Consider the following 228,085-nt stretch of genomic DNA (forward strand, 5'->3'; position numbering starts at 1 on the left):
CTCTCCCCATGGTACAGTATCCGGTGTATGCAAAGCTGTCACTCTCTCGAACACACTTGCTGGAAGGGGCTGCCTCCCGTTCAGCAGTCCCTTGTGCAAGTGGAGTTGCCCCCATCTCGCCAAGTCTCTGGCGCTGACAAACAGATTGCTCTGATCTCCCGCATTGCTGTCATGCGCCCCTGCCCATGAATACGGATCGTCATAATAGTTGTAAATCAGCTCATCCGCATACTCCGTTTCCCATCCTGACTCCCGCAATCCGTACGGATTAAACACGCGTTCCTGCAGGAATGAGCTTACGGTCTGTCCGGTTAACCGGGCGACCAGCCCTGTCAGCATACGAATCCCAGTATTCCGGTAAGCCCAGCCCAAGCCTGGCTCAAACTCCCGTATCAGCCCTCCTTCACTCTCCGTTATCCCGTGAGTGTGGGTCAACAGATGGCGCAGCGTGACACCCTCAGCAATCCCGGAATATGCCGCCAAGTATTGTCCAATCTCATCGTCTATGCTATAAATGCGTCCGTCCTCTAGCAACAGACTAACGGCGAGCCCAAGATAGGTTTTGCGGATGGAAGCGACATTGAACCGGGTTTGCGCATCTACAGCCCGGTACGTGTCGTCGGCCCCGTGTCTGCCGGAGTACCATTCATTCACGACAACATTATTTTGAATAAGATAGACCGCTGCCGCTGTGGCGCCTATCTCCTGCTGTACCTTATAGACGTAATCATTTAATGCCTCGTATGGTTTGTTCAACAAAAAATTCCGCTCCCCCGGCTCCACGACTTTGTTCTTAAACAACGTTCGACAAACGCCAATGGTTTCCTTTTTATTGGAAGAAATCCGGGTTGAACTTCTCTATAGTAAAGAGGCTGCAACATCGTCATCATGACATGTGCAACCTCTTCTCAACGTTTTCGGTAATCCATTCCCATTCGATAATCGGTTTCTCTGTTCAAGCAATAGGCGTTCCGTTCGGAACCGATGTATCCGGCCTCAGCAGCACAACATCGCCTTCCTCCGGCATGCCGCCCAGCAACAATACCTCCGACTTGAAGCCGGCAATACGCCGCACGGGAAAGTTCACGACGGCGGCGACCTGACGGCCAATCAGCCCCTCCGGCTCATACCGCCGCGTAATCTGAGCCGATGACTGCTTGATGCCCAGCGGGCCAAAATCGATGCTTAGCTTGATTGCCGGCTTCCGCGCCTCCGGGAACGGCATAGCCTCTATAATCGTACCCACACGAATATCCAGCTTCATGAAATCCTCTATCTCCGCCATCTTCGCACCCCCACTGTTATAGGTTTACCTCTGAACTAACGGTATAGCCGATGCCAGAGCATCTTACCCGACCCGACCCCTTATTTCCTGGACAAAGAGCCTTGCTGGAATCGCGCTTGAAGCAGTTTTTGCGGACTCAGCTGAATATTGCCCGACAGGAATAACCCCGTCACCACAAACATGGTCGCCACCATATCAAAGGACGTAATCTTCTCATGCAGGAGGACAGCCGCCAGCATGTAGCCGAAGATCGGCGTCATGAACAGCCAATTGTTCGCCTTCACCGCATCGCGCTTCAGCATGTAGAACCATAGCAGCATGCTTCCGATGGATATGACGAACACGAGCCAGATCATCGAACCGATCAAATAAGCGTCCACGTTCAAGAAAAATCGGTCTTTTTCTATAAAATAAGCCAGCGGTACAGATACCGCTCCCCCGATGGAAAGCTGCCACGCATTAATGACGATGCCAGGCAGCTGCAAGTCCGCCTTTTTAAAATAGACACTGCCAAGCGCCATCGAAGCCATGCCGACACCAAGCAATAGGAAGCCGATCAGCCTTCCCTCCGCGCTCGCCAGAGTGGGCCATACCGCAATAAAGAGGCCCGCAGCAGCAACACCCATACCCGTCCATTCCTTGATGGAAATTTTGCGCTTCAGCCATATGTAGGACAGAAAAGCAACGAGAAACGGATTAGCCGCTACAAACAGATTGAACAAGCCCGCCGAGACATAATTCAGCGCCCACAAGGTCGCGCCAATATAGATTGTTGTATTAAGCAGCCCAAGCACAATGAGAGGGCCGAATTGCTTGCGGGTTGGCATTGGATATTTGCGGCTAATCCCATATACAAATATCATCATCAGTGTCCCCGCCAGGATGAACCGAATCGAGGCGAGCGCAAGCGGTGTCGTAGAATTCAGTCCGAACTTGATCGCAATCGCCGCAGATGACCATAACAATGTAAATAATAATCCCAGTATCGTTTCCATGTCTTGCTCCTTTGCATCCAGATCCAATGATCGCTGCCGCTTTATCGGGCAGCGCCTCCTGCATATAAAAAATAACCGTGGCTCTTGCCTCACAGTTATTCAAGAGGTTCCCGGCGATCCGGGATCTATTTCATTGTATCCCCCTGCAAAAATCGGTTTTTACCGATTGCCGGACACTTTTTACCGGATGTCGCCTGGTTGGAATTGAAGTGCATAAGAAAAGCCCGCCTGCCGATTAAGACAAGCGAGCATGATTTATTTTTCGGAATTGGCTTGGCGTTACCCGTTCATACTGCTGGAACAATCTCGTCAGAGAGGATTGATGCTCCAGCCCAACCTGCACCGCAATATTCAAGATCGACAGGTTCGTATCCCGCAGCAGCTCCTTCGCCTTACTCAGGCGAACTTCCTGAATATAGGCTGAAGGCGTCTTGCCCGTCACCTTCAGGAACCAATCGGAATAATACGATCGATTGTAATGCTCCATCTCGGCGAGCTTCTGCACCGTCAGCGGCTCATCGTAATGCTCATGGATATATTGGATGGACTTTGGCATCTGCTCTTGGACGAGACAATGTGAGATATACGGAAACAGCTCCTTAAGCGCCGCTCCATGCTCCGGTCCGCGGTCCAGCTCGTTCAGAATGAGATAGCGAATGCCCTTCCACTGGTTGTTCACCGGACAGGCGATCCCACGATCCCCAAGCTCTATGGAAGACAGCATGAAATGCGGGATATCCAGCACCAAAAATTCATTGCGGACGACGGAATGATACGTATGCTCGCATGCAGGCGGTACGTAGAGCAGCGTGTCCGTGTTCATCATCAAGCTTTTGGGACCGGCTGTTATCTCAAGCTCCCCCTGGAGCGGAATAATCAGCTGCCCGTAGCCATGGCTATGTGTATGTTTGTTAGCGGTATAGGTACGCCGTTCGGCGATAATGTCTCTGAAGGTGTCCATCTCATCTTGCTCCCCTAATCTTCTCCTTATGATCATAACAAATTATACACCGGCTTGAAACCCGGAAGATAGAACCGCAAGCAGAGACTTTTGAGGTCCGAATGGACCCTCCCTCGACCCGCTTGGCCTCTATAGAGCAGTCATCACATAGGTGGGGCTTGGCAAGCCTATTCGGGGAATGAATGATTTAAAGCAAACTCAGCCTTGAACGCAAGTGGCATCCTGCTCCATTCTGTTCATAAAGGGAGCGTGTGTGATGATGAATGATTACGATCCGATGCTAGAGCCGCAAGACCGGGAAATCCATATACGACCTGTTGATCAAACCAATTGGTATGATTGTGCCGGGCTGAAAGTTACCGAAGAGCAGCAAAGCGTATTCCCCGTTCCGGCCGTTTATTGGCTTGCGGAGTCTGCTTTTTGCGGCTTTAACCCACTGGCTCTCTATCACTCCGAGCAGCTTGTCGGCCTGGCGGTATACGCTGTTGATCCAGAGGACGGAAGCTATTGGATTATGGCTTATCTGATTGATCATCGGCATCAGCAGAAGGGGTATGGACTCTCGGGCATAAAGACGTTGATTGGCCATATCCGCGAGAAGCATGGCTGCGACGCCATCGTGCTGGGACACCGGATTGAGAACAGGCAAGCGGCCAAGCTTTATGATGCGGCGGGATTTGTGGAGGTAAGCCGTGACCGGCATGAAGTACGGCGGGAACTGCGCCTCGCGATGGAATAGATCAAAGAGGCCGCCATGAATATGACGGCCACTCGAACATATCCGCATAGATTGAGGGTAGTTCATGGATAGGAATTTTCTCTTGTAGAATAAAACCAATATCTTACTTGCTAGGTTAACGGTACGGCGTGATTTTTCAAACCAATTTATTCCAGTTATTCCGAAAAAAAAAAGACTGTAATCAACAGCCGGACGGCAGCCCGATCACAGTCTCTATTGTCTAATTGCGTTTGTTTTTGTTCACCAGGAACAAATCGCCGAATGCCCGCTCATCCTTATAGCCAATGCCGCTGTTGTATTCAATCCAGCCCTTGCGGCCCTGTCCGTCATTATCATTCACCAGCAGCGAAAACTTCAATTGCAAGCCTTCGGAAGGCTCCTTCACCCCAAGCTCGCTCCATGGCAGAGCGATCTCGTATACCGTCTGCTCCCCGGAGCGGCTAATGCCTGCCTTCATTCCTGGTATATCGCCCGGCTTGAAGGGCGGCGGCGCAAGCCAGCGGAAGGTGGACGGCGAGCCTCCTTCATGAAGCGCAGCTCCCAACTCATGAACACCTTGCGGAGCACCAGACTTCTCGTCCAGCCGGAAGGAGAACTGCAAGCTGTCTCCCAAGTAGATGCCGAAGCCCGATTCCTGCTGCACATGCTGATCATCTTTCATCTCCAAGGCCAAGTATACATAGTCCTCGTCCCATGACACATAACCTAGACCGCTAAGATCGCTTGCTCCTCCATACTCCTGCATAAGTACTTGAGATTCGCGGTTCAATGGGAACGGATTGTCACGCTTCCAATCCTCTAGCGAACCGTCAATCGTAAGCGGCTTATCGCTCTTCTCGGCTGCATACACATGCGTTCTGAGCGGCGTTTCCTGAAGCGTAATGCCCGGCAGATTCTCGTAAAAGATCGTCGGCGGGTCATCCGAATAAAACGGCAGAGTCAGCTCTCTCTGCTCGCCGGGCTGCAGTGTCTCCAGCTCGAACACTTCGTCTTGGCTGCCATCCGCATTCGGATAGCGAAGGACAACCTTTCCTTGCAGCAGCCTTGGATGCTTGTTCTCGATTGCAAGGCGAGTGTGGATTTGGCGTTCATCCGTATTGTAATAGACCGTTCGCTCATAGCTTAGCCGCTCCTTCACCTTCATATATAGGGTCAGAGGCAATTCAGCATTGCCGCTGTCCTGATCCGCCCAAATCAGGACGGGATAAAGCCCCGAAGCTGTATCCTCCGGTATGGTGATGGCTACATCGGTATCTGCACCTGCAGAGTAAACGGTTGGGCCTGACAGCCCCCACCCCTCTGGAAGCTGCGCCCGCATACTGCCCGCAGCTTCTGTAGAAGCTGCTTGTCTCCACAGCGTCAGCTTGGCCTCATCTCCGGCGGATACGGCCAGCTCCGTCTGAGCCGGCAAGAAGATCTGTTTTGGAGAGGAAATTGCATTTCTTAGAAAATGGACAGTAGATTGGGCCACCTGTCCCCATACTCTCGGATCTTGATAGCTATGCCCGCCGCCTTCCATGGTGATGAACTGACGATAGACATGGGCGGCTTCCAGCATGTTGAACAGCACGACGCTCTCCTGATAAGGCACCATCGCATCTTCTGTGCCGTGAATGATGAGCGTAGACGGATATCCTTCCTGAATTTCTCCTCTGAAGAGCGGGCCATAAATATCAATGACGGCGAATAGTCCAGGCCCATCCTCTCCGTCTGCAGCCTCATACCGACTTGCAAAGGTAACCGCAAGCTGCCCGCCTGCGGAATCGCCACCTACAGCCGTCAAGCGCGTGTCGATGCGGTAAGTCTCCCTATTCTGATGAAGCCATGACAGAGCATCTCCCAAGTCCTCTATTGCATCGGCGATGGTTCCTTTCATATCCGCCTGCGGGTTGGTGCGCAAGCGATAGTTGGCCGATGCCACCACATAGCCGCGGCTGGTCCACTCCTTCGCTATGGCCTCCGCATCCCGTTTATCGCCTGAATTGAAGCCGCCGCCATGAATGAACAGGATCAATGGCCGCGCCTCCGGTTCCTCTTGATCCGGTTCATAAAGATCCAACGCCAGTGATTCTTGCTTGCCAAGCTGGTTTTCTTTTGTTGCATAAACCAAATCTCTGTGCATCTTTACTTGATAGACAGGCTCCAGCAGCCAATCTTCCTCATGTCTTGCAACGCCTGGAGTTCCCGATTCCTGCGGCTTCATTGCCCCTTCCCCTCCATCGCCGCGACCGGCTCTTCCCAGCGAGCCTAATACAACGGCAAAGATAATGACTACCGCAAGCCCTAAAACAGCCAAATAGACCCTTTTAGCTCGCAACGCTCATCACTCCCCAACCTTCTTAATAGAATGCTAACGCTCCTATTATTTCAAAAGCTGAAAAACGAATAAAGTTGTTAAACTATTCAAGTTATGCCCGTTATTACCTTCTTCGAAAAAGCTGCTTCACGCAGCTTTCCTTCTGCCTGTTGGCTCAATAAAAGGCCACTGCCAATCACTTGTCGTGACCGGTCAGCAGCCCTAATAGCCTTATTATTCCCAGTAAGGTGTACCTGTAAAAAGAAAACGATCCCCGTCTACATAATGCCGAAACTCCCTATGCGTCAGCTTATCGATATGATCCGGCAGCCATGCGGAGGCATCCGGCAGCCCGAGCCAGAAGTTCATCGTCTCCAACTGCGCGGCAACCAGAAAACCTTCCAATCTCTCCACATGATGCTCCGGCAGCGAAAATTGTTCAGAATATGCCTCAAGAAAACAAGCTCTAAGCGCAGGATGAATATACGAGAACGTCCAACCGAGGTCGAATAAAAAATAGCCGAAACCGCATGCGCCGAAATCAATCGGCCGGCACTCTCCGCTACCGAATAGAAGGTTGCTTGGAATCAAATCTGCATGAATAATGCCCCAATGCTCCGGCGTTCGATCGAGCGAATTCATCATAGCAAGCACGCGCTGTCCCGCTTCTTTCAGCAGTTCTACGTTTTCTTGCGGAATGCGCCCATCCTCGGACCATAACCGGACTTTGCCAAGAGCTTGTTCAATTCGCGATCCGTCAAAAGCAGGTCTGGAGAAGGAATCCGGAACCTTCCATCCTGAGGCTTGCCGATGCAGCCTGCCCATCATTCGGCCGATTTGGCCAGCCTCTTCCGCCGTAGCAATGAACGGCTTCTGCTCCCCTTCCATCCAACCAAGCAGTGTCCATCTCTTGCCGCTTGTCTCTGTCACATATTCCCCGCTGCTGTTCTTGCGCGGCACAGGCACGACCACATCCGTCTCGCCGGATAACTCCTCCAGCCACGCAAGCTCAGATGAGATCACGCGAGGCGCAAGCCATATCGGATCCATGCTCTCGCTCTTGGAAGCATGAAGGCGCAGGCTATATCGGCTCTGCTGTCTATCCGTCACTTTGAACACCGTATTGGCGCTCTGTCCGATAAGCTCCACCGTATCCGCTTGAATCGCGTAATGCCTCAAAGCCTCCATCGCTATTGCCAAATCTCCCTCGTTCATCGGCACTCTCCCTCCGTATTGCAATCCTCTATTCACCATTGTACTGGATTGTGTCACGGTTATCTGGGAAAGTTTGGATATATCTATTTGATGCGGGAAAACTGGCTTGTGATTATCGCCTTTCTCTCAGCAGAGCAGGCAGAAGCTCCAACAGCCTCTCACTTGACACGGCGTCTCCGATATTCCACTTCTCTTCCTCTACGAGGTAGGCATGCCCTTCCTGAACAGCTGTAAGGCTATTCCATAACGGGCTGCTCCATAACGCTTCCGTCGCCGCTCTCGATTTCGAATCCGTGGGAAAAATCAGGAAAATGCGGTCGCCTGCGTAATCCTTGATTTGAGCTTCGGTAATCTCATGGTAAGCCCGACGATGGTTGCGGAGCATTTGAATGCGTTTGGTCGGTCTGAAGCCAAGCGGATGATACAGCATCTCCGTCAACCCGATCGTTCCCATGACGAAGAGGCGGTCGCCCCGGTGGTAGGTAAAAACGGATGCAGTCTCTTCCTGCCGGATTGCCGGTTTAAGCGATTTCCACATTTCCTCTGAATGCTGTTCAAAACGATGAAGCCACATCTCCGCCTCACGGCGTTTGCCGAACCAATGGCCAAGGGTATGCATGCGCTCCTTTAATGTCTGATAGCTGTCGAAAGTAACCGTTGGCGCGATCTTTGCAATTTTTTTATACTGCCTTTCATCTGCATTGGCGTAAATAATCAGATCCGGATCCAGCTTCTCGACGGTATCCAGCTCCAGCGGCGTGCCTATATTTACAATGGTGTGCTGCTCTTCTTCGCACCAGGCTTCTTGCAGGCCATAATTGCAACCGACCGGCTTGATGCCAAGAGGCAGCAAATCGCCAACGGTCTCCCCATAGAAGACGATGCGCTTGGGATGTGCGGGAATATGCACCTCATGGCCGGTCCAATCGCGAACGGATATATGCTTCCTCATTGCCGCTACATATTGCCTTGGTGCCAGCCCCGTCGATTGCCGGAATCTCCGGCTAAAATAATATTCATCCACATATCCCGTCTGGCTGGCAATCTCCCTCAGCGGCGCATTTGTCCGCAGCAGCATTTCCTTGGCCCTCGCCATGCGCAGGTCGGCGATGTAATCATTCGGCTTCTTGCCCGTCATCTCCTTGAAGATGGAGGAGTATTGCCAATACGGCACCTCTACCCGGTCCGCAAGCTCTCTAACGGTAAGCGCGTCCGTGTAATGCTCTTCTATATATTGAATGGATGATTTCACAGCATGAAGCGGAGAATCCGTGTCCTCCGACTGATGCTGCTGTTCCAGCAAAAAGCCGATCAGCTCTTGAAATATTTGATTTCGCTTGAATTGCTCTATACCGTCCTTGTCGGTTGCACTCTTTGCCAACTGCTCTGCAATGTGCAGAATCCGCATGAAAGGAAGGGCTCTGAGCGGACCTTGGCCCGGCCATAGCTGACCCGCGTACCACCCCATGCTTCCATCCTCCGATTGAATCACGCGAAAGGATAGCTGGAAGTAATGCAGTTCAGATCTCTCCTTATGTTCCACACTGTACTTCATTCCAGGAAGCAAGCAATACGATTGTTTCGCCTGAATAGGGTACAATTCGTCCCCAATGATTAACTGCGCTTCGCCCTTCAGAAATACGAGCAGAATATAGGTGTCCGATATGCTCCGCTCGGTTCTCTCCTGATTCGAACTCCTGATAAGAGTGCCATCCATTAGTTGGAATAATAACGAACCGATCGGTATTGTTGAATGACTACTAGCGCTCATGTCCATCTCACCCGCCGTAATTGATAATCATTATCACTATAACGAAAAAAAAGAAGCTTTTCAACGTTAGTCGAAAGCTTCTTTGCTTTATTTTAGTAAAATGCGTGTACTATTGCGACTTTGCCATCAGTTTCGGCAGTTCCCCCACCAGCCATTCACGCGAAGTGGCGTCGCTTGATGCTTTGTTGATTGGCATTTCATAGACATAGCCGTTCTTCACTGCCGGAAGTCCTTTCCACAATGCACTATCTATCAATGCTTTTGTATCTCCCTTGGCCTCTTCTGACTCCGGCGTTAGGACGAATATGCGGTCTCCTACAAATTCAGGAAGCTTCTCCATCGAAATTTCGACGAATCCGACGCCTTCGCTCATTGAGTTCTTGATTGGTTCCGTCATCTTGAAGCCGCCCTCACTATAGAGCAGTTGCGGCAATCCAGCAGCTAACATGATGAATAGGCGATTGCCTGGATAAAACGTAATAACCGAAGCCGTCTCCTCGTCACTTATGCCACTTGCGCGGAGAGACTTCCACATTTCCGTTTCCTGTTGCTTGTACTTCTCCAGCCATTCCTGAGCTTCCTTCTCTTTGCCCAGCAATTCGCCAAGCGTAGCCATCCGCTCGGGCAGCGTTGCGAACGTATCGAACGTCACCGTCGGTGCGACTTTGGACAACTTCTGGTATTGCTCCTCGTCATTGTTAGCCACAATGATTAAGTCCGAATCGAGCGCAATAGCCTTCTCCACGTTGAACGGAAATCCGATATCCTCAACAACTGCCATGCGTTCTTCGAATACGGCGCCACTAATGCTAGCTTTCATTATACCAACTGGCATGATACCAAGCGCCAGCAAATCTCCAGTTGTCTCTCCATGGAAGATGATTCGCTTTGGATCATTCGGTAACTCGACGTCATGTCCGGACCAGTCCTTGAACATACGCACAGCCGAAGCTTCGTTTTCGGTCACCTCTGCCTTTTCCACATTGGAGGAGACCTCTGGCGACGCAGATGGTTTAGTTACCGAGTTCGTTTCGTTGCCGCATGCGCTTAAGGCAAGCGCCGCGAGAGCCGCCACCATCATGAGCTTCCAAGGTTGCGTAAGGCGGTTTTTTTGCTTATTCATGTCAAATCCCCTTTTCTTCATTCGATGTTAATGATAATCATTATCACTATGTCAGTATAGGCGGGGATGTCTTTTTCAACAATGGACATTTTGAAAAGGCCTATTTGGTTTTGGATAAATGGATGCTAACTATGCGTAGTCCTTCCCGGGTGGTATACATCTATATGAACGGTTCACCCGGTAAGAGTTGCAGAGCTGGTTAGGTTTATATTTCCAGCTAACTTGACAACATGGCCCTTAAGTCATCAGCATCAGCTTGGAACAACTCCTTATCCGCTTCTTCCAATCGATTCGCAATGACGCGACACTGTTCTGCTTGTTCTGGGGTTAGAGTTCCAGAGAAGTGCAGAGCCTCCAGGTAGAAGCTCATTTTGTTATAGGCCTCCTGATCAAAGCCTTGCGAACCGGCAGCTATCTCTGTCAGCCGCTCGATACTCTCCTGCGCCAGCTCGTTCCCAAAATGGCTAAGCTGCACGAAGATTTCCATAAACGGTTTCATAAAAGAATATGGTTCAAATTCCAAAGATTCACGGTCAATGGCATCGGACCAATAAGCTATAGATTCTGCTAAGGATAAGTTTTCGTTATCTTTCATAGCCTCCTCGAGTTTGGCATCCGACTCCTTCACATCAGGGAACACCTGATAGAACAAATCCTTATCAATGGTCTTTCTCATAGTAATGTTGTAATCCGTATAATCGTTGCCGCTGGTAGCAAAAGCAATAAAATCGCTTGTCGTATTAAGCACATCAAATGCATGATCGGCGATTAGCTGCTGTACCGCCCTTAGCACGCATACAAAGTAGCCATTTTCGATCACCCCTGATTCAATTGCGGCTACTGGAGCTCCAATAACTGCCTCTTCAAAATTCTCCCTAGAATCATAAGAGACAGCACTAGCTATCTTCCCGAAGTTGTCAATATGTCTGGCTGGTCCATCTGTACCCTCAAACCAAAACTGAAAATCGAAATCTCCTTGGCTATACTTGAGCTGAATGATATGGTCTCTATCATTATAATCCGGATTATCACTCTGATAGGAGCTCAGCGTTTCCTTAAAGCAGCTCTCCGTATTCATGTAGACATATAAACCCCGATGATCATCAGTATATAAGTTAAACGCATAAACCTCATGGTTATCTGCACTGCCCGCGAATTCTTGAATCTTTCGCTGGCACCCTTCAACCAAAGCATCCGTGAAGTCCGCAAGCGTAGTAACCTCTACTTCAGGACGAGTTGTACTGTAACTGACCTGCCCCTCTTCATCCAGCATGTAATAGCCAGTACTCGACACAGGCGTCCTTCCGTCCAGCAAGCGGCCAATCATAGAATAATAGTAGTTGCTCACTTCAAATCTCCTCTCTAATGGCAATATTGGTATGATCGGCAGAATTGTTTCAAATATGAATATAAATTGGATATTTATGGGTTGGTCTATTAAAATAGTTATATCGTGTTTCATAATCAATTCGAAATAAGGAGGTGTCGGATTGAAGAAATGGTTTATCATACTAGGTTCCTTGTTACTGGGATGGAGCGCTTACTTCATCTATTTGAATCTTCCTTACGAATTCAAGTACGAAGAGGGAGAATTGCGGGAAGAGGTAACCTCGCCTTCCGGCCGCTACACTGCGCAATATTATGACCAGACGTATGGAGGTGCTGCAGGGGGTGTCCATCTATTCGTCAATGTCGTTTCCCATTCGGAGGACGAGGCAGTAAGAACCGTGTATTTCAGCGATGCCAATGCCTATTTTCATATCAAATGGCTAAACGATGAGCAGCTTGCGATAAGGCACTTGGGCGGAGGAGATCAGAGCATCGTCCTTACGGTAGGACAAGAGATCTATGACGGAACAGGAAAGGCTTGCCGCAGATATGCTATAACCAAGCAGTACACTTGTTATTCCAAAAAATACTCTAAGGAGGAGCCATGACCTTCGTTCGATGGAACGCAGGCCTGGCTCTTTTTTTGTTGTCCGAATACAGACATCGCATTGGCAAACAGGACATAATCGGGCCTTTGCACTCACCCAGATGCATTGCACGAAAGCTATCAATTACATAGCCAATTTGGTATTGGATTGGTTGATTTATCACTGGTACAGTAGTAGCAATATGCAACATATCTTAGTGGAATAGTATGATTTTTACGAAAGGAGTGGATCTAACGTTGCATGAAGTTACTCCCATTTTGTCGTTTGAAGGCGTCACTGTAGCATTCCAAAGTCCCGGTCACTCCGCAGACCGTCTGGTCCTGAATCGGCTGAAGCTGTACGTGGATGAGGGAGAGTTTATTTGCTTGCTCGGCCCCAGCGGCTGCGGGAAGACGACGCTGCTGAATTGCGTAGCCGGCTTTCAGCCTTATGAAGGCAACATCTATTATAATGGCGCACGAATCGAGAAGCCCGGCAAGGAGCGCGGCGTTGTCTTTCAGGAATACGCCTTGTTCCCCTGGTTTACCGTAGAGCAAAATGTCGAGTTCGGCCTGCGGGTGAACGGCATTCCCTCATCGGAGCGCAAGGAGCGCGCCCGTCACTATATTGAGATGGTCGGCCTCGCCGGCTTCGAGAAGCATTATCCTGGGAAGCTGTCCGGCGGCATGAAGCAGCGCGCGGGACTCGCACGAGTGCTTGCTAATGAGCCCGGCATATTGCTCATGGATGAACCGTTCGCCGCGCTTGATGAGCAGACTCGCGAAAAGCTGCAAACAGAGCTGCTCGGCCTCTGGGAACAACAGCGCAAAACCTGCCTGTTTGTCACCCATAGCATTCAAGAGGCCGTCTATCTCGCCGATCGTATCATCGTCCTGCAGCCGAACCCTGCGCGTATCGCGCTTGATCTGCACATCGACTTGCCGAGATTGAGAAAACGTCATGACGAGCGGCTGCTGCAGTATGCGTCCCGTATCAGCGAGACTTTGCGAGAAGGAGAGGGCCCGTATGGAGAACACCTATCCGTCATTACCGCATAAGGGTGTGCGTCCTTCCCTCAGAGGGCGGCTATGGCCGATACGGGGACGCACATGGACGCGGCTGCTGATCAAGCTGTCCGGTCTAACTGTGCTGCTGCTTGCCTGGGGACTGATTACCGCTCTCGGCTATGTCGCTCCAGCTCAGCTTCCCAGCCCGCTCGCTACGCTTCAGACGATGTCGCACATGCTCGGGGACGGCTCGCTTGCCGTTCATGCGCTGTCCAGCTTAAGGCGCGTGTTCTTCGGCTTCGGCGCAGCCTTCGCTATTGCTCTCCCGCTGGGACTGATGCTAGGCTCCTCCCGTTTTCTTCGGGATGCGATTAATCCCGTCATCGAGCTGCTTCGTCCCATTCCGCCGCTTGCCTTTATCTCTCTGGCTATCCTGTGGCTTGGCATCGACGAGTGGTCGAAAATATCCATCATTATTTACGGCGCCTTCTTCCCCCTCCTTCTCAACATCACAGGAGGGATCAGCCAGGTCGATCCGGTGCATATCCGGGCTGCGCAATCGCTCGGCGCCGGCAAGCTGCCTATCTTTTGGCATGTCACACTGCGCGCCGCCATTCCGAATATGATGATCGGCATTCGCTCTGGCATGGGCATGGCCTTTATTTGCCTGGTCGGCTCCGAGCTGATTGCCGCGAACGAAGGACTCGGCTTCCTCATCCAAGAAGGGCGTTACATGTTCAAAACCGATCAAGTGCTGGTCGGCATGATCACCATCGGCATTATAGGTTATCTCATTAATTTGCTGCTGACCACGCTGGAGAAGCTTCTGCTGCGTTGGAAATAAACTACTTTGGAGGCTATTGCTATGTCTATGAAACGCAAATTGAACTCATCTTCGCTCCTTATCCTGCTATTCGTTGCGCTAACGCTGCTTCTTGCTGCATGCGGAGGGGGCAACAACAAGCCAGCTCCATCGGCATCGCCACAGCCATCCGTGTCCCCTTCTCCTTCAGAGCCTGCCGCTACAACTGAGCCGTCTGCACCGGCACTGGAGACAACCAGCCTCTCGATCGGCACGGCGCGCGACACGCAATTGTCGCCGCTCATTGTCATCGCTAACGAAGAAGGCTACTTCAAGGAAGAAGGGTTGGAAGTCAAAATCGAGCTATTCGCAGCCGGTCCAGACGTTACTGCCGCACTAGGCTCGAAGAGCATCCAGCTCGGATCATCTGGTGACATCCCGCCGATTATTGCCAAGGCTTCCGGCCTGCCGATTGAAATTATCGCCCAGCAGGCGGACATATCCGGCGTGCAGACGTTGGTCGTTAATTCGGATAAAATCAAAACGCCCGCTGACTTGAACGGGAAGAAAGTGGCGTATGTGCCGGGTACAGTGTCCGAAGCCTTTTTCCTCCGCATCGTGGAGAAATACGGAATTGACGCCAAATCGGTCGAACCGTTCAAGATTGGCCCGACCGAGCTTATGCCCGCCTTCCAGGCAGGCAATATCGATGCATTCGTCATCTGGCAGCCCGTTGCTCTGAACGGCGTCAAGAACGGCGGAGTTGCGCTCCTGACGGGCAAAGAATCCCATGTTCCCGGCGAGGAAGGACCACAGCAGCTCATCAGCTCGTACTCCGTGCTCATCGGCCATAATGACTTTGTGGACAAAAATCCGGAGACAGTCAAAGCCGTACTGCGGGCCTTGAACAAGTCCGTCAGCTTTATTACAGCGAGCCCGGATGCAGCTGCAGCCCATATTGGCAAAACGCTGGGGCAAGACGCGGCTGATATTAAAACCTTGATAGCGCTCAACCACTACGCGCTCAATCTGACACCTGAGCTGGTCGGCGCGCTGGAGACCATCTCCCAATTCCTGCTGGATAACGAAAAAATCAAAGAAGTGCCAGACTTCAAAACGTTTATCGATACTTCCCATTTGAAAGCCGTTGCCCCTGAGCTGGTTACGATTCCTTAATGGCCCAAATTAAAAACCTTCACCGCTGCACAATTGGCAGCAGTGAAGGTTTTTTGGTTCAACTGATGAGCCTTACTCCGGATCGACAACTTCCGGCGACACGCCTGCAAAGGTATAGAAGCTGGCGTCAAACGGGGTAGGCCCGCCTGTCGTGACGAATCTGGCCGCTCCTTCGCCCGTGTAGAGATTGCGTGTGCCGTGGAAGATGCCTTGCGGTACATACAGCAAGTCACCAGCCTCGAATGGATGCCATTCACCGTTCAAATGAATTTCGCCTTTGCCCTCTATCCCGATGAACAGCTCACTGGAATGCGGATGCTGGTGAACGGCAAAGCTTTGTCCCGGCTCCTGTATGCCGCAATGGAGCGACAGCCTGGCACTCCCGGTACCCGGCCAGAACAGGAAGTTCATATTGGCCGGATTGGTGATGGTCTGCGACGGATCGTTGCCTGTAAATCCTTTGAGCTGAGTATCATCGTTGTACAGATGGTTGAACAGTCTTGGCTTCGAGGCGACTGGCGACCCTTCAGGAAGTACTGATTGCCAAATGTACAGCGTAATCTCCTCTCCCTGATCCGCCTTCACTTCATAATCGGCACCGGATGGCGCATACAAGGCGGAGGCCGGCTCCAATGCGCTCGTTGCCTCTCCTACGCGCGCATTTCCTCTCCCTTTCCATATGACCCCTACCACCTCGTGAGCCGTTCCTTTCTCGCAGCTGCTCCAGGTACCGCCGGGCTTGAGGCGGACGACCAGACCTTTGACAAGCACCGCCCCTTTCTCTTCACTTACCGGTATGGCGACCAGCTTGTCGCCCCGATCCTCCCAGCTCAATTCCGACCATCTGATCACCGCGCCGGATGTTAACGGTTTAGCCGCTGTTGTCATCGTTATTCCTCCTTCAGAATAGTTGTAGCCGAGGGCAAGCAAATATGCACCTGCCTGCCCCACCGCTTAATTCTCTTCCTGCCGTCGATAAGACGTTTAAGCCAACACTCGATAAGGGCTGCCCGCCGTGCGCTGGAAGGCATCCGGCAATTCCCGCCGAAGAGGAATCCGTTCCCCGATCTCCTCGCCGAACTCCCCTTTGTCGTATACGACTTGTCCCCTTAAGATCGTCACCAGCACTTCTCCTTCAAGCTCCAACCCTTCATAGGCCGACCAACCGCTGCCAGACAGCACGCGGTCTCTGGTCACCTCCCACTTTTTCTCATCGTCCACAATCAGGAGATCGGCATCGAGTCCCGCTTCAATGCTGCCCTTCCGGTGATCGAGGCCGAATCGGAGGGCTGGGCCTGCAGCAAGCAATCCCACTGCCGCCAGCAGCCTCTCATCTCTCGTCAGCGAGGGCAGATGACGCTTAAGTCCTGTCAGCAGCGCGGGCAGCAGCTCCTGCACACCGGGCAAGCCGGGCGGCGCATCATGGAAGGAGAAGCTCTTCTCCACGATCGAATGCGGCGCATGATCGCTACCGACCGACGTAAGCGTGCCGCGAGCGATAGATTGCCACAATCTGTCCCGGTCGCGCGGCTCCCGGATGGCGGGACTCAGCTTCGCTCTCGTACCCAGCGGTTCGGCGCTGGCATGATCGAACCATAATTGATGCGCGGTTGTCTCGTAGGTGACGGGGTAGCCCGACGCCGCTGCAGCGTCCAGCAGATCCGCTTCCTCGGCCGATGATACATGCAATACATGAACGGAAGTGCCGTGTTTGCGGACGAGCCTAAGCGCCCGCGCGACAGCCGCGATGGCTCCGATGCGCGGATACACCGCCTCGTATTCCGTCAAGCCCGACGGCTCACCGCGTGTCTGGCGGAACAGTCGCAGCACAAAGTCGTCCTCCGCATGCAGCGTCAGCAGAATGCCTTTATCCGCAGCCAACCGGAATATATAATCCAGCTCCACTTCGTCGTCAATAATATGCTTCGCTGTGCGATGGCCGGTCAGAAACAGCTTGATGCTCGCCGCTTCCCCGCGGGATAGCGCCTGCAGCGCACCCGCCTTGCCGGGTACGACTCCAATGTGAAAGCCGTAATCGACATACGACTGGCCGTGCACAAGGGCCGCCTTCTGCCGCAGCCTGTCCACCGTATCGGTATACGGATTTGTATTCGGCATGTCCAGCACCGTCGTCACGCCCCCCGCTGCTGCCGCCTTCGAAGCCGAATGCCAATTTTCCTTATGCTCATACCCCGGTGTCCGGAAGTGCACATGCGAATCAATGAGTCCAGGCAGCACATATCTCCCTTCCGCATCGATTATGCGATTGGCTGCCGCCTCTTCATCCCGCTGCAGCAGCTTCGCAATTCTTCCCTCCCGAACTGCGATTCCGCCAAGAAGAATGCAGTCGCGATAGACGATGCGGGCATTCGCAACGATCAGATCATACGAGGCCCTGCTCATGTGATCAGCTCCCTTCCAATAATTTCACGAGCTAGCCGGTTCACCGGTCCCATTAGAGATACGGCTCTGGCATCACGCAGTAGGCGCTCGATTTTTTTCCCGCGCACATAACCGGACCCTCCTATAATCTGCTGGGCTTCGCGGACAATTCTTTCGCTGGACTCCGAGGCAAATATTTTGGACTGGTAGGCAATCTGGCTAAGTCGGTCGCCCCCTTCCTTCGCCGCGACCTTCTCCACCAGCGCGCGCACCGCTTCGAGCTGCATATGCAGCTCGGACAATGCCGCCTGCAGCAGAGGATTGCCTTGCTGCCCTCTGGCCAGCACTTGCTCTAATGCTAGGGTATAAGCCGCCTCACTAATGCCGAGCGACACGGAGCCCAGCGTCAGCCCGCATTCGCGAATGCCGTTAATGACCCTTGGCGCTCCTCCCAGCGGACCAATGAGCTGCTCGCTTACCACCTCGCAATGATGCAGATTGATGAAGCCGGTGGAGGAACCTCTCATCCCGGACAAATTCGTATCCGCATCGGCGGTAATCCCCTGCGTCGCCTCAATCAGGAAAAAAGATTGTCCCGAATTGCCGTACAACGAGCCGGAGTCACCCGTACCCGTCTGAGCAAGCACCAGGTACAAATCTGCAAGACCTGCCCCGGTCGTAAACGATTTTACACCTCCGATGACCCAGCCCCCGTCCGCTTTCCGCTCTGCAATTGTCACAATATTCTGTTTATTGGCTCCAGCACCTGTCTCTGACCAAGCTGATGCCGCTAACCATTGCCCATTCGCAAGCCTCGGCAAGTATTCCGTCCGCTGCTTCATGCTGCCCCATTCCAGTATTCGGGATACGACGGAGAAATGCTGAAAGACGATAATGGCGATCGATGGATCGATCGACGCTATGGAGGCGATCAGTCTCCCTGCAAATAAGGAATCATAGCCGAGACCACCGTACTCCCCCGGCACGAGACTGCCCAGTAAGCCGGAAGCCTTCAGCGCATCAAGTGATTCTTGCTGCGTACGCCCCGTCTCGTCGGCCAGAACGGCGTAGCGATCCAGTTCCTCCAGCAATGATTCTATGCGTACACCTTGCGTTGCCACTCCCATTCGTAAGTTGCTCCTTTCTTAAATGGTAACGCTCCAAGCAGGCGCACGTTTTTTTCGGAAATGCTGCTGTACAGCAAATCATCCGTTAGCTTGCCGCCCGTCGTAGCGGTCGAGATGTAGGTGCTTCCGCCCTTCGTGCTTACTCTTAGACGGTTGCCCGCCGCATCTGTGCTTCCGATTAGCCGCTGGACGACTGTGTCATCAATAGCAGCTGCCGCGCCGATGCATGCCGCCCCCGTCAGCGCAATCGTCGGATGCCAGGACGGAATCGAGATCGCCCTGAACGAGATCGTGTCCGGCTCATAGCTGGCGATAGCCGCCACCTTCGGAAAGACGCCATCCGGATTCCAGCCCAGCAATTGCGCGGCCGCCCTGCGAATTGCATTAAGCCGCTCCAGCGTATCGTCTCCCGCCTCGAACAGCTCCTGCTCCGACTGAATGCCCAGCTGCGCAGCTTGCACGAACACGTAGGGGTTGCCAGAAGATACAATGGATACTTCGTATTCGCCGAACGGCGTATCAAGCCGGTTCGACAGAGCGCCAGATGGCAGCAGACTGGCAAGCGACGTACCGCCGTCCACGATGAAATGCGCCGTACAGTTCATACCGGAGCGCACCGCATGGTCTACCTCGCAAACAAGAGAATCACCGACGTTCACCACATAAACGCGGACGCGCAGTCCCGGGCTTGCGCTTGGCAGCCATCCCCACTTCATCGCCACTTGGATCGCGGCCAGAATGGAATGCCCGCAGCTGCCGGAGTAATCGAACGTGATGGGATTGCCCGGCACAAGCTGAAAGAAGAGATAATTCAAGTCGTACATGGGATGTTTGGACGGCCGAATGACCACAAATTTGGAGATAAGTCCGTATGGCCGCTCTTCATAATCCAAATCATCATGAATGCCCTTAAGAATCGGAATAATGGCATCAGGCGAAGCAGGCAACTCCGTTCCATCAATAATGATGGATGAGGACACGCTTCCTTCGGCATGTGCCAGATACGTCTGCATGTGAATCACCCCTCAAACTGATATTGTTTGGAAGCACCGATATGAACTTGATATTGATTGATCCATAGCTGAAAAATAACAAGCGACCATAACGTAAGCGCTGTCTTTCCGTCGGGCTGCGTCTCCTGCTTGCGCAGCAGCCTCTCTACCGCAGCAGGGCTGAACAAATTATGTCTTCGAAGCGTCTCCCCATCCAGCACGCGCTCCACCGTTTCGTATAGCGGTAGCCCCTTGCGCATCATAGCGTCGATTGGCAAGGTGAACGGCTGCTTCTTCCGGTTCAGAATCGCATCCGGCAACTGGCCTTCCGCCGCCCGGTACAAGAGGCGCTTCACTTTCCCTTCCCCGATCCGCCAGTCAACGGGCAGTTTGCCCGCGAGGTCCAGAATGCGCGGCTGGCAATAAGGGACCCTAACTTCTACAGAATGCGCCATACTGAGATGATCGACACGTCTTAAATGATACGACGGCAGCCTGTACTCCCGCTCGAACTCCAGAATGGCATCGAGCCTCCCTTTCCGGTGATTCGCCGTACGCAGGCTGTCCGCTATTTGGTCGCCAATTGAGCCGTTATCCTGAATAAACGCGCGATAATCATCGCTGTACAGCTCCTTGCGAAGCTCCGGTGATGCGACGCCCAGCGCGTCCACGTAAGGCTTGATCCAGTCATCCGCCGCCTCGGATGCCTCCAGAAAACGGTCGTAACCTGCGAACATCTCGTCTGCGCCATCGCCGGATATTGTCACCTTGAAGCCCGCTTGATGAATCGCTTCGAACAAGGCGTAGCTGCTCAGCGTAATGGGATCGGCATTCGGCTGTCCCAGCCGCTCCGCTACCAGCGGCAGGAGCTTCTCGAAGTCCCGCGGATCCACGAGCACCTCATGATGCGTCGTACCATACTGCTTGGAAACCTCTCTCGCGTAGATTTTCTCATCCAGCGGCCAGTCGCCAACGTAGGATAAGTTAAAGGAATGGATGCCGGCTTGTCTCTTGCTCGCCAGCGCGGTCACGAGACTGGAATCCAGTCCGCCGCTATTAATCGTAGAGACGGGCACATCAGCCAGCAGCAGCGCCGCAACCTCACGATCAAGCTGTCCGCGCAGCGATAAGGAGGCGCCTGCCGGTTCTCCCCCGAGCGGGTCCGATTCCAGCAGCGTCTTCCACCGGCGAAGGGCGGGACGCTCGCCCAGCCTTGCTTGCAGCAGTGAAGAAGGCGGAAGCGCATACACCCCGTCGAACAGCGTTCGCTCGCCGAATACAACCTTCGTCGTCAAATAAAAGTCGACGCCCGGCAGCCACAGACTCGAAGGCACGCTTCCGAACGCCAGCAAGGAAGGCAGCTCCGAGGAGAAGTATAGCGTCTCGTTCCGCTCATCCCAGCAGTAATACAGGGACTTGATCCCTGCCGGGTCCGTCGCCAAGGTCAGCGTCACCCGCTCCCGCAAATCAATAACCGCAATCGCGAACATGCCATCCAGATACCGGACAAAGTCAGGCCCGTATTCCTCATACAGTGCAGGCAAGATGGAACCGTCGCATTGATCAGTAAACGTATAGCCTTTGGCTTCCAGCTTGCTTCTCAGCTCGCGATGGTTATAAATCTCGCCATTGAGTACAATGCGTATGGAATCGCCAAGGCTGTAAGGCTGCTGGCCGCCATCGAGCCCGACGATCGCAAGCCGGTTGTTGCCGATTGCCCAGTTTCTCTCCGCCAATACCGACTGCTGGTCCGGCCCGCCTGCCAGCTGCAGATCGGAGACCGCCTTCAATCGCCCGGGATCAACGTAATCATTACCGATATACCCGAAGATTCGGCACATCATTTACCACTCCCTATTTGCTATATTTATCCCAGCCAATCAATCCGGACTTCATCCCTCCTTCCGACACAAAATTTCACAAAATGTTAAAAATTAGGCGTTGTTTCTGGCAGGTTTTACAATTAGACTGTACTCTTCCCTCTCCTGAGCCGTCCAATATTACTTATCAAATCAATCGCATCAATCCGAAGCTATCGTTCCGACATCATTTGACATCAAACAATGGATCATCCACCTTATACGTAACCGATGAAGCCTCACCCTCGAACAAGCGGACAACGATAAATTGCGGCTGCTCCGACAAGCGGAAAGCATGCGGCCTTCGGGCAGGCACGACCACTATGTCACCGGGCCTGGCCGTCACCTCGAAGTAGCCCGTGCCGCCTTCTCCTTTAAGCGTGAAGACGCCACCGCCAACCAGCACAATCCGCACTTCATCTTCCAGATGATAATGCAGGGAGCCGAACTTCTGCAGCATGTCAGGCGTCTGGTCCGACAGGATAACAACGTCCCATTGCCTATAGCCCTTTCTCTCCGCGAAGTCGGTGATCTGATGCTCATAAATGCGCAGCAGCTCCGCCTTCTCCTGCTCCGTCAGCAGCAGTCGGTCCTCATACGAAGAAGGGGTATGGTTCTCCTCCCATCGCTCATAATAGACACCTTGCTCCTCCAAAAATAAAGCGATGGCAGGCCCCTCAATCGGCTCCACCGTACCACGAATACGCAATTCAGCCATCTAATTCCTCCTATTCCAATTTGAATTGTCACTTATCATAAATGGGATTGATTGATCCTGTCAATGAAAAATATAAACGATAGGCTGGGGGCAATAGGTTCATAATCGGCGAGCTATGAAACCCATTATGAATTTGATATTGGAAGTTTTTTATGTCCGAACGTATGATACTAATTAACCCGGAAAAGTTGGTTTTTATTGGGATTAATCTGGATATGGAGCGTGTGAGAAATGAGTAAAAATGTGCTGTTCATTAGCGGAAGCCCTCGCGCCGGAGCCAACACTAAAGCCGTCATCAATGTTGTATACCGCTTGCTAAGAGATAAGCAGGGCAACTCCCAGCTGCTGGATCTTCACCGCCATGTGCTGCCGCTGTTCAACGGCGATCCCGCCCAGCAGGAGCTGGATACCGTCGTACAGCTTCAGAAGCTTGCACAGGAAGCCGACGCCTACTTTATCGTGACTCCGGAATACCATAACGGCATCAGCGGTGCGCTGAAGAACGCCCTGGACTTTCTGAATGGCGACCACTTCCGCGGCAAGCCGGTAGCCATCGCAGCAGCAGCCGGCGGCGGCAAAGGCGGCATCAACGCGCTGAACAATCTGCGCCTCGTGCTGCGCGGCCTTGGGGCGAATACGCTGTCCTCCCAATACGTCGCCGATCCTGGCCAGATCGACCAGCACGGCATCTTCACCGACGAAGCCGGGGTCCAGTCGCTTCAAGCGCTGGTGCTGGAACTGGCTGCCTCGCTAAAAACGAAAGCCAGCGTATGACGACTGCCAATCGCCGTATAAAGGAGCGTTCGGCCCGTGAGAACGCTGCTTGATTCGCTGCAATGGACCTTCTTTCTGCTGACGGGCGGACTGGTAGCGCCAATCGTAGTGGCGGCGGCTTTCCAGCTCTCGGATGCGGATACGATCAGCCTGCTGCAGCGAACGCTGGTCGTCATCGGGATATCCTCCCTGCTGCAAGTGACGCTCGGCCACAAGCTCCCCATACTGGAGGGCCCCGCCGGTGTATGGTGGGGCGTATTCATCCTGCTTGCGGCTAATTTGGCGCCTGGCGCATCCGACACCGAGCTGCTCCGCCAGATGGAGATGGGCTTGCTGATCGCCGGGGCGATTATTCTGCTTCTAAGCGCGTTTCACCTGATCCGCTATTTGAAGAGGCTGTTCACCCCTGTCGTCACGGGCACTTATTTGCTGCTGCTCATCTTCCAGTTCAGCTCTCCTATTGTGAAGGGCGTCCTTGGGGTGGGCTATACCGACGGTTACATCCATGCGAGCATCGCAGTTCCGGCAATCGCAACCCTTCTTCTGACCTTCCTATGCGGTCGAAGCAAGACGGCTTGGCTGCGCAACTATTCCGCGCTGATCGGAATCGCGGCAGGGTATGGCTTGTTTCTGCTCTTCGGCCATATTGCCGCATTGCCCAAGCTGCCGGATACCGCAGTACTGATTCCCCAGCTGTTCGCGTGGGGAGCACCGCTGTTCGAGTCGGGCATTGCGCTTACGACACTGGTTATTACACTGCCGCTGCTAATTAACATGATTGCGGCAATTGTCGTCATGGAGAAAACGATCGGGCTTGAGCCGTCGGACCGCTACCGGAGATCCGGCATCGTAATGGGCGTCAATCAGCTGCTGTCCGGCGCCTTCTCCGCTGTAGGCTGCGTGTCCAACTCCCATTCAGCCGGGTTCGTCGCATCCACCCGCATGACGGGGCGGCTGCCGTTCATCATCGGCTGCCTATTGCTGATCGTCTCCGGCTTTTTCCCCTATCTCACCGCCCTGCTCGCGTCGGTTCCCGTGCCGGTTGCCTTTGCCGTCATCTTTACTTCCTTCGCGCATCTGCTCTCGGCCGGTCTGAAGGAGCTGGGCTTAGTTCTGCAAGATGAGAAGAAGCTTACGGTTGTCGCGTTTTCGTTGTTCGCAGGTGTCGGCAGCATGTTCATTCCCGCGGCCAGCCTTGCAGGGCTGCCCGATGCGCTGAAGCCGATCCTGAACAATGGACTGGTTGTTGGCGTATTGGTGTCGATCCTGCTGGAGCAGGCTTGGCAGTGGAAGGACTCACTCTCCTCCGGTACCGGGTTCGGTCCTTGGAGACGCAAGCCATCCCCTATCGAAAGGAGCCCCGGCCATGCCGTTAACGATCAAAGTGTACTCTGATTATGTCTGTCCCTTCTGCTTGCTGGCCGATGGCCAGCTGAGAGCAGCGGCGGCGGAACGAGATGTAGCCATCGAGCATTTGCCCTTCGAGCTGAGGCCTTACCCGACGCCCACGCTCCGTCCCGAGGACGGATATATGCAGACGAGCTGGAGAGATAAGGTCTATCCCATCGCTGAGCAGCTAGGCATCCCGATTCGCATGCCGGCGATCTCCCCGCAGCCATATACGCATCTAGCCTTTGAAGGCTACCAATTCGCCAAGCAAGCGGGTATCGGCGAAGCTTATCATTCCCGCATGTACAAGGCCTTCTTCCAGGACGGCCTTCATATTGGAGACATCGATGTGCTAACCGCTCTGGCAGAGGAGCTGGGACTGGACGGTTCTTCATACCGCGACGCGCTGGAGAACGGCACCTACCGGGAGGCGCACAGGCGCGCGTTGCATCATGCGCTGTATGAAGCCGATATTACGGCTGCGCCGACGTATGTCATCGGCAATACGACGGTTAAGTGGCTTCTATATAAAGAGCAGTTCCTGGAAGCGATTGATGCAGAACTAAAGAAACAGCGGCTGGAGCAGCTGGAGCAATGGAGCACGGGAATCAGCTGCACCATTGACGGCTGTTCCTAATATAACGAGAGGAGCTCATATACATGGCTTTGAAACTGCAAGTATACTCCGATTTTGTATGCCCTTATTGCATACTCGCCGAAGGCGAGCTGGAGGCGGCCGCCGCCGAGAAAGGAATCGAGGTTGAATATTTGCCCTTCGAGCTTCGCCCTTATCCTACGCCTACTCTTCGCCCCGAAGGCGAATATATTACGAAGGATTGGCAAGAGCGTGTGTATCCCATCGCAGCTGAGCTGGGCATTCCGATCGTGAAGCCGCCCTTCTCTCCTCAGCCGTATACGCATCTGGCCTTCGAGGGTTATCAATTCGCCATCGAGCACGGCAAGGCGAAGGAATACAACAAACGGATGTACGAAGCCTTCTTTCTGGAGAGCAAAAACATCGGGGAGATCGACGTGCTAACCGAGCTGGCAGGAGAGATCGGCCTCGATCAAGCCGCTTACCGCAAAGCGCTGGAGGATCGCACCTACCGCGAGAAGCACCGCGAAGCGCTGCATCAGGCTTATTATGTCGCCAACATCAACTCCGCCCCTACCTTCATCATCGGGGAGACGGTCATTCGCGGCATGGCGTTCAAGCATCAATTCCTGGAAGTGATCGAGCGCGAGCAGCAGCGAGAGCTGCAATCCGCCTCAGGGCAGTGAACTAGCGGTATGCCGGCTTAACCAACAGCAGCCTGTCTCTCCAAAGTAAAAAGCAGGAAGCGCGCATGATGCCCGCTTCCTGCTTTTGTCTTGGCGTAAACAAACTCCTACGCCCGTCCCCTGTCTCCCTTATGCCCGCTTGGCGCGCTTCCGCTTCGTACGTACCAGCGTCCCTGTCACTTGCTGAGGCTGCTGAAGCAGATTCAAGATCGGGCAAGCCAGCTCGACTGCTTCATGCAGCTCCTCAAGCTCCTTCGGAGAAGCGCTGGATTCAATGCGCAATGTATATGCGATATTATGCAGGTACACCGGAACATCCTCATAGCCCGGCTTGCCTGCCAGCGGATGCATGTCACCCGTCACTTCTACTTCTACCGCTTCCAGCGGCACTCCGCGCTCCGCAGCCTGAATCAGCGTAATATGCGACAGGCAGCTGCCGAGAACGCCAAGCTGAAGCTCGGGCGAGCTCGGGCCGAGACTATGCCCCGCAAGCTCGGGCCCGCTGTCGCTGACCACCTGGAAGTCGCGAATCCGAATCTCCCGAACGCCGCTTCGTCCCGCAACCCGAATGCCCGCCTTCAGCTTATTCGGGACTACCTCATTCTCCTTCGCCAGTCTATGCTTGCGAGCATCCAACGCCGACTTTTTGTCCTGCAAATATTCATTTAACGTGCTCATTCATCCCACTCCTTGTCTGCCTCATCACCGGTTATACCTCATGGCCGTACGGACGGTTGACCCGCTTCTCCATGGCGCTTTGAATATAGCCATACACAATAGCGGCCAACCAATATAGAATGGCAGCCGCCAGGAACGATTCCAGAAACTTGTAGGTATCGGCAGCCATCAGCTTGGCCTGCGCCATCGTCTCGGTCAAGCCCAAGGTGAAGCCTAGCGACGTCTCCTTCACGACGGTCACGAATTGATTGCCGAAGGAAGGCAGCGCGATGCGGAGCGCCTGCGGCAGGATCACCCGCCGCATGCTCTGCCAGCGGGTCATGCCGATGGATTGGCATGCTTCCCACTGTCCGTAATCGATCGAGCGAATCGCCGCCCGGATATTCTCCGCCAGATACGCTGCACAGTTCATGCTGATGCCGATTACAGTCGCCCAATAAGCATTAATCTCACCGAACGCGGGAATCACTTGCGGAACGCCATAGTACAAAATAAACAATTGCACAAGCAGCGGCGTCGCCCGGAAAAACGAAATGTATACTTTTGAGCAAGTGGACAACAGGAATACCTTGCGCCTGATCGCCGTCTCCAGCAGCAATCCGAGCACCAGCCCGAACAGCATCGAGAGCACGGCGATGGTAACAGTCAAATACATGAATTGCAGCAGCCGGGGAAGCGCCGACAGCAAATATACCAAATCAAACATAAATGGCCTTCGCCCCTTCCAACGCCCTACCTGCGTCAGTTATCCGGATTGGTCAAATCCTGCGTGAACCATTTGGTCGATATCTCGGCCAGCTTCCCATTCTCGCGAAGCTGCTTCAGCGCATCATTCACCTCATTGATTAACTCCTTGTTCTCTTCCTTATTCAAGAACGGATTAGCTGCCGGTATCGTCGTCAGCTGCTTGCCGCCAAGCTGAAGCGGCAGCTTCGTCTTCTGAATCGTTCCGAGGGCTGAAGCCTTCGTCGCGAAGGTCGCGTCGATGCGCCCAATCGCCACATCCTGAAAACCTGCTTCCGCCGACTCGTAATTGACGATTTCGATCTCGCCGCTCTTATCGAAGTCCTTGACCAGATTGGCGAAGTTCGTCCCGAGCTGGATGCCGATCTTCTTCCCCTTCAAATCCTCCAGCGACTGAATCGCGTCATTCCCTTCCTTCACGACAAGCTGTGCTCCGGAATACACGTAAGGCTCGCTGAACAAATACTTCTTCTTCCGCTCCTCCGTCACGGCGATGGAATTGGCAATCGTATCGATCTTCCCGGTATCCAGCAATCCGAATAGGCCGCTAAATTCAGATGTTTTCCACTCGACCTCATAGCCGGTCAGCTTGGCGATTTCGCTCCACAGATCCACCTCGAAGCCTTCCAGCTTATTCGTGTCGCTGTTCTGGAATACGTATGGATAGAAGCCTCCCGTCGAACCGATTACCAGTTTTTTGGCCGGAGCCTCTGACGACGCCTTTGCCGGTACCGCTGCCCCCACTTTTCCCGTATTCTCGCCGCAAGCTGTCAGCAGCAAGACGAAAGCGAGCATGGCTAACGCCACTGCCTTGTGAGTCCCTTGTGTCTTTTTGCTCATGACCATACACTCCCTTACCCCTCATTTTGTCCCCCTATCCCTCTAGTCGTTCGGTTATAATCTCTGCCGAACAAACTTTTGAGAATAAGGCACCCCGCCACTTTTCATAGTTAACCTATGAATTTAATGGGTATTTTGGCTACAAAATGATTATAAGGTTGCCCGTCATTCCCCATCCAATACCAAAATCAATATTATTTTAATCGTTCCAATCCTATAATGGAGCGTGTATGCTCTCCCCCTGAGGAAGCAGCGCCTGCCAATCTCTGTTGCAGCTTATGAAAATATTCAATCACATAAATTCGGAATCGTTCAAAGCTGGGAGACAGCTCCTGCCGCTCCGACCAGGTCAAGCTTATCGTCCGGAAGCAGTTCGGATCAGCGATTCGCACAGCTACAGTAGCGGGGTCCGTGTTGTCCATATCCCATAAGGCGGGAATAAAGGCGATGCCGATGCCGGCCCGGACAAGCTTATGGAGCAGGGCAGGGTCCTCGACCTCAAAAATGACATTTGGCGTAAAACCCGCTTTGCGGCACAGCCCATCCGTCGCATCCCGCAGCCCGAAGCCGGCTTTGAGCCCGATAAAAGCTTCCTTCTCCACCTCGATCAAATGAATGGACTCACGGGAAGCCAGACGATGGCTCGTCGGCACCAGGAGGCGCAGTTCTTCCGTCAGCAGCGTGATGCTGGTCGTATTCGGCAGCTCAATGGGCGGTGCGGATACGCATAGGTCGATCTCCTTATCCTTCAAAAGCTGCTTCATCGAATTATAGCAGCCTTGCTGAAACCGGAATCTCGTCTCGGGATGCTTCGCAACGAACGAAGCCAGCATCTCGGATACGAACGGAAGATGGATGGAGGCCACCGTAATAACTTCCTCATATTTGCCCGCTACCCGGACGGCTTCCCGTTTGCCTTTCTCCAGCTCGGTGAAGGCGCGCTCGACATGCTGCAAGAAGACTCTTCCTGCCTCATTCAGCCGAATATTGCGACCCAGACGGTCGAATAACGCCACACCCAGATCATCCTCCAGCCGCGCAATCGTCTGGCTCAAGGACGGCTGCGCAATATTCAGCTCCTTGGCCGCTTGCGTAATATGCTCCCGACGGGCAACCGTTTGAAAATACTTTAATTGCAACAGGTCCATTCTCCTTCTCCTCTCTATCTTGAAATGAATCGCCCGCCAAAAGCAAAAAAAGCCGAAGCGGGTTGCTTCAGCCTACAGTTGTCTGCTCGACTTGTAATTTGGAATCAATTGTATGATTTTCATCATTAATCCCATTCTAGTCTTCATGACAAGGTTGGTCAATACAATCTCCTTGCCACGGAAATTGAAATGACGAAGACGCTTGTTCCGCACGCTTGAGGCGTGTAGGTCAAACGTCTCTTAGGCGAAGCTGCGGGGTATGGGCAGTTAACGAAGCGCTTCTCCCCTCCCCGCCTATTGGCGGCTGAGCTCGCGCCGGACGACCGGCATGACTTCCGCAGCCAGCAGCTCGATGGAACGGGCGACTTTGGCGTAAGGCACGCCCCCGATATCTAATTGAAGGATATAACGGCTATGTCCAATTAGCTCATGCTGATATAAGATTTTCTCCACAATCTGCTCGGGACTGCCGACAGCCAGCGCGTAATTCGGGCCTGTCGACTGCTCGAACTCCTCGCGGGACAAGCGGTCCGCCGGATTACGTTTCTGCATAATATGCTCGAAGTAATTGGCATGGTACGGCAAATATTCGTCCAGCGCCTCGCGCGGGGTTGGTGCAATATAGCCGTGTCCGCACACCGCGATCGGAAGCTGCTCCGGCGTATAGCCAGCCGACTTGCCCGCCGCCCGGTAAGCATCCGCCAGCGGCTTAAGCCGGCTCGGATCGCCGCTCAGCTGCGCGAACGTCAGTCCTGTTCCCAGCCTGCCCGCCCGCTCCGCGCTCTCCGGTGTTCGGCCTACGCCGATCCATAGGGGTAGCTTGCCGCCAAGCGGCCTAGGCGCGACTCCCGCCTCGATCAGCTCGGGACGAAAGCGTCCTTTCCATGACACGCTCTCCTTATTGTTGATTTGAAGCAGCAAGTCAATCCTCTCCTGAAACAGCTCATCATAATCATCCAGCTCGTAGCCGAACAAGCGGTACGTATCCAGGAACGCCATGGCTCCGCGGCCCGCGATAATCTCCGCCCGGCCATCCGACAGCAGGTCCAGTGTCGCAAAGTCCTCGTATAGACGCACGGGGTCAACCGTGCTTAATACAGTTGTGGCGCTTGTCAGCTTAATACGCTTCGTATGTCTGGCAATCGCAGCCAAGACGACCGGCGGCGCCGTCACCGCAAAGTTCGGCGTATGATGCTCACCCACTCCGAAAACATCAAGCCCGGCTTCCTCGGCAAGCCTCGCCGCCGCAATAATCTCCTCCAGCCGCTGCTTCGCGCTGATCGGACGTCCGCTATGCGGATCACGCGTCAAATCGCCGAACGTATACACTCCAAATTCAAAGCTCAAGCGTTGTTCCTCCTTATCGGCTGCCATAATAGCAAGCAGCTTATTTGTCCCCTACATCTTAACGGTAGGCTCCGCGCCAACTCCAATATCAAATTACTTATCGAATTGATAGGCTGGACCAATGAAAGCGATAGCGAACTTCATATTGGATTTACAGGTGGAATTGCCTCTATAATAACGACCATAAACCAATTAAACCTATAAGAATAAGTGGAAAGGAGCTTTTGCATGACCGTTTCTTTGCAATCGCCCGGCCGAATCAACAAGCTCCAGCTGAAGAACAGGCTCGTTCTTGCGCCGATGCAGCAGCATAAAGGCACGCCTGCCGGACATGCGACGGACTATCATGTCGAGCACTATGGACGGCGAGCAGCCGATGTCGGATTGGTCATCATCGAATCCACTGCCGTATCGCAAGACGGCCGCTTGTATCAGGATGATATCGGCATTTACTCCGACTCCCACATTAAGCCGCTCGGCAAGGTCGTCAAAGCCGTCCATACAAGGGACGCCCGCGTCTTCATCCAACTGTCGCATGGCGGACGCAAGTCTCATCTGCTTCCCGGAGAGAGGCTGCTTTCGTCAAGCCCAATTGCATTTAGCGATGAATACGGTCTGCCGTTCGAGGCTAAAAACGAACAATTAGAGCAACTCATTGGACGTTATCGAGAAGCCGCGCTCCGCAGCCGTGAAGCCGGCTTCGACGGCATTGAGCTTCATGCCGCGCACGGCTATCTGCTGCATCAATTCCTGTCGCCGATCTCCAATCTGCGCACAGACTCTTACGGCGGCAGTCCGAACCGCAGACTGCAATTTGTCCTGCAGGTGGCGATAGCTGTACGTGAAGCGGTGGGGCCAGATTATCCGGTCCAAATCCGGGTATCCGCTTCCGATTACGATCCGGGCGGCCTGATTCCGCTGCATATAGCGGACATCGTCAAGCGGCTGGAGCCGCTACTGGATGCCGTACATGTCAGCTCCGGCGGCATTACGCCCCTGCGACCGCTGGACGTCTATCCCGGTTATCAGATTCCATATGCGGCAGTTCTGAAATCAGAGACGACTTTGCCTGTCATCGCCGTCGGTGGCATCCATCAAAGAGCGCTGGCGGAGCGTGTCGTAGCGGAGCAACTTGCCGATTTCGTCGCCATCGGACGGCCCATGCTGGATGAGCCGGACTTCGCGGGACAGCTCCTCGGCAAGCAGCCTCTGTCTGCCCGGAGCGGATCCTAACCCGGCAACAACCACTCTATGATAAAAAGGCGGTAATCATCGTGCTTACAATTAAGAGAAGCAAAAGTAAATGGCATATATTCAGAAGATCGCTTGCGGGCGCAGTGTTAGCGCTTGTCGCCGCTTCACTGCTGGCCGCTTGTGGAAATGGCGGTGAGAAAGCTGCCTCCGGTGCTGCCAAAGAACAGAAGATCGTTCGGATCGGAACGAACGGCGCGTTCTATCCGTACTCCTTCAAGAATACGGAGAACGGAGATAAGCTGGAAGGCTATGAAATCGAGATTTGGGAGAAGCTCGCGGAGAAGCTGGACTTCACGATTGAATATCAGCTGACTGACTTCGCCAGCTTATTCGGCGCGCTGGAGTCCAAGAAGATTGATACGATTGTCAATTCAATCGCCCTGTCTGAGGAACGAAAAGCGAAATACCTGTTCACCGATCCGTACGTCTACTCCGGCGCGCAGTTAGTAGTGAAAGAAGAAAATACAACAGTGAACTCGCTGGAGGATTTGAAAGGTAAAAAAATCGGCCTCGTTGCAGGCAATAAAATTATGTTGAACTATATTAAGGAAGCCGACCCCGAAGAAAAAATCGAAGTCGTCACGTACGAGACCGGCGAAGGGGCCTTCCGCGATGTGCTGCTCGGCAGACTGGACGCCACCTTCTCCACCAAAGCAGCTGCGCTCGCCCAAATCAAAAAAACCGGCCAGCCGCTTCGTCTGGCGGGCGAGCAATTCGTCGTCATACCTGCCGGAAGTCCATTCCTCATTAACGACGAGAACAAGGCTTTTGTCGAAGACGTAAATACCGCTTTGAAGGAGTTGCGCGATGACGGCACGATCAAGCAAATTGCGGAAAAGTGGTATGGCGAAGACATAAGCAAGCCGGCGGAGTAAGACGATGAACTTCGATCTGTCTTATTTGATAAAAAGCCTGCCGCAGTTGCTCAGCTATCTGCCCATTACGATGATGCTGTCTGTCCTGTCCATGATATTTTCCGTCATGCTTGGCATTATCATTGAATCGATGATTCGTTCACGTCTCAAGGTTGTTCATGGAGCAGCAAATGCCTATATCTTATTCTTCCGCTCTACGCCGCTGCTCGTCCAGCTCTTCCTGCTCTATTACGGTCTGCCGCAGATCTTCCCGGCGCTGAGTGCGATGAATGCATTCCAGGCTACGGTGATCGGGATCAGCTTGAACAACGGAGCTTATCTCGCGGAGATTTTCCGCGCGGCAATCGACTCGGTGGATCGCGGACAATCAGAGGCCGCACAATCCGTCGGCATGACCAGGCTCCAGACATTCCGGCGCATCGTCTTCCCGCAGGCATACCGGATCGCACTGCCCTCCCTGGGCAATACCTTTCTCGTCATTATTAAGGAGACGTCGCTCGGCTTTACGCTGGGGCTAACGGAAATGATGGGCCAAGCCAAACTGATGGCTGCCGACACGTTAAAGGTGATGGAAGCTTTCCTCTCCGTCAGCCTGCTCTATCTGATCGTCGCTCTCTGCTTCGGCAAGCTGCAAGGCTTGATAGAGAAAAAGGTCAGCAAGCCTTATGTGCAGTAGTACATAGCTAACAATGAAGGGCTTGCGCGTATTGGCGCAAGCCCTTCTTCTATTGCACGCCATCCCCACGCACATCGAACTATGGTAGCGAGATTTCTTCGGTCCCTCTGCACAGTTCCTGCAAAGAATCTGCGACGCATATACAATCCTCGAACCCCAAATTTCCGGAATGCGCCACCAAAATCGGATATTCCCCATTGCGCGGCTCCGCCCTCATATCGAATATGTAGTGATGCCCGCTGCCGTCCATCGCAAACGACACCGTCCCCGGCATATACGCCGGAAATTCATAGGCCAAATTCATAGCTCTGAAATCCGAGGTCCCAAAAAATTGAAAGTGACGATCGCCCGTCTGGAACTCTCCTCCATTGGAGTATTGCAGCAGCTCTCCGTAGCTCTCCGGCAAGGCCCGCTTCGGAAATGTCCAAGTCTCCGGCACAAGAGGCTTATAAAGCGCATAGTACGGCGAGGATACAGGAAACGGATTTACTTGGCGCTCTCTAATCTCCCGCAACTCCTGCTCCGACAACGGCTCGTTCCATTTCGTCTGAAGCGCATGCCACTCCTCCCGTATCGCCCCCGGAAACTTGGCCCACTCCCGCTCAAATATCTGATCCCACATCTTCATCACTCCTTGCCTTCATGCTATTAGGTGCCTTGTCGTATTCTCCTGTCTCCTATTCGAAGAAAGCCCCCGAGTATTCCACAATGCCAGATACGCGCTCAAGCGCATGTTCGCAAAGCTCCATCGCCATGAAGGCTTCGTCCTCGACTTCAAAAGGGGCTTTGATCCCCCATTCCGATGCTTTCCTGAATCCAAACTTCGGATAATAGTCCGCATGTCCCATAACGACCACCGATGAATAGCCATGCTCGCTGGCTTGATGCAACGATTCGGAGATCAATTGCCGCCCTATGCCCTGGCCTTGATACTCCGGCAGCACCGACACCGGCGCAAGCGAAAGAGACTCGACGCTATCGTCATCGCCCACAATTTTTATTTTCGATAAAAGAATATGGCCTATGATCTCATCATGTTCTTGATCTACCGCCACTAAAGACAGCTCCGGGACAAACTCCGCAGACTGGCGGAGCCGGGCCACCAATTCATGCTCCGTCTGATCGCTGAACGCCATATCGGCGAATGCGCTTTTTACAACCTGTTCAGTGATCCCATAGTCCTCCGGCTGCTCTTGTCTAATAACGATGGTCATTTCTCATCCATCCTTTTATGCATTTAATAATTCTCGTGAATGGCAACGATTCCAGGCTAATGCTAGGAGTGTACCTCCAATGTTAATGGAACTGCGGCATAGCCCGTTAATCTATGATTCAAAAAAGTGCATCGATGCTCCAAGCATTCCCCGTTCAATATGGCGGGCAAATAGTACGGGATCATCTCGCCTATTCCAAGATTTCTCTCGGACAGCGTCCAGTCGATAGACTTCCAGTCCAGAATGCCCTCGCTGATTTTAACAGGCGTCGGATAGATATAATCTTCCGGGAGCTCGGCGACAAAGACGTACATACCGCCAGTGGAAATGCCGTCTGATTCCCAACTCACTACGCCTCTATATTGGGCGTCAGCCAGCCTTATACCCGTCTCTTCGAACGTCTCGCGCAGTACACAATCCAGCGGCGATTCGCCCGGCTCGAACTTCCCGCCAACTCCGTTCCACAGCCCTTTCGTCGGAGCTTTCTCTCTATTTAAGAGCAACAGACTGTTGCCGCGTTTAATGAAGCAGATGGTGTATGGATACACTTGAAGTCACTTCCCATTTTTTTGTCCTATTCTAGCATCATACTACAAAGAACGAATGTTCTCATCCTACCAAGCAAAAAACCGCCCCTACGGGCGGCTTTACAATCCAGCTATTGTCGGACATCCAGTTGATATAGATGCATCTTGTCTCGATAATTAGAAGAAAAATACACATAGCCGTCGGCATAGACAAGCTCGTCACCGATATTCAGTCTGGCACCTTCAATTGATTCAGGCCCTTTCAGCACTTTACCTTCAGGCGTAACGATTATATAGTAGGTTGTATCGTATACCAATGTATCGTCCGAGTTATACTTCATATTTTCCCACATCACCAGCACACGGTTCTGATCGAGCGCAGCGATCTTCGGATGAGCTGCATTATTCTTCTTTATGTCCGTATAGTTGGTCAGCCATACGACACCCTCGTTCTTAGCATCATAGGATCGTCCGTACACATCGACATGGAATTCGGCAGTCTCGCCTTGGGACAGAATCGGCGCAGCCGTATTCTCAAAGTCCTTCGCAATCAGCTGCAAAAATAAATTTCTCGATTCATTATGTCGCGAGCTTGCCGACTCCGGCGTCATGGACCGCTCCGCCGCCCCAAGCAACACATAACCTTGATCGGTTACCGCAAGCCCGCCCAATTCTGCGAAGGTCAGCTGGTAGATCGCCTTACCCATCTTAAAGCTGAATGGCACAAGCAGGCTTTTGCTTTGATTTTCAGCATTGATCTTTTGCAGCATAAGGCCCCGTTGGTAGACATCGCCCCGATCCACGAACAATATATCGCTGCCGTCCAAAGCCAGGTGCTGATCAAAGGAATGGCTTGCATATGGAATCGGCAGCTCTACTTTGCTCATGGTTTCGGAAGTGACATACAGCGCAGTAGAGGATTGATGATTCAGCCCGTCCGATGATTTGAACATCGTTCTGCCGAAGAAAGCAACGACGAAGCCATTATGCACCTTGATGGTTGCATTCGCATGATCGAACGGAACTTTAGTGCCCATAAAGGACTGCTCGCTTCCGGTGTACGACACTTCCCCAAGCTTTTCGCCTTGCGCGCTGTACTTGGTTATTTTCACACTGGCGCTTGAGCCTTGAGACTCCTCCAGCGAACGCCCCCAGAGCACGTAATAACGGCCCTGCTCATCCAGCGCCAAGCCACCGAAGTACGGATATTCCTTGGGAATCGACTGCGTGCCCACCAGCTTCATCGACGAATCATATTTGGCGATAGTCAACTTGCCATTGTCGGCTTTTTCAGCTGCCGCTACATAAATATGGCCGTCAGCTCCAACTCTGGTTACGACTGAAGGAGCAACGTTATCATAGGATTCCAGAAACTGAGTGCCCATATCAATGTTTGATTCCACTTCCTGAGCGGTAGCTTCCACTAGAGAACGCTTCGCATTAGGATATTCGAATTTCTTCTCCAAATAAATCGACTTGGTGCTCGGATCCCATTCAATATCCGTATCCGTATATTCAGCAACCTGTCTGACAGGCAAGAAGGTCGTATTATTGATCGAGTAGGCATCAATGGATTTGGCCACCAGCTTGCCGTCCACATTGAGATTGACCTTAACCGACTTCAGCTTGACCTGGCTCGTCGTCTCGTAAGCGTAGCTATACTGATCTTCCGGTTTCTTCCCGTTATAGCGACCTTCAATAATAATAGTAGAAGTCGATGACTCGTACCTTACATTTTTGTTCAGCGCCTCCGCTACTTTGCGTACCGGCAAATAAGTGACGCCATTAAGCACAAACGGAAACTGTGTCGTCTCCTCATACCTCAAATACTCCGTATAATTATAGAAGACTTCAATACCGCCAAACTTGATCCACTGTTTTTCTTCCGTCTTGCTTGCGGCAGACGATAAGCCGCTCCAGGACGTGCTGACGATGATCCCTGCCATAGCGGCAGCCAACATTTTCTTGAACATATCATTCTCCTTTACGCATGATCGCTAGTCGGCTATACAACATCTTCCATTATGACACCTTATTCCTAGATCGATCAATAGTAATGCGAGACTTTAAGACTAGAGATGGAACGGTTAATAGCTCTTGCTAGAGCTGGTACGTATGAGTGACCCGAAAGGCATAATAGTTATACGTTAGACCTAACTTGGGCCGCCCGTTTCCTTCGGTCTCTTATACAACCTGCGAATCACCGATATAAGGAGATACACAACGACAATGTTCAAAAACAAGCTCAATGGATTGAGGCTTAGCGATGCCAACAGATTGGCCCGCCAGTTACTATAGATCGTCAGAAATGGAATGGGAAACCCCACTTCTATCCATCCGTTTTTGACTGTTCGAAAAGGAACAACATATGCCAGAATAATAACTATCCATGCGGATAGGTTAAATACTCTCCAATTGACTGGCTCGAAATACTTCATCATCCGATCGGGTCGCTCCTCCCATGCAGAGTACAGCAGCTTATCACCTAGATGGAACTGAATGCGAACATAATCTCCGCCTCGCACACCAGTTCACCGTTCACTGTGGCTACCCCTTTGCCCTTCACGATCGGCCCCTTGACCCGGGTTACATCAAATGCGAGCTGGAGCTGGTCTCCCGGCTTGACCTGCCGCTTGAACCGGCATTGATCAATTCCCGTGAATAAGCCAAGCTTATTACCGCTCTCGCCATCCGACATGGCGATGCCCCCGACCTGCGCCAGCGCTTCTACGATCAGAACGCCCGGCATAACCGGATAACCTGGGAAATGTCCCGTAAAATACGGCTCGTTGATCGTCACATTTTTAATGCCGACAGCTCTCTTCCCCCCATCCAGCTCGACGATTCGATCCACCAGCAGAAAAGGATATCTGTGCGGAATACGTTTTTGAATTTGTTCCGTGTTAAGCATGAATAGCCTCCTTGAATAGGTTTATGTTCATATTAACGGTATTTGGAAGAAATGACCACAACTAGGGCTCAGGCTACGCCAGCTAAAAAAGGCCGGCAGCCGCTTCAAAAGCGCATACTGCCGGCCAGTTCGCTTAGAAATGAAGGTGCAATTACTTCTTCTTCATTGCTTCGAGCGAATTTCTTCCATGATGTGAGCTGCAAGCTCACGAACGTCTCTGGAACCGAGATCGCCTTCTCCCCTCTTTCTGACCGACACCGTAGAGGAATTTAGCTCGTTCTCTCCCAGTACGATCATATAAGGGACTTTCTTCAGCTGTGCTTCGCGGATTTTGTAGCCCAGCTTCTCGCTGCGGCTGTCGATAGCTGCTCGGATGCCTGCTTCCTCGAACACTTTCTTAACTTGCAGGGCATAATCGACATACTTATCGGATACCGGAAGCAGCTTCACTTGCACAGGCGCGAGCCATACCGGGAACGCCCCGGCATAATGCTCCGTCAGGATGCCGATGAAGCGATCCACCGACCCGTACACCGCGCGGTGAATGACGACCGGACGATGCTTACGGTTGTCCTCTCCAATATAGGAGAGATCGAATTTCTCAGGCATTTGGAAATCCAGCTGAATCGTGCCACACTGCCAGCTTCGTCCAATCGCATCCCGAATGTGAAAGTCGATCTTAGGTCCGTAGAACGCTCCATCGCCCTCATTCAGCCGGTAAACCACTCCACGGCTCTCCAGCACATTCTGCAGCGCCCGCTCCGCCTCGTTCCACAGCTCATCGGACCCCATCGAATCCTCTGGCCTTGTTGACAGCTCGATGCGATACTCGAAGCCGAAGATGCGATAGACCTGATCAATCAGTTCCATCACCTGGCCGATTTCCTCCTCGATCTGCTCCCTCAGCACAAACAGATGGGCGTCATCCTGACAAAATGTCCGAACCCGCATCATCCCGCTAAGCGCGCCGGAATATTCATGCCGATGCACTTGCCCGTATTCGAACATACGGATGGGCAGCTCACGGTAGGAACGTAGGCTGTTCCCATAGATCAGCATATGGCCCGGACAGTTCATCGGCTTAAGCGCATGCTTGGCGTCATCCACCTGTGCAAAGTACATATTGTCCTTATAATGCTCCCAGTGACCCGAATTCTCCCATATTTGCTGATTCATCATAAGCGGTGTGCGAACTTCTACATAACCGCGTTTAAGCTGCAGATCACGAGAGAAGTTCTCCAGCTCTGTACGAATCGTCATTCCATTGGGCAAATAAAACGGCATCCCCGGAGCTTCCTCGGAGAACATGAACAGCTCCAGCTCCTTGCCCAGCTTGCGGTGATCGCGCTGCTTCGCTTCTTCCAGCAGTCGCAAATGCTCATCCAGCTCCGCTTTCTTAGAGAAAGCTGTGCCGTATACTCGCTGCAGCATATTGTTGTTTGAATCGCCGCGCCAATAAGCGCCTGCGACACTAAGCAGCTTGAATGCTTTGATGCGGCCAGTCGAGGGAAGATGCGGCCCTCTGCATAGATCCACGAACTCTCCCTGCTCATAGATGCTAATCTCCGCATCCTCAGGCAAATCGTGAACTAGCTCCAGCTTCAGTGGTTCATTCGATCCTTCGAATAGCCGAAGCGCCTCATCTCTGCTGACAGCTTTGCGCACAATCGGGAGGTTTTCTCGTACGATACGCTCCATCTCTTGCTCGATTGACTGCAAATCCTCGCTGGACAAGGGCTTTTCGATATCCATATCGTAGTAGAAGCCGTCCGCTATGACGGGGCCGATCCCGAGCTTTACCTTCTGATCGCCAAAAATCCGTTTGATCGCTTGAGCCATTACATGCGCAGTGCTGTGCCGATATACGTCCAACCCTTCCGGGTTATCCAGAGTAATGATTTCCACGAGGCTGTCATGTTCGATCGCGTGACTTAGATCTACAAGTTTGCCGTTTACTTTTCCGGCGACAGCATTTTTCTTCAGTCCTGTACTGATCGACTCGGCCAGCTGCATGACGGTGGTGCCTTGCTCACACCTCCTGACTGTCTGATCTGCCAACGTTACCTTGATCTCCATGATCCTTGCCTCCATTTCCAATCTATTTGTGAACGCAAAAAAACGCACAATCCCGAAAGGGACGAGTGCGTTCAGCTCGTGGTTCCACCCTAGTTCAACCTGCATATGTTTGTCTGCGGCTGTTCTCCGCAGTCAGATGCAAGGTCCTCTGGTATCCGGTAACGAGGATAAGACGGTGTTCGCTTACTGCCTGTGAAGAACAGATTCACAAGGTTCAACGACACAGCTACAAAGCGGTAATCTCTCGTCCGTGGCAGAAGAAGCTTTCAGCAATCGCTTCTCTCTCTGGGCAACCCGTGAAGGAGATCTTGTCTTTGATCAATGCCATGTTTGAAGTTATGCCCTTGATCGTACATAATCGCGATGAGAAAGTCAATATGGCTGAAAAAAATAGACTAATGCCTGCCGCCAATCTTTTCAGTAGGTTTATTCACCAATCTTCTTATCCTCTCAACGATTTGTTCGCCAAAAGATATATAGACAAAACCAACCAATGTGGCGTACACACGTTTCCCCATACTGAATCCGGTATATGGTAAGGAAATAACACAAAGAATGAGGATCTCGCTGCATTCGATTAAACGCACTTTTTTGCTTGAATACAACCTCCACGCTAGCGATGATTTAATGGAAAGGCATAGCCCTTGTAGCTGAAAACTCTGGAGAAACCAAGACGCTCAGCAACCGAAATGGAAGCTTTATTAGATTCCATGCAATCCCAATACGGAACCGTATTTTTCTCCAAACAAGCTCTTACAAATTGGCGGCTTGCCGTCTGGGCCATTTTTTTGCCTTGAAATGCATCCTGTGTCTCCACATCGATACAGTGCACGTTTCCAGCAACAAATCCGGAGAAGCATATACTAACAACTTGCTTGATTACGATAAACAACGCAATACCCGATCCCCTTTTCAAAAAAATAATCAGGCGATGCCCAAAAACTCAATATTTTCGAGCGCAAAAACGCGATATTATGAATGGAGTTATTGTCGTTCTCATAGAGTTGCCGAGTCACTTCCATTACGTTACATTCTTGATCGATCAAAGCCACTCCTTCTTGCTCATGATTCTTTTTTGTATATTTGTAGACTCTCTGCCGCCAACTTTCCGCATTACGATTTTGAAACAAATCTTCTAATGTCTTCTCCCATCCCTGATGGTTGCAAATTGCCTCAAACCATTCTAAGTCTGCTTTTATTGCTACTGGAGCTATGACATGGTCAATGAACGTGTTCACTTCACGATTAAATGACTCATTGTTTTCTTTCCCGATAAATATAAACCCATCATTATTCCCTAGCCATATAAATCCAGATTCAGGCTGTTCCACATTGTCCACAAAAACCCGCCCAGGATTCGTTCCGGATAGGACTGCCGCAACTTCAATCTGCCCCTCTGGATTCAACATGTCGGAGCATTTATAGAAATCACTTTTATTCAGTTCAAAAATCATTTTCCTGCACCTCCCTCTTTGTCTGAACAATAAATGCCCTGAAATGACTGAAATAAAAACGGCTCTCCGTTTCTATATCTCTTCAATATCTCCTGCGCGTAAGGTTGCTCCACCTTCAGCCCTTCTGTCTCTCTAGGATCAGGAGCATGGTGGCTGTAATTTTCAATCATGACCATGACTGCGAAGGTCGCAAGCTTGGACTGCCAGTCCTCGCCCAGTTCTCTGATGCTCTCATACCCCTTAATCACTAACGCTCGCTGAGTTGGATGGAGGCCTAGTATGGTTTGTGCAATGTCGTAGAGATGATAACCAAATCCGCATCTTCCAAAGTCTATTGGCCGAGGCTCCCCCTGATGAAAGACGATATTGCCCTGGTGCAGATCACCATGAATCATTCCGAAATGTTCATGTTCTGCACGTAGCCCAGCCATTCTCGAACAAATCATTTCCGCCGCTGACTGGTACAAAGAAAACTCTGCTTCGGTCAAGAATTTGTCGTAATGCTGCTCCAAATGCTCCATTGATTCTCTAAAGCTGTGCTCTCCCCATACAGGGCGCGTAAAGCTAGCGGGTATCTCGAATTGTTGCGACGCTTGATGCAGCTTCGCCAAGAGCACGCCTTCTTGAACAAGCTGCTCTTCAGATAATTCTCCATACTCGTGTTCGCCTTCCACCCAGCGCATGAGCGAAGCGTATACCTGGGTGCCATTCTCTTGGAATACTCTTACGACGCTTGCTCCATTGCGAGCCTGAACTCCTTGGGGCAGAGGCATATTCATCCTTTTATTCAAAAAATCCAGCCACACGATCTCGGATACAATCTCCTCCTTGATCAATCCCGCATGCAAACGAAGCAAGAAGGAGCCTTCTTCCGTTGTATTTATTTTAAACGTACATGTTGCTGATAATTGATTGAACCGAATCGATTCCCAGTCCAGATCATAATGCAGCAGCGCCCGCAGAGCAGGAATCTTTAACTGAGCCACCGTATCTTGAATACCAGCTTGAGTATCCATTTTAAACATACCAGTCATGGATATCCCCTTCCTTCACACTCTTAACTGTATTGATCGTAACCAAGATTTCCGTGACAAGAAAGGGAATATTTTTCTTTAACTAATCTTGAACGCCGTATCGATGGCCGAACTTAAGCGCTTTGCGAAAATAAGCAATTTCCCGTTTGTTAATTTCTCTTTTTCCGAACAGCCCTCCCCCTTATGATAGGGAATGACCAAAGCATTCTAAATCAATGTGCGGGGTGAACACCCAATGAAACCTGTTATTCAACTGCTGCATTTTGGCTATCATCAGGCGATGAGCTGCATCTTTCCTGTGGCAATCTTCGGAACCTTGGCGGTGTCAACCGTTTTAGAATTCCCTTTCCTTCACCGGTATGATGCCATTCTGCTTATTTTGCTTGGCGTGCAGTACCTCATGTACCGCAGCGGGCTGGAGACGCTGGATGAGATCAAGGTCATTTGTCTTTTTCACGTCATTGGGTTAGCGCTGGAGCTGTATAAGGTGCATATGGGGTCTTGGGCATACCCGGACCCTGGGTATACGAAGCTGTTCGGAGTCCCGCTCTATAGCGGATTTATGTATGCCAGCGTAGCAAGCTTTATGTGCCAAATATGGCGGAGGCTACGGATGGACATGACAGGCTGGCCTGGAATCGTTCCTTCGATGCTGCTCGGCGGAGCTATCTACTTGAACTTCTTCACCCATCACTTTATTCCCGATTTTCGTTGGTGGCTGACGGGGCTGGTTTTCATCGTATTCTGGAAAACGCGGATTATCTACCGGGTGCGGAATGTCACTTATCGCATGCCCTTATCGCTTGCCTTTATCATTGTGGGATTTTTCATTTGGCTGGCCGAAAATATTGCTACGTTCTTTAACGCCTGGAAGTATCCCGACCAGCATGAAACCTGGCAGCTCGTCAGCTTCAGCAAGATCAGTTCCTGGTTTCTTCTCGTTATCATTAGCGTCATCATCGTGGCGCAGCTGAAGCATGTGAAGGCTGGCCGAACGAAGGATGAAGGATAACAAAAATCTCGGAGTACCAGTTGTACTCCGAGATTTTCAGCCCTCTTGTTTAAATAATCCTCTACCGATCACATTGGTCGATACCGGTTTGAGCCCTAGCTCTCTTACCCAAATCGATAGCTGGCCCATATGGTGAATTTCATGTGCGATTACATGTCTGACTACTTCCCCTTTTGTGTATTGCTCTGTTGCCCATGGAACTTTTACGACTTCATAGTCAAGGTCACTCGTCCATGTTACCAGGAACGGTTCCAACTCTGCTCTCCAAGTATCGGAAAGCTCCTGTAGTTGCTGAATCGACATGTAATCTTCGAATTGGACTTGAATGTCCGGCTTCTCCTGAACTCCCCGAATCCAGCTATATTCCACATCCAAAATGTGAAACAGCGTATACAGAATACTCCCCGCTCCGCCAGTCCGTTTTCGCAATAGCTCCTCATTTGAGATTTGGCGGCATAATTGGAACCATTCATCTCTGACCATCCAGTTGTAGCGGAATAAATGGGTCATACGTTGCCTCCTCATATGTCGGTCTCACCGACTTATTTCCTTCTACCGAGGGAGGTTGGCACTTTTAAGTCGGTCTCTCCGACTTAATTTCCTCTACCAAGAGAAGTTAGCACATTTAAGTCGGTCTCAGCGACCTATCACCTTGCCTCCCCAATCTACGACAATTCCTTCTCCAAGCAATCGACGTCCTTGCCTCTCCAGGTACTAGTCTTGTATGGATCGAAGCCGAGAGACTTCCAAAAGGCTAACGCCTTAACGTTGCTCCGAAAAACGCCAATTCTAAGCTTAGGATACTGAAGCTTTACGAACTGCTCCTCGAACGAAGCATAAGCCCTTCTGCCATAGCCAGCAGCATGACAATCGCCATGAATCATCAGCAGCCCCAGCCATGGACAGCCGTCATTCGGATTGTTCCGTAGGAAATCGATAAGCCCAATCTTCCTGTCTCCATCGATAATAAAGTAACTCTCGCTCTCCCCGTTCAGAAATTCACTCTCAACTTCTTCCAATGTTCTGGAGGGGGTATCATTCTCCATCGTATTATAAGCTGGATTGGAATTGACAATATCCAGTACAGCAGCTAGCGTTTCGGCTGTCACACGTTCAAATTTCATTTTATAGTCTCCTTGCATCATCTGTGTTGTCATCTCGAGTCAAAAGCATCTAAAGCATCTAGAGGAGCAATGTATCAATTATGCGATGAAAATTCAAGCGTGCTCATCGAACTGAGGCAAGCCGTAAGCCTCCAGAAAGGCCGGAATCTCATCATGACGCTCCATATAGCAGGTCAAGCTTTTAAGCAAGTAGTAGATATCGTAATAAAGATCAGATATGCCCATTTCCCCGACATCAATAAAACCTTTCAATGCCCCTTCATAAACAATAACATTCCCTGTGCCGAAATCGCCATGGGTCACGACAAGCTCATCATCGCACGGCTTATGCCGCTTCAAAAATTCAAGCAATTGCTCAATCGTATCGCCTGGGAATGCATCATGTGCCGCTGCCGCCGTCTCATCCGGCTGATGCTTTATCGTCCTTCGCACCATTTCGATCAAATAGTCAGGGTAAAGTCATGGAAAGGACATGCTTTAGAATCAAGCTGATAAAACGCTCTTAACCCGCTCCCCAAGATCGTTCCTAGCGATTGATCGCGTTCATTCACCTCAACCCGATAAACGGATTGATAGTGTCTTCCCCGCTTCATCGTCTGAATGCACGTAATCTTCTCCCCCGGTTTAAACAGACTCTCCGAAAATGGATAGCTCCAATGCGCCTCATTCCTTTCACCCAACCGCTCCGAGTGGCATCCGCTATCTATTACCAGTATACTTGGTTTGTATTCTCTACCATTTTATAGCTGGTTTCGAGAAACGACTACTTAAAAACTATAACTCTACTAAATCCACAAATGAGGTGACCCATCATGAGTGAAATCTGGCATGCTTCGATACAAGGCGTTCCCTGGGATGCGGAGAAAATGATTCGTGCAGTTAAGCATCTGCGAAACCGGGCGACCGTCAGCTTCAGAGTGGGCGCGGATACGCTGAAGGATCTGGTTGACCTGGATACACGGGTGTTCGCCAAGCGACCCGATCTTATTCTGTTCCTATCGACGATGGACGAGAAAACCAGATATTCAGAGGAGTTTCTGGCGAAGCTTGCGTCCTTAAAGCATGTTGCTGCCTTGCAGCTGAATCTCCGCGAGCCGCAAGACTTGTCCATGCTTGGTTCAATGGTGCAATTGCAATTTCTTAATATCAGCTCACCTAAGAAACCGCTAGAACTGGCCTTCATCCAAAGCTACAAGAAGCTAGCCTATCTAGAGCTGCATGGCAAATTCAAGGATCTGAGGCCAATTGCTGAATGCATTTCCCTAGAGACGCTTATTCTTAACTGCTCCATAGACCAGTTAGATTTCGTTAACGAGCTTCCGCTTATCAAGTATCTGTCCATCGACAGCTGCGATGTGAAAGGTCCGATCGAGGTGCTGGCCCCTTCCAATGTGAGTATGCTTAAGCTTTCCTCTGTGCGCAATCTGACCGATATCGAGCCTCTTGGCAAGCTTCAAAATCTAGAGTTCCTTCATCTATCGCTGCCCAAAGTCGAGCGCTTATGCGACTTCTCTAAGCTGGGCAACCTTCGGCAGCTGGAGCTTGACTATATGAAAGCCTTGCGAGACATTCAGAATCTCTGGACCGCCAATCGGCTCGAGGCCCTGGAACTGAAGGATATCAATACTGCGGTTAAAGCTGACGCCTTCGAACTATTGAAAGATATGGAGCGGCTGCGGCAGATCGACTTCCGCTTTATCGATACGGGTAAGCGGCGCCATGCAGCCATACGCGAGCAATTAGAGCATGCAGGAAAAGGCCATCTTCTATACGAACATATCCCGGAAACAGAGCGCATACGCTCCATGGCAATCGAGCATTTGACCCCTATCTTGACGTAAAAAAAACCGGCCATTCTCTGCAAGGAGCAGTGATAAAGGCCGGTTTTATTGAAGTATTCCTGTATTCCTTGTGTTCCTTGTAGTTCTGTAATTCCAACTATTCCTTCACTTGCTTCAGATGGCGCACGGCATGAATGGCAACCCGGATAAGCAAAACTGCGCTGATCAAGATGCCTGTATAACCAAACATGGTCACCATATTAAATTCATCATCCGAATAACGGCCGCCCAAGCTGAGGAGCCCGATCGAAATACCGCCAAACGCCGTCCCGACAAAAGCAAGCAACGCTTGCGAAATCCATTTGGTCACAAAGGACGTATTCGCCTTATCGGAGAAAAAGCCCACCTTGACGGAAAACTCACCTTTCTCCAGCATCGAGCCGAGATGATCGAGCCGCCGCGGCAATCTGCGTATGACAGGCAGCAGCTCCAGCAGTTCGTTCGCCGCCGCCTCCTTCAAATCCGCGGTGGAGCTGACCGGAAGGAATTGCGCCGAATGCTCTCTTGCGAACCGCCGCGATTCGTCCATAAGGCTAAAGGAAGGATTCAGTTGCCTCATCGTCCCTTCAAGGGTGATCAGCGAGCGGAAAGCTCCGGCTACATTCGGATAGAAAGACAGCCCAAACTCCCCAATCATGCGGAACAATCCCTGAATGAACGCATCCGAGCCCCCCGCCGCGTCATAAGCGGTCTGAACGAGCAGTTGGCTGAGCGCTTGCTCCAGATCATCCTGGTCTATCTCCTGCTTTGTCTCGACCAGTTGCAGCAATGAGTCTTTGATCATATAAGGACTTCGCTTCTCAAAACCGATCAGCAATCGCTTCAGCGCATCAAGCTGCAAAGTTCCGAGCCGCCCGACAGAGCCGAAGTCCAAGAGTGCCGGTGTCCCGTCATTCAGAATGTAGACATTGCCGGGATGAGGATCGGCATGGAAGATGCCCTTGAAGAAAATTTGCTCCAGCATGCAATCGAAGATTCGCCGCTGAACCTCCAAGCGGTCGATGCCGCGTTCATCCAGAATGGCGGTTCCGCTCTTGACGCTCGCCCCCTCCATATATTCAATTACGAGCACTTTGGCATTGCTGTACTCTCGATATACATGCGGGATTTTGACCTTGGACGGACTATGAAGGAGCGACGCTGTTACTTGCGCGAAATTGCGGGCCTCAATTCGAAAGTCCGTCTCTTCCTTCATCGCAGCAGAGAAGCCTTGTGCCAGTTCGAGAAAGCCGATATTCCTGGCCCAGGCGGACTTGCCAGACGCCCAAGCCGCGAAGCGCACCAGGATGTCCAGATCGCGCTGCAGCTTAGAGGATATATCCGGACGCAGCAGCTTAACGACGACTTGCTTCCCGCTATCACGTAAAGTAGCGCGATGAACTTGTCCGATGGAAGCTGCGGCGAGCGGTTCCATCTCGAATGTGCCGAAGATATCGTCTTGGGGTTGGTTCAGCTCCTTGGCAAGTATTTCCTCCACTTGGGCAGTCGTCAAACGTACAACATTCTCTTGCAAGTGCGACAGCTCTTCGACAATAGGCGGCGGCAATAGATCCGATCGCGTCGATAGCACCTGGCCGAATTTGATGAAAAATCCGCCGCAAGCCTCCAATGTCTTGCGCAGCGATACGGCGAGCTTTTGATCCGAGGCTGGCGTGCGTTTGAGCGCCAGATTTTTGCCTACGCCATATCGGATTGCGATGATAAGCACCTGGATGTATCTGCGCTGGCGATTCCACCAGGCAGATAAGCGCTTGAACGGATTTTTGGTATCGGTAAGCCGCTCGCCTCTCTCGCCGATCGGAATCGGATCGAACATCTCGAAGAACAGATAGAAGAGCAGCGATACAATCACCATACTGAGCAGCCACAGCCACCCTGCTATTCCGAACTCATCGGACTTGTCATATTGCAAGTACCCGTAGTAGTAGAAGGCAGACGTCACGATGACACTGAGCAGCGATGCCATTACTTGCTTCAAAAAGCTGATCCTGGTCCCGATCAGCCGGCCAATAATGAAGATCATTACAACCGCTAATAAAATTAACTGAGAATACATCCATTCTCTCCTCTCAGCAAAGGATTGCCTGCAAAATGATACGTAATGTTGATTTTTGACTATTCCCCGCTCCATCGATCATACTACAGAACCCTCCATATCAAAAACGACAAATGTCTAATGGTCATCGGCTTCCTCGACATGATCAACGGGCAAACCATCGATAGAAAACTAATACTGCACGCTGCTATAACTTGTCTGATACCAATTCCACCAGTCGGTCTCGCCCAGTGCAGGACGCGTGATATGCACATTCTCGCGCAGCTTCAGCAGTTCCTTCGTCGGGCCGGTCACAATGAGGCCGTAGCTTCTGGCGCCATGCTCGCTCACATATTCGATCCGCTTCTGGAGCTTGGGATCGGCGTGTACGAGCTTGCGCACCCAACGCTCATTCTTCTGCAGCTCCTGAAGACCCCGCAGGAATGCCTGCTCCTTCGCTGGCCCATCGCCCCACACCTTCAGTCCGCTGCTGTAACTGGCATATCGCAGCATCAAGTCGCTGCTCATGCCCCACAGCTCCCCGCTCCAGCCGCTCAAAAAGTTGCCCTGCCTTGCACTATCCTGCTCAAGTCCGGTATCGAATGCATACCAGACAATATCCATGTCGTAAGTCTGGAACATGGCATAAATCTCCTCCAGTGAATAGGCCGCATCCAGTGAGACGGCAAGCTCGGATACCGTGCCTTCCGGCAGCATCTCCAGTGCCTTCCATACATCGTTATCCCTATCCCGCTCGTATTGACGATCCTCGTCCGTGAGCGATCCCGGAGTTTCTGGATATGCAAAATAGAGATTGCTCTGATAGCCACCGCCGAACCACTCGCGCTTCACATTCAGCAGATTGAATCGCATATCCCCGTGCAGAATGCCATACAGCTGTTCCTGCCTTCCGACCTGCTTGCTCATCTTATAATCCATGGAAAGGTTGAAGTAGAATCCCGTGCTGACCCCGCCGCTGTTCACATTCAGATTGGGCACGGTCATGCCGACTGCTGTTCCCAATACCTTGGGTAGCCTCTCGCTGGTGCTGGACGAGCCGCCCAAGCCATAGAGCAACCCGGTCGTGATGCCGGAGAGAATGGACAACAGGATAAAGGCGGATAGCAAATTTACCGCTGTGCTCACTCGGTTCCTCCACTTGGCTCTTCTCATCCAGCGCTGCTGCTTGCCACTAGAGGGTGCAGCCTGCTCAGTCGTCGTGGGAGGAACAAGCGGCGCTTGGGCTGCCATTGCCTGATCCAGTCTCTCCTGACACGCCGGACATTGCTCCAGATGCTCTTCGGCCTGACGTTCCTCCTCCGGCGTGCATTCTCCTCTCAGGTATCGGTCCCAGAGCGGCTCCATCTCTTTGCATATTGGATTGGTCATAGGTCATCCCCTCCTCCATAGGCTTGTTTAATTAGACGGCGCAGTTCCTCGCGACCGCGGTGAATGTTTATTTTGACGCTGGAGATCGACATGCCCGTAATATCGGCAATCTCCTGGTAGGATAGCTGATAATGGTCGCGCAGCAGCACGACATGCCGCTTGTTGATCGAGAGCTTGCCCAGCAGACTGAGCCAGCTCTCGGCCGCTTCGCGCGCCAGCGCCTCTTGCTCGGCGCTCCGGGCAGTGCCGCCAGAGGCAACTGTCTGCTCCATCCATGCAGGCTCATAAGGCGTGCTTCGCCGCTCCTTGCGCTGCCAGTCAATAAAGGCGTGATAAGCAACCTTGAACAGCCAGGGCTTAATCCGTTCGTTGTCGTAGCTCTCCAGATAGACATAGGCTTTGTAGAAGGTATCCTGCATCAGATCCTCGGCAACCTGGGGGCTGGCGGCGAGGGAGCACAGATAACGATACAAGTCCTGTCCGTATTGACGATAAATATGATCCAGTGCGTGTGTATCGACCTTGCATCCCCCTTTTCTGTTAAGCTCATGGCGCCATGCTCTGACCTATTCACGTTTCAGGCATGAATAAGTTACAACCCTGACTTTCTTACTCAAAAAAACTTTTTTTGAAGCTGTCGATTTTGTATCCCCTCATTCGTTGTCATCATAGAGGCTGGTAAACAACAGTCAAACCAATGGATGAGAGGATGTTAAGTAACATGGCAAAGTACACTACTTATATTGTATCGGAGAACGCAAGAGCACAAGCTGAGTTTTACACTCATGCGCTTGGAGGGGAGATCGTGTCCGTCATGACGCATGGACAACTGCCGGGAGCGGCGGAAAAGCTGAAGGACAAGGTCGTGAATCTGAGCTTCGTAGCCGGAGGCATTCACTTCATGATGTCCGATTCCGTATTCGAGCCTGTTATTCAGGGGAATGCCATCAACCTGTCCTTCGAGTTTGCGACGGAAGTGGAAGCTCGCGAAGCTTTCGCCAAGCTGGCTGAAGGCGGCAAAATCATTTGCCCGTTGGAGCCAGCATTCTGGGGCTCCTTGTTCGGACAAATCGAGGACCCATTCGGCATCAGATGGATGATTACGACCGCAGCTCCGACTGCCTAAAAAAGAGCGTAATCCGCGATATCCAACATTAGTTGCTATTAAAACACAAAATGACCCGCAGAGGGGCACTCATTACCAAGTGCCCCTCTTGCGGGTCATCGTTCTGGGAAGGACAAGCAGCGTCCTTCCCCTCTTCACATTCCGCCCAAGCACACCTTGCTTATTTCGGAATGATCTTTCTGCATTACGATGCGAATCAAGTTGATACATGCTCCGCAAGCTCCTGATTCAGAGCTCGCTCTATGCTTGCGATGGCATTCGAGGCAGTCTCAAGTCCTGCCCAATATAGCTTAAGATAATGAACCATAGCGGTAAGCTGGGAGCGCGTCATGTTCATGTCCGTGTAATACCGATAGCTTGGCATAATTTCACGGAACATCTGATACCGCTTGGGCTCACCCTGTTTGTCCAGCCGCTCCGACTGGGCCGCTTCCTTCACGCTAGGAATGGACAGCGTCTGATTCCTCATGAACATCTGCGCTTCCTTCGAGGTTAAGAAATCGACCAGCAATTTCGCCGCCTCCTTATGGGCGGATTGGCTGCTGATGCCGATTCCCACGTTCAGGAGCAGCGTTTTGGGCGTCTCTACATAAGGAACAGGCGAGATATCATATTCGAATGCCGCCTGCTTCAGTTGATTCAATCTGAAGTATGTCGTGACAATCATCGACGTTCTCTCTTCCGCAAACAAGCGCTCCGGATCCTGAGAACTCTCGAATACCAGAGACGGCGCCGTATATTCGTTCGTAAACAATTCTTTTAACGTATGAATGCTTTTGGTGAACGGCTCGCTTCGAAGATTGAGCTGATCCTCCTCATTCCTTTGCAGCTGAAAATCATGCTGCAGCAGCCAAAGCGGCCAGCGATTGCTGGAATAAGGATAAAAGAAGAAGCCCAGCCGCTTATGCTCTTCACCGATCTTGGACAATACTTCTGCAGCCTTGTAAAAGTCGTTCCAGGTCCAGCTGCTGTCCGGCTCCGTCAGCCCGGCCTCCTGAAAGTGCCTTCTATTGTAACAAAGAATAACCGGCGAAAAAGAAAATGGCTTAACATAGCTCCGATCGTCTATCGTAAATGCCCGATTCAGAAACGGATAGATCGCTTCGTCAATCGGCTGCTCCATCAGCATATGCAATCGGGATGTCTCATGGAAATGCTTAAAATCGTAATAGTTTAATAGAACGACATCCAGCATCTGCTCTTCCATAAACTCAATCGCCTGATCGGCATAATGATCCGTATTCATCGTCATGCGCTTTACCTGAATGTGGGGATGCTTCCGCTCGAACATATCCAGTAAGGCGCCCATATCAATCTCCTGGTCCACTTCTGGGTAATAGCACAACCGAATGCTCGTCCTGCCGCTTGCTTCGCTCGGCTTCAGCACCATATTGCCGATTTTCGGCTTTTTGACGATAAGCCCTTCGTTAACAAGCTCCTCCAGCCCTTTACGAACCGACTTTTTGCTTAACAGGAACTGTTCGCCCAGCACGTCCTCCGACGGCAAGTAACTCCCCGGCGCAAGGGTGCCGCTTAGTATATCTTCTCTAAGCTGATGAACCATAGTCTCGAGACGCACCCGAAACGTGGTTCTGCTTGGCTTTTCCATACAATGCACTACCCTTCGTATAATACCGGACAATTCTCACAATTTTTACCGGCACCTTATATACTTGGTAGTATATATCACTATTCATACGTTATCAATGTGCCTAATGCAGGGGAGACCGACATGAACAAATCCTCGTACATGCGGGGAATCTCGTCAAGATGCACGCTCTGATTAACGAGAGGGTTGATCGCAATGCGCTTCTCCCGCAAGAGCCGAATATATTCGCTCATATTCCTGCCCTCCGTCCAGCGCACGAAGCCCAGCGGATAATCCTGACCTCCTGCCTCATAGTTGCTATCGTAACGTCCGGGGCCGCCGGCCCTCGATATTCGGATCTCCGCTTCCTTCCTGAACATCTTTTCTCTTGAAAAATTCATTTCGAGATCGCCAACAATCACAATGCTGCCCCGGTCCCGAATCCAGTCCAAGCTTCCATCAATCAGACCGTTGTTTTTTCCATTGGCCGCGAGCAGCACCGCATCCACGCCGCAACCGCCCGTCGCCTGATGAATGACAGCTTCAAGCTCTTCGAGCGTTTGGGCCGTTCTGCCTTTGCTGAGCGATTCGAACAAGGCGCACCGCTCCGCCTGCAAATCGTAAACAATCGTATCGTAAGCCGCCGCACTGGCTATTTGGGCTGCAATCTGGCCGATAATGCCCATCCCGACAATAACGACCGAATGGCCGAACTCCAGCTTAGCCTGCCGCAGCGCATGTATGGCGATGGCGCCGAGCCCGACAAAAGCGGCTTCCTTCATATCCACATCATCCGGCACCGGCGTTGCCAGATGCTTGGGCACCAGCATATATTCGGCATGACGGGCATACGGCGCGCCATAGCAAGCAACGCGATCGCCCGGCTTGACGTGATGGACCCCTTCTCCCACTGCGCGTACAATGCCGCATGCGCTATAACCCAGCGCAACGGGATGCTGATGATTAGACATCAGCATCAACCGTTCTGTACCGTTGCTTACGCCGGAATATACGGTCTGAACGAGTACAGCGTGAGCTTTCACCTCAGGCATAGGAGCTTGCTGCACAATCGCCTTGCCTTTATAGCTGAATACAGCCTTCATATGACTGTCGAACTTTAACGGTTCGCTTGTCTGCAATGGATTTATCATTATTCTTTAACTCCTCCAAGCATAACACCTTTGGCAAAATATTTTTGCAGAAACGGATAGATGACGAGAATAGGCAACGTTGCAATGACTGTCGTCGCATATTTGATCGTCTCGGATACGCCGACCACGTCGCCGCTGCCGACCCCGCCGAGCATATCGTTAGTCTGCGAGGAAACCAGAATTTCTCTTAGCAGCAATTGAAGTGGATGAAGCGAACGATCCTGCAAATAAATCATGGCGTCAAACCAGCTATTCCAATGATAGACAGCGTAAAATAACGTCATAACGGCTACGACCGGCATGGAGAGCGGAAGCACGATACTCCACAGTATCCGATATTCGCTCGCTCCTTCTATTTTGGCCGATTCGATAAGGCCGTCGGGAATTGTGGATTGAAAGAATGTGCGCATCACGATCAGATTATAGGCACTGATGGCACCCGGCAGGAGCAGCGCCCAGCGCGTGTCGAACAAGCCGAGATCGCGCACGTTCAAATACATAGGAATAAGCCCGCCGCTAAAAAACATGGTAAATACGATAAAAAGCATAATGGCATTGCGGCCGTACAAATCTCTGCGAGACAATGGATAAGCGCCCAAGGTTGTCAGGACGAGGTTAATCAGCGTGCCCGCAAGGACATAGAAAATCGTGTTGCGGTACGTGAGCCATACGCGAGAGTCGCTGAATACCCGTTCGTAAGCTTCCAGATTAAATCCGCGGGGCCATAATGAAATCGCGCCGGACGCGATGGATGCCGCATCGCTGACCGAGGACACGATTACAAACCAAAGCGGATACAGAAACAGGAATGATCCGGCCGCCAGCAACACAATATTAAAACCGTCAAACAGGCGTTCCCCAATCGATTTTTTGTAAATCATCTGTGTCTCCCCCTACCATAAGCTGCTGTCCGCTTTTTTCTTGGCCAGCTGATTCACCAGCACAAGCAGCGTAAAGTTAATCACCGAGTTGAACAGGCCCACGGCAGCGGTAAAGCTGTAGTTGGCTTCGGTAATGCCCCTGCGGAATACAAAGCTTCCGATCACATCCGCTGTTTCATACGTTGCGGAGTTATATAACAAAATGATTTTGTCAAAACCGACAACCATGAAATTTCCGATATTAATAATAAGCAGAATAATGATGGTGGGCATAATGCCCGGCAATGTAATGCTTAGCATTTGTCTCCATCGCCCCGCCCCGTCGACTGCCGCCGCCTCATAGAGGGAAGGATTGATTCCCGATAGTGCGGCGAGGAAGATGATCGAGCTCCAGCCTACGCTTTGCCAAATGCCCGACCCGACAAAAATAACGCGGAACCATTCCGGCAAAATCATAAAATTGATTGGTTCGCCAATCGCGCCGACCGCCATCAGGAACCGGTTAATGATGCCGTCCGGCTGCAGAAAATCAATCAGCATGCCGCACACGACAACTAGCGAAATGAAATGCGGTAAATAAGAGACGGATTGTACAAACCGCTTAAAGATTTGATTTTTGAGTTCATTAAGCAGCAGCGCCAAAATAATGGCCGCCGGAAATCCGAATATAAGCTGATACAGACTGATCACAAGCGTATTCCGCAGAATGCGGAGGAAATAATAGCTTTCGAAAAATTGCTCAAAATGTTTGAAGCCGACCCATGGACTGTCTCCAATCCCGAGAAAGGGCTTGAAGTCCTTAAAAGCAATAATCGCTCCATACATAGGCTTGTAATGAAAAATGATGAAGTACAACACTACAGGAATTAGCATCATATAGAGCGATCGGTTTCTTATGATTCCCCGGTATGTCGCTCGTCGGACGCCTTTATCCAATTGATCCGGAACCTTGTTATTCGATTTAGCCGCGTTAGCGTTCATATGCCCGTTCCTTTCCGGGAAGCCCGTTTAATGCTCATGTGATTAAAAAAGCGGCCCCCCAGCCGAGGGGCGCGCCTTCGTAGCATGCTGTTACTTACCGAGGTAGTTGTTGTAAGCTTCCTGATAGACGGCGATGATCTCCTCGACTTTCATTTGCTTCAATTGCTGCACAAAGCGGTCATATTCATCGAACGAACGGTTGCCCATAACGAAGCCGTTGGCAAATTCATCGCGGTAAGTACGAATATCCGCTAGCAGCGACGAAATCTTATCGTTCTGCTCCGTTGTCAGCGTAATCGGCGGGAACGCTTTGTCAAAGTTGATGTACTTTCCTACCTTCTGCTTAGCTTCAATTGCTGCTTCCATGTCATATTGCTCCAGGTAGCGCTCGTCCGCAACCGTCGCCCAGCTTCCGCCGCCAATCGTGTAGCTCAGCAGCGACTGCGTGGAATTAAGGCCGTCAGGATTGTTGAACACTGCATCGGTAAACGTCGGATACCCGTCGACCATCTCGTACGATACGCCCTCTTCGCCAAAGTTGTTCAGCATAATGCCTTCCTCTGAATATTGGAAATCAAGCCATTTCACCGCTTCTTCAATATGCTTGCTCTTGGCGGAGATCGCGATGCCTACCGTTCCGAGCGGCCATGCGTGGAAGCCGAATCTTTGCTCGCCGTTCGGGCCGACCGGCGGCTCCGTGCCTACCAGATTGAACGTCGAATGACCCTCCATCAAGTCGGTGAACGACCGCATATACGATCCGGACCAGCCCGCCCATGCCCCGGCGCGGTCGGTTGTAACCTTCTCAGTCAAAAATTTGAAGTCGGTATCTACAAGATAGTTCTGATCGAGCAGCCCTTCGCTGTACAGCTTGTTCAGCCATTGCAGCAATTCTTTGTACTCCGGCTCATACGGTGCGAATTTCACTTTGCCGTTATCGACGTAGAACTCCCAATCTGTATTGAACGCAGGCCCGAAGGTGCGGATGATATGCTGCAGGTTCACAGCGACATAAGGAATCTCGTCCGCAATGCCGTTTCCGTTCGGGTCTCCTTCCTTGAATGCCTTCAGAACGGCATACCAGTCGTCGATTGTTTTCGGCTCCTCCAGCTTCAGCTTCTCCAGCCAATCCTGGCGGATTTGCGGATACATCTGAACCAGATTGTATTCATTCAGATTCAGCTGAGGAAAATGATAAATTTCGCCATCAGCTGTCGTCAGCAGCTTCCTTAGCTCCGGATTATTGTCCAGAATTTTCTTGAAGTTAGGCGCATGCTGCTCAATATAAGGCGTAAGCTCGGCAAACGCCCCTTGCTGACCGTATTTCGGGGCTTCCGTCACCATGTTGCCGTAGACAACAAGATCGGGAATCTGGCCGCCTGCCATAAGCAGATTGAACGCCTCGACGCCGTCGGCGCCGCTGCCTTGAATCCAGTTGATATTAATATTTGTAAGCCCTTCCATTTTGGCGAAAGAATTTTTTTCGTTATAGTCCTGGCCGCGGAAGTTGCCGTCCGATACAACCCAGGTATCCAATGTCAGCTTATCCGCCACAATCGGCAGTGCCCCGCCTTCGGTCTTGCCTTCATTCCCCTCGCTGCTTGAAGTCGGCGATGGTGCCGCAGAAGGCGACGGTGAAGGGTTTTTCGAGTTTCCTGAGCATGCGGTTACGACCATTACAAGCGCCAGTGCCAGCGCCATCTTGGATACTGTTTTTCTCAGCTTATTGCTTGTCATATTCCGTTCCCCCAATCGTTTTTATACTACAAGTGCACTAGTATGTCTGACTTTTAATTGAAAACCATTAGTTTAACGTTATTCACTAATATAATAGCGGTTTCCATAAATCATATTTAGTATATATCTAGTGCATATATAAATAATATATTCCAAAAACCTAACTGTCAACACTTTTAAGACAAAAACCATCTTCAATTAGTTCACTAGTTATAAACTAGATTTCATTCACCATATGTTGCTACAAAAAAAAGGAGAAGCGGTTACCCGCGTTCTCCTTTGTCGGCCCAATCTTCGCTCAATTCCTCTATCGTCGCGCCAAGATGACTGAAATACATCATAAACGGCTCCAGACCAATACACTCGCTGCGCCGTGAATGAGCCAGGATGGTTTGGACTTCCGTATCAAGCTCCTTCAATTCAGCGCAAATATCACTTGCTTCCATAACAGGCGCCGTCAACTTCTTCACATCGACCACTCTTGCCGGGAACAATGGAAAATTGTAGCGTGTCAAACGGGCCAGCCTGCGGCCCACTCGATCGACTGCCGCCCGAAGGAAATCGCGTTCGCTTGCCGGCGCATATTGCCAATAATCCTCTAAAGCCGCTTCAGCGCTATCCCCCCAGGCGCATCGCGCGAACAGATAGCTGTTGTAGCCTTGCGCCCATTTCCAAGAGTATTCAGTGCCGGTGTCGGAGCATGGAACAACCAGATTCGTCACGGAGTCGATGCCGAGCTGCCGGAACAGTGCCAAATCATTGTATATTCGCTCCGAGAGGCCGGGGAATAACGAGCTTAACATAAAGTGGTCGCTGTAATATTCGAACACGCAAATATTCCTGTTTTTTTCGGCTGCCGCTTCCACCCATCGCTCCAAAGCTCTGCCGGCTCTCGCATCCTCGGTGCGGCTTTCCGCAGAAGACCATGGCTGGCTATAGTCCCTGCCCCAATAGGCAAACAGAATATCGCTGTCGGCCGATGCTTCCACTCCGTCGAGCAGCTCCAGCATATCCCAGGACAACCCCGCATTATAGGCAATATGCTCTACTGCAATTTCTATGCCGGCTGTGCTCAACGCTTCTTTTATTCGTTCCGTAAACCGGATATAGCCGGATAAAAACCGTTTTTTCTCCGCCTCATTATCAGCGATTGCGGCATCCTCCGGCCACAGCGATATCCGGGTCAATGACGGAACCTCCCCGCAATATTGCACGACGCTGGCTATAACGCCGGGCTGCCAGCTCAAATCGGAATAATCCAGCTGCCTTATCTCCATTAACTCCGGCATAAAAAACTTCATGCTGTGACCGCCGAGCGTCAATGTAATGCCGCGTTTAACCAGCTCAGGGGCCAGCGCCGAACCCAGCTCATCCCATAGCATAAACGTCATGAACAGCTCATTGATGCGGTTTTTGGCAAGCCAATCGATCACCGCCAGCAAATACGGCTCATCCCGCAGATTCTCGTACACGAAGCCTCTGCGCCGCATGGATGGCGTTTGAACTATGGACATATCCGCCTGAGTTGCGCAGACCGGATCCCCGCCTTGGCAGTATGCCGGGCGCGAGACATGAACGGCCCCTTCTCCCGGATAGGTCCACTCGATCTGGAACTCCTCTTTGCAATAGGCGTAGACCGCATACAATGCCGCCCGTTCGCTGCGCCCGGCCAGAACAATGACGTCCTCCCCGCGCAGAATGACGTAAGCGTCCTCCGGGTAGGTATCCGCCCCATTTTCCTGGCTGTTCCCTGCTTCCTTCCGCCAAGGCCAATCATCTGGCTTTAGCGCCGCCGAATTGTATGCATTAGCCGACAAATGCAGTTCGCAATCGCTCCAGGTTCCAATAATCCACTGCTTAGAGGAAGCTGCCGCTTCCTTCGAACTGGCGTCGCTAATCGCTTGAAGCTCATCGCTTGCAAAGTTGAATAAGGGATGCTTCCTAAGCAGTCTGATCGCAAGTTTCCCCACTATAAATCACTCCGACTCCGTTTCGGAAGATGAGACCGGCCGGAACGGATCGGACTGCGATCTCAGCATTCCTTTGTATATTCCAGGTTCCGAACCTTCAATCACAACGGCTCCCGATGTCTTGGCGTAGAAGTCCACCGGTCCGGCGCCGCCAATAATGGCGTAGCCGTATCCGTCCTGACGCATCAATTGCAGCGTATAGAGATAGAGCATTTTGCCAATCCCTTTGCCGCGTTCGGTCTCATCGACGCCGGTAGGGCCGAAATATCCTTTGGCTGTGGCATCATAACAAGCGAACCCCATCAGCTTCCCTTCTTCTACCGCCACAATGCAAGTAATGGGATTCCGGGCAAATGCAACCTCGCATTCGCTGACCCAGCTTGGGCGGAAACGCTCCCGGATCCACTGCACAACGACATGCTTCTCCGGTCCGATCGCCCGACGGATCACAACGCCCGTTCGCCGCTCGAAAGCGTCCATCGGTTCAAGTTGGGGCAGATCATACAATTTAACCAGCAAATCAGCCATAGTTTCCCTACACTCCTCCTGGATTCTTGCTCCATAAGAATCGGGTAATGCGGAACAAAACCCGCATTACCCGCGCTCGTTTATTTTTCGAGCAAATTCAAAATCGCTTGCACAGCTTCGGCCCGCGTCAGGTTCGCTTGCGGCACAAATTGATCGTTACCGCGTCCGCGTACGAGATCGAGACCTTGAGCAGCCGATACGGCGTTCGCAGCCCATGGGCTGATAGTATCCTGATCCGCAAAGCCGCCGCCCGCAACGGGATCCTTGCTGCTGCCGCGCTTGTGTTCATAAGCCCGGTAGAGGATAACAGCCATTTGCTCTCTAGTAACCGCAGCTTCCGGAGCAAAGGCCGCGCCGCTTGTTCCGCTTACGATGCCCGCCTGGAATGCAGTCTCGATTGCCGCAGCGTACCAGCTGTCGGATGCCACGTCTGAGAAACGGCCCAAATCAGTTTTCGCTTCTTCCAATCCCAGGGCCCGAACGACGAGGGATACAAATTCCGCTCTTGTCGTCACTTTCTGAGGCGCAAACCGATCCTCGCTCACGCCCTGGGCAATCAACATCGTCGTCAATTTCTTAATCGCCTTGGAGGCCCAATGGCCGGAAGGCACATCCGAATACGCCCTGTGGAATTCCAGGACTGCATAACGACCGGATTCCGATACTTCTGCAACGATGCTGCCGCCCCTAATTGTTCCGCCAATATAGGACAAAACTCCGCTATTATCTATACGATAGACGCCTATTGTATCAGGGTCAATATCGCCCTCGATGATAAAGGTGAGCGTCACTGGATCGGCCAGGTGATCAGGCAGCTTCTCCCCGCCCTCTTTGCCGACCACGGACAAACGGACGTTGAGAATATCGCTTTGTGCGGCAACGGTTGCCGTATACCGGTCCGATGCGGCGCTCGTTAACGCTTCTCTGTCTTTTTGGCTCGCCCGCTCGAAGGATACTTTGATCTGCGCCTCCGTCATGCCTTCCGCCAGCTGTTTCAATTGCTTCAGCACTTCCGCCGGAATTTCAACGGAATATTTCCCGCCGACCAGCGTAATCGGCCGGTCACCGGCCAGCTCGCCCGCACGAATCGGAAGCAGCGCATGATCCGCATGTAGCTTCAGCTCCACGTTAACCTCGCCTTGAGCATTCGGACGAAGCTCATTCTCAGACACAACCTGTCTTCCCTCTTCCGCCCGCTCCTCAGACGTTGAAGGCTGCGATGGCCCCGGAGGGTTCGGAGTGTTCGGACCGCCTGCACCCGGTCTGTCCTTCTGACGCGCGGCTTCGTTCCAATATAAAGTATAATCCAATCTGGATTTGCCGTCTGCGCCCGTAACCTTAATCAATGTTTTTTCGCTTGCTTTCACCACTTCAACCGCAACCGTCGCGCCCTGTTGCGTTGGGGTTGCCTCAACAACCGACTCTGTCGTCAGCTTTTGCACATAGCTGGTGACCCCGGTTGTGAATGCCGCAAACGGCTCGCCGTCGATCGTAACGGCTTGCAAAGTCGCGTCGGTTTCGGGAACCGGGATTTTCACTAAAGAGGTGCCTGCATCCGGCGCATAATAGATTGTGCCGTCCAGACCAATCGTCATGTCATTCGTGAATGTGCCGTCAATCACCTTGTATTGCAAAGTTTCCGGATCAATGACGGTCAGTTGACGAGACAACGTCGTGTACAGCATGCCGTCCGGGCTCCATCTCAAATGATATGGCTTCCATTTGCTAGAGTTGTAGAGGCTTGGTCGAATCATCTTGCTCTTCACGACTTCCTTGCTGGCCACATCCATGGCAAAAATAGTGCCGTCAACCGCGCCCCATAACAAGCCGTCTGGGCCAAACGAGAGATCTCCGATCATCTTCGGCGTTTCGTCGATGCCTGGAATGTCCGGCGTAAATTCGGCTACCTTCTGGCCTTTAGCTACATCCCACACAAAGATTTTGGCAGACGCCTGCGTCGGCGAAATGCCAAGGCCGCCCCATACGGTAGTTCCTCCGTACAGCAAGCCATCCTTGTAGGCCAGTCCGATAATAGCCTGATCCTTCACGACATCGTTATATTGCGTCCATTTGTCCTGCCGCTCGTCGTATACGGCCAGCACGCCGCCGAGCATGCCGTAGTCCGCTACCGTACCGACATACAGCTTGCCGCCGCCCGATTCAATTGCGAACGGACGGTCCTGATGATTTCCGATATCATAGGACAACACCGGATTATGGCCAACCTCGGCTGGCTTCTGCGGATCGTATTTATACATGACCGCTCCGACATACGTGCCGTAATATACATAATCGTTCAGGAACCCGATTCCTTCGGGTTGAGCAAACGCCGCTATATTGACATCTATTTCATTCGTAAACGGATTGTAGACACTCATTCCCCGCTGGTAGCCGCCCAAATAAATGCGTCCGTCCATCGGCCCGCTTTCGAGCGCTTGTATCCTTACATATTGAGATGCGATGTCAAGATCCACAAATTTGATCGAGTTGTCCTTCGGATTATAGTACCAGTACTCTCCGTATTGTGTAATCATGGCTAGCACCGTAGCTCCCGCATTGTCACCTTCCTGGAGAGTGATCCAGGTCATATCCTTGACGCGCAGCGTATCCGGCAGAGGGAACGGAAGCGCAATCTTAACCGATTTGTTTTGCGTCAAATCGTATTTGAACAGATCGCTGCCATTCTTGTAATAAATCTCGTTTCCATTGTCCGGATTCGGCTCCGATATCATGTTGCTGTATTGGAACTCTCCGACAACCTCATACGTATTCAGGTCCATGACGACCATATTAATCGTGCTGACCGATGCGAACAACTTATCTCCCACCACAAAGACGTCTGCCATCGTGCCGACAGTGCCGCTGTATCCCTTAATCGGAAGCTCGGTTTTTTCGCCCGTTTCGCGATGGATTTTGAATAGATGGACGTTGGCGCCAAGCGCAGTATAAATGTATTCGCCGTGCACCGCTATGCCCCGGACGTAGTCCATGCCGTCCATGATGCCGCCGTAGTTTTTGAACTTGCCGGAGGCAATATCATATTCGAACACTTTGCCCGAGCCTTTATCCTCGAAGGTCGCACCATAAATTTTGCCGTCGGAGGACGCTTCCAAATCCCAGACCCAGCTGTCGGCCGGATTGACTCCAAGCCGCTCAACCCGTTTCTCTGCTGGAAGATAGCGATACAGCACTCCATCTCCAGTCGCGGAGAAATACACGTTTTTATCTGAACCGACCGTCATGGCCCACATCGCTTCCGAATTCGGAATCAGCTCCGAAAACTTCAATTCGCCCATCTCGGCATCGAGAACCGAGAAAGGACCCGGCAGACCGTTAGAGTGGAAATAAACCTCATTTTCTCCCAGACTGTTCGTTTGAATTTGTCCCGCCTGACCCAGGTTGACGCTTACCATGTCGCCAAGTTGAACCGGCTCCTGATAGACGCGGTCCAATGGCTCTTCCTTGGGCAGGATCTCAAATGAAACATCGTCAAAATATGCTTCCGTAATGCTCACACCTCCCGAGTATAACGCCACTCTGGCATACGCCGCCTGTTCCGGGGCGTCTGTCTGCGTGCTCATACGCGACCATTGATTCGTTCCCAGCGAATTGGAGCTGAACAACTCTGTCTTCACTCCGATCTGAGCATCGTTGGCATCATAATAATACGTCTCAAGCACAATATTATGCGATTGATTGATAACGTTTACATAAATACCGGCAATATAAGTCTCCCCGCCTTCAACCCGGAAAGGATCGCTAATGGCCCGCAATCCAAGCCCGCTATCGCGATCGGCAAAATAAAGGCTGTTCGAGCCGTCTCTGACTCGTTCCGTACTAAGTTCGAGCACGCCCTCCGTACCGGCTCCGATACTCCAATGCGGAATCCCGCCGTTATCGGACGGCAGCTCAAAGCCAGGATTCTGAATTTCATCCGGCAAGTCAATCGGCGTCTCTCCGCCCGCCTCCGTTATATACAAGTCGTCAAAGTATGCTTCCGTCAAGCTTGGAATACCGGAATTGATGAGAAGCCGCACTTTGGTTGCGCCGGCCGGTACGGTGAACGGCACCTCCATTAACGACCATTTGCCGGTGGACAATTGAGCTGCGGAAAAGTTAAGAAATGTCGGGCTGCCCACCGCCGTTCCCAGATCATTTTCATAATGGACTTCCAAACCAATGCTATGGGATTGACTAATGACGTATACGTAGGCTCCGGCCACATATTCGGCCCCCTCGTTCACGTCCAGCGGATCACTTTGCGCCTGAGTGCGAGCAGCGTTCGACTGATCGGCAAAATGAAGGCTGTAATTGCCGCCCCGAACCGGACTGGTTGCAAGCTCAAGCACACCTACTGTCGGCAACTTCAGGCTCCATCCGGGAATGCTGCCGGACACCGGTTCCAGCTCAAAATCCAGATTCCGCACAGGCCCCTCAGGCTGTTCTGGCTGCTCCGGTTCGCCGGGCAAGCTGACCGTTTCGATCGACACATCATCGAAGTAAACTTCTGTATGCGTAGCCGCTTTGCCGGAATTGAACCGCAATTCCACCTTGGCCGCATTGTCAGGCACTGTAAACGGAACAACCAGCTCATTCCAGTCATTCAGCGTTAATGTGTCTTTCGCAAAATTTTTAAATGTCGACGGCGTAACCGGCTTATTGTCGGCAGCGAAAAAATGAATTTCGTAACCGACGCTATGCGATTGGTTCACGACATACGCCCACGCTCTGGCGTTATACACGCCTCCGGGCACGACATCTATTTTCTCACTCGCTACCTGCAATTGCTCCTGATTGGTAGGATTATTGAAATGCATGCTTGTTCCTCCGGTACGCACAAATTCGGAGCTTGGAGCTACAAAGCTTATTTCATTTGTTGTAACCAGCCGCCAGCCGGGAATGTTGCCGGACTCGTCCTCCATCTCGAAGCCAGGATTGACAATGACCGGATCCGCATCGTCTGCCGACGCGGCAAACACTTGCAGCGACGACATAGAGAAAACCAAAGAGAACGAAAGAACGATGCAGAACCATCGTTTCATGAAACCTTTCTTCATTAGAATGCACCCCGCTTAGTTGATGTTTGTTATTCTTATGAGTCAGGAAAAGCCTAGAAACGAACCATGCATCCACCTCCCCGAATTAATCAGAGCCCTCTTTCCTTTGCATCTTGCTCTCTTTATCGTCACACCGCGGCTCCACTCAAGCCCAATTCCGCATTTCCTGCAAGCAGCCGCTTTTGCAATGCATCTATAGGCACCTCGACGGTGTCGCAATCAAGCTCCGCCGCCAGCGCAGCCGCCGTACCGGCCGCTTGCCCGATCGCCATGCAGCTAGGAGTGAGCCGGGTGGTCGCTTGAGCCTCGTGAGAGGTAGAAATACAGCGTCCCGCAAGCAGCAGATTGGTTGTTTGGAGCGGAACGATACTTCGATACGGAATATCGTAAGCTGCGCCTTCCCGAATAAAGTTGGCGGTCACGCCTTTGCCTTCCGGATTATGAATATCAATCGGATAGCCGCTGCGCGCAATCACATCCTCGAATCGGCGCGCACTCAACACATCCTGGCCGCTCAGCACATACTGCCCGATAATTCTCCTGGTCTCCCTGACCCCGATTTGCGTGCCGACAGCGGACACGGAGGCTTGCTCGAAGCCGGGAATATGTTGCTGCAAGAAGGCCTCCAGCTCCAGCACTTGCTTGCGCCCTTCAATCTCCGCTTTCGTCAGATCCCCGCTGTTCGTAGGGTCCAGTCCCGAGACACGGGACGTATTAATCAACACTTCATCCTTACCGGGGCCGCTGAAAAACAATAATCCATCACGCAATATCGGCAGTCCGCCCTCTTTCCACTTGCTGTAAAACCCCATCACTCCGGTTAACGGCAGTTGGTCCAGCTCGGAAATCAGCGACTTCTCGTAAAATTCCGAAGGGTTGTTTTTCATATATTGTTTAACTGCCTGGAGGTCTACGCCGCGCATACGAAATTTCATCGTCATCGGCTGCACCTTCCCGTCGTCGTTGCCTTTCTCCCACGGCGCGCCGGCCATATAGGCAACATCTCCGTCTCCTGTGGCGTCAACGTATACCTTGGCTTGCAGTTCCTTGATGCCATTTTTGCAATATAGCGTGATAGCGCCGATTCGATCTCCATCCGTCTTTACATCAATAACGGAAGCATGTAGCAAAATATCTGCGCCCGCTTCCGCCAGCATATCGCATGCGAGCACCTTATACACCTCGGGATGGTAAGGGGTTAACGTATGGGTGAAGCCGATCGTATCCCGCAGATGTCCCGGCGAAGCCCCTAGCGCCATTAGCCGGTCCACAATTTCCTGGGCCAGCCCTTTAATTACTTGCTCTCCGGAGGCAGCGTGGAATGTCATCCACGGATACACCATCGCTGCCGTGGACATGCCGCCAAGAAAACCGTAACGCTCGATCAGAATCGTTTTGGCTCCGGAACGGGCGGCGCTTATCGCGGCGGTAATACCGGCCGGGCCGCCTCCCAAAACCGCTACATCATATTCCCCTAAGTCGTGCATGGAAAACAACTCCTATCTCTATTTTGGAGCGCTCCCAATTTTATCATTGGGAGCGCTCCATTTTTTGTTGTAAAGAAAGGACTCCGACTGCTAGCCGTGTCCTGCAATTCTCGTTTATTAGGCTGTTCCTCTTTTAATTAAATCACTTTCAATCACGACATCCTTGGACACATCCCAGTCCAGCTCGCCTCGCAGCATCTCCAGCAGCAGCTCAACGGCTTGCTGCCCCAGCTTCTGCTTATGCTGTCTGACCGTGGTCAACGGCGGGTTCATAAAGGCTGCCGCTTGAATATCGTCATAACCGATAACGGCAATATCATGCGGAACGCGATAGTCATGCCTCGTTAAAGATTCAATAGCGCCCAGCGCCATCAAATCGTTGGCAGCAAAAACCGCATCAAATGTTTGTCCTTCCTCAATCAGCCGTTCCATCTGCTGGCGCGCTTCCTCCTGCTCGGCTTTGCCGACCGCCACCCATTCCGGGCGGAACTCAATGCCCGCATCCTGCAATGCCCCTCTGTAGCCGGCATAACGCTCCTCTTCATGGGGAGTGCCGATCAAACCTTGAATATAAACGATTGAACGTTTGCCTTGCCGGATCAAATAGCTCGTAGCGTCGTATGCCCCTTGGCGATAATCCGATGTCACGCAGGCAAGCGGCAACTGATCGTATACACGCTTCCCGATAAGTACAAACGGAATGCCCTGATCTCTGTAAAATTGCAAATACTCCTCCCGGATGTATTCGCCCATAATAACCAGTCCGTCGATTTTGCGGCTGATCGCGATTTTTTTCCAATATTCATGGTCGTAATCGCTCCGGTTGGAAAACAGAAGCAGATCATAGCTGTTCATAGCCGTTATAAGCTGAATGCCTTGAAGCACCTCATAGAAAATATGATGCGTCAAAAAATCGAGCTTGGCGCCAAATACGATAACGCCGATATTCCCGGTTTTTCCGCCGGCCAGACTGCGCGCCTGGGGATGCGGCGTATATCCCGTCTCGGCAATAATATCCAGCACCTTCTGCCGCACTTCCGGCTTTACGCTCGGCTGATTGTTAATGACCCGGGATACCGTTCCTCTGGAAACTCCTGCGAGAGCTGCAATGGATTCCAATGTATGCTTCACTGCGACCTCCCTACACCATACCCTTCATGCCAACAAGCCGATTAATTGCCGTTCGTAAAGAAGGATGCATAGTGGCGTCCCAAAATTGGGAGCGCTCCAATTTATTCTATGTCCCTAGTATCTGCTACCCCAGTCTTGTTTGTCAACCATAAATTCATCCATAATCGGGCAGGAGGCGCATAGCCACCGTCCTCTGATGTCGCTAAATAGTCGAATCAATGGTATTATAAATAAATTCAAAATTATAAAAAAGGATTTGATCGCATGCAGGCAACTAGTCCCGAATACTGGATTTCCAAACTGGAATTAAACGCTCATCCCGAGGGCGGCTATTATAAACGCACTTATCAAGGCGAGGAAAAGATTACTGACCAGGAATTGTCCGTTGAATTTAACGGCCATCGCTGGCTGTACACCAGCATTTACTTCCTGCTCCGTTCCCAGGATATCTCGCACTTCCACCGTCTGAAATCAGACGAGCTGTGGTACTATCATGCAGGAAGCCCGCTAACGATCCATGTGATTCATGAGAACGGCACGTATGAAGAAATCAAACTGGGCAGCAACTTGGAAAAAGGCGAAACGATGCAATATCTCGTGCCAAAAAATTCGATCTTCGGCTCCTCCGTGCTGGAATCAGACACCTTCTCACTTGTGGGATGCATGGTTGCGCCAGGCTTTGATTTTCAGGATTTCGAGCTCTTTACTCAGCAGGAGCTGCTGGCACAATATCCTGAGCATCACGAAGTAATCCGTAAAGTAGCCTACGAGAAGATTCCTGTGGGCGTTTAACCATAAAATCAGCCCTTTGCCCTCATACTTTCTTACTAGTAAAAAGACTGAACAAGCGCTTGCTTGTTCAGTCTTTTTCCGTTGCTTGTCCACCACTCTCCGTTGTGCAGCCTTCATGGAATCCCTGCCGATTATGGCATTACGTATGGGCGATATAGTGCGTGATCCATTGCGTAATGAAGCAGTGTAACTTTTTTGCTGCTGGAGAAGCTTGTTCTGGGTTCGACTTGGCTTGTCGGGCTGCCCATCACCTTTATTGGCGCGGGAGTATTGAAATGGCCGATCGAATTCGTATATGCGCTGTATTTGACGGAGGAAGTCATCAAGACGATCTTAGGATATTTCCGCTATCGGTCACTCCGCTGGCAGCATAATCTGGTCGAACCTTCCATTAATCAACCGAGGTCAACGGGCAAGGCGACTCTACCATGAACTCAACAAAAAAGAATGACTTCTGATCATTCAGAAGTCATCTCTCCCCTTAAGCTATACTGGCTCCACCTCATAATGGTCTATCCCTCATACTCCAAAACCGAATTGTCGCTTATGATTGTCCCAATCTCATAATTGCCCTCGCATATCTCCTTCATAGATCCAGGCTTGTCGAAGTTGAACACATGCATGGGCAGATTGTAGTCTCTGGCTAAGATAAAAGCCGACTGATCCATGACCTTCAGGTTATGCTTCAACACATCGTTGTAATGGAGGGACTTGAACTTCCTGGCGCTTGTATCCTGCCTGGGATCGGCGCTCAGCACCCCATCTACGCCTTGTTTGGCAACTAATAGCGCATCGCAATTAACTTCAATGGCCCTTTGAACCGAAGGGTAGTCGGTTGTCACATAGGGCTGCCCGTTTCCTCCTGCAAAGATGACAATATAGCCTTTCTCCAAATGATGCATGGCTCTTAGCCGGATGTAGGGCTCAGCTACCGAAGTAATCGGTATGGCCGTCATGACGCGGACCTCTTTGTTCGTTTTGGCTTTCAGCACGCCGCGAAGCATCAAGCTGTTAATGACCGTCGCCAGCGTTCCGATGTTGTCGGCTTCCGCCCGATCGATGCCCCAGCTCTCTGCCATATTGCCGCGAAAGATATTGCCCCCGCCAATTACCAAGGACACTTCAACGCCCAGATTGACCACGGACATAATTTCGCCCGCAATATGCTCCAGCTTCTCAGGCTCGAATCCAAACTCCGTGTTCCCGGCTACTGCCCCGCCGCTTAGCTTAATCAGAACCCTTTTGTACATGGTCATCCTATACACCTCCGCGCTTAATAAAAAAACACTAAAGCAATGAATGCTTTAGTGTTTCAATAGTACGAAAATATGAAGTTAAAAGAACGTATGGATGAATGATCCGCTTCTTTCTCCTCATATTTCCACCCCTTCCAGTCATTAAATTCAACCTATTCTATACTGCGCTGGCGTTAAATGCAACCCGTTATTTCACTTCGCAGGCTCCAAGCTTCCTCTGCCATGTGAAGAAGCTCTTGCGTGACGGCTTCCAGATGGCTCGTATTGGACTCCTCATTGTTGCTGCTGCCTTCTTCCAAGCCGCGTAGCAGCTTATCCATCACCATGATATACCTAAGCGATGCGGTCACCGTAAAGCCGAACCGGACCAGCTTGGAGTCCCCCTCCCACCCTGCGGCTCTAAGTCCCTCCACATAGCTCGAAAATAACTCTTCTTTATATTCCGCCGCTTGATTAACGGGAATCTTTTTCTGTAATAACGCATACCCAAACATCCGGCCCAGCTCTTCGCCTACGCCTGAGATGCTGGCAAACTGCCAATCGATCGCAATTAAGGAGTCATCGCCATTTCCTTTTTCCAAAAAGATATTGTCCCAATGCACATCTTGATGGGCCAATACACGAGGCAATTGGTCTAATGTCTCCAGCAGACTGCTTACCCGATATCTATTGCTGAGATACTGCTCCCACAGCTCATTGCTGCTATTATGTACATCCTTGTAGATGTTCCAGATAGCTTGTTGCTCTTCCATGGGTTTCGCATAAGCCGTACATACTTCTACCCAAGAACGCATCCATGCGCGGCATAGGAATCCATCCGCCGGGAGAGAAGCGCCTGTCAAATACGCGCCATTGAACTTACCTAGCAGACAGAATGTTTTGCACATGTGAGCCAGGGACCAATCCTTTTGGAACGTTTCGATAGGGACATCTTCAAGCCAGAGTCTGACGTCCCCGTCAGCTTGCTCTTCGACCCCATAGCATTGAGGCGCTCTTATGCCTTCGGGCAGCTGGCTCAGCATCCCGGATTGGTATACCAGCGCTTCACGCTTCCAGTAGAAATAGTGATCGGCCTTATCCCGCATAGAGTCAGGCTTTGCTATTTTCAGAATGAGAGAATAATCCCCTCTGCTGCCGTCTTGGAGCTGGATTGTACAAGTTACTCGGTAAACTGAGCTTTCTTCCTTGCCCTCTCCAAGCGGGCTGCAGCTCCACGAGATGAGCTGACGAATCTCTGAAGGTACAATTTGTTGCAATTTTGACTGTATGCAGGCAGGTTCAATAACAAGCGATTTTACGGACATTGTCATATGCAGGCCCCATTTCTCCAAACTCTTGTCTATTTAAGATTAGTTGAAGCGGCCCCGGGTTCCTTCCTCCCAAAAAAATACATCGTCATGAGACAATTCGCCTCATAACGATGCATCTTCCATATCCTTTACTTTGAACGCATTAACAGGTATAGAAAATAAGGCACACTCAGCATCGTCACAATGATACCTGCCGGTATATCCGCCTTGAAGCTGACCGTGCGGGCTATCGTGTCCGCTGCCAGCAGCAGAAGTGCGCCAACTAACGCTGAAGTCGGCAGAAGCACCCTATAGTCGGGGCCAACCAGCTTGCGTGCCACATGCGGACTAATTAATCCAATAAAGAAAATCGATCCTCCCAGCGCTACGCAGCCCGAAGCGATGGCGACCGCAGCTATAGCAAGCAACAAAAATTTCCGCTTAACGGCCACCCCTAAGCTTGTTGATATCTCGTCACCGAGTTCGAGTGTATTCAATGTCCGGGCATGGGCAACGATCAACACAAACAGCAACAGCACCCAAGGCGCCAACAAGCCGATATAGGACCATTTGTCGCCCCACAAGTAGCCCGCTTGCCATCTCTGTGCGAATTCATACTTTTCACTGTCCAGCTTTAACGTCAAGAATAACGTCAATGCGCTTAATCCAACATTAATGGCAACACCGGTCAGCACTAACCGGGTAGAGGACGGCATGCGATTTCTTTTGTAAGCCAGAACGTAGATCAGGACTGCGGCCAGCAAGCCGCCCCCGAATGCCATGATGGGCAGCAAGAAGGCTGTGCCGGCACTTTGAATCCCCACTGTTGTGATAAATAGCAGCACCATAAGTCCAGACCCTGAGCTAATGCCCAGCATACCAGGATCGGCCAGATCATTGCGAAGCAAGGCCTGCATAACGGAGCCTGCCAAAGCCATTCCGAATCCAACAATAGCAGCCAATACAATGCGAGGAAGACGGTACTTGTAGACCACGAGATGGTGATCCTCCGGCCCTTGTCCCAGCAATACCTGAAGCACTTCAATCGGACGCAGAGACATTTTCCCCATGTTAAGACTAAGGATAGCTCCGGCGACAAGCAGGACGAGAAGCAATAGAATCAACAGCCTGGCTTTGTAAGTTCGAATCATCATCATTTGAAGGCTCTCCTCTCTCTGCTCGCAATTAACAAGAAGAAGGGGACTCCAATAATGGCAAAGATAATGCCCAGCGCTGTCTCAGACGGACGATTAATGAGCCTGCCCGCCAGATCCGCCACGACCATGAGCACGCCTCCATACACAGCTGACGCCGGAATAATATAGCGATAATCTACGCCAACGAAAAAGCGCATCATATGCGGTACGATTAGCCCTACAAATCCGATAGGCCCTACCAATGCTACAGATACTCCCGCAAGCAGGAGCACCGCAAGCGTCGCCAGCAGCTTCACCAGACCGATGCGTTGCCCGAAGCCCTTCGCGATCTCCTCACCCAAGCTCAACACGGTGATGGAGCGCGCGATGAATAGCGATAAAGCCAAGCCGCCTAAGAACCAGGGCATCACCAATTTCAGCTCCGGCCATGTCGCTCCCGCCACGCTCCCCGAAGTCCAGTAAGCAAGGGCATGTCCAATTCCATAATTGAGAGATATAAATGTGCCAATGGCGCCAAACAGCATCGTTATCGACATCCCCGCCAGAACAAGACGCTGCGGCGTCATCGCCCGGCGATTCATGGAGACTGCCAGATAAGTCAGTCCTGCCCCCAGCCCTGCGCCAACAAAGCTGATAAGCAAGGTTGACGTCTGCAATTGGCCCGGCATGAAGGCTAGTGCAATAGCCATGGCGAAGGCCGCTCCGGCATTTACGCCCATCAATCCCGAGTCAGCGAGCGGATTTCGAGTATAGCCCTGCATGACGGCACCGGCTACCGCGAGGCACATGCCAGCCACAATGTCAGCTGAGGTGCGCGGAATTCGAAGAGACTGAATGATTTGATGCTCCGTCAGATTAGGGTCAAAATCAAAAACGGCACTCCATGCAGTTGTCAGGCTCATGCGAGCAGCGCCATAAGAAAGAGAAGCTGCTGCCGCAAGCAGCAGCAACAGCACCCCCAGTACCATAAACAGAACAAAGTACGGCCTGCCGCCTAAATGACGGACAGAAGCAACTCCGTCATTCAGGCTCTCGTTCTCCTTAATTTTCCCCATTGGCTTTCAGTAACTTCTCTACGATAAAATCTAGCTGTTTATCGAGGGAGTAGATATCGGAGTAATAGGAGAAATCAAATCCAATCTCGATCAATCTGCCTTCCTTAATAGCCGGGATACTGTTCCATACCGGGTTGTCCGACAGGTCATCTGCTCCATCCCATACCGAACGGAATACAAAATCGCCTATATAATCAGAAAGCACTTCCAGGGAAACGGAATTGCCTGTCGCCTCCTTGGACGAATCCATCTTTTTCTGAATGATTTCAGGTGCCTTCAGCTCCAGATATTCATAGATAATTTGAGAGCCACGTCCGTACAGCTCGCTCTCTATGACCGACATCTCCTTCTTGCCGCCCTCGATAATGGTTACGGTCTTATTCAGGATACCCTGCTCATCAAGCTTCTTCTTGCTCTCTTCCACCTTCGTGTGGAAGTTGTCCAGCAGCGCTTTTGCCTCCTGCTCCTTGCCTAATACTTTGCCAATCAACATCACACGCTCATCGGTCGATATCTTGTCGAAGGGAATTAACACCGTTGGTGCAATGTCCTTCAGCTTCTCGTACGTATCCTCAGAAGGTGCAAGTATCAAATCAGGCTTGAGCGCCATGACCTCCTCCGGGTTAGGCTCGAACCATATGCCCAGATCTTCAATCCCCTCAAGAGCTCCGGCAAAAGCCGCCCCCGCGTAGACATCTGAAGTGCCTACCGGCTTAATGCCAAGTGCGATGAGATCCCCTTGCATATATAGAACGACAACCCGCTCCGGATTGGCCGGAACGACCACATCTCCTTTGACGGTAGATACGATTCTCGTCCCGTTCTCCTTATTGGCATTCCCCTCCACTGTCGACGTACTGGCTGGTGCTGACGAGGTTACTGATGTTTTGGGATTATTGGATGCCATTGTGTTAGAGCCTGTATTGGCTGATCCGCAAGCACTCAATAGTAAAGTAAGAGTGAGCATCATGGCTACGATCAAACTTGATTTTTTGGTTATTGGCATTGGTAAAGACCCTCCGATTAGTTTGTTTTGATAATGATTATCATGATCAATAACATTATATCGAGGGGGTATGCTTCCGCCAATGGAGGATCTGATTATGCTAGATGGACGATTCTCAGACGCGCTCTGCCCTCTGCTAGTCTTCCGGTATCGAATGGGAGACTGCCCCATATACTTTCGGAACATGCGGCTGAAGTAATAAACATCCGTGTATCCAACTTCTGCTGCAATATCCCGCAGTGAAGCATCGGTACCCCTCAACCATTCTTCTGCATAATGGAGTCGGCAACGAATCAAATATTCAATCAGACTTGATCCCGTCTGCCCTTTGAATCGCATCGATAAGTGGCCCGGGCTATAATTAAATTGCTCCGCAATCGAATCCAATGACAGATTCTCTCGATAATGTTCATGGATGTATCGGACAACTTGCTGATGACATCCGGTTTCTGAGAATGAACTTCACCACTCGTGAACTGCTTCATCAACTCATGTACGAATTGGTAAAACAAACCTTTCACTTGGATTCGCTCCAGCGGACTCGCCTGTGTCCAGATCTGCTCCATTGCAATTAGATGATAATGCAGCGGCAATGGCTCCGATGGCTCGAAGCCATATGTCATCCGAAATGGATTGCTGCGTTCCATAAGCCTTGCTAGATCCTTTCTTCCTGGCAGTGAGGCTCTGTAGAATAGCAGAAAATATTCGAATATCTCCTTGGCCTCTATATCCAGGCGCATGCCTTTGCCGCCATGCAGGATGTAATGACGGTCGGCTTCATAATCTATGCCATCCAGATTCAAACTTGCCGAACCGCGCACGCCATATATAAATCCGCTTGCCGGCAGCATATAGGCATGCAGCTTGTCCCCTGGATTCATGACAGCATAGCGAATATCCAGCACTTTGACAGCTGCGTGATTCCATGCGGCTATATGATCTTCCAGCTTCATTTTTTCATTTCCACTCCGATCTGCTCTACCATTCAACCAGGCTATTCCATTCTGCTTGGTTGATAATGATTATCAATGATATTCACTAGTATTAGGCAGCATCTCTTATTTGTCAATCGGAGTCGGGCCTTTCCTGCAATAAAATGACTTCTGCGTACAAAAAACATCGCCCAAGGCGCAGACCTTGTGGCGATGTAATCCGTGCACATTATGAATCCGTTACAAATACGTTCTAAGCTTATATGCTTTGTAAAGAAGAAGTGCAAGGTCGATAAGAAAAAATAAAACGATGAAATAAATAACATTGGCGGTTACGTTATTCCAAACCGACAGGACGGAGCCAAAGTCTTTGCCGTCCGCCAATTGCCGGGCAATCTCTTGTAATTGAAGCACAAATTGTCCATTCCAGATCGTACTGTCAGCGAATAGGATCAAAGCCGCTATAAAGACAAGCACACTAATGATGATGTGATAAACAATTAGACCTTTCGACCATTTTCCCGCTACGAGCTTCAGAATTTCCTTCAGTACCAGAAGGGCTGCGCTCCCCCATATTAGCGGTGCATAAGACTTTAATATTTCTACATTAAATAACGGAACATGATAGTATTCACCCGAATGCGAGATGTGTACACCAATCCATTCAGGCAAGCTGATAAAGATGGCGGTGAATAGTACGGTAAAAATAATGCTGACGATAGGCTCCGATCGTTTGATCTGAAGCTCTGAACTCGGAATCGGCGGCAGATCGGATGGCTGCCAAGCCTTCTTTTTCCCAGAGTCCTTGACCCCTTTGTATTCCAGCACTGCAAAGATAACCGTAACCCAGACAAAGCCCTGCATGACCGCTTCAATGATGGAACCGATCCACCTGGCGAAGATGCCGCTGAATGCCGTGACGGGATTGCTGCCAACTGGTTGAAGCATGTCAATGACTAGCACAACGCTCATCGCTATAACGATTGCCATCCCAACAACCTTTAACACACGCACATAGCTGTCAAATAACCCGGGACCAATCAAGTAACGATTGCGTCCACTGTACTTGGCTGCCAGCTCTGCCGGCGGACCTAGCTCAAGCAGCACGGCCTCGATCTCGGCGGTGTCTGCCGATTCGTTGTCATGCCCCGTCCTCTCCTCCAGCATATCCTCAATGAGTCCGCGCAGCTCCTTCTCAATGTCGTCCCGCTGCTCAACCGGCAGTTTGCTTATTACGGCATGCACATATCTTACTATCAACTCCATGAGCCTTCCCCCTTCGCCGTGTATCCCTCATTTATGAAGACTGCCTCAGTCTGAACCGATCAGCCGATCCATATTGGCTGCCATCATTCTCCATTCCTTGCATAGCTGGTCGTAAATCTCTGTCCCCAGCGGGCTGAGCAAATAATACTTCCGCGGCCTTGCCTCCTGCGTATCCCACTCGCTCTTAAGAAGGCCCTGCTTCTCAAGCCTGCGCAATAGCGGGTACAAGGTTCCTGGATCAATGGTAATTCCCTTGGTCTCCAGCATCGCAACAAGCGAGTAACCGTATTGCGGTTCAGACAGCTGGCTTAACACGCTAATAATAAGCGTACCTCGGCGAAGCTCCTGCAGCAGACCGCTCAATACTTCTTCCACTTCTGCCATATGATCAACTCCTAATGTCATTATACTGTGTGTCGTACACTATTGTAAATAGTCCTATATAATGAGATGTACATATATGTATGGAACTTCATTATATTTTGTATCTCCGAACGTTCTAATACAAAAAAAACACCGCCAAAGGCCTCTGGCCCATGCAACGGTGAATTTTATAGTGATTGAACATGCGCTGGGCGGGCCTCCAAGCCGAGAAAATCGGCTTGCAGCGGCGGCTCACTCAGCGGGCAGGCCTCCAAGCCGAGAAAATCGGCTTACAGCGGCTGCCCCGCATCTGATCTTGTTTATACTTCGGCCATGCGGCCTTCGCAAGGCAACAACTTCTTAGGAGTGTCATCATTCCAATATATACCCCGCATAACGCAACGTTTCCGGGTCGTGCACCCTGTTCAACCGCTGCGAAATTATAGTTTTAAATTCCGTAAGATCAGAAGATTTGCCGTACCAGTTCAAAACATGTAGCGCTTTTAGAAAATCCGCATTGCTTTCAGAATGCAGCAGTTCGAGAAGAAGACCTCTTCCAGCCTCAAACGAGGTTTTACAAATTAATTGAATAGCTATCAGCCGGTCCTCTTGTCCTTGCTCCGCAACATTTCTCAAAAAAACGATAGCTGTCCGCGAGATTTTCTTAAACTTGAACATACCATTCAGTGCTTTTAATTGCGTATCCTCGTGCGAGGTATTTTGATAAACCTGAATCAGCGCTTGCTCATCACCCGGCATTTTGCTGCCAAACCATGAGGTTTCATAATCCAGAATCATTTCATCCAACCAGCGCTCATACCAATCCAGAAAGCTGTCCTCATAGACAAAGAAAAAGGGATGATCGGGATGAAAGTCCGACGTGTATACGATTCTCCCTCTGTATTCCCCATTAAGCACGAGATACATATCGTATTCGCAGCCTTGTGTGCCAATGCATAACATGCCGCCCAGCACCCTGTCGCGGGCAGCGTCATATTCCTCATCGCTAATGTCCTCATCACTTGTCAGCGGCTCGATTAATTGGTTCCATTTCTCTTTTGTCATGCCAGGATGTAGAATGCATGTTGCAGCGAGTGCATGAGTTTCGGTATAAGAAGCTGCTTTTTCTAACGAATAAATGCCGTAATATGGTCCAGCTCCTCCATTTCCGACTTGCGTCAAAAACTGCTTATACGGCTCTGGAAGAGTGACCCCACTTTTCGCTTCCCAGTCCGTGAGTTCCTTTGCGCTTAGCTTTTCATGGACTTTGTACTTATGCGAGGAAGCTCCAAACACCGCTAAAGCCGCGTCTTTGTGCTTCGCCTTCTCCAGTTTGGTTTTGATGCGGTCAGTCTGCTTTTCTTTCTTCCAAAACGGCATCGTGAATCCTCCCAGTTGTCTATAGCCCGGCTTCCTTCGTGTGCTTATCCAGCAATTTCAGCAGATACGGGAATCGGAATGCTCCGTACATACTCTGTATGTGCCCGGCAGCTGCTTCCAGCTCCATACCGACAGCGGTTATGTACAACGGCTTGGAGCTGTTGCCCCGGTAAATTTTTTGGACATAGGCTTCGTTGTTATGAAAAGCGGTTTTTGCCACACCGATCACGGGAATTTCCCCTGAAAGGTTGGTGTATACATGATGTCCCAGCCCAGGCTTTTTCTCATCATTTAAGTATACATAGCCATCCACGACTATAGCTTGTAATTGGTTTAAATCCGCAAGCTTTAACAGCTCCTGTATGCAAGGAAGCTCTCGTTTATAGAAAGCACCCGGTTCGTAATCGAGAGGGTTATCTGTATAAGAAACGATGACTTCGAGCGGTTTGGCATCATCCCAATGTTGAAAAATAACCCCTACTGATTTCGCTTTATTTTCTTCATAATACACATCGACAGCGATGATCATGACTAGCGGTTCCTTCCTTCAATGTCTTGACAGACTATAGTAGATATTCCCATTATATCATCTGGCATTTTTTTCTGTCTTGCAGTAACGGAGGATAAAGACGATGCATAACAAAAACATCGCCAAAGGCAGACAGCCCTGGGGCGACGTAATCATCCGTCGTATATTCCTATATCGCTAGAATCATCCATTTTCGATTACAATTTCCCCCTCATCTCTTGGTTCTTCAAACCCATTGAGAAAAGCTGATAATATTTCTTCCGTTATCGTAAAAGCCGCATTTGCATCAACACGTTGGCTTCGTATCTTAAGGCGCTCTCGTAATTCTGCTGGATGCACTTTAAGAAAAATGAGCCTCCACTTCCCCCCAGCGTGTTCAATAAGACGCTTGTATTCATCCCTGTCGGACCGCCTCCAAAAACTGGAGTCGACCACAATCTGTTTTTTATCTTGCATCCTAGCGATTAACTTATTACGTAATCGTTCATGCGCTTCATCCAAGTACTCCCTATATCTTTCAACGGGATAATCAATTCCATATCGGCCATTGGTAGACCAGACCTCCTCATCGATAGAAAGACGTATAAAGCCATGCTTTTCCAGCTCCTTAGAAAAGGTCGTTTTTCCAGAGCCAGCTAACCCACACATTAACATGACTAAGGCAGCATCATGATCCCCTTCTCGACGGATAAGATCTTCAATACTCTGCTTCTCTACCATTCCATCACACCTTCGAATGATTAGCCTCGATACGAAATATCCTAATTATACCATCGCTTTAAATTATTCCATATGGCCCTGTTTCAAAGCAGCGATATCGTTTATATTTTTAAAAAACGGTACAATTAGGAGGCTTGATCAAGACGATGACAGCTTACAAGCACTCGGCTGGCGTATCCCGTCTTATGATGGGAATCATAGCGTTGCTCGTAATTGTAATTACCCTCGTCCCATGGCAAGGCCGCGCAGCCGCTGAAGCAACTGCCAACCCCATACAAGTTCAACTGGATGAAAAAGTGATTGTGTTCGAAAAAGACCCTTTCAAAATCAATGGAACCACACTTGTTCAGTTCCGCCCTTTATTTGAAGCATTGGGAATGGACGTTGAGTGGGACAGCGCCAATCGGGTCGTTACTGGGACAAAGGATGGTCTAGCCATTGTTTTGAAAATTGGCAGTACTCAAGCCACCGTAAATGGAACTTCCGTCACGCTGCTGCAAGCACCCCAAACTCAGAATGGCCATACGATGGTACCGATTCGCTTTGTTAGCGAATCAACCGATGCTCTGGTCGCCTGGAATCCGTATAAGCCCCAAATTTTGATTTATACCTCCTCTTTCCTGGATTCCGTCGGCTTGTCGAAAGAACAGGTCCAAGCAGCAATTGATAAGGAACTGGAACGAATCAAAGCCGAGTATGAGGCTGAGCAGGAAGCCAATGCTCCTGTGGAACCGGTACCCGTCCCCCCTGTTCCCAAGGGAAGTGATGAATACAAGCCTGCTGCTTCGGATACGGTTGATTTAAGCAAGCTGCAAGGGATGTACTATGGATTCAGATCAGATTATGGCGGCTATGATTGCGGCGGCATCTGCTGGGATCTGTACACGTTTCTGCCTAACAGCAAGTTATTAATCGGCGAACCGCCCAATGGCGGGCCGGAGACGATCGATTGTAAGAAGGACCAATGCAGCAGCTATACGATCAAGAATAATGTATTGATACTCGACAATGGTGATACCTATAGCATTAGTAAGGAAGATGGAAACCTCGTCATCGACGATGTCGTCTTATCACGGGTGAAGACAGCAACCAATAACCTGAAGCTGTCCAAAGAGTATATCTACAGAGGGTACTGGGGATTGATCGGCATCACCGGCGGCTCAACTTCCTGGATTGAAAAAATTATCTTTAATGCCGATGGCACATTCAAAAGCAACCGTTTGATGCTCGGCACTGTCCAAGGGGGAGGTACGACTACGGGTACTTCCAGCAAAAACCTTTCCGGATCATACCGCATTACAGGCAATACCATCGTCCTTGCTTATAGTGATGGTAAAGTTGCCAATCGCTTGTTCTTCCTTCATGAGGATAAGAACCGTGGAGAACTGGGCAGTATTCAGATTGGTGATAACAATTTCTATGTCGACAATTAAAGATGAATAGATGTTCAGCATTGAGCCGCCTCCATTCCTGGAGGCTTTTTTTTGATACTTGGTCCGTATTCGGTTATTTTCACCATAATCTCCATATAACGATCTATTCCAGTAATCTGTCAGCTTAACGACACTATGTGTGTAGGAAGGTTGGGTGCAGATTTAACTTTTCACCAATAGGAAAAGCTGTTATGATAGTGGCTATCTGCATCGGCAGTCGCGGTTCGAGACCATCCCGCGTTACCAAAACTAAGGAGGCTTTTTAGGTTATGTTCAATTTGCTGTGGGGCGTGCTGTTCATGCTCGTCCACTTCGGCCTCTTTTTGCTCTGCTACCGCATGTTCGGCAAAAAGGGTCTGTACGCCTGGGTCGGCTTTGCCACGGTGATTGCCAACATCCAGGTAACCAAAACGATCGAGATGTCCATCGGCACCTTCGCTATCGTCATGACGCTGGGCAATACGATCTACACGACCATCTATATGACGACGGATCTGCTCAATGAAAAATACGGCCAGCAAGCCGCTAAACAAGCGGTCTGGTTCGGATTCTTCACGCTCATTGCATCGAATATCCTAATGCAGATGACGCTCGCTTTCACTCCGCAGGCGGAGGACTTTGCCCATGAGCCGCTGACGGCGATCTTTGGATTCCTTCCGCAGGTTGCGGCAGGAAGCTTGTGCGCTTACTTTGTCAGCCAGTTCCTGGACGTACGGGTATTCAGCTATCTGAAGAAGAGGTTCCCGGTGCGCAACCAGTTCTGGATTCGGATCAACGGCAGCTCGCTTGTCAGCCAGCTTCTCGATTCCCTTGTATTTTGTACGATTGCTTTCTACAAGGTTCATACGTTCGATATCTGGATCCAAATTTTCCTGACAACTTATGTGCTCAAGCTGCTCATCTCTTTCCTGGCTACACCAGTTCTATACTGGGCGAGAAATATGAAGGTGAAAGAAGACTAGGCTTCCATAACGGGTCACGGACATAAAAATCGCTCAGGGTTCACAACCCTCGGGCGATTTTTTTTATTTCATATAAGCCCTTAAGACTCCATCTGCATCAAATCCGATTTATCCCGCATCATCCTTCGACTTATAAAGCTCATTCAGCTCCAATAAGGCTTTAATATAAATCTTTAACGCAGTTAACAGATTCGGAATGGACTGCACCTCGTCCGGCCCGTGAATATGTCCATGACCTTCCGGAAAATGGAGCGGTGATAAGTCAGCCGGCAAGCCTGGGCCAAAGCCAACGGCATGAGACAGCTTCCTGGCATACGTGCCGCCGCCCATGACGAAGGGCTCCGCTCGCTCTCCTGTCACGTCACGATAGACTTTCATGAGCCGATCGACCTCTGGCGTATCAGGATTATAATAACTCGGCTCACTGATATGCACATGAGACAGTGTAAAGCCGCTCCCCTCCAGCTGCTGCAACATTGTCTCCGAAGACTGTTGAATGGGATAACGAATGTTTAATTCCAGCGCCAACTTTCCATCCTGTGCTTGCAGTTTCGTTCCCACGCATGTTAACGCACCAGATATTGCATCCTCGCACTGTATGTCTAATGCCAGGCCATCATGATACCTGCAGATTTCATAAATCTTCTCAAGCTGTTTGTGTACGGACCCCTCAAACCATGCGCATTCGAGCAGTGGCTCCAGCAGCACGGCTATCGCATTGTAAGTGCCGTGAGGAAAGGCAGCATGCCCGGCCTTACCGGCAGCGGATAATATAATCTCCTCTTCGCTTTCACTATACTGAATGACAGGCGGAAGAGAGCTAAGCTTGGCTATCGCAGCATCATCACGTCGTACAACAAGCTCGGCATAGCCCGGCACACTATTAGAGGCTTCGCCTCCTCGCAGTCGTACAATTGAACGATCCGATAAATCGCAGTTTAAGGTAACCGAGAGCATCCCCTTCTCTCCATAACACACTGGAAAGCCGCTATCCGCCACAATGTTAAAATCAGGAATCGTATAATGCTTGCGATAATACGCAACATCATGCATTCCGATTTCCTCTCCACTGCCGATGATATGCCGAAGATGATAATTCAACGGAATTCCCAGCTCTTGAATGAATCTCAGGGCATAGAGCACAGCGATCACTGCCCCTTTGTTATCCTGCACGCCTCTGCCGATGAGAAAGCCGTCCCTGACTGTGCAAGCAAAGGGCGGATAGATCCAGCCCTTTCCTGCTGGCACTACATCTGCATGACCCCATATGCCAACCGAGCGCTTCGCCGCATCACCAATGCTGATTTCCGCACAATAATACTCCCGGTTAATCGTTTGGAAGCCGTATCGTTGACCTAAATCCAGTACATATTGGAGCGCCTCCGCGCATCGTTCCCCGAACGGGTAAGATGAAGACGGGTCATAGCTCGCTACACTTGGAATACGCACAAATCCGGCTATATCCTCCAGCAAGGCGCCTTGCTGCTGCTCGATCCATTCCCGAATCTTCTCGTCCATTGCAAAATCACTCATCATAAATCTCCTTTCTCGAACACAACCTTAGCCTTAGCCTTTAATAGCCCCTTCCGTCAACCCGGCGATAATATACTTCTGCCCTGCTGCATACACCGCCATAATGGGCAGCATCGCCATCAGATATGACGTGAACGCCATTGTATAGTTGAACGAATACTCCGTCTTGAAGTTATATTGGAACAAAGGCAGGGTCCAAAACTCCTTTGCTTTATTCAATATTAGCAGCGGCAGCATGAAATCATTCCAGAACCATAAGGCATCCATAATGACAAGCGTCACCAGCATCGGCATGATCAACCGCAATACAATAGAATGATAGATTTGAAAGGTGTTGCAGCCATCAATTCTGGCGGCCTCTTCGATTTCCGTCGGCATGCTTTCGATATAATTGACTAGCAGGAATACCCCTCTCGTCAAGCTCAGCGCGCCATACAAGAGGATCAGTCCCACAGGATTCAACAGATCGAGATTGGTCATGATTTTCGTGAGCGGCAGCATGATGACCTGAAACGGCACGAACAGCCCAAGCAAAATGTACAGGTAGATAAAGTTGTAGTATTTCTTGTGGCGATTGCGGGCGATGGCGTAAGACACAGTCGGATTAATGAGCAGCACCATCACGATCCCTCCGATCGTGATGAACGCCGTATTCCATACATATCGCCAGTAGTTCCCTTTGGACAGCAGCTCGGCATAATTGGAGAAGTTCAGTGTCTGAGGCAGGCTGAAGAAACCTCGGCCCGCTTCCTCCAAGGATTTGAAGGAATTGATGATTACCAGATACATCGGTCCCAAAATAACGAGGATGCCCATAAGCAATATGACGTTGCGAAGTATGCGCCAGCCTAGCCCTTCTTGTCGTATCGATACATTCATACTTAATGGACACCGCCTTTGCGCGATAGCTTGATTTGGATGAAAGATAATACCGCAATAATAATGAACAGAATAACTGCTTCCGCATTCGCCATCGCAAATCTCAGGTTTTGGAACGCGTCATTATAGATCATGATGCCAATCACATTCGTAGATTTCACCGGCCCACCGCCTGTCAGCGTGTAGGCATAGTCGAAGGATGTAATGCCTGCTTTGATCGCAAGCACCATATTGACCGTAATTGTAGGAATAAGAAAAGGAAACGTAATGTAGCGAAAACGGTTGAAGGTGCTCGCTCCGTCGATTCTGCCCGCTTCATACAGCTCGGAAGGAACGGACTGCAAACCCGCGATAAAGATAAGCGTCGGCAACGCTACAGCCTGCCAAATGTTGACGATCACGACAGCAATCAACGCATACTTGGGATGAGCCAGCGGACTTTGGTATAAAGCCGTTAGATTCATCGCCTCGCCAATGAGAGGAACGACCCGGACAAACAGCTGGTCCCAAATCAATGAGATCGTCACTGCGCTGATCATGGCCGGCAAGAAATAAATCGATTTGGCAAACGTTTGGAGCTTCTTAAGAGAGTTCAGACTTAGCGCTAAAATGAGCGAGAGAATCATGACCCCGGCTACAAGCATAACGGCGTATTTTCCGGTGACAATTAAGGACTGCTTGAAGTTGGGATTGTTCCACAGCTCCACATAGTTGCTGAAGCCTACATAGTTATAGCCGGAGCTAATTCCGTTCCAATCCGTGAAGCTATATTGAATGCCTACTACAACGGCATAGGCGAAAAACAATGTATACAGAATGACAGCAGGAAGAGTGAATAAGAAATAGGTTGAGCGTTCCAGAAATTTGCTTGTCATGCGACACCTTCCTCATCTCGTAATGCCTTGAACGGGCAGACAAGCTGAACGACAACTTGATAGACTCAAATTGCCGTTCAGAATCATGCTATTGAATTACTTAACTGCGTTAAGCTTGATCGTTTCATCTATGTTCTTCAGGTATTGCTCAGGCGTCTCGTTATTGATCAGATAGCCTTGAGTCGTACCATACAGCTCTGTGACGATCGCGCTTGGAAGCGTGGAAGACATCCAGTCATGAACATTGCCGTTGTCGATAAAGTCCAGCAGCGGCTGCAGATACTTGTCGTCATAGGTTGTGCCAGTAATAATCGACGGCTCACCGGATAGATCAGACCATTTCTGAGCAACCTCCGGGCGGGCCAAATACTTCAGGAAGGTAAGCGCAGCTTCTTTCTCCTCTGGCTTGGCTTTTGCCGAGATCGATAGAGAAGCATTGACGCCGGATAGAGCTGTTGTTGTTTCCAGCGTATCATTGGGCAGCGGGAACGCACCGAACTTCAGATCTGGATTAGCCAGCTTAATATTGCCACGGCCGTAGGAGCCGGAAATAATCATGGCAGCTTGTCCATTCGCGAATGCTTCTTGCATCATTTGAGCGCTCACGCCAAACGCATCCTTGTTGGCATACTCCGTTAGCTCTCTCAGCTTTTTCGCATATTCCAGAAACACCGAATTGCCTTCAATTTGTCCTTCGCCTTTGGCTGCTTTGGCCATCTCTTCTACGCCGCCAGGCGCAAATGCAATGTTCGTCGCTTGGAAAATATGGCCTACATCCTTCAGTGGAAGGTACAGCGGCGTAATGCCTTTGCTTTGGAATAATTTACTCGCTTCAATAAACTCGACATACGTCGTTGGAATTGCTACATCATTTTGCTTGAACAGCTCGACATTATAGTAGACGGCCATATAGTTGCGAGCATAGGGCAGCGAATAGTAGCCGCCGTCATCTGCCGGCGTCATATCCAGATACTTTTGATTCACATCTTTGATAAAGGGCTGATCGCTCAAGTTTTCGATAAATCCGTTCTTCACTTTTTCCTTAAACTGAAGCTGCGTCGGATAATCCGTGAAGAGCGGCGGGATATCATTGGTTGCAAAGCGAGCGGTTAACACTTTAACAGGGTCGGGCACGGTATTCATGTCGATGACAATATTCGGATATTCCTTCGAGAAGTCAGCGATAACCTCGCGATAAGCGCTCTGAATCGCTTCCTCGCCCTGCTGCTGGAAAAACTCGATTTTGATCACATCGTCTTTACCCTTGTTTCCGTTAGAAGGCGCATCCTCTTTGCTGCATGCGCTCATCACCAGTGAGGCCAGCAATACCGCTATAATCGATAGTTTTGTTCTTTTTTTCATCCTTATCTCCCCTGACTTTAACCTGTTTTGTCACACATATTGCGCTTATTTCCCTAATGCGCGATTGGCCAAATTCGTGATAACCACATCGTCCATTGGCGGGTTGTGAAGCCCGGCCCGAACATCGCGATACATGCGCTCAAGCGGAAATGACCGCGACAGGCTCAGCCCCCCTACAATTCTCATAGCCTGATCCACAATACGTACAGCTGCGTTCGTCGCAACATGCTTAGCCACGCCCAGCTCAACTTTAAGCTCTGCTCGGCGCTCCGCTTCCTTATCCCAGCGGTCGGCCGTATGGTACAGATAGGTTCTTGCCGTAATCAGATCAAGCTCCATCTCTCCGATTTGCCGCTGGATATGCGGAAGCTCCGCGATAGGCACCTGTAAGGAATTCGGCTTATGCTTGGCTGCAAAGGCAATCGCGAAGTCACGTGCGCCATGCGCAATTCCCAGATAGCATGCCGGAATATGAAGCATATTCCCATCTGTCGGCACCGGCTTGCGCAGCTGGCTGTTGGCTCCGCCACGTATCAGGTACCGGTCCGGGACAAACACCTCATTCATAACGATGTCATGACTGCCGGTGGATCGCATGCCAAGCGTATTCCAAGTTTCCAGAATTTGAACCCCTTCTCCCGCTTCCATAAGGAAGGAACCAACCGTATCGCTATCGGTCATCGTGGCAGAGACAATAAACTTCCTCAAAACCGGACTTAAGGTACAGAACGATTTCTGACCTGAGATCAGCCAGCCCCCGTCCACCTTTACCGCTTTCGACTGGGGTTTGCCGCCGCGGGAGGGGCTGCCTGTTGCCCGCTCACTTGCCAGTTCATTCAAAATAAGTCCATCTTGCACAACTTCATGGCATAGCTCGCGAAACAATTCCTCCGGACAAGCGCCCGATAAGTGAAGCTGCTTCAATAAACCAATATGCCAGCCGATCGCCAGCGCTGTGGAGCCGTCTCCTCTAGCCAGACGTTCTTGAGATAGAACGAGTTCATAGATGGATGCCTCCTCTCCTCCGTATGATTCTGGTACGGTAAGAGCCAGGTAGCCGGAATCTCTTAACTCATCGAAATTCTCGAAGGGAAATGCTCCTTCAAGATCATGCTTAGGAGCCCGCTCTGCAAATATCGCCGCTAGCCGATCTGCTCTCGCTGCAATGTTCGCTTCCCGTTCATTTCGTATAAAGCGATCAGAAGGATCAGAGTATGTCACCATGAACAACGCCTTTCTTATAAACCTCATTGGTTTACTTTGTTTTATAGTAATCGTATTCCATTATGAATTAAAGATAAAAAACCCGAGCTTTTTATTGTAAAAAACCGAACTAACTCTCGCCGCATTGCTGCTTGCGATATTCATTAGGCGTACAGCCGCAATGCTTCTTAAACACATTGGAGAAGTATTGCGGGTCCTGCTCAAACCCGCATTGATCCGCTACTTCATAGATCTTTAATGCAGGATATGAACGCAAGAGCTCCTTTGCCCGCTTCATTCGAACGGTGGTTAGAAACTGGGTATACTTCTCGCCTGTATCCTGCCGGAACAGCTTGCCCAAATATTCGGAGTTCAGGAACAAGTAATGCTGGGCAAGCCACTGCAAGGAAAGCTGTCTGTTCTGAATATGCTCTACGGTTAACTGCTTTATTTTGAGAACAAGTATGGCCTTCTTATCCACCTTGCGGAAATGATAGCCTGCATATAGCCTGCCCAGCTCCTTCTGGAATGCTTGCAGGTCTTGCCCCTCTACAGGCGTGTGCGGGATGCTTACGCCATATTCTGCATTCAGCTGATTGCAGATATAAGTTAGAACATCGTTATTGTTCTCCTGGATGGCTCGCAGCGTCACGCCGTCACTCAGCAATTGCTCGTTCCAGCTTCTCGATACCCTCATTAATTGGGCTTCATCCGCATGAACAATGGCCTGCAGAAGATCACTCGGAATGGAAGACAGGATGCCTTGTTGATCTATCTTTGTTGCGTCGACAGGTTGCATGGAACTTCCATAGTGGCTGCGTGCAGCATCTACCTCCTGCTTGGACCACTCCAGCGCTTCTGCAATCTCACGCTCATCGCTTGGCTTCAGCAAATACCTGCGTACGCCGAAGCGCATCGCCTGCGTGGCCAGCTCGAATTCCCCAAACCCGGATAACACAATAAACACGGTATGAGAAGACAGCTTGGAACCTTGTTCAATCAATTGAAGTCCGTCCATCATTGGCATCTTAATATCCGTAATGACCACATTCGGCTGAAGCTCATCAAGCATCGCTAATGCTTGCTGCCCATTGGCGGCGGTTCCTGCCAACACCATTCCAAGACCCATCCAGTCTATCGACTCCGCGATTCCCTCTCTCACCATACGTTCATCATCCACAATTAATACCCGATAGCTAGTCATGATGATCCTCTCCCTTCAATAGCACAGGAATTCGAACCCGAATAACGGTGCCTTGATCGATGCCCTCCAATATGGCAATGCCATATGGCTCGCCATACAGCAACTGCAGTCGTTCATGAATGCTCCTCAGTCCAATTCCGTCTCCTGAGTCCTGGTCCAAGTAGTGCGTATCCATCCCTGGGCCTTGATCCGCAATCCAAATATCAAGCTGATCTCCGAAGCGTTCGCTGTTAATTGTAATATGGCATGTTCCAGTCCGATCATCGATGCCATACTTCATGGCATTCTCTACAATCGGCTGCAGAATCATTGTTGGAATATAACAGTTCGTAAGCTCATCAGGGATATTAATCTCACAATGCAGCCGTTCTTCAAACCGGTATTTCTGAATGAGCAAATAATTGCTGACATGCTGGATTTCTTCCTGGAGCGTAACCATTTCCTTCTTGCTCGTTGTGCTTCTGAGCATATCGCCCAGCGCCTTGACCATGCTGGAGATGCGATCCTGTCCGTTGCGCCGCGCCAGCCAGTTAATCGAATCCAGCGTATTGTAGAGAAAGTGAGGATTAAGCTTCGCCTTAAGCGCCTCATATTGGGACTCTTTGATATGAAGCTGCTTAATGTAATTGTCCTTGATTAACCGGTCCAAGGAAGCCGTCATCTTATCGAAGCTGCTTGTCAGCCAGCCGATTTCATCCATATTTTTGGCTGGCAGTTCACGATAGGTCGCAAAATCCCCCTGCTCCACCTTGCTCATCCGATTGGCCAGCTTCTCTATCGGACGAGTAATGCTTCTGGCAAATATAAAGCCTATCCATACAAGCGAAACCAAAATGAATGCATATAGGAGCAGCAGTATCTTTTTCATCAGAATGGCTTTCTGGAACAAGGTCTCATAGGGCACAAGGTTCACTAATGTCCAGCCTGTGAAGCTCATCGTGGATAAGGTGGTCAAATATTTATGCTTTTTCAGCGTCAGCATCTCATATTGTTCGCCTGATCGTTCATTCTGGATCAGAGAGCTAGGCATCCTTTTCTGCTTCCACTGCTCATCATTCCAATAAATAGGCTCATGATTTTCATATATAAGCAATGTATTGTTGAAGCCCGCGGAAGACGGATTGGAGCCGATAGAGTTAATCAAATCATCTGCGTTCACTCGAACAACAAACGTCCCCAGTCTGGGGAAGTCCATGCTTTTGACCCCTCTAATTTCCCTTAAGGAAGTAAATATCTTGGAATCGGGTTCTCCACCCTTCCACAAGCTTCCGCCTTCCTTCTGCGCCGCCATGTCAATGAACTGCTTGATATACGCTGGCGCAGCAGCATCCTTCGTGGTGCCGAGCCAATAATCATTGCCCCAAAAATCGATTATCGCCACAGAGCGAATCGGATAATTAAAGATACGATACGACAACAGCTTCTCTTCGATGGCCTTAATCGCATAATAAGTTTCACTGCTATTCGTGCCTTGCTTGATCTTCTCCAGCCCCTGCTGAATGTCCGCATCGCTTGCGATCGCTTGTGTCATTCGGTCAATCGCTGCCAGCTTGTCCTCGATTCGCTCGGCATAGAGATACAGCTTCTCGCTGGTTTGCTCATAGACCAGTTGCTCATACAACTTATGCGTCTTTTGCACGTACAGAAGGCTAATACTACTCGTCAGCAGAACGCCGATGAGTATAAACAATACCAGCTTATGCCTGATTCTTATGTTCATTCTGCATTCTCCCTTTGCTCTATCGCCGATTCATAACCCTTTAAAGGAGCAGAGCGTCTCAAATAAAAAAATACTCTATATTTCCCAGTAAAACAATAGGAAATTAAGAGTATGTCGATATATATACCATGTTAAGATAACCGGCACGCTATCATAATGCCCAAACCTCATCCCGTCAAGAGATAATTTGAAATAAAGCGATATAACTTGGGGAGCCCATCTTTGTCTTCTGGAGAAGCATGTATATGACCGTATATGAAGCCATATCACTTTTTCCTATTAGCAAGGCTTCTTGTAAAATTTGCATTAGATATGACTATAGGTAAAAGGAGAATGAAGATGCACCGAGTGGACAAGATCAGATTTGTGCTTCTTTTCGGCGAGTCGCCTGAGGAACCCTGTTACGGGTATATGGAGCTGAACCCGGATGGCCATATGATTGCGCTCTTCAATAAGCATGGCGAGGAACTGGACATGAATGGCGGACATGAAGTGATCAAGGTGAAGACGCTGGGCAAATTCGATAATGAAGACCGCGATAACTTCTATGACTTGTTGGAGAGCGATGGTGTAGGTTAACGGACAAGAAGCAATAGGCCGCCCATTAGGCAAGGTCTCTTAGTTCACGGCAGAGCCAGCGGGCTGTACCTGCTTGTGAATTCCCACTGGGAAAACCAATGCCCTGTATGCTTCTGTTCTGTCGAGTCCGGCAAGATGTAACCTTATTCATCCGTACTAATGCTCAAAGAGGGCTGCAACAGGCTATTGCTCCAACCTGTTACAGCCCTTATCTTCCTCTCCCGGCGAGTCCTCTCAGTTCTCCAGCATGTGAGGGAACTCGTCCAGCAACATGTCGCTGGTCAGCATGTCCGTGTAATTCCATTTGGTCTCAATAAACGTGACTTTCCCGTTTTGAACGGAAGGAAGCTGCTGCCAGAGGGGGGATTCCAGCAATTCTTCAAATGTATGTTCCGCTTCCGGATTGGCAGGGAACAACACAAACAGGCGATCACCAACAAGCATCTCATGCATCAACTCAGCCGACACTTCAATATACGGGGATCCTTCCGCCGGTTCCAGCCCCTTCACGGTATCCGACATGCTGTAGCCCTTCTCCTGGTACAACAGTTCCGATAACCCTCCTGTTTTCATCAGATACATCACTTTGTTCCAATAATAGATAAGTACCACGGCCGTCTCACCTTCAACGATCTTCCCTTGCTGCCGCAACTCATCCCACATGCGGCTCGCCTTTTCGTCGTAATCAGCCAGCAGTTGCTCCGCTTCCGCTTTTTTGCCAACAACCTCTCCAATGACCGAAAGGCGTTCATGCAAGGGAAGGGTTTGATCAAAAACAACAGTCGGAGCTATCTTGGACATTTCATCATATTGCTTGTCCATAACATAACCGAGCATCGTCAGATCCGGCTCCAGATCGAGAATCGCCTCCAGATTGGTAGGAAAGCCAATATCCTGCGCTGGCGTCTGCTCCTTATCCTGATAGACCGATTGCTCTATAAATCTACGGTCTATGCCAACTGGCTGAACGCCCAGCGCGAGCAAATCTCCGATTGAGTTGCCTTGAAGCACGATTCGCTGCGGTTTATCCGGGATACTGACTTCATGTCCTTGACTGTCTGTATACAATCTTACGGAAGACGCGCCCCCCGCCTGTTGATTCGTTTGGACCTCTGCCGAGGCTGTCGGCACTGGCAGTGAATTGCCTCCAGCAGTTGAACAAGCACTGAGCATAATGGTCAGACATAACAGCATAACGGTTCCTACGGATAGCTTGATGTTTCGATACATGGGTAAGTCGTCCCCTTTTCTTCGTTGATAATGATTATCATAATCGCTATCAGTATAGACGAACCCTTTGCTTTCTGCATTAGACAATATCATCCTCTTCATTGGACGATCTGCAACTTTTATCCGAGTGCGCCCCACAGTCCTGAACTTGCCTGGCGAAATTCCGGTCGTTTTCTTGAAAATGCGTATGAAATAAGACAGGTCATTATAGCCCACGCCCGCGGCAATTTCTTGCAGAGATACTTCCGTATGAAGCAGCAACTCCTCGGCCTTTTCCATCCGGATCTGAATGAGATAGTCAATCATGCTGCTTCCGGTTTTGCTTTTGAATTGTTTGGCTACGTATGCAGCACTATAGCTCAGCCGTTCGGCAATCATGGACAGCGTAATGGCTTCCTTATAATGATCACGGATATAACGCATCGCTTGCTCTACCAGATCCGGCTTGACCGCTTGACTCGCTTCCATCTGCAGCTGCTTCTCCACCTCGTAGATCCATTGGTACAGCTTGGACTTGGTATGAATCCGCCCCAGCAGGCTTGGCTCCATCCGGCTTCTGCGCAGCTCATTCAATTGATCCAGCAACGCTAATGGATCATGCGGAATATAAGCAAACTGCCTTTGAAACGGGCTATTGCTCTCAAACAATCTTCCCACATTCGCCAGGGATTTAATTGATAGCGTAGCTTTGTATAGGACAAGATAGTATTCAAGCGCCTCTCTGACCGACTCAATGTCCAGGCGTCCCCCTTTGCCGCTATGTATCACATGAAATCCCTCTGCAGAATGCTCGATTCCATTCAGACGGATGCTTGCAGCACCGCGTACGATATATAAATAACCCGATGCGGGAAAACAGTAGGCACATAATTCATCTCCTTGATCCAAAACCATGTGGCGGATATCCATCAGCCGAATATTGGCGTAATCCCATACCAGCAAATCATCCTCATTCAACGTCGATACGCCTCCTTCCTAGAAATTATAATTGATAATCATTTTCAATTACAACTGAAGCTTTACATGAAACGCAAATAAGAGCCGCAACAGGCCACTATCACACTCCGTTTGCTGCCATATTTAAACATGAGGTATTCTTGCGTTGCCAAGCTTCAGAACCCCTATAATAAATCTACAACATACCCTTGACCCTCCTCTAAGAGGAGCCCTTACAATCAAACACGAGGTGAGGAAATCATGCGTTATACAGTCAAGCAATTGGCGGAATTAACAGGCGTCACCATTAAGGCATTGCATCACTATCACAAAATAAAGCTGCTTGAACCCTGTGAAGTCACGGAGGCCGGCTACCGCTTGTACGGCACAGAAGAACTGGAGCAGCTCCAGCAAATTTTGTTCTACAAAGAGCTTGATTTCCCCCTCCAAGAAATCAAACAAGCGATGGCGGATGAGCCGAACAGGCTTCGCTGTCTGGTGAGACAGCAGGAAGCGCTGCGATTGCGAAAGCAACGAATGCACCGCCTGCTTATCACGCTCGAAGACTCTATCCGCTTCGCTGAGAAAGGAGAACACATGGATCAATCGCAAATGTTCCAAGGATTGAACAAAGAAGAATGGGAGGCCGCATTGTCGGAGCAAAACAGCTACTTGAAGGAAAATTACGAGTACGATATGCTTGTCGGTCAAGAAATCGACCCAGAGCAATTGAACGAGGCGGCGCAAGGAGCTGAAGCGTTCATGTCGGGATTGGCGCAAGCCTTGCGTGATGGGTGGAGTCCGACCGATGAGCGATTGCAGGAGCTGCTTGCCCAGCACATTGTCTACTTGAATGAACTGGGGTTTGAGACAACTGCAAAATCTTTTGTGGATCAAGCCGCTTTCTTCGTAGAAGACGACTTTCACCGCAATATGATGGAAAGCCAGCAAACTGGAATGAGTTATTACCTTTACACGGCCGCTGTATTTTACAGAGACAAGGACAGAGAATCGCATCAGGATGAATCGAACGGGCAATAAGCTTGCGATTTGAGAATGAATGAGCTCTTCCAACAAAAAAATACAGAGCTGCAGCTTGAACTAGCTGAGCTCTGTATTTTTGCATTCCTGTATTCGTTCTCTCTAGTAATGTCAATTACGGCTGCAAGGAAGAATGAATCTCGACGACGCTGCTGTCGTAGCTGCTGCCGTTCCATACCGAATAAGTCAGTTTGTCGCCCGCAGGGCTCCATGAGGAGTTCACGGCGCTGTCGACATCGGCTGCAATTCGGACGGCTTGGTCCGACAATAGATCGTGGACGTACAAGCCTTTGACTGTCGCCCCGCTTACCTCCGCTTGCATGCTGAATGCGATCAGCCGCTGATCCGCCGACCAGGACATTCCGCCAAGCTCCGCTCCTTCCGCAATCGTCTTCGCGTTCCCTCCGTCCAGATCGCACAGCGTCAGCTTCACCTTGGAGCCTTCGTATTGCGTCACCAGCAGCTGCTTACCGTCAGGTGAAGGAATGACGCTGCCCACAGAACCGAGCCCCATACTCTGGGTCTCTTTGGTATCCAGATGGAGCACCTTCAGCGCTTCATCCGCATTGGAATTATAGTAAACGCGGCTGCCAAGCTTGGCTACGATAATCAGCGCGCCTTCGCCTAATTCCTCAAGCGCAGTAATATCGCCTTTCGTCGTTGCCGTGTAAGCTCCGCCCCCATAAGAAGCGCCGATGACGCTGCCATCATCTGTCCATCTGGCGCTCATGGCTCCTCCAATAGGTTCGCCGGTTAGGCTGAACGACTTCAGCGTGTCCAGGTTCATGACATGATACACGGGATCGCCGAGCGTATACTCCTGGTAGATCAGATGTTTGTTGTCCGGAGACAAGCTGGCGCCTCCCAAGAACACGTTCTCCTGTTCTTTCAACGGCACACGTTCTCCCGTCTTCAGATTGACGCGGTATAAGCTGCGCGGATAGGAATCAGCCAGCTCCTCCAGCTTCATCTTCGCGAGCGACTCGTTCTCCTGGGATACGATGACCGTATCCTTATCCAGCCAGCCGAATATCTCCACCTTCTCGTACCGCTTAATGCCGCCCACCGTAATGGCCGGTCCGGCGGCCGGCGTCTTACTGTCGTTATCGATGACGGTGATGGTTTTCCCCGGCTCCCGAATGACCTCGCGATTCCCTCCGTTATCTCCGCTGCAAGCGGTGACCGCAAGCAACAATGCGGGTACGCATGCTATGATGGCTGCTTTTGTTTTGTTCATTGTATTCGCCTCCCTAATGCATACAATACCAACCGATTGTTGCGAATGAAGCAAAGAGTTGTTTCCAAGTTGTAAACAATGTTAGCGAGTTTGTAACGGGAACGACATTCGGAATGTCGTGCCGCTGTCGTCCGACTTCACGATGGAGATGCTGCCGCCTTGCGTCTCCGTATACCGCTTCGCCAGCGACAGCCCCAATCCGGCGCCGCCATGCTCCCTGGATCTGTTCTTATCCACCGTATAGAACGCTTCGAAAATGTGATCCGCAACTGCCTCCGGAATGCCGATCCCCGTATCGGCTATTTCGATGACGACCTCATTGGCTCTGGCGAAGCTGCTTACGCGGATACGACCATCCGTCTTGTTGTATTTGATAGCGTTGTCCAGCAGGTTCGCAAGCACAATGTTCATATAATCCTTATCCGCTTCCATATAAGCTTCGTGCAAATCCGTTTCCAGTGTGAGGCCGAACTTGTCCATTTTCCCCTTCAGGCTGTTCAGCACCGACTCAATTGTACCCCGTACCTCAAGTCTTTCTTTGTTATACTCAAAATCATATTTCTCCATCGCTGACAATTGCAGCACCTTCTCCACCATTTCGTAGAGTCTCTGCGTCTCTCCGGCAATATGGATTTTGGCCGTGGCCAGCAGCTCTTCGTCATCGGGATACATGTCGAGCAGATCGAGGTAGGCTTTAATGGAGGTCAGCGGCGTCTTGAACTCATGCGTGACATTGCCGATGAATTCCTTCTGCTGCCGATCCAGCTCCGATAGCTTGCGAACAGCAAGCGCCAGCTTCTCCCGCTCCTCGTCCTTATCCCGCATCGTGGCCTTGAGCCGCTCGCTCATGGAGGCTATGCCTGCGCCAAGCTGCCCGATCTCGTCTCTTCTCCTCATGTCCGGCACAGCGAACTGTCCCTCCCGGATACGGCCAACCGTATCGTTCAGCTTAATGATGCTGCTAGCGAAGGAGTTGAAAAACAAATATCCCAAAAGGAAACTAAGCACAAACACGCCTGTTCCAATATAAATGAACAATCTTTTGATCTCATCATAGAAAGCTTGATGTTCACGGAGGGAATAATAAAATTGAACGACGCCAACCTGCTCGCCCCCTGCACGCAGCGGGGTCAAATAATACATGGACTCCCCTTCTACCAAATAAGCAGTCTTGTTCTCCAGCGCATACGCCAGTGTCTGCTTGATGCTGTCGGATAGAGCGACAGCAGGCTTCCTCCCCATGACGACGCCATTCCTATCATACAGGACGACAGGCTGCCCGCTAATCAGCTTTAGCTGCTCGCCGAACTCCTCGCCTTTAGTCTCCAGGAAAGTCTGAGGGACTTTATTGGATTGTTCCATGATAGATTGGTACAAATAGACGTTGGCCGTGTCGGCTTGCTGAGCGAGGAGCCCCTCCGCCTGCGTGCGCTGGTTCCGCTCAACTCCCTGCAGGACCAGCAGGCTGAGCACGAATACCGTAAGCAGCAGCAGTCCGGCGAGGAACAGGCTGAACTTCAGCTTGATGCTAACTCTCACCGTGTCCTCCGGACGCCCTGTAGCCGATGCCATGGACGGTTTGAATAGTATCGCCGTAGCCGGGTCCCAGCTTCTTGCGCAGCCTCTGCACATGAATGTCTACCGTACGCGTACCTCCGTAATAATCCATTCCCCATACCAGGTCCAGCAATTGCTCCCTCTCATACACTCTGTCGGGATTGGCTGCCAGCAGAGCCATCAGATCAAATTCCTTAGGCGTCAGCTCCAGCTTCCGTTCTCCTGCGATAACCGTTCTTTTAGCGACATGCACCTTCACTCCGCCTAGCTGAAACTCATTCGGCTCCTTCTTCTCTCCAGCAGCCTGTATCCGTCTAAGCAGAGACTTAAGCCGAGCAAGCAGCTCCCGCATGTCGAAGGGTTTCGTCATATAATCGTCAGCGCCAAGCTCCAGCCCGAGCACCTTATTCACGATGTCTTCCTTGGCCGTCAGCATAATGACACCGATTCCATCTTTGTCCGGCAGCTTCTTCAGCACGTCGTAGCCGTCCATGCCGGGCAGCATCACGTCGAGAATGATGGCGTCGGGACGAGTCTCACCAAGACGCTTCGCCGCGATATCCCCGCGAACAATGACCTCCACCTCATAGCCCTCGCGCTTTAGTGCATAGGAGATCGCATCCGCAATCGCTTTTTCGTCTTCGATGACCATAATTTTCGCTTGCATGGCATTCACACCTGCCCCATGTCGTTATTATCTGCTTCTATTATAAGAGTTTTTCTGCTGGAACAAAAATCCAACTTACTGAAATAAAAGAAGGAGCCGTGCGTCAACACGACTCCAACATGGCTGCAACCTATAGGAATGCAGCCCGTGCGCAAGATTAATTTCCGGCCAGCCAGCTCTTGCAGCCAGCGGCCATTGCTTGAAGCTCGTTAAATAGCAAGCCTGCATGGTACCCATCGCAAACGGCATGATGAAGCTGTACAGATAAGGGCAGCAGTACCTTGTCGTCCAGCTTTTCAAATTTCCCTATTGTGAATATAGGCAGCAAGTACGTACCCTCGTTATAGACATTCAGATTAAATCCTGTGAAGCTCACCCAAGGAATGCTGGAAATAGGGAATGTGCTCAACGGCTCGCTAGAATCAGGGAATAGCTGCTTCGCATGCTTATAGGTTTCCGTCTGTCTCAGATACCGCTCATGAAATTCGATGAATTCTACACAATACGGAGTCCATATACTTGAGAAGGTCTTATCCTGCTCATGAAATATGGTGAAGCTCGGAGACATCTGATCCCAGAAGCCAAGCCTTCCCTCCGCATCAAAGCAAGTCCGGAACTCACGGTGACGATTAACTACCGTCGTGAACATGTAGATCAGGGCTGGATACAACTTCAGTCCCCTGTTTCGAAGCTCTTTCCGCAGTTCAGCTATTTCGATAGTAGCCGTCATGCTGTAGGTGCATCTTACCTGATTCATATAGTGTTCAAAATAAGGCTTTCTGGTCCAGTTCTCCATATTAATCCGATTAAATTTCATTGTTTACCCTCCTAAAATGTTTGTATTTTAGGAGGGACGATCAACCGCTTTAACCATTTCCTTCACGATCCTCATCGTTTTTTTGTGTTCCCTGGCACTATTTTAACATGATTCTCGAAAATAATAATTAATGATAACCTTTCAACCATCATAGAAACATTATGCTTGCCAACATGCAAGAACTATCGTATCGCCTCCACACGCAGCAGATCATGCGCCCGGAGCATTGGTGAGCCGTTCAGGCAATCTGGTGAATAGACCATACAATGCCCAGACCTGAAGGGCCGCCCAAGTTCAAATTCAAGGTGAGGCCGCCGGTAACATAGACTAACGTGATTTGATCGCCAGCATTTAACTCCAAGTCTCCAGCGAGCGCTATGTCACCGGAGGCAAGAATAACTCTTATTGTCAAGAGCAATAGGATACTTACGTCCAGTATAGACAACACACCGTTAAGAACATCCGTAGTGACAGGGCCTGGAGCTGTTCGTCTTATACGGAAGGACGGAAAAACGCCAGCTCCCGTCTGCACATTAATAGCGGCTGTAGCTGAGTAGTTAATCGTCGCTTTAATAGAGTATCTTCCCGTATTCGGAACAGTAAATATGCCGGTGACAGGGTTAAAGCTTACACTTCCATAATATGGATTAGCCACAGACCAATTACTTAACACCGTAGTGCTGTTCACATTCAAGTTCGTAATTTGTGCCGAAAATCCCGTCGTGGCAAAATTAGGACCGGTTGGTCCAGTTGGACCTGTCGGACCGGTCGCTCCTGTCACTCCCGTTGGACCCGTCGGACCCGTGGGGCCGGTCGCTCCTGTCACTCCAGTTGGGCCGGTCGGACCCGTGGGACCGGTCGCTCCTGTCACTCCAGTTGGGCCTGTCGGCCCCGTGAGACCCGTCGCCCCTGTCACACCAGTTGGACCGGTCGGACCCGTGGGGCCGGTCGCTCCTGTCACTCCAGTTGGACCTGTCGGCCCCGTGGCACCGGTCGCTCCTGTCACTCCAGTTGGACCTGTCGGACCCGTGGCACCGGTCGCTCCTGTCACTCCAGTTGGACCTGTCGGGCCCGTGGGGCCGGTCGCTCCTGTCGCTCCAGTTGGACCTGTCGGGCCAGTTGGGCCAGTCGCTCCTGTCACTCCAGTTGGACCTATCGGGCCAGTTGGGCCGATCTCTCCCGTCACTCCAGCTGGACCCGTGGGGCCGGTTGGTCCAGTTGGGCCGGTCGGACAAACCTTTTCTTCCGTTCCATCGCAATATAAAGGACAACAAATCGTGTGTCTTTTTCTCGTTCCATCGACAATTCCCTCAACGCCGTATTCACAGCCCGGACCGCATCCAGAGCTGCAGCCCGTCTTGCATCCGCATGATTTCATATGCGACCCTCCTTCTTTCAAGTCACATGGACAGCCATTATTATTACATGTTGAAACCTGATATGTTGCTTATGCCATTGACCTTCTCCTTCATCCGTATTTTAGTAGAATAGGCGAATGACACAATTATGATCATTAGCCTTCAAACGTATAACCAATTACTCCATCCAATCATCTAATATAGTCAGGGGTACTGGAAACCGGCAGGAAAGGAAGTGAATTGGCTTGAAACTATTTGGGCGCACCTCCAGAGAAAAGCTCGTTTATCTCTTCATTTTATTATCTCTGCTGGAATCGAAGAGATCTCGAATAGCTGCCAGACGAAGACGCAGAAAAAGAAAACAGACTTCTCAATGGCCTATGTTTATGCCCGCAAAAAAATCGCCACAGCGCCGCCGCGTCAAGAAGATACCCTGCAGCCGGCATCCTGTCGATTACACAGTATGGACACCCCCTCCAGTCAACCCGCCTATTACGCAAGCCGATCCATCAAGCCGATTGATTGAGAAGGAATGCTGTGGCAATCTCTTGTTTCAGGAAAACCAGTATGCCCCGCAGCAAATATGGAAAAGCGCCCCCCTAGTTCAGGCGGCGCTTACGCAAATATCGGTTTATAATGAGCGCTCCAGCTCCGGATATATGGAGGTTGTCGTAACGGGGCAGAATAGATCCAGCATACTAGTCCAGCCCGGCAATACCGGAACCTTAACCGTACGCAATGTCAGATCGGTTCAAATATCCGCGCCAAACCAACCTTATGAGCAAATTGAAGGAAAATATTTGATTACCTCTTTTTTTAAGCTTAAGGCTCACAACGGGTGCCGATCACGCTAATCCATTCAACATTAATGGAAAATGCAGCTCTCGCTAAAACCTATAACGTTTTTATCCGAAGCAAGGCTAAGTCATCAAGCAAGCGGATAACGGACTGTTGCGCAGAACTCCCCTGCAAAAGGTCCTTCGCCAGCAGCTGCCACAGGGAGGATGACTTGCAATTCATTAAATCTTCGGAAGGTAAATGAAGTGCTGGTACCCGGTGTAAGTGTTATAGGTGTGCCAATAACGGCATTATTTGCTCCGATCGCTTGAACCGTAATAGGCTCCGGGCCAGAGTCGTATTGCAGATACCCCGTGGCAACCAGATTCTGACCGAAATTATTGGTATACACGCTAACAGTAACGACTGCCGCTGCACCGGTGGGAACCTCGCCCGCCCAAGGCATACACACCTTGTCTTGCACATATTCCTGATCCTTACAACATGTCAACGATACGCTCGAACAGTTGCATGCCATCTTCAAATCCACTCCCCAAGATTTTATTCATATAAAAAACTAAGAGACGGGGTACCTGGTCGTGATGCAAAACTCTCCCTGGTAAACTCCAGCCGTAGCCGGAATGGCTACCTGTATAGTCGTAAAGCGACGACTCGTAAAAGAAGTACTCTGTCCGGGAGAAAGAATAAACGTCTCCAAAGCCGTTCCCCCGCTATCGAGGATTTCGAGAGTAATCTCATCAGGTCCGGTTGTGTACTGAAGATATCCTGTTCCAACAATATTTCGATTGATGTTATTGGAATAAACGACTACATCGTTTGCCGCTGCGCCGCTTCCATTCCATGGATTGCACACTTTGTCTTGCACATACTTCCTATCGGGGCAACAAGACAATGAGGATGAAGAACTCTTGCATCCCATATGCAGAGCAACTCCTTTATTAAATAGTTTCCTTTACATATGAAATGCTGAATATGCTTGATTTGCGTGGATTTTTACCTACCATTATTATTATTTGATAGGTTTCAGAACCGCACAAAAAAACCGTCAGGGGTGATTGCATTCCCTAACGGTTTGTGAATAGTATTCTAGTTTCTCACACCGCTCAAGAAACGAGAAAATGTGCGTTGTGCGTCAAGCAGCAAGCTCCTGCTTGCGCTTCAGCTCAACGAGCAGCGCGTGCAATTGCTCTGTTGCAAGCCCATGCAGCACGAGCCGAAAGCCGGCACTCAGCGTTGTCATCGGTACCATTGGATGCTTGTTGTTAATGAGTGCGAGCCGGTCGTTGCTGCCAATGATTTTCGAAGCGAGAATGCCGATCGTTTCATCTAATTGCAAGGAATTGGTAGCACGCCAGAAGTCGTTGTCAGACAGAAACAACTGGTACACCGGCGTGAAGCACTCGATCGCCGTCGTGAGGTCCATGAAGTTCGTCCACCGCTTCGGCAGAGGCTCAATTGGCAGAGGCGCAGACGTAATGGCTGCGAAGTTAAGATGCTCCTGCTTCGTTACCTCAATTCCCTTCTCCCGCAATTCCTTGTTCAAGTTAATGACGAAGTTGTATAAGTTCAGGTCATGAATAAGGAATAGATCATCCTTCACCGGTTCCAGATTCGTGGGCTTAAGCGGATTCATCGTGATATTCACGCCCGGCACATTGTCGCGGATGAACTGCAGTACCTCCGACCCGAGGTAGAAGTGACGCAGAATCATATAGTTCGCGCTCGGACTGACAAATCTACTCATGCCCCAATACAGCACTCGGTGCAGCAACCGGGAAGATGTGAACGCCTTAGGTATGATGATCTTGTAGATTTGCAGCAAAATGATCATGAGGCGGGCAAGCGGACGAAGCAGCGGAAGCAGAAACTGCCGCGACCGACTTGAGCAATCCTTCAAATAGGCAGCCTTTGCTTCTTCGTTGAACGGAATGCTCTGATCAAGATAGATCGCAAGAAAAGGATTCGGGTCGTCCCGGTCATGCGTCATATTGCGGAAATAGTCCGACTCGCTCATACAGAGTTCAACTCCTCTAATTGAAGCAAATACAGACGTGCCGTCGTCTTCGCCGTCTTGACGATGCGGGCGGCGATGTCTGCCGTCAGCAGCGGATGCTGCACAACGGTCTCCAGCCGTTCGAAGTGCAGCTCATCGGAATCGCTATGATAGAGCAAGAAGGACACCTGCTCGTCGCTGAGCCCCAGCTGATCGCGAATCATTTCACCCCAATAACGGGCCATCCGGCAGCCTAGCCCCTCGATAATCCACATCGCGCCGATAAGGTCGACGGGATTGTCGCGGCTTGCACGCTGGAATAGGTAGGCGGACAACGCCTCGCTGCCGATGTTTTTCTCCCCTGCCTGAATGGCTGCCAGATCTCCCCCGACAGATACATAATTGCGCTCCAAAATTTGAAAATCTCGGTGCTCGTCACTCGCATGGGCAATGAACGTGGAACGCAAATCGATATGCTCGATTGGTATGTAGGACGCTGTGCGCGCGATCCATTGCGAGCCGTCGATGACTTGCTGGCGAATATTCTCCATCAGTGACTTATAATCGTTCATTGTGAATTTCCCTTGGTACAGCTTATGAATAACGGGCACACGGGCAAGCTTCTGCTCGAAGTCGATCCATACGCGCACGAGCTGGCGAACGAGCTGGGCCTGTATATCATTCGTGTTATCGTATTTCAGCTTCGGCGCTTCTGGTTCCCGCTCCTCGAGGGGCGTCCGAGCCACCTCATCCTTCGAACCAACAACGGTCATCAGCATATACGAGGTCTGGAACCGGCCGCTCTCCGGCACCATGCACAATACGCGCTCTCCGGGTGACAGCTTCCCGCTGGCCAGCAGCTCCTCAAGCATAATGTAGATCGATGCTGCTCCCGTATTGCCCCGTGTGTACAAATTGGTAAACCATTTCTCCTCCGGAATGATTAAGCCTCCGAGCTTCAGCAGTCGGAATATTTCATCGCGGAAGAAGTGCGAGGAATAGTGGCATACCATCCAATCGATAGAAGACGGGTCGACAGCTCCTTCCTCTACTAGCTCGAAGAAGCGGTCGACTCCGACCTTCGGCATTTCGTTCACGAGCCGGATATCCTGCTTCAGATTGACCGCGCCGTCATCGGCTGCGTCATGTACCGACTGGTAATCATGCCAGCTGGCATGCTCCTTGTTGTCCTTGTTAAACCCTGCGTACATGCATACGTCATAGCTGTTCGCATAAGACTTGTTGTCGATCCAATCGATGCGTAGCGACAAGCCGCTAGGGGCAGGGCTATTTTGCAAGATGGCTGCTCCTGCGCCGTCTGACAGCATGAAGCGGAGAAAGTCGGTATCGAACGGTACGGCACTGTCCCGGTAGGCCTGCTGCGCTTCGAATCGCGTATGCTTGAAGACGCGGCTTGGAAACTCGCTTGCGCAGGATATGGCTGTGCGGCTCTCGCCGGACAGCACTTGCAGATAGGCGTTCTTCATCGCCTGCATGCCGCTGGCGCATACGCCGTGATGGGTTGCAATTTCCATTACAGGCAGACCGGTCTCGGCATGAACCATACTCGCAAAGCCGGGGACAAGCAGGTCTCCCTGCGTCGTGCCCACCGCCAGAAAGTCAATGTCGTTCTCATCTGCACTTGGATTGCGTTTCAACGCATCGCGAATGGCGAGAGCCGCCATCTCGGCGTTGCTGTACAAGCTGCGCTGCTCCTTGTCTATGGCATAATGGCGATAGCGGATTTTATTTTGCTCAAGTATGCGTCGCATGGACTTGGAGCTCTTGCCGTTAATTCGGCCCAGGTAATCTTCCATTTCTTCATTCCCGACAGGCTCTCCCGGCAGAAACTTCCCCATGCTCGTCACATAAACATTGTTCATCCTGCAAACCTCCCAATGGATATGGTATATCATCCATAATCGCTGATAAGGAGCTGTACAGGTAGTTCCATCTTTTTGTAGTACTGGTGCATCATGCATATCCGCAATCCGTTTTGTGACATGACGACTTTCTATCCTTTCGGCCAACGATGAGGCGCGACATGCTGCAGCATGCTGCAAAAAAGGGACGCCCACTGGTCCAAGGATAATGAAAGGACCGTTCGCTCGCGGTCAACGTTTGCCAGTTGCACAGAAGCTTTGATCTGCGCAGGCGTGAAAATCCCCCTTAACGCATGAACCGCCGCAATTCGGGGCTCGCGCAGCAAACGCCTGGCAAACCCCACAAACCGGGCGCCTTGCTGAATGGGAATCATCGAATGACCTCTCCGCTCAATATGCAGCACGGCAGCATCCACCCGCGGCGGCGGAGCGAAGTGAGTGCGAGGAATGACCGTTCGCATCTCCAATACAAAATGCATTCTCCACAACAACAAACGCGGGTCCAACGTCTCGGTCTGCGTTAACCGGCGTGCGGCTCCTTTTTCTACAATTAACACTCCCCGTTGAAACGCCCTTCCCTCGGGACCAAACAGCTTCTCAAGAATAGGCGTTGTAATGGAAAAAGGGATGTTCGCTACCACATGAAATGCTTCCTTAGGCAACCTCAGCAATCGGATGTCGCCTTGAATAATCCGTATGCGGGGATCTCCTTCCGCTTTTGCGCGGAGAACGCGAACAAATTCCGCATCCATCTCCACTGCAATTACTTTGCCAGCTTGATCGGCAAGCGGGAAGGTCAAGCTTCCTTTGCCTGCGCCGATATCAAGCACGGTGTCCGATGAGCTTAACCGGGCCGAACGAATGAATTGCCGAATCGTCTCGGGATGATGCAGTAAATGCTGTGCCGAGAAATTAGATTTATGTGTTCTTGCGTTACCTTGCTTCTTGTTTTGTTTTCGCATATGATTCTCCCGTTTCGTTAATTTTTCGCAAAACAAAAAAAACGCAGGCATTTGCCTGCGGCGAAAAACGGAAGAAAACAAGCTGAATCATGCACATGCAAACAAACGTATGGCACCATACAACGTTGGCAGACGTTTCCCATGCACATATACACTTTTGCATACGCAAAAAAGAGACAGACTAGCTGTCCCTTGTTCTCCGATACGATCGGGATGTCCTAAAATGGGCAGACTGATTCCGTTTTACTCCGCACGCAGGCAGAGCCTTTGCTCACTATGAAATTTAGTGGGACAAAGGAACAAAACGAATTCTTCTAGTCAAAGCACCCAACATTAGAACAACCCTCCTAGGTTTGAATTGGCCTTATTTTAGCATACATTTACGCTTAGCGGCAAGAAATATAGGTGCGCCCGCGACTTCCCCATTCTGTTCATCCCTTCCATTATAGGGTAAGATCAACATATTGTAGATTTCTGTCGAATGACGAGTTCGGTGAATTTTAAAGAAGATAGGAGCAGCCAAGAGATGAAAAAATGGATGCAATATGCAAGCCTTATTTTTAATGTTGTTTTGGTTGGAATTGTTCTGATCTTTCTTTATGGAAATGGTAGAGAGGGCACCCTAGCTTATCCCGATGGATCCCTCTATACAGGCCAAATACGCGAGAATAAGGCTAATGGTATCGGCGAAAAACGTTATCCCGACGGAAAAGTGTTCACAGGCACATGGAAAGACCATGCGATCCATGGATTTGGACAGGCGCTCTCCACCAATGGAGCCTACTATATCGGAAAGTGGTCGGAAGGAAAGCAGGATCAAATCGGAATTAAACGAGACATGACAGGGAACTTCTACTATGGTGAGTTTTCGCTGGGGCAAGAAAGCGGTCAAGGAGCTCTCCTTTTAACGAGCAATGATGTGTATATCGGTTCATGGCTTGACGGAAAGCGACATGGCTACGGCACTTATATCTTCGAAGACGGAAGCATCTACTCTGGAGATTGGGAGAACGGTGTGCGATCCGGAATGGGCAAAGAATTTTTTGAGGACGGCGATCAATATGTAGGGGAATATAAATCTGAGAAGTTTGACGGGAGAGGCGTTTATACTTTTCGCAATGGCATTCAATTCGAAGGAATATGGAGTGCAGGCAAACGAAACGGTGAAGGAACACTCACAGACATCAATCGCATTACGTACACAGGTGGATGGTATGGTGACTGGGACGACAATACTGCTGAGGGCATTGTAACCGCAAAGTATCTGAATGGTGAAAGCGCCCAAGGACGATATTTGAACGGGGAATTTATCAAAGAATAAACAATTCGCATCCAGATTACATAAGAATATGAAGAAACCACCCTTGCCGGGTGGTTTTCTATGTTAGGTTGTACTAAGAAGCCCGCATCAACAAGTAGATGAAATAAGGCACACTTACAATGGTCACAATCACGCCTGCCGGTATGCCCATGGCAAAGCTTGCTGTACGGACAATGGTGTCCGATGCCAGAAGGATCATCCCCCCGATAATTCCCGCTGTAGGCAGCAGCAGCTTATGATCGGGTCCCACCAGCTTTCGCGCCAAATGAGGACTAATCAGTCCGATGAAGAAGATCGAGCCGCCAAGCGCTACGCTCCCCGATGCAATGGCTACAGCGGCAAGTGTAAGACCAACAAACGATCTATTCACCGGTACACCGACACCTGTCGCAATTTCGTAGCCCATGCCTATCGTGTTCAGCGTCCGTGATTTGTACCAAACATAGCCGAACAACAGCAGAACCCATGGCGCGAGAATCGCAATATAGATCCATTTATCACCCCATAAGTAACCAGCCTGCCATTTTTGCGCGAACACATATTGATTCTCATCAAGCTTGAGCGTCAAAAATAGCGACACCGCACCTAAACCAACGTTAATTGCTACACCAGTCAAAATAAGACGAGTTGATGATGGAAACTTTCCTTTTCGGTAAGAGAACAAATAGATCAAAAATGCCGCAAACAAACCGCCGATAAATGCCAGCAGCGGGAGCATAACGGAAGAGGACAGACTACCCACCCCCGCTACCGATATAAACGTAAGCACAACAAGACCAGAGCCCGCGCTTATGCCCAGAATGCCGGGATCAGCAAGATCATTGCGAAGCAGTCCTTGGAGCACCGTTCCTGACGTTGCCATTCCTATCCCGACCAGCACAGCTAAGGCGATGCGCGGCAATCGAAATTCGAACAGCACCAGTTGATTATCGGCTGTCCCTTGTCCGAACAAGGTTGTGATGACTTCAATCGGACTAAGCGCCATTTTGCCCAGATTTATGCTGATAATTGCACCGGCTATTAGTAATACAAACAGTCCGCTTATAATCGATATGGATGATTTTTTCATTAAAATGCCCTCTTCTCTCTACGGAAAATGAACAGAAAGAATGGCACTCCGATAATGGCGAATATGATACCGAGCGCCAGCTCATTCGGCCGAGCAAGAATCCGTCCCGCAACATCTGCCAGCAGCATGAACACTCCTCCATAGATGGCCGATGCCGGAACAATCCGTCTGTAGTCAATGCCCACGATGAATCGCATCATATGAGGGACAATGAGTCCAACGAAGCTGACAGGCCCGACGAGCGAAGTGGACAAGCCAGCCAGTATCAACACGGCGAGCAGGGACAATAGCTTCACTAGTCTCGTACGTTGTCCGACACTGACCGCAATATCGTCACCAAGACTTAAAACGGCTATAGATGGAGATAGGCAAAGTGCTAGAACGACACCTGCTACAAACCATGGGAGGACGAACAAAAGCTCCTCCCAGGAAGCTCCTGCTACACTGCCCGACGTCCAGTAGACAAGCGCTTTGCCAATATTGAATTTCATGGATACGAATGTGCCGAGAGCGGAGAACAGCATGGTGATCGAAATGCCAGCAAGGACAAGCCGCTCAGGTGTCATGCCCCGCCGATTGAGTGCCGCAGCCAAATAGGTTGTGCCAGCCCCAAGTCCAGCTCCGGCAAAACCAATGAGCAGTAGCTGCATATGGCTGCTTCCCGGCAGGAACGCAAAGGCTAGCGCAACTGCAAACGCGGCGCCTGAATTCACACCCATCAAACCTGAATCAGCGAGTGCGTTCCGGGTGGTGCCTTGCATAATTGCACCTGCTATGGCGAGACTTACGCCCACCATAATGTCTGCGATTGTACGGGGGATACGCGCAGATTGAATGATCTGATGCTCCGTTATGGCAGGATCAAATACGAAGACAGCCTCCCATGCGGTCACGATATTAATTCGAGCTGCTCCAAACGAAATCGATGCGGCTGCACACAGAAGCAGCAGTACGAATCCAAGTACTAGAAACAGCATATAAATGAATCTGCCCCGGTTAACCGAGGCAGATTGGTTCTTCATCATCGCATTCATCCTTACTTACCTGCTGTTTCCAACATCTTTTCGGTCAACAGATCCAGTTGCTTATTAAGTGACAATGGATCGGTATAGAAGAACAAGCCGAACTCTGCTTCAATAACACGGCCTGCTTTCACCGCTTCTATACTATTCCAAATCTTATTGTTCGAAAGATCGTCCATCCCTTCCCACGAAGAACGGATGACGTAATCCCCTGCATACTCAGGAAGCACTTCCATAGACACAGACTGGCCAGCTTCAGTCTCTGAAGCGTTCATATTCTTCTGAATAAGGTCTGGAGCTTTCATGCCGAGATATTCATAGAGCACTTGGGAGCCTCTTCCGAAAGTCGTCGATTGGGTAATGAACATTTCCTTAGCCCCGCCCTCCATGATCGTAACCGTCTTATCCATAATGCCCGCTTCCTTCAGCTTCTGCTTGCTTGCTTCGACCTTAGCCTGAAAATCCTCAAGCAGAGCCTTGGCCTCTTGCTCCTTGCCGAATACTTTGCCCAGCATTTCGATACGCTGTTCCGTCGTCAGCTTATCGTAAGGGATGTATACGGTAGGGGCAATCGACTTCAGCTTATCGTAGGTAAACTCGGTTGCCACAATGATCAAGTCCGGCTTCATCGCCATAACGGATTCCGGATTCACCTCATATTCAGGTCCAAGAGAGTCCGCACCGGCCAACTCCTCCGTAAATGCGGCACCTTCGTAAATTTCGGATACACCGACAGGTTTAATGCCAAGAGATGCAGCGTCACCAATCAGATACATCACCACTACCCGCTTAGGATTAAGAGGAACCTCGACATCGCCTTTTTCCGTGGAGATGATTCTCACCGTTTCCTTGTTTGTTGCAGCGTTCTCTACAATTGCGGTTGGTGATGATGACGGAGCTACAACGGTTGAGTTCGTGCTGCTTCCGGCTCCTCCCCCTGTCATACAAGCGCTAAGCACCATCGTCAAGCTAATCAGCATACTGAGCAGTATGGCTGTTTTAGAATTCCTCTTCATGTAAGTAGACCCTCCAGCGTTATATTGATAATGATTATCATTACCGTGATTAGTGTAACGCAGAGCTCTCCTGGTGCCAATGTGCAATTCTGATACATTCAATGGACGATCCTTTGCTCCTGGCTGCTGACGTTCTTGCGTCTGATAGCGCGCAGGTGACAAGCCAGTCTGTTTTTTGAAGATGCGGCTAAAGTAATACACGTCAGGATAACCAACTTGAGACGCAATATCCCGGAGCGATGCGTCCGTCTCCACGAGCAGCCTGCACGCATGGCCGATTCGAATACGAATCAAATATTCAATGGGGCTAATGCCAACTTGCTGCTTGAAGCTGACTGCTAAATGCCGAACGCTATAGTTCAACTGCTCCGCAAGAGATTGAAGCGTAATGCTATCCTGATAATGTTCATGCATATAACGGGTTGCAATTGTGACGAAATCCCTTTTGACGAGTTTTCCTTCATTATTTTTCAGCTGCCACAACAGCTCATGTATGAATTGATAGAACAACCCGGTAGCCTGGAGTCTGCCAAGCTTATCTCCATTCGTCCATGTAAGCTCCAACGAACACAAGCAGCTATACAAGCCAAGCGGTTCATCAGGCCGGAAGCCGTATTGGATGTTGAATGGGTTGCTGCTCTCTAGCAGCTTCCCTATTTCCTTCCATCGTGAAAATACAAGCGTCGTTCTATAGAATAGCAAATAATAATGGAAAGCTTCCTTCGCTTCAATATCCAGCCGCATGCCTTTGGCGCCATGCAGCAAATAGAACGGCTCAGCCTGATGTGTCACATCATTCAGCGCCACCCTGGCAGAACCGCGGATACTGTATATGAAACAGCTTGCAGGCAGACGGTAACCCTCCATCACTTCCCCGCCGCTCATCCTTATATGGCGAATATCAGATATTTTGGCTGCTGTATAATTCCATATCGTCGTATACTCGTCTACCCTCATGTTGTCCTCGCTCCTTATAAATCCCTATATATCCTATCATAAATGATAATTGTTCTCAATTAAATCGTGTATACTATAGAGGGTTGTATTCAATATGCCGTGAGAGGAAGAGTCATTATGGATTGGGAAGCTCATATCGAGCGGTGGAGCCGCACTGCTGTCCAATTGCTGGATATTCGGCAGTATTGTATGGAGAATGGAACTGTACCTGATCACTATGGGGCGCATACCTGCTTTTTCGTAGTGACTACTAGCGGAGAAGCGAAACTGGAGCTGTCGGGAACGATCTATCGAACGCGCTCCCTTCACATTCTGCATGGAGGAAAAGGAGCAACACTGCGCTTTATGCCGCTGGGAACCGACTTTGCCTGCTATCTGATTCTGTACAAAGCCGTTTGCATCTCGCAGGAGGATCAAGAGGGCTTCCATTTGCCGTATGCTTTTATTCCTTATGCATCACTGCCTCTACAGGAAAAGTGCCAAGAGATGGACCGTTTGTGGCAGCAATCAAATCCGATGGACAAGCTGCAGGCGCAGGCTGCCTTCCTTCCATTTGTGTACGAGGTGATGCGGCAGATCCGTTCGACCGCGACGGAAAACAACAAAATAAATGTGGTAACCGAAGCGATCCACTATATTCAAGAGCACTTCAGAGAATCGATGACAGCCGAGGATTTGGCCGGGAGGTATAGCTGCAGCGCGAGCTACTTGTCCCGCTTGTTCAAGAACCAAATAGGAATAGGGCCGATCGATTACCTGATTCATGTACGCATTCATAAATCAAAGCAGTTCCTGTTGAAATCAGAGGCTCGAATTCAGGAAATAGCAAGCAGCGTCGGCTATGCGGATGTCTATTATTTCAGCCGCTTATTCAAAAAGCACGCTGGCTGCTCTCCTCTTCAATTTCGTGAGAATGATCGGCAGACTGTTCAGCATAATCCATTCCCTCTGTTAAAATCGTCCATTGTATCTCTAAATCTAACTTCCCATAATGAGAATGAGAGTTATTATCAACAGATTGGGGAAGGGGACACATCGATGTTCAGATTTTCAAGACCAACGCTCGGAGTGATGATGCTGTTATGTACGGCACTGCTTCTGAATGCATGTCAGACAGGCAGTAAAGATAGCGATACGGAGAATACAGCTGTAAAGACGCGTATTTACGAGCATTTGCAAGGCCAAACGTCTATTCCAGTAAAGCCACAGCGCGTGGTTAGTCTCTTCCATTTGGGGGAATTGATGGCGCTTGGTGTAAAGCCGGTAGGTACAACAAGCTTTGTCCTGAAAAATCCGCTGCTAAGCGATACCTCCGGTATTGCAGATATTGGCGTTCCGCCGGATGCGGAAAAGATTCTGTCGCTGGAGCCTGATTTGATCGTGACAACAGGACCATTCGCGGAGGTATTCGAAGGCGGGTACGAAGCGCTGAGCAAAATCGCACCAACGATTGTTGTGGAGCAGTACAATGATCCGATCAAGGATGTCGAGATGTTTGGCGATATCCTCGGCAAGCAGAAGGAAGCGCAGCAATGGAATAAGGCATTTGAGGCAAAAATAGCGAAGTACAAGGAGCAAATCAGCCCTTTCGTTGGAGCTGATGAAACCTTCTCCATTCTGAATGTGCGGACCGGCAGCCTATTTGTTTACGGAGACACGAATATGGGAGGCAATATTATCTACAAGTATCTGGGTTTGAAGCCACAGAAAAAAGTAGAGTCCGATGTCATTCATGGCGAGACATGGGAAATATCTGCCGAGGTGATCCCAGAATTCATAGGCGAGCGGTTATTTCTGGCTGTAAATGAAGGTGCAGAGGAAGATATGAAGAAGCTGGACAAGCTTATTCAACATTCGCCTGCTGGGAAAGCGGGAAAAATCTACAACATTGACTTCGATCAATTTCTCCCCAGCGATCCCATCTCCGTCGAACAACAATTGGATATTATCGTTGATTTGCTAAAAGAATAACGCCTGCCAGGAAGCATCACCTTTAGCGGAGCTGCTTCCTCCAGCAGGCTGGATCGTTTTTCCTTGTGCTTTGAGCAAGAGCAGCTGCCAATGACGGATAGATACCGCTCCGTGCGGATTTCTCTGAATTGGCAAGCTGCAGCTTAGGCGATTACATCATAGAAAAACGCCTTAGTGATTAGCACACTCTAGCGTGCATACTATGCATTCTTATCCATTAACGCCGGGATGTTGATTTCTTTGACGCAGGCTGCTTTGGACAAGCTAACCACACATTTCACTATGGACACCATATCTTGAAGCGGAATTCGTGTGCCGCCATAGACAGCAAGGGCACGTTCTGCTCCTTCTTCATACGGAATTTCGGCTGCCAATTCTCCGGGATTAATACACGTCACAGCAATGCCATCCTCTCTCGTATGCTCTCTAAGAGCTTCCGTAATTCCTCGAATAGCGAACTTTGAGGCTACAAAAGAAACTTGACTGCTGTTTGCATTATTCAAGCCTGCCGTCGAACCGATCAGAATGATTTTGCCTGCTTCAGATTGGCGAAGCTGAGGCAATAAGGCTTGGATACATACAATGGCCGAAGTGATATTCACCTGAATTAATTTTTGGATGTCGACAGGCTCATCGTTATCGAACGTATAGTGATCCTCAAAACCTTCCTTCTCCCAAATGCCTACATTGTAGATGAGCACATCTAAGGTTTCGTTCTGCAGTTTCTCCTTAACAAGTGCGGCTGAATGAAGATCAGACAAATCCGCAGGTATCCATTCCCGCTGAATGCCATCCTCTACATTCAAGCTCTCAGGCTTGCTGCGAGCAACGACCCACACTTTGTCGCCTGGCTGAGGCACCCCTCTTACAAATGCATCCCCTAATCCTTTACTTGCTCCAAACAAAATATATGTTTTCATCTGTAATCTCCTTCATCTGAATTAAGCGATATTCTCTGCTCTTCATACGTTCCATCGACTCTTATGTTGCAAATGTCAGATTGCGCGGTATAGTTTGGTTTAAATCATATGTCAATACGATCTTTCATTCCCATTATTGAAAAGGTATGGTATGTTTGAACAGCAGCGGATTTTTCCTTTATGCACTGTTTTTCCTTACTTTTTTCAACCATCGAAAGGGGATGTTTCTCAAATGACAATTCATGTAATGGTGATCAACTCCTAAAATTGAATACGGGCAGCATGCGCTTCTAGACAGTCTCTTACGTTCCGGCTCCAGTTAGCTCTACAGGAGTTGTGTGTACGTCTATTTGAACGTGCATTTGTGCCCAAGTTGTCAAAGTAACCTTTCGTGAATACTGTTAACTGCAGGCACACTCGTTGAGGTGTGTTTTTTTGTTATTTCTCAAAGAAGCGCAGCAGAACAGCCCATGCACAATGGCTGCTTGCTGCGCTTCTTTGCCATGCGTTTTTTTCTAGTTGCATGAGTGTTATTTTGCATGAAAACAAACATAAAAAATGTGGAGGCAAAAAATATTATGAACACAAACATTGAAGATTACGGTATTTCCCCTATCCATGAAACAACAGAACCTCCCGGTCTCATCCCGGGACGAATTACCGCTGTACACAGGGAACGCTATGAGGTTGTTTGTCAGCATGGAGAAATTGGTGCAAAGCTTAAATCCGGCATTTACTATAACGGGATTACAGATGAACGGTTTCCTACAGTCGGGGACTATGTACGGCTTCAGTATAATCCCGGCGGCGACAGCCTGATTGTAAAGACCGATGAGCGAAAGTCATCTTTCTCACGCAGTGACTACTCCGGTCATGCTGCAGCCTATGTGAAGAGCATACTGGAGCAGCTGGTTGCGGCCAACTTCGACTATGTCTTTATCATGGCTTCACTCAATTATGATTTTAACGTGAAACGGATTGAACGTTATCTCACGATGGCCTGGCAAAGCGGAGCTCAGCCTGTCATTGTATTGACCAAAGCCGATCTGTCCCACCAGGTATCTGAGCAGCTTCAGCAGGTCAGAGAGATTGCGATCGGTGCAGACGTTTTTGCCATCAGCTCCAAGACTGGCGACGGACTTGACGAGTTGAAGGGCTATTTGCAGCCGCGCAAGACGATTGTATTTCTTGGCTCATCCGGTGTCGGCAAATCCAGTCTGGTTAACGCGCTGGCCGAGGAAGAAGTGATGAAGGTATCCGACATTCGCGAGGTAGACTCCAAAGGCCGCCATACAACAACTCACCGCCAGCTTACGCTGCTGAACAATGGCGTGATGGTTATCGATACACCCGGCATGCGCGAATTGGGGCTGTGGGACGCCGATAGCGGGATTAGCGAGACATTCACTGATGTGGAGGCATTATTTCCCCAATGCAAATTTGCTGATTGCACTCATGAGCGGGAGCCAGGCTGCGCAGTCAAGCAATCCATTCAAAGCGGTACGCTTAGGGAGGATCGCTGGCAGCGTTACCTGCAATTGAAGAAGGAAAATTCGTTCGTAACCAATAAGGCTGCCTACCTCAGAGAGAAGGATAAGTCGCATAAATTATCCGTCATCAACAAGCGAAGAAAAAAGTAGTGCCCTATCCATATCCTCCCCCCTATTCTCTTTCCGAAAAAGAAAATAAAAGATTGAGAGAGGCATATCAAGCAGTTGTCATACTGCTTGATATGCCTCTATTGTTGCAAACAAAACAATTGCAAGATCGCAACTCATTGATTCCGAGAAGTTTTTCAATTAAAAAATCAAAGGAAAAGTAAAGGTAACCAAAGCAGCCCACACTCCGTAGACCGGTAAATACTTTGTAACGGCATCTTGAATGGCTATGGGTCCAGCTTTGTTTCCCATAAAACGCACATAAGAAAGTATGATCCAAATGAGATTGGCAAATATGAGCAGGTTTACGCCTAATACAGCCATTCTGTTGGGCGTAATCCCATAAGAAGAAAGCCTGAACACGATAGCCGATAAAGCAATGCCATCAATGATAAGAGCAAGAGCGATGAGAGCAAAGCTAATATAATCGGAAACGTTCTTCTTCTCACCCGTGCCGCGTTCGGTAATGGTGAAGATGGTGACGGCTAATACGCTAAGGAGCACTCCGTTGAAAAGGAGCAGGAAATTGCGATCCAAGAACGGATTTTTTCCAATCCAGATAACCGCTAGTAAGTAGACCAACAATGTGGCCAAAACAAGCGGACTAAAAATTTTGGCGATATACGGCGCTATATGTTTTGCAAGCTTAGTGTCCCTCGTGACCAAATAGGCAGCTACGACCGCCAGAGCAGCAGCACCGAATAAAACGACGTTGCGAAAATAAAATTCCGAAATGTCCGTACCGATGAATTGAAATAACTGCATGGTTATTGCGGTTAGTATCATTCCGCATATAGCCATGCAAGCATATAAAATGCTAAATTCCCCGTTAAATTTAAGATAAGCCAATCTTGCGCTTCCTCTGCCGTATTCATTTCCGGTAAATGCCAGACCCATAACTACCCATAAGAAAATAGGCAGGTGAAGATAAGCCATGATGATGCTGTCTTTATCGTCTAGCGGGAGCAGGTTCAGATAAATGCCAGAGAGCAGAAATAACGACGAAAGGATATAGATTAGCTTTCTATTGGCGGGCTTATGATACACAAAATAAACAGCTATAAAGGGAAGTATCCCGAAAATAAGGTTTATAGGGGCTATTGCTTCCTGTTCGGTATAATGAAAAAGGAGCCTCGTGCTAATCCCGGCCAAGATTGCTAAAATGCCTATGAACCATACCTTTTTTAATATAAAAGGAGGCTTTTCCGTGTTTTCCGTCTCCTTGAAATGCAGTCTTTCCTGCCAAACGGCAAGAACCTGCGAATCGGGATTTTGCTCCCATGCATAGGAAAACGACTTTTTGAACAGATCGGGTTCCTCTCTGAAGAGTCGCTCCAGCTCATGGGGATTATCCATGTTCTCGGTAATTAGATTGATGCTGCCCATCGTTATCCCTCCTTTCCCCTATGGTTAGACTTCATCGTCGTCTTTGTATTCTAAAATATCTCCTGGTTGACATTCCAAATGCTTGCAAATGGCCTCCAATGTTGAAAGGCGAACCGCCTTTGCCTTTCCGTTTTTCAATATAGAGAGATTAGCCATCGTAATGCCAACCCTCTCCGAAAGCTCTGTTACGCTCATTTTTCGTTTAGCCAACATCACATCAATATTAATTATAATCGCCATCATGTTCACCTCAGACCGTCAGGTCATTTTCTGATTTGATATCAATAGCCTCTTTCAAAAGCTTCTGAAGAACGGCGGCAAAAACAGCAATGACCATGGAGGCAAATATGATAACCATCCCGATTATGATAATTCCCGGGGCATCGTCTTTGTCCGCCACGAGATAGAACAGCGGCATACTTAACGCAAACAAACCGCTGATTACGATTGCGCAGTTTTTGATATGCTTCAAAGCCCGTACGGATAATTCCGAGAACGCAACGTTCTTGTCGATGTAGCTTAAAAGCTGAAGCGCTTGATACAGAGCGATGTAAAAAGGAATCGCTGGTACATATAAGGAGATGTACACGAGAGCTTCCATATACGTTCTATCCGGATACAATTCCGCTGCGAAATTCGCGATCTCTGGCACCAGAAAGATGCACAAAGCAAGAATCGCAATTCCCATTAGAGCAATAGTCATCTTCAAAAAGAATGTTGTTCCTCGTCTCATAACAAAGCCCCTCACTTCATTAAATTAGTTCTATTCTAACATATATTTATCGTTTTACAATAAATTTATGACGAATTTAGATATGTTTTTGTTGTTATAACAAAAAAGAGGGCTGTGACAGGTCGCCCTCCCGGCTATCTATCACAGCCCTCATCCAACGCGGTCTCTCTCCTCTTCTCTTCCCCTGTCGCTACCGGAATCTCCTAGCAGCTAATTCAGTCGCTCCAGCTACCCTAGTATGTTAAGACGCGGATTATCATGACGCCTATGCTACAATAGGGTGACAAGGGGGAGTCATTATTGAGTAAGCAAAAAATCGTGATTATTGGCGCAGGGATTGTCGGGGCGTCCGTGGCCTATCATCTGGCCAAACGAAATCAAGATGTAACCGTCATTGAACGACACCCCGCCGCTGCACGTGAAGTTACAGAAAAATCATTTGCCTGGATCCATACGACGCATAAAGTAGCTCCCGAATTCAGGCATTTGTACGATGCGTCCGTGGAAGAGTATCATACACTTCAGCAAGAGCTGTCCGAACTGCAAATTCAGTGGCACGGAGCGCTGACTTGGGACAATCCGGCCCTAGGGGAACAACACTGCTTGCAAAAATTAAACCGGGAGCAGCTTGAGGCATTGGAGCCAAATCTGCAGGAATACCCGGAGGAAGCGATGTTTGCCAGCGAAGAAGGCGCTGTGGACCCGGTAGGGTTAACGGAGCTGCTGTTGAGCAAAGCGCGAGAGTATGGAGCAAAGGTTCAGTTCGGCACCAGCGTTACACAATTGCAGCAAGAAGATTCCCGCCTGGTTGGCGTCCACACGTCCAACGGTTTTCTGGAGTCCGATGTCGTGGTATTGGCCGCAGGCACGGGCGTAACCGAACTTTGCGACCCGTTGGGCTGTCCCATGCCGGTAACGCCGTCGCCTTCCATTCTGATTCGGATGAAAACTGAGAATAGGCTCATACGCACATTAATCTCTAATGCGCAATTTGAAGCGCGTCAACTGACGGATCATACGTTGCTGGCTGCGGAAGATTACATCGATGAGTCGGTGGGAAATGGGCCAGAGGCGGTCGGCAAGCGAGCTTACGAAACGTTGCGTCGCAGTTTGAAAGGCGGGGAACAATTAGAACTGGAAAGCATCACGGTCGGGATGAGACCCATGCCTGAAGACGGCTATCCGATCGTGGGCTACCATGATCACCTAAAGGGACTTTATCTGACTGTGATGCATTCTGCGATTACGCTGGCGCCGCTGATTGCGCATCTGGCGGCAAGTGAAATCATCAATCGGGAATTAAGAAGCGAATTAGTCCCTTGTCGACTCTCTCGTTTTAAGGATGGTACAAGTGATGACTCCGCTGTTTCACGCGCTTGAAGGTTTGAATTACGTTTTTGCCCTTCTCCCCCCCCTACCGCAAATCATTGAGAGGCCTTTCCAACTATCAAATTTATTAAAGATGGAGGTTCAAAATGAAAAGTGAGCTAAATAACCCGTTTGCCAGATTGCCTAAAGCAGCCAGCTTTCATGTGAAAAGTTCGGATATCTCTGACAACCTTGTATTATCCGCACCGCAGCTTTCAGGGAAATTCGGAGTAGAAGGCGGGCAAGATATTTCGCCCCAATTGAAATGGTCCGGCGCCCCGAAAGGAACAAAAAGATACGCGGTTACGGTGTATGACCCCGATGCTCCGACCGGATCAGGATTTTGGCACTGGTCTGTCTGCAATATTCCCGCTGACGTGACACAACTGCCATCTGGGGCAGGCAGCGAGGACGGCTCCTGTCTCCCGAACGGAGCTATTCAATTGAACAACGATGCCTCGTTTGCAGGTTATATTGGTGCTGCGCCACCCGTTGGAGATGGACCGCACCGCTACTACTTTATTGTTCATGCTTTGGATGTTGAGGATATAGGTGACCAGACTAATTCAACACCGGCCTTTCTAGGCTTTCAAATGCTTACCCATACTTTAGGCAGAGCGGTACTGATAGCAACGTTTGAAAGATAATATACGTGTCCAACGTTAATGCGCGACAAGAAATTTTTGTTGCGCATTTTATTTTTCATATCTTCTTGCCAGATTCTTTATATGCTCTAACTGCCCAGAAAAGCAATCATTTCTCTATTAACATAATCAGCGTCCTTAATATCGAGCGCATGACCGACTCTAAGCCTGGCATCTTGATACTTGAACATCAAAAACTTAATCATTCAAAAAAAAGTCGTGTTACAATTCACAGAACACACTAACAAAGGAGAACGAAAAGAATGAAAGAAACGGTGAACTGGAAAAATGGCGCTCATGGGCATAAATTTATAGCTTCTTTTAGTGGGGGAAAAGATAGCGTCCTGGCTCTGTATAAATCTATGTTTGTTGGAGAAGCAATCGGACTGATTGTGATGATGGAGGAAGAAGGAAAACGTTCCAGATCCCATGGAATGCCTCCGGAGCTTATCCGTGCCCAAGCTGAATCGATCGGCTTGCCCCTTTATACTGCAGCTGCAAGTTGGGACAACTATGAAGACAAATTTATGGCTCTTTTAAAACACGCAAAGCTTCAAGGCGCAGAAGTATTAGTCACAGGAGATTTGGATGTGCCTATTGAGGACTGCTGGCATGACAAGGTTACCCAAAATGCCGGCCTAAAGCTTGGCATGCCCCTATGGGAAATGGATCATTATGAAGCCGTCAAAGAGTTTATTGATCTCGGCTTTATATCGACTCTGGTCACAGTAAATCTATCGCTGGGGATGCGGGAGGAAGATTTAGGACGAACGTTAACTTACGACTACATTAAGGAGCTGCAAGCTCGTGGTATTGACCCATGTGGAGAAGGCGGCGAGTTCCATACCACCGTAATCGATGGCCCCATCTTCAAGCATCCTATTCCTGTTCGCAAATGCAGCATTGTTAAGAACGGCGATTATGCCTTTTTGCCTTTGGAACTGCTAGGCAATTGAAGAAGGTAACCTTTGCAATCTGGTCTTATTAAATATTCAAACCCTTCCCGTTGGTCGACCTTTCCTTGGGCTTCTCTACAGTAGGCTCCAGTATTCTTGCAACTGCCTTTCTCGAACTCTTGTATGCAAGCTGTTTTCAAGAAGCTCAAAAAGGGCTGCATTGCAACAAAAAAATACAGCCGGCCTCTTAAGGGAGCTGCATTTGTTTAAAGGCTTTTAGTTGGATGGAATGATTCGAATATCCTTATCCAAATTGGCAAGCATCATGTAATTGCGATTGAAAGTAAAGATGCGTTTTATCTGATAATAGGACATCGTGACAGCAGTCAATGCTTCACTGAGAGAGAAACGAAGCTCAGGCCTGTCTATAAGCAGTCTGCGCGATTCCCTCACAAATTCGGGGCCGCTGGAGATGACCTCAAGCTTTCCGTTACTCACTGCTTTATCAATTGCATTCAGAAAAAATTCCGCCTGCTGATAGCTGTATTCATTGCAGAGCCATTCGTGAAGATCAAATATAATGGCGTTGGTCGTCACGTAATTACGTTCAAGATCGTGTAAATCCAGAAACAGGGAACGAGCTTTTATGTAGCGGGGGTTTTCAGGGTTCATTAAAGCGGCTAAAGCTGTTTCATCCAGAAAAATGATATTCTGAACGTTCAAATGGTTATCCATATGTCGGCACTCCTTACTTCTCTAGTTTGCAAATACCATCCAAATACAGAAGCGGGTTATCTTCCTTTTGATCCACTGAGATGGGGGTTGATTCGTATTTGCCATTTACGCTTACCAGGTACTGGACAATGATTTCATTGACGATCGCTTGCACGTTCGTACGTTGCAGATCGGCGATGGCTTTCAGCTCAACATAATATTGCGGATTGAGTTCTATAGTACCTTCTTCTTGATCTTCACCTTTTGAAGATATGAATCCGGAAGCGGTAGACTTCGCTTTTTCGTATTGATTTTGAATGAAGCGTTTATATTTATTCTCCATCGAGATTCACTCCTTCTATATATCTTTTATAAAGATTCGTCGAATTTCGTCGCTTTCAGGGGGCAATACGACAAATTGTCAAGGGCACCCCGCTGTGGCTGGCTCCGCGCTACTTGGAACTTCTTGTATGCAAGTTGCTGAACGAAAACGACAAAGAGAGCTGCAACAGCTTGCCTTCCAGCAGCCTGCCACAGCCCTCAATTCCGCTTCGACGCGATTTTTCGTCTCTTACTCTTCTCCCGTCGCCACCGGATTCTCACTGTACGAGATCCAATCGCTCCAGTTGTAGTGTTTACTTGTGATACGGTTCTCCACGCTGTCTGTAACGGCAAGTTATAGGGCCATCCTTTGTGGGGATGACCCTTTATTAATCTAGATTTGTTCAGTTGTCATCTTCGTTAACGCCTGCATTTCGCTCGCATAAGAGCGTTATTTTTTCTTCACCGGTATCCAGATTTCTCCTGAAACATTCCCATGCCGTGCCATTCCATAATACATTTCGAAACTTGGGCCCTCAACCTGTTCGTATTCAGATGTCGGAAACCACTCAGAATAGATTCGTTCCCATAGTTTTTGCATATCACATTGCGGCTCCGGGAAAATCGCCCACGTTAATGTTGGGACAGAAAGTTTTGTAAATCTCTCCGGAATTTCAAGACCCTTAGGTAAATGATAGCAGACCATGTATTTGAAAGATTCTTTAGTGTGATCGTAAAGGGCGGCGTGTAACATGGTGTCACCAAAACGTCCCAGTAAGTCGTTCATAAGATCAACGCTGCCATCATCATCACATTTTATACGGAATTCAGGAACTTCAGAGAACGCTGTTTTCTGGTCTGCATTTATAATTCCATATACTCCAAACATCTCAAAAGAACCTCTTTGCTCAATACGGTAATTCATTTCGACATCCCCTTTTATTGAAATATGAAAGGACATTCGAGGATAGGCTTTGAGAGAAACGCCTGTATCGCGCGCAGATACAGGCATAATACCATGAAGATTCTTAAAGGCCCGTGCAAACGCCTCCGGCGAATCATATCCAAATTTCATAGCTACATCAATAACCTTTGAGTCTGTTGTCTGCAGTTCGAATGCCGCCAATGTCAAGCGTCGACGTCGAATGTACTCCGATAACGATACGCCAGTAATAAATGGAAACATTCTTTGAAAATGATAGGTAGAGCAACAGGCTCTCTGTGCTATTTCATCAAATGAAATGGTGTCCGCTAGATTTATTTCGATATATTCCATTGCACTATTCATCCTGTCCAACCAATCCATCGTATTCCCTCCCTTTAAGGTAATTTTATCGGAAATAAAAAATGAATACCTTGCAATTTCTGCACGAAAAAGTCAGCAAAAAACTTGCCCTTATTTATGACATGGCTCAGCGCGAATAATCTGCAACACTAACATTCGTTAGACAATCATTGATTTAATCCATATCCATAAGATCCTTCTATTGCATGTATAAATCGGCAAAGTTATAATAAAGCTAAAGAAGGAGCCGTGCACCAACACGACTCCGGGCAGCACAGTAGACCGCTTCAAAGGCGGTCGGCTTCGGTTAATAAGTCAGGGATAGACCGTTCACCTAGCAGAGGGGCGGTCTATTTCTTTTGGATAAACACTGCGATGATGGCAACGACTAGCGTCAGCAGCGCTATAATCAGCGCACCAAAACCGATCATCAACGTCAAAGCGTCTTTAACCTCCATGGGCATCCCTCCCTTCGATGAGAGGTAGCCGACCACCCTTACAAGCCGTTCTATGTGCTTGTCTGATTATAGCATAAATTGTAAAAAGAGCGGCGGTGAAATCCGGATTTTCCCCCTCTTTATACACGGTTGTTGAATCCATTTTGATAGATTTTCGAGAGGCTTCTTGTTGTTGACTCTGTATGAACACCCCTGCATAAGAAAGAGCGATAGCCCCTTAGGAGTGCGGGAACTACCGGACTTCTTTGTGCGCGTACAACGTTATGGCTGCTCATGCCCAGTGGTCTGTTCGATGTATTGAGCAAAGCCGAGCAGAAGGTCGGTCCGCGCCAGAACCGAGGCCTCATGAATGTATTTTCCAAATGTGAAAGTTGATTCCCGGTTGACTTAGGAGCCCCTACGTCCAACGAAAAGAAGTACATCGCCACATGAACGATGCACTCCGAGTCACACATACTATTTCTCCGTCTACGCCTTCTCCTCTTCCCCCACAGCCACCGGATTCTCACTGTACGAGATCCAATCGCTCCAGCTCCCCGCGTACAGCCTTACATTCGTAAAGCCCGCTTCCTGCAGAGCAATTACATTCGGCGTTGCTGTTACGCCCGAGCCGCAATACACGATGAGCTCGCGGTTCTTATCTAGATCGGCGAAGCGCTCCGCTTGCTCTGCCCCATCCTTCCAGCTGCCGGATGCCGTGAGGCCGTCCTTCCAGAAGCGATTGATGGCGCCCGGAATGTGGCCCGCTACGCGGTCAATCGGCTCCACCTCGCCACGATAGCGCGGTGCTTCACGGGAATCAATCAGCGTAACGCCATCTCTGCCCAACAGCTCCTGCACCTGATCCATCTCCACCAGCATCGTATGCTCGACAATTGCCAGGAATTTCGTAGGAGTAGGCTCTACAATCTCGTCCGTTACCGGATATCCTGCATTTGTCCATACGGCAAATCCTTCATCCATCACATACACTTGCTCATGTCCCAAATATTTGAGCAGCCACCATAACCGGGAAGCCATCGCTCCCCCTTGGTCGTCGTAAGCCACCACTTTCGTCTCATTGCCGATCCCTGCGCGGCTAAGCGCAACGGTCAGATCGAATATATCGGGCAGCGGATGACGGCCGCCATGCTCATCCACTGGGGCGGACAAATCCTTCTCCAAATCCAGATAGACCGCACCCGGAATGTGCGAAGCCTCATAAGCCTCACGTCCAGCCTCCGGCTTGCCAAGCACAAAACGGCAATCGGCGAAAACGACATCAGCAGCTCCGATTTGCTCCTTCACCCATGCCATGGAAACAATATTGTTCATGTTAATCCGTCCTTTCGCATTCAACCCATGCGTCCTATTATACGGATTTTTGCCTCATCACAAAAGTCCGCTCCGTTTTTATTTTCATCTATCATAAAAAAAGCCCGCTGCGCCTGCATACAGCGCCACGGGTTCATGTGGAATACATCTATGAAATTCCTATGAAATTTCTCGGCAGCAACGATAGACAGCTTGCGGTCGCGCCTAATTTCGGTGTATTATAAGGTATGAAACACAAATAGCCCTTTGTGCGAAAAAGGGAGATGCATGCGAGCGATGACAAGGTGCGAACTTGAATATCGCCTTGCTGTATTCCATTTGTGTCTTCCATCAATCTCATAAGGAGGTGTCCTCAATGGCTAAAGACGTTCTTTGTGAAGTCGACTCCTGCCGTCACTGGAGCAACGGCAACAAGTGTGCTGCTGAACAAATTTACATCGTTTCCAAACACCAAGCTAGCACATCGTCGGAAACAGACTGCAAAACATTCGAAGTTAAATAAGCCACATGGAGAAGGAATACATCAGGTGTTCCTTCTTCTTTTTTGATTTTATCAAGAACGATAATTATTATCAAGTCTTTTCTGCTGGAAAATGTAGTTTCCTCCCCAACTCCACATCTTCATACCTGGCTCAAACCTATACCCCTCTCCACTTCCCATACATTCACATAGAAAAAAGCTGTCGCTTTTTTACAATACAATAACGGACATCCTAACCTACACTACTTCTAAAACGTTGGGAGCGATGAATATGAGCAGATTTGGAATGTATGTCAAAGTCACAGCGAAACCCGGTGAGCGGGATGCGCTGGTGGAGATATTGCTGGAGGGCGAAGCCGCCATGCAAGCCATGGAGGAATGCGAGCTGTATATCGTCAATGTCTCGGATACCGAGTCGGATGCCATATGGGTGACTGAGGTATGGAATAGTCCGGAAGCTCATCGCGCCTCCCTCGATCATGAAGACACCAAAGCCTCTATTGCGCGCGCCATGCCGTTAATCGCAGGAGTGGAGTCGACCACAATCAGACCTGTCGGCGGAAAAGGATTACGATTTCGATACCCGCTCCGTTCACTCGAAAAAGTCCTGCCTCCACATAAGACAGGACTTCCCTGTAAACCAACTATTCGTTCAAAAAGGTCGTAGCCCGGTTTTGAATCAGCCCGGCTGCTTCCTCCGCAGACTTCTGACCGCTGAAATAAGCGAGCGACTCCTCCCCGACGATCGCAATCACTTTCCCGTCGAGAACCGCATATTGATCCGCCTGATCCAACAGTTGATGGAACCGTTCAAATTCCGCATCCTCTGCTTTTACCGTTTTGCCATCATACAGTTGTAAGGTGCCCGCCTGGATTTGCTCCTTAATCTCGTCCAGCTTCCTCTCGTTCACAGACCTAAGTAGCGAGAATCCGCTGCGTTCCGGTATCGACTGCCCCTCTTCGGACAAGAGGAAGCTGAGCAGCTTCCACGCTTCCTCCTTCACCGGGGATTTCTCCCGAATCGCAAACGTGGAGGATGGGATGATCCGCATCATGCCAGATTGCTCTGCGCTATGCGGCTTTTGCAGCAGCCGAGGGTGATCGAACATGGTATGCGTTACATTAATTACGTCGGCTGGCTCACGCAATACGGCAGAATAAAATAATTGCTTGTCAAGCTGCCCTGGCTCGGCGGTCATTACGCCTTCATCGTACATGTTCTTCACCTGTTTCAGTAATGCCACAAATTCCGGGGTATTGAACTTTGCTTTTTTCGCCGCCTTATCCACGTATGAGCTGTAACTGTCGATCGTCATTTCCTGCATCAGCATATCCGGCGTATAATCAGCCATTGCATACAAGCCCTCCTCACTCTGCGTCAGCCTCTTACCAATATCGGCAAAATCCTGCCAGGTCCAAGTCTGCTCATTGATGCCCGCGTCCTTCAGCCTCTTTCCATCTCCGATGAACGCTCTCACCGAAAATCCGGACGGAATCGCATAGTTTCCGCCTTTTTGCTTCATCGCATTTAATACATTCATGTACATATAGTCTGGCTTCAGAGTGTCGTCCTGGTTCATTAAATCCTCCATATTCAGGAGAAGTCCTTTCTCGACATATTCGTTCGCGGGCAACCCGTCTATCAGCTCAAGAACATCAGACCCTTTCCCGGATAATAAAGCCGTATTCATGGACTTCCGGTATTCCTCCCAATCCCCGGCTTTATCCTCCTCTCCAGCCTGCTTATAAGCTTGAATCTGCAGATCGATGTCCGGATACTTGGCTTCGAATTTCTTCTCCAACGCTTCATAATAGGGTGTAGACTGCATAATGGATAACGTTAGCACGGTTTTTTCATCTTTCGTTGCCGTCCCGTTCTCTTCTGTCTTTGCCCCGCCGTCCCCCGTACCGCAAGCAGTCATAGCTGCCAGCATGATTGCCGCCGATAACACGGTTACACCTAATCTTTTCATCATGTCTCTATACCTCTCATCTTTAAAATTTTTTATTGCAGACGAATCCGGTTCCCGTCCTGCAGCGGCTCGCTGCTTTCCAGAATAATTAGCTCCCCTTCATACAGCCGATCTGCCGGAATCATCGTCTCCCGCTCCGTGGACTCGCTTGCCTCAATCGGAATCTTGCGGGCCACAAACACATTGCCCAAAGCCCCCCGCTGCTGCTCCACCTTGAATATAAATCGCTTCTCGCCTTCCCGATGAATCGCCTCGTTCGGGATCAACCATCCCTTCCCGGCTGAAGCCCGATTCAGCTTAACCGAAACCTGCTCACCCCCTTTCAGGGTGAGGTCGGACACATGGATGCGCAGCTGCTTCTGTCGAATGACTGCTGGCGCTCCCCCGGCACCTTCGGCCAAGCTCGCGGACCGAGAGCTCTCATCGGCAATCCCATCAATTGTGCCTTCCATTGTGCGTGCTGGCTGCTCCCCCTCCGCTGCGACTCTCAGCTCGATAGGCTGCTTAACCGCAAGACCTAAGCGATCAATAAGCTCACCATTTGCCATGATTTCCAGCCGATAGCCCAAGTCGCGGTTTGTGATCAACACATCCGGCTGACCCGTAGAGACGAGACCTTCTACTGCGTTCACCTTCTTCACAATCCCGCCGAACGGAGCGGCCAGCTCTCTTTGCCGGTTCAACTGCTCCCGCAGCCCGTCGATCTTACGCTGCTGCATCGATAGATCGATATTGCGCGTTGCCAGCTCCCGCTTAACGTCCCGCGTAGCCGACTCATTCCCTTCGACCATCGACAATTTGAATTGGTCCTGCACGCCTTCCAGCGCGATCGTCAGCTTCTCCAGTTGCGCAAGCTCGTCCGCAAGCTCCCTCTCGGCTATGGTGCTGTCGTACACGATAAGCTTCTGCCCTTTCTGGACGGCCTCTCCTTCCTTCACAAGAACCTGCTGGACCTTCCAGCCCGCCGGGTTCGGCAGCTCCGCTTGATTAACTGGCAGCAATACACCGCTGCCCTCCAGCTTATAAGCGATTCCTCCAATTGCTGCCTGCTCCGCCCTTACCTTCGGCAAAGTAACCGACTGCAGCGTATTGCTGAATAACGTGAAGAACAGCAGCATTCCAGTCAACAGCAGCAGCACGGCGGATATCCATCTTTTACGATTACGATCAATCCGCTCCTTTGATAGTTCCATCCTTGCCTTCTCCTCCTACCCCTTAATCCCGGACAATTGAACGCCTTCGATGAAATACGTCTCCGCATAAAGGAACAACAGCACCATCGGAGCCATATACAGCATCGACGCGGCAAACACCGTATCCCATTCACCGCTTAGCCTCGACAGAAATACTGATAAAGGCTGCTTGAACGGATCATTGATAAAAATCAGCGGCTGCTCGACCATATTCCAGTAATCCACAAATAGCAGCACGACCAGAGCGGCAAGCCCCGGCTTCACCATCGGCAAAATAACCGTCAGAAATATTCTGAGATGGCCGGCTCCGTCTATCTTGGCCGCTTCGATATAGGCATAGGGAATATGCAGCATGAACTGGCGCAGCATGAATACACCAAAAGCCGCAAAAATGCCCGGAAGGATCACAGCACCTGATGTATGGAGCAAACCCAGCTTATCGGCCATGATGTAGTTCGGAACGAGCGTAACCTGAAAAGGCATGAGCATCGTCAGCAGATACACGAGAAACAGAGAATCACGACCACGGAAGTTCAGCTTCGCAAAAGCGTAGGCTGCCAGCGCCGCGACAACCGTCTGTCCAAGGATAATCGGTACAACCAAGCCTGCCGAATTCCAGAACAGCAGCAGATAGTTAGGCGAATAGACCAGCAGCTCGCCGTATTGCGCCAGAGTCACCTTGTCCGGCAGCCATTTTAAATTCACAAATGTATCGGCACCCGTTGACGTTACCTCCGTGAGCTTCCCGATCACCCCATAGTTGATGTTCAGCTCCTGCTTGCTCATCAGCGAATTGGTGAAGGTAATGACAATCGGGGACAATAATAGCAAACCAATCATCCCCATTAACGCCGTTAACAACACTTTATGTATGGTTGAAATGACTCGCAAAGCTCCTCCTCCTACTCCATAAACTGGCGATACCGGCGCTCCAGGCCGAACATCCCCAGTACGACCACCATAATACCGCAGACCATCAACGCTGCCGCCGCCGTCAGCTTCTGAATATCCAGTGACACGAACATGTTGTTCATGTAATGCTGCAGCATATAGATGCTGTCATGCGGGTAATCGCCGGCCATCAAATACGTCTCCCGAAACACCTTGAAGGAATTGATGATCGACATGATCACCACAAAGAACGTCGTTGTAGTCAAATAGACTAGCGTAATGCCGAAAAACTGACGAAAACGTCCGGCACCCTCAAGCTGGGCGGTCTCATAATAATCCTTCGGGATTTGCTGGAGTCCCGCTAGAAACAAGATGACGTTGTACCCGACGTTTTTCCATAGATACACCGCAATGACCACATTCCGGGCCGCTTCCGTCTTCATCCAGTCCACCCGGTTGATCCCGAACCAACTGAGCGCATAGTTCAAAACCCCATTCCAGTCAAAGACCATCTGCCAGATGATGATGACAGAGGCGACGGGAACGACAAGCGGCAACACATAAGAGGTGCGCAGCCATTTGCGAAAATAGATTTGCCGGTTCAGCAATAGCGCCAGCCCCAGGGACAACGCCAGCATAAGCGGAACGCTCACCGCGCTGAAATAAAAGGTGTTGGACGCCGCCTTCCGGAACGACTCGCTGGCCACCAGCTCCCGATAATTCGCCAGGCCCGCGAACCCTCCGCCGGAGGCGCTGCTCATGAATGAATACAACACCCCCATGACAAACGGGATCAGATAAAACACGGCAAAACCAACTGCGCTCGGCGCGAGAAACAGCCACGCCGCCGCGGTGTCCCGGCGTATCCACCGGGCGAGGCCCCGCGGAGCACGCAAAAAACCCCACTTCTTCATCTTTCAGTCCTCCTGCCGTTGATGCTCTAAGCATAGGCCAGACTGATAAAATAAGAAGTGGGGGAATTCTTAACTTTTCCTAAAATGGATTTGCTTGCACAGTCAAATCCAAGCAAGGCAATCGCACCTCGAATGCGGTGCGAATGACATCGCTTTGCACCGATATGTCGCCTTCATGTTGTTCTACAATATTTTTGGCGATAAACAAGCCAAGCCCAGTGCTACCTTCCTGATGGGTTCGCGCACGATCCCCGGTGAAGAACATATCAAACACATGAGGCTGCTCGTCAGGCGGGATGAACCTGCCGTAATTGGTGATTTGAATGACAACCTGCCCGTCCTCTTGGCTGCCGCTGATATCGATATACTCGCCATCTGTACCATAACGCACAGCATTGGACAGCAGATTCTCGAACACGCGCGCGAGCAGGTCGCCGTCACCGGAAATCATCAGATTAGGCGCGATTGAAAGACGCGCGGTCAGCTTGTTTTTCTCAAATACCGGATACATTTCTTCGCTTAATTGGGTTAGCAGCTCGCCCAGATCGAGCGGCTCGCAACGAATATTCAGCTTGCCGTAATTCATGCGCGTTATCTCGAACAACTCGTCGATCAGCTTCTCAAGCCGCTGTGATTTCGTGAAGGCTATCGACGTGTAGTGCTTCATTTGATCAGCAGTCAAATCCTTGCCTTGCAGAATAAAGTCCAAATACCCGATGACCGAAGTCAGCGGGGTCCTCAAATCATGAGCAAGATTAAGCACCAGCTGCTCCTTGCTGTTCTCGGCAAAATCGCCCCGTTCCACCGCCTGCTTCAGCTTCTCGCTGGCAAGGTTGATGTCCCGCGCAATGTCCCCGATCTCATCCGTGGTCGGGATATGAACCCGATGGGAGAAGTCGCCCCCGGCGAGCTGGTTGATACCGCGGGAAATCTCCCGGAAGTAAGCCACGTAACGCCGGGTCAACAGATAGAAGTATAGAAACGAAATCGGAAAAAATAGAATCAGGAACGCGTTAATATCGCCGATATCTCGAATAGCTTCGCGCACCTGGAACATCGGGTCCTCGCGGAGCAGCGTATAGTAATATTGCTGCAGCGCCAAGTAGATCAGAAAGGTCGTCGCGGCGGACAGCAGCATGCTGAACCCGAACAGGCGGACCATCTGGAAGCGGAAGCTTCGGAATTTGGGTTTAGCCATTGAACGCATAACCTACCCCCCACACCGTCCTGATCAGCTTGTTCTTATGCTGATCCTCCCCAAGCTTCTTGCGCAACGTTCGGATATGCACCATCACGGTATTCCCGCTTTCATAATACGCCTCGCCCCACACCCGCTGGAAAATATGCTCCGAGCTGAATACCTTCTTCGGATGGCTGGCGAGCAGCACCAATATGTCGAACTCCTTGGGCGTAAGCTCGACCGGATCACCGTACAGGAACACATTGCGCTGCTCAGGATAGATCACAAGCCCCCCAGCCTCCAGCATAGACGTATCCGTCGCCGGAGCAGCCACCGATGGGTTCAACTGAATAAAGCGGCGCAGCTGTGCGTTCACCCGAGCCACCAGCTCCATAGGGTTGAATGGCTTGGTCATATAATCATCAGCGCCGCGAACGAGGCCCGTAATTTTATCCAAATCGGTCGCCTTGGCACTAAGAAAAATAATCGGCAGATGAAACTTCTCTCGGATGATCCGGGTCAGCTCGTACCCGTCGATCTTGGGCATCATAATATCCAATATCGCCAAATCCACGGATTGCGTCCAGATCATGCCGAGTGCCTCTTGTCCGTCAACGGCTTTCAGGCAACGGTAGCCCTCTTTGACCAGATGCAGCTCGATCAGATCGGCAATCTCCGCCTCGTCATCCGCAATTAGAATGGTGATCGATTTCATGACATTCTCTCCTTTTCAAGGTCAAGCATAACCGAGTCCGGCCAGCGATTTCAAATGCTCTTTTTGTTCGATGTATAGCGGAAGGTGAGAGTAGCTGTCCGGTATATCGCGAAGCCTAGAACTCCTCCCCCTGTATTCAGTAATATATCATCGACATCGAACTGGCCGATCATGAATAGCAACTGGGCAGTCTCCAGGCACAGGCTTAAGAAGAAGGCATAAAACAACACCTTTATCCCAGCCATCCTTTTACGAGTGAACATCAATCCTAACAAAATGCCCAGTGGCATAAAGATCACCACGTTGCCGAGCAAATTATATATATCGTGGCTGCTGAACGATTGCAGCGATCTGGAGATTTCCCGGAAGAGTACCAGATTGCCGCTCTCTAGACGCTGGGACAGCAAGTCAGGCTGCTGCAGCCCGGCGAGCAGGCGGCTCCACAGAAACCTCATATCCAGAGAGTGAAACTTCAGCAAAATGATTTTGACCAGCATATATACGTATAGGGCAAGAAGAGTCTGGAGGAGCAGCACGCTCAGCGGGCCACTCCCTCCTGCCGTACAATTATGAGGATTGACATTCCTCTTGTTTGTCTCAATTCCGCTTGTTGCCACCGTCCCAATCCTCGTATTCATTTGCACTTCACTCTCCTTGTTCAGCTGATTGGCGCACCGTCACGATAACACCATCTTGATTGTTGCCGGAGACTTCGTATTCGCCTCGCACTGGCACGTCGATCTTATGATCGCGGGATACCGGATAATAAAAGACCTGATAGCGATCCTCCCCGATGCTTGTACTCACCGAGTTCTGTTCCTTCAAGTAATCCAGATATTCCTCCAGCACGAGGTTCTTCTCCTTCATAATGGCGCTATGCGGCAAACCGACATAACGGAAATGCCACGGCTCGAATTGAACGCCGGTAATCGCCGTTTTATCCTCGGGAAAGCGCAACACAAACCCGTATTTCCATGAGTGGTCGATCAGCCACTTTCCTTCCGGGGCACGACTCATTTCGGCCTGTGAGGAGCCGATATCCATCGATAGGCCAACATTGTGCTCGCTATACCCTGGGGGATTGGCAATCTGTGCCCCCAATGTGCGATACAACTCCTCTTGATCGGCTTTATTCCGAAAGCCGCTGCTGATCAGAAAACTGGATACTCCCTCCTGTGCCGCATCCTTCACCATCCTACTAAACTTCCCCGCCAGCCGGGGCGATAGCAGAACGCGATTATCCAGCACACCAAAGCCGTCGATCAATTCAGGATTTCTGACGAGACTCACCGCTTCCGACTCCGCGTCAATTCCATCTGGAACAGGATGGTCTTTGTTAATGAGCAGCAGGTCTCCCCTGTAGATCATTTCTTGAGATACATCTATCGTAAAGCCGTCCCTTTGAACAGTTGGATCAGGCTTCATTCCGTTTTCTATGCGAGGTTTCGATTCATCGGGTAAGCTGCTCGTCCCCGTCTTCCACTTCGTTAATCCATAGCCAAGCAGCAACAAAATTACAAGACAAAAAAACCATTTCTTCATGCTCCAGCTTCCTCCTCATCCTTCTTATCCTTGAAGAATAAAGAAAACTGTTAAAAAAGAAATGGGGTCAATCTTAAAGTTTTTATTAAAATTGAAGATTTACTTACAGGCAGCTTAGTCCCGCCCCGCTTCGTACAGCTTCTGCGCAACCATAGCAGGCCTTGTGCGCGAATCGGTCATATGGTCGCCGTCTCCTACAATCAGGCGGAAGGTACCCAGCCGGGAGGACATATGCGGATGCCAGCCGTACTCCCCTCCCTCTGCAAAAACGTTATCCTGGTAAAAGAAGAGATAACTTTTCGGCGTAGGAAGCGCATAGAACGCTTTAAGGTCCAGCTTCTCGAAGAGCGGCTTCGCAGGCTCCGGCATAATGCGCGCGTACATCTGCTTGGCGACCTCCAAGGTTGCTGTATTGACGAATAAGTCACGGAAGATCGGAAAAGGGAGCATAATCGTATCATCATGCGATGCAGCTCTTATCTGCTCGAAGCCTTGTCTCGTCCCGGGTGGCAGTTCGTCAGCAGCAGCTTCGCCGTCTTTTAATACGAACGCATCCCAGAAGACTAGGCGCTTGATCCGTTCTGGAATTTGCTCCGCAACCTTCTGAATGACCGTACCGCCGAAGCTATGTCCGACGAGAATAATCCTATGAAGATTCATCTTCGTTACATAGTCCACAACAGACTTCGTGATCATCGCATGCGTGACTGCTTTATTAGGGTCATCACCGTGACCTGCATACTCTGGCGTGTAGACGGTATGTCCTCTTCTGCGAAGCTCGGCCGCAATGCCGTCCCAAAAGTGCGCATCGGCCCAGGCGCCATGCACAAGCACAATGGAAAGCAGTTGTTGCGGAGGCAACAGGTAGCTCTCTTGAACCTCTCTAACATCACACGGCCACGTCCAGCCGCTGTAGCAATAAGGATAGTTATCGTAACCGGGGGCCATGAACCGGTAGAAATCATACACTTGCGGGCAATAGGAAAACATGGGCAAACATCCTCTCCATCTATATGCTTCAGCTTATGCCTCATGGTTTTGTGAGGTTCTGTTGTCCATTCAAATGGCTTAGCAGCCACAAACCAAAAAGGAGCGGCTTTGGCCCGCTCCTTTATCATTATTTGGATATGATTTAATCCTAGGTCTGGCCCGATAGGAATGGCAATCTCCATTTATCTACTTATCAATGACTTCCCACTCGAGATCGATAGATGCATCTTCTAAAAAATAGCGAAGTGCAGACTCCACCAGTTCGAATCTAACGATATACTTCTGCGGAAATTCACAGGCTTGACCGCCTACTGTAATCTCCACAAATTCATTCTCTTCCTCCGAGCTTAGCAAATTGTGAATCGCTATGCTGGATTCAACCGTAACAATGAACTCGTCACTGCCGCCGCCGACCATAATCATATTGTCCCTATGCTGAATGGTGACATGGCTGTGCGTGAACCCGTTCATCCGCCGAATAGCTTCGAGGCACTGTTCCATCGATGCATGAGAATGCTCAATAGTGTTCGCTAATGCTCCTTCACGCTCTTCTTCATATATGTTGATCACCGGGTAACACTCCCTCTTAAAAGCTTTTAAGATATGTCTATGATATAAAGAGATGGGACAATTTGCAATTGAACCAAGCCCGCATAACCAATAAAGAAAGCCGCTGAATCAATGAACTGCACCGCAATTATTTGACGCCATCTAACGATTGGAGGTGCAGTTCAAAGCAGGGGAAAGCCATATATTTGTTCCATCAAATGGACCACCAAAAATTAGTCGCTGCCTCTCAGCCCGCCTGGTCAATCACTGTATTGATTCCCTACTGGAAAGCCATTACAATCAAATAACTTCGAATTGAATCTCCTGTTACAGGAGATTGTATAATACCGACCGGAGGTGAATCGCTTTGCGTTCAAAACATCACGGAAAACAACTTGGAGCTCACACAGAGGTACAAGCAGAAGAAGCCATTTATTCCATCGGGGAAGCCGCGAGAATGATCGGAAGCACGATCAAAACTGTACGATATTACGATGAAGTCGGACTAGTGAAGCCTGCCTGCTACACAGAAGGGGGACATCGATTGTACTCGACGGAAGACCTGTGGCGTCTGGAACTCATCACAACCCTGCGCTATCTGGATTTTGGCATAGATGAAATCAGGCATTTGATCTCCGGAGAACTATCGGTGGACAAAGCACTGGACTGGCAGATCGATTCCTTGGAGACTCAAGCTAATACGCTTACGAACATGATTGCGATTTTGCGGGAAGCGAAGCAGCACCAGGGCGATTCCTTACGTTATATTCATAAATTGGTCAATGAACGAACCATTAACAGCGAGAAGCGCAAACAGTTCATCGCCGATAAAGTGGAGACCACCCGCGTGTTGGATGGTATTCCTGAAGAATGGCGAGACTCTTTGCTCTATTTTTTCGATAAATACATTATCAATCAAGTGAAAGCATCCGCCAAACAAGCGGACGCTTGGAATGAATTGCAGAAGCTCATCAACGATCCCCAGTTCATCGAGGATATAAGAAACCATCAATTTCTGTTCTTTAATATGGTTGTTCAGCCTCCATTCAAGGCCGGGCTGTGGGTCAAGAAGCTGGAACACATTCACAACCGCTTGAATAAAGCATTAAAGCAAAAACTACCGCCACGCAGCCCGTATGTTCAAGCCATTGTTGAGGATACGGCCATGCTGTACACGAATGTGGAGCAGTCTGCTAATAAGGAAGATTTTTTTCGTTATTTTGCCGAACATTCACAATCGGCCTTAACAGAACGCATGGAAAGGTTCGACACACTGTGCTCCATTATCAGTCCAACCTTCCTGCAGTTTTCAAAAGGAAACGTCTTATTGCATCAGGCCATACGGTGGAAGCTTCAGCAGATGTAAAAAAGAACAGACGAGGACATGATGTCCTCGATCTGCTCTATACGTTTTCTAATCAGCCTCTCTCCAACGAAAAGTCCGTATGGTTGCCGATATTCGATTCCAATATCTTAGTCGGCTGCTGCTTTAAATAATGATTGAAGAAATCCAGCGAATAATCGTTAATAAGCCGATGAACCTTGCTCACATTCACTCCCTCCATCCTCTCGAACAGAGGAGAGAGCATATACATATCAGAGAAGCCCATATGCTTCATCTTGTTTATTTTCATCCAATAGTTGCCGCCGACTGCGACATGCTCATACCTCTCCAACGTGTCTGCAAAGAACTTGTCCAGCTCTGCCCTGGTCGTGCCTTGTGATGCGATGGTCGCATCGCTCATATGTTGGGTTCCGGCTAATGTATCATCGGCGCTCATCATTAGAAACGGCTTTTTGAGCCCTTCTTCCGGAATCCGAAGCTTGCCATATAGTCCCCCATCCATATTGATGCCTGCTTTAATTCTGGAATCCGTCATCATCATTTGGGTCGTGGTCGCTCCGCCGAAGGAATGACCGAACATGCCGATGTTGCTCAAATCCATCTTGCCTGTGAAGCGCTGATTCGGATCATTGCTGGCCAACTCCTCCACTTGATCCAGCACGAACCTGGCATCCTCCACCCATCCTTCATTCAATCGATCCAGATAGTCGATCGTATTGCTTTCCTGTGGTACAAAATGAACAATACGACCGTCAGGGAAAATGGAGATTGTGCTGTTGTACGTATGATCAATACCTACGACAATATAGCCATGACTGACTAAATGTTCAATTTGAAACGTATTCTGGTTTTTCACTCCGTTCAAGGAATGGGAGAAAATAAGGACCGGGTAAGTCGGCTCTTGATTGGACAACTCCGCGTTTTCAATCGCATGCGTCTCCACCAAACCAATGCTTGTAAACAATTGCTTCGGCATATGCAAAGCTCTGCCATACCCTTCAGCGAATAGATCCGCATCAGATACATAAGGGGCGCGCTCACCCTTCGCCTTGGAATCCGCCGGATACCAAATCTGTATCATTAATTCACGTTTGTCACCAGATCCTGGTGCATAAGCTTCTTCCCGCTTCTCATCCGTCCAATGATAATTGACGGTTCCAATCTGGTATGGACCTGATGGCTTGTCGAACTGAATGACCGGTAGCACGAGCGGCAGAGTCAAAGCTGCAAAGGAATAGAACACCGCCAGTACAATGACTAGCCCCTGCTTTAATGGAGATGCTTTACGGGGAGCTTCCCTCCGTCTGGTGATATACCTGAGAGCGATGATCACGAGCGGGACTAATGTCATGACGTATACCGGGATCATCTGCCAGCGCATGCCTTCCACTAACCACTGCATCAGCACGAATACAGCGGATATGCCAAACCCAATGAGCAATCCCCTCTGCGTCTTACGCTTGCCAAATATCAACCAGCCCAGCATCAAGATATTAAACCCAACAGACAACATTTCAAAAAATCTCATCACCTTGAACCTCCTCATTTACAGTTGCACCTGAATTGATTTCAACATTACAACCTCCTGTAAGGGGAGATTCAAGTCATGTGACATTTGTTCAAGACCGTGGCGCAGGAATCAGTGAAAATTCTATCTTTCCATTACTAAAACAAAAATCGCCGTTCGATTCCCGACAGGGATTATGAACGGCGACAATTATAGACTCATAGCATAAGCAGCAGCCTCTTCGGGAAAATGCAGATATCACTTTTCTAAGCTAGTCTGCCAATTTCGCCAGTACCTTGCCAAGCCGGTCAAGGTTCTGTTCATTCCCCTCTACACAGTACGGCTTAGCTTGTTCAAACTCCTCTTTTTTCTTGAAAAGTTGACGAAAGGTGACCCTGGTGCGACCACTGAAACCCTCGAAAGTAGCCGTTACACGAAATTCATGCCCGGATAAATGATCAAGCACGACCCGCTCCGTCGGCACGAACTCAACAAAGACACTATGGTTAGAATAATCCACGCCATCCGGTCCGTGCATGGTGTACCGCCATGTCCCTCCCGGCCTCATATCGCACTCATGAAATGTATTCGTAAAGCCTTGCGGACCCCACCATAGGGCTAATAATTCGGGAGTTGTCCATGCCCGAAACACAAGCTCCTGCGGGACATCGTACTCGCGCGTTGCAATGAGTTCATTTTCTCCTATCGTCATGCTCCCGCCTCATCTTCTACTACCTTGCGCAGTGTGTCCAACATGATGTTTGTTCCGTGTTCTCGTATTTCTGGCGTATCATGTCCGTCAAAGAATGCACCCTGCTCTGTGAAAACCAACTTCGTACCATCCTCTACCTTGATAAGCTCGACCGTTGTGATCGAGACGGAGATGCGTACACCGTCCGAATCCAGTGTGTACGTATAGACAATACGCTGGTCTGGAACAAGCTCCTGATAGCTGGCGTCGAAGGTAAAGATCGGCCCTTCCGGCGGCCCGCCGCTGCTGTACTCGCGCCCACCAACCTGGAAATCGAAGATCTCCGGCTTTGAAAACCACTTGGCTTTAGCAATCGGATCGGCCCATGCTTGATAAACCCGCTCCGGTGGTGCGGCATAAATCCGTTCTACGACAAAGGTTCCATGCTTGACGAATCGTTCATTCATTGATTGTCCTCCTTAGGTTTCGGAATTCCGTTCTCTTCAGTAAGAAAGTTTCCCAACAGGTCCAAATGCCGCTCCCAACTCTTTTGCCGCTCCAAGATCGGTTTCTGGAATCCCATCTTCATTGCCTGCAAAAGGCTCGTAAAATCTTCAACCGTTAATTCCGCTTTGTCCTGCATAAGCTTGGATACATATCTTAGCTGCTCCAATCGTTTCTGCTGCTGTTTAATCTGTTCATTGATCTGATCTATCTGCAGTTCCACGATCTCAAGCGGACTGATCTGCCCGCCATTTAGGACCGATTTAATCTCCTCGAGAGATAATCCCAGCTCCTTAAGCGCTAATATCTGGTGCAATCGTGACAAGTCTAATTCATTGTACTGCCTGTGTCCGGATTCTGTTTGTCCCGACGGAGCGAATAACCCGATTTGATCATAAAACCGCAAGGTTCGTACGGTAAGCCCAGTCAGCTTGGCGAGATCCCCAACCTTCCAATGTCTCTTCATGAACCATCTCCACTCTTTGGCGCTAGCTATGTACCCGGTAGCTTTATTGTAAAACATTACGTTACGTAAGGTGCAAGTGAAATCTTGTAACCCGAGGAGACAGAGGCATGGGCATTTCAGGGAACCATTTCGGTGAAAAAGCGAAAGGAGCTGCTGCAGCATGCTCCTTTAACAAATTTCTTATGTATTTGTATATTCTCGCAGTTCCTGAAATCCAACCAAATGGAGTCAAGTACGCTGTTCGTTAAGATAGGTCTTGACTGAAGGAGCTTCGTAATTCGAAAACTGCTTCAAGATCCCCTCTGGAGTATCATCTGTGATAACCATAGAACGGTACTTCGGCTGCATGAATTGCTCACGCTGCATCACATCAAACATAGACACAATGGGATCAAAATAACGATTAATATTCAATAAACCACAAGGCTTGCGATGTAGCCCTAGCTGGCCCCAAGTAAAAATCTCAAAAAACTCTTCCATCGTCCCTGGGCCTCCAGGAAGAGCAATAAATCCGTCAGCCAATTCGGTCATCTTGGCTTTGCGCTCATGCATAGAGTCCACTTTAATGAGCTCTGTCAGCCCTTTATGCGCAATTTCGCGATCTTGCAGGAAATATGGAAGGACCCCGATCACCAGTCCTCCTTGTTCCAACACAGCATCAGCAACAGCTCCCATTAAACCCACATTGGCCCCGCCATAAATAAGGGTAATCTGTTGCTCGGCCAGCACGTGGCCTAGCTCCACTGCACTTTCTTTATATATAGAAGAAGCTCCCTCGCTGGAGCCGCAAAATACTGCGATAGATTTCATAACCACACCCTCCAAATATTTATTCTGATGAATAGCGTGCTTCAAGCTTTTGTTTATGGGCTTTTAAAATATCCTCGAGCGTTATATCATACTTATTGGCGATGACAATGAGATTCCCTAATACATCTCCAAGTTCCTCGGTTAAATCCAATTTATTTTCCTGATAGGAGCCTTCACCCTCATCAGGGCGATCTCGTCCGATCTCCAGTGCACGAATCGCACGTGCTACTTCGCCAGTTTCCTCCGCAAGAAAACCGATCCGCACAAAAATATCCAAGTCGGACCAGTTCCTCTGTTGATAATACTCCTTCACCCACTGTTGAAATTCATTAATATTCATAGGTACCTCCACTTGCCAAGCATCTTTTCGATCACGAATTCTCGAAAAATCATACCATAATGGAAAAGCGCTAGCTACGCCAAGATCATAATATATCTCCGAGTACTAGCAAATCACCCACTACAGTATATCTTACCTGGCTAATAGCTCCTTAACTATATTACATGGCTTATTCTCAATATCATCAGAGTAACAATACGGCGGATCATTTGGATTTGTCCGAATCGAAAAATCGATTTTAAACTGTCCGTTTAGAGCATATTTTTCACTACCATAATAAATAAATACTCTCACGGCATACTTTGCTGGAGGAATAATATCAATTACTTCTTTTAAATCCTCCCTCGATAATTGTGTCCCTTCTCTCTTGCTGAGTTTAACCCAAATATCCCCATTCCAGTACCTAATCGTATCAGAAATACTCTCTTTATCATCAAAATCCAATTTAGTGATATTCTCTGAGAAGGTTGTTTTCAACTCAGCCATATAGCTTTCCACATAAGGCTTCACACGATTTTTTTGAATACCACTTATCATAGCAGACCCTACTTCAATAACCGGCATAGTGAGAATTGCCGCAACAACGATAATTCCTATGTTTGGACCTATATAGCTAGTGGACTGGTAAATAAACCAGCCGATAAATAAAAGCAATAAAATCGCAACAATTGGTAATGCGACTAACCCGAATGCTGCTAGAAAGTCGTCTTCCGTATCAAAAACAATGAACATGAAAGCCCAAAAACATCCAACACCAACTACAACCGCAGAGACCAGATAGATTACTTTCCAAATCGTATTCGGATATCCCATATGTATTCTCCTCATAAATTTTAACTTCATCATAAGGAAGGATCTGGGATCCTCATAGTTCTAACTTAGTGTAGTACCTGCTTAAATAACGCCCAAGAGGTTGTAACAGGTCATTTGCTCATAACCTAACGCAGCCCTCACACCTACATTTTATGATCCGACAATACGGCAGAACTCATGAGTATGGTGAGTCGAAGACATGTAGCTTTCATATTCTTATCTGAATACTATCTATCCTTCACCGGTCACCCATGCGCACTTCCTCTACAATTGCCTTGACCCCTTCATCGATCTGCTCAGGCTTTGTCTGAGAAATGCTGATCCGCAGAAACTTCTCTCGTTCCAGATAATTGGATAAGTAAAATCCTTTACTGGGTAAGACCATTATCTTTCTCGCTTCAAGACGCTTTAAGAGACGCTCCACATTAACCGTCGGCTTCAGCTTAAAATGCGTATAGATGCCTGAAGGGATATAAGGTACTTCCATGATCCCCGGTTCATTATACCGCTCTACCGATTCATTCAAGGCCAGCATTCGTGACGCGTACAAGCTGCCTATCTTGCGTTTATGCCGCTCGTACATGCCATTTTTTATGTACACTTCAAGCGCCGCCTGAGATAACAGTGAAGTGTCAGGATATATTTTATAAGTGTGAAAAGTCTTTAACAGCCGCTCTGGCAGTACGATCGCACCTACTCTTAAGCCTGGGAAGATGATCTTGGAGAAGCTTTTTACATAAATGACATGCGATCCCCCATCGTAAGCGAAAATCGGATCGGATTGCCGATCCGCGCCCAAGTCAGCCATATAATCGTCTTCCACGATAAACACGTCGTATTTTCGGGCCAGCTTGGCGATAGTCCTTTTCTCTCCCGCACTATAGGAAGTGCCAAGCGGATTATGATATCTGGGCATGGTATAGAAAAATTTGATTTTGCCGCTTTTGAACCATTGCTCGAGTTCCTGCAGGTCAATGCCTGCTGCCGTACGAGCGATGCCATAGACAGGTATGCCTTCCCTCTCAAGAAATCGCAGATAACGATCGTAGCTCGGCTGTTCGACCAATACCGTTTCTTTGCCGTTCGGAAATGGCATCTTCGCCAAAACCTCCAGTGCCTGCTGAGCTCCAGAGGTGACAAGGATTTTATCAATTTTGGTAAATACTTGGTCATTGGCCAAGTGAGAAACAAGCGTGTGGCGAAAAGACTCTAGTCCCAGCGGATCACCGTACGTAAACAAGTCATACTTGTATATATCAATGGCTTTGTTCAGACAATGTTGAAAATCCAAATAAGGGAACGCCTCTACATCCGGCAGTACGGTAGCGAAATAGATCATATTGCTGTCTCGATTGTCGCGCCAATCTCCCGGCTTTACAACCACATAAAAGCCGCTTTGCGGGACCGAATAAATCATATGGCGCTTCTCCAGCTCCGCATAGGCTCTTGTGATCGTGCTGATGCTGCACCCATAGACTTCCGCGGCGCTTCGGACAGAAGGCAGCTTTTGACCAGGAGGGTATATCCCTTGCCGAATCTTATTCTCCATATCTGTTATGATCGAAAAATATTTTTTCATGCTGCCCTCCCATTCATACCAGACCAACTGTATCGATACAGTTGAAGTAACATGACGTTGTTCTGCTTATCATTCTATCATATCTTCTAATTAACGGTTTAAGACGTTCGCGAACACGCTGCCGTTAGTTAGAGAGGATGATGCAACATGAGTCAAAAGGAAGCAAAGCTTCCCTATTTCATTGCTGTGCTTAACGCGGTCATTATCGGATTGTCATTTCTGTTTGCTAAGCTCGTACTTGATTATGCCGGTCCGCTCGACACGCTGGCCTTTCGCTTTGCCATATCATTTCTGATTATGTCCATCCCGGTAGCTTTCGGCTGGGTTAAGCTTTCCTACCGCGGCAAGCCGATCTACAAATTGCTGTTGCTGGCAACCATGTACCCGCTTGCGTTCTTCCTGCTTCAAGCATTTGGGCTGCAGCATGCCAGCTCGGCGGAAGGTGGCATTCTGTACGCGTTCACCCCAGTCGTCACTATGATTTTCGCCTCCCTATTTCTGAAAGAGGCCATTACCATTCTACAGAAGCTGTCGATCTTTCTATCGGTGTTCGGCGTTGTGTTTATCTTTATCATGAAAGGCAGCCGCATCGATTTATCGAATCTGACAGGGATCTCGTTGTTATTGCTCACCTGTGTCGCTTTTGCTGGATATACCGTTCTAGCCCGCTCGCTAGCAAAGCAGTTCAGACCAGCGGAAATCACTTATTTGATGATGGGCATCGGGTTCGTCTTTTTTATGGTCACTGCGTTTACCAGCCATGCGTTCAAAGGAACACTTCATGACTTATTTGCTCCTTTCGCCAGCGGCGTTTTTATCTCATCCATCCTCTTCTTAGGGATTGTATCTTCACTGTTCACGGCATTAATGGCCAACTACATCCTGTCCAAGATGGAAGCATCTAAAATGAGCGTATTTGCCAACCTCTCTACCATCGTCTCCATGACAGCCGGAGCGGTATTTCTTGGGGAAGAAGTGACGATCTATCACCTGATCGGCTCGGTTATGATCATTGCCGGGGTTATCGGCACGAATAGACTGGGCCAAAACAAAACATTGGAGAGACGCAATAAACAAACTGAATTGAATAGTTCAAGGAGTTGAATGTAAATGGCATTAACAACCTATTTCCACACCATCGTTCGAGAACGTCATTCGGTCAAGCAATATGACTCTTCGTACGAACTGAGCAAACAAGAAATCAAAGAGCTGCTGGAGATCGCGAGCTGTGCGCCGTCCGCTTGGAATCTTCAGCATTGGAAGTATATCTCCATCCATGACCAATCTGCAAAAGAGAAGCTGCTGCCTATCGCCTACGGTCAAAAGCAAATCGTCGAAGCCTCTGTCGTCGTAGCTATACTTGGCGACCTGGAGGCCAATCTGAATGCCGCAGACGTCTTTGAATCGGATGTAGAAGCCGGGTTATTGACGGAAGATATGAAGTCGCGCTTGATCGGCCAAATTAACACAGCATACTCAGATACATCTACCTATGCGCGTGAAGAAGCGATTAAGAACGCATCGCTTGCCGCCATGCAGCTCATGCTCGCTGCGAGAGCGAAAGGGCTTGATTCATGCCCGATGGGTGGATTTGACGCCGATACCTTTGTCGAAGCGTTCAACGTCCCTTGCCGATACATCCCTATCATGCTGATTGCGATTGGCAAGGCTGCAGGCCCCAGTCGTCCAACCTCACGAATTCCGATAGATAAGAAGATGGTCTGGAACGGTTTCTAACACATGTTCGGCTGCGCACCTGCAACCTCTTCGTCTTCGTATTGAACCATTATTTCCGACAGCAGCTGCCTAATCGCTGTACGCAACTCCTTCGGTTGCCGCACCGCAGCTTTCTTGCCGAGCCCGACAAAATAAGAAGCAAAAAACGGGACATCTTTGCTCGCTACATGTCCTTCTAGCCACCCTGTGCTGTCATTGCGAACATGCAGCAGAGAAGCCGACCAAGGATCTGCCTCACATGCTTCCACACCTTCTTTGGACAGCTCGGCATACAGATATACGCTATCGCCTTCAGGGCGAAATAGCTCCTCCTTGCTCCCCAGATGAATCTGCTGCAAGTCAAGCGGCGGAGATTCTGAGGGAACAGCAGAATCAAACCGATCGCAGCGAAACACACGAAAAGACTTGCTAAGGAAGCAATAGGCCAAGCAATACCACAATCCCTCTTGGGTGAAAATGCCAATCGGTTGTATTTCCCGCTTTCCCCGCTTTTGTTTTGATGCATAATCCACAAGTAAGACCATTTGCCGGATGGCTGCATCCAGCAAGACGGACAAATACGGTGACTGTGCTTGTCTAGCCGGCGTAATAAAGTCAACCCTGTCTCTCATCTGATCGATCCGGTCACGCACATCTTCCGGCATATAGTTATAGAACTTGTTAAGCGCAGTTGATGTTTCCGTCTCAAACGGCAGAGATGAATAATGACGCAACGCCTGGACAGCAAAAAATACGGCTGCTGCCTCTCGCTCCGTAAAGGCGATTGGGGGCAAGAGCCGTTCTTGCAAAATCCGGTATCCGCCATGAGGGCCTACTTCAGAATACAGAGGTACGCCCAGTTCGCTCAGCTCCTGTAAATCCCGAAGAATCGTCCTCGTAGAAACACCGAACTCATTAGCTAGCTCTTTTACTGTAAATCGGCGCTTGCGATTGACCGCAATAATCAATTCCATCAACCGTTTGGCCTTTGACACTTGTTCATCCTCCCCGCTTGTAAAAAAACAAAATAACCATGACGTAATTTGTCACTATTATCCGATACAATCGAAGATGAGTCCAGTACTACATCAAAACGATAAGGAGTTGAAGCAAAATGAATGTGAAATTCACCCCTTTTATCATGCTCGATGGCCATGCCAATGAAGCAATCCGATTTTATGAGCAGGCTCTCGGCGCGCAAGTCGTGTTCAAACAAACATTCGGGGACATTCCGGAGGAAAGCGACACTTCGGCGATGACCGAAGAAATGAAGAAAAGAATTGCCCATTCCGTCATGGTTGTCGGCGGCTCTGAACTGTATGTCAGTGATTCAGAACCCAATCAGCCATTGGAGCGTGGAGACCAGGTCAATATCTGCCTTACTGTAAAGGAAGTATCAGAAGCGGAACGCATTTACGATGCGTTGCGTTCAGAAGGAAAGGTGCTCTTGCCCCTGCAACCACTCTACTTCAGCCCCGCCTACGGTATGATCACGGATCGGTTTGGCGTTACCTTTCAAATTTTCACCGAAAGAAACTAAGCGGCACTACGACTACCCGCGCAGCAACAGCAAGCATAAGGGCCATCCTTTGCGGAATGGCCCTTTTCTTTTCCTCGTTTTGTTGATTTAGCTTTCAATTTCCGTATAAATTTGAAAAGTCACGCCGAATTTATCCGTTACATCGCCAAATCCAGGGCTGAACGGTTCTTCATTGAACGGCATATTGACTTGTCCGCCTTGGCGCAAGGCTTCATATATTCGTTTGGATTGTTCCACATCGTTCGTCGTGATACAGATCGTAACCAGTTTGCTGGCTTCAATCGTCGAACCGCCGGGAGCATCCGAAAACATGAGTTCGGAGTCGCCGATTCGCAGCTTGGCATGTGCCACATGGTCCTTGAGATCGTCGGTGAACGTATCAGGCATTTCTGGCATGTCTCCATAGGTCATGATGGAAAGAACTTCTGCTCCAACTGCTTGTTCATAGAAGCGAATGGCTTCCTTGGTGTTTCCATTCAAAGTAATGTAAGGGGTAAGTTTTACGGTCATCGATTGTTCCTCCTTGGGTTTGAAAATCATCTATTTTCACTTTCATCTATATAGACGATCTAGCCGCGGAAAAATCATCGGTACGTTGCGAAATCCGTATTGGTGTCTAAAAAGTCCGGCAAACCAAACTGGCCAAATAAATCGGAATCGATGAAATGATGGAGATGCGCGATCTTCCCCTCTTGTATCTCAAGAACATGAATAGCCCACGGAACCAATAATCCGTCATGTCCGCTTGGCATATACTGCGCATAAGCAGGACAATTGCCGTTCGCCCGGATCGGCAGCAGCCGGGAGCCCGAACAATGGCTGCTCGTGATGTCATAGAACGACGACATATTCGGTCTGCCGCTAACCCACATCACAAAAGGCGGCATCGACAAGCTGCTGTTCTCGTGGAATAGCGACAATAACGCATCGATGTCGTACTGTTCGAAAGCTTCAACGTAGCGTGCAAGTAGAGCTTGATCTGCTTCGCCGTCCAGCTCTTGCAGAGCATCAGACCGGAGATTGGCATGAGCTAACGTCGCCCGTGCCCGTTGCAAAGCGCTGTTGACGGCTGCCGCGGTCATCCCCATTGCATCCGCGGTCTGATTGGCCGGCCAGCGGAAAACATCATGCAGGATCAATACGGCACGTTGACGGGGCGGCAGCTTTTGCAAGATCGCAATAAACGATAATCGAATGGTCTCCCTGTTAACCACGATATCAACCGGATTGCCGACGGAATCGGGAGCCGGCCATATCCAAGAAGCTCTGGACAAGCTGTCCTTGGGTTCTGTTATCAGGGCGGCAGGTTCAGAGAGATCCATCGGAAGCGCCCGGCGCTTCGCGCTCCTTAGCCGATCTAAGCAAACATTCGTGGCAATCCGATAGATCCAAGCTTTGCGCGATGCATCCTGACGAATCTGGTCCCAGCTCTGCCATATGCGGATCGTTGCATCCTGCACCGCGTCTTCCGCCTCGAAGATGGACCCCATCATTCGATAACAATAGCCGATAAGTTCGGGACGCAGCTCTTCGATTATGTCTATCTCTCCATGCGTCCAGCTCATGTTCACGTCTCCTCCTTTTGCGCTTTAAATCTTCCATATTATAGCATACCCCTATCCTCTATCTGTTGCCCGTTCTTGTCACCGGAGTGCATACCGTTATATGTTTCAATTGAAACTGACAAATACTTATCCCAACCTTATAATTGTTTCATATATCCTATAGTGGAACTGACTAGGAGGACGGCCATGCAATTTCAACCCATATATGAAAATGGAGAATTGTTTCTACCGAAGTTTGAATTGCATATGACATCGAATCAATCGATTGGCATTATAACGGACTTGAAGAGAAAGCAGCTTCTAATGAATCAATTAGCGGATCATTCCCGTTATTATTTATTTCGAGCCGATCAAAACGAGTATATACGTTTAACGGTGGAAGAGCTCATCCAATTTCTAATCCAGGTAACAGAGAGGCATGAGCGTGTCGCTCCATTAATGGATTATTTTGATTTGAAGGACGTACGGAAGATCAAAATTAAGAATCTCAGTTCATCAAAAAGAATGTATGTGACACTGCTGCGCGTCTTTTTTGCGCATCAGCCTACTCTTGTACTGGAGGAGCCCTATTTTTACTTGGAAGAGCAAGATCGTCGTCTATTTAAACGGATTTTAGATGACCTGTTGAAGGAAAAGCAGCTTTTAATTTTAACTTCGAATTTAGAGGATGCTATGATTTCCTGTGATGCGATTTATCGATTGAACGAACGGGGCTGTCATCAATTGGATATTCGGGACTCGGAAGAGGATAAGCAAGTACAGAAACAAGATGAGGCCAATATCACCTTGCAGAAGATATCTGCGAAAAGAAAGGACAAAGTCATTTTATTTAATCCTCCTGAAATCGATTATATAGAAAGTATCAATGGCTCGATCCATATTCATGTGGATGGTGAAAATTATGACTGTGCTTTGACGCTAACCGAGCTCGAGCAGAGATTATTAAATTCCGGTTTTTTTAGATGTCATCGATCCTACATCGTAAATCTGCAAAAAGTAAGAGAAATTATTACATGGACGAAGAATAGCTACAGCTTGCGATTAAATACAGGCAAAGAAATCGTGGTTCCCTTATCTCGCTACAAATTGCAGGAATTAAAAGAGCTGCTTCACATTAATTTCCGGGGAAATTGTCGAACCAATTAAGCACTGAATGGTACAGTTCAGGCGAAAACAGCTACATTTCGGCGGGTTTTGATAGCTGGAGACATGCAATCTCTATATACTTAAGCGATCAACTTAAGGATGTGGTGTGAATGGCTGTTATCCAGGTCGAACATGTTCGAAAAAGCTTTGGAAATAAGGATGCATTGGGAGATGTGTCTTTTTCGATTCCGAAAGGAGAAATTTTTGGTTTTCTCGGTCCGAGCGGTTCAGGGAAAACAACATTAATAAAGATTCTAACTGCGCAGTTAAATCCGACAAGTGGACAGGCAAGTGTATTTAATCAGCCAGCAGAGATGATGCATCAGTCTGCACAAAGGATGCGCTTTGGCATATTGACCGATAACAGCGGTCTATATGAGAGATTATCGATAGAGGAAAATCTAGAGCTATTTCGCCAATTATATGGGCTTCCTAAATCTTCGATCGACAAGGTGCTGCAGTTTGTTAACTTAAGCGGAGAGCGCAAAAAGAAAGTCCATCGCTTATCGAAAGGGATGCGTCAGCGTGTCATGCTGGCATGCGCGATTATCCATGAGCCTGAGCTTTTATTTTTAGATGAGCCTACCTCGGCTTTAGATCCAGTAAACTCCGCACATATTCATAAAGGCTTGCGCTACTTAAATGAGAAAGGAACGACGATTTTTTTAACTACGCATGATATGGCTGAGGCAGAATTGCTATGTAATCGTGTAGCGATTTTGTATCGTGGACAAATCCAAACCCTCGGCTCGCCGAGGGAGCTAAAAAAACTGCACCGGGATAACGTCGTTCGTGTTGAATTAATCAATGGAGAAGCATACGAGCTTCCGATCACTGAGGGAACGGCTAATCAAATTGCCGATTGGATGAAGCGCGGGTTAATTGATCGACTGGCCACGAAAGAGCCAAGCCTAGGTGATATTTTTATTCAAATGACAGGAAGTGAGTTGCTATGAGTATCTCATTGAAACGTGCCAGGGCGATATTTGTGAAGGATTACAAAGAGTTTTCACGTAACTATGCGATATCTATTTGTTTGATTGTTCCCATTCTCTTCGCCTTTCTATTTCGTAGTGCAGGCCCTTCTCTGCCTGGAGCAATCGGTTTTCTTCTTAATATTTCGCTTGTGTTGCTAACGTGTTTAGTACAAGCATGCTTGATCGCGGAAGAAAAGGAACGCAACACTTTACGAACATTAATGATGACTCCTGCCACGACCATGGATGTTTTAATCGGTAAAAGCGCTTTAGTCTTTGTGATGTCTGCTGTCGCTCTGGCTATTGCTACATATATATTGGGCTATGAGCCAGCTAGTCTGTGGGCGGTTATGGCGGCAGTCATTCTTTCGATTATTCTATACATCGCCGTCGGGACGATATGCGGCTTATTCTCCAAGACGGTGCTTGAAGCCTCATTATCTATCATTCCTGCAGCGCTGATATTTACTGCGCCTCCAGTTGCACCGTTGCTATTTGGCGATTATCCGATTCTCAAATTGCTGGATTATACGCCAAGCATTCAACTTGTGCAGTTGCTGGAGCTGCGCACAGGCTTTACGACGGTAGACTTATTAAAGCCCCTCCTCATTATTTTGGCATGGACGGTTGTATTTACGATTGTATCTGTTGTTTTGTATCAACGACGGTTAAAGGATGAGTAATAGAATCGTGTATTTCTACCGAGGGGAGATCTAATTCCGATGAGTATAGCCGTCAAGCTGATGCAAAAATTCAAAGACAGCGTTGCCCAAAATAAGCTGAATGTCTATCAAGACAAAGTAGAGCTCATCCGAAAACGGAATTTGGTAGCATGGAACGATGGGCAGCTGCAAACGGAATCTCTCCGGTTGAAAAAGGAAGCAATCTCGGGTACGTCTTTGGACGAGCTGCTTGTCGATGCCTATGCGCTAATCTGCGAGGCAGCGAAGAGAAAGCTCGGTTTACAGCCTTATGATGTCCAGATCATGGCCGCCATTGCTCTGCACGAGAGACTTCTGGTCGAGCAGCATACCGGTGAAGGAAAAACACTCTCTGCTGTTATGCCTGCTTATCTAAATGCGCTGACCGGCGAAGGCGTTCATGTGCTGACTTTCAACGATTATTTGGCAAAGCGAGACGCGGATTGGATGGGCCCAATTTATCGTTTTCTCGGGTTATCGGTAAACTCGGTTCAAACGGGTATGAGCCTGCTCGAGAAACGGGAAGCGTATGCCAAGGATATAACTTATGTTACGGCTAAAGAGGCGGGATTTGATTATTTGCGCGACACGATTGCACTAGACGTAGCCGATACCGTACATCGTCCTTTCCGCTACGTCATCGTTGACGAAGCGGATTCACTGCTTCTCGACGAAGCGCGGGTCCCGCTAGTCATCGCCGGCGAGTCGGATTTTTCGAGCAACGACGGCATTCATTTTGCAGATGTCGCTCGGCAGCTCAATCCACTTGAGCATTACGACTTCGACGAGTCCAAGCGGAACGCTTATTTGAATGAAGCTGGCTCAGCAAAAGTGGAATCACTGCTTGGATGCGGCAATTTGTACGAAAGTCATAATAGCCATTTGTTATCGTCATTAAATTGCGCGCTGCATGTGGAAGTGCTATTAAAAAGAGACGTCGATTACATCGTACGGGACGAGAAAATCGAGCTAATCGACGAATATACCGGACGCGTGGCGGAGAACAGGCATTTGCCGGACGGGCTGCAAGCCGCGCTTACGGCCAAAGAAGGGCTCCAGTCAAAATCCGGAGGGAAAATTCTCGGGACGATTACCCTTCAACACTTCCTTAGCTTATATCCGAAGGCTTGCGGAATGACGGCTACTGCGCACACTTCCGCAATAGAATTTGATGATATTTATGAGCTGCAGGTCGTGCAAATCCCTCCGAACCGGCCAAACATCCGGATTGACCATCCGCTCCGGATTTATACCCATAAAGCGGCCAAACTTAAGGCGCTTGTACAAGAAATCTCGTCCGTCCATGCGACGGGACGTCCGATTCTCATTGGTACGTCAAGTGTCGAGGAGTCTGACCTGCTGGCGGAGGCGCTAGCGGTCGCCAACGTGCCTTGCCAAGTTCTGAATGCAAAAAACGACGCGAAAGAAGCCGAGATCATCGCTAAAGCGGGAGAAATCAGCGCCGTGACGGTGTCTACGAATATGGCCGGACGAGGCGTCGACATTCGGCTCGGCGGCGGCAACCCCACGCAAGCAGAAATTGTCGCCAAGCTGGGCGGGTTGTACGTGATTGGTACACATGTGAACGAAAGCCTGCGGATCGATAACCAGCTGCGCGGTCGTTCCGGCCGTCAAGGCGATCCGGGTTCTTCCGTATTTTTCGTAAGCTTGGAGGACGAGTTGTTGCTTCAGTTCGGCATCGATAAATGGGTTCGCGGTCTTAGGCAAGATGAGATGCTTGTTGAGCCAGCAATCCTCAGCAAAATCTCGCATATTCAACGCGTTGCTATGGCCCAAAACTTCCAGATCCGCAAGGAACTGAATGGTTATTCGGATATGGTGGAGGATCAGAGGCGAATTCTATACGAGGAGCGGCTCGAGATTTTGAAAGGCGAGCAGCCGATGAGTCCTTCGGAGCAGCGGGTGCGGCTTTTTTATATCGACGAGATCTGGGCTGACCATCTGGCATATGTTTCTTACGTTCGCGAAGGCATCCACTTAGAGAGCCTTGCTAGCCGCAATCCCATCGACGAATTCCATATGCAAATCACCCAAGCATACGAGCAAATTCCGGCTAAAATAAATAGTGAGTCGGCGAATATGCTTGTAAGGCTCGCAGGCTCCAATGATCCTGCGAAGTGGGAAGAGTTCGGTCTGAGGAGCCCTACTTCCACTCGGACTTATATTATCAATGATCAATACCTCGAGAACCAGCGCAGCTCATGGACTCCACTGACTGTATTGGCCTATTATCTTCGCAAGTTTCTTAGACCGGTATTCGGGTGGGAGAAATATTAGTATAGACCGACTATGATCTGCGCATATAAAAGGACACTGCCTCTTGCGAGGCAATGTCCGCTCATGCTGCAGCCTATTCTTCTTTGTAGTCCGCGCTTGTATCAATGCCAATCGTTTTCGTTTCCTGAATCCAGTTAACGCCAATGTTAAAAGCTTGAGCCACGTCTCTGAGTTTAAAGTAGTTGTTGCCGTTGATTTTGTACGCTACAAACGTCACTTCTTTACCGTCCAAGAAAATGGTCGAGGAAGTCTCGGCTGCCTTTTGAGGTGTTGAACTTTCGGATAAGGCGAGCTCATTACCGACAGGCGTATACTTGGTAGCGGATTTCAAACTGATTGCGTTTGCTTTGGAATCCCAATCCACAGCGAAGCTTTTCTCTGATCCGTTTAACGCCATTGCCAAGTCGCGCAGCTTAAAGTAGTTGTTGCCATTTATATTATACGCTTCAAATACCACTTCTTTACCGTTCACCACTACCTTCGCGGATGCCGGCTTGGCCATCAGCGACTCCGTTTCCTTACTTGTATCGACAGGCTGTTTGCCGTCGACGACAAGCAGCAGGATCGGCTTGTTATCCGACCTGTTCTCGCCTTTGAAGGCAGGAAAAATGCCGTACTCTACCGGATCCGTCAACGTGACCGAATTATTCACGATCTCTACGTACTCCAGACTTTCTTCATCTTCCCATTTAGCAACCCAAGTCTCTTCAGTCAACAGTTCCCCTTCGAATGTAATCTTAACCGGAGCCTGTACAACGTACATCGTCTCGCCATATCCAACGTCCTCGATCTGACGTGTCTCGATAATATTGCTAATCTTTACTTTTGCTCCGCTTACCGTCTCAAACGTTCGTTCCCCTGCCGCTAGTGCCGTCAACGAGGCCGCGATCATTACGATCAAAGACAGGATTGTTACTGCAGTTGTGCGCTTCCAGCTTTTTAACATGTACAACTCTCCTATTCTATGTATCAAATATTCGCTAGCTTCACCTAAATTAAGAAGCAATGCCTATTTTACACCATATTTTACTATCAATCAATTGAAATGTGAGTCTATTGAATCATGACAATAATCCTATTAAAGTTTAAAAGGAAGTATTATATAGTTCCTAAGCTTCACTAGCATGACGGAGATGCTTCAAGGCTATGCCAAATTGCAGCTTGTTAATCGTTTAATGATCGCTCACTTTATCCCGATTATCTTTGCCAATAAACCATTTGGCACAAAAAAAGGCTGCAACAGTCTGCCTCTCAGCAGCCTGTTGCAGCCCTTATACCTCGTTCGATGCAACAACAATCCTAATATCTAGCATGCAAATAAAACCAGTTAACGCTACCATAGTTGCCCTGGAATTGGGCTTGTACGACTACAGGACTAGAGTAAGGATTAGAAGCAATTGGAGTACAGCAATAAAGATCGGGACTATAGATTATAGCGCTTCCGCTGGCGTCAAGCGTGACGGTAACTTCAGAACCGTAGACAGGTTCGCGTTGCCCTGCAGGTCCTTTGTACATCAAAGTGACAGTCGCCTGAGTATTCGGTTGTCCCGAAATAGACACTTCATAGTAATATTTTGAGTGATTGATTTGCCCATACCTAGTCTCTTGTGATTCCGCAGTATACGCGGCAGAGGCCGAGCTGGAGAAGGCTAGCATAGCGATGAGGACTAATACTATTACTTTTTTCATTATTTCACCCCCTCTCTGCGATGTTTAATCGTAAAGAAGTCAGCGCTCTCTATGATGAAAAAAATAGTAAATCAAATACATTATACAAAATAATATAAAATAAGGGAACCTAAAGCCCAAAAAAGGACTGCAGCAGGTTGCATTCTCACAACCTGTCACAGCCCCCAAACCCGCGTCAACGCATTTCGGCACCTCTGAACAAAACAAAAGAGTACATCTCCACATAAGCGATGTACTCCGAAAAATACATATTTTCCCCCATCTACGCCTTACAAAACTTTATAATTCGCTAACTCATTGGTTTAGAGTACGAGAGAATAAGGAACACATTTGGCATCCTATCAATTTGAGGAGAAAACACCAAAAACAGACCGACGAGAGAGAATAGAAATTTATTCACACGCCAGTCAAATATAATATCAAACAACAACTAGCAAGTCTCTAGGTAAAACCTAAACCAACTTTAGTCGGCAGTCAGCGTTAATCTATTGATAAATAGTTAAATACATTTCCTACATTTAGTATATTCACATTTGTATTAATAGTATGCTTATCTGAGAGAAGAAGCAATGACTCTTTTACCATTTTTGAATTCCATTCGGGCTTGTTTTGCTTAATTACCGCACAAATCGATGCTACTATCGGGGTTGCAGCAGAAGAGCCTCTAAACCAAGCTATATGATCTTCTGACTTTCTCCCTGTTGTCATTAAGTATTCGCCTGGGGCAAAAATATTTGTTGGTTCTATATTTGTATAGCTTGTAGGGTTATTGTTTTTATCTAAAGCAGAAACTGCAATAACATCATCAAATCTTGCAGGGTAATCATTGATATTCTTCCCGTCATTCCCCGATGAAGCAACGATAACTATCCCTTTTGAAAGAGCGTTATTAATAGCAAATTCTACTTCGGAACTGTAGTCTGGACTTCCTTGACTAATATTAATTACTTCTACCCCATGTGCCACTGCAAGATTAATAGCTCTTGCCATTTGGTTATGACTCATTCCAGCATCTGAGCCTGTTTGTATTGAAATTATTTCAACATTAGGTAAGTATCCTCCAGGAGTTTGAACTCCATCCCCATTTGTCGCAATTATGCCAGCAACCATGGTTCCATGTAAATTACTTGCCCATTTTTCCGAGTTACTATCTAGTGGGATATTTTGTATTTTTTGATTAATTAAATATATATTTGTAGTATAAACACCACTATCTATTATTCCAATGACACTAGAACTAGCATGCAGAGGAAAGCGATTTATTCCATTAATATTTTCAAGAGGCCAACCATAAAGTACTTTTCTTATCATACATTAATCACCTAATTAATTTTCAAAAATCAACTCATCTTCCTCGTTAAAACCTTGTATTTGGCTTAGGCCACCGCTATTGTCTGTATCAACATAAGCATAACTATTAGAATCAAATTTATAAACTTTTACTAGCGTGCCATTAAAAAAAGATAACAATATAGAACTAATCACTGGGTTATTAATTTGTCCTCCAATCATTCGAACTTCACTATCATTATTTGTAATAGATAGTTGAATACGGGTAACTGGGATTTTCTCATCTATTTCTCCGTATGCGAGTTTTCTCACAGTCGTTCCTTCACTATCATTAAAAGAAACAATACCTTCAAACTTTGTACCAGATGAAAAGAATGTAAAGTAAGAAAACAAACCTAATTCTGTATCCTTTGAATATACAATTTCAGGTAATTTCACTTCTGAATTTAATTGAGATATTAACTCTTTATGTATAGTTTGCTCTATATTATTATCCATACCATTACTGTCGATTGGTTCTTTAATTGAATTCGAGCAAGAGACCAGGAATAATAAGACCAATATAGCAGCAGCAAGATGTGCATTTTTCATATAGACAAATCCCCTTGTCACAAGTAATGTAATTACTACTTTCGTCTAAAAAGACTCGTTCGACTTGTTTTACATTTATAATTTTCAATAAAACGCAACCAATACCCTGTCGAACCTAAATCAATAGAGCGATATCACATGGAGTCTCTCTTCGGATATGATCTCAAGTAAAAGATTACGACTAGAGATAGCTTCATATAATGACCTATTTATTCCCAAAAGCCCGTAAAACTACTCCTTATATTGAAAAAAGGTCTCCCAGATTTTCCTTAGGAGACCTAAGCAGTTACAAATCTACTCTGTTTGTATTGGATGGATTTCTAATCTTGATGTTGTTCCGTTTATGCATACCTAATTTCTGTAGTTCGTTCAATATGTCGAACTGTCCACCTATAATCTGCTAAGTATCCTGGAAAAGGAGGATTTATCCAGACGATACACCTCGAAGTCATGAATGCCGCTGAATCGCACAATTCAAAACTTCATCTACTTTCAACTTGAGTCAGCCGCATGCTCTAACCAAAGTCACCACTTCAATCCATTTCTATAAAAATGAGAGCGTCTTAAAAATCGTGTCCGCCTTGATGAAGTACCAACTGAGGCGATTCTATTATTTTTGTGTATTCATTAATGGGAGCGCATTCATCATTGAATCAATATTATTACTTATAATATCCTGCTGCTGCATGTACTAAATCAAATGGAAATACTCTATAATTTACATACTGCGTCCTTATATGAAACGCCTAATGTCATCAGGTCACTAATCTTCTCTTCTATCGATAAACTCTTCCTCTCCTCAACAGGCTTAACTAAAGGAGATTGGCTGGAAGTGCTGGAAGCAAAAATTGTTCCCGTATAGACTGTCGAGACAAACAAACAGATTACGCATAACAATAGCTTTCTCAATAAATCTCATCCCTTCATCCATAATTTTAAAAAAATTTTCTTTTACCCATTGGCTTCCGCAGATTATTTATTGGTTCAATTATACCATCGCCATAAGATATTGTAATGGTTGAGCTTTTTTACTATTTGGATAATTAAAATAAATGCGGAAATCTTTTTAGTTGAGTATGAACTTTCAGTAAACAATTATTCGAGATGAAATAAAGAATGTTGAAGAGAACTTATCTGTATTCGTTGGGACAGATAGTGCAAGAATTTCCTTTTGTTACTAAACTTGTGTTATCCTGCTCAATTAATAACCTTTCTTAACATCCCATAATGTTATTATAGGATGACAAAAGCCATTAGCATCACCACCAAGTAATATTTTTATTAACATCTTTATTATTCCATATTTAGTAGATGTTGAACGTGCAAAGTTGTTTAGTATTTTCCGAAAGATTGTTTGCGGGTTTCAATATTTAGTTCATTCATATATCTACAAGCCACGTCGTTATGTAATAATTGACTCGCTTTATAAGTTTGTACTTGGTTGTGAAGCGGTACTAGTTGCTATGTAACAAACAAGGGAGATAGTTATTTAAAATATAAAAAAACTACCTTCATTGTATATCGTTGCTGAACACCCACTTTGAAATGAACTTTCAGAGAACGAGAGTTGTTACCTTGTAATTTTAACTCCATCCAAGTGCTTGCTCCAAGTTACATTAGCCGAATATACTACTCTACTTCTATAGAATATCCAGAACGTTAGGCGTTGCTAAGCTGACATAGCCGCAGGAGACGATGATTTCCTCTTTCTTCGGCAGAGATGCGAAGCGCTCGCGGAGCTGTTCCAGCAACTTCCATGAGCCGTCATCGAGCAGCGCGTCCTTCCAGAAGTAGTGGGACGCACCCGAAATATGCTGCGACCGGATCGAATAGCGCTCCAGGCCAGTATATGGTGCGTCATCACGTGTATCCACCAACTTCGCACGGCTCGGCGTCAACCAATTGTTTCTGTTACTTCCTCTCAGGAAACCCATTACGATCAGAGATTAACGCTCATCGGTGGATAAGTCGTTGGACTGGAAGATCGATTCCTTGGAGGCTCAAGTCAGTACATTGACAAAAAATCAATACTAAACACTAGCAAACGGTCAATGTCTGAATAAACTTTATAACGCGCTAGCCCATATAATGCTTCCCCCCAGCATAAAGAGCAAGCAAAATACGACCACACTGTTCCAGATCGTCATTTTCACTAACGTGCGTCTGATCATACGGGAACGACGGAAACTTCAAACTGCGTACCGATATCTCCTGCGAAAACAATAGATCCTCCCGCAGGCAACGCAACCTGATCCTTGTCTTCAATGATACTGAAGTAGATGCATTTGGCATTCGCATCATAGACGGCGAAGGAGGCGTTCGAGGGCATGCTCACCTTAACGTTTTTGCCCGCGTCTTTCTCGCTTATCGTATACCACTCGGCGAATCCGCTCTCTGGAATGGTAATGATTGACTTCGTAGCGACATTCAAGGGCTTTACATAATCCTCACTCACTAAGATCATTCCACGTTGTTCCAGATACTCAACGCCTTCCTCCGTAAAAAAAGTTAAACCTGAGAGATCCCGTCCATTCACTCCCGGAATTTGCAATTCGGAGATTGCCGTATTGGGGCCTGTTATACGTTTATCCAAAACATACCCCCGCAATTGTTTGGACACATTCAATTGATAGGACATCTGCACCAAATAAACGAACGACGTATACTTCTCATTCAGCAAATAATACCTTTTGCCATCGCGCCTACTCCATGCCTCTGTTACCTCTGACGGAAGAGCCCCAGGCTGAAGCTTCTCGGCAGAGTACATAGAATAGGCTGTCTGCCCAAGGCCCGGCAGCGAAGAATATGAGTTAACCTGGAAATAGGTGCGGCCGTTCTCCTCCGTTACGAAGCTGGCCCTCACACTTCCGTCCCCACTCCGGAACGTGCCGTCCGACGTATATCTATAGGACTGGGCCTGATTATTGGTCGGCTGCTCCGGAGTGACCGACATAAGGCCGCTTTCCGTAATATTAATATTCATCGTTGCATCGGACGAGCCATAGATCCCCGCATACTGGAGCATGGACTTCGGCATATCGGCCTTTACCGGCACGCCATACGACTTCTCAGTCTTGAACTCGGCTATTGTCCCTTTCTCCTTCAGCGCCTGAAGCAGGATCTCGTTCGCCAGAAGCTGGTTGTATACGCCGGATCCGCCAGAAGAGACGACAGCTGCCGCTATATCCTGCTGGGGAAGCACAACGAGTGACGCTTGATAGAGAATCGTGGCCCCGCCTTTGGCCAGCGCCTTCATCCCATATTCGCTGAAGGGATACAGATTAACACTGTCCCAGCCAAGACCGTATTCTATTGAGTTATCCGCATCATCAGGCCACAAAGACGTCTTGTATTCGTTCTGGGTCATGGCTTCAGCTGATTGGCCGGCCAATATTTGTACTGCTCCCCCTGTAAATAGTTGCGAGAATCGAACCAAGTCCTCTGCAGTGGAATAGATGCCCCCAGATCCTATTGTGTTGGTTGTTTGGTTGGGAAGTTGTCCGGTATAGGCAGGATAATAGAGTCCCGCCATCTCGGCCGTATTCGGAGAATCGAGCGGCGTCACCGTATGGGTCATACCAAGAGGCTCCGTAATATATCGATGGATATAAGAGGTAAAGTCCATACCGCTGACATACTCGACCAGAATCTCAGCCAGCGTAAATCCGTCATTGCAGTATACCGAGAATGCGCCCGGGTCCGCCTTCAAGGTCTGTCCGGCCAGTTGCGTCAGAAGTATGTCGTGGGCGTAAGTATCGTTATCTTCGAATAGATAGATATTTGTCGCCGATGTTCCGTTCAGACCGGAAGAGTGATTTAACAGCATACGCGGCGTAATCTGCTTATAACGCTCATCTTTCATCGTAAACTCGGGGATATACTGGACGACCGGCGTATCGAGATCGATTTTCCCCAGGTCGACCAACTGCATGACGGCAACCGTGGTGAATATTTTGCTGACCGAGCCTGTCCCATACATCGTGTCTTTCGTGAGCGGCCTCTGTCCTTGCTCATCATTCTTCCCAGTTTGGCCAGACACGACAATATGGCCTTGATCGATAATGGCGTACTGCACACTGTTCGTGTCGTATACTTTCGTGAGAAGCTCAGCCTTCTCCCTTGCAACTTTCCGGGTTTCTTCGTAGTTGATCGCAGCTTCATTCGGATCGGTCACCTCGGACGTATTCGGCGCCATCGTCGAATTCTGCGTCTCTACTGGTGTATTGACTCCATCACAAGAGGTTAGCAGAAAACAGAAAGCTAGTAATATCAGGAAGGTCAAGCGAGTATTCTTAAACACCTGTCGTAGAAAGCTCATGCTTTGTATCCCCCTTACTTATATTTAGGTGGATTATAATGGATAGACCTTTGATTTTCCTTTGAAAAACGATTACATCTTGAGTTTGTAGCCTAAGCCTCGTACCTTTTGAATACGCATGCCAGGGTAACTCGTTTATTGCCTCTTTGTTGACTTCAAAGCATAAAAAAACATCGCCGGGGCGCTTTGGCCACATGGCGATGTATTCAAAATTTATATCCTATTATCTATCTGTCTACGCTTCAGCCGGTCCGAACACCGGGGCTAGCCGGGAATTGGATAGTTGTTCGCTTAGGCCAAAATATTCGCAGAAATTCATGATCATCGGGTTCCATTTGGACGGATCAACATAATTCGGATGCTCTTTCATCGTCAAATGTTGTGCAACGTGAATTTTCCCAATACGGACCTCCAAGGCAACTAGCGAGCTTGGCTCTTCGAAAGGGTGTATCTTGACGAGCTTCGCCTCCAAGTGAATGGGACATTGTTGCACCCGAGGCGCCATGACCTCCCGGGATGGTAGAGGGGTCAATTTCGACACCCCGAATTTATCCGCTTCGAATCGATAACCCCTTGCTGCCTTAGATTCCGGGACCGGGTTTCGTCCGGTTAGTAGGGTGAGACGTTCGATCGCCGGGATCAAGTCGATGGACGGTAAGTTCAGCACGCATTCTCCCTCTCTTATCATATTCCGAGCAGTCTGCGATTTGTGGCTTAGCCCGAGCATGCAAGATCGATTCAACCACCAGGCCGATGACACAGGCGCCAAGTTTGGAGTTCCATCTTCATTTATCGTACTGATCAGCACAACAGATGAGCCAAAATAAAGGATTTTAGGTTTGATTTCAACATGCGTTGTTATACTCATAACGCTCATTCCTCCTCCAGATGATCATGTGCACCCAATGTAGCACAGATAGGGAGGCAATTATACGAATTGGGAATAGGATAGCAAGAACGCAAAATAGAGCTGTACAATATATCATGCTTCAAACGGAATGGCTGCTGATTTGAGATTTACATACTGTAATTGTCTTTCGACTTCCCAAATAACCACCGGATTCTCGCTAACCCCAGTCCCAATAATCCATCTTCTGTGCCAGTACCCCGATCAGATTTCCTTCATCCAAGCCGAGATAACCCCCAATCCGGAAGGAGTGAGGTACATCGGAATAAGGATAGGTAATCAAGGACATCCGCCCAGATTGCTCCGTCCCGTGCTTATCAGTCAGGCGAATGTCTATCTGATAGCTATAAATCGTATTTCTTTGCCCAGTCAATGGATTTTTCACCACGTCTCTCGTTGCCCAAATACCGCCCTCCCGCTGAAGCCGATACCCCAACCGCGTAAACTCCTCCATTCCTTGGACAAAACGTTCTTTACTGTAGGCGACAAACGCCTCATATGTCATGCCCTCATAAATGGCCCGCTGCGCTTCAGAAAGTCCCCGTTCGAGGGATAAGTCATGCTGCAGATCTGCATATTCCTGCTCCATGTTAAAATAATCAAACGCAGACGCATGGTTGCCCTTTTCCAGTTCATCAATAAATCGCATTGCCTGATAATGATCATAGGCATTGCGAAAGGACAGCCCCTCGCCTGTGGCCTCGTTCAGTCCCAGCCAACTGGCAGGCACAATTACTATCAGCAATAGAAGTACCCACAGCACCCTGCGTCTACGCAAGCGCTGCATAATCTTTACTGCCTGCCGGTCCCTCTCAAGTGGTGAAATGGGTAAGCCCGCTCCAATCAGAGCGCCAGGATCGCCGTGGTCAATATGACTGCCATGATCACCATCTTCTTCCTGACCATCAGTCTCGCGGTACGCCCCCTTCTCACTTCCCTGCGGGAATTTCGCCATAATTACCGTATCATTAGCGCTCTCCTGCACCATACGTTCGCACAAGCTGCGGCATGCAGGACAGGTCTTGAGATGCTCTTCGACCATGCGATGACTCTGTGGTGTACATTCGCGCTCAACATATAGGGGCAGCAAATCGTGCACAATGCCGCAAACACTCTCGTTATCCAGATTTTGCTTCATTCCTCCACCTCCATTTGCTGAATAAGGCGTTTCTTCGCCCGAGAGTATGTAATTTTAGCCCAGCCTTCCGTTCTACCAAATAACTCAGCAATCTCGCGGAATTTCAGCTCACCAAACACGCGCAGAGTGAATACCTCCTTGTAGGGCTCAGGCATGCCGTGCAGCACGCGATGTAGCGCTGTTGCCTGTTCCCTCTTCACAAGCCCGGCAGCAAATTCACCGCGGTTGTGAGGAGTAGCGTCCACCTCTTTTTGCTGCATCCGTTGCAGTTGGCTGCTGCGCTGTTCCCTGCTTCCGCGCTTGCTTGCATTCAAGTACAAATTACGGGCAATTTGACATAACCAGGTATATAAGGAGCTGTCGCCTCTAAATCTTCCGATATGCAAGAATGCACGATAAAAAGTCTCCTGCGTTAGCTCCTCCGCCTGGTCCCAATCCCCTGTCAACGACAGCACATAACGGAAAACCTGATCTGCGTACGCTTTATAGACATCAGCAAAGCTTTCCAGCCCGTCCCCTCCCTTCTGTCCGCTACCTATTAGACAACGAAGCACCTAAAAGGATACAACCTTTTCCAACAAATTTTAGCATAAGCAACATGCACAACATGGGCAACTAGCAATAACAGAACCTGCGCGGCAGAACGGTCAAAGCCCTCAAATTTTTCACCATATTATACTAGTCCTCGGTCAGATTCCGCTGACCAAGGTCGGACCTATGCCCGGTTGGGAGGTACCCGAAAATATTTTCAGAAGGTGAGCGTTGACAACCTGTTGACTTCGACGACATTAAGCACCACGCAAAGAAGTACATCGCCACACGAGCGATGTACTCCAATTCAGTTACTACTATGCTGACTAAGCCTTCTCCTCTTCCCCCACCGCAATCGGATTCTCGCTATACGAGATCCAATCACTCCAGCTCCCCGCATACAGCTTCACATTCTCGTAGCCCGCTTCGCGGAGCGCCAGAACGTTAGGCGTTGCCGAGATGCCGGAGCCACAATAGACGATGATTTCCTCTTCCTTCGGCAGATTCGCGAAGTGCTCGCGGAGCTGCTCCGGCGACTTCCAGGAGCCATCATCGAGCAGCGCATCCTTCCAGAAATAATGGAGCGCACCCGGAATATGTCCCGCGACCGGATCGAACGGCGCCTCCAGGCCAGCGTATTGCGCGGCGTCACGCGAGTCCACCAGCTTCACGCCGCTCTGGCCGCTTCCAGAGGATGCTGTGCGCACCTCGTCTACACCGACGAGCCAGTCGGCTTGAACCACCAGCACGAATTTGCGCGGCTCTGAATCAACAGACACCTCCGTCGTTACCTCTCCGCCAGCAGCCGTCCAAGCAGAATAACCGCCGTCCAGCACCTGCACGCGCTCCGCGCCCAAGTAATGAAGCAACCACCACAGTCTCGAAGCCGCTGGACCGTTGCCATCTTCATAAGCAACGACAGCCGTATCGCGATCGATGCCGAGCGACCCGAACAAGGAAGCCAGCTCCTCTGGTGAAGGCAGCGGACTGCGTCCACCATGCTCCTCTGCCGGGCGGGTCAAGTCCGCCTTGAAGTCTATAAAGTGCGCGCCAGGCAGATGCCCCTTCACATAAGCCTCGCGTCCATAAGAAGATTCCTTGGGATTAAATCGTACGTCCAGAAGCACGATCCGCTCTCCGCTATTGAGCCTTACCTTCAATTGTTCTACACTCACTACGTTAGACGACATTACCCTTCACGCTCCTCTTCCATTCTAAAATTAGATCGTAAATTCCAGACTGTCCTGCGACTTCACATCATGAATAGCCGCGTATATATCATTCTGTATCTTGAGCAGCTCCACATCGTCGCGCTTGCGCGGACGCGGCTTCGACACTTGGAAGATTTTATTAATCCGTCCCGGCCTTGGGGAGAGCAATACGACCCGATCGCCCAGAAATACCGCTTCCGATACGTCATGCGTAACGAACACCACCGTCTTCTTCTCTGTAGCCCAAATCTTCAGCAAATCATCTTGCAGCTGCAGCCTCGTCAGATGGTCGACCGCGCCGAACGGTTCATCCATAAGCAGCACCTCGGGACTGTTCGCAAGCGCCCGCGCGATCCCCGCCCGCTGCTTCATGCCGCCCGACAGATGATGAGGATACTTGTGCTCGAATCCGCCCAGTCCGACCAGATCAAGATAACGCTGCGCCGCTTCCCGGCGATCATTCTTCGAGACGCCTCGAAATTCGAGTCCCAGCTCTACATTCTTGTATATCGTTCTCCATGGGTATAACGATGGATCCTGGAACACCACGCCCCGCTCAATCCCCGGTCCCTTCAGCTTTTCCCCGCCAAACCAGACTTCGCCGGAGGTGGGCAGCTGGAGTCCGGCCAAAATTTCGAGCAGCGTGCTTTTGCCGCAACCGCTTGGCCCAAGAATGCTGAGAAACTCTCCGTCCTCAATCGTCAGATGAATGTCGGAGAGCGTCTCTGTCGGAGTCGCTCCCCCGTATACCTTCGATACGCCGCGGATAGAGAAAGCCTCCATACGATCACCCCGCTTACGCTTATTTTTTCGGAATAAAGCTTAAATCCAGCAAGTCTTTAATGTCATAAATTTGATCCTGGAAGCCGAGATCGACTTGAACCTGCTGCGTATCCTGCAGCGCATCCAAATTCACATCCGGGTTGTTCTCCCATAGCACATTCTCTCGCTCGAACGCCTTGTCTACCACGGCCGCGTCCACCTTCACATTTTTGAGGAAATAGGCCTTATACTCATCCTGATTGCTCTTCGCATATTCTTGCGACTTGAAATAAGCGCGCAGCAGCTTCTCTACAAGCTCCGGATGCTTCTCGATAAAATCATTGCGGGACACCAGAACACCTGTATGGAAGGTCGGCAGGTAATCCCAGCCCTTCGCAAGAATGGTGCCTGTTCCCTCGATCTCTGCAAGCGATGCGAATGGCTCGTGAATGATCGTGGCATCAACCTGGCCAGAAGTAAGGCTGGCATACGCCGCTTCGTTCACCCCGTTAGCCAGATAAGTGACATCTTCCTTGCTTAGGCCATGCTTGTTCAGAATCGTCTGGGTGTATACGTCGAGACCGCTGCCCAGCACTGCAGCTCCAATGCTCTTGCCCTTCAGGTCTTCTACGCTCTCGATCCCTGGCCTTGCGATCAGGTAGAACGGGCCTTTCGTGCGGAACATCGACGAGACGATCTTCAGCGGCGCCCCCTTGCCGGCTGCGACGATGACATTCGTCGTGGCACTGTCGGCAATATCGATGTCCTTGCTCGTCAGAGCTTCAATCGGATTCTGTGTCGTAATTAGCTCAACGTCCAGCCCCTCTTCCTTGAAGAAGCCTTTCTCTATGCCGAATCTTACGGCAAGACCGCTCACCCCGTTGAATGGTGAATATCTGATCTTCTGAAGCTCCGTTGTTTCTCCTCCCGATGCCGCATCTGTCGGAGTTGCACCGCCCGAAGCCGCAGGGGTTGCCCCAGGCGAGTTATTGCTGCCGCCGCAGCCTGCGAGCACAAGCGCAAGCGACATGGTGATGATTCCAGTTCCTATCCATTTTCTCTTCCACATGATGACTCTCTCCTTTGAATTCAAGCTTGTTTATGAGGACTTCCATCTAAGCACGACCCGCTTCTCCAGCAGATCGATTGCAGCAATAATAAGCACAGAGACGACCGTCACAACCGTAATAATGGCAAAAGCCTTCGCCGTATCGTACAAGGAAGTAGCTTGCACCAGCAGATTGCCGAGTCCGTCCTTGGACGCCACCATTTCGCCGAACAGCGCGCCAACCAGCCCTGTCGCAGCCGATACCCGAAGTGAGACGAAAATCGTCGGCGCCGCGGACGGCAGTATGACCTTCACAATGGTCTGCAGCCTGGAGGCTTCGAATACCTTCGCAACCTTGAGATGCGCCTCCGCTGTCTGCTTGATTCCTGTAATGGTATTGAATGCGATGGTGAAAAAGCAGAACAGGAATACAATCGCGACCTTGTGCGATAACCCGATACCGAGCCAAAGCATCAGCAGCGGTATAATCGTCACCTTCGGAATCGCAAGCAGCGCCGACAGGAAAGGTCGAAAGAACGCCTCCGCATGCGGTACGAGTACAAGGAACAGCCCTGTCGCGATGCCCGCGAACGCGCTGAGCAGATACCCCGCTGCAAATTCCTGAAGCGTCACGAGTAGATGATGGAAGATCTCGCCGTCCACGAACAGCTTGTAGATTTCTTCGATGACCTGAGTAGGCTTGGACAAATACAAGCTGCCGACGATCTCCGCTCGCACGATGTATTCAATAATGCCCAGACAAGCGATCAGCAGCACGACCTGCCCGATAATAATGCGCCATCTGTAGCGCTTGTTGCTATCGTAATTGCTCATACGGTTCTCCCCTTCCAGCCCGCCGTCTCATAAAGGCTTCTCGCGTTACTCGCCAGCACCTTGCAACGCAGCCCTCTTGGCGAAACGATTCTCCGGGCGAGACAAGCCGAAGTGTCCTCTGAACGTATCTGCGTCGTATTCTGTACGGAACAGCCCTCGGCGCTGCAGAACCGGCACAACCAGATCGATGAAGAGATCGATTCCGTCCATCATATAAGGAGGGCAAATATTGAATCCGTCGGCCGCCCGCTCCACGAACCATTCCTCCATCTGATCCGCGATCTCCTCTGGATCACCGACGATTAGCAGATGTCCTCTCGACGTAGCCGCGAAGTAATGGAACAGCTCCCGCACAGTAATGTCTTCGCGACCTTCCGCACGCTGCGCGAGCGCTACCAGCCATTTCACCTCGTCGCCCGGAAGTGTCGACAGCGACAAATCCGGCAAAGGTCCGTCAAGCGGATAAGCGGATAGATCAATGCCAATCCTCGCAGACAGTGGCGCGACATCATAGTTCGTCACGAGCAAGCTATTCAGCTCACGGTACTTGGCATGCGCCTCTTCCTTGGTACGCCCAACGAGAGGCACAAGGCCCGGAAGGATAAATACCTCATCGGGATTACGTCCATACGCAACTGCCTTTGATTTGATCTCCGAGTAGAACTGCTTCGACACCTCCAGCAGAATCTGTCCCGAGAAGACGGCGCTGGAGAGCTTCGCGCCAAGATCACGGCTGCGCTCCGACGTCCCTGCGTTAAGAAGCGGAATCTGTCCTTGCGGCGGCCGGGCTACGTTCAGCGGACCGGCGACGGAGAAGTGCTCCCCTTCATGATTAATCCGGTGCACCTTGCTCCCGTCGACGAACTCGCCAGTCTCCTTGTTCCGGACAAAGGCCTCATCCTCCCAGGAATCCCACAGCTGCTGCACAATCTCCACGAATTCATCCGCATAATCATAGCGCTTGGAGTTGTCCCAATGCTTCTCACGGCTGAAGTTCTGAGCCGCACGCACGTCCATGCCCGTCACGACATTCCACGCAAGCCGACCTCCGCTCAAGTAGTCGAGAGATGCTGTCTGGCGTGCGATCGTGTACGGCTCGGAGTAAGTCGTATTCGCCGTAACGATCAGTCCGATCTTCTCCGTAACGGCCGCAATGCTCGCAATCATCGTGAACGGCTCCAATCGCACCATCTGCGACGGGAAAGTATGCTGCATGTCCGGGCTTGTCGCGAGGGCATCCCCGAGGAAGAAAAAGTCGAATTTCGCATCCTCCAATCGCCGAGCAACCCGGTGCAGAAATTTGGGGTCGAACGCCCCGTCGGTAGTCGCTTCCGGTAGCCGCCAGCCAGCCGGATGGTAACCGGTCGAGAACAGGAATAGACCGAGATGGAGTTGACGCTTAGGTTGAGTCATGGTTTTCATCCTCCTAATGTTGTAGTTTATCTATAAGAAAAGTAGGTTTTATTTCAAAAAAAGACCAATCACACGGGAGACTTCATCGATTTCAGCAAGCTCTGCTGCCGTCAGCCTCTCCCCGGCATGCTGCAATGCATCCCGAATTTGCTCCGGCTTCGAAGCTCCGAGAATTGCGGAGGATACATAAGAATGGCTCAGCACCCAGGAAAGCGCGAATTGCGCCAGTGTCCAACCTCTCGCTTCAGCCAGCGGCCTGATCTTGTCCACGAGCGCGTACGCCGGATTCGATTCCAGCAGCAGCTCCAGCCTCTTCTCGCCTAAAGCGAGTCTGGAATCCGTCGGCGGGGCTTCACCTTTGCGGTACTTGCCGCTCAAGATCCCTCTGCCCAGCGGACTATAGCTGATGATGCCAACCTTCTCGGATTCGACGAAGGGCACAAGCTCACGTTCAATCCCTCTTGTAATCAGGCTGTATTCCGGCTGCACGCTCTCGAACCGGTGCAGGCCATGCAGTGCGCTTAACCCGTGCGCCTTCGCCAATTGCCAAGCCGCATAGTTGGAGCAGCCCAAGTAGCGGATCTTGCCCTGCTTCACCAAATCGTCGAGCGCTCGCAGCGTCTCCTCGATCGGCGTGTCGGGATCAAACACATGCACCTGATACAGATCGATGTGGTCGGTTTGCAATCGGCGCAAGCTATTCTCCAATGCGCGGTAGACATGGTAACGGCTCTGACCGCCATCGTTCACTCCCGCCCCTACGTGAGCGCTGAACTTCGTCGCCAGCAAGATGTCATTGCGTCGTCCGCGTAATAGCCTGCCCAGAATCTCTTCGGCTTCGCCGAACCTCGAGTGGTCTTGCGTATCCATTCCGCTGCCGTACACGTCTGCGGTATCGATCAGATTAATTCCCGCCTCCAGCGCCGTGTCCAGCACCTCTGCCGACGATCTCTCATCGATCCATCTCCCGAACGCCATCGTTCCAAGGCTGACTTCGGATACTTTCAAGCCCGTTCTCCCTAATCTCCGATATTGCATTCTACGTTCGCTCCTTCCGGAATACGACAAAAAAACAGACGGAACCCGCTCTACTCATCAAGCGTTTTCTCCGTCTGTTCGGTCGAATTGTCGTATGTAATTATTAGTTGTCAGTTAAATGTTCAGCAATTCCGCGGAAGCTGTATGGCCGAGCGATATGGCCAGCTCATATGGCGTCTCGCCATTGTCATTCTTCTCCGTCTTGTCAGCCCCATAGCTGAGGAATTTCTCGATGAGTGGCACGTTATTGAAGTAAGCCGCCACATGCAGGACATTGAAGCCTCGTCTCAGCTCACCCTCACACTTGGCATGAATATCGGCTCCGCCCTTTATCAGCAGGTCTACAAGATGACTGTAGCCACCGAATACGGTAGCATGAATTGCCGTGTTATTCAGACTGCCGTCGCGACTGCGGACATTCACATCGACACCGCGGCTTAGCAATAGCTCTACCGTCTCGGTATTGCCGAAGTGGGTAGCCAGAGACAGCAACGGGAATCCGTCGTGACTATAGCTGTTAAGCAGCGCCGGAGATTTGTCCAGCAGCTCCTTCACCCTTGAGCTGTATCCGACAGCGGCAGCTTCGAATACATTCAGCCTGCCCGCGCCGTTCTGAAGCAGCAGCTCCTTGATGTCGTTCGCCCTCATGAACGCGGCAAGCAGTACGGGAGTCTCCCCTTGCTTGTTGCTGGCGTTCACAAGAGTTGCATCCTTGTCGATCAGCTCTGCGACCTTGCCGATGTCCCGCAGCTTGACTGCCTCGAACATCTCATTGCGCAGCCGCTGAAGATTATCGGCTTGCTCCCGCGCCCGCACCAGCAGATCATGGGAAGCGCGTACTCCCATATTGACGAAATGGGTGACCGCTCTTGATCGATTGGACTCGAGTCCTGACTCGACTAGCAGATCCACAGCCTTAAGCGCCTCGTCATCTAATCGTATAGAGAGCACAGCGGTACTTTTTTTCTTAGGCATGGCACTCCTCATCGGTTACGTGTAATTAAAATTACAAAATTACTATAACACGGATTAGGACATTTGAATAGCATAAATTCATATAGATTTACAAGGAATTAATTCCGTAGACTCTTTTGACATGAATTCTCACCTATTAACCCGATACATCAATAGCTAGAGTAGGTACAAAAATAAATTCAGCGACTTGGCCCTCATCATCTATTTTTACGGCTGAAAGCCCGTTCGGCCGATAAGCCCCTGTATCAATATTCCATGTATTGCTCTCAACATCAAATTCAGCCCTTCCTGACTGGCAAGGCGTATGCCCGATAATCTGTAGTTTGCCTATGTGCTTTAATTTCCCCCTTGTCCACAACACACTCTCTGGATGTGATTCTTCAAATGGATGGTCTGCGGACTGAGAGATGCCAGCGTGACTAATGAATACATGGTCCGTTTCATAGGATAGAGGCCTCGACTTCATCCAGGACATATAGTTAGCCAGCTCTAAGGATTTTCTTTCAAATTGTTTTAACGTCTCTTCTCCACACTGTCTCAGCCAATTTTCATTTCCTTCTTCTACATGCAAAATAGCCTCAAACTCATGATTCCCCTTCAAGAAGCAAGCTCGATCAGGAACCTTTTGCTGCAATTCGATCGCATACAGAAGGGTCTCAGGCGCGAATTTGCCTCTATCCAATAAATCCCCAAGCTGCACCAGGATCTGCTTGCCGCTATCCCAATGCTCGTCCAATAACTTGGAGAAAGTATGAAAACATCCGTGCACATCACCCACTACTAATAATTCCATCTTTACCTCCCGAACTACATCTCGTTGTCATTGACTATTACTACAGCGTCCCATCAGATACGTGTACAGATGCAAGCTCAGAAACTTTGAACCCAAAAAACATACATCGCCTAAGGCACGCTGCCTCTCTGACGATGTATGTTAATGGTATTAATAGTTAAGTATCCTCAACCCCAAAAGCCGCCATCGGAGTGTATGATCTGTCCGGTAATCCACTGCGCATCATCCTGACAGAGAAAGCTGATCAGCTTCGCCGCATCATCCGGCTGCCCGATTCTCCCCATTGGGAATTTCGGAAGCAGGTATTGCTTCAAGGAATCGTCCATCCATCCGGAATCTGTCGGTCCGGGATCTACCGCATTGACCGTTATCCGTAGCGGTGCTAGCTCAGCCGCCAGCGATACGGTAAAGGCCGAGATCGCCCCCTTTGTCGCCACATAAGCCAAGTTGCCCGGCATTGGGCCCTTGTCTTGCCCCGAGACCAAGTTGACGATACGCCCTCCATGGCCCGCAGCCAATCTCCTGGCAAACTCTACAGAGAGCATGCAAGTACCCGTAATATTGACTGCACAATGCCTATTCAGAATGTCTGCGCTTAGTTCTTGGTAGCCGACTTCTTTGCAATAGGTCGCATTATTCACTAGCAGACTCGGCAATCCTAACTGTCGCTCCGCCCCATCCAGCAGCCTCACTGGCGATAGCGGATCGGAAAGATCAAGCTCCGTCGACTCGGCCCGAACTCCATAAGAACGCAGCTCCTCCGCGAATACGGCAGGCCATTCCTGCTCGGCGCCATAAGGCTGCTCCTCGTCATAGCGGCACCAGTGCGTAAAAAAGATATCGGCCCCTTCGCTCGCCAAAGCTCGCGCAATGGCGCTTCCTATTCCTCGGCTGCGGCTTACACCTGTAATAATGGCTACTTTTCCTTGCAAACGATTCATCTATTATTCCTCCTGAATGTAAGGAGGCATGGCAATAGAGTTATTGGAGATGGGGTCTTCCCAACAAAAAAACGGACACAAAGGTGTCCGCACTGGTTTCATAACTCATTAACCTTGCGTCCCTTTATAATGGCATAAGAAGGCACACTTCCCCTGGGGATCGTGTTCCATCACAACATCGCCATTACAAAGTACCTGCCATCGGTTAATTCCCCTTCCATCATCTCCAAGGATAAAGTAACACGATTGATGCGAGGGGTCAATATTGATTTAACGGTGACGAAGCGTATGCGCCGCTCTAATACTGTCCTTTAACCAAATCGGGGCATTGGAATGACCTAGAATTTCATCTGTACTCATCCAATAGACAGCATCCACTTCATCTGGACTCTTAGCATACGCTTCACCCTTGTCATATTCGCACAAAAACACGATATCGAGAACTTCGCTGCCAGTTTCTAGCATAAAAGAAGTGCTTCTAACATAGCTCAGCTTCGTTTTCACCTCAATCCCCACTTCTTCAAGCAGTTCTCTTCTTAATGTCCTCTCTAGGATATCGACCGAGTTGCCTTCATTCTCGACCGTACCTCCTACAAGAGCAAGCCCCCCTCCCGCATGCTCCTCTTTCTCGCTGCGCCAAATGATGAGCCACTTGTCCTCTTTGAATACAGCACCCTCTACATTAACAAAATACATACAACTGCCCCCAATCCGAATAGTCATATCCTTTATTGCGTATCCGAGAAGAAGTCCGCCTGCTTGCTGCTGATACAATTATCCTAACGCAAACGAGATAAAGAGGGAAGATTTTTTCTTTACAAAAATATACAAAAAGCTGCGGATTGGGTATTATTATGTTGTATAATTTTCGTTACATTTGTATTCGTTGAAAAAATACGAATGGAGGACTGAAGTGAAGAAACTACTAAAATCTTTTCGTTTCTGGTTTGCTCTTATTGCTCTTATGATCATTATTCAAAATATTTTAGGTTGGGATGATAAAAATCTACTACTCTATTTCACAACGCCTCCTCTATGGTCAAATGATTGGCATCCATTTAAGCCTGGAGGAAAATATACAATTCTATTCTACTATGTTTGTAATTTGCTTACGTGATTTTTAGTTGGCTTAATACTTGATCGAATACTCTTTCATCTTGTTGTGAAAAAACAAAAAAATAAATGACAGAGGAACACTTCATGTGCTGTGAAGTGTTCCTCTGTCTGTTTGTCACTTGGATGATCTCCAAGATGTATAGTCATATCCATATTGCGCAATCGAGAAGAAATCCGCCTGTATTACTGCTGATACAATTATCCTAACGCAAACGAAATAAAGGGGGAAGATGGATGATATCAAATGCCGCCCAAATCACAGTCTTTGTTAAGAATCAGGAGGAAGCCAAAACCTTTTACATCGAAAAGCTTGGGTTTGTTGTCTGTGCGGACATCGAGCTAGCACCGGGATGGTCTTATCTAACCGTCGCCCCGAATAGGGACAATCAGACGATGATTGAGCTTGTTCAGGCCGATACGCCAGAAAGAATATCGTTAATCGGCAGACAAGCCGCCGACCAAATTCTAATCATGTTCCTTTCGAATGATATTCATAGCGATTATAACGAAATGAAAGCGCGAGGCGTTGTTTTTCACGGAGAACCCAATCGGGTTCCAGGCGGCTGGGGCGTTGGATTCCAAGATCTGGACGGCAATCTGTTCGATCTTTATCAACCGGACTAATTTAAAAGCAAAAGCAGCCCCTCCCTGTCAGGATGAAGCTGCCTTTGCAATGCCTTTCGGTATGGCGCTTATCATTCAGATCACGATCGCGCCATATTCAGCTTACATTCCATTACGGATTCAGCGAATAAGTTACGCCATCGATCGTAATTGTAACGTTGGCAGGGCCGCTAATCGGCAAGTAATACACAAGGTCGAACAATTCTGACGCTCCCGGTGCAATCGACTTCCAGCCAGGAACCGTAATCGCGATTCGGTGGAAATCGCCTTTTAGACCGCCAATATTATTGCCTGTATGACCTGTAGAGATTACGCTGACCTGATCACCGTTCCAGCTACGGAACAAGGCATTAGTCGATGTTGGAACATCAAATTCAATAACAGCTCCACCTGTAATCGTTGTATTGCTGTTATTCGTCAGCTTGATCTTTGTATTGATCGGGAAGTTCTGATCCCCCAATTTAAAGCCTGTAAACTCGATAGTAGCATCAAACTTCTCAGCTGGCATTGCAATTGTCCGGTTTGTGTTGCCATACGGCGTTGTATTCGAGAATTTGTTGTACATAGCGCTTGTCATCGTGTAGCCTACACCATATTCCGATTTACTGGCATCCCAACCATAGTCGCCTGCAAGCTCCCAAATCATCAAACCGCCAATACTGTTTTCAATGGCCCAGTCCGCTTTAGCGTTAATCGATTGCTCGTCTTCTGTGGAGATAAACACACGTTTTGTGCTGTTCCACAACCATGGAGCAACAAGCGTCTCATCGTAGTGGCGCGTATACACGCCCGTCAATGGAGCAGCTTCCAGTCCATAATCGCCCAGATACGTACCGCGGATGCCAAACTCCAGGTTTTTCGCATGCCACATCGGGTTAGAGCCTGCTCCCAGCTCATGACCTGTGTCGTTTTTGTCATGCCACAGGTTGTCGATGCCTACCGCACCGTCACCGCATTTCCCTTTCAATTCAGTAGGGCATACGGTTCCCTTAGCTGTACCCCATAGGCCATTTGTGCCGCCTACAACATTTTGGAATCCGCGTGTGTAGTAAGGCACGCCGACATTGATTCGTCCAGCTTGCATCATACCGCGCATATAATGATAAGCCCAGTCTGTGTTCAGGTAGCCGATACCGCCGTATTCAGCCGTAGAATATACACCAGCCGCTTTCAGCTCCGCATCTTTGCCGTCATCGAACAATTGTGCGTTTGGTCCTACGAATTCATTCCAAGCGCCATGAAGATCATAGCTCATGACGTTGACATAATCCAAATATTTAAGGGAGTTAAATGTCTCCATGCCGCGCAACAGGTAACCGGAAGATGGAGATGCAATCGTCAGCATGTAATACTGGCCGTCTTCAGCAGAAGCTTCGTCCAGCTTCGTACGAAGTGTTTTCATCAATACATCATAGCTTTTTGCAAGTCCAGCTAGACGAGGCGTCGAGAATGCCCAGTCATGCGGGTTGCCGGCATCTTTCATGGAAGTCGGGTACTCATAGTCGATGTCCACACCGTCAAAGCCGTATTGACGGATGAATGCTACTGCAGAATCGGAGAAAGCCTCGATCCCCGCCTCATTGACAGAACCGTCAGCATTAGTTGTCATCGTGTAAAAACCGCCATTCGCTACGCGATCTCCATTGTCGTTAAAGTAACCGCCTGTTTCTGCCCAGCCGCCAACGGAAATCAGTGTTTTTACGCCTGGGTTCTGTTTCTTGAACTTGTTCAGCAAGTTAAAGTGACCTTGGAAGGAATAAGACGGGTCCATCTCTGCTCCTGCTACTCCAGGCCATGTTTTGCCTAACGATGCGTTGTTTGGAGATTGGCTGCCTACGGAAACTTTGTTATTGCTGTCGATATGAGCAAAAGCATAGTTGATATGCGACAATTTGTTCCAAGGGATGTCGGAAGCCAAATATCTAAGCTGTCCGTTATCACCTGTACGCCAGCTTGTGAAGTAGCCGATGATGCGGCGATCCAGACCATTCGGAAGAAGCTCGCGGCCGTCTGCATCGTAAGCGCTGCAATAAGGTACGCCTGCTACGCCGGAATCATACAATCCTTCGGGCCGACAGGCATCCTGATTGATGGGTGCTGTTTCTGTCAATACCGTCACAGCATTGCTTGCTGCCGATACATTGCCTGCTGCATCCTTCGCTTTAACCACGAACGTGTACGAAGTGTTAGCTGTCAGACCTGTGATGATTGCGTTTGTTCCGGTTACGGAAACTTCTGTGGAGCCGTAGGAAACTGTGTAGCCCGTTACGCCAACGTTATCTGTCGACGCTGCCCAAGTGAGGGCCACGGAACTGGATGTTACAGAGGAAGCGGTCAGGTTCGCCGGAACGGAAGGAGCTGTTGTGTCAGGAACAACGGCAAGCGTCGTTACAACAACTGAGTTGCTTGCTGCCGATACATTGCCTGCTGCGTCCTTCGCGGTAACTGCGAATGTGTAAGCTGTGCCGGTAGCCAAACCTGTAATGGTTGTGCTTGTACCCGATACAGAAACGCTCGTGGAGCCGTAAGTAACCGTGTAGCCCGTTACGCCAACGTCATCTGTCGACGCTGCCCACTCCAGGCTTACGGAGCTTGATGTCACGTTCGAAGCTGTCAAATTTGCCGGAGCGGAAGGAGCTGATGTGTCAGGAGTAACAGCAAGCGTTGTTACAACAAGCGGATGGCTCGCTGCCGATACATTGCCTGCCGCATCCCTCGCTTTTACCGTGTACGTGTAGGCCGTGCCAGCAGAAAGCGCTGTTGCCGTATAGGAAGTACCTGCTACAGTAGCTGCCAATGAACCGCCTTGGTAAACCTCGTAGCCTGTCACACCTACGTTATCAGTAGAAGCATTCCAGGATAATTTAACTGAATTTTCTGTAATATCTGAAGCTGCGAGATCTGCTGGCACGGAAGGCACTTGCGAATCCCCGCCGCCGTTCGCATTAATAACTTGATAGGAGATTGTACCTGATGTGGATGAGCCGTAGGAGTTGATTAGTTCAACCTTGTATACATAAGTACCGGATGGCTTGTCAGTGAAAGCAAACGAGGCAGATTGTGCATTAGGAGATTGATCTGCTAGTGTTCCTGTATGAACAACAACGTTATTCTCATACAATTTCCAGGTCGTACCGCTATTGCCCCACCACATATTGAATCCAATTGAATAATTCGGGCTGTTGTTCCAGTTGCTTTGGTATAAGCTTGGCGATCCCGGCGCACCTGATGCTGCCGCCAAGGCCAAACCTGGCAGCACGGACAAGACTACAAGTGCTGATAATAACATAATCGCAACCGTTTTTTTCATTCTTCTCATTTGTGACAATTCCCCCCATTAAGTTTGTGTTCTTCACTTGCAATAAACCTAGTAAACCTAGAAATGAAAGCGCATTCTTTTTGCTCTCACTATGATTTTATTCATACCTCTGACTTTTTCATAGGGGGTTAATTCGCTACTGCAGGGGTTAAAAACGATTATATTCATGAAAATATAATACAAATTCAGAGAAAATACTCTATTCTCACGTCTTGTCTGGATAATATTTACAACAAATGACTACAAACTGATTCTACAGTAAAGAAGTACATCGTCAATGCGATGTACTTCAATCTGCGTACTATATCTCCGTTTTAACCTTTTCTATTTCCCTTTGTCATCAGATTTTCGCTGATGCTAATCCAAGCGGCGCACAAGTAAGTTGTCTTTTTTCATCTCCAAAATGTAATTTTTTCAGAAGCCAATCGAACGGTCTCATATCCTTCTTCTTTGGCCTTTCCTATCGAAATAATCATGACCGGAACATAACGTTCCTCATCCAGATCAAATGCCCGTGCCACCTGATCAACCTCAAATCCCGCCATGGGATTGGTATCATAACCATGTGCGCGAGCGACTAACATGAACTGCATCGCAAACAGGCTGCTATCGACTTTGGCAACTTCAACTTTCAGCTCTTTCGGCAAAGCCGGGAACATCGATAAAATCGTTTCGAGTTGACGATCTCTTACTTCAGCTGGCATTTTCCCTTGCTCCACAGCTGTATTGTAGATTTCTTCAGCGTTTAAGTAGCTCTCGGTGTCACCAAAAATTAATACCATAGCGGATGAAGTGTCATTTTGCAACGTATTGAACCGCACCAGCGGTCTTAGTTTTTCTTTTCCCTCTGGCGTATCCACTACAACTACGCGCCAAGGCTGCATATTGGCAGACGACGGAGCGAGGCTGGCTTCCGCAATCATTTCGCTTATCTCTTCTCTCGATATCTTAATGCTCTCGTCATAATGACGAACAGAGCGCCGTCCCTTTACGATATTGGCAAAATCGTTATTTTGAGTACTCGTAAACATAGAATCTCTCCTCTTGATAACCTTAGATTTTTTGACATGGTGTATGTCGTTCGTTATCCTATTCGTAGTATGAACTATGAACTTAGGTTTATAGCAAGCACCCAAAAGCGAGGTTTAATCTATGAAAATAAATGAAGTTTCCAAATTAACAGGACTGCCCATATCGACCTTAAGATTCTACGAGCGCAAAAACCTGATTCCGGACAAATTTGTTCAGAGGGATGAAAATAATTATCGGGTTTATTCTGAGGAGATTGTTGATTTTCTAGATGATGTGAAGACGCTGTTATCCGTAAATTTTTCTATTGAAGAAATCAGCTTGCTAGTCAGTCAAGAACTCAACCTATCCTATGAGGTCAAAAAGAAAACGGTAGAGCAAAAAATCAAAGAAATGGAAGATATTCAAAAGCAATTAAGAAAGTCGAAAACCTTTCTTCATGCCATCCTGGATGGCAAAGCGAATTTCCAAACGAAGTGTTGAACATATACCTTTAGAACAATATGCGTTTCCAACCATAAACACAAAAACAGGCTGTCCCAAAGACTAATAACTTAGCCTTCTGGAACAGCCTCTACGTTCATTTCATGTTTCAATGGGGATCATAATCACAAATTCGGGATCTTCAGAATGCGGGTCTTCATGCATCGGATATTCTTCATAGTGAGTAATGTCGCCCTGATACAGCCTATAACCCTTATCTTCAATCCAGGCATAAATATGGTTATAGGAAACTTCAATGTTTTGTCCCCGTTGATGCTGACACTTCGCATAAGTCAATGTCGGAGGACTGATGCTCACCATACCGTCCGGAATATCCTCCACATGCTCTACCTCAATTGCTGAATAATGGGTAAAGGAGTCTTCCGTCATATGGCAGGACAAACCAAGCAGTATATGCTTGTTAACGACATGCTTGATTTCGTTCATTCGTTTCTTCATTTCAGCCTGTACAAGCCGAATTTCTCCTGCCCCTGCGTCAGCGAAAGTTCCCGACCATTTCAACCCAACCGCCTGAAAAGATTCTTTAGTGACCAGCATGCATTCATTTTTTTGTTCCACTTAGACCGCCTCCATAATCAATATCAACCTTGCCGGATTTATCCTCTGATCGGTCCCTTTCATACCGATTACCCATATGCTCGATATGTGCGGCTCCCCAATCGTTTAAGGGTTCGAGATCAGCTGCAGCAGAATGACAGGCTTCCATTTGCCGACTAAAATCTCCAATGCGGATTCAAATTTGCAATACTCTTTCATGGCAGCCTCCCGGTTCCCTTTATTGATCAATGGTCACTTTTTGTTTACCAGGTCTAGAAAAAGTGCCTACTTCCATCCTTCGCATGCTTAAGTCTATTATACCTGTATTGAATGTTGAACATGAAATCAGGAGGTTGAAATTGTATATGCACATCGCAATCTGGATTATTCAAGGGCTTGCCGCATTAGGCTTCATCTATTCAGGATGGTTGAAGGCGTTCCAGTATGAGAAAGCCAAAGCGTCATGGGGATGGGTAAAAGAGGTTCCGAAGGGATTCGTCTTCTTTATCGGGTTAGCGGAACTATTGGGGGCGATCGGGGTGCTTGTGCCTCAGGCGCTGAATATCATGCCCATGTTAACGCCGCTTGCCGCAGCCGGACTAGCCGCTGTCGTTCTATTCGGTGCTATCTTCCATATCGCCCGCAAGGAATACCGGGAGATCCTCGTAAACCTCATATTTTTCACGTTAGCGTTGATTGTTGCGATTGGCCGTTTTTGAATATGAAAATCCCCTGAAACGTAAGTGTCTCAGGGGATCACATCATTTAAGGCTGGTCAGCCAGGCAGCCAATTCTTCGGTCTGACTTAGGATCGCTATCGGGTCCCAGTAGCCGGAGCGGTCGCTTGTCCATAAGAACACATGATTATTTCTCACAGCTGGCAGTGTGCTCCAGACCGGTTCAGCTTTGAGGTCTTCCAATGTTTTCGAGTCAGAGGTGAGGATCATATAGTCTCCCGCATACTCTGGCAATGCCTCGGCAGAGAATGAAGCCCAACCCGGGTCGGCCAATACGGCTGCGACTTCCGCAGGAGGCTTGAAGCCGAAGCCATTATAAATCGGCTGTCCGCCTTTACCGAAGCTGGTTCCGACAGCCATAATATCTTTGTCATTCCATTCAATAACGGAGAATGTGCTATCCGCAGGTATAACCTTTAGCACGTCTTCCTTGGCACTAGCCATGCGCTTATCATAGTCGGCAAGCCATGCTTTCCCTGCTTCTTCTTGACCAAGCAGCTCTCCGAAATAGGTGACCTCCTCGTGTACGGTCTTTAAGGAGGCGTATGGTATGACGACAGTAGGTGCTATTTTGGCCATCTGCTCGTTCAGCTCAGGGTAGAAATCGTCCATAATAATCAAATCCGGTGCAAGCGCCAAAATTTTCTCTACGTTGCCATTGCCGTCCCCAATCTCCTCAACGTCTTTCAAATATTCTTGAAAATAAGGATTTTTAATATGATGCGCGGAAGTTCCGACAGGCGTAATCCCTAGTGCAATCAGACTGCCCAGATACTCCCCTGCCACAATTCGTTTGGGATGAAGCGGTACCTCCACCTCACCGTTTACGGTTTTCACGATTTTGGTCTGCGGCTGTTCCGCAGCAGCCGGCGTATCGCTTGGACTTGGCTGTGAGGTCGCAACCTCTGCAGCGCCGTTCGTACCGCAAGCGCTCAGCACCAGAATGAGGCTTAGCAATAATGCCGAGGCCAGCGGAGGCCTTGAATGTCTAGACATGAATAAATCTTCCTCTCCATCAACCTTATATTGATAATCATTATCAATATAATTACTATATTGAAATGCATCAGGTAAGACAATGGAGGATTTCTTCGTTAAGTCAGGACGATCTTGTAGTTTCTTCTGTGCAGTATGCATGTCTTTATAGCGTATGGGTGATACGCCCTTATGTTTTTTGAACAGCCTGCCCAGATAGTACGGGTCTTGATAGCCGACGCTAACGGCGATTTCCTTCAGCGTAGCATCGGTCTCCAGAAGAAGCGTCGCCGCTTTGTCCATGCGCACCTTGATCAGATAGTCAATTGGGCTGTAGCCTGTACGAATTTTGAAGTAGGAGGAAATATGGGCAACACTGTAGTTCAGGCTTTCCGATAGCGACTCCAGTGTAATGGATTGTGAAAATTGTTTATGGATGATATCAGCGATCTGGGCGGCGAGATCGCGCTTCGCTGTGCCTGCTCCTTGCACCTGCATTTGATGAAGGATGTCATGCACGAATTGATGAAACAAAGTCCGAACACGCAACCGCGCAAGCGGCTGCTGCCTCAACCATTGCGCATACATATCACTCAATAGTCGATACATCTCTACGGGTTTATCTGGAGTAATACTGTACGTGAGGTCGGCAGAGTGAGCCTGCTTGAGAAGCGTATCAAGTTCTGCAGACACGGGAGGTTGAAGGCTCATTTTATAATAAACGCTATAATACTCCAGCCCATCGCTGCCCACAGTCATGTCGAGCTTAACACCTTTGCCTGCATGGAGGACTGTAAAGCGCTGCATACGATAAAAATCCAGTCCTAGATTTAGGGTAGCATTGCCGCGAATCGACATGAGAAATATGTTTGAGGGTACATGATAAGAGCTTAAGGATTCACCCGCCTTGAGGCTGATACGGCGAATATCGATGACTTTGCCATGAGCGTGATTCCACAAATCAATAAAATCCTTTATGTCCATACCTCATGTGACCGCCTTTTTTCGGATTTCTTAAAGTATACCATCGCCCACCTTCGAGCGCGCGGTCCATCAGGGCAAGTTTGTTTATAACTTTTATATCCTTTGAGATGGCTAAGAGGTACGGATTATACTGAGAAGAAGAGACGCTAAAGTGGAAAGCGCGGTGAATGAATTGACTACCATCACGACGGAATTGGTTCGCAGTCTGATCGATACTCAGTTTCCCCAGTGGCAGGATTTAACGCTCAAGCCTGTCGAGAAATCCGGCCACGACAACCGCACCTATCGGCTTGGTCACGAAATGACGGTGCGCCTTCCCAGCCATGAGCGGTACGCATCTGCTGTGCAGAAGGAGCAGATTTGGCTGCCCCGTTTTCAGCGCCATCTGTCTCTCCCTATACCAGCCCCTCTTGCTATGGGTGAGCCTGCTGACGAGTATCCCCTCCCCTGGTCCGTCAACCGATGGGTTGAAGGCGATACCGTTACGTATGACAATATCCATAGTCTGAACCGATTTGCCGAAGACCTCGCTGCTTTCTTGCTGGAATTGCAAGCGATCGATGCAAGAGATGGCATCCCTGCGGGTGTTCAAAACTTTCATAGAGGGGGCAATCTTGCGGTCTACGATGGTGAGACAAGAGCTGTCATCAAGGAGCTTGGCGGCCACTATGATCAGAAGCTTCTATCAGAAATATGGGAGCTGTCTCTCTCCTCCAACTATCAGTCCGCTCCACGTTGGGTGCATGGCGATGTTTCTGTAGGCAATTTGCTCGTTGGGAATGGACGCTTGTGCGGCGTCATTGATTTCGGCACAATGGGGACCGGCGATCCATCGAGCGATCTTGTGATGGCTTGGAACTTTTTTGACGAGGAGAGCCGGGCATTATTTTTCAGCAAAATGAATGCTGATGCAGATACCGTTAACCGGGCGCGAGGCTGGGCCCTGTGGAAGGGGCTCATTACCTACGCCTGGAATGAAAAGGACTCGGAGCTATCTCGCTGGGGACAGCGAGTGATTGCTGATATTTTACAAGAATATAGACAACGGTACTGTAGTTAGCCTAACACAACAAACCATCAGAATCCTGCGATTTTGATGGGTTTGTTTGGGTTGAATCAATAGTGAATACAACCATATCAGCCTTTGGTCTGTTCGGGCACTTCGTTGCGTGTCAAGCAAGCGGCTATGAATCCGATACCAAGTATTAGCGCCAGCATAACAAAGGTAAGCGGGTAGCTGTTCATTCGCATGGACTGGATCGAAATAATAGGCCCCAGGCTCGTTCCCGCAAATAAGATAAACGTATACACCGATACCGCAATGCCCCGCGATTGGCCGCCAAGCTGGCCGACGATCGATATCAGAGAAGGCGTCGCAATGGCGATACCCGCGATAAAGATCACACTTACAATAACGAGCAGCGGCAGAATGGAGATTAACCCCAAAGAAGCTAAAGCAATCATAGCTAACAATAACCCTCCTCTCAATACTGACAGCGCTCCGAAACGCCCAGCAAGCCGCCCGGCAAAGGGCGAGACAAGCATCCCTAATACACCAAAGGAGCGAACGTATAAAATCTCCTGTTGGCCCAGCCCGAATGTCGAGCTGCTCAAATACGAACCAAGTACAGTCGACATGCTAACAAAGGACATCAGCAAAACAAACGCCGCCAAATAAGCGAATAGCAGATTTTTACGGGCAAACACTTTTCTCATGTTCCGAATGGGCTCCAAGATGCTGGCACCGGCATGCTGAACCTCACCTTTCGGAAGGAACTTCATAACAAGAATAGCGGTAACCATATAGATAACTGCCAGTAAATAAAATATCGCATTCCATCCATAATGCTCGCTGATGATCCCGCTTACGACTTGCCCGACAATACCGGCAACCAGAAAGCCCGTGCTTATAAATCCGATTGCCGTCACTCTTTTTTGCGCCGGGTACATCTCCACTGCATAAGCAAGTGCAACTGGAGAGAACGTCGCTGCAGCCGCACCTTGTAATCCCCGAAGTATGATCATCCAGGAAAATCCTTGGACCATGCCGAGCAGCAATGAAATCAAGGTTAGGGCAATCAAGCCGATAAAGATCACTTTCTTGCGGCCATACTTATCGGATACTGCGCCATATACAAGACAGCCCAAGGCAAATCCCAAAGAGAACACACTTCCTGCAGTTGCAGCCTGCGTGGATGATACCCCGAAGGTATCCGAGAAAGAGGAATAGTAACGTACAGGCTAGACATGACCACCATACCTGCCCAACACAAAATAGCCGTCATGATGGAATAATTTCGTTTAGCTTGATTAGCCATTGTGGCTTGTGTCATAAGAACACCTCTTTCTTTGTGATTAATAAGATAATCTAACTATATATCCAGAAAAGGCTGCCATTCTCTTCCCATTACGCTTCCCCATAACTCAGACACTTCCAATTCATTTTAGTAAGATAACCTAACTAGTTGGCCAAAAAAATTATCGCCCTCCCCCCATGCGTTTCTCCATGATACCATGCAGTTTAATCAACATCTTTTCGGCGATTATTCGCTCCTCTTCGGTCAAGTCATCAAACAAAGAAGCGCAAGTGGACCAAAAGGTAGGAAGAACTTGCTTCACCAATGCGCGACCTTCCTCCGTGATGCTCACATGGATCATGCGTCGATCTACATCACTTTGATTGCGGGCGATCCATTTCCTCTTCTCCAGCCAGTCGAGCAATGCAGTTACCGAGGCCCGCCTGATTCCCAGTCTGTCTGCAAGTCCTGAAGGAGTAATAAGCTCTCTCCCATCATGCAATACGAGCAGAAGCAATAAATCCAGCTTACTCTCTGTAATACCGAAAGGGGATAAATCGAGGTCCATGACATCTAGAACGTTGTCACTGAGCCACAGCATAAGCAGCCCCATATGAGCCGATTTACGTTCCGTAGCTTGGACAGCCGTCTTATTCATGAGTTCCAAATAAGGCTCTACTCCGAGTGCAGGCAGTTGTTGATCCATCACATGCTCTTTCGTTCTTTTTTTTCTCATTCCATTCCCCTTCGCATTTAATTAGAATATCTAACTAATTGAAATTTATCATAAATGATGAGACTTTGCAATACAAAAGGCTTAACCCCGCTAATCTCCAAGGATTAAGCCTTTTATTATTGAACTGTATGTTTCAACAGTTGTACATCACTAGTTGAGCGTTAGTCCCTATCATTTTGAATAATATTATTGTCCGTACCTTGATCCTTAATATCTTTTGGCTTATTATTTTTGAATCCATTTTCCAACACAAGGTTGGCTGTATGTGACGGATGAATAAATACGCCGTTGTTCCTGTTTTTCTCGACTTTATTTTGCTGAATATCATTGAAGTCTGACATGATCGACAAGCCGCTTTGACGATTGTTTTTGATCTTGTTGTTGAATGCCATATTGTAATTAAAGGTAAATTGCAATCCGTTAAGACGATTGTCTCTTATCTCCGTGTCTATAACGTAGTTATTGGTAGAGCGGGCGAACAGTCCGTTCTCCCCGTTACGATTAATTTTGTTGTCCAGATAGAGGTTATTGTCCGACCCGCTAATCATCATTCCATCTTTCTTATTACCAGTTACCAGATTGCCTGCAATGGCATTATGAAAGCCGAGAGCGATTTCTATCCCGTATAAATAATTGTTACGCAGCTTGTTTCTCAGGACCCACGTTCCAATGGAATCATCAATCTGAATTCCATTGCCCGCCTCTGCTCTTCCGATCCGTTCAATCTTGTTCCTCATGAGCAGATTGCCTTCTGAATGATTCACGAATATGCCAAAAGGTTTTATCTCCCCTGTAACTCCCCTCATTCCGCTGATTTCATTTTTCAAGATGCGATGGGATTTTCCGTTCAAAATTCGAATGCCGCCGGAAATGTAATTTTTGATCCTGAATCCGTCAATCTCTACACCTGCAATGCTATCCAACACGAACGCCTCCAACAAACTATGCTTCCCGTCGAGAACTACACGATGCTTATGCTTGGCAACGATACGGAGGTTGTTTTTATTGCCGCGCATTCTCACGGTTTCATGGTAAGTACCCTTATGGACTAAAAAAACGTCCCCTTCATTCGCCGCAGCCACCGCATCTTGAATGGCCGTCGGACTGCCCGGGAACACATCTATGATCGCCACTCCTATCACCCCTGCAAGTCAGAATGTGTACGGTCTGTTATTAGTAAATTCTTATGGGTGTGATAGCGGAACAGGCGGGTGACTAAAGGGGACCGCTTTTTTGAGCTTCTCGGTGATCCAAGAATAGGTTTCAAAAGTACAACAAAAAAAGCTGCCGTTATAACGGCAACTTTTGTTATTGCATAACTTGTAGCACTGCTAAGCTAGCCGGTCCATTTATCTATAATGTCAGGCTCTTCATCGACCAGGCTTCTACATCCCATGTTTTAGTTACCCAGTCCATATAAAAATCAGGCTCGTGAGAGACCAGAACAACAGTGCCTTTGTAAGCCTTTAACGCTCGCTTCAACTCGGCTTTGGCGACTACGTCCAAATGGTTTGTCGGCTCATCGAACAAAATCCAGTTACTTTCTCGCATCATCAGCTTGCACAGACGAACCTTCGCCTGCTCTCCGCCACTGAGCTGATTGAGCGAGCGTGTAATATGCTCATTCTTTAGGCCGCAGCGGGCTAGCGCAGCCCGGACCTCATGCTGGCTCATAAAGGAAAACTCATCCCATACATCCTCAAGCGGAGTCATGGTCGGTGCCTTGGCTTCCTGCTCGAAGTAAGCAGGAGATAAATAATCGCCTAGATACGTTTTGCCCTCCAGTGGAGAGATAACGCCAAGAATCGTCTTTAAGAGCGTTGATTTCCCGACGCCGTTGCAGCCTACGATGGCAATCTTATCGCCTCGTTCAATGACCATATCCATCTTGGGAAGGAGCGGCTTATTGTAGCCTATGACCATACCCTCTGCCTCAAATACGGTCTTGCCGCTCGTTCTGGACTCTTTAAAGTTAAAGGTCGGCTTTGCCGCCTCCTCCGGCTTGTCGATACGATCGATACGGTCGAGCTGCTTCTCGCGGCTCTTCGCACGCCCGGAGGTTGAAGCGCGCGCCTTATTTTTTTGAATGAACTCCTCTTGCTTCTTAATATAATCCTTTTGTCTTTCGTATGCGTCGATGTGCTGCGCTTTGTTCAATTCAGCCATTTCCAGAAACTTCTCATAATTAGCCGAGTACCGCGTCAACTTCGTAAATTCAAGATGATAGATAATGTCGACGATCTGATTCATAAAGCCTGTTTCATGAGAAATAAGCACAAACGCATACGGATAGTTTTTCAAATAGTTCGTCAGCCAGTTAATATGCTCTTCATCCAAATAGTTCGTAGGCTCGTCAAGCAATAAGACTCCCGGCTTCTCAAGCAGCAGCTTGGCGAGCAGAACCTTCGTCCGCTGTCCGCCGCTAAGCGCAGTAACATCGCGGTCAAGCCCGATCACATTAAGGCCTAACCCATTGGCCATCTCATCGATCTTCACGTCGATCAAATAGAAATCCCCAATTTCAAGCTCCTCTTGAATTTCCCCCATACGCTCCAGAAGCTGATCCAATATATCCGAATCGGCATCGCCCATTTGCGCAGTAATATTGTTAAGCTCCTCTTCTAATACGAGTAAAGGCAAAAACGCATCCTTCAAGACGTCCCGAATGGTTTTACCTGCTTCAAGCTTCGTATGCTGATCCAAATAACCGTAACGAACGCGAGGCGTCCATTCCACCTTGCCTTCGTCCTTCAGCAACTTGCCAGTCAAAATATTCATAAGCGTGGATTTCCCTGTACCATTCGCGCCAACCAGCCCGACATGCTCCCCCTCAAGCAAGCGGAAGGACACATTTCTAAACAATACCCGATCGCCAAACGTATGTGATAATTGCTCAACCGTTAACAAACTCATTTTTCTCTATCTCCATTCATGTATGCACCTAAATTCAATACTTATATATCCCTTGATTTGCTCGTATCATTGTAACATATAAATGTTTAGCAGGCTTGAAGCTGAACGATAACCACATATGGATAATGCCTCAAACTAATTTTTAAAAAAACACTTGAAAATCCGTTAATTCCTAGTATAATACTCGGTATATAGAGCTGCAACGATTGGAGCTGTTAGTTATGTCCTATACGAATAAAGCTATCGCGTCAAATTGGGTCGATGACCATTTGGACCTTTACAATTTTGCGGTATCCATCGGCGATACGGCATGGCAACAGCATATTTCGCAAAAGCTGCGCGACAGCGACCGTCATATCCAAGAGGAAATCGTACATCATGTTCGAATGGAGTTATGGCTGCGCTTTGACAGCATCAATCAAAAAATGCTGGAGCTATACGAACAGCTCAGAAGCGCCAATCATTCGGAAACCGAGAAACTTCAGCTTCAAGAGAAAGTATTGGAATTTAAAATCCAGAGGATAAACATCTGCAATAAACTTAAAGCTCAACATACGGCAAGACAGTCGTAGAACCTAAAATAAACACAAAAAAAGCCGGCATGCAGCGATCTGCTTTGCCAACCTATGTACCCATCCTGTTTCATACATGCATGCAGGTGACTGCTCTGCAAGTTCACGCTCCATTGCTGTGAATGGCCAGATTCTCAGCAATTACATGGACACTTGTTCCATTTCACGCATCATTTTCATCATCATCGTCATCATTTCATCGCATTCCTGCATTTTCATCATCATCATGTTCGTATCCATTCCATCCATCATGTTCATTTCCATCATCTTGTCCATCATCATCTTCATGGAATTCATCTTGCACATAACTTCATCCATACACATCGTCATCATCATCTGCATTGCCATCTTTTCCACCTCTATTCATCTCCTTTTATTTCCTACATGTAGAAGATACTACAGTCCGACCTATTTTTCAATACTTTTTTACAGAAAAGTATTTCTTTTCATTTTCAAATATGATATAAATAAGTTTTGCCCTCAAATTCTAACTAAGTCGCTTGGTATAATTAACTATGAATTCCTCTCATTTGACCTCCGGATTTATCTCATGAATATTCCCTCCCCACTATGACATTCTCTTGAAGAACAGAACGAGCCCCTTCTATAAATAGGAAACAAAACATGATTAGACCACCCAAATACGGGGTAAGTTAAAGTGGACTCGCATGCAGAGCTTTGCTTAATCCAACAAAAAAACCAGCCTGCAGCGACCATAAAGTCGCTCAGGCTGGTATTAACGAAATATCCGCTCATTGGATACTTGATTGAGACTGTACGTTAGGAACGAACAGACTGGCGCCAGATGATGGATGCGCCGATCTTGACGGTTTCGCGATTGACGTTGCCTTTGATCAGCTCCAGCAGCTCCTTGGCTGCCAGAAACCCGCTTTCGTAACGCGGAATCTTGATCGTCGTCAGTCCCGCCAGCGCAGCAGCATCGGAATCATCGAAGCCGGTAATCGAGATGTCACGCGGTACGGAGATTCCGTGTTCCTCGAACGCCTTAATCGCGCCGATCGCCATATTGTCGTTCGCGCAGACCAGCACTTCCGGGTAATCGTTGCTCAGAATCATCAGCTTGGCCGCCTGGTAACCACTCTTCTCCCTGTAATTACCGTGATAATAATACGACTGGTCGAAGCCGATCCCATTGGCCTGCAGCGTATCCATGAAACCGGAGAACCGCTCCTTATTATCCAGCGTCCCAGCTTGTCCGCCCAGGAAACCAAAGCGCTTCAGCCCTTTGTCAACGAGCGACTGCACAAGCTGGCACATGACCGGATAATTGTCGACGATGACGCTTTTTGTATTTTTATTGTCGTTATCGAGCACCCTGTCCATAAGCACCACCGGGAATTCCGACTTGGCCACCGCTTGGAAGTACTCGTCCGACAAGCTTCCGTCCAGGCTGATCGTACCCCGCGCGAAGCTGCTCTTTAGGAAGTTGTCGCTTGATTTATTGGTGCAAATGATGAGATCGTACCCGTTTTCGTTCAGACAGGTGCTGACCCCTTCGATAATTTTCAAATAAAATTCGCGATCAAAATCGCTGAATATAAAAACAATCCGTTTATCTTTATCCGATTTAGGTTTTTTCGGCGAAGCATCGTGCACATAGCCCTGCTCTTCGCAGATCCGCAGGATGCGCTCTCTTGTTTCTTGCGATACGTTTTTCCGTCCGTTCAATACGTTGGATACGGTCGAAATAGATACGCCCGTCAACTGGGCAATCTCTTTCAAACTGCTCATCCATAAACCTCCTCATCAAATTCCGTAAGTAAAACTTATTATAACACTTTACAACCGTTTTACCTACACATTTCAACAGCAATATAATTGCCAAAACCATTGAAACGACAGGAACCGTTGAAATCAATCACATTTTGCGATTAGTAAAACGAATCTCTGTTTTACTTACTATTATAGTCTACATTTTACTTAAAACAACTACATTTTATTAAGTAAAATATCTAAATTTCATAAGTTTTTTATTGACTTCTTCACCTGTCGGTTTATAATCAATGGTACATCCATCAAAAGGGGGACCTTACAAGTGACAAATGTAAAGCGCTTTATTTCCATCATGATCAGTTCCGTTATGCTACTTACCATCCTCGCCGCTTGTGGCGGGAACAATACCAATAACGGCGGTTCGAACGGCGAAGGCGGAGCTGCGAAGCTTCCGAAGATTTCGTTGTTCCAATCCAAAGTTGAGATCGCAGACCAACTGGAAGCGATGGCCAAGAAGTATAAGGAAGAAACAGGCAACGAAATCGACGTATGGGGCTCCGCAGGCGACAACTACCTGACTCAGCTTCAAGCGAAGATGAATGCAGGCGAAGGCCCTACGATCTTCGGCGTTCAGCCAGGCGCAGAAACAACCAAATTCCAGTCGTACTACTACGACATGAGCAATGAATCTTACGTAAAGAACATCGCTCCGAATATGGACGTGAAGATTGACGGCAAGAACATCGGTGTACCGATTGGCGTAGAAGGCTTCGGCTTTGTCTACAACAAGGACCTTGTCGACCCTGCCAAAATTACCGACCTTGCATCCTTCAAGGCTTTCCTGGAAGAAAGCAAGTCCAATGGCATTAACGGCTTCAGCCTGTCCCAGGAAGCATACTTCCTGATCGGACACATCCTGAACACGCCTTTTGCGCTTCAACAAGATCCTGTTGCGTTCATCGATCAGTTGAACAAAGGCGAAGTGAAGATGGCTGACACGAAGGAATTCCAAGAATTCGCCCAATACATGGAAGCTATCCGCGAATCGGCGAAAAACCCGCTTGAAGTGACTTACGATACGCAAATGGGTGACTTCGCAACTGGCAAGACAGCAATTGTACACCAAGGCAACTGGAGCTATGGCATGCTGCAAGACTACAAAGACATCAATGCTGGCATGATGGCTATGCCGCTTGCAGGCAACACGAAGCTGGCTGTAGACATCCCTGCGATCTGGGTTATCAACAACAAAGCGTCCGCTGATCAAATCAAAGCGGCTAACGCATTCTTGGAATGGTTGTACAACAGCGAGACAGGCAAAAAAATCATCGTAGACGAATTCAAATTCATTCCTGCGATGACGAATATCGAAACAAGCAGCCTCGATCCGCTTTCCCAAGCGGTATCCGAAGCTACAGTGAGCGGCAACACGATTCCTTGGGCTCTGACTTACTTCCCGCAAGGCATCATCCAGAACGATCTGGCTCCTGTCACACAAGAATTTTTCTTGAACAAGTCCATGACTGGCGCTCAATTCCTTCAGAAGCTTGATGAAGTATGGGCAAAAGCACCTAAGCAATAAGCCTAACGCCATACCGGCAACAGTTGATTTACGGAAAACTAACCTGGCGTGGCCAGGTTAGTTTTCTCTCTTTGACCAACCAACCGTACGGACCGAAATTACTCCGAAATGAGTGAATGCATATGAAAGCGAGCAAAAATAGAGCCTGGTACGCTCTATTTACAGCACCTCTGCTGACCATCTTTTCCATCGTTGTCCTCATCCCCTTTGCCATAGGCATTTATTACTCCTTCATTAGCTGGGACGGTATCCCGGCCAATCCGAAGGTGTTTGTAGGTTTCGACAACTACGTCCATATCTTCCAGGACGACCGCTTCTTGAAGTCGGCTTGGCTGACGATTAAATTTACATTTTTAGCTCTTATTATTGTCAATGTGATGGGCCTTGCCCTGTCTCTGCTTGTAACTTCCAAGCTGCGCACCAGCAATATCGCAAGAACGCTATTCTTTATGCCGAACCTGATCGGCGGCCTGATTTTGGGTTATATCTGGAAGTTTATCTTTACCGATGTGTTCAAATATCTTGGGGAAAACACCGGCATGGGCGGCGTCTTCTTCAACTGGCTCCTCAATCCCGATTATGCCCTGTATGCGATCGCGGTCGTATTCGCATGGCAGATGGCGGGTTATACAATGATTATCTATATTGCGGGAATTCAAGGCATTCCCGACGACATGATGGAAGCAGCGAAGGTCGACGGTGCCAATGCTTGGCATAGACTGACCAAGATTATTTTCCCGCTGCTGATGCCATCCTTTACGATTTGCCTATTCTTGACGCTATCCGGCGCATTCAAAATATTCGACGTTAACCTGTCGCTCACCGGCGGCGGTCCGATCAACTCCACGGAAATGTTCGCCATGAACATTTTCACCGAAATTTTCGGATATAGCCGTTACGGTATTGGTCAAGCGAAAGCGATTATCTTCTTCGTGATTGTAGCCGCAGTAACGCTCGTTCAGGTGTACATCACGAAGAAAAGAGAGGTGCAGATGTAATGAAGAATACAAGCAAATGGATTCTGGAAGTATTGCTTGTCGTCATCGCTATCCTCTTCTTGTCGCCGATCTACATCATGATCGTGAACTCATTCAAGACACGCTCCGAGCTGTACGAGAACGCACTTGCGCTTCCATCCTCCTTCAGCTTCGAGTATTACGCGCAAGCGATGGAGAAGATGAACTTCCTGACCGCGTTCGGCAACTCATTGTTCGTTACGCTCGTCTCTCTCGTGTTCATCGTGGTTCTGTCATCCATGACAGCCTGGATGCTCGTCCGTACGAACAATAAGCTGAGCCAAATTATATTCATGGTGCTCGTATCGACGATGCTCATTCCATTCCAGACACTCATGATGCCACTCATGCAGGTCATGGGCTGGATCGGGACGAATCTGCATATCCCAATGCTCAATACGCATGGCGGCCTGATCTTCATGAACGTGGGCTTCCATGCCAGCATGGCTATTTTCCTCTATCACGGCTTTATCAAGTCGGTGCCGATTGCGCTTGAGGAAGCAGCGACACTCGACGGCTGCAGTAAGTTCGGCGTATTCTGGCGCATCGTATTCCCGATGCTGAAGACGATTACCATTACCGTTGCGATTCTCGACGTCATTATGATGTGGAATGACTACCTGCTTCCATCCCTGACGTTGTCGGACAAAGGCTTGCGTACGATCCCGCTCTCCACGTTCTACTTCTTCGGAGAGTTCACGATTGTGTGGAACCTGGCGATGGCCGGCTTGACGCTATCCATCATCCCGGTAGTTATCTTCTATTTCATCGCACAAAAACACATCATCAAAGGGGTCGCCGAAGGCGCAGTGAAGTAAGGCAGGAGGAATGGACCGCATGAATAACTGCGTAATGAAAGAAGGAGATTTGTTCTGTCTGACAAGGCCAAACGGCGATTTGACCGGCGGCTCGGAGGACGGCTATGGACTCTATGCAAAAGATACTCGCTTCCTGAGCGAGATGGAATTCAGAGTGAACGGAGAGCCGCCACAGCTGCTCTCCTCCCATCTGGACCGAAGCTACTATACCAAGCTTCGGCTCATGAACCAGACCAAAGACGTAGGCGCGATGGAACTCATACGGGAACGTTATATCTATAACGGATCGTTGCATGAACGGATTACGGTAACGAACTTTTTCCCGGATGCCAGACCAGCCGATATCGATATGTTGTTTGGAGCGGACTTTCAAGATATGTTCCTCGTTCGCCGCTACCGTACAGGTGAAGTCGGCCATATCCGTCACGCAGAGTACAACAAGGACGGCATGACATGGCAATATTCAGGAAAAGACGACATGGAGCGCTTCATTCATATTCAGTGGGATTCGGAGCCTGCCGACGTGAATGAAGCCGGACATGTCCGGTTCTGCCGGGTATTGCAGCCGCAGGAGTCGGTATCAGTTCATTTCATGATAACGCCGTCGTGGGAGACGCTTAACAAGCCATCCCTCCCTCCTTTCGCGGACGGACTGGCAGCTCTTGCTGAGAGCTACCGTGCTTGGACTGAGGATACGATGACCGTCGAGACAGATCATCCCGCATTCCAGCGCGTATTCAGTCGCAGCGTGCAAGATTTAAAGATGCTGTTGTCCGATTATGGACACGGCGAGATGCCGACAGCTGGCCTGCCATGGTTTGCAGCGCCTTTCGGCAGAGACAGCCTGATTACCTCCCTCTATATGCTGATGCTTCAGCCAGAGACAGCCAAGGCGACGCTGCGGACACTGGCAGCTTGGCAAGGCACGAAGTATGATGCCACACGGGACGAGCAACCGGGCAAAATCATGCATGAAATGCGCTTCGGCGAGCTGGTCGCAACAGGTCAATCCCCGTTCGGCCCATACTTCGGCACCGTCGATGCGACGCCGCTCTTTCTCGTCGTTCTCGCTGAATATGTGAAGTGGACGGGCGATCTGGAGCTAGTCAAGGAATTAACTCCCGCCGTCTTGAACGCGCTGGCATGGATCGATGAGAATAGCGAGCAATATGGCGGCTTCCTCTCCTACCATCAAGAGGCGGAACAAGGCTTCCCGAATCAAGGCTGGAAGGATTCGCCGAATTGCATCGTTCATCCTGGCGGCGAGTTGGCCTCCTCCCCGATCGCGCTAAGCGAAGTGCAGGGCTATGTCTATTACGCCAAGGTGCAGCTTGCTGCAATCTATGACGGGCTAGGAGACACGGGGCTTGGGGCGAAGCTGCGCAAAGAGGCTCAAGCGTTGCAAGAGCAATTCGAATCCCGCTACTGGATGAAGGATGAACAGTACTACGCCATCGCGCTGGAGCGTGACCGTAACCCGGTCCATTCCGTCACATCCAATCCCGGCCACTTGCTCTTCTGCGAGCTGCCGGAGACTGGACGCGCTGCGATGGTCGCGAAACGCCTGAGCTCTCCTGATATGAATGGGGGCTTCGGCATCCGCACGATGAGTACGAATGCCGCCGGTTATTATCCGATGAGCTATCATAACGGAAGCGTATGGCCTCATGATAATGGATTTATCCTGCTCGGATTAAGCCGCTTAGGTTATGAAGCCAATGCGGTGCAGCTAATCGACAGCCTGCTGGAAGCATCCCGTTCGTTCGCGGACGCAAGGTTCCCTGAGCTGTTCTGCGGCTATGCCAATGAAGGCGAAGGCGTCGTCCCTTATCCGACGACATGCTCGCCGCAAGCCTGGTCTGCGGCTGTATCGATCGTCATCGCACAGACGGCGCTGGGACTATTCCCGGATGCGCTAAGCCGCTCCATTAAGCTGCAGCCGGCGCTGCCAAGCGGCATGAACCGGCTCAAGATCGAACGTATACCGATTGGCGAAGGCCATCTTAGCATAGAAGTACAACGAATAACGACGAATGATGACCTGCATGTGAAAGTGCTCAGCAATACAACGGGCTATGCGGTTGAAGTTGGAAAGGGTAGATAACAACATGAACAAAACATGGTGGAAAGAAGCGGTCGTCTATCAAGTGTATTGGCGCAGCTTTTATGACAGCAATGGCGATGGATACGGAGATCTGGAAGGCGTCTATCAGAAGCTCGATTATATCCAAAGCTTGGGTGCAGACGTGATTTGGCTCAATCCGTGCTACGAATCGCCTGACGTGGACAATGGCTACGACATTGCGGATTATCGCTCCATTATGGCAAAGGCGGGAACGATGGCTTCCTTCGACAAGCTGCTGTCAGCCGTGCATGATCGCGGTATGAAGCTCATTATGGACCTGGTCGTGAACCACACGTCGGATCAGCATGCCTGGTTCAAGGAGTCCCGTTCTTCAATCGACAATCCGAAGCGCGACTATTACATCTGGCGTAAGGAAGCGAACAACTGGCGCTCCTACTTCGCTCCGTCCGCTTGGACGCATGACGAAGCCACGGGCGAATACTACTTCCACTCCTTCTCCTCTGAGCAGCCGGATCTGAACTGGGAGAACGAGAAGGTTCGCGAGGAAGTATATAGCTTGATGCGGTTCTGGCTGGACAAAGGCATTGACGGCTTCCGTATGGACGTCATCAATCTGCTGGCCAAGATTCCGGGCTTCCCGGACGCGGACAACCCTGCCGATATTTCCTATCTGGGCAACAACCCGGGGATACACGAATATTTACAGGAAATGCATGAGAAAGTGCTTAAGCACTATGATGCATTTACCGTCGGCGAGATCCCGTTCGTTAATCCGGAGGACGGCCTGCTGTACGTTGGCGAGGACCGCGGCGAATTGAATACGATGTTCCACTTTGAAGTATGCGACTATATGGCCCATTGGGACATGCAGCGCTTCAAGCAGATTCAGGCTCGCTGGTATGACGGCTTGTGGGGCAAAGGCTGGAACTCTCAGTTCCTGAACAACCATGACCATACGCGCGTCGTGACGCGCTTCGGCAACGATGCCGAATACCGGGAGCAAACAGCAACCTGCTTCGCCACGCTCATTCATACTTTGCCTGGCATGCCTTATGTGTACCAAGGTGAAGAGATCGGCATGACGGGCATCCGCTTCTCCTCCATCGACGAATATAACGATATCTCGATGAGGAACAAGTATAAGGAAGAAGTCGGCAAGGGCCGTGACCCGCAGGAAGTGCTGAAGGAGCTTCAGCATCTGTCGCGCGACAACTCGCGTACGCCGATGCAGTGGGACAGCTCAGCGCAAGGCGGCTTCACGAATGGGCAGCCATGGATCGGCGTCAATCCGAATCATAAGGAAATCAACGTCGAGCAAGCTTTGGCGGACCCCCAATCCGTATTCTATTACTACAAGAAGCTCATCGAGCTGCGCAAGCGCAATGAAGTGATGATATACGGCAGCTTCACGACTCACTTGAATGACCATGAGCAAATTTATGCTTATACCCGTACGCTCGGCGACGAATCTTGGCTCGTGCTGCTGAACATCTCGGAGCAGAACGCAACCGTCAATACGGCTGATTGCGGCGCAGAGAAGCTGGGCGATATCGTCATCAGCAACCATTCCGCAAGAACCAATCAAGACATCGTGATCGAACTGCAGCCTTACGAGGCTGTCGTTTACCGCGTATAACAATACCCTAAAGCCCGCAAGGCGGACACATCATTGTGTTCCTCTTGCGGGCTTTTTTTGCTGTGTCACCGTCTGTCCACCTTAATTCCTGCTTAATGGCATAGTTGAAGTTTAGCCAATGTTAAGTTATTCGTAATCCCCTTTTTAAAACCATGCGCTATGCTGGCAACAAGACTTGGAATACGACACAAATAATGGAGAGAACCAATCATGAGAACATTGGAAGCTATTGTTATCATCGCAAATGTTGTTGTACTGGCTCGTCTGATGTGGATGAGCAGAGGGCTCACAAAGTGGAATGCGGGATTAGCAGGGGCGGCAGGCTTGCTGACGGCGTTGCAGCTTTTTACAGAAGGCTTCAGGTGGCAGATGGTTCCCGCTTACTTAGCACTCCCCATCATTGCGCTGCTCATCTTGATTCGTCCTCACCGTGTGAGTGTATCTTCATCGTGGAAGATGCGATCAGTCAAGGGCATCCTGCTCCTTCTCTATACGGCAGCCGCGGTCCTGCCGCCCATTCTCGTTCCCGTCTTCTCCTTCGGCAAGCCTACCGGCCCCTATGAGATTGGGACAGCTACCTATTACGTTAGAGATGACGATCGAGAAGAGCTTTATACCGATGATCCCGATGACAAAAGAGAGCTGGTCGTACAGCTCTGGTATCCGAGCCGCACTGGGAGCACAGAGTCCAAAGCGCCCTATGTCGCGCATCCCGCGGAGCTTGCAGCCGGATTAAGCCAGACTCAAGGCTTCCCCTCTTTCCTGTTCGGGCATTTAGGTCTAGTCACAACCAACGCCAGAGTAGAGGCGGCCGTATCGGAGCAGCAGGATGCTTGGCCGTTGCTCATCTTCTCGCATGGCATGGGCTCGTACCGCAATTCAAGTACATTCCAGTTTGAAGAGCTCGCCAGCAATGGCTATATGATTGCCTCTATCGATCATACTTACGATGCTGCGGCGACGGTATTATCCAATGGCCGGGTCGCACCCTCCCTCACCCAGATCGATGCAGGACTGTCCCTGCTCGATTCCCATATTTCCTTATGGGTTGAAGATGTCCAGTTTGTAATGGATCAGCTTGAAGAGTTGAATGGGGACCATGACAGTCCATTCTATAACCAGATGAACATGAGCCAAGTCGGCATGTTCGGCCATTCCTACGGCGGCGCAACCGCCATGCAGATCCTGATGAAGGATGACCGCATCAAAGCCGCGATCAATCTGGACGGCGGACTATATGGAGACCTCGCTCCGGATACCGGAGTAGGCAAGCCGTTTATGCTTTTTAATGCGGATGAAACCGAAAAATACTTCAATGATGCCCATATAAATGAATCTGATTTCCCTGAAGACACGAAAGAAATCTTAATCGAAATCAGCAAGCGCAGAGAATCGGCACTCACTGGCGGAGGTTATTCGGTTACAATTCCTGGGACGAATCATATGAGTTTTACTGATTTCAATTTCTTTTCCTCGCTGCTGCCGTCCAAGACTCATGATTCATTAAATTACCATAGTCTCACGAACGAAATCTGCCTTCTCTTTTTCGACCAGTACATCAAAGAAGATAAAAAGGCTTCGATGAACCGCATTGTAACCAAATATCCGACCATTAACTTCAAGCAGCACTAGTAGATGGCTTGAAGCTGCGTAATCCCATGAACCATAGCGCATAGCTTTCTTCCACAGCTTCCTGCAATTGCAGAAGGCCGGGCCGGGGGCCCGGCCTTTATATTCTCCTCCACGCTTCTTGAAGCCGCTTCATTCCCTCTTCCATATCCGCCTCGCTGATCCCCGCAAATCCGAAATACACATTCGGATGTTTCCCTTCGCGTCCCCCTTCTGTCATCCACAGCTGCTGGAAATCATAGACGCGCACACCAGCTTGCGCCGCCAGCTCCATCAGTTCGGATGCGCTGCAAACCGTCCGCATCTCCACCTGCAGATGCAGTCCCGCGCTATGCCCGGTAATCCGAATCCGGTCGCCGAAGGCGTCCTCTAGCAGCTCGATCAACCGATGATGCTTTCTGCGGTACACATTGCGCATTCGGCGAATATGGCGATACCAATGCCCTTGCTCGATGAAAGCCTTCATCGCAAGCTGGTCGATCGTCGACGGGATCATCAGCAGATGGCTGATGGATGTTAACCGGGATAACAATGACCTGGGCAGCACCATATAGTTCATGCGCAGCGCCGGGGTGAATGCTTTGGAGAACGTGCCAATATAGATTACCCGTCCATGGCGATCCAGGCTTTGAAGCGAAGGGATTGGCTTGCCTTGATAACGGAACTCTCCGTCATAATCATCCTCGATTATATAGGAGCCTGTCGCATTCGCCCAATCTAACAGTCTCTCCCGCTCCGCATAAGGCATTACGCATCCGGTGGGGAACTGATGGGAAGGCGTCACATACACGGCCTCGGCTCCGCTGCGTCTCACTTCATCAACCATAATGCCCTTTTCTCCAACAGACACAGGAACCACTTGAAGCCCTTCATGCAGGAACTGCTCACGTACACGGCGGAATCCAGGCTCCTCCATCGCCACGCTGCGGATGCCGTCCAGCAGTGCGGTTATCATTCGAATACTGCTGGCGATGCCGACGCTGACCACGATTTGATCGGGCGTACATTCCACACCTCTCGCCTGCCCTACATATTCAGCCAGCACGACGCGCAGGCCGTACTCCCCTTGCAGATCGCCATAGCCGCAATAGCTATCGGGGCTGCCCTCCAGCGTCTCGTGAAGCACCTTCTTCCATACGCGCACGGGGAAGACGTCACGATCTACAGCCGCCGGATCGAAGTCGATATCAATCGGGTGCAGAGGCGCAGGCGTGTCTCTAAGCGGCGAGCTCGATACCGGCTGCATTAGACTTCCTTGCTTGTGCGTACTATTCACCTTGGCTGTATCATTCGGCGACACGGCGTACAATCCCGATCTGGGCTTGCTCATGACGTATCCTTCCATCGCGAGCATTTGGTACGCCGTCTCGATCGGCGTCTTGCTGCAATTCAGCTGTGCTTGCAGGGAGCGGACGGACGGCAGCTTCGTGCCGTTTGGAATAATGCCGCTTCGTATGTGATTGCGGAGCTGGCTGTACAGCTGCATATATTGAGGCTGATCGGACTGATCAGATATGACCACTTCAATCATATGAGGTCCCCCTCTTCATTCTGTCTCTTTAATTACTATAATTCTGACCATTCTATAGGAGTCAGATTCATTATAAAATAGGATTAGCAGCGCAACAATGATTCTATACACCGTTAACCATTAACGTCTTTAAGGAGGAATTAATATGCTGACTTCATCTGAAGTGCGGGGCTATCTGAATCGCCTTGGCCTATCCGATATAGAAAAACCTACGCTCCCCTACCTGTTCCAGCTGCATCGCGCCCATGTGGAGCAGCTATCCTGGCAGTCCATCGACATCTTCGCCGGACGGGCTGTATCCATCGATCCGAAACAATCGCTTGAGCTGATATTGATCGGACGCAGCGGCTATTGCTTTCATCTGAACGGAGCCTTCAGTTTGCTGCTTCGCACGCTCGGCTATGACGTCGCCTGGCATAGAGCAGGCGTTCAGCCCATAGGCGAAGCGCCTCGCGTGAACGGCTTTCATCTTGCGCTTACCGTATCGTTGCCAGATGATCAGGCACAGGAAACACGCTGGATTATCGATGCCGGACTGGGCGATATGCCTTATGAGCCCTTGCCGCTCGTACATGGTGTTTATGATCAAGGACCATACACGTACAAGCTTCTCCAATCGGAAGTAGCTGCGGGAGGCTGGCGGCTGGAGCATGACCCGAATGCCACCTTCTCAGGCGTGGACGTCGCTCCAGAAGTCATAGACGATATCTCTGCTTTCCTCCCGCAGCACAACCACTACAGCACCTCCCCGGAATCGCCTTGGGTCAATACCTTCCTTCTTCGCCATCGGCATGCGGGCGGCAGCAACGAGCTTCGGGGCTGTGTGTGGGCACAGCGGGACGAGCACGGGATCAAGAAGACCGAGCTTCAGACACAATCGCAATGGCTTGACGTACTCGGCGATGTCTTCGGCGAGAAGCTGGTCGCCTACGATCAGACAGCCCGTGATGCGCTGTGGAAGAAGAACGTTACGTTGCATGAAGAGTGGAAGCGTCAGAGAGAAGCTGCGAAGTCATAATAATAAACCCGCTGTCGGCTTCTTCGCCAATAGCGGGTTATATTCATGTATAGATAAAGCTGTCAATTCATCCTTAATCCCAGCGAGTGAGCACAATCGGCCCATCCTTCATAACTGCAATCGTATGCTCGAATTGGGCCGACCATGAGCCGTCCATCGTACGGGCCGTCCAGCCGTCGCGGGCAATATAGACATCAGCCTTGCCGGATGTAATGATCGGCTCTATTGTAAGCACCATGCCTTCCTCCAGCCTGACACCCTGTCCCGGCGGTCCGTAATGCTCTACATTGGGATATTCATGCATCTGGCGTCCGATGCCATGGCCGACGAACATGCGAACGACATTGTAGCCTTCCCGTTCCGCACGCACCTGCACCGCATGCCCGATGTCTCCGATATAATTGCCCGGCTGAGCCAGCTTGATGCCTTCCTGCATCGCTTGCTTTGCCACGCGCAGCAGCTTCTCCGTCGCAGCGGTCGACCTTCCGATAATATACGTCCAGGCGGAATCCGCCTTCCATCCGTTCACGTCCGCCACCATATCAATTGTCACAATATCCCCGGATTCCAGCGGCTCCGTATCGGGGAACCCGTGGCAGACCACATCATTGACTGACGCGCAAGTCGCATACGGGTAGCCTTTGTACCCCTTCTGCGCAGGTGTGGCGCCGCGGTCCAGCATGAACCGTTCAACGAACCGGTCAATCTCCCTTGTCGTCACCCCTGGAGCAAGTCGCTGTGACAATGCCTTATGGCATGCCGCAACGATCCTTCCTGCCCTGCGAATCCCCCTGATATGTTCGCGGGTCTTTAATTCCACCGCCATGTGCGTACCTCCTTCTTAGTCGTGGATAACAGAAATTGGGAGTATATGCTATACCCTATTCCACGAACGGAGAACTCATGCAAGGCATTGGCGGCGATTTACGCGAAAGTTTCTTGAACTTGGATCATAACAAACCTAACCATGCACCTCAAGCAGCTTGTTCTTCTCCTTGAACCGGTCATTATGGGAAGATACATAGGCGTATGGATTCGCTTCCGGCTCCAGATATACCTTTGCGCTGTTCAGAGCAACAATGGCATCTGTGAACGTACCCGCGATCAATCCAACTTTACTGTCATGGCCGACAAAATCACCCGCTCCGAACACCCCGGCAATATTCGTCTCCATCTTCGAAGTGACATTCGCCTTCCATTCCCCCATATCAAAGCCCCAGTTGCGAATCGGCCCGAAGTCCGACCTCATTCCATGATTGACGATGACAGCATCGACATCAAGCCGGATCTCTTCCTCTGTCTCGATATGCTTGATTAACACCTGGCCGATCGACTGCCCATCTGTACTATACAAAGCATGGAGCGCGTAAGGCGTCCGGACATCAACCGAAGACTCCTTCATCATCGTAACGTTGCGCTCCAATCCTCCGAAGCTGTCCCGGCGATGAACAACCGTGACGCTGGCTGCCACCTTCTCCAGTTCATTCGCCCAATCGACTGCCGAATCTCCGCCGCCGGAGATGAGGACGCGCTTGCCGCGAAATGTCTCCAGATTTTGCACCGTGTAGTAGAGATTCGTCACCTCGTATCGATCGGCCCCTTCAATCTCAAGCTTCGCCAGCTTGCGAATACCATAGCCGCAGGCCATAATAACGGCACGCGTATAGTGAAGCTGACCGCTCGCCGCCGTCAGAATGAACGTCCCGTCTTCCTGCCGGTCCAGGCCGACGATCTGCTCGCTCATCACAAGCGTCGGATCAAAGGTCATGCCTTGCTGGATAATCTGCTCCAGCAGCTTCTCAGCACGAATCGGCGGCACGCCGCCTACATCCCACACAATCTTCTCCGGATACAGCAGCATCCGGCCGCCCAACTGATCCTGGGCCTCGATAATCTTTGTCTTCAACTCCCTCATGCCGCTGTAAAATGCCGTATATAAGCCGGCGGGTCCGCCGCCGATAATCGTCACATCGTAAAGCTCTCTCATGTCTTCCTCCCATGGCGCATATCCACCTGCGCTTCTCTGTACGGTAATGATAATCATTATCTATACTATACCTGAGTTGATAGCAATTCTCAATTTAACCAGAAAATTTTTTTGAACAACAAAAAGGCCTTGCTTCCCAACCTGGGAAACAAAGCCTCGAAATGTTAATCTCATCCGACCGAGGAGTTCATTCTGCCTAGCTCATCCTCCACCAAAGACGTTAGCTCATCCTCATACCCGCCTGTGATGCGGTATTTGCGAATATAATCCTTCACAAATTTCCGCGGGTCCTTAGGCTGGAAAATTCTCGTAAGTTCTTTCAGGCTTTCCTTGACTTCATTCTGGCTATGTTTCGCCATGAAATCTCCTCCCTTATACGATGGATGGTCGTCCTAAACAGCAGTATCCGAGAACGTATGCGGCTCTTACACCGCAAAGAACCCCCTTCGGTGCAGGCAACTCCATGGCCAATGAGTCACAATGTTTTCATTTTTCTTACTATTATATCATTTTGACTCCGAATAAGAAAGTGAACAATTATGTTCCCTTTGTAGATTCGTCTTCGGATTTGGCTTGTTGATCGCCGGAAAGGCCGTCAGAAGGCGGGGAATCGGCGCTGGATTGGACTATCGCTGCCAATTTTTCCTTACGCAGCATTCGCAAATACGCGATAACGCCAACGACGCCTACCGCAATGCCGAATACTAATAACAGCGTTGTAATCCAACTCGGCTCCATTTCCCCGCCCTCCATTCCTTTAACCTTATTATCGGTTACATTTTCAACTGGCTTGATATACAAACTGCACAATTTTGTTTCCATATATTTGCTACAATTATATCTAATCTGAAAATAACTGGCAACCAATGCCACTTTCCTTTGGTTACTTCCATTTCCATCGTAACACCCTTTAAATGAGCCGGTACGATCCGCTCCCCCAGGCGAGCAGCTTTCCATCCTCATCCTTCACTTCTGCCTGCAGCGTAAGCGTTCTGCCGCTTCGATGCAATAGCTCCGCTTCGCACAGCAGCAATCCGCTTGATGTACTGGCGAGGAAATGTGTATTCATATTAGCCGTTACTGTCCGCCCCGTCGTCTCCGCCAGCATCACTACCAGCCCCATCGCATTATCCATCAGCGACATGAGCACGCCGCCATGGACAATGCCAAGCAAATTCAGATGGGATGGAATCAGATCCAGACAAATCGTCGCTTTATTCCCATCCGCCTTTACGACTTCGCAGCCAAGCAGTCCCCAGAACGTCTCCTGAGCGCGTTCGGCGAGACGCGTTAGCTGCCCCGCATCATCCGCCTGCTGCCGAAACCATTTCTCATCCATCTCCTTCATTCCTTATCGTCCCCCAAAGCGTCGTCCGATTCCAACTCTTCCTCAGCTAGCTTGCGCCTGAGCACCTTGCCGACCATCGTCTTTGGAAGCGTTTCCCTAAACGAATAGTACTGCGGCACCTTAAAGGCCGCCAGCCGCTCCCGGCACCAGCGGTCAAGCTGGCTGCGCGACACCTGCCAGCCTTCCTTCAGGACGATATAAGCCTTTACCGTTTCCCCTCTATAGCCATCCTTGACACCAAGCACCGCAGCTTCCCGAACGGCAGGATGCTCAAACAGAACCTCCTCCACCTCTCTCGGATAGACGTTGAATCCGCTCGCTATAATGACATCCTTAATCCGATCCATGATTGTAAAATAGCCGTCTTCATCCATCGTCGCAAGATCTCCCGTCCGAAGCCAGCCATTGCGAAGCGCGTCCTCTGTATCCTTGGGACGGTTCCAGTAGCCCTTCATCACCTGCGGTCCCCGTATCATCAGCTCGCCGAGCTGTCCCGAAGGGAGCAACTTGCCGGATACCGGGTCCATGACAGCGGCATCTGTATCCGGGAACGGGATGCCAATCGTTCCGATCTTCCGATTCCCCCATATCGGATTGGCATGCGTCACCGGCGTTGCCTCTGTCAGGCCGTAGCCTTCAATCAGCCGCCCGTCGCTTAGCGCCTCGAATTGCTCCTGCACCTCAAGCGGCAATGCAGCGGAGCCGCTAATGCAGACGTTAACGGAAGACAGATCGAATTTTGAAGCATTGGGATGATTTATTAGGGCAACATACATCGTAGGAGCTCCCGGGAAAATAGTAGGCTTCCGTTCGGCTATCGTCTTCAGAACCGTCTCTGTCTCGAACCTCGGCAGCAGAATCAGCGTTCCAGCCTTCAGCACAGACATGTTCATCACAACCGTTAAGCCAAATACGTGGAATAGCGGCAGCGCGGCAAGAAATCTCTCCTTGCCGTCCCCAGCCTTATAGCACCATGCGGAGGTCTGCAATGTATTGGCAACGAAGTTGGCATGCGTCAGCATGACGCCTTTGGGCGTCCCGGTCGTGCCTCCCGTATATTGCAGAGCAGCCAGCTCATCGCCTTTCCCCTGCTCCGGCAAGCTCACATTGGGCCCCGTTCCCTTAAGCAAGCTGCGGTATGCGATAACCCCTTGCTTCCCATATGGGATAATGGAGCGAAAGCCCTCTTTCCGCTGCTTGATGGGATAGAGCATGTTTTTCGGAAACGGCAGGCCGTCCTTAAGTGAAGTCACAATAATATGTCTCAGCTCAGGAATAGGCCCTTCCTCTGGATTCTCGCCCCGTACGCGAGACAATCGGTCATAGAAGAGATCAAGCGTAATAATCGCGGAAGCGCCGCTATCCTTTAGCTGATGCTCCAGCTCCCGCTCTACATAAAGCGGATTCGTCTGGACGACTACTGCTCCCGCGAACAAAACCGCATAATAGGCGATCACTGCCTGCGGACAGTTGGGAAGCATTATCGCAACACGATCTCCCTTGCCTATTCCTCTTACCGCCAGCTCCTTAGCTATTCGGGTGGCCGATGTGTGAAGCTCGCGGTAGGTCACCGTCTTGCCCATGAAGTACACGGCATCATGCTCCGGGAACCGCTTCGCCGAATCCGTCAGAAACTGCCCTATACTGCAGTCTGGATATGCAAGCGTTGAGGGAACCTCCTCCGGATAATGATTCAGCCACGGGCGTACAAAGGGCTGCTCTGCTTCTTCTTGCCTTTCCCCATCGCCAGTCTTTGGTTCCGTCACTTCCTCCAAACCTTCCGCAACCTCCGTCTGCGCTTCACTTCCTGGATCATGGTATGGCTCTGCATGGGATGCCTCACTCGGAATCACATCCGGTTCTGGCTCTTGTTGATGAACATCCCTTTGAACCGCTTCCTGCTCAGGCTCCTGAGGAGGAACCTCGTTCCGTTCCAATTCCAGCGGCGGCTGATCGCTTCTCAGGTCACCAGTCACTTCCGGCTCCTCGTCTGATGCTGCCGCCGGCTCTTGCGGCGCTTCTTCATAATCACTGACCGGCTCTTCCTCACTCAGACCGGATGGCTCCTCTTCCCGTGGCGAATGAGCTTTAACATCCTGCGCAAAATGTCCAGAATCCGTCACATGATCTTCCGCTGGCTGTTCAGGCTCTGATTCGATAGCGGAGGCGGTCTTCGGAATCCCTTCGGAGCGTGCTTCCTCCTCGGCTCCGGCCTCCTCCTCCTCAGCTGGCGATTGTGCGGGTACAAGCGGGTCTTCAGGTCTATGCGATTCCATGCTGGCTCTCCCCCTCTACACGACATATTGCTCACTTCGAATCACTCGGGCCGCGATCTCCCTTTTCAGTGCGATCGTATTGACGAGCGGCGCCCGCATCAGCTTCTTCAAGACGGACAGCTGCATCTGCAAGCCATCCCCGCTCTCTAGTGCAGCTAGCGCAGTTTTGGCAAGACCTTCTACCTTCTCCATCGCCTCCTGAATGAATACCTCGGTCATCGCCTGCGCAAGCCCCGCTTGCTCCGCGTCCTTGCTTTCGTTCCTGCCCAGCATCTTCTGCGCCCGCAGCAAGACGCTCTCCATTGCGAATGTCTGTATCATCAGGTCGGCTAATACGCATAGCACCTCCTGCTCTTCTTCCAGCCGAAGCCCAAGCTTCTGAACAGCCAGCCCGCCGATAGCGAGGAATGTTTTTTTCGCTTGGTCCACCCGGTAGGCTTCCTTCTCCAGCGGCCCGCCGAATGCCGGCAGCGGCATCGGCTGCAATAGCTGGCCCTGCAGCGCCTGGGCGCTTTGAAGCAACGGAAGCTCGCCCTTCATTGCCTTCTTCAGCAGCGTGCCGGGAATAAGCATGCGATTGATTTCATTCGTGCCTTCGAATATGCGGTTAATACGGGAGTCCCGATAGATTCGCTCTACCTTGTATTCCCGGATATACCCGTACCCTCCGTGAATTTGCACCCCCTCATCAACGACGGCATCCAGCGTCTCCGAAGCAAATACTTTCACCATCGAGCATTCAATCGCATATTCGCTGATCGCTTTGGCGGCTCTTCTGCCTGCGTCGGCGGCTGACGACTCTCTCTCCTCTCCCGCTTCCTCATCGGAGAGCCTGAGCGTATCATCGATAAATCCCGCTGTGCGGTAGAGCAGGCTCTCCAGCGCGAACGTGCGAATATTCATATCCGCGAGCTTCGCGGCGATCAGGGGAAAGCTCGATATCGCCTGCCCGAATTGCTTGCGCGTGTTGGCATAGCTGGAAGCGAGCTCGATCGTCTCCTTGGAAGAACCGAGACATGCGGCACCCAGCTTGAAGCGTCCGATGTTCAAGATATTGAAGGCAATATGATGTCCCTTCCCTACCTCTCCCAGCACATGGGAGACTGGAACGGCAACATCCTCGAAGAAGAGCGGGCAGGTTGACGATCCCTTAATGCCCATCTTATGCTCCTCGGGACCGACACTGAACCCCGGTGTCTCCCGTTCAACAATAAAAGCAGTGAACTTCTCGCCATCCACCTTTGCATAGACGATAAAGAGGTCAGCGAATCCCGCGTTCGTAATATACAGCTTGGAGCCATTCAGAATATAATGGTTCCCGTCACCTGACAGCTTCGCTGTTGTCCGGGCGCCAAGCGCATCGGAGCCCGATGCAGGTTCTGTCAGGCAGTAGGCCGCAATCTTCGCTCCCGTAGCGAGGTCCGGCAAATACTTGCTCTTCTGTTCAGGCGTTCCGAAAAATACGATCGGCAGCGTCCCGATACCGGTATGCGCGCCTACCGACAGCGCGAAGGAAGAGGAACGCGCCAGCGTCTCCGCCAGCAAAGTCGTGCTGACCTTATCCAGTCCGATGCCGCCGTACGCCTCCGGGATATCGGCGCCGAGCAGCCCCAGCTCTCCTGCCTTCCGCATCAGCTCCACCGTCAGCTCATAATTCAGCGCCTCAATCTCCGCATCCTTCGGCACGAGCTCTGTCTCCAGGAACTGCATGGCGGCATCATGCATTAATCGTTGTTCTTCCGTGAAATCCTCGGGCGTCACGACCGCTTCCGGCTTGCTGTCCTCGATTATGAACCGTCCGCCGAATCGTCTCGTATCCGTCATGCCAATGCCCTCCCTATAGCTAGCAATGTAAAGGACGCGCTCTTCGTCCTAATTCCTACTGCCCTGCGTACACTTCCAGCACCCCGGCCGCTCCCATGCCGCCGCCGATGCACATCGTCACGACGCCAATGCCTCCTCCGCGTCTCCCCAATTCATGGATCAGTGATACAGACAGCTTGGCGCCCGTGCAGCCGAGCGGATGGCCGAGTGCAATGGCGCCTCCGTTCACATTGACCCGCTCCGGATCAAGTCCCAGCTCGCGAATGATAGGCACGCATTGGGCGGCGAATGCCTCGTTTAGCTCGAACAGATCAACGTCTTCTTTCGTAATGCCCGCTTTCCGAAGCGCCTTCGGGACCGCCTCGATCGGACCGATGCCCATAATCTCCGGCGCTACCCCCGCTACGCTGAAGCTGCGGAATACGGCGAGCGGCTTCAGCCCAAGCTCCTCTGCGCGGCTGCGGCTCATGACGATAACAGCTGCCGCCCCATCGCTCATCTGCGATGCGTTGCCTGCCGTAACCGTCCCCTCTCTTGCAAAAGAAGGCTTTAGTGACGACAACGTCTGTACCGTCGTCTCCGGCCTTACCCCCTCGTCAATCGCGAAGTTGAACATCTTCTGCCAAGGGCGTCCGCTGTCATCCGTGCCGGAACGGCTGGCCGTAATCGGTACAATCTCCGCTTGAAACAGCCCGGCAGCAATCGCTGTAGCCGCCTTCTGGTGGCTGGATGCAGCGAAGGCGTCCTGCAGCTCTCTGGATACGCCGTACCTGCGGGCAACCTCCTCTGCCGTATGCCCCATGCCCATATACACCTCCGGCATCGCATCTACGATACCGGGATGCGGCGATAGCCGGAAGCCAGTCATAGGCACATGGCTCATGCTCTCGACACCGCCCGCTATCACGGCGTCGGCTTCGCCAAGCCTGATCCGCTCCGCCGCATAAGCGATCGATTGCAGCCCCGATGCGCAGAACCGGTTCACCGTCACTGCCGGAGTCGTTACCGGCAAGCCTGCGTACAGCGAGATGACGCGCGCTACATTAAGCCCCTGCTCACCCTCCGGCATCGCGCAGCCGAAGATGACATCCTCAATGGCTTCCTTCGGCAGATTCGGTACCCGCTCCAGCGCACCCTGAATGACGGCCTTTCCCAGATCCTCCGCTCTGGTTTCCGCGAGACTTCCCTTTGATGCCTTTCCCACCGCCGTTCGGACTGCCGATACAATAACGGCATCCCGCTCATGCGGCATAAATCTCTCCTGCCTGCTCATCGCACTCCCCCTCTCAATTGCGTAGCGGCTTGCCCGTGGCAAGCATATGGCTCATACGTTCCTGTGTCTTGCGCTCGCCGCATAGGCTGAGGAACGCCTCGCATTCCAAATCCAGCAAGTATTGCTCGCTTACTTCCGTTCCCGGCTTCACATCCCCGCCGGCAAGCACATGCGCCAGCTTGCCCCCGATTACTGCATCATGCTCGCTGATCATGCCGGACAGGCGCATCGCTTGGACCGCCAGCTTCAGCACGGCTTTGCCTTCCTTGCCGGCAACGGCAATTCGTTCCTCCGGCGGAGGCGCATAGCCGGCCCGATCAAGCTCCAGCACCGCCCGCTTCGCCTCCGAGATGCGCGCGTCCTGTCTGGTGATGACGCGATCCTGCGGACGGAGCAGACCAAGCCGCTTCGCGTCATGGCCGCTTGTCGACGCCTTCGCCATGGCGATGGTCTCGAACAATGCGTTAAGCGGCTGCTGGATATCGGCGCTTGCCCTCTGGCCTCCCGATGCCGCCACCGCTCGCTGGGCCGCCAGCGCCGCCGCCTCCTTGCAGCCCCCGCCTGCAGGAATAAGGCCAACGCCCGTCTCCACCAGCCCAAAGTAAGTCTCCGGCGACAGGATGATCTGATCCGCCGGCAAGCATGCCTCTACACCGCCGCCCAGTGTCATCCGGTGCGGCGCAGCTACGACTGGACGATCCAGCCGCTTCAGCCGCAGCATACTGTCCTGGAAGAAGCGAATAATCTCCTCCACTTCATCCCATTCGCCGTTCTGAGCTTCCATCAGCAGCAGGACAAGATTGGCTCCGACGCAGAAGTTCCGGCCTTCATTGGACAGCACCAGCCCTCGCCAGTTGCGGGACACCTCCTGCACCGACTGTCGGATCGCCGTCAGCACCTCGCCTCCTATCGCATTGTTCTGCGAATGGAATTCCAGGCAGGCCACCTCGTCACCCAGATCGATTAGGCTGGCTCCTGATGTTGAGAATACCGTACGTCCCGCAGACTTCAGTGCCGCCAGCGAGAGCACATCCTCTTCTTCCTTCTCCGCCGTGAAGCCTCCCCTCGCCGCATGGAACCGCTTCTGGCCGGATATGCGGTAGAAGCTCGTATGCCCCTCGGTCAGCCATTCCTCAACCCATACCGGAATCGTGTCGCCTTCCTGCTTCATCCGCGCGACCGACTCTTCCAGTCCAATCGCGTCCCAGAGCTCGAAGGGACCAAGCTCCCAATTGAAGCCCCAGCGCATCGCCCTATCAATCTCTGTAATCGAATCCGCTATGACGCCGACTTGAGCAGCCGTATACAGCAGCGTTTTCTTCAGCGTCGACCATGCGAACTGGGCATGCTTATGGGCGGGATCAGCAGCAAGCAGCGCCCGAGCTTTCGCAGCTGAGCCCTTCGCCGCCTTGGCTGCGTCGATGACCGGAGAGGTCACGCGCCGCTGCTCGCCGTACTCCAGCGTATCCAGTCGCAGCGATTCAATCCGGCTGCGGCCGTCCTCGCCTCTCAGCTTGCGGTAGAAGCCCTCGCCGGACTTCTCGCCAAGCCTGCCAAGCGATACAAGCCTGGCCAGCAGCTCCGGCCTCTCGAAGGTCGCCCGTTCGCTTTCATCGGCGCTTCTCTCCCGTACGTTGTCCACGACATGCAGGAGCGTATCGAGTCCGACCAGATCCAGCATGCGGAAGGTCGCGGTCTTAGGTCTGCCGATCGCCGGTCCCGTCAGCGCATCGGCTTCTTCTACCGTAAGGCCGAAAGTCTCTGTATCGGCCAGCGTCACCATCATCCCGTAGGAGCCGATCCGGTTGGCAATGAAATTCGGTGTATCCTTTGCCAGCACCACGCCTTTGCCAAGCCGCTTCTCGCATAGCTCTGTCAGCAGCGCGACGGTCTCGGGGTCTGTATCGTCCGTTGGCACCACTTCGACCAGCTTCATATAACGCGGCGGATTGAAGAAATGCGTTGCCGCAAAATGCCGCCGGAACTCCAGGCTCCTGCCCTCGGCCATCGCCGCGACCGACAAGCCTGACGTATTCGTGCTGACCAGCGTGCCGGGACGCCGCGCCGACTCGATGGCTGCGAGCACCTCCTGCTTAATGTCCAGCCGCTCAACGACCGCCTCGACGATCCAGTCGACATCGCCCAGACTGGGCAGGTGATCGATCAGGTTGCCCGGCGTCACGCGCTTCACCCATGCGCTGTCGTAGAGCTGGGCAGGCTGCGCCCTCGCCATTCGGGCTACCGCCGCGGCAGACAATCGATTGCGCACAGCGGCGTCAGATAGCGCAAGTCCCTTCTTCTCCTCCTCTTCGGTCAGCTTCTTCGGCGCGACGTCAAGCAGCAGGACGTTCATGCCCGCGTTCGCCAAATGAGCGGCAATTCCCGCTCCCATCACACCGGAGCCGATGACGGCCGCATTGCGTATGGAACCCGCGTTTTTCGTACGGGTCTGTTGGTTGGTCATCTATCGCCTCACCTCACGTTTATAGAATCAAGCCGTCTTATCCGGCTTGCTGTCATGCCCCGAAGACGCTGTCGGCAAGCAGCTCCGCCACATCTCGTGCAATGACGTTCTCTCCTTCCTGCAGCGACTTCAGCCCATCCTCCATCATCGTCAGACAGTACGGACAAGCCGAGCTGATGACGGAAGGCTTGACCGCAAGCGCTTGTGCAGTCCGCGCATAATTAACCCGCGTCCCGGCATGCTCCTCCATCCACATCAAGCCGCCGCCCGCTCCGCAGCACATGCCGTTTTTGCCCGAACGCTCCATCTCCTCGATGAACAGGCCGGGAATGGCTTTCAATATGGCTCTCGGCGCCTCATACGTATCGTTGTATCGCCCAAGATAACAGGAGTCATGTACCGTCACACGCTCCTCCACATCAAACTTCGGAGTGAGTCTTCCTTCCGATACAAGCGCCGCCAGCAACTCGGTATGATGCGTAACCCGCACATCCGCTGGCAGCCCGAAGTCCGGATATTCGTTCTTGAATGTGTTGTACGTATGGGGGCAGGCGGTGACGATTTGTTTCACCCCGTATTTGGCCAGCACGGCAATATTGTCCCGGCACAGTTCCTGGAACAGAAGCTCATTGCCGATGCGTCGGGCGGTGTCGCCTGAGCTGCGCTCCTCTTGGCCCAGCGTCGCGAAGTCTACGCGTGCCGATACCAGCAAGCGAATCAGGTCGAACAGCACGCGTCTGCTGCGCGTATCGTATGCTCCCATGGAGCCGGCCCACAGCAGTACCTCCGGCAGCCGTTCCTGCGTCTTGCGCTCGCTCATTGTATCGACCCGAATGCCCGTCTTTCGCTCGCACTCCTCAATCCAGGCCGCTCGCTCCGCACGCGGAAGCCCCCATGGATTGCTCTGGCGCTCAATGTTCTGCAAGGCGCGCTGTCCGTCGGACGGCAGGCTCCCCTCCATCAGCACCAGATATCTCCGCATGTCGATAATTTTGTCCACATGCTCGTTGCCGACTGGGCACTGATCCTCGCAATTGCGGCAGGTCGTGCAGGACCACAGCTCATCTGCGGTAATGACATCCCCGATCAGCTCCAGCTCGGTCGGAGCCGCGCCTTCCCGCTTGCCCCATGCCGCGCCTTGAACCGCCATCGTAGGTCCAATATCGGTGCGGTACTGCGATTCCTCACCTTCCCCGGATGCTGCCTCCCAAGCCGGCATGACCGCGCCCATGACGTGAGCCCCGCTGCTCACTCCTTTGCCGGACCATACTCCGGCGGGCAGCCATGGCGATTTGGACGTAAGGGCAGCTCCTTTCTCCGTCAAATGATCTCTTAGCTTCACGATGAGATGCATGGGCGAAAGCAGCTTCCCCGTGCTTGCCGCCGGACACACATTCGTGCAGCGCCCGCATTCGACGCAGGCGTACAGATCCAGCAGCTGCTTCCGGTTGAAATCCTCGATCTTCCCCGCGCCGAACGACTCCGCTTCTTCATTCTCCAGATCAAGCGGCGTCAGTCTGCCCGGCGGTTCGTTCCGCCTGAACCACAGATTGACCGGAGCGGTAAGGAGATGAAAGTGCTTGGATTGCGGCACATAGACCAGAAAGCCAAGCAGGACCAACAAGTGCAGCCACCAGAATAGCTCGAATCCGGCTATGGCAAGCCCGCTTCCCTCCTGTACCCCGAGCAGCATCAGCAGCTGCGATATCGGCTCGCTGATCGGCGCGAAGGAAGCCGCCACCGATTCTGCAGATCCCGCCGCCAGCCGCTCGAAGGAGAGAGACAACAGCACCGTCAGCATAAGCGTGCCGATAAACCACATGACAAGCGACGGCTTCCAGCCCCGTTTCAGCCGAATCAGCTTCTCGCCATAACGGCGGTATGCGCCATACAGCACAGCCGCGAGCACTAGCACAACCGTAATCTCCTGCATCCAGGAGAAAGCTCCGTAATACGGCAGCGGCAGCGGCTTGCCGCCGTTCAGCCCTTTCCAGATCAGATCGAGTGCTCCGAATTGAAGCATGATGAAGCCGTAGAAATAGACGAGATGCATGACGCCGCTGCGAACATCGTTCAGCAGCCTGCGATGGCCGAGCACCTCGCCCGCAATACCTTTGTGTCTGACAGTCTTGTTCCGCTCGAACACCGCCGGCGCTCCAAGCTGCATATACCCGATGCGGCGAAGCACGACAGCCGCGAACATCCATACGGCGCTCCCTGTCAGTGCCGCGAACAGTATCCACCTCCCCCACATGATGACGTCTGGATAGCCTGCCAGTAGAAGCGCAGCCATATCGGCCGTAAGCTGCGCAGCCAGCCCGCGCGTCTCGCCTGCGCCAGCAGCCAGCGTCTGCCATATCCCTGTCATTCGCACAGCCCTCCCTGTCTCCCGTATTGCCCCAGCCTCGCCGGCTATGGCCGTCCTCCGGATGGGTCGGACAAGCTTGTAAAGCGCTTTCAAAAATGGCCGCGGTGCTCCAAGTATATGAACGGCATCCAATGAACATGCTTCGGGAGCGGTGAATGACCGGCGGTCTATTCGCTTCCCCAATGTCATAAGGTAGCACTGATGGACAATACGTATTGGATGTCGGAAAGCCCTACTTTTGACCGACCGGGAGGGAAGCTTTCATGCCTAAAGTTGTCGTGTTGCTCAAGCAAACCTTCGACACCGAGGAAAAAATAATCGTCACGCCCCAAGGCGTAGACGAACGCGAGGCCAAATTCGTTATCAATCCGTACGACGAATACGCGCTGGAAGAAGCCATTCAGTTGAAAGAAAAGCTGGGCGGCGAAGTTATCGTCGTCACATGCGGAACGGAGCGGTCGCAGGAAGCGCTGCGGACGGCACTTGCCGTCGGCGCGGACGAAGCGATTCGGCTGGACAGCGAGGGGCTGGGCGATGACAGCTATGCGGTCGCCGAGGCGCTGGCCGCGGTCATCAGCCCTGTCTCGCCCGACCTGCTGCTGGCTGGGCTGTTCGCCGTAGACAGCGGCTCCGGCAGCGTCGCGCTGCAGGTGGCCGAGCGTCTGGGACTGCCCCACGCCTCAGCAGCGGTGAAGCTGACGCTGGGAACGGCTGAGGAGCTCGGCCTCTCCCATTCCGTGCAAGCGGCGCAATACGCGCTGATCGAGCGAGATGCGGAAGGCGACACCGAGACAGTCGCCCTTCCGCTTCCAGCGCTCATTACCGCCCAGCAAGGATTAAACGAGCCCCGCTATCCGTCCCTGCCCGGCATCATGAAGGCCAAGCGCAAGCCGCTGCGGACCGTCACGCTATCGGAGCTCGGGCTCAGCGCCGGAAGCTCTGCCCGCACACAAAGAGCAGCGCTATATCCTCCCCCGCCGCGCTCCACTGGCAAGCGGATTGCCGGCTCGCCTGAGGAGCAGGCAACGGGATTGATAGAGCTGCTGCGTACAGAAGCGAAAGTGCTGTAAGCGCTATGACAAGACTGCTCCCGCCTATAACCAGATGTGAAAGGAGCTGTATCGCATGTCCAGAACGATACTAGTCTATGCCGAACGGCGCGACGGTTCGCTGCGCCGCGTCGCCTTCGAGGCGCTCGGCGCAGCCAGGCGCCTCGCGGGCGAGGGCGGCTCGGTGCACGCCGTCCTCGCCGGAAGCGGCAGCGCCGCGGAAGACGCCGCCGCGCTGCATGCCAGAGGGGCGGATGTCGTGCATATGGCCGACGACCCTGCCCTTAAGGATTACGCGCCCGAGGCATATCTCGCCGTGCTGCGCGCAGCCATGGATGCGGTCAGGCCGGACGCGCTGCTGCTCGGCCATACCGCTTTGGGGCGCGAGCTCGCGCCCCGGGTGGCCGCAGCCTATGGCGCCGGCCACATCGCCGACGTCACCGCCATCGAGCCGTCCGCAGATGGCGCAGACGTCGGCTTCATCCGCCCGCTCTACGCCGGCAAGGCGTTCGAGCGGCGCAGCTTCCTGCCGGGGCACCCGTGGGTCGTCACGGTGCGCCCGAACAATCTGCCGCCGGCGGAGCCGCTGGATGCCGCCGGCAACAGCGGCTCTGTACAGGCGCTGCTGTACGCGCCGCCGCAGCTCTGGACCGCCGTGCGCGGGATGCTGCGCCGCGCCAGCGGACAGCTTGATCTCGCCGAGGCCGACGTCGTCGTATCGGGAGGCCGGGGCGTGCGCAGCGCGGCGGGCTTCGAGCCGCTGCATGCGCTCGCCGCTGCGTTCGGCGGCGCGGTAGGCGCGTCCCGCGCCGCTTGCGACGCCGGCTACTGCGACTATGCCCTCCAGATCGGGCAGACCGGCAAAGTCGTGACGCCGCAGCTCTATATTGCCTGCGGCATCAGCGGCGCGATCCAGCACTTGGCCGGCATGAGCCAATCCCGTACGATCGTCGCGATTAACAAAGACCCCGATGCTCCAATCTTCAGCATTGCGGATTACGGCATCGTCGGCGACCTGTTCGAGGTCGTGCCGCTGCTTACCTCCGAGGTGCTTCGCACCCGTCAGCAAGCCGACTAACGGGGAGCATCCGTCCCTTATAGCCGCCCTCTTGGCCCAAGCGACAAGAAACCTCCGAATCTACCCGATTCGGAGGTTTCTCTTATACCTAGCGATCCTGTTTTCAGCTTGCCATGTAAGCCTCGTTATGTCCTTCATCCCTGCTTTTCCGCGACCATCGCAAAATAGACAGGGAATCGTCCAGCTATCATCCGATGCTTGTCCGTATAATAGCGTATATGCCGGAATCCGGCCTCCATTAAGAAACTTTCCAACTGTCTCCTTCTCAAAAAACGGCCCTGTGAATGGCCTGAGGCGTGCTTTGTTCCCCATGCAGCGCGCAGCTTTTGCAGAGCATATACAATCGTGCTCATGCTCCATATCCGCCGCCTGTGAATCAAGTAATCTAGCGGATAACCCGAGCCATGTACAAGCAAAAAAAGCTTTCCACCCGCTTCAAGCACACGATACATCTCTCGAACCGCTGTCCTGGCGTCCAAATAATGAAGCGCAGCACGGCACACTGCCAGATCGAAGCTCCCCTCTTCCCAAGGCAATTGGTGAACATCACCAATAACGGTCTCGACTCGTTCTCCGCCCTCCCTGCAATCTACAGCATATCCCGTCTCGCCTGCATCACTCCGAGTCCCTCGCACATAACCGCCTTCTGTTCGAAGCCGCTCCCTCATAAGCTCAATCGGCTCTCTCGCCGCATCAATTCCGCACATCCGCTCCCGCCGCTCCGCCTTCAGCAAAGCAAAGCTCGTAGCGCCTCCGCCGCAGCATATATCGGCAATCCTTCCCCTGCCCGACGCTTCCTCGATGAGAAGCCGATCCAGCGGCTCCCGAAGATTCAATTGCCGCTCATACTCATAACAGCTATAAGCAAGTCCCCTGTCGGTCAATCCTCCGGAGGCAGATACCCATCCCCGTTCCTTCAGCTTAGCCACCGTTGAAGCTCTTATGATGGCCTCTTTGGATAAGCCTATGCCCGATTCCCGCGCGAACAAATACGCCATGCAGGCCAGCAGCTCACCATCCCGGAATAACTCCGCAACACTGCCATAGGGGGGCTTGTCCTCTATCCGCTCAGCCCGATCAACCATGCAGAACCATACCTACGGCTTGATGCTCGTAATGCTCAATGGACGTACAGTCGAAGTCACTGAGCATTCGCTCGATTTTGCGATGAGTCCCGCCAAGTCCGTAATATCTTCTGAAACTATTGGACCACGTCGATTGGAAAATGCGGGGTTGCTCCTTGTCCAGATCATACGGATGAATATAAAACAGGAAATAATCATGGCCCTTCAGCCATGACGTCACGCCATAACGGAACACTTCATACGGATACAACCGGTAGTACCCACCGCCACCCCATGGAATACGCAGACTCCCGATCCTGTGCGCAGGCAACGGATATTCAGTCAGCCTTCCTTTGATTCGGAAGGAGGAGCCGGAATTCGGGTATCCGCTCAAGCCCCCTGAATCGCCACCGAACGAATTGGGCATCAAGCTGGAATCATAATTAAAGCCCTCCTCCTCCAGCAGCTCCAGTCCCCATTCCGTCATAGAGAAGCACGGCGCCCGGTATCCGCGAACCTCCGAGCCGGTCAGCTGCTCCAGCAGAGATTTGGAATGCCTAATATCCTCCTTGAACTCCAGTCGCGACTGCTTATAGACCAGCCGGTGCGCGTAGCCATGGGATGCAATCTCATGGCCCCGCCGGTGAATCTCCTTCACCAGTTCGGGTTTATGCTCCGCAATCCAGCCCAATACAAAAAACGTCCCCTTCGCATTCTTTTCGTCCAGCATATCCAGCAGCAGATGCGTTGGCTTCTCCAATCTGAACGGATAGCGCTTCCAATCGGCAAGTGACAACTCCGGGCTGCAAAACCAGTCTTCCAGATCTACCGTAAAAATCATGTCCAACGGCTTCATCCTCTCTGCATCTATTCTCATTGAATCTGCGGCAAAAAGTTTGAACTCCCTCTATTATAAGGGATATTATGAGCGAATAGGAAATTATTAGAGACGAATCCAAAGGTAAACGAACACGCAAAAAAAGCCGGTCCCGGCAATGAAATCTGCTCGAAACCAGCCTCTCTCGTTATTATGCGAAATCAGGAATCGCAATTTCCCTGATGCAGTCAGGCGCTTCGTACCATTCATCATGAACGGCGTTCGTAACGGGATAGGAACGGAGCAAGTAGCTCTCCGGCGCCTCCATATGCTTGCGCAGCTTGCCGAATTCCGTCAGCTTCGGATTTAGCCAATCCTCGACGCCTTCCTCATCCAGCACAATCGGCAAGCGCGGCTGCCAGACAGACATCGATCCGCTGGTGGCTGCCGTCAGCATGGTGAAAGCACGTACTTCCTTGCCGCTTGAATGACGCCAGCAGTCATACATGCCAGCTATGCCAAGCACCGTATGGCCGGGCAGCACGGTATGCATAGCTCTCGGCTCCCGCTCCTTGCCGAACATCTTCTGCCCGTAAAATCCGCTGCACGGAATCACACAGCGCTGCCGCTTCATCATGCGATGCAGGAATGGCTTATCTGGCAAAGCCGCAGAGTCAGCATTCACCGAATCTTTGGCCCAGAAGGGAAACAACCCCCATCTGGATTCCTGCAACACGCGCGTATCGTGACGATCATTCATAATGATGGACACGTTCTGGGTCGGCGCTACGTTGAACCGATTCGTGTGTCCGACCACCACTTTTTTGATCCCAAACCGCTCTACAATCTCACTCATATCCACCGTCAACGAAAACCGTTCAATCATCGCTGGATCGCTCCTTTAGCCTCATGGCTGCGTAATTGAATCCAGTTTTTGTAGGTTGGTGGAAAATTATTCATGAATTTTTTCGCAGCCTGTTGGGCAGCCTAAGTTAGTTGACGGTATGGATCATTTAGGTCGTAAACCGTTTTCTGAACTTGAGCGGCGGCATGCCGGTGTGCGATGCGAAGAGACGGGAGAAATGCGGGGTTTGCCGGAAGCCGGTCTCCTCCGCCACTCTCGCAATCGTCCAGTCGGTCTTGATGAGCAGCAGCTTCGCCTGGTCAAGCCGGTAATACAGCAAATACTGCTGCGGCGTACAACCGAACACTTCCGTCATACAGCGAGTGATATAGTTCGTATGGAGATCAAGCACCTCACTCAGCATCGTATTGCTGATGGAGGTCCGATAATTCAATTTCAAATAAGCCGCCGCACGCTCCGCTACGGATACAGCAGCCTTCGCTGCGTCCGAACGCCAGCCTTCATCCAACATCTGAAGCAGATGCAGGAATCGCTGCTGCCGGTCCCAGAATGCTCCGTGAGAGGAGCTCTTGGCCGCCTCATGCAGCTGGGAAAAGATAAGCTTCGCCTCATCCGGATAATTCAGCTTCATCTTCTTGGGCAAACGGATGGCATAGGTATAGTAATCACCCCGGATGCTGCCAGGCTGATTGTCCTCGGTCTCCTCCCATGCTCCGACGGTCTGGAAGTGTACCCAATCGAACACCGTCTCCTCATCGCAAGGCCGAAAGGAATAATGCCAGCGATCCGGCCGCAAGATGAGCACATCTCCCGGCTTCAATGTCCATTTATGGTTCTCCTCGGCGACATAAAGCGTTCCCTCATTCACGAACAGCAGATCGAATACACCAAGATTCGTCCGATTGGGATGCTCCTCGCCAGGTCTATATGTTATTCGGTTCGACTCTACGAAAAAAGGCAGAGGCGGCGAACGAAACGTTAGTAATAAATCTTCTGACACGCTGATCTCTCTCCCCGATGCATAGCTGCATTAATTCCCATGAATACTGCCATGTTACTTGAAGAGCCGATCGTTTGTCCACACTCTATTTCCCGCAAGCTCTGTCTATGTCTGTTCAGCCAAAAGAGCCTTGTTCTGCCGATGGCTCATCGTAGAATCAAGGCTCTTCCCTGTAACATGCGAATAATCGCACTCCTGCATATATGAATCGCTCGTGTTATAACGATATGCTCTGAATGCCATGGAACATCGTCGCCATAAAAATCTGATCCCCCAGCACGTCAACATCCGTCACCGGGAAACCAAGCTGGACAGACAGCAGCACCAGTCGATCCGCTATGTAGACGAGCTTGAACAGCCCTTGATCGGTACACACATAAATACTGCCCCGCTTCGGAACTATGGAATAGATTATCTTTTTCCCGAATTGAATTCGGTCGAACCGACCCTTCCTGTCCCCTACCACCAATTCGCCCTGATCCGTCGCACCAATCAAATGGCCCCGATAGACTGCCAGGCTGGTAATGCCTCGCTGCAGCTCGAAATGCGCCCATTCATCCATGAAACGGTCATACAAGGAAATTCCGGTATCATGACCCACGATGACATATTGAGGGAGACTAATAAAATCAAATACATGCTTCCCCTCGCAAGAGAGCTGACCCCACTTCGACCCCGTCCGGATCCATAATCCGTCCGACGTTGAGGCGTAGCATGCGCCTCCAAGCCTGCGATATTGATAACACGGCAACGTCAGGCCGTCTTGCTCCCACGTTTCTCCGTTCCACTCATATAACCCGTTATTCGTGCAAGCATGAAGCAGCTCCTGGTGAAGCTGAAGCCGATGGATTCCAGTCGTATCAGGCAAACCCGTTCCAAGCTTCCCCCACTCAGATTCATCTTCAATTGAATATACCCCATGCCCGACCGTAGCAGCAACTACGCCATAAGGCCCCGCCGTGACAGCAGAGAATGGGAATAAAAGCCAATTCCATGGCTGTTTGGTTCCTGTCTGCATGATTTCAAATCCCTTTCCGCGCACAGAACAAGGGCCGTTTCACTCGGTGACGCTTACCCTTCTATCCGCCTATTTACTGATAACTATTATCAATTAAATGATAAACATTCTCATAGGCAATTGTCAACCTCGCCCCACCGCCCATTTTTCTAAAAATAGGCTAATGCCTACGCGACAGCTCTCCTGCACCCAAGCAAACCTCCACATTAGCCCGTAGTATAAAGAAATTACCTAGGAGGTGCTTCAACTGAACGAGTTCAAACGTCGTTACCGCAAACGTTCAACAAAAAAACAGACGTTAAAAATCAAAACGTCCAATAACGGCAACTATCCGAAAAGACATAAAAAAATAGCTGTCGCAAAAAGAAAACGCCTCTTCATCTCAGGAACAAGAAGAAGATATCGTCCTCGTACTCAACACAATCATCGTGACCATCATAGCGACGAATATAGTGAGCTCAGAGGTCAGCTCGGTTCAATAGGACCCCAGGGACCTGAAGGTGAGCGCGGCAAAAGAGGCGATGATGGAGATCGCGGCAAGCGTGGCCGCACCGGACCCACTGGTGCGACGGGTTCGACGGGTTCGACGGGCGCGACGGGCGCGACGGGCGCGACAGGCGCTACAGGCGCTACCGGAGCCACAGGCGTGACAGGTGCGCCGGGTATCTCTGGGGCAACAGGGTCCACAGGTGCGACAGGCGCTACGGGTATCTCTGGGGCAACGGGATCCACAGGCGCGACAGGCGCTACGGGATCCACAGGTGCAACCGGACCATCAGGCGGGCCCCCAGGACCCACTGGCTCGACGGGCGCCACAGGCGTACAAGGACCGATCGGGTCACAAGGGCCTGTCGGACCACCAGGAAGCACTGGACCTCAAGGGCCTCAAGGCATTCAAGGAGAACCCGGCCCGCAAGGACCGCAAGGACAGCAAGGTCCGCAAGGACCCCAAGGTAATGCCGGACAGCAAGGGCCACAAGGTCCTCAAGGGCTTGTAGGAAACACTGGGGCAACAGGATCCACAGGCGCAACCGGAGCGACCGGCGCAAACGGCGCCGCAGGGGCAAACGGCGCTGCAGGGGCAACTGGGGCGACCGGAGCGACCGGTGCTGAAGGTCCAGTCGGACCTCAAGGACCTCAGGGCTTCGTCGGACCTCAAGGACCTGTCGGACAGCAAGGACCGCAAGGAGCTCAAGGACCAATCGGGAATACTGGAGCTGTCGGGCAGCAAGGACCGCAAGGAACTCAAGGACCGATCGGAAATACTGGAGCTACGGGAGCAACCGGAGCGACCGGGGGTACCGGAGCTGCCGGACAGCAAGGACCACAAGGAGCTCAAGGACCGATCGGGAATACTGGAGCTACGGGCGCAACCGGAGCGACCGGCGGTACCGGAGCTACAGGTGCAACTGGCGGTACGGGAACTACCGGCGATGCCGGACCGACCGGGCCAACTGGAGCGACCGGCAATACCGGAGCTACAGGCGCTACAGGCACCGGCGATACTGGGACCACCGGACCGACAGGACCAACTGGACCAACCGGCGGTACCGGAGCTACAGGTGCAACTGGCGGTACGGGAACTACCGGCGATACCGGACTGACAGGACCAACTGGACCAACCGGCGGTACCGGAGCTACAGGTGCAACTGGCGGTACGGGAACTACCGGCGATACCGGACCGACAGGACCAACTGGACCCACTGGCGATACTGGAGCCACAGGCATTACAGGAGCTACAGGAGTTACAGGCGTTACGGGATCTACGGGAGCTACGGGAAATACCGGAGCTACGGGGCTAACGGGGCCAACTGGACCGACGGGAGCGACCGGCGACACAGGCGCTACAGGCACTGGCGCTACAGGAGTGACCGGACCAACAGGGCCGACGGGACCAACCGGAGGTACCGGACCAACAGGCGCTACAGGTAGCGGGGCCATTATTCCATTCGCATCCGGGGAACCGCTTGTTATGAGCACTATCCTTGGAGGCTTGGCCGGTACCGCTGGTCTTGTTGGATTCGGAATTAGTGGTCCGACATTAAATGTACTCGGTGCCACCATTGATCTGACAGGTGCTACAGGAACACTGCTCAATTTCGCTTTCACTGTCCCTAGAAACGGAATCATCACATCCATCGCCGCTTACTTCAGCACAACTCTGGCTCTCAGTTTATTGGGCTCGACAATCACGGTAAACGCTCAGCTTTATGGCTCACCAACACCAAACAATCTTTTCAGCCCGATAACCGGAACAAATGTCACGCTAACGCCGAATTTAACTGGGTTGCTAGTGCCTGCCGGCACGATCAGCAATGGCATCTTATCAGGGCTATCTATCCCTGTGGCAGCTCAGACTCGCCTCCTGCTCGTCTTCTCTATTTCAGCAGCAGGAGCATCTCTTATCAATACAGTCGCCGGCTACGCCAGTGCAGGCGTTACGATCGACTAAACCTCACTCAACCCAACAATCTATTTCCCACAGACCAAGGTGCCAGCTTGGTCTGTTTTTTTCTTTATTCATACGGTAGCAGCTAATTTTCACGTTCTACTTATAGAATTATTGTATTCACTACCAATCTTCAATTCTTCTACTCTTGCCTATTAACTTGTAATTTTCTCATGCAAAAACGTACAAGCCGATACTATTACTTTTACATAGAATAGATGAATTACAAGGAGGTGTTATCACTGAAAAAAAATGATGAGCACAAAAAGTTGCGGATTATTAAAAAAAGATCTGACCAAGATCAAGAACTGATTATTCTTTCCAAACATTCGAAAAAAAGCTGCAAACACAAAAAGAAACACAAATCATGTAAAAAAGAAAAGTGTGAGTGCTGTACTGGACCAAGAGGACCGGAAGACCATCGATGTAAGAGAGAAAAATGCGATAAGTGCGGTCATAAGGGACAAGTAGGAGCTACAGGGCCAACGGGGGCGACAGGTTCTACAGGTTCTACAGGCTATACAGGCTCTACTGGCGCTACTGGTTCTACGGGATCTACTGGCTCTACGGGATCTACTGGCTCTACTGGCGCTACTGGCTCTACTGGCGCTACTGGCTCTACTGGCGCGACTGGTTCTACGGGATCTACTGGCTCTACGGGATCTACTGGCGCTACTGGCACTACAGGTGCAACGGGTTCCACAGGTGTGACAGGCATAACAGGATCAACTGGACTGACTGGGCCAACTGGTACTACTGGCGACGATGGCGCGACCGGACCAACCGGACCGACGGGATCTACGGGATCTTCTGGCACAACTGGCGCTACAGGTTCTACCGGAGCAACTGGAACTACAGGTGCAACGGGCACCACAGGTGTGACAGGTGCGACTGGCGTAACAGGATCAACTGGACCTACCGGACCTACTGGTACTACTGGCAACGATGGCGCGACTGGACCTACCGGACCGACAGGGTCAACCGGAGCCACTGGCGTTGATGGTGCAACCGGACCTACTGGGCCGACGGGCGCGGACGGTGCTACGGGGGCCGACGGCGCAACTGGACCTGCTGGGCCGACGGGCGCGGACGGCGCTACGGGGGCCGACGGCGCAACTGGGCCTGTTGGGCCGACGGGCGCGGACGGCGTTACGGGGGCCGATGGTGCAACCGGACCTGCTGGGCCGACGGGCGCGGACGGTGCTACGGGGGCCGACGGCGCAACTGGGCCTGCTGGGCCGACGGGCGCGGACGGCGTTACAGGGGCCGATGGTGCAACGGGACCTACTGGACCGACGGGCGCGGACGGCGCTACGGGGGCCGATGGTGCAACTGGGCCTATTGGGCCGACGGGCGCGGACGGCGCTACAGGGGCCGATGGTGCAACGGGGCCTGCTGGGCCGACGGGCGCGGACGGCGCTACAGGGGCCGATGGTGCAATGGGGCCTACTGGGCCGACGGGCGCGGACGGCGCTACGGGGGCCGATGGTGCAACGGGGCCTACTGGGCCGACGGGCGCGGACGGCGCTACGGGGGCCGACGGTGCAACAGGAGCCACTGGTCCAACAGGCGCAACAGGCACGGGAGGTGGAGCAATTATCCCTTATGCATCCGGTTTGGCACTTGCTTTAACAACTATTGCTGGCGGACTTGCAGGGACTGGTGGACTCCTTGGTTTCGGTACCAGTGCCCCGACACCAACCATACTTGGTGGTGCAATCGACTTGACAGGACCTGGTGGTGTCGACATAAACTACGCCTTCTCCATGCCACGCAACGGTACAATTACAGCGATTGCAGCTTATTTCAGTACAACAGCAGGTCTCAACATTCCGGGAACAGATATAACGATCCAAGTTCAATTATATAGCTCCACTACCCCCGATAATATTTTCAACCCTATTGCGGGAACACTTGTCAGTCTCTTTCCTCCTTTAAGCGGTGTAGTTAATATTGGAACATTTAGCAATGCTGCACTTACGGGTCTTAGTATTCCTGTATCGACAGAAACACGATTGCTGCTCGTATATTCTGCAGTTGCATCTGGTTTTAACCTCATTAATGCGATTGTCGGATACGGTAGCGCGGGACTAACGATTGAATAGTCATTACTCGTAGAAGCCTAGCCTAGAACTTGGCTTCTTCTCCTGTTTTATCGGTCTTTAAAGCAATCCGCTCTCTTATGTGCATACACACATTTTCTAATAAAAGGGAAAATACCTAAATGAACGCACATACAGAATCTATTTTCCCTTCGTAATATAAGGAAGAATACAAGGAGGTGTTTTAACTGGATTATCCATCTAGCAAAAAGAAATCTATCAAGATAATCAAACGTCGCTCAAACAGCACGATTTCCATTCATTCTGGCGATTCTTCTCATTGCAAGAAGAAGAAAAAGAAGAGATGGAAAAACGATGACTGTAACAAAGAAACCTTTACCCACAGACCAAGAGGACACAGAGGGCCTCCAGGACCTCCAGGACCTGAAGGACCTGAAGGACCGGTTGGACCTGAAGGACCTAGAGGAAAGCGCGGTAAAAGAGGCAAAGACGGTAAGAGAGGCAAAGACGGTGACAGAGGAAAAGATGGTGATAGAGGCAAACGCGGACGTCCCGGACCGACGGGGCCGACTGGACCGACGGGATCTTTCAATGTTGGTGACGGGCTATTCAATGTCATCGGACCAATTGGTTCAGCTACAGTTGGCTTTGGTGAGGATCTGATTTTTGAATCCGATACGCTTGACATTGTCGTTTCGGAAGGTTCCGCAATTGTTCGTCTGGAAGTACCGACCGGCAGCACTGGCATTACAGGACCAACAGGTGCTACCGGCGCAACCGGTGAAACGGGCGCTACGGGAGCTACAGGTGAGACGGGGGCCACTGGCGCAACTGGATCGACCGGGGCCACTGGCGCAACTGGATCGACCGGGGCCACTGGTTCAGGAGCAACTGGTGCGACTGGAGCTACAGGTGAGACGGGGGCCACTGGCGCAACTGGATCGACCGGGGCCACTGGTTCAGGAGCAACTGGTGCAACTGGAGCTACAGGGGCTACAGGTGAGACGGGGGCCACTGGCGCAACTGGATCGACCGGGGCCACTGGTTCCGGAGCAACTGGTGCGACTGGAGCTACAGGGGCTACGGGTGAGACGGGTACCACTGGCGCAACTGGATCGACCGGGGCCACTGGTTCAGGAGCAACTGGTGCGACTGGAGCTACAGGTGAGACGGGGGCCACTGGCGCAACTGGA

Annotated in this window: 206 protein-coding genes and 3 pseudogenes (1 of these 209 only partly in view); 58 read left to right on the forward strand and 151 right to left on the reverse strand. The window is 50.2% G+C overall.

The genetic code is table 11. The features are described from left to right. From ACFVSO_RS03435 to ACFVSO_RS03450, 4 genes are all read right to left on the reverse strand, one after another. Positions 1-759, reverse strand: partial view of a serine hydrolase domain-containing protein gene (locus ACFVSO_RS03435; protein ID WP_387470103.1) — the 5' portion only. Its footprint begins 246 nt before the window's first position; the window shows 759 of its 1,005 coding nt (coding positions 1-759); the start codon lies at positions 757-759; its stop codon lies beyond the left edge, outside the window. Between the two features lie 196 nt (positions 760-955). Continuing rightward, positions 956-1,285 (reverse strand): chaperone CsaA, encoded by a 330-nt coding sequence (gene csaA, locus ACFVSO_RS03440; protein ID WP_387470105.1) that lies wholly within the window; start codon positions 1,283-1,285, stop codon positions 956-958. Positions 1,286-1,365: 80 nt separating this feature from the next. Next, the gene (locus ACFVSO_RS03445) at positions 1,366-2,280 is read right to left on the reverse strand and encodes a DMT family transporter (protein WP_387470107.1); all 915 of its coding nucleotides are present in this window, start codon (positions 2,278-2,280) and stop codon (positions 1,366-1,368) included. Positions 2,281-2,515: 235 nt separating this feature from the next. Next, a complete protein-coding gene (locus ACFVSO_RS03450; RefSeq protein WP_387470109.1) occupies positions 2,516-3,241 on the reverse strand; it encodes a helix-turn-helix transcriptional regulator in 726 nt (241 codons plus the stop codon). A gap of 256 nt (positions 3,242-3,497) precedes the next feature. Between ACFVSO_RS03450 and ACFVSO_RS03455 the strand changes: the two genes are divergently transcribed. Further along, positions 3,498-3,980: a GNAT family N-acetyltransferase gene (locus ACFVSO_RS03455; RefSeq protein WP_387470111.1), complete on the forward strand. Its 483-nt coding sequence runs from the start codon at positions 3,498-3,500 to the stop codon at positions 3,978-3,980. Between the two features lie 220 nt (positions 3,981-4,200). Here ACFVSO_RS03455 and ACFVSO_RS03460 read toward each other — a convergent pair whose 3' ends face one another. The 5 genes from ACFVSO_RS03460 to ACFVSO_RS03480 form a co-directional block, all read right to left on the reverse strand. Next, positions 4,201-6,297, reverse strand: coding sequence for an alpha/beta hydrolase fold domain-containing protein (locus ACFVSO_RS03460; protein ID WP_387470113.1), 2,097 nt, complete (start codon positions 6,295-6,297; stop codon positions 4,201-4,203). A 213-nt stretch (positions 6,298-6,510) separates the two neighbouring features. After that, on the reverse strand, positions 6,511-7,491 hold the full coding sequence (locus ACFVSO_RS03465) for a phosphotransferase enzyme family protein (protein WP_387470115.1): 981 nt from the start codon (positions 7,489-7,491) through the stop codon (positions 6,511-6,513). Positions 7,492-7,603: 112 nt separating this feature from the next. Continuing rightward, positions 7,604-9,262, reverse strand: coding sequence for an ABC transporter substrate-binding protein (locus tag ACFVSO_RS03470; protein WP_387470117.1), 1,659 nt, complete (start codon positions 9,260-9,262; stop codon positions 7,604-7,606). A gap of 109 nt (positions 9,263-9,371) precedes the next feature. After that, complete coding sequence (locus ACFVSO_RS03475; RefSeq protein WP_387470119.1) at positions 9,372-10,385, reverse strand: ABC transporter substrate-binding protein; 1,014 nt, start codon at positions 10,383-10,385, stop codon at positions 9,372-9,374. Positions 10,386-10,602: 217 nt separating this feature from the next. Further along, the gene (locus tag ACFVSO_RS03480; protein WP_387470121.1) at positions 10,603-11,733 is read right to left on the reverse strand and encodes a DUF4303 domain-containing protein; all 1,131 of its coding nucleotides are present in this window, start codon (positions 11,731-11,733) and stop codon (positions 10,603-10,605) included. 142 nt (positions 11,734-11,875) lie between these two features. On the opposite strand from ACFVSO_RS03480, the gene ACFVSO_RS03485 reads away from it, so the two are divergent. The 4 genes from ACFVSO_RS03485 to ACFVSO_RS03500 all read left to right on the forward strand — a co-directional run bounded on the left by ACFVSO_RS03485 (position 11,876) and on the right by ACFVSO_RS03500 (position 15,286). Then, positions 11,876-12,322: a DUF5412 family protein gene (locus tag ACFVSO_RS03485; RefSeq protein WP_387470123.1), complete on the forward strand. Its 447-nt coding sequence runs from the start codon at positions 11,876-11,878 to the stop codon at positions 12,320-12,322. A gap of 236 nt (positions 12,323-12,558) precedes the next feature. Continuing rightward, positions 12,559-13,359 (forward strand): ABC transporter ATP-binding protein, encoded by an 801-nt coding sequence (locus tag ACFVSO_RS03490; RefSeq protein WP_387470125.1) that lies wholly within the window; start codon positions 12,559-12,561, stop codon positions 13,357-13,359. Then, on the forward strand, positions 13,328-14,152 hold the full coding sequence (locus tag ACFVSO_RS03495) for an ABC transporter permease (protein ID WP_387470127.1): 825 nt from the start codon (positions 13,328-13,330) through the stop codon (positions 14,150-14,152). Before ACFVSO_RS03490 ends, ACFVSO_RS03495 begins: the two co-directional genes overlap by 32 nt. A gap of 21 nt (positions 14,153-14,173) precedes the next feature. Continuing rightward, positions 14,174-15,286, forward strand: a complete 1,113-nt coding sequence (locus ACFVSO_RS03500; protein ID WP_387470129.1) for an ABC transporter substrate-binding protein — start codon at positions 14,174-14,176, stop codon at positions 15,284-15,286. Positions 15,287-15,358: 72 nt separating this feature from the next. On the opposite strand, the gene ACFVSO_RS03505 is transcribed toward ACFVSO_RS03500, so the two are convergent. The 6 genes from ACFVSO_RS03505 to ACFVSO_RS03530 form a co-directional block, all read right to left on the reverse strand. After that, a complete protein-coding gene (locus ACFVSO_RS03505; RefSeq protein ID WP_387470131.1) occupies positions 15,359-16,174 on the reverse strand; it encodes a cupin domain-containing protein in 816 nt (271 codons plus the stop codon). A 96-nt stretch (positions 16,175-16,270) separates the two neighbouring features. Beyond that, positions 16,271-17,689, reverse strand: a complete 1,419-nt coding sequence (locus ACFVSO_RS03510; RefSeq protein WP_387470133.1) for a dihydroorotase — start codon at positions 17,687-17,689, stop codon at positions 16,271-16,273. Next, the gene (locus tag ACFVSO_RS03515; protein WP_387470135.1) at positions 17,686-18,795 is read right to left on the reverse strand and encodes an acyl-CoA dehydrogenase family protein; all 1,110 of its coding nucleotides are present in this window, start codon (positions 18,793-18,795) and stop codon (positions 17,686-17,688) included. Before ACFVSO_RS03515 ends, ACFVSO_RS03510 begins: the two co-directional genes overlap by 4 nt. Further along, positions 18,765-19,808: a PrpF domain-containing protein gene (locus ACFVSO_RS03520; RefSeq protein WP_387470137.1), complete on the reverse strand. Its 1,044-nt coding sequence runs from the start codon at positions 19,806-19,808 to the stop codon at positions 18,765-18,767. The genes ACFVSO_RS03515 and ACFVSO_RS03520 overlap by 31 nt, the downstream gene beginning before the upstream one ends. A gap of 5 nt (positions 19,809-19,813) precedes the next feature. Continuing rightward, complete coding sequence (gene asnB, locus ACFVSO_RS03525; RefSeq protein ID WP_387470139.1) at positions 19,814-21,631, reverse strand: asparagine synthase (glutamine-hydrolyzing); 1,818 nt, start codon at positions 21,629-21,631, stop codon at positions 19,814-19,816. A 202-nt stretch (positions 21,632-21,833) separates the two neighbouring features. Beyond that, positions 21,834-22,364, reverse strand: a complete 531-nt coding sequence (locus ACFVSO_RS03530; protein WP_387470141.1) for a cupin domain-containing protein — start codon at positions 22,362-22,364, stop codon at positions 21,834-21,836. A 231-nt stretch (positions 22,365-22,595) separates the two neighbouring features. Between ACFVSO_RS03530 and ACFVSO_RS03535 the strand changes: the two genes are divergently transcribed. Genes ACFVSO_RS03535 through ACFVSO_RS03550 form a run of 4 tightly spaced genes read left to right on the forward strand, consistent with a single transcriptional unit; the run spans position 22,596 to position 25,808 of the window. Next, positions 22,596-23,138 carry an NADPH-dependent FMN reductase gene (locus ACFVSO_RS03535; RefSeq protein WP_387470143.1) on the forward strand — a complete coding sequence of 181 codons (543 nt, stop codon included), beginning with the start codon at positions 22,596-22,598 and terminating at the stop codon, positions 23,136-23,138. A gap of 36 nt (positions 23,139-23,174) precedes the next feature. Next, the gene (locus tag ACFVSO_RS03540) at positions 23,175-24,533 is read left to right on the forward strand and encodes a purine/pyrimidine permease (RefSeq protein WP_387470145.1); all 1,359 of its coding nucleotides are present in this window, start codon (positions 23,175-23,177) and stop codon (positions 24,531-24,533) included. Next, positions 24,505-25,164 carry a DsbA family oxidoreductase gene (locus ACFVSO_RS03545; protein WP_387470147.1) on the forward strand — a complete coding sequence of 220 codons (660 nt, stop codon included), beginning with the start codon at positions 24,505-24,507 and terminating at the stop codon, positions 25,162-25,164. The genes ACFVSO_RS03540 and ACFVSO_RS03545 overlap by 29 nt, the downstream gene beginning before the upstream one ends. Positions 25,165-25,187: 23 nt before the next feature. Continuing rightward, on the forward strand, positions 25,188-25,808 hold the full coding sequence (locus ACFVSO_RS03550; RefSeq protein ID WP_387470149.1) for a DsbA family oxidoreductase: 621 nt from the start codon (positions 25,188-25,190) through the stop codon (positions 25,806-25,808). Between the two features lie 129 nt (positions 25,809-25,937). Here the strand turns inward: ACFVSO_RS03550 and ACFVSO_RS03555 are convergent, their stop codons facing one another. The 5 genes from ACFVSO_RS03555 to ACFVSO_RS03575 all read right to left on the reverse strand — a co-directional run bounded on the left by ACFVSO_RS03555 (position 25,938) and on the right by ACFVSO_RS03575 (position 30,592). After that, on the reverse strand, positions 25,938-26,486 hold the full coding sequence (locus ACFVSO_RS03555) for an OsmC family protein (protein ID WP_387470151.1): 549 nt from the start codon (positions 26,484-26,486) through the stop codon (positions 25,938-25,940). A 31-nt stretch (positions 26,487-26,517) separates the two neighbouring features. Next, the gene (locus ACFVSO_RS03560) at positions 26,518-27,192 is read right to left on the reverse strand and encodes an amino acid ABC transporter permease (protein ID WP_387470153.1); all 675 of its coding nucleotides are present in this window, start codon (positions 27,190-27,192) and stop codon (positions 26,518-26,520) included. 35 nt (positions 27,193-27,227) lie between these two features. Then, positions 27,228-28,070, reverse strand: a complete 843-nt coding sequence (locus ACFVSO_RS03565) for an amino acid ABC transporter substrate-binding protein (RefSeq protein WP_387470155.1) — start codon at positions 28,068-28,070, stop codon at positions 27,228-27,230. Between the two features lie 194 nt (positions 28,071-28,264). Further along, positions 28,265-29,218, reverse strand: coding sequence for a LysR family transcriptional regulator (locus tag ACFVSO_RS03570; RefSeq protein ID WP_387470157.1), 954 nt, complete (start codon positions 29,216-29,218; stop codon positions 28,265-28,267). 294 nt (positions 29,219-29,512) lie between these two features. Then, entirely contained in the window at positions 29,513-30,592 is a 1,080-nt protein-coding gene (locus ACFVSO_RS03575) for an LLM class flavin-dependent oxidoreductase (RefSeq protein WP_387470159.1), read from the reverse strand. Positions 30,593-30,793: 201 nt separating this feature from the next. Here ACFVSO_RS03575 and ACFVSO_RS03580 point away from each other — a divergent pair, with 201 nt between their 5' ends. Genes ACFVSO_RS03580 through ACFVSO_RS03590 form a run of 3 tightly spaced genes read left to right on the forward strand, consistent with a single transcriptional unit; the run spans position 30,794 to position 33,370 of the window. Beyond that, positions 30,794-31,798: an oxidoreductase gene (locus ACFVSO_RS03580; protein ID WP_387470161.1), complete on the forward strand. Its 1,005-nt coding sequence runs from the start codon at positions 30,794-30,796 to the stop codon at positions 31,796-31,798. A gap of 41 nt (positions 31,799-31,839) precedes the next feature. Next, positions 31,840-32,694 carry a transporter substrate-binding domain-containing protein gene (locus ACFVSO_RS03585; protein WP_387470163.1) on the forward strand — a complete coding sequence of 285 codons (855 nt, stop codon included), beginning with the start codon at positions 31,840-31,842 and terminating at the stop codon, positions 32,692-32,694. 4 nt (positions 32,695-32,698) lie between these two features. Further along, positions 32,699-33,370 carry an amino acid ABC transporter permease gene (locus ACFVSO_RS03590; RefSeq protein WP_387470165.1) on the forward strand — a complete coding sequence of 224 codons (672 nt, stop codon included), beginning with the start codon at positions 32,699-32,701 and terminating at the stop codon, positions 33,368-33,370. 79 nt (positions 33,371-33,449) lie between these two features. Here ACFVSO_RS03590 and ACFVSO_RS03595 read toward each other — a convergent pair whose 3' ends face one another. The 6 genes from ACFVSO_RS03595 to thrS form a co-directional block, all read right to left on the reverse strand. Then, entirely contained in the window at positions 33,450-33,992 is a 543-nt protein-coding gene (locus ACFVSO_RS03595; RefSeq protein ID WP_387470167.1) for an SMI1/KNR4 family protein, read from the reverse strand. Between the two features lie 55 nt (positions 33,993-34,047). Then, complete coding sequence (locus ACFVSO_RS03600) at positions 34,048-34,584, reverse strand: GNAT family N-acetyltransferase (protein ID WP_387470169.1); 537 nt, start codon at positions 34,582-34,584, stop codon at positions 34,048-34,050. 62 nt (positions 34,585-34,646) lie between these two features. Further along, positions 34,647-35,132 (reverse strand): NUDIX hydrolase, encoded by a 486-nt coding sequence (locus ACFVSO_RS03605; protein WP_387470171.1) that lies wholly within the window; start codon positions 35,130-35,132, stop codon positions 34,647-34,649. A 110-nt stretch (positions 35,133-35,242) separates the two neighbouring features. Beyond that, on the reverse strand, positions 35,243-37,084 hold the full coding sequence (locus tag ACFVSO_RS03610; RefSeq protein ID WP_387470173.1) for a stalk domain-containing protein: 1,842 nt from the start codon (positions 37,082-37,084) through the stop codon (positions 35,243-35,245). Positions 37,085-37,596: 512 nt separating this feature from the next. Next, a complete protein-coding gene (fabZ, locus tag ACFVSO_RS03615) occupies positions 37,597-38,022 on the reverse strand; it encodes a 3-hydroxyacyl-ACP dehydratase FabZ (RefSeq protein WP_387470175.1) in 426 nt (141 codons plus the stop codon). 162 nt (positions 38,023-38,184) lie between these two features. Further along, positions 38,185-40,098 carry a threonine--tRNA ligase gene (gene thrS / locus ACFVSO_RS03620; protein ID WP_387470177.1) on the reverse strand — a complete coding sequence of 638 codons (1,914 nt, stop codon included), beginning with the start codon at positions 40,096-40,098 and terminating at the stop codon, positions 38,185-38,187. A gap of 314 nt (positions 40,099-40,412) precedes the next feature. Between thrS and ACFVSO_RS03625 the strand changes: the two genes are divergently transcribed. Then, on the forward strand, positions 40,413-40,637 hold the full coding sequence (locus tag ACFVSO_RS03625; RefSeq protein WP_387470179.1) for a hypothetical protein: 225 nt from the start codon (positions 40,413-40,415) through the stop codon (positions 40,635-40,637). A 74-nt stretch (positions 40,638-40,711) separates the two neighbouring features. Here ACFVSO_RS03625 and ACFVSO_RS03630 read toward each other — a convergent pair. After that, a pseudogene (locus tag ACFVSO_RS03630) lies at positions 40,712-41,552 on the reverse strand (GNAT family N-acetyltransferase). Continuing rightward, entirely contained in the window at positions 41,549-42,586 is a 1,038-nt protein-coding gene (locus tag ACFVSO_RS03635; RefSeq protein ID WP_387470181.1) for a phosphotransferase enzyme family protein, read from the reverse strand. The pseudogene ACFVSO_RS03630 and the gene ACFVSO_RS03635 overlap by 4 nt, the downstream one beginning before the upstream one ends. Before the next feature lie 235 nt (positions 42,587-42,821). On the opposite strand from ACFVSO_RS03635, the gene ACFVSO_RS03640 reads away from it, so the two are divergent. Further along, positions 42,822-43,598 (forward strand): DUF817 domain-containing protein, encoded by a 777-nt coding sequence (locus ACFVSO_RS03640; RefSeq protein WP_387470183.1) that lies wholly within the window; start codon positions 42,822-42,824, stop codon positions 43,596-43,598. 36 nt (positions 43,599-43,634) lie between these two features. Here ACFVSO_RS03640 and ACFVSO_RS03645 read toward each other — a convergent pair whose 3' ends face one another. The 3 genes from ACFVSO_RS03645 to ACFVSO_RS03655 form a co-directional block, all read right to left on the reverse strand. Further along, positions 43,635-44,108 (reverse strand): DinB family protein, encoded by a 474-nt coding sequence (locus ACFVSO_RS03645; protein WP_387470185.1) that lies wholly within the window; start codon positions 44,106-44,108, stop codon positions 43,635-43,637. Between the two features lie 155 nt (positions 44,109-44,263). Further along, entirely contained in the window at positions 44,264-44,722 is a 459-nt protein-coding gene (locus ACFVSO_RS03650) for a GNAT family N-acetyltransferase (protein WP_387470187.1), read from the reverse strand. Between the two features lie 93 nt (positions 44,723-44,815). Next, positions 44,816-45,157 (reverse strand): phosphotransferase, encoded by a 342-nt coding sequence (locus ACFVSO_RS03655; protein WP_387470189.1) that lies wholly within the window; start codon positions 45,155-45,157, stop codon positions 44,816-44,818. Positions 45,158-45,534: 377 nt separating this feature from the next. On the opposite strand from ACFVSO_RS03655, the gene ACFVSO_RS03660 reads away from it, so the two are divergent. Then, positions 45,535-46,563 carry a leucine-rich repeat domain-containing protein gene (locus ACFVSO_RS03660; RefSeq protein ID WP_387470191.1) on the forward strand — a complete coding sequence of 343 codons (1,029 nt, stop codon included), beginning with the start codon at positions 45,535-45,537 and terminating at the stop codon, positions 46,561-46,563. 97 nt (positions 46,564-46,660) lie between these two features. On the opposite strand, the gene ACFVSO_RS03665 is transcribed toward ACFVSO_RS03660, so the two are convergent. The 3 genes from ACFVSO_RS03665 to ACFVSO_RS03675 form a co-directional block, all read right to left on the reverse strand. Then, entirely contained in the window at positions 46,661-48,619 is a 1,959-nt protein-coding gene (locus ACFVSO_RS03665; protein ID WP_387470193.1) for an ABC1 kinase family protein, read from the reverse strand. A 171-nt stretch (positions 48,620-48,790) separates the two neighbouring features. Further along, on the reverse strand, positions 48,791-49,987 hold the full coding sequence (locus tag ACFVSO_RS03670) for an anti sigma factor C-terminal domain-containing protein (RefSeq protein ID WP_387470195.1): 1,197 nt from the start codon (positions 49,985-49,987) through the stop codon (positions 48,791-48,793). Then, the gene (locus tag ACFVSO_RS03675; RefSeq protein ID WP_387470549.1) at positions 49,984-50,493 is read right to left on the reverse strand and encodes a sigma-70 family RNA polymerase sigma factor; all 510 of its coding nucleotides are present in this window, start codon (positions 50,491-50,493) and stop codon (positions 49,984-49,986) included. The genes ACFVSO_RS03670 and ACFVSO_RS03675 overlap by 4 nt, the downstream gene beginning before the upstream one ends. A gap of 215 nt (positions 50,494-50,708) precedes the next feature. Between ACFVSO_RS03675 and ACFVSO_RS03680 the strand changes: the two genes are divergently transcribed. After that, positions 50,709-51,113 (forward strand): VOC family protein, encoded by a 405-nt coding sequence (locus ACFVSO_RS03680; RefSeq protein WP_387470197.1) that lies wholly within the window; start codon positions 50,709-50,711, stop codon positions 51,111-51,113. A gap of 196 nt (positions 51,114-51,309) precedes the next feature. Here the strand turns inward: ACFVSO_RS03680 and ACFVSO_RS03685 are convergent, their stop codons facing one another. The 10 genes from ACFVSO_RS03685 to ACFVSO_RS03730 all read right to left on the reverse strand — a co-directional run bounded on the left by ACFVSO_RS03685 (position 51,310) and on the right by ACFVSO_RS03730 (position 67,624). Next, positions 51,310-52,722, reverse strand: coding sequence for an extracellular solute-binding protein (locus ACFVSO_RS03685; RefSeq protein WP_387470199.1), 1,413 nt, complete (start codon positions 52,720-52,722; stop codon positions 51,310-51,312). An 80-nt stretch (positions 52,723-52,802) separates the two neighbouring features. Continuing rightward, positions 52,803-53,852: a zinc-dependent alcohol dehydrogenase gene (locus ACFVSO_RS03690; protein ID WP_387470201.1), complete on the reverse strand. Its 1,050-nt coding sequence runs from the start codon at positions 53,850-53,852 to the stop codon at positions 52,803-52,805. Beyond that, entirely contained in the window at positions 53,852-54,733 is an 882-nt protein-coding gene (locus ACFVSO_RS03695; RefSeq protein WP_387470203.1) for a carbohydrate ABC transporter permease, read from the reverse strand. Before ACFVSO_RS03695 ends, ACFVSO_RS03690 begins: the two co-directional genes overlap by 1 nt. 12 nt (positions 54,734-54,745) lie before the next feature. Beyond that, complete coding sequence (locus ACFVSO_RS03700; protein ID WP_387470205.1) at positions 54,746-55,714, reverse strand: ABC transporter permease; 969 nt, start codon at positions 55,712-55,714, stop codon at positions 54,746-54,748. A gap of 90 nt (positions 55,715-55,804) precedes the next feature. Continuing rightward, on the reverse strand, positions 55,805-57,451 hold the full coding sequence (locus tag ACFVSO_RS03705; protein WP_387470207.1) for an extracellular solute-binding protein: 1,647 nt from the start codon (positions 57,449-57,451) through the stop codon (positions 55,805-55,807). A gap of 263 nt (positions 57,452-57,714) precedes the next feature. Next, on the reverse strand, positions 57,715-59,421 hold the full coding sequence (locus ACFVSO_RS03710; RefSeq protein ID WP_387470209.1) for a hypothetical protein: 1,707 nt from the start codon (positions 59,419-59,421) through the stop codon (positions 57,715-57,717). A 6-nt stretch (positions 59,422-59,427) separates the two neighbouring features. Then, positions 59,428-59,949: a GNAT family N-acetyltransferase gene (locus ACFVSO_RS03715; RefSeq protein WP_387470211.1), complete on the reverse strand. Its 522-nt coding sequence runs from the start codon at positions 59,947-59,949 to the stop codon at positions 59,428-59,430. An 80-nt stretch (positions 59,950-60,029) separates the two neighbouring features. Then, positions 60,030-65,006, reverse strand: coding sequence for an S-layer homology domain-containing protein (locus tag ACFVSO_RS03720; RefSeq protein ID WP_387470213.1), 4,977 nt, complete (start codon positions 65,004-65,006; stop codon positions 60,030-60,032). A 128-nt stretch (positions 65,007-65,134) separates the two neighbouring features. Beyond that, positions 65,135-66,493 (reverse strand): FAD-dependent oxidoreductase, encoded by a 1,359-nt coding sequence (locus ACFVSO_RS03725; RefSeq protein WP_387470215.1) that lies wholly within the window; start codon positions 66,491-66,493, stop codon positions 65,135-65,137. 117 nt (positions 66,494-66,610) lie between these two features. Next, entirely contained in the window at positions 66,611-67,624 is a 1,014-nt protein-coding gene (locus ACFVSO_RS03730; RefSeq protein ID WP_387470217.1) for a LacI family DNA-binding transcriptional regulator, read from the reverse strand. 264 nt (positions 67,625-67,888) lie between these two features. Here ACFVSO_RS03730 and ACFVSO_RS03735 point away from each other — a divergent pair, with 264 nt between their 5' ends. Both ACFVSO_RS03735 and ACFVSO_RS03740 read left to right on the forward strand, forming a co-directional pair. Further along, complete coding sequence (locus ACFVSO_RS03735; protein ID WP_387470219.1) at positions 67,889-68,416, forward strand: cupin domain-containing protein; 528 nt, start codon at positions 67,889-67,891, stop codon at positions 68,414-68,416. A gap of 195 nt (positions 68,417-68,611) precedes the next feature. After that, positions 68,612-68,848, forward strand: coding sequence for a hypothetical protein (locus ACFVSO_RS03740; RefSeq protein ID WP_387470221.1), 237 nt, complete (start codon positions 68,612-68,614; stop codon positions 68,846-68,848). Between the two features lie 80 nt (positions 68,849-68,928). Here the strand turns inward: ACFVSO_RS03740 and pyrH are convergent, their stop codons facing one another. The 11 genes and pseudogenes from pyrH to ACFVSO_RS03795 form a co-directional block, all read right to left on the reverse strand. Then, positions 68,929-69,672, reverse strand: a complete 744-nt coding sequence (pyrH, locus tag ACFVSO_RS03745; RefSeq protein WP_387470223.1) for a UMP kinase — start codon at positions 69,670-69,672, stop codon at positions 68,929-68,931. Between the two features lie 173 nt (positions 69,673-69,845). Next, positions 69,846-70,982 (reverse strand): phosphotransferase, encoded by a 1,137-nt coding sequence (locus tag ACFVSO_RS03750; RefSeq protein WP_387470225.1) that lies wholly within the window; start codon positions 70,980-70,982, stop codon positions 69,846-69,848. A gap of 128 nt (positions 70,983-71,110) precedes the next feature. Then, positions 71,111-72,118 (reverse strand): FecCD family ABC transporter permease, encoded by a 1,008-nt coding sequence (locus tag ACFVSO_RS03755; protein WP_387470227.1) that lies wholly within the window; start codon positions 72,116-72,118, stop codon positions 71,111-71,113. Continuing rightward, a complete protein-coding gene (locus ACFVSO_RS03760; RefSeq protein WP_387470229.1) occupies positions 72,115-73,173 on the reverse strand; it encodes a FecCD family ABC transporter permease in 1,059 nt (352 codons plus the stop codon). The genes ACFVSO_RS03755 and ACFVSO_RS03760 overlap by 4 nt, the downstream gene beginning before the upstream one ends. Continuing rightward, a complete protein-coding gene (locus ACFVSO_RS03765) occupies positions 73,160-74,179 on the reverse strand; it encodes an ABC transporter substrate-binding protein (protein ID WP_387470551.1) in 1,020 nt (339 codons plus the stop codon). The genes ACFVSO_RS03760 and ACFVSO_RS03765 overlap by 14 nt, the downstream gene beginning before the upstream one ends. Before the next feature lie 195 nt (positions 74,180-74,374). Next, positions 74,375-74,518, reverse strand: a pseudogene (locus tag ACFVSO_RS03770) (helix-turn-helix domain-containing protein); the annotation flags it as partial. An 833-nt stretch (positions 74,519-75,351) separates the two neighbouring features. After that, positions 75,352-76,377 carry an HAAS signaling domain-containing protein gene (locus ACFVSO_RS03775; protein WP_387470231.1) on the reverse strand — a complete coding sequence of 342 codons (1,026 nt, stop codon included), beginning with the start codon at positions 76,375-76,377 and terminating at the stop codon, positions 75,352-75,354. A 45-nt stretch (positions 76,378-76,422) separates the two neighbouring features. Then, a complete protein-coding gene (locus tag ACFVSO_RS03780) occupies positions 76,423-76,761 on the reverse strand; it encodes a PadR family transcriptional regulator (RefSeq protein ID WP_387470233.1) in 339 nt (112 codons plus the stop codon). Positions 76,762-77,112: 351 nt separating this feature from the next. Further along, positions 77,113-78,120 carry an SMI1/KNR4 family protein gene (locus ACFVSO_RS03785; RefSeq protein WP_387470235.1) on the reverse strand — a complete coding sequence of 336 codons (1,008 nt, stop codon included), beginning with the start codon at positions 78,118-78,120 and terminating at the stop codon, positions 77,113-77,115. Positions 78,121-78,139: 19 nt separating this feature from the next. Further along, positions 78,140-78,649 carry an endonuclease V gene (locus tag ACFVSO_RS03790; protein ID WP_387470237.1) on the reverse strand — a complete coding sequence of 170 codons (510 nt, stop codon included), beginning with the start codon at positions 78,647-78,649 and terminating at the stop codon, positions 78,140-78,142. Between the two features lie 183 nt (positions 78,650-78,832). Then, positions 78,833-79,369, reverse strand: coding sequence for a P-loop nucleotide/nucleoside kinase family protein (locus tag ACFVSO_RS03795; RefSeq protein WP_387470239.1), 537 nt, complete (start codon positions 79,367-79,369; stop codon positions 78,833-78,835). A gap of 185 nt (positions 79,370-79,554) precedes the next feature. Between ACFVSO_RS03795 and ACFVSO_RS03800 the strand changes: the two genes are divergently transcribed. Continuing rightward, positions 79,555-80,802: a copper amine oxidase N-terminal domain-containing protein gene (locus tag ACFVSO_RS03800; protein WP_387470241.1), complete on the forward strand. Its 1,248-nt coding sequence runs from the start codon at positions 79,555-79,557 to the stop codon at positions 80,800-80,802. Positions 80,803-81,071: 269 nt separating this feature from the next. Continuing rightward, on the forward strand, positions 81,072-81,764 hold the full coding sequence (locus tag ACFVSO_RS03805; protein WP_387470243.1) for a queuosine precursor transporter: 693 nt from the start codon (positions 81,072-81,074) through the stop codon (positions 81,762-81,764). 108 nt (positions 81,765-81,872) lie between these two features. Here the strand turns inward: ACFVSO_RS03805 and ACFVSO_RS03810 are convergent, their stop codons facing one another. From ACFVSO_RS03810 to ACFVSO_RS03840, 7 genes are all read right to left on the reverse strand, one after another. After that, on the reverse strand, positions 81,873-83,300 hold the full coding sequence (locus ACFVSO_RS03810) for a Sapep family Mn(2+)-dependent dipeptidase (RefSeq protein ID WP_387470245.1): 1,428 nt from the start codon (positions 83,298-83,300) through the stop codon (positions 81,873-81,875). 30 nt (positions 83,301-83,330) lie between these two features. Next, on the reverse strand, positions 83,331-84,176 hold the full coding sequence (locus tag ACFVSO_RS03815; RefSeq protein WP_387470247.1) for a carbohydrate ABC transporter permease: 846 nt from the start codon (positions 84,174-84,176) through the stop codon (positions 83,331-83,333). Positions 84,177-84,178: 2 nt separating this feature from the next. Next, positions 84,179-85,051: a carbohydrate ABC transporter permease gene (locus ACFVSO_RS03820; protein ID WP_387470249.1), complete on the reverse strand. Its 873-nt coding sequence runs from the start codon at positions 85,049-85,051 to the stop codon at positions 84,179-84,181. Positions 85,052-85,147: 96 nt separating this feature from the next. Further along, positions 85,148-86,413, reverse strand: coding sequence for an ABC transporter substrate-binding protein (locus ACFVSO_RS03825; RefSeq protein ID WP_387470251.1), 1,266 nt, complete (start codon positions 86,411-86,413; stop codon positions 85,148-85,150). A 45-nt stretch (positions 86,414-86,458) separates the two neighbouring features. Further along, positions 86,459-87,637 carry an acyl-CoA dehydrogenase family protein gene (locus ACFVSO_RS03830; RefSeq protein WP_387470253.1) on the reverse strand — a complete coding sequence of 393 codons (1,179 nt, stop codon included), beginning with the start codon at positions 87,635-87,637 and terminating at the stop codon, positions 86,459-86,461. Between the two features lie 109 nt (positions 87,638-87,746). Continuing rightward, positions 87,747-88,820: a response regulator transcription factor gene (locus tag ACFVSO_RS03835; RefSeq protein ID WP_387470255.1), complete on the reverse strand. Its 1,074-nt coding sequence runs from the start codon at positions 88,818-88,820 to the stop codon at positions 87,747-87,749. Further along, positions 88,813-90,540 (reverse strand): cache domain-containing sensor histidine kinase, encoded by a 1,728-nt coding sequence (locus ACFVSO_RS03840; protein WP_387470257.1) that lies wholly within the window; start codon positions 90,538-90,540, stop codon positions 88,813-88,815. The genes ACFVSO_RS03835 and ACFVSO_RS03840 overlap by 8 nt, the downstream gene beginning before the upstream one ends. 339 nt (positions 90,541-90,879) lie before the next feature. On the opposite strand from ACFVSO_RS03840, the gene ACFVSO_RS03845 reads away from it, so the two are divergent. Further along, the gene (locus ACFVSO_RS03845) at positions 90,880-91,119 is read left to right on the forward strand and encodes a hypothetical protein (RefSeq protein WP_387470259.1); all 240 of its coding nucleotides are present in this window, start codon (positions 90,880-90,882) and stop codon (positions 91,117-91,119) included. Positions 91,120-91,353: 234 nt separating this feature from the next. Here ACFVSO_RS03845 and ACFVSO_RS03850 read toward each other — a convergent pair whose 3' ends face one another. Continuing rightward, entirely contained in the window at positions 91,354-93,306 is a 1,953-nt protein-coding gene (locus ACFVSO_RS03850; protein WP_387470261.1) for a helix-turn-helix domain-containing protein, read from the reverse strand. 240 nt (positions 93,307-93,546) lie between these two features. Between ACFVSO_RS03850 and ACFVSO_RS03855 the strand changes: the two genes are divergently transcribed. After that, entirely contained in the window at positions 93,547-94,326 is a 780-nt protein-coding gene (locus ACFVSO_RS03855) for a MerR family transcriptional regulator (RefSeq protein ID WP_387470263.1), read from the forward strand. Positions 94,327-94,441: 115 nt separating this feature from the next. Here the strand turns inward: ACFVSO_RS03855 and ACFVSO_RS03860 are convergent, their stop codons facing one another. The 5 genes from ACFVSO_RS03860 to ACFVSO_RS28845 form a co-directional block, all read right to left on the reverse strand. Next, on the reverse strand, positions 94,442-95,563 hold the full coding sequence (locus ACFVSO_RS03860; protein ID WP_387470265.1) for a TolB family protein: 1,122 nt from the start codon (positions 95,561-95,563) through the stop codon (positions 94,442-94,444). An 81-nt stretch (positions 95,564-95,644) separates the two neighbouring features. Next, a complete protein-coding gene (locus tag ACFVSO_RS03865; protein ID WP_387470267.1) occupies positions 95,645-97,102 on the reverse strand; it encodes a sensor histidine kinase in 1,458 nt (485 codons plus the stop codon). Continuing rightward, entirely contained in the window at positions 97,092-97,787 is a 696-nt protein-coding gene (locus ACFVSO_RS03870) for a response regulator transcription factor (protein WP_387470269.1), read from the reverse strand. The genes ACFVSO_RS03865 and ACFVSO_RS03870 overlap by 11 nt, the downstream gene beginning before the upstream one ends. A gap of 157 nt (positions 97,788-97,944) precedes the next feature. After that, entirely contained in the window at positions 97,945-98,604 is a 660-nt protein-coding gene (catA, locus tag ACFVSO_RS03875) for a type A chloramphenicol O-acetyltransferase (RefSeq protein ID WP_387470271.1), read from the reverse strand. 238 nt (positions 98,605-98,842) lie between these two features. Further along, entirely contained in the window at positions 98,843-99,982 is a 1,140-nt protein-coding gene (locus ACFVSO_RS28845; RefSeq protein ID WP_483875059.1) for a BclA C-terminal domain-containing protein, read from the reverse strand. 215 nt (positions 99,983-100,197) lie between these two features. On the opposite strand from ACFVSO_RS28845, the gene ACFVSO_RS03890 reads away from it, so the two are divergent. Beyond that, a complete protein-coding gene (locus ACFVSO_RS03890; RefSeq protein ID WP_387470277.1) occupies positions 100,198-100,488 on the forward strand; it encodes a hypothetical protein in 291 nt (96 codons plus the stop codon). Positions 100,489-100,510: 22 nt separating this feature from the next. After that, complete coding sequence (locus ACFVSO_RS03895; protein WP_387470279.1) at positions 100,511-100,816, forward strand: S-Ena type endospore appendage; 306 nt, start codon at positions 100,511-100,513, stop codon at positions 100,814-100,816. Between the two features lie 74 nt (positions 100,817-100,890). On the opposite strand, the gene ACFVSO_RS03900 is transcribed toward ACFVSO_RS03895, so the two are convergent. From ACFVSO_RS03900 to erm, 5 genes are all read right to left on the reverse strand, one after another. Then, positions 100,891-101,277: a DUF3992 domain-containing protein gene (locus tag ACFVSO_RS03900; protein ID WP_387470281.1), complete on the reverse strand. Its 387-nt coding sequence runs from the start codon at positions 101,275-101,277 to the stop codon at positions 100,891-100,893. 39 nt (positions 101,278-101,316) lie between these two features. Further along, positions 101,317-101,679: a DUF3992 domain-containing protein gene (locus tag ACFVSO_RS03905; RefSeq protein ID WP_387470283.1), complete on the reverse strand. Its 363-nt coding sequence runs from the start codon at positions 101,677-101,679 to the stop codon at positions 101,317-101,319. A gap of 213 nt (positions 101,680-101,892) precedes the next feature. After that, on the reverse strand, positions 101,893-102,774 hold the full coding sequence (locus tag ACFVSO_RS03910; protein WP_387470285.1) for a DUF6999 family protein: 882 nt from the start codon (positions 102,772-102,774) through the stop codon (positions 101,893-101,895). Then, positions 102,771-104,636: a 3-oxoacyl-[acyl-carrier-protein] synthase III C-terminal domain-containing protein gene (locus ACFVSO_RS03915; RefSeq protein ID WP_387470287.1), complete on the reverse strand. Its 1,866-nt coding sequence runs from the start codon at positions 104,634-104,636 to the stop codon at positions 102,771-102,773. The genes ACFVSO_RS03910 and ACFVSO_RS03915 overlap by 4 nt, the downstream gene beginning before the upstream one ends. 131 nt (positions 104,637-104,767) lie before the next feature. Continuing rightward, complete coding sequence (gene erm, locus ACFVSO_RS03920; RefSeq protein ID WP_387470289.1) at positions 104,768-105,598, reverse strand: 23S ribosomal RNA methyltransferase Erm; 831 nt, start codon at positions 105,596-105,598, stop codon at positions 104,768-104,770. 526 nt (positions 105,599-106,124) lie between these two features. Between erm and ACFVSO_RS03925 the strand changes: the two genes are divergently transcribed. Beyond that, complete coding sequence (locus ACFVSO_RS03925; protein ID WP_387470291.1) at positions 106,125-106,919, forward strand: MORN repeat-containing protein; 795 nt, start codon at positions 106,125-106,127, stop codon at positions 106,917-106,919. 73 nt (positions 106,920-106,992) lie between these two features. Here ACFVSO_RS03925 and ACFVSO_RS03930 read toward each other — a convergent pair whose 3' ends face one another. Genes ACFVSO_RS03930 through ACFVSO_RS03940 form a run of 3 tightly spaced genes read right to left on the reverse strand, consistent with a single transcriptional unit; the run spans position 106,993 to position 110,983 of the window. After that, the gene (locus ACFVSO_RS03930) at positions 106,993-107,988 is read right to left on the reverse strand and encodes a FecCD family ABC transporter permease (protein ID WP_387470293.1); all 996 of its coding nucleotides are present in this window, start codon (positions 107,986-107,988) and stop codon (positions 106,993-106,995) included. Beyond that, the gene (locus tag ACFVSO_RS03935; RefSeq protein ID WP_387470295.1) at positions 107,988-109,013 is read right to left on the reverse strand and encodes a FecCD family ABC transporter permease; all 1,026 of its coding nucleotides are present in this window, start codon (positions 109,011-109,013) and stop codon (positions 107,988-107,990) included. Before ACFVSO_RS03935 ends, ACFVSO_RS03930 begins: the two co-directional genes overlap by 1 nt. An 11-nt stretch (positions 109,014-109,024) precedes the next feature. Continuing rightward, positions 109,025-110,983 (reverse strand): AraC family transcriptional regulator, encoded by a 1,959-nt coding sequence (locus ACFVSO_RS03940; RefSeq protein WP_387470297.1) that lies wholly within the window; start codon positions 110,981-110,983, stop codon positions 109,025-109,027. A 117-nt stretch (positions 110,984-111,100) separates the two neighbouring features. Between ACFVSO_RS03940 and ACFVSO_RS03945 the strand changes: the two genes are divergently transcribed. Next, a complete protein-coding gene (locus ACFVSO_RS03945; protein ID WP_387470299.1) occupies positions 111,101-112,954 on the forward strand; it encodes a helix-turn-helix domain-containing protein in 1,854 nt (617 codons plus the stop codon). A 200-nt stretch (positions 112,955-113,154) separates the two neighbouring features. Here the strand turns inward: ACFVSO_RS03945 and ACFVSO_RS03950 are convergent, their stop codons facing one another. Beyond that, a complete protein-coding gene (locus tag ACFVSO_RS03950) occupies positions 113,155-113,874 on the reverse strand; it encodes an SDR family NAD(P)-dependent oxidoreductase (RefSeq protein ID WP_387470301.1) in 720 nt (239 codons plus the stop codon). 578 nt (positions 113,875-114,452) lie between these two features. Here ACFVSO_RS03950 and rsgA point away from each other — a divergent pair. Next, positions 114,453-115,514 carry a ribosome small subunit-dependent GTPase A gene (gene rsgA / locus ACFVSO_RS03955; RefSeq protein ID WP_387470303.1) on the forward strand — a complete coding sequence of 354 codons (1,062 nt, stop codon included), beginning with the start codon at positions 114,453-114,455 and terminating at the stop codon, positions 115,512-115,514. A 159-nt stretch (positions 115,515-115,673) separates the two neighbouring features. On the opposite strand, the gene ACFVSO_RS03960 is transcribed toward rsgA, so the two are convergent. From ACFVSO_RS03960 to ACFVSO_RS03970, 3 genes are read right to left on the reverse strand one after another with little or no spacing between them, the layout of a single operon-like run. After that, positions 115,674-116,918, reverse strand: coding sequence for a DUF4153 domain-containing protein (locus tag ACFVSO_RS03960; protein ID WP_387470305.1), 1,245 nt, complete (start codon positions 116,916-116,918; stop codon positions 115,674-115,676). A gap of 24 nt (positions 116,919-116,942) precedes the next feature. Further along, the gene (locus ACFVSO_RS03965) at positions 116,943-117,158 is read right to left on the reverse strand and encodes a helix-turn-helix domain-containing protein (protein WP_387470553.1); all 216 of its coding nucleotides are present in this window, start codon (positions 117,156-117,158) and stop codon (positions 116,943-116,945) included. A gap of 10 nt (positions 117,159-117,168) precedes the next feature. After that, positions 117,169-117,651, reverse strand: coding sequence for a DUF2975 domain-containing protein (locus ACFVSO_RS03970; RefSeq protein WP_387470307.1), 483 nt, complete (start codon positions 117,649-117,651; stop codon positions 117,169-117,171). Positions 117,652-117,951: 300 nt separating this feature from the next. Between ACFVSO_RS03970 and ACFVSO_RS03975 the strand changes: the two genes are divergently transcribed. From ACFVSO_RS03975 to ACFVSO_RS03985, 3 genes are all read left to right on the forward strand, one after another. Next, positions 117,952-119,031: an NAD(P)/FAD-dependent oxidoreductase gene (locus tag ACFVSO_RS03975; protein WP_387470309.1), complete on the forward strand. Its 1,080-nt coding sequence runs from the start codon at positions 117,952-117,954 to the stop codon at positions 119,029-119,031. A gap of 95 nt (positions 119,032-119,126) precedes the next feature. After that, positions 119,127-119,666: a YbhB/YbcL family Raf kinase inhibitor-like protein gene (locus ACFVSO_RS03980; RefSeq protein ID WP_387470311.1), complete on the forward strand. Its 540-nt coding sequence runs from the start codon at positions 119,127-119,129 to the stop codon at positions 119,664-119,666. A 260-nt stretch (positions 119,667-119,926) separates the two neighbouring features. After that, entirely contained in the window at positions 119,927-120,619 is a 693-nt protein-coding gene (locus tag ACFVSO_RS03985) for a Dph6-related ATP pyrophosphatase (protein ID WP_387470313.1), read from the forward strand. A gap of 216 nt (positions 120,620-120,835) precedes the next feature. Here ACFVSO_RS03985 and ACFVSO_RS03990 read toward each other — a convergent pair whose 3' ends face one another. From ACFVSO_RS03990 to ACFVSO_RS04010, 5 genes are all read right to left on the reverse strand, one after another. After that, positions 120,836-121,294 carry a hypothetical protein gene (locus ACFVSO_RS03990; RefSeq protein WP_387470315.1) on the reverse strand — a complete coding sequence of 153 codons (459 nt, stop codon included), beginning with the start codon at positions 121,292-121,294 and terminating at the stop codon, positions 120,836-120,838. 13 nt (positions 121,295-121,307) lie between these two features. Then, on the reverse strand, positions 121,308-121,616 hold the full coding sequence (locus ACFVSO_RS03995; RefSeq protein WP_387470317.1) for a hypothetical protein: 309 nt from the start codon (positions 121,614-121,616) through the stop codon (positions 121,308-121,310). A 429-nt stretch (positions 121,617-122,045) separates the two neighbouring features. Next, positions 122,046-122,900: an AraC family transcriptional regulator gene (locus tag ACFVSO_RS04000; protein ID WP_387470319.1), complete on the reverse strand. Its 855-nt coding sequence runs from the start codon at positions 122,898-122,900 to the stop codon at positions 122,046-122,048. Between the two features lie 329 nt (positions 122,901-123,229). Then, positions 123,230-123,337 carry a putative holin-like toxin gene (locus ACFVSO_RS04005; RefSeq protein WP_387470321.1) on the reverse strand — a complete coding sequence of 36 codons (108 nt, stop codon included), beginning with the start codon at positions 123,335-123,337 and terminating at the stop codon, positions 123,230-123,232. Positions 123,338-123,805: 468 nt separating this feature from the next. Next, positions 123,806-124,651, reverse strand: coding sequence for a sulfurtransferase (locus tag ACFVSO_RS04010; protein ID WP_387470323.1), 846 nt, complete (start codon positions 124,649-124,651; stop codon positions 123,806-123,808). 355 nt (positions 124,652-125,006) lie between these two features. Here ACFVSO_RS04010 and ACFVSO_RS04015 point away from each other — a divergent pair, with 355 nt between their 5' ends. Together ACFVSO_RS04015 and ACFVSO_RS04020 are read left to right on the forward strand one after the other, a co-directional pair. Beyond that, positions 125,007-125,153 (forward strand): DUF1540 domain-containing protein, encoded by a 147-nt coding sequence (locus ACFVSO_RS04015; RefSeq protein WP_119800084.1) that lies wholly within the window; start codon positions 125,007-125,009, stop codon positions 125,151-125,153. 250 nt (positions 125,154-125,403) lie between these two features. After that, positions 125,404-125,799 carry a putative quinol monooxygenase gene (locus ACFVSO_RS04020; protein WP_387470325.1) on the forward strand — a complete coding sequence of 132 codons (396 nt, stop codon included), beginning with the start codon at positions 125,404-125,406 and terminating at the stop codon, positions 125,797-125,799. Here ACFVSO_RS04020 and ACFVSO_RS04025 read toward each other — a convergent pair. The 10 genes from ACFVSO_RS04025 to ACFVSO_RS04070 form a co-directional block, all read right to left on the reverse strand. Continuing rightward, on the reverse strand, positions 125,777-127,108 hold the full coding sequence (locus tag ACFVSO_RS04025) for an ABC transporter substrate-binding protein (protein ID WP_387470327.1): 1,332 nt from the start codon (positions 127,106-127,108) through the stop codon (positions 125,777-125,779). The two genes, ACFVSO_RS04020 and ACFVSO_RS04025, sit on opposite strands and share 23 nt — an antisense overlap. Positions 127,109-127,137: 29 nt before the next feature. Continuing rightward, positions 127,138-128,298, reverse strand: a complete 1,161-nt coding sequence (locus tag ACFVSO_RS04030; RefSeq protein WP_387470329.1) for an efflux RND transporter periplasmic adaptor subunit — start codon at positions 128,296-128,298, stop codon at positions 127,138-127,140. 15 nt (positions 128,299-128,313) lie between these two features. Continuing rightward, entirely contained in the window at positions 128,314-129,144 is an 831-nt protein-coding gene (locus tag ACFVSO_RS04035; RefSeq protein ID WP_387470555.1) for a carbohydrate ABC transporter permease, read from the reverse strand. Between the two features lie 56 nt (positions 129,145-129,200). Beyond that, positions 129,201-130,103: a carbohydrate ABC transporter permease gene (locus ACFVSO_RS04040; protein ID WP_387470331.1), complete on the reverse strand. Its 903-nt coding sequence runs from the start codon at positions 130,101-130,103 to the stop codon at positions 129,201-129,203. A 79-nt stretch (positions 130,104-130,182) separates the two neighbouring features. Beyond that, positions 130,183-131,301 carry a sensor histidine kinase gene (locus ACFVSO_RS04045; RefSeq protein WP_387470333.1) on the reverse strand — a complete coding sequence of 373 codons (1,119 nt, stop codon included), beginning with the start codon at positions 131,299-131,301 and terminating at the stop codon, positions 130,183-130,185. Beyond that, complete coding sequence (locus tag ACFVSO_RS04050) at positions 131,294-131,998, reverse strand: response regulator transcription factor (RefSeq protein WP_387470335.1); 705 nt, start codon at positions 131,996-131,998, stop codon at positions 131,294-131,296. The genes ACFVSO_RS04045 and ACFVSO_RS04050 overlap by 8 nt, the downstream gene beginning before the upstream one ends. 50 nt (positions 131,999-132,048) lie before the next feature. Further along, complete coding sequence (locus tag ACFVSO_RS04055; RefSeq protein ID WP_387470337.1) at positions 132,049-132,636, reverse strand: VanZ family protein; 588 nt, start codon at positions 132,634-132,636, stop codon at positions 132,049-132,051. A gap of 7 nt (positions 132,637-132,643) precedes the next feature. Further along, positions 132,644-133,540, reverse strand: a complete 897-nt coding sequence (locus tag ACFVSO_RS04060) for a M15 family metallopeptidase (protein WP_387470339.1) — start codon at positions 133,538-133,540, stop codon at positions 132,644-132,646. A 114-nt stretch (positions 133,541-133,654) separates the two neighbouring features. Continuing rightward, positions 133,655-134,530, reverse strand: coding sequence for an alpha/beta fold hydrolase (locus ACFVSO_RS04065; RefSeq protein WP_387470341.1), 876 nt, complete (start codon positions 134,528-134,530; stop codon positions 133,655-133,657). A gap of 186 nt (positions 134,531-134,716) precedes the next feature. Beyond that, positions 134,717-135,100 (reverse strand): hypothetical protein, encoded by a 384-nt coding sequence (locus ACFVSO_RS04070; protein WP_387470343.1) that lies wholly within the window; start codon positions 135,098-135,100, stop codon positions 134,717-134,719. 346 nt (positions 135,101-135,446) lie between these two features. Here ACFVSO_RS04070 and ACFVSO_RS04075 point away from each other — a divergent pair, with 346 nt between their 5' ends. Then, entirely contained in the window at positions 135,447-136,445 is a 999-nt protein-coding gene (locus ACFVSO_RS04075; RefSeq protein ID WP_387470345.1) for a MerR family transcriptional regulator, read from the forward strand. A gap of 52 nt (positions 136,446-136,497) precedes the next feature. Here the strand turns inward: ACFVSO_RS04075 and ACFVSO_RS04080 are convergent, their stop codons facing one another. The 8 genes from ACFVSO_RS04080 to ACFVSO_RS04115 all read right to left on the reverse strand — a co-directional run bounded on the left by ACFVSO_RS04080 (position 136,498) and on the right by ACFVSO_RS04115 (position 143,134). Next, entirely contained in the window at positions 136,498-137,952 is a 1,455-nt protein-coding gene (locus ACFVSO_RS04080; protein WP_387470347.1) for an alpha/beta hydrolase, read from the reverse strand. 250 nt (positions 137,953-138,202) lie between these two features. Further along, the gene (locus tag ACFVSO_RS04085) at positions 138,203-138,643 is read right to left on the reverse strand and encodes an SRPBCC family protein (RefSeq protein WP_387470349.1); all 441 of its coding nucleotides are present in this window, start codon (positions 138,641-138,643) and stop codon (positions 138,203-138,205) included. Beyond that, on the reverse strand, positions 138,640-139,089 hold the full coding sequence (locus ACFVSO_RS04090; RefSeq protein WP_387470351.1) for an SRPBCC family protein: 450 nt from the start codon (positions 139,087-139,089) through the stop codon (positions 138,640-138,642). Before ACFVSO_RS04090 ends, ACFVSO_RS04085 begins: the two co-directional genes overlap by 4 nt. After that, positions 139,086-139,592 (reverse strand): MerR family transcriptional regulator, encoded by a 507-nt coding sequence (locus tag ACFVSO_RS04095; protein ID WP_387470353.1) that lies wholly within the window; start codon positions 139,590-139,592, stop codon positions 139,086-139,088. The genes ACFVSO_RS04090 and ACFVSO_RS04095 overlap by 4 nt, the downstream gene beginning before the upstream one ends. A 228-nt stretch (positions 139,593-139,820) precedes the next feature. Then, positions 139,821-140,402 (reverse strand): LOG family protein, encoded by a 582-nt coding sequence (locus ACFVSO_RS04100; RefSeq protein ID WP_387470355.1) that lies wholly within the window; start codon positions 140,400-140,402, stop codon positions 139,821-139,823. A gap of 19 nt (positions 140,403-140,421) precedes the next feature. Then, positions 140,422-140,742 carry a MazG nucleotide pyrophosphohydrolase domain-containing protein gene (locus tag ACFVSO_RS04105; RefSeq protein ID WP_387470357.1) on the reverse strand — a complete coding sequence of 107 codons (321 nt, stop codon included), beginning with the start codon at positions 140,740-140,742 and terminating at the stop codon, positions 140,422-140,424. A 132-nt stretch (positions 140,743-140,874) separates the two neighbouring features. After that, positions 140,875-141,555, reverse strand: coding sequence for a hypothetical protein (locus ACFVSO_RS04110; protein ID WP_387470359.1), 681 nt, complete (start codon positions 141,553-141,555; stop codon positions 140,875-140,877). Between the two features lie 238 nt (positions 141,556-141,793). Beyond that, positions 141,794-143,134 (reverse strand): aminotransferase-like domain-containing protein, encoded by a 1,341-nt coding sequence (locus ACFVSO_RS04115; protein ID WP_387470361.1) that lies wholly within the window; start codon positions 143,132-143,134, stop codon positions 141,794-141,796. A gap of 147 nt (positions 143,135-143,281) precedes the next feature. On the opposite strand from ACFVSO_RS04115, the gene ACFVSO_RS04120 reads away from it, so the two are divergent. After that, positions 143,282-144,238, forward strand: coding sequence for a DMT family transporter (locus ACFVSO_RS04120; protein ID WP_387470363.1), 957 nt, complete (start codon positions 143,282-143,284; stop codon positions 144,236-144,238). Positions 144,239-144,244: 6 nt separating this feature from the next. Then, positions 144,245-144,871: a nitroreductase family protein gene (locus ACFVSO_RS04125; protein ID WP_387470365.1), complete on the forward strand. Its 627-nt coding sequence runs from the start codon at positions 144,245-144,247 to the stop codon at positions 144,869-144,871. Here ACFVSO_RS04125 and ACFVSO_RS04130 read toward each other — a convergent pair. Then, positions 144,868-145,845 (reverse strand): helix-turn-helix transcriptional regulator, encoded by a 978-nt coding sequence (locus ACFVSO_RS04130; protein WP_387470367.1) that lies wholly within the window; start codon positions 145,843-145,845, stop codon positions 144,868-144,870. The two genes, ACFVSO_RS04125 and ACFVSO_RS04130, sit on opposite strands and share 4 nt — an antisense overlap. Positions 145,846-145,964: 119 nt before the next feature. Here ACFVSO_RS04130 and ACFVSO_RS04135 point away from each other — a divergent pair, with 119 nt between their 5' ends. Next, positions 145,965-146,390, forward strand: coding sequence for a VOC family protein (locus tag ACFVSO_RS04135; RefSeq protein ID WP_387470369.1), 426 nt, complete (start codon positions 145,965-145,967; stop codon positions 146,388-146,390). A gap of 87 nt (positions 146,391-146,477) precedes the next feature. On the opposite strand, the gene ACFVSO_RS04140 is transcribed toward ACFVSO_RS04135, so the two are convergent. Together ACFVSO_RS04140 and ACFVSO_RS04145 are read right to left on the reverse strand one after the other, a co-directional pair. Further along, positions 146,478-146,900, reverse strand: a complete 423-nt coding sequence (locus ACFVSO_RS04140; RefSeq protein WP_387470371.1) for a VOC family protein — start codon at positions 146,898-146,900, stop codon at positions 146,478-146,480. Positions 146,901-146,974: 74 nt separating this feature from the next. Further along, positions 146,975-147,955 (reverse strand): sigma-70 family RNA polymerase sigma factor, encoded by a 981-nt coding sequence (locus ACFVSO_RS04145; protein ID WP_387470372.1) that lies wholly within the window; start codon positions 147,953-147,955, stop codon positions 146,975-146,977. Between the two features lie 186 nt (positions 147,956-148,141). Between ACFVSO_RS04145 and ACFVSO_RS04150 the strand changes: the two genes are divergently transcribed. From ACFVSO_RS04150 to ACFVSO_RS04165, 4 genes are all read left to right on the forward strand, one after another. Further along, entirely contained in the window at positions 148,142-149,101 is a 960-nt protein-coding gene (locus tag ACFVSO_RS04150) for a LytTR family transcriptional regulator DNA-binding domain-containing protein (protein ID WP_387470373.1), read from the forward strand. Between the two features lie 110 nt (positions 149,102-149,211). Beyond that, positions 149,212-150,057, forward strand: a complete 846-nt coding sequence (locus ACFVSO_RS04155; protein WP_387470374.1) for an ABC transporter ATP-binding protein — start codon at positions 149,212-149,214, stop codon at positions 150,055-150,057. Beyond that, a complete protein-coding gene (locus ACFVSO_RS04160) occupies positions 150,054-150,761 on the forward strand; it encodes an ABC transporter permease subunit (RefSeq protein WP_387470375.1) in 708 nt (235 codons plus the stop codon). The genes ACFVSO_RS04155 and ACFVSO_RS04160 overlap by 4 nt, the downstream gene beginning before the upstream one ends. A 39-nt stretch (positions 150,762-150,800) precedes the next feature. Next, entirely contained in the window at positions 150,801-153,077 is a 2,277-nt protein-coding gene (locus ACFVSO_RS04165) for a preprotein translocase subunit SecA (protein ID WP_387470377.1), read from the forward strand. 73 nt (positions 153,078-153,150) lie between these two features. Here the strand turns inward: ACFVSO_RS04165 and ACFVSO_RS04170 are convergent, their stop codons facing one another. The 19 genes from ACFVSO_RS04170 to ACFVSO_RS04260 all read right to left on the reverse strand — a co-directional run bounded on the left by ACFVSO_RS04170 (position 153,151) and on the right by ACFVSO_RS04260 (position 173,252). Next, on the reverse strand, positions 153,151-154,023 hold the full coding sequence (locus ACFVSO_RS04170) for a stalk domain-containing protein (RefSeq protein WP_387470379.1): 873 nt from the start codon (positions 154,021-154,023) through the stop codon (positions 153,151-153,153). A 353-nt stretch (positions 154,024-154,376) separates the two neighbouring features. Beyond that, entirely contained in the window at positions 154,377-154,766 is a 390-nt protein-coding gene (locus ACFVSO_RS04175; RefSeq protein WP_387470381.1) for a hypothetical protein, read from the reverse strand. Between the two features lie 480 nt (positions 154,767-155,246). Further along, positions 155,247-156,077: a S8 family peptidase gene (locus ACFVSO_RS04180; protein WP_387470383.1), complete on the reverse strand. Its 831-nt coding sequence runs from the start codon at positions 156,075-156,077 to the stop codon at positions 155,247-155,249. A gap of 15 nt (positions 156,078-156,092) precedes the next feature. Next, positions 156,093-156,647 carry a hypothetical protein gene (locus ACFVSO_RS04185; RefSeq protein WP_387470385.1) on the reverse strand — a complete coding sequence of 185 codons (555 nt, stop codon included), beginning with the start codon at positions 156,645-156,647 and terminating at the stop codon, positions 156,093-156,095. A 1,640-nt stretch (positions 156,648-158,287) separates the two neighbouring features. After that, complete coding sequence (locus ACFVSO_RS04190; protein ID WP_387470387.1) at positions 158,288-158,521, reverse strand: hypothetical protein; 234 nt, start codon at positions 158,519-158,521, stop codon at positions 158,288-158,290. A 293-nt stretch (positions 158,522-158,814) separates the two neighbouring features. Continuing rightward, a complete protein-coding gene (locus ACFVSO_RS04195) occupies positions 158,815-160,842 on the reverse strand; it encodes a serine hydrolase domain-containing protein (RefSeq protein ID WP_387470557.1) in 2,028 nt (675 codons plus the stop codon). Positions 160,843-161,200: 358 nt separating this feature from the next. Beyond that, positions 161,201-161,833 (reverse strand): flavin reductase family protein, encoded by a 633-nt coding sequence (locus ACFVSO_RS04200; protein ID WP_387470389.1) that lies wholly within the window; start codon positions 161,831-161,833, stop codon positions 161,201-161,203. A gap of 199 nt (positions 161,834-162,032) precedes the next feature. Next, complete coding sequence (locus ACFVSO_RS04205; protein ID WP_387470391.1) at positions 162,033-163,010, reverse strand: zf-HC2 domain-containing protein; 978 nt, start codon at positions 163,008-163,010, stop codon at positions 162,033-162,035. Beyond that, positions 163,007-163,564, reverse strand: a complete 558-nt coding sequence (locus ACFVSO_RS04210) for an RNA polymerase sigma factor (protein WP_387470393.1) — start codon at positions 163,562-163,564, stop codon at positions 163,007-163,009. Before ACFVSO_RS04210 ends, ACFVSO_RS04205 begins: the two co-directional genes overlap by 4 nt. 303 nt (positions 163,565-163,867) lie before the next feature. After that, on the reverse strand, positions 163,868-164,731 hold the full coding sequence (locus ACFVSO_RS04215) for a sulfurtransferase (protein ID WP_387470395.1): 864 nt from the start codon (positions 164,729-164,731) through the stop codon (positions 163,868-163,870). Between the two features lie 30 nt (positions 164,732-164,761). After that, complete coding sequence (locus ACFVSO_RS04220; protein ID WP_387470397.1) at positions 164,762-165,535, reverse strand: ABC transporter ATP-binding protein; 774 nt, start codon at positions 165,533-165,535, stop codon at positions 164,762-164,764. Positions 165,536-165,554: 19 nt separating this feature from the next. After that, positions 165,555-166,583, reverse strand: coding sequence for an ABC transporter substrate-binding protein (locus ACFVSO_RS04225; RefSeq protein WP_387470399.1), 1,029 nt, complete (start codon positions 166,581-166,583; stop codon positions 165,555-165,557). Between the two features lie 30 nt (positions 166,584-166,613). Then, positions 166,614-167,396, reverse strand: a complete 783-nt coding sequence (locus tag ACFVSO_RS04230; protein ID WP_387470401.1) for an ABC transporter permease — start codon at positions 167,394-167,396, stop codon at positions 166,614-166,616. Positions 167,397-167,441: 45 nt separating this feature from the next. Next, positions 167,442-168,809 carry an LLM class flavin-dependent oxidoreductase gene (locus ACFVSO_RS04235; RefSeq protein WP_387470403.1) on the reverse strand — a complete coding sequence of 456 codons (1,368 nt, stop codon included), beginning with the start codon at positions 168,807-168,809 and terminating at the stop codon, positions 167,442-167,444. 48 nt (positions 168,810-168,857) lie between these two features. Then, on the reverse strand, positions 168,858-169,847 hold the full coding sequence (locus tag ACFVSO_RS04240) for an aldo/keto reductase (protein ID WP_387470405.1): 990 nt from the start codon (positions 169,845-169,847) through the stop codon (positions 168,858-168,860). A gap of 114 nt (positions 169,848-169,961) precedes the next feature. Beyond that, the gene (locus ACFVSO_RS04245; RefSeq protein WP_387470407.1) at positions 169,962-170,822 is read right to left on the reverse strand and encodes an ankyrin repeat domain-containing protein; all 861 of its coding nucleotides are present in this window, start codon (positions 170,820-170,822) and stop codon (positions 169,962-169,964) included. Between the two features lie 136 nt (positions 170,823-170,958). After that, entirely contained in the window at positions 170,959-171,615 is a 657-nt protein-coding gene (locus ACFVSO_RS04250) for a metallophosphoesterase family protein (protein WP_387470409.1), read from the reverse strand. Between the two features lie 167 nt (positions 171,616-171,782). Then, on the reverse strand, positions 171,783-172,556 hold the full coding sequence (locus ACFVSO_RS04255) for an SDR family oxidoreductase (protein ID WP_387470411.1): 774 nt from the start codon (positions 172,554-172,556) through the stop codon (positions 171,783-171,785). Positions 172,557-172,826: 270 nt separating this feature from the next. Then, a complete protein-coding gene (locus tag ACFVSO_RS04260) occupies positions 172,827-173,252 on the reverse strand; it encodes an NUDIX hydrolase (RefSeq protein ID WP_387470413.1) in 426 nt (141 codons plus the stop codon). Between the two features lie 217 nt (positions 173,253-173,469). Here ACFVSO_RS04260 and ACFVSO_RS04265 point away from each other — a divergent pair, with 217 nt between their 5' ends. Together ACFVSO_RS04265 and ACFVSO_RS04270 are read left to right on the forward strand one after the other, a co-directional pair. Beyond that, the gene (locus tag ACFVSO_RS04265; protein WP_387470415.1) at positions 173,470-173,673 is read left to right on the forward strand and encodes a hypothetical protein; all 204 of its coding nucleotides are present in this window, start codon (positions 173,470-173,472) and stop codon (positions 173,671-173,673) included. A 233-nt stretch (positions 173,674-173,906) separates the two neighbouring features. Further along, complete coding sequence (locus ACFVSO_RS04270) at positions 173,907-174,296, forward strand: VOC family protein (RefSeq protein WP_387470417.1); 390 nt, start codon at positions 173,907-173,909, stop codon at positions 174,294-174,296. 112 nt (positions 174,297-174,408) lie between these two features. Here ACFVSO_RS04270 and ACFVSO_RS04275 read toward each other — a convergent pair whose 3' ends face one another. Together ACFVSO_RS04275 and ACFVSO_RS04280 are read right to left on the reverse strand one after the other, a co-directional pair. Next, positions 174,409-177,615, reverse strand: a complete 3,207-nt coding sequence (locus tag ACFVSO_RS04275) for a glycosyl hydrolase family 18 protein (RefSeq protein WP_387470419.1) — start codon at positions 177,613-177,615, stop codon at positions 174,409-174,411. A 392-nt stretch (positions 177,616-178,007) separates the two neighbouring features. Then, positions 178,008-178,646 (reverse strand): nitroreductase family protein, encoded by a 639-nt coding sequence (locus tag ACFVSO_RS04280; protein ID WP_387470421.1) that lies wholly within the window; start codon positions 178,644-178,646, stop codon positions 178,008-178,010. 121 nt (positions 178,647-178,767) lie between these two features. Between ACFVSO_RS04280 and ACFVSO_RS04285 the strand changes: the two genes are divergently transcribed. Next, complete coding sequence (locus ACFVSO_RS04285; protein WP_387470423.1) at positions 178,768-179,127, forward strand: MerR family transcriptional regulator; 360 nt, start codon at positions 178,768-178,770, stop codon at positions 179,125-179,127. 102 nt (positions 179,128-179,229) lie between these two features. Here the strand turns inward: ACFVSO_RS04285 and ACFVSO_RS04290 are convergent, their stop codons facing one another. After that, a complete protein-coding gene (locus ACFVSO_RS04290; protein WP_387470425.1) occupies positions 179,230-179,706 on the reverse strand; it encodes a GyrI-like domain-containing protein in 477 nt (158 codons plus the stop codon). A 344-nt stretch (positions 179,707-180,050) separates the two neighbouring features. Here ACFVSO_RS04290 and ACFVSO_RS04295 point away from each other — a divergent pair, with 344 nt between their 5' ends. Continuing rightward, a complete protein-coding gene (locus ACFVSO_RS04295) occupies positions 180,051-180,404 on the forward strand; it encodes a DoxX family protein (RefSeq protein ID WP_387470427.1) in 354 nt (117 codons plus the stop codon). A gap of 42 nt (positions 180,405-180,446) precedes the next feature. Here ACFVSO_RS04295 and ACFVSO_RS04300 read toward each other — a convergent pair whose 3' ends face one another. After that, positions 180,447-182,381 carry an AraC family transcriptional regulator gene (locus ACFVSO_RS04300; RefSeq protein WP_387470429.1) on the reverse strand — a complete coding sequence of 645 codons (1,935 nt, stop codon included), beginning with the start codon at positions 182,379-182,381 and terminating at the stop codon, positions 180,447-180,449. Between the two features lie 172 nt (positions 182,382-182,553). Here ACFVSO_RS04300 and ACFVSO_RS04305 point away from each other — a divergent pair, with 172 nt between their 5' ends. Next, complete coding sequence (locus tag ACFVSO_RS04305; RefSeq protein WP_387470559.1) at positions 182,554-183,441, forward strand: aminoglycoside phosphotransferase family protein; 888 nt, start codon at positions 182,554-182,556, stop codon at positions 183,439-183,441. 77 nt (positions 183,442-183,518) lie between these two features. On the opposite strand, the pseudogene ACFVSO_RS04310 reads toward ACFVSO_RS04305, so the two are convergent. From ACFVSO_RS04310 to ACFVSO_RS04325, 4 genes and pseudogenes are all read right to left on the reverse strand, one after another. Next, a pseudogene (locus ACFVSO_RS04310) lies at positions 183,519-184,714 on the reverse strand (MFS transporter). A gap of 145 nt (positions 184,715-184,859) precedes the next feature. Next, positions 184,860-185,414: a MarR family transcriptional regulator gene (locus ACFVSO_RS04315; RefSeq protein WP_387470431.1), complete on the reverse strand. Its 555-nt coding sequence runs from the start codon at positions 185,412-185,414 to the stop codon at positions 184,860-184,862. A 161-nt stretch (positions 185,415-185,575) separates the two neighbouring features. Beyond that, complete coding sequence (locus ACFVSO_RS04320; protein ID WP_387470433.1) at positions 185,576-186,547, reverse strand: right-handed parallel beta-helix repeat-containing protein; 972 nt, start codon at positions 186,545-186,547, stop codon at positions 185,576-185,578. Between the two features lie 220 nt (positions 186,548-186,767). Then, the gene (locus ACFVSO_RS04325; RefSeq protein WP_387470435.1) at positions 186,768-188,327 is read right to left on the reverse strand and encodes an ABC-F family ATP-binding cassette domain-containing protein; all 1,560 of its coding nucleotides are present in this window, start codon (positions 188,325-188,327) and stop codon (positions 186,768-186,770) included. 221 nt (positions 188,328-188,548) lie between these two features. Between ACFVSO_RS04325 and ACFVSO_RS04330 the strand changes: the two genes are divergently transcribed. After that, on the forward strand, positions 188,549-188,899 hold the full coding sequence (locus ACFVSO_RS04330; protein WP_387470437.1) for a hypothetical protein: 351 nt from the start codon (positions 188,549-188,551) through the stop codon (positions 188,897-188,899). A 141-nt stretch (positions 188,900-189,040) separates the two neighbouring features. Here the strand turns inward: ACFVSO_RS04330 and ACFVSO_RS04335 are convergent, their stop codons facing one another. Together ACFVSO_RS04335 and ACFVSO_RS04340 are read right to left on the reverse strand one after the other, a co-directional pair. Further along, positions 189,041-189,256, reverse strand: coding sequence for a hypothetical protein (locus ACFVSO_RS04335; protein WP_387470439.1), 216 nt, complete (start codon positions 189,254-189,256; stop codon positions 189,041-189,043). Between the two features lie 423 nt (positions 189,257-189,679). After that, positions 189,680-190,651, reverse strand: a complete 972-nt coding sequence (locus ACFVSO_RS04340; protein ID WP_387470441.1) for a LacI family DNA-binding transcriptional regulator — start codon at positions 190,649-190,651, stop codon at positions 189,680-189,682. A 304-nt stretch (positions 190,652-190,955) separates the two neighbouring features. Here ACFVSO_RS04340 and ACFVSO_RS04345 point away from each other — a divergent pair, with 304 nt between their 5' ends. The 6 genes from ACFVSO_RS04345 (at position 190,956) to ACFVSO_RS04370 (ending at position 199,403) form a co-directional block, all read left to right on the forward strand. Next, positions 190,956-192,215, forward strand: a complete 1,260-nt coding sequence (locus ACFVSO_RS04345) for an ABC transporter substrate-binding protein (protein ID WP_387470443.1) — start codon at positions 190,956-190,958, stop codon at positions 192,213-192,215. Positions 192,216-192,337: 122 nt separating this feature from the next. Continuing rightward, positions 192,338-193,213: a carbohydrate ABC transporter permease gene (locus ACFVSO_RS04350; protein ID WP_387470445.1), complete on the forward strand. Its 876-nt coding sequence runs from the start codon at positions 192,338-192,340 to the stop codon at positions 193,211-193,213. Next, on the forward strand, positions 193,213-194,049 hold the full coding sequence (locus tag ACFVSO_RS04355; protein ID WP_387470447.1) for a carbohydrate ABC transporter permease: 837 nt from the start codon (positions 193,213-193,215) through the stop codon (positions 194,047-194,049). The genes ACFVSO_RS04350 and ACFVSO_RS04355 overlap by 1 nt, the downstream gene beginning before the upstream one ends. Before the next feature lie 19 nt (positions 194,050-194,068). Then, positions 194,069-196,153: an amylo-alpha-1,6-glucosidase gene (locus ACFVSO_RS04360; RefSeq protein WP_387470449.1), complete on the forward strand. Its 2,085-nt coding sequence runs from the start codon at positions 194,069-194,071 to the stop codon at positions 196,151-196,153. Positions 196,154-196,157: 4 nt separating this feature from the next. Further along, positions 196,158-197,771: a glycoside hydrolase family 13 protein gene (locus ACFVSO_RS04365; RefSeq protein ID WP_387470451.1), complete on the forward strand. Its 1,614-nt coding sequence runs from the start codon at positions 196,158-196,160 to the stop codon at positions 197,769-197,771. Positions 197,772-197,981: 210 nt separating this feature from the next. After that, a complete protein-coding gene (locus tag ACFVSO_RS04370; protein ID WP_387470453.1) occupies positions 197,982-199,403 on the forward strand; it encodes an alpha/beta hydrolase family protein in 1,422 nt (473 codons plus the stop codon). Positions 199,404-199,500: 97 nt separating this feature from the next. Here ACFVSO_RS04370 and pdxR read toward each other — a convergent pair whose 3' ends face one another. Next, positions 199,501-200,931 (reverse strand): MocR-like pyridoxine biosynthesis transcription factor PdxR, encoded by a 1,431-nt coding sequence (pdxR, locus tag ACFVSO_RS04375; RefSeq protein WP_387470455.1) that lies wholly within the window; start codon positions 200,929-200,931, stop codon positions 199,501-199,503. Positions 200,932-201,076: 145 nt separating this feature from the next. Between pdxR and ACFVSO_RS04380 the strand changes: the two genes are divergently transcribed. Further along, positions 201,077-201,949: an arylamine N-acetyltransferase family protein gene (locus ACFVSO_RS04380; RefSeq protein ID WP_387470457.1), complete on the forward strand. Its 873-nt coding sequence runs from the start codon at positions 201,077-201,079 to the stop codon at positions 201,947-201,949. A gap of 73 nt (positions 201,950-202,022) precedes the next feature. Here the strand turns inward: ACFVSO_RS04380 and map are convergent, their stop codons facing one another. The 10 genes from map to ACFVSO_RS04430 all read right to left on the reverse strand — a co-directional run bounded on the left by map (position 202,023) and on the right by ACFVSO_RS04430 (position 215,375). Beyond that, on the reverse strand, positions 202,023-202,775 hold the full coding sequence (gene map / locus ACFVSO_RS04385) for a type I methionyl aminopeptidase (RefSeq protein WP_387470459.1): 753 nt from the start codon (positions 202,773-202,775) through the stop codon (positions 202,023-202,025). A 135-nt stretch (positions 202,776-202,910) separates the two neighbouring features. Next, on the reverse strand, positions 202,911-203,936 hold the full coding sequence (locus ACFVSO_RS04390) for an NAD(P)/FAD-dependent oxidoreductase (protein ID WP_387470461.1): 1,026 nt from the start codon (positions 203,934-203,936) through the stop codon (positions 202,911-202,913). Positions 203,937-204,106: 170 nt separating this feature from the next. Then, positions 204,107-204,295, reverse strand: a complete 189-nt coding sequence (locus ACFVSO_RS04395; RefSeq protein WP_119597648.1) for a hypothetical protein — start codon at positions 204,293-204,295, stop codon at positions 204,107-204,109. A 178-nt stretch (positions 204,296-204,473) separates the two neighbouring features. Continuing rightward, positions 204,474-204,674, reverse strand: coding sequence for a hypothetical protein (locus ACFVSO_RS04400; RefSeq protein ID WP_387470464.1), 201 nt, complete (start codon positions 204,672-204,674; stop codon positions 204,474-204,476). Between the two features lie 172 nt (positions 204,675-204,846). Next, positions 204,847-205,284, reverse strand: a complete 438-nt coding sequence (locus ACFVSO_RS04405; RefSeq protein ID WP_387470466.1) for a PaaI family thioesterase — start codon at positions 205,282-205,284, stop codon at positions 204,847-204,849. Further along, entirely contained in the window at positions 205,281-207,050 is a 1,770-nt protein-coding gene (locus ACFVSO_RS04410; protein ID WP_387470561.1) for a long-chain-fatty-acid--CoA ligase, read from the reverse strand. Before ACFVSO_RS04410 ends, ACFVSO_RS04405 begins: the two co-directional genes overlap by 4 nt. 525 nt (positions 207,051-207,575) lie before the next feature. Next, positions 207,576-209,384, reverse strand: coding sequence for an acyl-CoA dehydrogenase family protein (locus ACFVSO_RS04415; RefSeq protein WP_387470468.1), 1,809 nt, complete (start codon positions 209,382-209,384; stop codon positions 207,576-207,578). Positions 209,385-209,439: 55 nt separating this feature from the next. Further along, on the reverse strand, positions 209,440-210,657 hold the full coding sequence (locus ACFVSO_RS04420; protein ID WP_387470470.1) for an acetyl-CoA C-acyltransferase: 1,218 nt from the start codon (positions 210,655-210,657) through the stop codon (positions 209,440-209,442). A gap of 13 nt (positions 210,658-210,670) precedes the next feature. Then, positions 210,671-213,121 (reverse strand): 3-hydroxyacyl-CoA dehydrogenase/enoyl-CoA hydratase family protein, encoded by a 2,451-nt coding sequence (locus tag ACFVSO_RS04425; RefSeq protein WP_387470472.1) that lies wholly within the window; start codon positions 213,119-213,121, stop codon positions 210,671-210,673. 52 nt (positions 213,122-213,173) lie between these two features. Then, the gene (locus ACFVSO_RS04430) at positions 213,174-215,375 is read right to left on the reverse strand and encodes a (Fe-S)-binding protein (RefSeq protein ID WP_387470563.1); all 2,202 of its coding nucleotides are present in this window, start codon (positions 215,373-215,375) and stop codon (positions 213,174-213,176) included. Positions 215,376-215,752: 377 nt separating this feature from the next. Between ACFVSO_RS04430 and ACFVSO_RS04435 the strand changes: the two genes are divergently transcribed. Next, positions 215,753-216,559 (forward strand): electron transfer flavoprotein subunit beta/FixA family protein, encoded by an 807-nt coding sequence (locus tag ACFVSO_RS04435; RefSeq protein WP_387470474.1) that lies wholly within the window; start codon positions 215,753-215,755, stop codon positions 216,557-216,559. A 55-nt stretch (positions 216,560-216,614) separates the two neighbouring features. Continuing rightward, the gene (locus tag ACFVSO_RS04440) at positions 216,615-217,616 is read left to right on the forward strand and encodes an electron transfer flavoprotein subunit alpha/FixB family protein (protein ID WP_387470476.1); all 1,002 of its coding nucleotides are present in this window, start codon (positions 216,615-216,617) and stop codon (positions 217,614-217,616) included. 134 nt (positions 217,617-217,750) lie between these two features. Here ACFVSO_RS04440 and ACFVSO_RS04445 read toward each other — a convergent pair whose 3' ends face one another. The 5 genes from ACFVSO_RS04445 to ACFVSO_RS04465 form a co-directional block, all read right to left on the reverse strand. Next, complete coding sequence (locus ACFVSO_RS04445) at positions 217,751-218,701, reverse strand: class I SAM-dependent methyltransferase (RefSeq protein WP_387470478.1); 951 nt, start codon at positions 218,699-218,701, stop codon at positions 217,751-217,753. Continuing rightward, positions 218,694-219,521, reverse strand: a complete 828-nt coding sequence (locus ACFVSO_RS04450; protein WP_387470480.1) for a polysaccharide deacetylase family protein — start codon at positions 219,519-219,521, stop codon at positions 218,694-218,696. The genes ACFVSO_RS04445 and ACFVSO_RS04450 overlap by 8 nt, the downstream gene beginning before the upstream one ends. Before the next feature lie 187 nt (positions 219,522-219,708). Further along, positions 219,709-220,383, reverse strand: coding sequence for an SOS response-associated peptidase (locus ACFVSO_RS04455; protein WP_387470482.1), 675 nt, complete (start codon positions 220,381-220,383; stop codon positions 219,709-219,711). 127 nt (positions 220,384-220,510) lie between these two features. Then, positions 220,511-221,362 carry an AraC family transcriptional regulator gene (locus ACFVSO_RS04460; RefSeq protein ID WP_387470484.1) on the reverse strand — a complete coding sequence of 284 codons (852 nt, stop codon included), beginning with the start codon at positions 221,360-221,362 and terminating at the stop codon, positions 220,511-220,513. A gap of 217 nt (positions 221,363-221,579) precedes the next feature. Next, positions 221,580-222,380, reverse strand: coding sequence for a hypothetical protein (locus ACFVSO_RS04465; RefSeq protein WP_387470486.1), 801 nt, complete (start codon positions 222,378-222,380; stop codon positions 221,580-221,582). A gap of 238 nt (positions 222,381-222,618) precedes the next feature. On the opposite strand from ACFVSO_RS04465, the gene ACFVSO_RS04470 reads away from it, so the two are divergent. The 3 genes from ACFVSO_RS04470 to ACFVSO_RS04485 all read left to right on the forward strand — a co-directional run bounded on the left by ACFVSO_RS04470 (position 222,619) and on the right by ACFVSO_RS04485 (position 227,555). Then, positions 222,619-224,832, forward strand: coding sequence for an exosporium glycoprotein BclB-related protein (locus ACFVSO_RS04470; RefSeq protein WP_387470488.1), 2,214 nt, complete (start codon positions 222,619-222,621; stop codon positions 224,830-224,832). A 266-nt stretch (positions 224,833-225,098) separates the two neighbouring features. Then, positions 225,099-226,934, forward strand: coding sequence for an exosporium glycoprotein BclB-related protein (locus tag ACFVSO_RS28850; RefSeq protein ID WP_483875060.1), 1,836 nt, complete (start codon positions 225,099-225,101; stop codon positions 226,932-226,934). Positions 226,935-227,246: 312 nt separating this feature from the next. Beyond that, positions 227,247-227,555 carry a hypothetical protein gene (locus ACFVSO_RS04485; RefSeq protein ID WP_387470490.1) on the forward strand — a complete coding sequence of 103 codons (309 nt, stop codon included), beginning with the start codon at positions 227,247-227,249 and terminating at the stop codon, positions 227,553-227,555. Positions 227,556-228,085 lie beyond the last annotated feature (530 nt).

The sequence above is a fragment of the Paenibacillus sp. NPDC057967 genome, assembly GCF_042887015.1.
In the GTDB taxonomy this organism is placed as follows: domain Bacteria; phylum Bacillota; class Bacilli; order Paenibacillales; family Paenibacillaceae; genus Pristimantibacillus.

Coding starts and splice junctions, on each gene's coding strand:
- rsgA (WP_387470303.1), top strand. CDS start 114,453: ATGAACACAAACATTGAAGATTACGGTATTTCCCCTATCCATGAAACA.
- ACFVSO_RS03535 (WP_387470143.1), top strand. CDS start 22,596: ATGAGTAAAAATGTGCTGTTCATTAGCGGAAGCCCTCGCGCCGGAGCC.
- ACFVSO_RS04045 (WP_387470333.1), bottom strand. CDS start 131,301: ATGGCTAAACCCAAATTCCGAAGCTTCCGCTTCCAGATGGTCCGCCTG.
- ACFVSO_RS04465 (WP_387470486.1), bottom strand. CDS start 222,380: ATGCAGACAGGAACCAAACAGCCATGGAATTGGCTTTTATTCCCATTC.
- ACFVSO_RS03750 (WP_387470225.1), bottom strand. CDS start 70,982: ATGACAATGTCCGTAAAATCGCTTGTTATTGAACCTGCCTGCATACAG.
- ACFVSO_RS03905 (WP_387470283.1), bottom strand. CDS start 101,679: ATGGGATGCAAGAGTTCTTCATCCTCATTGTCTTGTTGCCCCGATAGG.
- ACFVSO_RS04015 (WP_119800084.1), top strand. CDS start 125,007: ATGGCTAAAGACGTTCTTTGTGAAGTCGACTCCTGCCGTCACTGGAGC.
- ACFVSO_RS04020 (WP_387470325.1), top strand. CDS start 125,404: ATGAGCAGATTTGGAATGTATGTCAAAGTCACAGCGAAACCCGGTGAG.
- ACFVSO_RS04415 (WP_387470468.1), bottom strand. CDS start 209,384: ATGACGGATACGAGACGATTCGGCGGACGGTTCATAATCGAGGACAGC.
- ACFVSO_RS04370 (WP_387470453.1), top strand. CDS start 197,982: ATGAGAACATTGGAAGCTATTGTTATCATCGCAAATGTTGTTGTACTG.
- ACFVSO_RS03960 (WP_387470305.1), bottom strand. CDS start 116,918: ATGGGCAGCATCAATCTAATTACCGAGAACATGGATAATCCCCATGAG.
- ACFVSO_RS04100 (WP_387470355.1), bottom strand. CDS start 140,402: ATGAAATCTATCGCAGTATTTTGCGGCTCCAGCGAGGGAGCTTCTTCT.
- ACFVSO_RS03445 (WP_387470107.1), bottom strand. CDS start 2,280: ATGGAAACGATACTGGGATTATTATTTACATTGTTATGGTCATCTGCG.
- ACFVSO_RS04440 (WP_387470476.1), top strand. CDS start 216,615: ATGTCCAGAACGATACTAGTCTATGCCGAACGGCGCGACGGTTCGCTG.
- ACFVSO_RS03980 (WP_387470311.1), top strand. CDS start 119,127: ATGAAAAGTGAGCTAAATAACCCGTTTGCCAGATTGCCTAAAGCAGCC.
- ACFVSO_RS04165 (WP_387470377.1), top strand. CDS start 150,801: ATGAGTATAGCCGTCAAGCTGATGCAAAAATTCAAAGACAGCGTTGCC.
- catA (WP_387470271.1), bottom strand. CDS start 98,604: ATGAAATTTAATCGGATTAATATGGAGAACTGGACCAGAAAGCCTTAT.
- ACFVSO_RS03670 (WP_387470195.1), bottom strand. CDS start 49,987: ATGACCAATCCAATATGCAAAGAGATGGAGCCGCTCTGGGACCGATAC.
- ACFVSO_RS04230 (WP_387470401.1), bottom strand. CDS start 167,396: ATGAGCAATTACGATAGCAACAAGCGCTACAGATGGCGCATTATTATC.
- ACFVSO_RS03795 (WP_387470239.1), bottom strand. CDS start 79,369: ATGGTAGAGAAGCAGAGTATTGAAGATCTTATCCGTCGAGAAGGGGAT.
- ACFVSO_RS03925 (WP_387470291.1), top strand. CDS start 106,125: ATGAAAAAATGGATGCAATATGCAAGCCTTATTTTTAATGTTGTTTTG.
- ACFVSO_RS04455 (WP_387470482.1), bottom strand. CDS start 220,383: ATGATTGAACGGTTTTCGTTGACGGTGGATATGAGTGAGATTGTAGAG.
- ACFVSO_RS03690 (WP_387470201.1), bottom strand. CDS start 53,852: ATGATAAATCCATTGCAGACAAGCGAACCGTTAAAGTTCGACAGTCAT.
- ACFVSO_RS03845 (WP_387470259.1), top strand. CDS start 90,880: ATGCACCGAGTGGACAAGATCAGATTTGTGCTTCTTTTCGGCGAGTCG.
- ACFVSO_RS04055 (WP_387470337.1), bottom strand. CDS start 132,636: ATGAATACGAGGATTGGGACGGTGGCAACAAGCGGAATTGAGACAAAC.
- ACFVSO_RS04430 (WP_387470563.1), bottom strand. CDS start 215,375: ATGTGGGGGAGGTGGATACTGTTCGCGGCACTGACAGGGAGCGCCGTA.
- ACFVSO_RS03790 (WP_387470237.1), bottom strand. CDS start 78,649: ATGATCATCGCTGTCGATGTGTATTATGAAGAAAATAAAGCGAAATCA.
- ACFVSO_RS03515 (WP_387470135.1), bottom strand. CDS start 18,795: ATGGGAGTGGCAACGCAAGGTGTACGCATAGAATCATTGCTGGAGGAA.
- ACFVSO_RS03575 (WP_387470159.1), bottom strand. CDS start 30,592: ATGGCAGCCGATAAGGAGGAACAACGCTTGAGCTTTGAATTTGGAGTG.
- ACFVSO_RS04030 (WP_387470329.1), bottom strand. CDS start 128,298: ATGGAACTATCAAAGGAGCGGATTGATCGTAATCGTAAAAGATGGATA.
- ACFVSO_RS03550 (WP_387470149.1), top strand. CDS start 25,188: ATGGCTTTGAAACTGCAAGTATACTCCGATTTTGTATGCCCTTATTGC.
- ACFVSO_RS03945 (WP_387470299.1), top strand. CDS start 111,101: ATGGATTGGGAAGCTCATATCGAGCGGTGGAGCCGCACTGCTGTCCAA.
- ACFVSO_RS03855 (WP_387470263.1), top strand. CDS start 93,547: ATGCGTTATACAGTCAAGCAATTGGCGGAATTAACAGGCGTCACCATT.
- ACFVSO_RS03965 (WP_387470553.1), bottom strand. CDS start 117,158: ATGGCGATTATAATTAATATTGATGTGATGTTGGCTAAACGAAAAATG.
- ACFVSO_RS03530 (WP_387470141.1), bottom strand. CDS start 22,364: ATGGCTGAATTGCGTATTCGTGGTACGGTGGAGCCGATTGAGGGGCCT.
- ACFVSO_RS03835 (WP_387470255.1), bottom strand. CDS start 88,820: ATGACTAGCTATCGGGTATTAATTGTGGATGATGAACGTATGGTGAGA.
- ACFVSO_RS03600 (WP_387470169.1), bottom strand. CDS start 34,584: ATGACCATCGTTATTAGACAAGAGCAGCCGGAGGACTATGGGATCACT.
- ACFVSO_RS03860 (WP_387470265.1), bottom strand. CDS start 95,563: ATGAACAAAACAAAAGCAGCCATCATAGCATGCGTACCCGCATTGTTG.
- ACFVSO_RS03700 (WP_387470205.1), bottom strand. CDS start 55,714: ATGAACGCTAACGCGGCTAAATCGAATAACAAGGTTCCGGATCAATTG.
- ACFVSO_RS03595 (WP_387470167.1), bottom strand. CDS start 33,992: ATGTGGGATCAGATATTTGAGCGGGAGTGGGCCAAGTTTCCGGGGGCG.
- ACFVSO_RS03935 (WP_387470295.1), bottom strand. CDS start 109,013: ATGATGAAGAACCAATCTGCCTCGGTTAACCGGGGCAGATTCATTTAT.
- ACFVSO_RS04255 (WP_387470411.1), bottom strand. CDS start 172,556: ATGAATCGTTTGCAAGGAAAAGTAGCCATTATTACAGGTGTAAGCCGC.
- ACFVSO_RS03805 (WP_387470243.1), top strand. CDS start 81,072: ATGTTCAATTTGCTGTGGGGCGTGCTGTTCATGCTCGTCCACTTCGGC.
- ACFVSO_RS04225 (WP_387470399.1), bottom strand. CDS start 166,583: ATGTGGAAGAGAAAATGGATAGGAACTGGAATCATCACCATGTCGCTT.
- ACFVSO_RS04035 (WP_387470555.1), bottom strand. CDS start 129,144: ATGGGGATGATTGGTTTGCTATTATTGTCCCCGATTGTCATTACCTTC.
- ACFVSO_RS04245 (WP_387470407.1), bottom strand. CDS start 170,822: ATGCCTAAGAAAAAAAGTACCGCTGTGCTCTCTATACGATTAGATGAC.
- ACFVSO_RS03720 (WP_387470213.1), bottom strand. CDS start 65,006: ATGAAGAAAGGTTTCATGAAACGATGGTTCTGCATCGTTCTTTCGTTC.
- ACFVSO_RS04200 (WP_387470389.1), bottom strand. CDS start 161,833: ATGAGTATAACAACGCATGTTGAAATCAAACCTAAAATCCTTTATTTT.
- ACFVSO_RS04115 (WP_387470361.1), bottom strand. CDS start 143,134: ATGAAAAAATATTTTTCGATCATAACAGATATGGAGAATAAGATTCGG.
- ACFVSO_RS04350 (WP_387470445.1), top strand. CDS start 192,338: ATGAAAGCGAGCAAAAATAGAGCCTGGTACGCTCTATTTACAGCACCT.
- ACFVSO_RS03815 (WP_387470247.1), bottom strand. CDS start 84,176: ATGAATGTATCGATACGACAAGAAGGGCTAGGCTGGCGCATACTTCGC.
- ACFVSO_RS28845 (WP_483875059.1), bottom strand. CDS start 99,982: ATGAAATCATGCGGATGCAAGACGGGCTGCAGCTCTGGATGCGGTCCG.
- ACFVSO_RS03785 (WP_387470235.1), bottom strand. CDS start 78,120: ATGCCGTTTTGGAAGAAAGAAAAGCAGACTGACCGCATCAAAACCAAA.
- ACFVSO_RS04330 (WP_387470437.1), top strand. CDS start 188,549: ATGTCCTATACGAATAAAGCTATCGCGTCAAATTGGGTCGATGACCAT.
- ACFVSO_RS04485 (WP_387470490.1), top strand. CDS start 227,247: ATGACTGTAACAAAGAAACCTTTACCCACAGACCAAGAGGACACAGAG.
- ACFVSO_RS04140 (WP_387470371.1), bottom strand. CDS start 146,900: ATGACCGTAAAACTTACCCCTTACATTACTTTGAATGGAAACACCAAG.
- ACFVSO_RS03780 (WP_387470233.1), bottom strand. CDS start 76,761: ATGGCAGAAGTGGAAGAAGTATTGAGCGGTCTGCTGCAGGAGCTTCGC.
- ACFVSO_RS03930 (WP_387470293.1), bottom strand. CDS start 107,988: ATGAAAAAATCATCCATATCGATTATAAGCGGACTGTTTGTATTACTA.
- ACFVSO_RS03520 (WP_387470137.1), bottom strand. CDS start 19,808: ATGCAGACGTATCTGGCACATGCCGAAGGAAGCGTGTCCTCATCCATC.
- ACFVSO_RS04355 (WP_387470447.1), top strand. CDS start 193,213: ATGAAGAATACAAGCAAATGGATTCTGGAAGTATTGCTTGTCGTCATC.
- ACFVSO_RS03505 (WP_387470131.1), bottom strand. CDS start 16,174: ATGACAACAGCGGCTAAACCGTTAACATCCGGCGCGGTGATCAGATGG.
- ACFVSO_RS04270 (WP_387470417.1), top strand. CDS start 173,907: ATGATATCAAATGCCGCCCAAATCACAGTCTTTGTTAAGAATCAGGAG.
- ACFVSO_RS04050 (WP_387470335.1), bottom strand. CDS start 131,998: ATGAAATCGATCACCATTCTAATTGCGGATGACGAGGCGGAGATTGCC.
- ACFVSO_RS03995 (WP_387470317.1), bottom strand. CDS start 121,616: ATGGAGAATAAATATAAACGCTTCATTCAAAATCAATACGAAAAAGCG.
- pdxR (WP_387470455.1), bottom strand. CDS start 200,931: ATGATTGAAGTGGTCATATCTGATCAGTCCGATCAGCCTCAATATATG.
- ACFVSO_RS03495 (WP_387470127.1), top strand. CDS start 13,328: ATGGAGAACACCTATCCGTCATTACCGCATAAGGGTGTGCGTCCTTCC.
- ACFVSO_RS03655 (WP_387470189.1), bottom strand. CDS start 45,157: ATGGTGCGAAGGACGATAAAGCATCAGCCGGATGAGACGGCGGCAGCG.
- ACFVSO_RS04260 (WP_387470413.1), bottom strand. CDS start 173,252: ATGTATTTTGTTAATGTAGAGGGTGCTGTATTCAAAGAGGACAAGTGG.
- ACFVSO_RS03545 (WP_387470147.1), top strand. CDS start 24,505: ATGCCGTTAACGATCAAAGTGTACTCTGATTATGTCTGTCCCTTCTGC.
- ACFVSO_RS03680 (WP_387470197.1), top strand. CDS start 50,709: ATGGCAAAGTACACTACTTATATTGTATCGGAGAACGCAAGAGCACAA.
- ACFVSO_RS04155 (WP_387470374.1), top strand. CDS start 149,212: ATGGCTGTTATCCAGGTCGAACATGTTCGAAAAAGCTTTGGAAATAAG.
- ACFVSO_RS04405 (WP_387470466.1), bottom strand. CDS start 205,284: ATGAAGGAGATGGATGAGAAATGGTTTCGGCAGCAGGCGGATGATGCG.
- ACFVSO_RS03455 (WP_387470111.1), top strand. CDS start 3,498: ATGATGAATGATTACGATCCGATGCTAGAGCCGCAAGACCGGGAAATC.
- ACFVSO_RS03565 (WP_387470155.1), bottom strand. CDS start 28,070: ATGAGCAAAAAGACACAAGGGACTCACAAGGCAGTGGCGTTAGCCATG.
- ACFVSO_RS04040 (WP_387470331.1), bottom strand. CDS start 130,103: ATGAAGAAGTGGGGTTTTTTGCGTGCTCCGCGGGGCCTCGCCCGGTGG.
- ACFVSO_RS03735 (WP_387470219.1), top strand. CDS start 67,889: ATGCAGGCAACTAGTCCCGAATACTGGATTTCCAAACTGGAATTAAAC.
- ACFVSO_RS03910 (WP_387470285.1), bottom strand. CDS start 102,774: ATGAGCGAGTCGGACTATTTCCGCAATATGACGCATGACCGGGACGAC.
- ACFVSO_RS03475 (WP_387470119.1), bottom strand. CDS start 10,385: ATGAATAAGCAAAAAAACCGCCTTACGCAACCTTGGAAGCTCATGATG.
- ACFVSO_RS03825 (WP_387470251.1), bottom strand. CDS start 86,413: ATGAAAAAAAGAACAAAACTATCGATTATAGCGGTATTGCTGGCCTCA.
- csaA (WP_387470105.1), bottom strand. CDS start 1,285: ATGGCGGAGATAGAGGATTTCATGAAGCTGGATATTCGTGTGGGTACG.
- ACFVSO_RS03915 (WP_387470287.1), bottom strand. CDS start 104,636: ATGAACAATGTTTATGTGACGAGCATGGGGAAGTTTCTGCCGGGAGAG.
- ACFVSO_RS04285 (WP_387470423.1), top strand. CDS start 178,768: ATGAAAATAAATGAAGTTTCCAAATTAACAGGACTGCCCATATCGACC.
- ACFVSO_RS04215 (WP_387470395.1), bottom strand. CDS start 164,731: ATGTCGTCTAACGTAGTGAGTGTAGAACAATTGAAGGTAAGGCTCAAT.
- ACFVSO_RS04300 (WP_387470429.1), bottom strand. CDS start 182,381: ATGGACATAAAGGATTTTATTGATTTGTGGAATCACGCTCATGGCAAA.
- ACFVSO_RS04295 (WP_387470427.1), top strand. CDS start 180,051: ATGCACATCGCAATCTGGATTATTCAAGGGCTTGCCGCATTAGGCTTC.
- ACFVSO_RS04025 (WP_387470327.1), bottom strand. CDS start 127,108: ATGATGAAAAGATTAGGTGTAACCGTGTTATCGGCGGCAATCATGCTG.
- ACFVSO_RS04250 (WP_387470409.1), bottom strand. CDS start 171,615: ATGGAATTATTAGTAGTGGGTGATGTGCACGGATGTTTTCATACTTTC.
- ACFVSO_RS04150 (WP_387470373.1), top strand. CDS start 148,142: ATGCAATTTCAACCCATATATGAAAATGGAGAATTGTTTCTACCGAAG.
- ACFVSO_RS04445 (WP_387470478.1), bottom strand. CDS start 218,701: ATGGTTGATCGGGCTGAGCGGATAGAGGACAAGCCCCCCTATGGCAGT.
- ACFVSO_RS04010 (WP_387470323.1), bottom strand. CDS start 124,651: ATGAACAATATTGTTTCCATGGCATGGGTGAAGGAGCAAATCGGAGCT.
- ACFVSO_RS03510 (WP_387470133.1), bottom strand. CDS start 17,689: ATGAGCAGGGCCTCGTATGATCTGATCGTTGCGAATGCCCGCATCGTC.
- ACFVSO_RS04360 (WP_387470449.1), top strand. CDS start 194,069: ATGAATAACTGCGTAATGAAAGAAGGAGATTTGTTCTGTCTGACAAGG.
- ACFVSO_RS04340 (WP_387470441.1), bottom strand. CDS start 190,651: ATGAGCAGTTTGAAAGAGATTGCCCAGTTGACGGGCGTATCTATTTCG.
- ACFVSO_RS04425 (WP_387470472.1), bottom strand. CDS start 213,121: ATGACCAACCAACAGACCCGTACGAAAAACGCGGGTTCCATACGCAAT.
- ACFVSO_RS04435 (WP_387470474.1), top strand. CDS start 215,753: ATGCCTAAAGTTGTCGTGTTGCTCAAGCAAACCTTCGACACCGAGGAA.
- ACFVSO_RS03800 (WP_387470241.1), top strand. CDS start 79,555: ATGATGGGAATCATAGCGTTGCTCGTAATTGTAATTACCCTCGTCCCA.
- ACFVSO_RS03840 (WP_387470257.1), bottom strand. CDS start 90,540: ATGAACATAAGAATCAGGCATAAGCTGGTATTGTTTATACTCATCGGC.
- ACFVSO_RS03765 (WP_387470551.1), bottom strand. CDS start 74,179: ATGCCAATAACCAAAAAATCAAGTTTGATCGTAGCCATGATGCTCACT.
- ACFVSO_RS03695 (WP_387470203.1), bottom strand. CDS start 54,733: ATGATTTACAAAAAATCGATTGGGGAACGCCTGTTTGACGGTTTTAAT.
- ACFVSO_RS04005 (WP_387470321.1), bottom strand. CDS start 123,337: ATGGAGGTTAAAGACGCTTTGACGTTGATGATCGGTTTTGGTGCGCTG.
- ACFVSO_RS03940 (WP_387470297.1), bottom strand. CDS start 110,983: ATGAGGGTAGACGAGTATACGACGATATGGAATTATACAGCAGCCAAA.
- ACFVSO_RS03560 (WP_387470153.1), bottom strand. CDS start 27,192: ATGTTTGATTTGGTATATTTGCTGTCGGCGCTTCCCCGGCTGCTGCAA.
- ACFVSO_RS03650 (WP_387470187.1), bottom strand. CDS start 44,722: ATGAAATTTGAACGTGTGACAGCCGAAACGCTAGCTGCTGTACTGGAT.
- ACFVSO_RS04280 (WP_387470421.1), bottom strand. CDS start 178,646: ATGTTTACGAGTACTCAAAATAACGATTTTGCCAATATCGTAAAGGGA.
- ACFVSO_RS04365 (WP_387470451.1), top strand. CDS start 196,158: ATGAACAAAACATGGTGGAAAGAAGCGGTCGTCTATCAAGTGTATTGG.
- ACFVSO_RS04085 (WP_387470349.1), bottom strand. CDS start 138,643: ATGACGATAGGAGAAAATGAACTCATTGCAACGCGCGAGTACGATGTC.
- ACFVSO_RS03985 (WP_387470313.1), top strand. CDS start 119,927: ATGAAAGAAACGGTGAACTGGAAAAATGGCGCTCATGGGCATAAATTT.
- ACFVSO_RS04080 (WP_387470347.1), bottom strand. CDS start 137,952: ATGAGATTTTTTGAAATGTTGTCTGTTGGGTTTAATATCTTGATGCTG.
- ACFVSO_RS04395 (WP_119597648.1), bottom strand. CDS start 204,295: ATGGCGAAACATAGCCAGAATGAAGTCAAGGAAAGCCTGAAAGAACTT.
- thrS (WP_387470177.1), bottom strand. CDS start 40,098: ATGGAGATCAAGGTAACGTTGGCAGATCAGACAGTCAGGAGGTGTGAG.
- ACFVSO_RS03450 (WP_387470109.1), bottom strand. CDS start 3,241: ATGGACACCTTCAGAGACATTATCGCCGAACGGCGTACCTATACCGCT.
- ACFVSO_RS03810 (WP_387470245.1), bottom strand. CDS start 83,300: ATGATGAGTGATTTTGCAATGGACGAGAAGATTCGGGAATGGATCGAG.
- ACFVSO_RS04325 (WP_387470435.1), bottom strand. CDS start 188,327: ATGAGTTTGTTAACGGTTGAGCAATTATCACATACGTTTGGCGATCGG.
- erm (WP_387470289.1), bottom strand. CDS start 105,598: ATGCGAAAACAAAACAAGAAGCAAGGTAACGCAAGAACACATAAATCT.
- ACFVSO_RS03990 (WP_387470315.1), bottom strand. CDS start 121,294: ATGGATAACCATTTGAACGTTCAGAATATCATTTTTCTGGATGAAACA.
- ACFVSO_RS04235 (WP_387470403.1), bottom strand. CDS start 168,809: ATGACTCAACCTAAGCGTCAACTCCATCTCGGTCTATTCCTGTTCTCG.
- ACFVSO_RS04060 (WP_387470339.1), bottom strand. CDS start 133,540: ATGAAGAAATGGTTTTTTTGTCTTGTAATTTTGTTGCTGCTTGGCTAT.
- ACFVSO_RS03465 (WP_387470115.1), bottom strand. CDS start 7,491: ATGAACGAGGGAGATTTGGCAATAGCGATGGAGGCTTTGAGGCATTAC.
- ACFVSO_RS04105 (WP_387470357.1), bottom strand. CDS start 140,742: ATGAATATTAATGAATTTCAACAGTGGGTGAAGGAGTATTATCAACAG.
- ACFVSO_RS04145 (WP_387470372.1), bottom strand. CDS start 147,955: ATGAGCTGGACGCATGGAGAGATAGACATAATCGAAGAGCTGCGTCCC.
- ACFVSO_RS03820 (WP_387470249.1), bottom strand. CDS start 85,051: ATGACAAGCAAATTTCTGGAACGCTCAACCTATTTCTTATTCACTCTT.
- asnB (WP_387470139.1), bottom strand. CDS start 21,631: ATGATGTGCCGAATCTTCGGGTATATCGGTAATGATTACGTTGATCCC.
- ACFVSO_RS04390 (WP_387470461.1), bottom strand. CDS start 203,936: ATGAGAGAGCTTTACGATGTGACGATTATCGGCGGCGGACCCGCCGGC.
- ACFVSO_RS04220 (WP_387470397.1), bottom strand. CDS start 165,535: ATGGAGGCTTTCTCTATCCGCGGCGTATCGAAGGTATACGGGGGAGCG.
- ACFVSO_RS03580 (WP_387470161.1), top strand. CDS start 30,794: ATGACCGTTTCTTTGCAATCGCCCGGCCGAATCAACAAGCTCCAGCTG.
- ACFVSO_RS04135 (WP_387470369.1), top strand. CDS start 145,965: ATGAATGTGAAATTCACCCCTTTTATCATGCTCGATGGCCATGCCAAT.
- ACFVSO_RS04195 (WP_387470557.1), bottom strand. CDS start 160,842: ATGGCGCCGAATACGTCCGAGGTGACCGATCCGAATGAAGCTGCGATC.
- ACFVSO_RS04240 (WP_387470405.1), bottom strand. CDS start 169,847: ATGCAATATCGGAGATTAGGGAGAACGGGCTTGAAAGTATCCGAAGTC.
- ACFVSO_RS03685 (WP_387470199.1), bottom strand. CDS start 52,722: ATGGAAAAGCCAAGCAGAACCACGTTTCGGGTGCGTCTCGAGACTATG.
- ACFVSO_RS04160 (WP_387470375.1), top strand. CDS start 150,054: ATGAGTATCTCATTGAAACGTGCCAGGGCGATATTTGTGAAGGATTAC.
- ACFVSO_RS03590 (WP_387470165.1), top strand. CDS start 32,699: ATGAACTTCGATCTGTCTTATTTGATAAAAAGCCTGCCGCAGTTGCTC.
- ACFVSO_RS03900 (WP_387470281.1), bottom strand. CDS start 101,277: ATGGCATGCAACTGTTCGAGCGTATCGTTGACATGTTGTAAGGATCAG.
- ACFVSO_RS04000 (WP_387470319.1), bottom strand. CDS start 122,900: ATGGATTGGTTGGACAGGATGAATAGTGCAATGGAATATATCGAAATA.
- ACFVSO_RS04170 (WP_387470379.1), bottom strand. CDS start 154,023: ATGTTAAAAAGCTGGAAGCGCACAACTGCAGTAACAATCCTGTCTTTG.
- map (WP_387470459.1), bottom strand. CDS start 202,775: ATGGCGGTGGAATTAAAGACCCGCGAACATATCAGGGGGATTCGCAGG.
- ACFVSO_RS04065 (WP_387470341.1), bottom strand. CDS start 134,530: ATGTTTTCCTATTGCCCGCAAGTGTATGATTTCTACCGGTTCATGGCC.
- ACFVSO_RS04275 (WP_387470419.1), bottom strand. CDS start 177,615: ATGAGAAGAATGAAAAAAACGGTTGCGATTATGTTATTATCAGCACTT.
- ACFVSO_RS04095 (WP_387470353.1), bottom strand. CDS start 139,592: ATGAAGAGACATTGGAAGGTTGGGGATCTCGCCAAGCTGACTGGGCTT.
- ACFVSO_RS04205 (WP_387470391.1), bottom strand. CDS start 163,010: ATGAAGCAAAATCTGGATAACGAGAGTGTTTGCGGCATTGTGCACGAT.
- ACFVSO_RS04110 (WP_387470359.1), bottom strand. CDS start 141,555: ATGGGATATCCGAATACGATTTGGAAAGTAATCTATCTGGTCTCTGCG.
- ACFVSO_RS04315 (WP_387470431.1), bottom strand. CDS start 185,414: ATGAGAAAAAAAAGAACGAAAGAGCATGTGATGGATCAACAACTGCCT.
- ACFVSO_RS03725 (WP_387470215.1), bottom strand. CDS start 66,493: ATGCACGACTTAGGGGAATATGATGTAGCGGTTTTGGGAGGCGGCCCG.
- ACFVSO_RS03645 (WP_387470185.1), bottom strand. CDS start 44,108: ATGACCCATTTATTCCGCTACAACTGGATGGTCAGAGATGAATGGTTC.
- ACFVSO_RS03610 (WP_387470173.1), bottom strand. CDS start 37,084: ATGTTCAAGAAAATGTTGGCTGCCGCTATGGCAGGGATCATCGTCAGC.
- ACFVSO_RS04420 (WP_387470470.1), bottom strand. CDS start 210,657: ATGAGCAGGCAGGAGAGATTTATGCCGCATGAGCGGGATGCCGTTATT.
- ACFVSO_RS03755 (WP_387470227.1), bottom strand. CDS start 72,118: ATGATGATGATTCGAACTTACAAAGCCAGGCTGTTGATTCTATTGCTT.
- ACFVSO_RS03500 (WP_387470129.1), top strand. CDS start 14,174: ATGTCTATGAAACGCAAATTGAACTCATCTTCGCTCCTTATCCTGCTA.
- ACFVSO_RS03775 (WP_387470231.1), bottom strand. CDS start 76,377: ATGGAGTTGATAGTAAGATATGTGCATGCCGTAATAAGCAAACTGCCG.
- ACFVSO_RS03830 (WP_387470253.1), bottom strand. CDS start 87,637: ATGGTGACATACTCTGATCCTTCTGATCGCTTTATACGAAATGAACGG.
- ACFVSO_RS03705 (WP_387470207.1), bottom strand. CDS start 57,451: ATGACAAGCAATAAGCTGAGAAAAACAGTATCCAAGATGGCGCTGGCA.
- ACFVSO_RS03640 (WP_387470183.1), top strand. CDS start 42,822: ATGAAACCTGTTATTCAACTGCTGCATTTTGGCTATCATCAGGCGATG.
- ACFVSO_RS03970 (WP_387470307.1), bottom strand. CDS start 117,651: ATGAGACGAGGAACAACATTCTTTTTGAAGATGACTATTGCTCTAATG.
- fabZ (WP_387470175.1), bottom strand. CDS start 38,022: ATGCTTAACACGGAACAAATTCAAAAACGTATTCCGCACAGATATCCT.
- ACFVSO_RS03470 (WP_387470117.1), bottom strand. CDS start 9,262: ATGAGCGCTAGTAGTCATTCAACAATACCGATCGGTTCGTTATTATTC.
- ACFVSO_RS03635 (WP_387470181.1), bottom strand. CDS start 42,586: ATGACTGGTATGTTTAAAATGGATACTCAAGCTGGTATTCAAGATACG.
- ACFVSO_RS04125 (WP_387470365.1), top strand. CDS start 144,245: ATGGCATTAACAACCTATTTCCACACCATCGTTCGAGAACGTCATTCG.
- ACFVSO_RS03570 (WP_387470157.1), bottom strand. CDS start 29,218: ATGGACCTGTTGCAATTAAAGTATTTTCAAACGGTTGCCCGTCGGGAG.
- ACFVSO_RS03715 (WP_387470211.1), bottom strand. CDS start 59,949: ATGGCTGATTTGCTGGTTAAATTGTATGATCTGCCCCAACTTGAACCG.
- ACFVSO_RS04175 (WP_387470381.1), bottom strand. CDS start 154,766: ATGAAAAAAGTAATAGTATTAGTCCTCATCGCTATGCTAGCCTTCTCC.
- ACFVSO_RS03660 (WP_387470191.1), top strand. CDS start 45,535: ATGAGTGAAATCTGGCATGCTTCGATACAAGGCGTTCCCTGGGATGCG.
- ACFVSO_RS04400 (WP_387470464.1), bottom strand. CDS start 204,674: ATGGAGCCGAGTTGGATTACAACGCTGTTATTAGTATTCGGCATTGCG.
- ACFVSO_RS03870 (WP_387470269.1), bottom strand. CDS start 97,787: ATGCAAGCGAAAATTATGGTCATCGAAGACGAAAAAGCGATTGCGGAT.
- ACFVSO_RS04090 (WP_387470351.1), bottom strand. CDS start 139,089: ATGAATGAACGATTCGTCAAGCATGGAACCTTTGTCGTAGAACGGATT.
- ACFVSO_RS03665 (WP_387470193.1), bottom strand. CDS start 48,619: ATGTATTCTCAGTTAATTTTATTAGCGGTTGTAATGATCTTCATTATT.
- ACFVSO_RS04180 (WP_387470383.1), bottom strand. CDS start 156,077: ATGATAAGAAAAGTACTTTATGGTTGGCCTCTTGAAAATATTAATGGA.
- ACFVSO_RS04450 (WP_387470480.1), bottom strand. CDS start 219,521: ATGATTTTTACGGTAGATCTGGAAGACTGGTTTTGCAGCCCGGAGTTG.
- ACFVSO_RS03950 (WP_387470301.1), bottom strand. CDS start 113,874: ATGAAAACATATATTTTGTTTGGAGCAAGTAAAGGATTAGGGGATGCA.
- pyrH (WP_387470223.1), bottom strand. CDS start 69,672: ATGACCATGTACAAAAGGGTTCTGATTAAGCTAAGCGGCGGGGCAGTA.
- ACFVSO_RS04380 (WP_387470457.1), top strand. CDS start 201,077: ATGCTGACTTCATCTGAAGTGCGGGGCTATCTGAATCGCCTTGGCCTA.
- ACFVSO_RS04120 (WP_387470363.1), top strand. CDS start 143,282: ATGAGTCAAAAGGAAGCAAAGCTTCCCTATTTCATTGCTGTGCTTAAC.
- ACFVSO_RS04185 (WP_387470385.1), bottom strand. CDS start 156,647: ATGAAAAATGCACATCTTGCTGCTGCTATATTGGTCTTATTATTCCTG.
- ACFVSO_RS03555 (WP_387470151.1), bottom strand. CDS start 26,486: ATGAGCACGTTAAATGAATATTTGCAGGACAAAAAGTCGGCGTTGGAT.
- ACFVSO_RS03760 (WP_387470229.1), bottom strand. CDS start 73,173: ATGGGGAAAATTAAGGAGAACGAGAGCCTGAATGACGGAGTTGCTTCT.